225 protein-coding genes, 1 tRNA gene and 1 riboswitch (2 of these 227 running past the window's edge) are annotated in these 221,868 nt (G+C 74.2%); of the genes, 120 read left to right on the forward strand and 106 right to left on the reverse strand.

What is annotated here, in order from left to right; translation table 11 throughout:
• A protein-coding gene (locus O2W18_RS12350) for an ABC transporter substrate-binding protein (protein WP_269187822.1) crosses the window boundary here: on the reverse strand, window positions 1-306 show its 5' portion. It extends 1,284 nt beyond the left edge of the window; only the first 306 of its 1,590 coding nucleotides appear in the window; its start codon is at window positions 304-306; the stop codon falls past the left edge of the window.
• Between the two features lie 204 nt (window positions 307-510).
• Here O2W18_RS12350 and O2W18_RS12355 point away from each other — a divergent pair, with 204 nt between their 5' ends.
• A complete protein-coding gene (locus tag O2W18_RS12355) occupies window positions 511-2,136 on the forward strand; it encodes an acyl-CoA dehydrogenase family protein (protein ID WP_269187823.1) in 1,626 nt (541 codons plus the stop codon).
• Window positions 2,137-2,181: 45 nt separating this feature from the next.
• Window positions 2,182-2,571, forward strand: coding sequence for a hypothetical protein (locus tag O2W18_RS12360; RefSeq protein WP_269187824.1), 390 nt, complete (start codon window positions 2,182-2,184; stop codon window positions 2,569-2,571).
• A gap of 16 nt (window positions 2,572-2,587) precedes the next feature.
• Here the strand turns inward: O2W18_RS12360 and O2W18_RS12365 are convergent, their stop codons facing one another.
• Entirely contained in the window at window positions 2,588-3,859 is a 1,272-nt protein-coding gene (locus O2W18_RS12365; RefSeq protein WP_269187825.1) for a M18 family aminopeptidase, read from the reverse strand.
• Between the two features lie 195 nt (window positions 3,860-4,054).
• On the opposite strand from O2W18_RS12365, the gene O2W18_RS12370 reads away from it, so the two are divergent.
• From O2W18_RS12370 to O2W18_RS12390, 5 genes are all read left to right on the forward strand, one after another.
• Window positions 4,055-4,321, forward strand: a complete 267-nt coding sequence (locus tag O2W18_RS12370; protein WP_269187826.1) for a hypothetical protein — start codon at window positions 4,055-4,057, stop codon at window positions 4,319-4,321.
• A 34-nt stretch (window positions 4,322-4,355) separates the two neighbouring features.
• A complete protein-coding gene (locus O2W18_RS12375; RefSeq protein WP_269187827.1) occupies window positions 4,356-5,246 on the forward strand; it encodes an AAA family ATPase in 891 nt (296 codons plus the stop codon).
• Window positions 5,236-6,351: a vWA domain-containing protein gene (locus tag O2W18_RS12380; RefSeq protein ID WP_269187828.1), complete on the forward strand. Its 1,116-nt coding sequence runs from the start codon at window positions 5,236-5,238 to the stop codon at window positions 6,349-6,351. Before O2W18_RS12375 ends, O2W18_RS12380 begins: the two co-directional genes overlap by 11 nt.
• 77 nt (window positions 6,352-6,428) lie before the next feature.
• Complete coding sequence (locus O2W18_RS12385; protein ID WP_269187829.1) at window positions 6,429-7,550, forward strand: XdhC family protein; 1,122 nt, start codon at window positions 6,429-6,431, stop codon at window positions 7,548-7,550.
• Between the two features lie 88 nt (window positions 7,551-7,638).
• Complete coding sequence (locus O2W18_RS12390) at window positions 7,639-8,265, forward strand: molybdenum cofactor biosysynthesis protein (RefSeq protein ID WP_269187830.1); 627 nt, start codon at window positions 7,639-7,641, stop codon at window positions 8,263-8,265.
• Here the strand turns inward: O2W18_RS12390 and O2W18_RS12395 are convergent.
• Window positions 8,244-9,371: an NDMA-dependent alcohol dehydrogenase gene (locus O2W18_RS12395; RefSeq protein WP_269187831.1), complete on the reverse strand. Its 1,128-nt coding sequence runs from the start codon at window positions 9,369-9,371 to the stop codon at window positions 8,244-8,246. The genes O2W18_RS12390 and O2W18_RS12395 overlap by 22 nt on opposite strands.
• A gap of 194 nt (window positions 9,372-9,565) precedes the next feature.
• On the opposite strand from O2W18_RS12395, the gene O2W18_RS12400 reads away from it, so the two are divergent.
• Window positions 9,566-11,464: an L-lactate permease gene (locus O2W18_RS12400; RefSeq protein WP_269187832.1), complete on the forward strand. Its 1,899-nt coding sequence runs from the start codon at window positions 9,566-9,568 to the stop codon at window positions 11,462-11,464.
• Window positions 11,465-11,498: 34 nt separating this feature from the next.
• Here the strand turns inward: O2W18_RS12400 and O2W18_RS12405 are convergent, their stop codons facing one another.
• On the reverse strand, window positions 11,499-11,894 hold the full coding sequence (locus O2W18_RS12405) for a DUF3224 domain-containing protein (protein WP_269187833.1): 396 nt from the start codon (window positions 11,892-11,894) through the stop codon (window positions 11,499-11,501).
• Between the two features lie 65 nt (window positions 11,895-11,959).
• Between O2W18_RS12405 and O2W18_RS12410 the strand changes: the two genes are divergently transcribed.
• From O2W18_RS12410 to O2W18_RS12420, 3 genes are all read left to right on the forward strand, one after another.
• Window positions 11,960-13,363 carry a bifunctional 3-(3-hydroxy-phenyl)propionate/3-hydroxycinnamic acid hydroxylase gene (locus O2W18_RS12410; RefSeq protein WP_269187834.1) on the forward strand — a complete coding sequence of 468 codons (1,404 nt, stop codon included), beginning with the start codon at window positions 11,960-11,962 and terminating at the stop codon, window positions 13,361-13,363.
• A gap of 9 nt (window positions 13,364-13,372) precedes the next feature.
• Window positions 13,373-14,575: a cysteine desulfurase-like protein gene (locus tag O2W18_RS12415; protein WP_269187835.1), complete on the forward strand. Its 1,203-nt coding sequence runs from the start codon at window positions 13,373-13,375 to the stop codon at window positions 14,573-14,575.
• An 82-nt stretch (window positions 14,576-14,657) separates the two neighbouring features.
• Window positions 14,658-15,377: an Atu4866 domain-containing protein gene (locus O2W18_RS12420; RefSeq protein WP_269187836.1), complete on the forward strand. Its 720-nt coding sequence runs from the start codon at window positions 14,658-14,660 to the stop codon at window positions 15,375-15,377.
• Window positions 15,378-15,387: 10 nt separating this feature from the next.
• Here the strand turns inward: O2W18_RS12420 and O2W18_RS12425 are convergent, their stop codons facing one another.
• A complete protein-coding gene (locus O2W18_RS12425; protein ID WP_269187837.1) occupies window positions 15,388-16,167 on the reverse strand; it encodes a DUF389 domain-containing protein in 780 nt (259 codons plus the stop codon).
• Between the two features lie 58 nt (window positions 16,168-16,225).
• Window positions 16,226-16,696 carry an SRPBCC family protein gene (locus O2W18_RS12430; protein ID WP_269187838.1) on the reverse strand — a complete coding sequence of 157 codons (471 nt, stop codon included), beginning with the start codon at window positions 16,694-16,696 and terminating at the stop codon, window positions 16,226-16,228.
• Window positions 16,697-16,876: 180 nt separating this feature from the next.
• Here O2W18_RS12430 and O2W18_RS12435 point away from each other — a divergent pair, with 180 nt between their 5' ends.
• Entirely contained in the window at window positions 16,877-17,425 is a 549-nt protein-coding gene (locus O2W18_RS12435) for a hypothetical protein (protein WP_269170108.1), read from the forward strand.
• Between the two features lie 71 nt (window positions 17,426-17,496).
• Here the strand turns inward: O2W18_RS12435 and mftR are convergent, their stop codons facing one another.
• Window positions 17,497-18,099, reverse strand: coding sequence for a mycofactocin system transcriptional regulator (gene mftR, locus O2W18_RS12440; RefSeq protein WP_269187839.1), 603 nt, complete (start codon window positions 18,097-18,099; stop codon window positions 17,497-17,499).
• Window positions 18,100-18,225: 126 nt separating this feature from the next.
• On the opposite strand from mftR, the gene mftA reads away from it, so the two are divergent.
• Genes mftA through mftC form a run of 3 tightly spaced genes read left to right on the forward strand, consistent with a single transcriptional unit; the run spans window position 18,226 to window position 19,905 of the window.
• The gene (gene mftA / locus O2W18_RS12445; protein ID WP_269187840.1) at window positions 18,226-18,345 is read left to right on the forward strand and encodes a mycofactocin precursor MftA; all 120 of its coding nucleotides are present in this window, start codon (window positions 18,226-18,228) and stop codon (window positions 18,343-18,345) included.
• Window positions 18,346-18,355: 10 nt separating this feature from the next.
• The gene (gene mftB, locus O2W18_RS12450; protein ID WP_269187841.1) at window positions 18,356-18,679 is read left to right on the forward strand and encodes a mycofactocin biosynthesis chaperone MftB; all 324 of its coding nucleotides are present in this window, start codon (window positions 18,356-18,358) and stop codon (window positions 18,677-18,679) included.
• Window positions 18,679-19,905 (forward strand): mycofactocin radical SAM maturase, encoded by a 1,227-nt coding sequence (gene mftC, locus O2W18_RS12455; protein ID WP_269187842.1) that lies wholly within the window; start codon window positions 18,679-18,681, stop codon window positions 19,903-19,905. The genes mftB and mftC overlap by 1 nt, the downstream gene beginning before the upstream one ends.
• 51 nt (window positions 19,906-19,956) lie before the next feature.
• On the opposite strand, the gene O2W18_RS12460 is transcribed toward mftC, so the two are convergent.
• Window positions 19,957-20,466: a pyridoxamine 5'-phosphate oxidase family protein gene (locus O2W18_RS12460; protein ID WP_269187843.1), complete on the reverse strand. Its 510-nt coding sequence runs from the start codon at window positions 20,464-20,466 to the stop codon at window positions 19,957-19,959.
• A gap of 59 nt (window positions 20,467-20,525) precedes the next feature.
• Between O2W18_RS12460 and mftE the strand changes: the two genes are divergently transcribed.
• The gene (gene mftE / locus O2W18_RS12465; protein ID WP_269187844.1) at window positions 20,526-21,230 is read left to right on the forward strand and encodes a mycofactocin biosynthesis peptidyl-dipeptidase MftE; all 705 of its coding nucleotides are present in this window, start codon (window positions 20,526-20,528) and stop codon (window positions 21,228-21,230) included.
• Window positions 21,231-21,278: 48 nt separating this feature from the next.
• On the opposite strand, the gene O2W18_RS12470 is transcribed toward mftE, so the two are convergent.
• Window positions 21,279-22,277: an ABC transporter substrate-binding protein gene (locus O2W18_RS12470; protein ID WP_269187845.1), complete on the reverse strand. Its 999-nt coding sequence runs from the start codon at window positions 22,275-22,277 to the stop codon at window positions 21,279-21,281.
• A 210-nt stretch (window positions 22,278-22,487) separates the two neighbouring features.
• Here O2W18_RS12470 and O2W18_RS12475 point away from each other — a divergent pair, with 210 nt between their 5' ends.
• The 4 genes from O2W18_RS12475 (at window position 22,488) to O2W18_RS12490 (ending at window position 27,394) form a co-directional block, all read left to right on the forward strand.
• The gene (locus tag O2W18_RS12475) at window positions 22,488-22,739 is read left to right on the forward strand and encodes a type B 50S ribosomal protein L31 (RefSeq protein WP_269157874.1); all 252 of its coding nucleotides are present in this window, start codon (window positions 22,488-22,490) and stop codon (window positions 22,737-22,739) included.
• 256 nt (window positions 22,740-22,995) lie between these two features.
• Window positions 22,996-24,474 carry a purine-cytosine permease family protein gene (locus tag O2W18_RS12480; protein ID WP_269187846.1) on the forward strand — a complete coding sequence of 493 codons (1,479 nt, stop codon included), beginning with the start codon at window positions 22,996-22,998 and terminating at the stop codon, window positions 24,472-24,474.
• 19 nt (window positions 24,475-24,493) lie between these two features.
• On the forward strand, window positions 24,494-25,927 hold the full coding sequence (mftF, locus tag O2W18_RS12485; RefSeq protein ID WP_269187847.1) for a mycofactocin biosynthesis glycosyltransferase MftF: 1,434 nt from the start codon (window positions 24,494-24,496) through the stop codon (window positions 25,925-25,927).
• Between the two features lie 132 nt (window positions 25,928-26,059).
• A complete protein-coding gene (locus O2W18_RS12490) occupies window positions 26,060-27,394 on the forward strand; it encodes a multidrug effflux MFS transporter (protein ID WP_269187848.1) in 1,335 nt (444 codons plus the stop codon).
• Window positions 27,395-27,407: 13 nt separating this feature from the next.
• On the opposite strand, the gene O2W18_RS12495 is transcribed toward O2W18_RS12490, so the two are convergent.
• Window positions 27,408-28,166: a hypothetical protein gene (locus O2W18_RS12495; RefSeq protein ID WP_269187849.1), complete on the reverse strand. Its 759-nt coding sequence runs from the start codon at window positions 28,164-28,166 to the stop codon at window positions 27,408-27,410.
• A gap of 120 nt (window positions 28,167-28,286) precedes the next feature.
• Here O2W18_RS12495 and O2W18_RS12500 point away from each other — a divergent pair, with 120 nt between their 5' ends.
• From O2W18_RS12500 to O2W18_RS12525, 6 genes are all read left to right on the forward strand, one after another.
• The gene (locus tag O2W18_RS12500) at window positions 28,287-29,513 is read left to right on the forward strand and encodes an MFS transporter (protein WP_269187850.1); all 1,227 of its coding nucleotides are present in this window, start codon (window positions 28,287-28,289) and stop codon (window positions 29,511-29,513) included.
• 83 nt (window positions 29,514-29,596) lie between these two features.
• A complete protein-coding gene (locus tag O2W18_RS12505; RefSeq protein WP_269187851.1) occupies window positions 29,597-30,910 on the forward strand; it encodes a GAF domain-containing protein in 1,314 nt (437 codons plus the stop codon).
• Between the two features lie 217 nt (window positions 30,911-31,127).
• Window positions 31,128-31,682 (forward strand): (2Fe-2S)-binding protein, encoded by a 555-nt coding sequence (locus tag O2W18_RS12510; protein WP_269170125.1) that lies wholly within the window; start codon window positions 31,128-31,130, stop codon window positions 31,680-31,682.
• Window positions 31,679-34,159, forward strand: a complete 2,481-nt coding sequence (locus tag O2W18_RS12515) for a xanthine dehydrogenase family protein molybdopterin-binding subunit (RefSeq protein ID WP_269187852.1) — start codon at window positions 31,679-31,681, stop codon at window positions 34,157-34,159. The genes O2W18_RS12510 and O2W18_RS12515 overlap by 4 nt, the downstream gene beginning before the upstream one ends.
• Entirely contained in the window at window positions 34,156-35,013 is an 858-nt protein-coding gene (locus tag O2W18_RS12520) for an FAD binding domain-containing protein (RefSeq protein ID WP_269187853.1), read from the forward strand. Before O2W18_RS12515 ends, O2W18_RS12520 begins: the two co-directional genes overlap by 4 nt.
• A 215-nt stretch (window positions 35,014-35,228) precedes the next feature.
• A complete protein-coding gene (locus tag O2W18_RS12525; protein WP_269187854.1) occupies window positions 35,229-36,428 on the forward strand; it encodes an SRPBCC family protein in 1,200 nt (399 codons plus the stop codon).
• 114 nt (window positions 36,429-36,542) lie between these two features.
• Here O2W18_RS12525 and O2W18_RS12530 read toward each other — a convergent pair whose 3' ends face one another.
• Genes O2W18_RS12530 through O2W18_RS12540 form a run of 3 tightly spaced genes read right to left on the reverse strand, consistent with a single transcriptional unit; the run spans window position 36,543 to window position 38,586 of the window.
• Window positions 36,543-37,223: an alpha/beta hydrolase family protein gene (locus tag O2W18_RS12530; RefSeq protein ID WP_269187855.1), complete on the reverse strand. Its 681-nt coding sequence runs from the start codon at window positions 37,221-37,223 to the stop codon at window positions 36,543-36,545.
• The gene (locus O2W18_RS12535) at window positions 37,220-37,900 is read right to left on the reverse strand and encodes an HAD family hydrolase (protein WP_269187856.1); all 681 of its coding nucleotides are present in this window, start codon (window positions 37,898-37,900) and stop codon (window positions 37,220-37,222) included. Before O2W18_RS12535 ends, O2W18_RS12530 begins: the two co-directional genes overlap by 4 nt.
• Window positions 37,897-38,586, reverse strand: a complete 690-nt coding sequence (locus O2W18_RS12540) for a DedA family protein (RefSeq protein WP_269187857.1) — start codon at window positions 38,584-38,586, stop codon at window positions 37,897-37,899. Before O2W18_RS12540 ends, O2W18_RS12535 begins: the two co-directional genes overlap by 4 nt.
• 72 nt (window positions 38,587-38,658) lie before the next feature.
• Between O2W18_RS12540 and O2W18_RS12545 the strand changes: the two genes are divergently transcribed.
• Window positions 38,659-39,951, forward strand: coding sequence for an amidohydrolase family protein (locus O2W18_RS12545; RefSeq protein WP_269187858.1), 1,293 nt, complete (start codon window positions 38,659-38,661; stop codon window positions 39,949-39,951).
• 341 nt (window positions 39,952-40,292) lie between these two features.
• Here O2W18_RS12545 and O2W18_RS12550 read toward each other — a convergent pair whose 3' ends face one another.
• The gene (locus O2W18_RS12550) at window positions 40,293-40,760 is read right to left on the reverse strand and encodes a hypothetical protein (RefSeq protein WP_269187859.1); all 468 of its coding nucleotides are present in this window, start codon (window positions 40,758-40,760) and stop codon (window positions 40,293-40,295) included.
• Between the two features lie 198 nt (window positions 40,761-40,958).
• Between O2W18_RS12550 and O2W18_RS12555 the strand changes: the two genes are divergently transcribed.
• Complete coding sequence (locus tag O2W18_RS12555; protein WP_269187860.1) at window positions 40,959-42,359, forward strand: radical SAM domain-containing protein; 1,401 nt, start codon at window positions 40,959-40,961, stop codon at window positions 42,357-42,359.
• On the opposite strand, the gene O2W18_RS12560 is transcribed toward O2W18_RS12555, so the two are convergent.
• From O2W18_RS12560 to O2W18_RS12575, 4 genes are read right to left on the reverse strand one after another with little or no spacing between them, the layout of a single operon-like run.
• A complete protein-coding gene (locus O2W18_RS12560) occupies window positions 42,336-43,436 on the reverse strand; it encodes an ABC transporter ATP-binding protein (RefSeq protein ID WP_269187861.1) in 1,101 nt (366 codons plus the stop codon). The two genes, O2W18_RS12555 and O2W18_RS12560, sit on opposite strands and share 24 nt — an antisense overlap.
• Window positions 43,433-44,212, reverse strand: a complete 780-nt coding sequence (locus O2W18_RS12565; RefSeq protein ID WP_269187862.1) for an ABC transporter permease — start codon at window positions 44,210-44,212, stop codon at window positions 43,433-43,435. The genes O2W18_RS12560 and O2W18_RS12565 overlap by 4 nt, the downstream gene beginning before the upstream one ends.
• Before the next feature lie 8 nt (window positions 44,213-44,220).
• Window positions 44,221-45,075 carry an ABC transporter permease subunit gene (locus tag O2W18_RS12570; protein WP_269187863.1) on the reverse strand — a complete coding sequence of 285 codons (855 nt, stop codon included), beginning with the start codon at window positions 45,073-45,075 and terminating at the stop codon, window positions 44,221-44,223.
• Window positions 45,072-46,313, reverse strand: coding sequence for an ABC transporter substrate-binding protein (locus O2W18_RS12575; RefSeq protein ID WP_269187864.1), 1,242 nt, complete (start codon window positions 46,311-46,313; stop codon window positions 45,072-45,074). The genes O2W18_RS12570 and O2W18_RS12575 overlap by 4 nt, the downstream gene beginning before the upstream one ends.
• 132 nt (window positions 46,314-46,445) lie before the next feature.
• On the opposite strand from O2W18_RS12575, the gene O2W18_RS12580 reads away from it, so the two are divergent.
• Complete coding sequence (locus tag O2W18_RS12580; protein WP_269187865.1) at window positions 46,446-47,072, forward strand: CDP-alcohol phosphatidyltransferase family protein; 627 nt, start codon at window positions 46,446-46,448, stop codon at window positions 47,070-47,072.
• On the opposite strand, the gene O2W18_RS12585 is transcribed toward O2W18_RS12580, so the two are convergent.
• Complete coding sequence (locus O2W18_RS12585) at window positions 47,054-48,490, reverse strand: dihydrolipoyl dehydrogenase family protein (protein WP_269187866.1); 1,437 nt, start codon at window positions 48,488-48,490, stop codon at window positions 47,054-47,056. The two genes, O2W18_RS12580 and O2W18_RS12585, sit on opposite strands and share 19 nt — an antisense overlap.
• A 60-nt stretch (window positions 48,491-48,550) precedes the next feature.
• Between O2W18_RS12585 and O2W18_RS12590 the strand changes: the two genes are divergently transcribed.
• The gene (locus O2W18_RS12590) at window positions 48,551-49,621 is read left to right on the forward strand and encodes a flavin-containing monooxygenase (RefSeq protein ID WP_269187867.1); all 1,071 of its coding nucleotides are present in this window, start codon (window positions 48,551-48,553) and stop codon (window positions 49,619-49,621) included.
• Here the strand turns inward: O2W18_RS12590 and O2W18_RS12595 are convergent.
• The gene (locus tag O2W18_RS12595) at window positions 49,597-50,400 is read right to left on the reverse strand and encodes an MBL fold metallo-hydrolase (protein WP_269187868.1); all 804 of its coding nucleotides are present in this window, start codon (window positions 50,398-50,400) and stop codon (window positions 49,597-49,599) included. The two genes, O2W18_RS12590 and O2W18_RS12595, sit on opposite strands and share 25 nt — an antisense overlap.
• Window positions 50,401-50,553: 153 nt before the next feature.
• On the opposite strand from O2W18_RS12595, the gene O2W18_RS12600 reads away from it, so the two are divergent.
• Together O2W18_RS12600 and O2W18_RS12605 are read left to right on the forward strand one after the other, a co-directional pair.
• Window positions 50,554-52,068: a TldD/PmbA family protein gene (locus O2W18_RS12600; protein WP_269187869.1), complete on the forward strand. Its 1,515-nt coding sequence runs from the start codon at window positions 50,554-50,556 to the stop codon at window positions 52,066-52,068.
• Window positions 52,065-53,444, forward strand: a complete 1,380-nt coding sequence (locus tag O2W18_RS12605) for a metallopeptidase TldD-related protein (protein ID WP_269187870.1) — start codon at window positions 52,065-52,067, stop codon at window positions 53,442-53,444. Before O2W18_RS12600 ends, O2W18_RS12605 begins: the two co-directional genes overlap by 4 nt.
• A 41-nt stretch (window positions 53,445-53,485) precedes the next feature.
• On the opposite strand, the gene O2W18_RS12610 is transcribed toward O2W18_RS12605, so the two are convergent.
• Together O2W18_RS12610 and O2W18_RS12615 are read right to left on the reverse strand one after the other, a co-directional pair.
• On the reverse strand, window positions 53,486-53,641 hold the full coding sequence (locus tag O2W18_RS12610) for a hypothetical protein (RefSeq protein ID WP_269187871.1): 156 nt from the start codon (window positions 53,639-53,641) through the stop codon (window positions 53,486-53,488).
• A 36-nt stretch (window positions 53,642-53,677) separates the two neighbouring features.
• On the reverse strand, window positions 53,678-53,908 hold the full coding sequence (locus O2W18_RS12615; protein WP_269187872.1) for a hypothetical protein: 231 nt from the start codon (window positions 53,906-53,908) through the stop codon (window positions 53,678-53,680).
• Between the two features lie 220 nt (window positions 53,909-54,128).
• Here O2W18_RS12615 and O2W18_RS12620 point away from each other — a divergent pair, with 220 nt between their 5' ends.
• The 3 genes from O2W18_RS12620 (at window position 54,129) to O2W18_RS12630 (ending at window position 56,141) form a co-directional block, all read left to right on the forward strand.
• A complete protein-coding gene (locus O2W18_RS12620) occupies window positions 54,129-54,434 on the forward strand; it encodes a hypothetical protein (protein ID WP_269187873.1) in 306 nt (101 codons plus the stop codon).
• Between the two features lie 148 nt (window positions 54,435-54,582).
• The gene (locus tag O2W18_RS12625) at window positions 54,583-55,005 is read left to right on the forward strand and encodes a hypothetical protein (RefSeq protein ID WP_269187874.1); all 423 of its coding nucleotides are present in this window, start codon (window positions 54,583-54,585) and stop codon (window positions 55,003-55,005) included.
• 131 nt (window positions 55,006-55,136) lie between these two features.
• On the forward strand, window positions 55,137-56,141 hold the full coding sequence (locus O2W18_RS12630; protein ID WP_269187875.1) for a C40 family peptidase: 1,005 nt from the start codon (window positions 55,137-55,139) through the stop codon (window positions 56,139-56,141).
• 43 nt (window positions 56,142-56,184) lie between these two features.
• Here O2W18_RS12630 and O2W18_RS12635 read toward each other — a convergent pair whose 3' ends face one another.
• Window positions 56,185-56,766, reverse strand: coding sequence for a YdeI/OmpD-associated family protein (locus tag O2W18_RS12635; RefSeq protein ID WP_269187876.1), 582 nt, complete (start codon window positions 56,764-56,766; stop codon window positions 56,185-56,187).
• 130 nt (window positions 56,767-56,896) lie between these two features.
• Between O2W18_RS12635 and O2W18_RS12640 the strand changes: the two genes are divergently transcribed.
• From O2W18_RS12640 to O2W18_RS12670, 7 genes are all read left to right on the forward strand, one after another.
• Window positions 56,897-57,652 carry a histidine phosphatase family protein gene (locus tag O2W18_RS12640; protein ID WP_269187877.1) on the forward strand — a complete coding sequence of 252 codons (756 nt, stop codon included), beginning with the start codon at window positions 56,897-56,899 and terminating at the stop codon, window positions 57,650-57,652.
• On the forward strand, window positions 57,633-58,523 hold the full coding sequence (locus O2W18_RS12645) for an NAD(P)H-hydrate dehydratase (protein WP_269187878.1): 891 nt from the start codon (window positions 57,633-57,635) through the stop codon (window positions 58,521-58,523). The genes O2W18_RS12640 and O2W18_RS12645 overlap by 20 nt, the downstream gene beginning before the upstream one ends.
• 84 nt (window positions 58,524-58,607) lie before the next feature.
• Window positions 58,608-59,012 carry a hypothetical protein gene (locus tag O2W18_RS12650; protein ID WP_269187879.1) on the forward strand — a complete coding sequence of 135 codons (405 nt, stop codon included), beginning with the start codon at window positions 58,608-58,610 and terminating at the stop codon, window positions 59,010-59,012.
• A complete protein-coding gene (locus O2W18_RS12655; RefSeq protein WP_269170155.1) occupies window positions 59,013-59,210 on the forward strand; it encodes a helix-turn-helix transcriptional regulator in 198 nt (65 codons plus the stop codon).
• Window positions 59,211-59,283: 73 nt separating this feature from the next.
• A complete protein-coding gene (locus O2W18_RS12660) occupies window positions 59,284-59,823 on the forward strand; it encodes a gamma carbonic anhydrase family protein (RefSeq protein WP_269187880.1) in 540 nt (179 codons plus the stop codon).
• A gap of 4 nt (window positions 59,824-59,827) precedes the next feature.
• Window positions 59,828-60,325, forward strand: a complete 498-nt coding sequence (locus O2W18_RS12665) for a hypothetical protein (protein WP_269187881.1) — start codon at window positions 59,828-59,830, stop codon at window positions 60,323-60,325.
• On the forward strand, window positions 60,322-60,990 hold the full coding sequence (locus O2W18_RS12670) for a sigma factor-like helix-turn-helix DNA-binding protein (protein ID WP_269187882.1): 669 nt from the start codon (window positions 60,322-60,324) through the stop codon (window positions 60,988-60,990). Before O2W18_RS12665 ends, O2W18_RS12670 begins: the two co-directional genes overlap by 4 nt.
• A 21-nt stretch (window positions 60,991-61,011) precedes the next feature.
• Here O2W18_RS12670 and O2W18_RS12675 read toward each other — a convergent pair whose 3' ends face one another.
• A complete protein-coding gene (locus tag O2W18_RS12675) occupies window positions 61,012-62,118 on the reverse strand; it encodes a fatty acid desaturase family protein (RefSeq protein ID WP_269187883.1) in 1,107 nt (368 codons plus the stop codon).
• A 224-nt stretch (window positions 62,119-62,342) separates the two neighbouring features.
• Here O2W18_RS12675 and O2W18_RS12680 point away from each other — a divergent pair, with 224 nt between their 5' ends.
• A complete protein-coding gene (locus O2W18_RS12680; RefSeq protein ID WP_269187884.1) occupies window positions 62,343-63,371 on the forward strand; it encodes a zinc-dependent alcohol dehydrogenase family protein in 1,029 nt (342 codons plus the stop codon).
• A gap of 2 nt (window positions 63,372-63,373) precedes the next feature.
• Here the strand turns inward: O2W18_RS12680 and O2W18_RS12685 are convergent, their stop codons facing one another.
• Window positions 63,374-63,910: a hypothetical protein gene (locus O2W18_RS12685; protein ID WP_269187885.1), complete on the reverse strand. Its 537-nt coding sequence runs from the start codon at window positions 63,908-63,910 to the stop codon at window positions 63,374-63,376.
• Window positions 63,907-64,836, reverse strand: coding sequence for a mechanosensitive ion channel family protein (locus O2W18_RS12690; protein WP_269187886.1), 930 nt, complete (start codon window positions 64,834-64,836; stop codon window positions 63,907-63,909). Before O2W18_RS12690 ends, O2W18_RS12685 begins: the two co-directional genes overlap by 4 nt.
• Window positions 64,837-64,992: 156 nt before the next feature.
• On the opposite strand from O2W18_RS12690, the gene O2W18_RS12695 reads away from it, so the two are divergent.
• Complete coding sequence (locus O2W18_RS12695; protein ID WP_269187887.1) at window positions 64,993-66,897, forward strand: BCCT family transporter; 1,905 nt, start codon at window positions 64,993-64,995, stop codon at window positions 66,895-66,897.
• Between the two features lie 148 nt (window positions 66,898-67,045).
• Window positions 67,046-67,942: a type IV toxin-antitoxin system AbiEi family antitoxin domain-containing protein gene (locus O2W18_RS12700; protein WP_269187888.1), complete on the forward strand. Its 897-nt coding sequence runs from the start codon at window positions 67,046-67,048 to the stop codon at window positions 67,940-67,942.
• Between the two features lie 138 nt (window positions 67,943-68,080).
• Here the strand turns inward: O2W18_RS12700 and O2W18_RS12705 are convergent, their stop codons facing one another.
• The 3 genes from O2W18_RS12705 to O2W18_RS12715 are packed head-to-tail and all read right to left on the reverse strand — an operon-like array spanning window position 68,081 to window position 71,078.
• Window positions 68,081-68,914, reverse strand: coding sequence for an ABC transporter ATP-binding protein (locus tag O2W18_RS12705; protein WP_269187889.1), 834 nt, complete (start codon window positions 68,912-68,914; stop codon window positions 68,081-68,083).
• 2 nt (window positions 68,915-68,916) lie between these two features.
• A complete protein-coding gene (locus O2W18_RS12710) occupies window positions 68,917-70,011 on the reverse strand; it encodes a FecCD family ABC transporter permease (protein ID WP_269187890.1) in 1,095 nt (364 codons plus the stop codon).
• Complete coding sequence (locus O2W18_RS12715; RefSeq protein ID WP_269187891.1) at window positions 70,008-71,078, reverse strand: FecCD family ABC transporter permease; 1,071 nt, start codon at window positions 71,076-71,078, stop codon at window positions 70,008-70,010. The genes O2W18_RS12710 and O2W18_RS12715 overlap by 4 nt, the downstream gene beginning before the upstream one ends.
• A 244-nt stretch (window positions 71,079-71,322) precedes the next feature.
• Here O2W18_RS12715 and O2W18_RS12720 point away from each other — a divergent pair, with 244 nt between their 5' ends.
• Entirely contained in the window at window positions 71,323-72,492 is a 1,170-nt protein-coding gene (locus tag O2W18_RS12720; protein ID WP_269187892.1) for an acyl-CoA dehydrogenase family protein, read from the forward strand.
• A 102-nt stretch (window positions 72,493-72,594) separates the two neighbouring features.
• Window positions 72,595-72,864 (forward strand): DUF2277 domain-containing protein, encoded by a 270-nt coding sequence (locus tag O2W18_RS12725; protein ID WP_269187893.1) that lies wholly within the window; start codon window positions 72,595-72,597, stop codon window positions 72,862-72,864.
• A gap of 101 nt (window positions 72,865-72,965) precedes the next feature.
• Here the strand turns inward: O2W18_RS12725 and O2W18_RS12730 are convergent, their stop codons facing one another.
• On the reverse strand, window positions 72,966-75,038 hold the full coding sequence (locus tag O2W18_RS12730; RefSeq protein WP_269187894.1) for a PTS mannitol transporter subunit IICBA: 2,073 nt from the start codon (window positions 75,036-75,038) through the stop codon (window positions 72,966-72,968).
• Between the two features lie 280 nt (window positions 75,039-75,318).
• On the opposite strand from O2W18_RS12730, the gene O2W18_RS12735 reads away from it, so the two are divergent.
• The gene (locus tag O2W18_RS12735; protein ID WP_269187895.1) at window positions 75,319-76,377 is read left to right on the forward strand and encodes a zinc-dependent dehydrogenase; all 1,059 of its coding nucleotides are present in this window, start codon (window positions 75,319-75,321) and stop codon (window positions 76,375-76,377) included.
• A gap of 33 nt (window positions 76,378-76,410) precedes the next feature.
• Here the strand turns inward: O2W18_RS12735 and ilvA are convergent, their stop codons facing one another.
• Both ilvA and O2W18_RS12745 read right to left on the reverse strand, forming a co-directional pair.
• Window positions 76,411-77,670, reverse strand: a complete 1,260-nt coding sequence (ilvA, locus tag O2W18_RS12740; RefSeq protein WP_269187896.1) for a threonine ammonia-lyase IlvA — start codon at window positions 77,668-77,670, stop codon at window positions 76,411-76,413.
• Window positions 77,671-77,899: 229 nt separating this feature from the next.
• Complete coding sequence (locus O2W18_RS12745; RefSeq protein WP_269187897.1) at window positions 77,900-78,172, reverse strand: DUF4190 domain-containing protein; 273 nt, start codon at window positions 78,170-78,172, stop codon at window positions 77,900-77,902.
• A 141-nt stretch (window positions 78,173-78,313) separates the two neighbouring features.
• Here O2W18_RS12745 and O2W18_RS12750 point away from each other — a divergent pair, with 141 nt between their 5' ends.
• Window positions 78,314-79,543 (forward strand): sensor histidine kinase, encoded by a 1,230-nt coding sequence (locus tag O2W18_RS12750; RefSeq protein ID WP_269187898.1) that lies wholly within the window; start codon window positions 78,314-78,316, stop codon window positions 79,541-79,543.
• Window positions 79,540-80,211 carry a response regulator gene (locus tag O2W18_RS12755; RefSeq protein WP_269187899.1) on the forward strand — a complete coding sequence of 224 codons (672 nt, stop codon included), beginning with the start codon at window positions 79,540-79,542 and terminating at the stop codon, window positions 80,209-80,211. Before O2W18_RS12750 ends, O2W18_RS12755 begins: the two co-directional genes overlap by 4 nt.
• Window positions 80,212-80,222: 11 nt before the next feature.
• Here O2W18_RS12755 and O2W18_RS12760 read toward each other — a convergent pair whose 3' ends face one another.
• Window positions 80,223-81,143: an SDR family NAD(P)-dependent oxidoreductase gene (locus O2W18_RS12760; RefSeq protein ID WP_269187900.1), complete on the reverse strand. Its 921-nt coding sequence runs from the start codon at window positions 81,141-81,143 to the stop codon at window positions 80,223-80,225.
• Between the two features lie 134 nt (window positions 81,144-81,277).
• Between O2W18_RS12760 and O2W18_RS12765 the strand changes: the two genes are divergently transcribed.
• Complete coding sequence (locus O2W18_RS12765) at window positions 81,278-84,652, forward strand: pyruvate carboxylase (RefSeq protein ID WP_269187901.1); 3,375 nt, start codon at window positions 81,278-81,280, stop codon at window positions 84,650-84,652.
• A gap of 125 nt (window positions 84,653-84,777) precedes the next feature.
• On the opposite strand, the gene O2W18_RS12770 is transcribed toward O2W18_RS12765, so the two are convergent.
• Window positions 84,778-85,542, reverse strand: coding sequence for an SDR family NAD(P)-dependent oxidoreductase (locus O2W18_RS12770; protein WP_269187902.1), 765 nt, complete (start codon window positions 85,540-85,542; stop codon window positions 84,778-84,780).
• A gap of 115 nt (window positions 85,543-85,657) precedes the next feature.
• Between O2W18_RS12770 and nhaA the strand changes: the two genes are divergently transcribed.
• Together nhaA and O2W18_RS12780 are read left to right on the forward strand one after the other, a co-directional pair.
• Window positions 85,658-88,312 (forward strand): Na+/H+ antiporter NhaA, encoded by a 2,655-nt coding sequence (gene nhaA / locus O2W18_RS12775; protein ID WP_269187903.1) that lies wholly within the window; start codon window positions 85,658-85,660, stop codon window positions 88,310-88,312.
• Entirely contained in the window at window positions 88,309-89,307 is a 999-nt protein-coding gene (locus O2W18_RS12780; protein ID WP_269187904.1) for a DUF2332 domain-containing protein, read from the forward strand. Before nhaA ends, O2W18_RS12780 begins: the two co-directional genes overlap by 4 nt.
• Before the next feature lie 15 nt (window positions 89,308-89,322).
• On the opposite strand, the gene O2W18_RS12785 is transcribed toward O2W18_RS12780, so the two are convergent.
• Window positions 89,323-89,778, reverse strand: a complete 456-nt coding sequence (locus tag O2W18_RS12785) for a MarR family winged helix-turn-helix transcriptional regulator (RefSeq protein WP_269187905.1) — start codon at window positions 89,776-89,778, stop codon at window positions 89,323-89,325.
• Window positions 89,779-89,902: 124 nt separating this feature from the next.
• Here O2W18_RS12785 and O2W18_RS12790 point away from each other — a divergent pair, with 124 nt between their 5' ends.
• The gene (locus O2W18_RS12790) at window positions 89,903-90,415 is read left to right on the forward strand and encodes a hypothetical protein (protein ID WP_269187906.1); all 513 of its coding nucleotides are present in this window, start codon (window positions 89,903-89,905) and stop codon (window positions 90,413-90,415) included.
• A 1-nt stretch (window position 90,416) separates the two neighbouring features.
• Complete coding sequence (locus O2W18_RS12795) at window positions 90,417-90,566, forward strand: hypothetical protein (protein WP_269187907.1); 150 nt, start codon at window positions 90,417-90,419, stop codon at window positions 90,564-90,566.
• A gap of 18 nt (window positions 90,567-90,584) precedes the next feature.
• On the opposite strand, the gene O2W18_RS12800 is transcribed toward O2W18_RS12795, so the two are convergent.
• A complete protein-coding gene (locus O2W18_RS12800) occupies window positions 90,585-91,847 on the reverse strand; it encodes a glutathionylspermidine synthase family protein (protein ID WP_269187908.1) in 1,263 nt (420 codons plus the stop codon).
• Window positions 91,844-92,269 carry a hypothetical protein gene (locus tag O2W18_RS12805; protein WP_269187909.1) on the reverse strand — a complete coding sequence of 142 codons (426 nt, stop codon included), beginning with the start codon at window positions 92,267-92,269 and terminating at the stop codon, window positions 91,844-91,846. The genes O2W18_RS12800 and O2W18_RS12805 overlap by 4 nt, the downstream gene beginning before the upstream one ends.
• Before the next feature lie 145 nt (window positions 92,270-92,414).
• Between O2W18_RS12805 and O2W18_RS12810 the strand changes: the two genes are divergently transcribed.
• Together O2W18_RS12810 and O2W18_RS12815 are read left to right on the forward strand one after the other, a co-directional pair.
• Window positions 92,415-93,203, forward strand: a complete 789-nt coding sequence (locus tag O2W18_RS12810) for an alpha/beta fold hydrolase (protein WP_269187910.1) — start codon at window positions 92,415-92,417, stop codon at window positions 93,201-93,203.
• Between the two features lie 76 nt (window positions 93,204-93,279).
• The gene (locus O2W18_RS12815) at window positions 93,280-93,675 is read left to right on the forward strand and encodes a VOC family protein (RefSeq protein WP_269188651.1); all 396 of its coding nucleotides are present in this window, start codon (window positions 93,280-93,282) and stop codon (window positions 93,673-93,675) included.
• A gap of 74 nt (window positions 93,676-93,749) precedes the next feature.
• Here O2W18_RS12815 and O2W18_RS12820 read toward each other — a convergent pair whose 3' ends face one another.
• Together O2W18_RS12820 and O2W18_RS12825 are read right to left on the reverse strand one after the other, a co-directional pair.
• Window positions 93,750-94,202, reverse strand: coding sequence for a nuclear transport factor 2 family protein (locus O2W18_RS12820; protein ID WP_269187911.1), 453 nt, complete (start codon window positions 94,200-94,202; stop codon window positions 93,750-93,752).
• 26 nt (window positions 94,203-94,228) lie between these two features.
• A complete protein-coding gene (locus O2W18_RS12825; protein ID WP_269187912.1) occupies window positions 94,229-94,627 on the reverse strand; it encodes a DUF2237 family protein in 399 nt (132 codons plus the stop codon).
• A gap of 91 nt (window positions 94,628-94,718) precedes the next feature.
• On the opposite strand from O2W18_RS12825, the gene O2W18_RS12830 reads away from it, so the two are divergent.
• Window positions 94,719-95,645 carry an NAD(P)H-binding protein gene (locus O2W18_RS12830; RefSeq protein WP_269187913.1) on the forward strand — a complete coding sequence of 309 codons (927 nt, stop codon included), beginning with the start codon at window positions 94,719-94,721 and terminating at the stop codon, window positions 95,643-95,645.
• Window positions 95,642-96,436, forward strand: a complete 795-nt coding sequence (locus O2W18_RS12835) for a CPBP family intramembrane glutamic endopeptidase (RefSeq protein WP_269187914.1) — start codon at window positions 95,642-95,644, stop codon at window positions 96,434-96,436. Before O2W18_RS12830 ends, O2W18_RS12835 begins: the two co-directional genes overlap by 4 nt.
• A 7-nt stretch (window positions 96,437-96,443) precedes the next feature.
• Here O2W18_RS12835 and O2W18_RS12840 read toward each other — a convergent pair whose 3' ends face one another.
• Entirely contained in the window at window positions 96,444-97,478 is a 1,035-nt protein-coding gene (locus O2W18_RS12840; protein WP_269187915.1) for an alpha/beta fold hydrolase, read from the reverse strand.
• A 29-nt stretch (window positions 97,479-97,507) separates the two neighbouring features.
• Window positions 97,508-98,761, reverse strand: coding sequence for a formamidase (gene fmdA, locus O2W18_RS12845; RefSeq protein ID WP_269187916.1), 1,254 nt, complete (start codon window positions 98,759-98,761; stop codon window positions 97,508-97,510).
• Window positions 98,762-99,447: 686 nt separating this feature from the next.
• On the opposite strand from fmdA, the gene O2W18_RS12850 reads away from it, so the two are divergent.
• Together O2W18_RS12850 and O2W18_RS12855 are read left to right on the forward strand one after the other, a co-directional pair.
• Window positions 99,448-100,710: an acyl-CoA dehydrogenase family protein gene (locus tag O2W18_RS12850; RefSeq protein WP_269187917.1), complete on the forward strand. Its 1,263-nt coding sequence runs from the start codon at window positions 99,448-99,450 to the stop codon at window positions 100,708-100,710.
• A 205-nt stretch (window positions 100,711-100,915) separates the two neighbouring features.
• Window positions 100,916-102,193: an AI-2E family transporter gene (locus O2W18_RS12855; protein WP_269187918.1), complete on the forward strand. Its 1,278-nt coding sequence runs from the start codon at window positions 100,916-100,918 to the stop codon at window positions 102,191-102,193.
• Here O2W18_RS12855 and O2W18_RS12860 read toward each other — a convergent pair.
• Entirely contained in the window at window positions 102,150-104,867 is a 2,718-nt protein-coding gene (locus O2W18_RS12860; protein ID WP_269187919.1) for an ATP-binding protein, read from the reverse strand. The genes O2W18_RS12855 and O2W18_RS12860 overlap by 44 nt on opposite strands.
• A gap of 207 nt (window positions 104,868-105,074) precedes the next feature.
• On the opposite strand from O2W18_RS12860, the gene O2W18_RS12865 reads away from it, so the two are divergent.
• Complete coding sequence (locus O2W18_RS12865; RefSeq protein ID WP_269157952.1) at window positions 105,075-105,452, forward strand: FKBP-type peptidyl-prolyl cis-trans isomerase; 378 nt, start codon at window positions 105,075-105,077, stop codon at window positions 105,450-105,452.
• A gap of 65 nt (window positions 105,453-105,517) precedes the next feature.
• Here O2W18_RS12865 and O2W18_RS12870 read toward each other — a convergent pair whose 3' ends face one another.
• Window positions 105,518-106,222 carry an SDR family oxidoreductase gene (locus tag O2W18_RS12870; RefSeq protein WP_269170198.1) on the reverse strand — a complete coding sequence of 235 codons (705 nt, stop codon included), beginning with the start codon at window positions 106,220-106,222 and terminating at the stop codon, window positions 105,518-105,520.
• A gap of 95 nt (window positions 106,223-106,317) precedes the next feature.
• Here O2W18_RS12870 and O2W18_RS12875 point away from each other — a divergent pair, with 95 nt between their 5' ends.
• The 3 genes from O2W18_RS12875 to O2W18_RS12885 all read left to right on the forward strand — a co-directional run bounded on the left by O2W18_RS12875 (window position 106,318) and on the right by O2W18_RS12885 (window position 107,838).
• Window positions 106,318-106,701, forward strand: coding sequence for a MerR family transcriptional regulator (locus O2W18_RS12875; protein ID WP_269187920.1), 384 nt, complete (start codon window positions 106,318-106,320; stop codon window positions 106,699-106,701).
• Between the two features lie 29 nt (window positions 106,702-106,730).
• Entirely contained in the window at window positions 106,731-107,024 is a 294-nt protein-coding gene (locus tag O2W18_RS12880) for a DUF1905 domain-containing protein (RefSeq protein WP_269187921.1), read from the forward strand.
• A gap of 121 nt (window positions 107,025-107,145) precedes the next feature.
• Window positions 107,146-107,838, forward strand: coding sequence for a DsbA family oxidoreductase (locus O2W18_RS12885; RefSeq protein ID WP_269187922.1), 693 nt, complete (start codon window positions 107,146-107,148; stop codon window positions 107,836-107,838).
• Here the strand turns inward: O2W18_RS12885 and O2W18_RS12890 are convergent.
• From O2W18_RS12890 to O2W18_RS12905, 4 genes are all read right to left on the reverse strand, one after another.
• The gene (locus O2W18_RS12890; protein WP_269187923.1) at window positions 107,835-108,797 is read right to left on the reverse strand and encodes an NAD(P)H-dependent flavin oxidoreductase; all 963 of its coding nucleotides are present in this window, start codon (window positions 108,795-108,797) and stop codon (window positions 107,835-107,837) included. The genes O2W18_RS12885 and O2W18_RS12890 overlap by 4 nt on opposite strands.
• Window positions 108,798-108,838: 41 nt before the next feature.
• Complete coding sequence (locus O2W18_RS12895) at window positions 108,839-109,339, reverse strand: FBP domain-containing protein (protein WP_269187924.1); 501 nt, start codon at window positions 109,337-109,339, stop codon at window positions 108,839-108,841.
• A gap of 121 nt (window positions 109,340-109,460) precedes the next feature.
• Window positions 109,461-109,703 (reverse strand): acyl carrier protein, encoded by a 243-nt coding sequence (locus O2W18_RS12900; RefSeq protein ID WP_269187925.1) that lies wholly within the window; start codon window positions 109,701-109,703, stop codon window positions 109,461-109,463.
• A 106-nt stretch (window positions 109,704-109,809) separates the two neighbouring features.
• Entirely contained in the window at window positions 109,810-110,046 is a 237-nt protein-coding gene (locus tag O2W18_RS12905) for a hypothetical protein (protein ID WP_269187926.1), read from the reverse strand.
• 81 nt (window positions 110,047-110,127) lie between these two features.
• Between O2W18_RS12905 and O2W18_RS12910 the strand changes: the two genes are divergently transcribed.
• Entirely contained in the window at window positions 110,128-110,457 is a 330-nt protein-coding gene (locus O2W18_RS12910; protein WP_269187927.1) for an ArsR/SmtB family transcription factor, read from the forward strand.
• Window positions 110,454-110,957 (forward strand): SRPBCC family protein, encoded by a 504-nt coding sequence (locus tag O2W18_RS12915; protein WP_269187928.1) that lies wholly within the window; start codon window positions 110,454-110,456, stop codon window positions 110,955-110,957. The genes O2W18_RS12910 and O2W18_RS12915 overlap by 4 nt, the downstream gene beginning before the upstream one ends.
• 58 nt (window positions 110,958-111,015) lie before the next feature.
• On the opposite strand, the gene O2W18_RS12920 is transcribed toward O2W18_RS12915, so the two are convergent.
• On the reverse strand, window positions 111,016-112,188 hold the full coding sequence (locus O2W18_RS12920) for an NADH:flavin oxidoreductase/NADH oxidase (RefSeq protein ID WP_269187929.1): 1,173 nt from the start codon (window positions 112,186-112,188) through the stop codon (window positions 111,016-111,018).
• Between the two features lie 191 nt (window positions 112,189-112,379).
• Between O2W18_RS12920 and O2W18_RS12925 the strand changes: the two genes are divergently transcribed.
• The 3 genes from O2W18_RS12925 to O2W18_RS12935 all read left to right on the forward strand — a co-directional run bounded on the left by O2W18_RS12925 (window position 112,380) and on the right by O2W18_RS12935 (window position 116,371).
• Window positions 112,380-114,194 carry a phosphoenolpyruvate carboxykinase (GTP) gene (locus tag O2W18_RS12925; protein WP_269187930.1) on the forward strand — a complete coding sequence of 605 codons (1,815 nt, stop codon included), beginning with the start codon at window positions 112,380-112,382 and terminating at the stop codon, window positions 114,192-114,194.
• A 205-nt stretch (window positions 114,195-114,399) separates the two neighbouring features.
• On the forward strand, window positions 114,400-115,614 hold the full coding sequence (locus O2W18_RS12930; protein WP_269187931.1) for an MFS transporter: 1,215 nt from the start codon (window positions 114,400-114,402) through the stop codon (window positions 115,612-115,614).
• Window positions 115,615-115,702: 88 nt separating this feature from the next.
• Window positions 115,703-116,371, forward strand: a complete 669-nt coding sequence (locus tag O2W18_RS12935) for an acVLRF1 family peptidyl-tRNA hydrolase (RefSeq protein WP_269187932.1) — start codon at window positions 115,703-115,705, stop codon at window positions 116,369-116,371.
• A gap of 24 nt (window positions 116,372-116,395) precedes the next feature.
• On the opposite strand, the gene O2W18_RS12940 is transcribed toward O2W18_RS12935, so the two are convergent.
• The gene (locus O2W18_RS12940) at window positions 116,396-118,225 is read right to left on the reverse strand and encodes an NAD(P)/FAD-dependent oxidoreductase (RefSeq protein ID WP_269187933.1); all 1,830 of its coding nucleotides are present in this window, start codon (window positions 118,223-118,225) and stop codon (window positions 116,396-116,398) included.
• A gap of 200 nt (window positions 118,226-118,425) precedes the next feature.
• Window positions 118,426-119,451 (reverse strand): zinc-binding dehydrogenase, encoded by a 1,026-nt coding sequence (locus tag O2W18_RS12945; protein WP_269187934.1) that lies wholly within the window; start codon window positions 119,449-119,451, stop codon window positions 118,426-118,428.
• A 55-nt stretch (window positions 119,452-119,506) separates the two neighbouring features.
• Here O2W18_RS12945 and O2W18_RS12950 point away from each other — a divergent pair, with 55 nt between their 5' ends.
• Window positions 119,507-120,193 carry an alpha/beta hydrolase gene (locus O2W18_RS12950; RefSeq protein ID WP_269187935.1) on the forward strand — a complete coding sequence of 229 codons (687 nt, stop codon included), beginning with the start codon at window positions 119,507-119,509 and terminating at the stop codon, window positions 120,191-120,193.
• A gap of 15 nt (window positions 120,194-120,208) precedes the next feature.
• Here O2W18_RS12950 and O2W18_RS12955 read toward each other — a convergent pair whose 3' ends face one another.
• The gene (locus tag O2W18_RS12955; protein ID WP_269187936.1) at window positions 120,209-120,991 is read right to left on the reverse strand and encodes a PRC and DUF2382 domain-containing protein; all 783 of its coding nucleotides are present in this window, start codon (window positions 120,989-120,991) and stop codon (window positions 120,209-120,211) included.
• 102 nt (window positions 120,992-121,093) lie between these two features.
• Between O2W18_RS12955 and O2W18_RS12960 the strand changes: the two genes are divergently transcribed.
• Window positions 121,094-123,193 carry a HelD family protein gene (locus tag O2W18_RS12960; protein WP_269187937.1) on the forward strand — a complete coding sequence of 700 codons (2,100 nt, stop codon included), beginning with the start codon at window positions 121,094-121,096 and terminating at the stop codon, window positions 123,191-123,193.
• A gap of 9 nt (window positions 123,194-123,202) precedes the next feature.
• Complete coding sequence (locus tag O2W18_RS12965; RefSeq protein ID WP_269187938.1) at window positions 123,203-124,060, forward strand: PPK2 family polyphosphate kinase; 858 nt, start codon at window positions 123,203-123,205, stop codon at window positions 124,058-124,060.
• Here O2W18_RS12965 and O2W18_RS12970 read toward each other — a convergent pair.
• The 4 genes from O2W18_RS12970 to O2W18_RS12985 all read right to left on the reverse strand — a co-directional run bounded on the left by O2W18_RS12970 (window position 124,050) and on the right by O2W18_RS12985 (window position 127,247).
• Entirely contained in the window at window positions 124,050-124,883 is an 834-nt protein-coding gene (locus O2W18_RS12970) for a YihY/virulence factor BrkB family protein (RefSeq protein ID WP_269187939.1), read from the reverse strand. The genes O2W18_RS12965 and O2W18_RS12970 overlap by 11 nt on opposite strands.
• Before the next feature lie 49 nt (window positions 124,884-124,932).
• Window positions 124,933-125,088, reverse strand: coding sequence for a hypothetical protein (locus O2W18_RS12975; protein ID WP_269187940.1), 156 nt, complete (start codon window positions 125,086-125,088; stop codon window positions 124,933-124,935).
• A gap of 135 nt (window positions 125,089-125,223) precedes the next feature.
• Window positions 125,224-126,792, reverse strand: a complete 1,569-nt coding sequence (locus tag O2W18_RS12980) for a phytoene desaturase family protein (RefSeq protein ID WP_269187941.1) — start codon at window positions 126,790-126,792, stop codon at window positions 125,224-125,226.
• Window positions 126,789-127,247: a GNAT family N-acetyltransferase gene (locus O2W18_RS12985; RefSeq protein WP_269187942.1), complete on the reverse strand. Its 459-nt coding sequence runs from the start codon at window positions 127,245-127,247 to the stop codon at window positions 126,789-126,791. The genes O2W18_RS12980 and O2W18_RS12985 overlap by 4 nt, the downstream gene beginning before the upstream one ends.
• A gap of 481 nt (window positions 127,248-127,728) precedes the next feature.
• Window positions 127,729-127,884: riboswitch (cyclic di-AMP (ydaO/yuaA leader) on the forward strand.
• 16 nt (window positions 127,885-127,900) lie between these two features.
• Here O2W18_RS12985 and O2W18_RS12990 point away from each other — a divergent pair.
• The 3 genes from O2W18_RS12990 (at window position 127,901) to O2W18_RS13000 (ending at window position 130,951) form a co-directional block, all read left to right on the forward strand.
• Window positions 127,901-129,076 carry a C40 family peptidase gene (locus O2W18_RS12990; protein ID WP_269187943.1) on the forward strand — a complete coding sequence of 392 codons (1,176 nt, stop codon included), beginning with the start codon at window positions 127,901-127,903 and terminating at the stop codon, window positions 129,074-129,076.
• 171 nt (window positions 129,077-129,247) lie between these two features.
• The gene (locus O2W18_RS12995; RefSeq protein WP_269187944.1) at window positions 129,248-129,595 is read left to right on the forward strand and encodes a DUF3817 domain-containing protein; all 348 of its coding nucleotides are present in this window, start codon (window positions 129,248-129,250) and stop codon (window positions 129,593-129,595) included.
• Between the two features lie 27 nt (window positions 129,596-129,622).
• Window positions 129,623-130,951, forward strand: coding sequence for a serine hydrolase domain-containing protein (locus O2W18_RS13000; RefSeq protein ID WP_269187945.1), 1,329 nt, complete (start codon window positions 129,623-129,625; stop codon window positions 130,949-130,951).
• Window positions 130,952-130,958: 7 nt separating this feature from the next.
• Here the strand turns inward: O2W18_RS13000 and O2W18_RS13005 are convergent, their stop codons facing one another.
• Together O2W18_RS13005 and O2W18_RS13010 are read right to left on the reverse strand one after the other, a co-directional pair.
• Window positions 130,959-131,477: a hypothetical protein gene (locus O2W18_RS13005; RefSeq protein ID WP_269187946.1), complete on the reverse strand. Its 519-nt coding sequence runs from the start codon at window positions 131,475-131,477 to the stop codon at window positions 130,959-130,961.
• Between the two features lie 41 nt (window positions 131,478-131,518).
• Window positions 131,519-132,469: an aldo/keto reductase gene (locus O2W18_RS13010; RefSeq protein ID WP_269187947.1), complete on the reverse strand. Its 951-nt coding sequence runs from the start codon at window positions 132,467-132,469 to the stop codon at window positions 131,519-131,521.
• A 45-nt stretch (window positions 132,470-132,514) separates the two neighbouring features.
• Between O2W18_RS13010 and O2W18_RS13015 the strand changes: the two genes are divergently transcribed.
• The 3 genes from O2W18_RS13015 to O2W18_RS13025 all read left to right on the forward strand — a co-directional run bounded on the left by O2W18_RS13015 (window position 132,515) and on the right by O2W18_RS13025 (window position 134,303).
• Window positions 132,515-132,766, forward strand: a complete 252-nt coding sequence (locus O2W18_RS13015) for a DUF3253 domain-containing protein (protein WP_269187948.1) — start codon at window positions 132,515-132,517, stop codon at window positions 132,764-132,766.
• A gap of 67 nt (window positions 132,767-132,833) precedes the next feature.
• The gene (locus O2W18_RS13020) at window positions 132,834-133,526 is read left to right on the forward strand and encodes a hypothetical protein (protein ID WP_269187949.1); all 693 of its coding nucleotides are present in this window, start codon (window positions 132,834-132,836) and stop codon (window positions 133,524-133,526) included.
• Window positions 133,527-133,562: 36 nt separating this feature from the next.
• Window positions 133,563-134,303, forward strand: a complete 741-nt coding sequence (locus tag O2W18_RS13025) for an ATP-binding protein (protein WP_269187950.1) — start codon at window positions 133,563-133,565, stop codon at window positions 134,301-134,303.
• Window positions 134,304-134,315: 12 nt separating this feature from the next.
• Here O2W18_RS13025 and O2W18_RS13030 read toward each other — a convergent pair whose 3' ends face one another.
• The gene (locus O2W18_RS13030; protein ID WP_269187951.1) at window positions 134,316-134,657 is read right to left on the reverse strand and encodes a hypothetical protein; all 342 of its coding nucleotides are present in this window, start codon (window positions 134,655-134,657) and stop codon (window positions 134,316-134,318) included.
• A 7-nt stretch (window positions 134,658-134,664) separates the two neighbouring features.
• The gene (locus O2W18_RS13035) at window positions 134,665-135,156 is read right to left on the reverse strand and encodes an Lrp/AsnC family transcriptional regulator (RefSeq protein WP_269187952.1); all 492 of its coding nucleotides are present in this window, start codon (window positions 135,154-135,156) and stop codon (window positions 134,665-134,667) included.
• A gap of 215 nt (window positions 135,157-135,371) precedes the next feature.
• On the opposite strand from O2W18_RS13035, the gene pdhA reads away from it, so the two are divergent.
• The 7 genes from pdhA to O2W18_RS13070 all read left to right on the forward strand — a co-directional run bounded on the left by pdhA (window position 135,372) and on the right by O2W18_RS13070 (window position 142,011).
• Entirely contained in the window at window positions 135,372-136,511 is a 1,140-nt protein-coding gene (gene pdhA, locus O2W18_RS13040; RefSeq protein WP_269187953.1) for a pyruvate dehydrogenase (acetyl-transferring) E1 component subunit alpha, read from the forward strand.
• A complete protein-coding gene (locus O2W18_RS13045; protein WP_269187954.1) occupies window positions 136,508-137,485 on the forward strand; it encodes an alpha-ketoacid dehydrogenase subunit beta in 978 nt (325 codons plus the stop codon). The genes pdhA and O2W18_RS13045 overlap by 4 nt, the downstream gene beginning before the upstream one ends.
• Window positions 137,485-138,963: a dihydrolipoamide acetyltransferase family protein gene (locus tag O2W18_RS13050; RefSeq protein ID WP_269187955.1), complete on the forward strand. Its 1,479-nt coding sequence runs from the start codon at window positions 137,485-137,487 to the stop codon at window positions 138,961-138,963. Before O2W18_RS13045 ends, O2W18_RS13050 begins: the two co-directional genes overlap by 1 nt.
• Before the next feature lie 2 nt (window positions 138,964-138,965).
• Window positions 138,966-140,162, forward strand: a complete 1,197-nt coding sequence (locus tag O2W18_RS13055; RefSeq protein ID WP_269187956.1) for an AGE family epimerase/isomerase — start codon at window positions 138,966-138,968, stop codon at window positions 140,160-140,162.
• Between the two features lie 81 nt (window positions 140,163-140,243).
• Window positions 140,244-140,717, forward strand: coding sequence for a hypothetical protein (locus tag O2W18_RS13060; RefSeq protein WP_269187957.1), 474 nt, complete (start codon window positions 140,244-140,246; stop codon window positions 140,715-140,717).
• A 98-nt stretch (window positions 140,718-140,815) separates the two neighbouring features.
• Window positions 140,816-141,277: an SRPBCC family protein gene (locus tag O2W18_RS13065; protein WP_269187958.1), complete on the forward strand. Its 462-nt coding sequence runs from the start codon at window positions 140,816-140,818 to the stop codon at window positions 141,275-141,277.
• 101 nt (window positions 141,278-141,378) lie between these two features.
• Window positions 141,379-142,011 (forward strand): flavodoxin family protein, encoded by a 633-nt coding sequence (locus O2W18_RS13070; protein WP_269187959.1) that lies wholly within the window; start codon window positions 141,379-141,381, stop codon window positions 142,009-142,011.
• 98 nt (window positions 142,012-142,109) lie between these two features.
• Here O2W18_RS13070 and O2W18_RS13075 read toward each other — a convergent pair whose 3' ends face one another.
• Genes O2W18_RS13075 through O2W18_RS13090 form a run of 4 tightly spaced genes read right to left on the reverse strand, consistent with a single transcriptional unit; the run spans window position 142,110 to window position 146,389 of the window.
• A complete protein-coding gene (locus O2W18_RS13075; protein ID WP_269170237.1) occupies window positions 142,110-142,370 on the reverse strand; it encodes an HPr family phosphocarrier protein in 261 nt (86 codons plus the stop codon).
• A gap of 34 nt (window positions 142,371-142,404) precedes the next feature.
• Window positions 142,405-144,582: a PTS fructose transporter subunit IIABC gene (locus O2W18_RS13080; RefSeq protein WP_269187960.1), complete on the reverse strand. Its 2,178-nt coding sequence runs from the start codon at window positions 144,580-144,582 to the stop codon at window positions 142,405-142,407.
• Between the two features lie 20 nt (window positions 144,583-144,602).
• Entirely contained in the window at window positions 144,603-145,625 is a 1,023-nt protein-coding gene (locus O2W18_RS13085; RefSeq protein ID WP_269187961.1) for a 1-phosphofructokinase family hexose kinase, read from the reverse strand.
• Window positions 145,622-146,389 carry a DeoR/GlpR family DNA-binding transcription regulator gene (locus O2W18_RS13090; protein WP_269158121.1) on the reverse strand — a complete coding sequence of 256 codons (768 nt, stop codon included), beginning with the start codon at window positions 146,387-146,389 and terminating at the stop codon, window positions 145,622-145,624. Before O2W18_RS13090 ends, O2W18_RS13085 begins: the two co-directional genes overlap by 4 nt.
• Before the next feature lie 225 nt (window positions 146,390-146,614).
• Here O2W18_RS13090 and O2W18_RS13095 point away from each other — a divergent pair, with 225 nt between their 5' ends.
• Complete coding sequence (locus tag O2W18_RS13095) at window positions 146,615-148,330, forward strand: phosphoenolpyruvate--protein phosphotransferase (protein WP_269187962.1); 1,716 nt, start codon at window positions 146,615-146,617, stop codon at window positions 148,328-148,330.
• A 278-nt stretch (window positions 148,331-148,608) separates the two neighbouring features.
• Complete coding sequence (locus tag O2W18_RS13100; protein WP_156119173.1) at window positions 148,609-148,764, forward strand: hypothetical protein; 156 nt, start codon at window positions 148,609-148,611, stop codon at window positions 148,762-148,764.
• 206 nt (window positions 148,765-148,970) lie between these two features.
• Here O2W18_RS13100 and O2W18_RS13105 read toward each other — a convergent pair whose 3' ends face one another.
• Window positions 148,971-149,810, reverse strand: a complete 840-nt coding sequence (locus O2W18_RS13105) for a tyrosine-protein phosphatase (RefSeq protein ID WP_269187963.1) — start codon at window positions 149,808-149,810, stop codon at window positions 148,971-148,973.
• Window positions 149,811-149,904: 94 nt separating this feature from the next.
• Here O2W18_RS13105 and O2W18_RS13110 point away from each other — a divergent pair, with 94 nt between their 5' ends.
• On the forward strand, window positions 149,905-150,066 hold the full coding sequence (locus O2W18_RS13110; protein ID WP_269187964.1) for a hypothetical protein: 162 nt from the start codon (window positions 149,905-149,907) through the stop codon (window positions 150,064-150,066).
• Between the two features lie 15 nt (window positions 150,067-150,081).
• On the opposite strand, the gene O2W18_RS13115 is transcribed toward O2W18_RS13110, so the two are convergent.
• On the reverse strand, window positions 150,082-150,999 hold the full coding sequence (locus O2W18_RS13115; protein ID WP_269187965.1) for a 3-methyladenine DNA glycosylase: 918 nt from the start codon (window positions 150,997-150,999) through the stop codon (window positions 150,082-150,084).
• 179 nt (window positions 151,000-151,178) lie between these two features.
• Here O2W18_RS13115 and O2W18_RS13120 point away from each other — a divergent pair, with 179 nt between their 5' ends.
• Genes O2W18_RS13120 through O2W18_RS13135 form a run of 4 tightly spaced genes read left to right on the forward strand, consistent with a single transcriptional unit; the run spans window position 151,179 to window position 154,817 of the window.
• Window positions 151,179-152,162: an ABC transporter ATP-binding protein gene (locus tag O2W18_RS13120; protein ID WP_269187966.1), complete on the forward strand. Its 984-nt coding sequence runs from the start codon at window positions 151,179-151,181 to the stop codon at window positions 152,160-152,162.
• A complete protein-coding gene (locus O2W18_RS13125; protein WP_269187967.1) occupies window positions 152,159-152,971 on the forward strand; it encodes an ABC transporter permease in 813 nt (270 codons plus the stop codon). The genes O2W18_RS13120 and O2W18_RS13125 overlap by 4 nt, the downstream gene beginning before the upstream one ends.
• 41 nt (window positions 152,972-153,012) lie before the next feature.
• Entirely contained in the window at window positions 153,013-154,215 is a 1,203-nt protein-coding gene (locus O2W18_RS13130) for a sensor histidine kinase (RefSeq protein ID WP_269187968.1), read from the forward strand.
• Window positions 154,212-154,817, forward strand: a complete 606-nt coding sequence (locus tag O2W18_RS13135) for a response regulator transcription factor (protein WP_269170248.1) — start codon at window positions 154,212-154,214, stop codon at window positions 154,815-154,817. The genes O2W18_RS13130 and O2W18_RS13135 overlap by 4 nt, the downstream gene beginning before the upstream one ends.
• A 61-nt stretch (window positions 154,818-154,878) precedes the next feature.
• Here O2W18_RS13135 and O2W18_RS13140 read toward each other — a convergent pair whose 3' ends face one another.
• The 13 genes from O2W18_RS13140 to O2W18_RS13200 form a co-directional block, all read right to left on the reverse strand.
• Window positions 154,879-155,058, reverse strand: a complete 180-nt coding sequence (locus O2W18_RS13140; RefSeq protein WP_222194542.1) for a hypothetical protein — start codon at window positions 155,056-155,058, stop codon at window positions 154,879-154,881.
• A gap of 24 nt (window positions 155,059-155,082) precedes the next feature.
• Window positions 155,083-155,316, reverse strand: coding sequence for a hypothetical protein (locus tag O2W18_RS13145; RefSeq protein WP_269170249.1), 234 nt, complete (start codon window positions 155,314-155,316; stop codon window positions 155,083-155,085).
• 85 nt (window positions 155,317-155,401) lie between these two features.
• Window positions 155,402-157,246 (reverse strand): acyl-CoA dehydrogenase, encoded by a 1,845-nt coding sequence (locus O2W18_RS13150; protein ID WP_269187969.1) that lies wholly within the window; start codon window positions 157,244-157,246, stop codon window positions 155,402-155,404.
• A 116-nt stretch (window positions 157,247-157,362) separates the two neighbouring features.
• The gene (locus tag O2W18_RS13155) at window positions 157,363-157,533 is read right to left on the reverse strand and encodes a hypothetical protein (RefSeq protein ID WP_269187970.1); all 171 of its coding nucleotides are present in this window, start codon (window positions 157,531-157,533) and stop codon (window positions 157,363-157,365) included.
• A gap of 45 nt (window positions 157,534-157,578) precedes the next feature.
• Entirely contained in the window at window positions 157,579-158,001 is a 423-nt protein-coding gene (locus O2W18_RS13160) for a hypothetical protein (RefSeq protein WP_269187971.1), read from the reverse strand.
• Window positions 158,002-158,048: 47 nt separating this feature from the next.
• Entirely contained in the window at window positions 158,049-158,678 is a 630-nt protein-coding gene (locus tag O2W18_RS13165) for a TetR/AcrR family transcriptional regulator (RefSeq protein ID WP_269187972.1), read from the reverse strand.
• 168 nt (window positions 158,679-158,846) lie between these two features.
• Window positions 158,847-158,969 carry a hypothetical protein gene (locus O2W18_RS13170; protein ID WP_269187973.1) on the reverse strand — a complete coding sequence of 41 codons (123 nt, stop codon included), beginning with the start codon at window positions 158,967-158,969 and terminating at the stop codon, window positions 158,847-158,849.
• Window positions 158,970-159,047: 78 nt separating this feature from the next.
• Entirely contained in the window at window positions 159,048-159,929 is an 882-nt protein-coding gene (locus O2W18_RS13175; protein ID WP_269187974.1) for a metal ABC transporter permease, read from the reverse strand.
• 3 nt (window positions 159,930-159,932) lie between these two features.
• Entirely contained in the window at window positions 159,933-160,730 is a 798-nt protein-coding gene (locus O2W18_RS13180) for a metal ABC transporter ATP-binding protein (RefSeq protein ID WP_269187975.1), read from the reverse strand.
• Window positions 160,727-161,740, reverse strand: coding sequence for a metal ABC transporter solute-binding protein, Zn/Mn family (locus tag O2W18_RS13185; protein ID WP_269187976.1), 1,014 nt, complete (start codon window positions 161,738-161,740; stop codon window positions 160,727-160,729). The genes O2W18_RS13180 and O2W18_RS13185 overlap by 4 nt, the downstream gene beginning before the upstream one ends.
• A 120-nt stretch (window positions 161,741-161,860) precedes the next feature.
• Complete coding sequence (locus O2W18_RS13190; RefSeq protein WP_269187977.1) at window positions 161,861-162,025, reverse strand: hypothetical protein; 165 nt, start codon at window positions 162,023-162,025, stop codon at window positions 161,861-161,863.
• Between the two features lie 58 nt (window positions 162,026-162,083).
• Complete coding sequence (locus O2W18_RS13195) at window positions 162,084-163,007, reverse strand: ribokinase (RefSeq protein ID WP_269187978.1); 924 nt, start codon at window positions 163,005-163,007, stop codon at window positions 162,084-162,086.
• A gap of 45 nt (window positions 163,008-163,052) precedes the next feature.
• Window positions 163,053-163,553 carry a DUF6328 family protein gene (locus tag O2W18_RS13200; RefSeq protein ID WP_269187979.1) on the reverse strand — a complete coding sequence of 167 codons (501 nt, stop codon included), beginning with the start codon at window positions 163,551-163,553 and terminating at the stop codon, window positions 163,053-163,055.
• A gap of 48 nt (window positions 163,554-163,601) precedes the next feature.
• On the opposite strand from O2W18_RS13200, the gene O2W18_RS13205 reads away from it, so the two are divergent.
• From O2W18_RS13205 to O2W18_RS13215, 3 genes are read left to right on the forward strand one after another with little or no spacing between them, the layout of a single operon-like run.
• Window positions 163,602-163,955 (forward strand): DUF3140 domain-containing protein, encoded by a 354-nt coding sequence (locus O2W18_RS13205; RefSeq protein WP_269187980.1) that lies wholly within the window; start codon window positions 163,602-163,604, stop codon window positions 163,953-163,955.
• Window positions 163,956-163,965: 10 nt separating this feature from the next.
• A complete protein-coding gene (locus O2W18_RS13210; protein ID WP_269187981.1) occupies window positions 163,966-164,712 on the forward strand; it encodes a methyltransferase domain-containing protein in 747 nt (248 codons plus the stop codon).
• Window positions 164,713-164,755: 43 nt separating this feature from the next.
• The gene (locus tag O2W18_RS13215) at window positions 164,756-165,784 is read left to right on the forward strand and encodes a type III polyketide synthase (RefSeq protein ID WP_269187982.1); all 1,029 of its coding nucleotides are present in this window, start codon (window positions 164,756-164,758) and stop codon (window positions 165,782-165,784) included.
• A 141-nt stretch (window positions 165,785-165,925) separates the two neighbouring features.
• Here the strand turns inward: O2W18_RS13215 and dhaM are convergent, their stop codons facing one another.
• From dhaM to dhaK, 3 genes are read right to left on the reverse strand one after another with little or no spacing between them, the layout of a single operon-like run.
• Window positions 165,926-166,339 carry a dihydroxyacetone kinase phosphoryl donor subunit DhaM gene (gene dhaM / locus O2W18_RS13220; RefSeq protein WP_269170264.1) on the reverse strand — a complete coding sequence of 138 codons (414 nt, stop codon included), beginning with the start codon at window positions 166,337-166,339 and terminating at the stop codon, window positions 165,926-165,928.
• A 2-nt stretch (window positions 166,340-166,341) separates the two neighbouring features.
• The gene (dhaL, locus tag O2W18_RS13225) at window positions 166,342-166,971 is read right to left on the reverse strand and encodes a dihydroxyacetone kinase subunit DhaL (protein WP_269187983.1); all 630 of its coding nucleotides are present in this window, start codon (window positions 166,969-166,971) and stop codon (window positions 166,342-166,344) included.
• Between the two features lie 2 nt (window positions 166,972-166,973).
• Window positions 166,974-167,975 (reverse strand): dihydroxyacetone kinase subunit DhaK, encoded by a 1,002-nt coding sequence (gene dhaK, locus O2W18_RS13230; protein WP_269187984.1) that lies wholly within the window; start codon window positions 167,973-167,975, stop codon window positions 166,974-166,976.
• A gap of 234 nt (window positions 167,976-168,209) precedes the next feature.
• On the opposite strand from dhaK, the gene fdhA reads away from it, so the two are divergent.
• On the forward strand, window positions 168,210-169,436 hold the full coding sequence (gene fdhA / locus O2W18_RS13235) for a formaldehyde dehydrogenase, glutathione-independent (protein ID WP_269158021.1): 1,227 nt from the start codon (window positions 168,210-168,212) through the stop codon (window positions 169,434-169,436).
• A gap of 38 nt (window positions 169,437-169,474) precedes the next feature.
• On the opposite strand, the gene O2W18_RS13240 is transcribed toward fdhA, so the two are convergent.
• The 4 genes from O2W18_RS13240 to O2W18_RS13255 form a co-directional block, all read right to left on the reverse strand.
• Window positions 169,475-170,029 (reverse strand): GNAT family N-acetyltransferase, encoded by a 555-nt coding sequence (locus O2W18_RS13240; protein WP_269187985.1) that lies wholly within the window; start codon window positions 170,027-170,029, stop codon window positions 169,475-169,477.
• A gap of 68 nt (window positions 170,030-170,097) precedes the next feature.
• Window positions 170,098-170,168, reverse strand: a tRNA-Gly gene (locus O2W18_RS13245).
• Window positions 170,169-170,331: 163 nt separating this feature from the next.
• On the reverse strand, window positions 170,332-171,294 hold the full coding sequence (locus tag O2W18_RS13250; RefSeq protein WP_269187986.1) for a methyl-accepting chemotaxis protein: 963 nt from the start codon (window positions 171,292-171,294) through the stop codon (window positions 170,332-170,334).
• 1 nt (window position 171,295) lies between these two features.
• Window positions 171,296-171,862, reverse strand: a complete 567-nt coding sequence (locus O2W18_RS13255) for a PAS domain-containing protein (RefSeq protein ID WP_269187987.1) — start codon at window positions 171,860-171,862, stop codon at window positions 171,296-171,298.
• A 148-nt stretch (window positions 171,863-172,010) separates the two neighbouring features.
• Here O2W18_RS13255 and dcd point away from each other — a divergent pair, with 148 nt between their 5' ends.
• Window positions 172,011-172,604, forward strand: a complete 594-nt coding sequence (dcd, locus tag O2W18_RS13260) for a dCTP deaminase (RefSeq protein WP_269170271.1) — start codon at window positions 172,011-172,013, stop codon at window positions 172,602-172,604.
• Between the two features lie 90 nt (window positions 172,605-172,694).
• Complete coding sequence (locus tag O2W18_RS13265; RefSeq protein ID WP_269187988.1) at window positions 172,695-173,468, forward strand: methyltransferase domain-containing protein; 774 nt, start codon at window positions 172,695-172,697, stop codon at window positions 173,466-173,468.
• 25 nt (window positions 173,469-173,493) lie between these two features.
• Here O2W18_RS13265 and O2W18_RS13270 read toward each other — a convergent pair whose 3' ends face one another.
• The 4 genes from O2W18_RS13270 to O2W18_RS13285 all read right to left on the reverse strand — a co-directional run bounded on the left by O2W18_RS13270 (window position 173,494) and on the right by O2W18_RS13285 (window position 179,095).
• Window positions 173,494-174,804 (reverse strand): MFS transporter, encoded by a 1,311-nt coding sequence (locus tag O2W18_RS13270; protein WP_269187989.1) that lies wholly within the window; start codon window positions 174,802-174,804, stop codon window positions 173,494-173,496.
• A 66-nt stretch (window positions 174,805-174,870) separates the two neighbouring features.
• Complete coding sequence (locus O2W18_RS13275) at window positions 174,871-175,431, reverse strand: hypothetical protein (RefSeq protein ID WP_269187990.1); 561 nt, start codon at window positions 175,429-175,431, stop codon at window positions 174,871-174,873.
• 109 nt (window positions 175,432-175,540) lie between these two features.
• Window positions 175,541-177,832, reverse strand: coding sequence for a (Fe-S)-binding protein (locus O2W18_RS13280; RefSeq protein WP_269187991.1), 2,292 nt, complete (start codon window positions 177,830-177,832; stop codon window positions 175,541-175,543).
• Between the two features lie 243 nt (window positions 177,833-178,075).
• On the reverse strand, window positions 178,076-179,095 hold the full coding sequence (locus O2W18_RS13285) for a type IV toxin-antitoxin system AbiEi family antitoxin domain-containing protein (RefSeq protein WP_269187992.1): 1,020 nt from the start codon (window positions 179,093-179,095) through the stop codon (window positions 178,076-178,078).
• Between the two features lie 277 nt (window positions 179,096-179,372).
• On the opposite strand from O2W18_RS13285, the gene dnaK reads away from it, so the two are divergent.
• The 5 genes from dnaK to O2W18_RS13310 all read left to right on the forward strand — a co-directional run bounded on the left by dnaK (window position 179,373) and on the right by O2W18_RS13310 (window position 184,403).
• Window positions 179,373-181,259 (forward strand): molecular chaperone DnaK, encoded by a 1,887-nt coding sequence (gene dnaK / locus O2W18_RS13290; protein ID WP_269187993.1) that lies wholly within the window; start codon window positions 179,373-179,375, stop codon window positions 181,257-181,259.
• 64 nt (window positions 181,260-181,323) lie between these two features.
• Window positions 181,324-182,076 (forward strand): nucleotide exchange factor GrpE, encoded by a 753-nt coding sequence (gene grpE, locus O2W18_RS13295; protein ID WP_269187994.1) that lies wholly within the window; start codon window positions 181,324-181,326, stop codon window positions 182,074-182,076.
• An 82-nt stretch (window positions 182,077-182,158) separates the two neighbouring features.
• A complete protein-coding gene (gene dnaJ, locus O2W18_RS13300) occupies window positions 182,159-183,403 on the forward strand; it encodes a molecular chaperone DnaJ (RefSeq protein ID WP_269187995.1) in 1,245 nt (414 codons plus the stop codon).
• The gene (locus O2W18_RS13305) at window positions 183,400-183,831 is read left to right on the forward strand and encodes a heat shock protein transcriptional repressor HspR (protein ID WP_269170280.1); all 432 of its coding nucleotides are present in this window, start codon (window positions 183,400-183,402) and stop codon (window positions 183,829-183,831) included. Before dnaJ ends, O2W18_RS13305 begins: the two co-directional genes overlap by 4 nt.
• A gap of 44 nt (window positions 183,832-183,875) precedes the next feature.
• Entirely contained in the window at window positions 183,876-184,403 is a 528-nt protein-coding gene (locus tag O2W18_RS13310; protein WP_269187996.1) for a MarR family winged helix-turn-helix transcriptional regulator, read from the forward strand.
• Window positions 184,404-184,442: 39 nt separating this feature from the next.
• On the opposite strand, the gene O2W18_RS13315 is transcribed toward O2W18_RS13310, so the two are convergent.
• The 4 genes from O2W18_RS13315 to aceB form a co-directional block, all read right to left on the reverse strand.
• A complete protein-coding gene (locus O2W18_RS13315; RefSeq protein WP_269187997.1) occupies window positions 184,443-185,846 on the reverse strand; it encodes a (Fe-S)-binding protein in 1,404 nt (467 codons plus the stop codon).
• Window positions 185,846-187,108, reverse strand: coding sequence for an FAD-binding oxidoreductase (locus O2W18_RS13320; protein ID WP_269187998.1), 1,263 nt, complete (start codon window positions 187,106-187,108; stop codon window positions 185,846-185,848). The genes O2W18_RS13315 and O2W18_RS13320 overlap by 1 nt, the downstream gene beginning before the upstream one ends.
• The gene (locus O2W18_RS13325; RefSeq protein WP_269187999.1) at window positions 187,108-188,664 is read right to left on the reverse strand and encodes an FAD-linked oxidase C-terminal domain-containing protein; all 1,557 of its coding nucleotides are present in this window, start codon (window positions 188,662-188,664) and stop codon (window positions 187,108-187,110) included. Before O2W18_RS13325 ends, O2W18_RS13320 begins: the two co-directional genes overlap by 1 nt.
• A gap of 100 nt (window positions 188,665-188,764) precedes the next feature.
• The gene (gene aceB / locus O2W18_RS13330) at window positions 188,765-190,366 is read right to left on the reverse strand and encodes a malate synthase A (protein ID WP_269188000.1); all 1,602 of its coding nucleotides are present in this window, start codon (window positions 190,364-190,366) and stop codon (window positions 188,765-188,767) included.
• A 254-nt stretch (window positions 190,367-190,620) separates the two neighbouring features.
• Between aceB and O2W18_RS13335 the strand changes: the two genes are divergently transcribed.
• Entirely contained in the window at window positions 190,621-191,424 is an 804-nt protein-coding gene (locus O2W18_RS13335; RefSeq protein WP_269188001.1) for an IclR family transcriptional regulator, read from the forward strand.
• Here O2W18_RS13335 and O2W18_RS13340 read toward each other — a convergent pair.
• From O2W18_RS13340 to O2W18_RS13350, 3 genes are all read right to left on the reverse strand, one after another.
• On the reverse strand, window positions 191,405-192,190 hold the full coding sequence (locus O2W18_RS13340) for an enoyl-CoA hydratase/isomerase family protein (protein ID WP_269188002.1): 786 nt from the start codon (window positions 192,188-192,190) through the stop codon (window positions 191,405-191,407). The two genes, O2W18_RS13335 and O2W18_RS13340, sit on opposite strands and share 20 nt — an antisense overlap.
• Window positions 192,187-193,401 (reverse strand): CaiB/BaiF CoA transferase family protein, encoded by a 1,215-nt coding sequence (locus O2W18_RS13345; RefSeq protein WP_269188003.1) that lies wholly within the window; start codon window positions 193,399-193,401, stop codon window positions 192,187-192,189. Before O2W18_RS13345 ends, O2W18_RS13340 begins: the two co-directional genes overlap by 4 nt.
• A 112-nt stretch (window positions 193,402-193,513) precedes the next feature.
• Window positions 193,514-195,025: an SLC13 family permease gene (locus tag O2W18_RS13350; RefSeq protein ID WP_269188004.1), complete on the reverse strand. Its 1,512-nt coding sequence runs from the start codon at window positions 195,023-195,025 to the stop codon at window positions 193,514-193,516.
• 234 nt (window positions 195,026-195,259) lie between these two features.
• Between O2W18_RS13350 and O2W18_RS13355 the strand changes: the two genes are divergently transcribed.
• Both O2W18_RS13355 and O2W18_RS13360 read left to right on the forward strand, forming a co-directional pair.
• Entirely contained in the window at window positions 195,260-196,432 is a 1,173-nt protein-coding gene (locus tag O2W18_RS13355; RefSeq protein WP_269188005.1) for a pyridoxal-phosphate-dependent aminotransferase family protein, read from the forward strand.
• Complete coding sequence (locus O2W18_RS13360; RefSeq protein ID WP_269188006.1) at window positions 196,429-199,341, forward strand: FAD-binding and (Fe-S)-binding domain-containing protein; 2,913 nt, start codon at window positions 196,429-196,431, stop codon at window positions 199,339-199,341. Before O2W18_RS13355 ends, O2W18_RS13360 begins: the two co-directional genes overlap by 4 nt.
• Window positions 199,342-199,444: 103 nt before the next feature.
• Here O2W18_RS13360 and O2W18_RS13365 read toward each other — a convergent pair whose 3' ends face one another.
• Complete coding sequence (locus O2W18_RS13365; RefSeq protein ID WP_269188007.1) at window positions 199,445-199,879, reverse strand: OsmC family protein; 435 nt, start codon at window positions 199,877-199,879, stop codon at window positions 199,445-199,447.
• Between the two features lie 137 nt (window positions 199,880-200,016).
• Window positions 200,017-200,478: a MarR family winged helix-turn-helix transcriptional regulator gene (locus tag O2W18_RS13370; protein ID WP_269170295.1), complete on the reverse strand. Its 462-nt coding sequence runs from the start codon at window positions 200,476-200,478 to the stop codon at window positions 200,017-200,019.
• Between the two features lie 195 nt (window positions 200,479-200,673).
• Between O2W18_RS13370 and clpB the strand changes: the two genes are divergently transcribed.
• On the forward strand, window positions 200,674-203,346 hold the full coding sequence (gene clpB / locus O2W18_RS13375; protein WP_269188008.1) for an ATP-dependent chaperone ClpB: 2,673 nt from the start codon (window positions 200,674-200,676) through the stop codon (window positions 203,344-203,346).
• Between the two features lie 46 nt (window positions 203,347-203,392).
• Here the strand turns inward: clpB and O2W18_RS13380 are convergent, their stop codons facing one another.
• A complete protein-coding gene (locus O2W18_RS13380; RefSeq protein ID WP_269188009.1) occupies window positions 203,393-203,932 on the reverse strand; it encodes a DUF4190 domain-containing protein in 540 nt (179 codons plus the stop codon).
• A 168-nt stretch (window positions 203,933-204,100) separates the two neighbouring features.
• Here O2W18_RS13380 and O2W18_RS13385 point away from each other — a divergent pair, with 168 nt between their 5' ends.
• Window positions 204,101-204,721, forward strand: a complete 621-nt coding sequence (locus tag O2W18_RS13385; protein WP_269188010.1) for a DUF6264 family protein — start codon at window positions 204,101-204,103, stop codon at window positions 204,719-204,721.
• Window positions 204,722-204,727: 6 nt separating this feature from the next.
• On the opposite strand, the gene O2W18_RS13390 is transcribed toward O2W18_RS13385, so the two are convergent.
• Window positions 204,728-205,201, reverse strand: coding sequence for a hypothetical protein (locus O2W18_RS13390; protein ID WP_269188011.1), 474 nt, complete (start codon window positions 205,199-205,201; stop codon window positions 204,728-204,730).
• Window positions 205,202-205,327: 126 nt separating this feature from the next.
• Here O2W18_RS13390 and O2W18_RS13395 point away from each other — a divergent pair, with 126 nt between their 5' ends.
• The 7 genes from O2W18_RS13395 (at window position 205,328) to O2W18_RS13425 (ending at window position 211,417) form a co-directional block, all read left to right on the forward strand.
• Window positions 205,328-206,014, forward strand: coding sequence for a fasciclin domain-containing protein (locus O2W18_RS13395; RefSeq protein ID WP_269188012.1), 687 nt, complete (start codon window positions 205,328-205,330; stop codon window positions 206,012-206,014).
• Between the two features lie 68 nt (window positions 206,015-206,082).
• Entirely contained in the window at window positions 206,083-206,640 is a 558-nt protein-coding gene (pyrE, locus tag O2W18_RS13400; protein WP_269188013.1) for an orotate phosphoribosyltransferase, read from the forward strand.
• 57 nt (window positions 206,641-206,697) lie between these two features.
• Window positions 206,698-208,134: an FAD-binding oxidoreductase gene (locus O2W18_RS13405; protein ID WP_269188014.1), complete on the forward strand. Its 1,437-nt coding sequence runs from the start codon at window positions 206,698-206,700 to the stop codon at window positions 208,132-208,134.
• A 28-nt stretch (window positions 208,135-208,162) separates the two neighbouring features.
• A complete protein-coding gene (locus O2W18_RS13410; RefSeq protein WP_269188015.1) occupies window positions 208,163-209,524 on the forward strand; it encodes an FAD-dependent oxidoreductase in 1,362 nt (453 codons plus the stop codon).
• Between the two features lie 87 nt (window positions 209,525-209,611).
• Entirely contained in the window at window positions 209,612-210,646 is a 1,035-nt protein-coding gene (gene fbaA, locus O2W18_RS13415; RefSeq protein ID WP_269188016.1) for a class II fructose-bisphosphate aldolase, read from the forward strand.
• Between the two features lie 3 nt (window positions 210,647-210,649).
• The gene (locus O2W18_RS13420) at window positions 210,650-211,057 is read left to right on the forward strand and encodes a DUF3151 domain-containing protein (RefSeq protein ID WP_269188017.1); all 408 of its coding nucleotides are present in this window, start codon (window positions 210,650-210,652) and stop codon (window positions 211,055-211,057) included.
• Window positions 211,058-211,273: 216 nt separating this feature from the next.
• Window positions 211,274-211,417 carry a GPGG-motif small membrane protein gene (locus tag O2W18_RS13425; protein ID WP_269188018.1) on the forward strand — a complete coding sequence of 48 codons (144 nt, stop codon included), beginning with the start codon at window positions 211,274-211,276 and terminating at the stop codon, window positions 211,415-211,417.
• 79 nt (window positions 211,418-211,496) lie between these two features.
• Here O2W18_RS13425 and O2W18_RS13430 read toward each other — a convergent pair whose 3' ends face one another.
• The 3 genes from O2W18_RS13430 to O2W18_RS13440 all read right to left on the reverse strand — a co-directional run bounded on the left by O2W18_RS13430 (window position 211,497) and on the right by O2W18_RS13440 (window position 214,130).
• Complete coding sequence (locus O2W18_RS13430; RefSeq protein ID WP_269188019.1) at window positions 211,497-212,318, reverse strand: ATP-binding cassette domain-containing protein; 822 nt, start codon at window positions 212,316-212,318, stop codon at window positions 211,497-211,499.
• The gene (locus O2W18_RS13435) at window positions 212,315-213,415 is read right to left on the reverse strand and encodes an ABC transporter permease (RefSeq protein ID WP_269188020.1); all 1,101 of its coding nucleotides are present in this window, start codon (window positions 213,413-213,415) and stop codon (window positions 212,315-212,317) included. The genes O2W18_RS13430 and O2W18_RS13435 overlap by 4 nt, the downstream gene beginning before the upstream one ends.
• 97 nt (window positions 213,416-213,512) lie before the next feature.
• A complete protein-coding gene (locus O2W18_RS13440) occupies window positions 213,513-214,130 on the reverse strand; it encodes a hypothetical protein (protein WP_269188021.1) in 618 nt (205 codons plus the stop codon).
• A gap of 76 nt (window positions 214,131-214,206) precedes the next feature.
• Between O2W18_RS13440 and O2W18_RS13445 the strand changes: the two genes are divergently transcribed.
• Entirely contained in the window at window positions 214,207-215,493 is a 1,287-nt protein-coding gene (locus tag O2W18_RS13445; RefSeq protein WP_269188022.1) for an adenylosuccinate synthase, read from the forward strand.
• Window positions 215,494-215,722: 229 nt separating this feature from the next.
• On the opposite strand, the gene O2W18_RS13450 is transcribed toward O2W18_RS13445, so the two are convergent.
• Window positions 215,723-215,890 carry a hypothetical protein gene (locus O2W18_RS13450; protein WP_269188023.1) on the reverse strand — a complete coding sequence of 56 codons (168 nt, stop codon included), beginning with the start codon at window positions 215,888-215,890 and terminating at the stop codon, window positions 215,723-215,725.
• A 71-nt stretch (window positions 215,891-215,961) separates the two neighbouring features.
• The gene (locus tag O2W18_RS13455) at window positions 215,962-217,008 is read right to left on the reverse strand and encodes a glycerophosphodiester phosphodiesterase family protein (RefSeq protein WP_269188024.1); all 1,047 of its coding nucleotides are present in this window, start codon (window positions 217,006-217,008) and stop codon (window positions 215,962-215,964) included.
• Between the two features lie 290 nt (window positions 217,009-217,298).
• On the opposite strand from O2W18_RS13455, the gene purD reads away from it, so the two are divergent.
• Complete coding sequence (gene purD, locus O2W18_RS13460; RefSeq protein WP_269188025.1) at window positions 217,299-218,552, forward strand: phosphoribosylamine--glycine ligase; 1,254 nt, start codon at window positions 217,299-217,301, stop codon at window positions 218,550-218,552.
• A 138-nt stretch (window positions 218,553-218,690) separates the two neighbouring features.
• Here the strand turns inward: purD and O2W18_RS13465 are convergent, their stop codons facing one another.
• Window positions 218,691-220,154 (reverse strand): AI-2E family transporter, encoded by a 1,464-nt coding sequence (locus O2W18_RS13465; RefSeq protein WP_269188026.1) that lies wholly within the window; start codon window positions 220,152-220,154, stop codon window positions 218,691-218,693.
• 92 nt (window positions 220,155-220,246) lie between these two features.
• Between O2W18_RS13465 and purB the strand changes: the two genes are divergently transcribed.
• Together purB and O2W18_RS13475 are read left to right on the forward strand one after the other, a co-directional pair.
• Entirely contained in the window at window positions 220,247-221,554 is a 1,308-nt protein-coding gene (purB, locus tag O2W18_RS13470; protein ID WP_269188027.1) for an adenylosuccinate lyase, read from the forward strand.
• Window positions 221,551-221,868 carry the 5' portion of a phosphoribosylaminoimidazolesuccinocarboxamide synthase gene (locus O2W18_RS13475; protein ID WP_269188028.1) on the forward strand. 561 nt of this gene lie beyond the right edge of the window, so only the first 318 of its 879 coding nucleotides appear in the window; the start codon lies at window positions 221,551-221,553; the stop codon falls past the right edge of the window. The genes purB and O2W18_RS13475 overlap by 4 nt, the downstream gene beginning before the upstream one ends.

Here is a 221,868-nt window from a genome sequence, read left to right on the forward strand (position 1 = left end):
CGTCCCGTCGCTGAAGGTGACTCCCGCGCGCAGCGGGACGGTCCACTCGGTGGCGTCGGCGTTGCCGCGCGGCAGCTCGGTGGCCAGGGACGGCTCCAGCTCGGGGATGCCCGCGCTGCCGCCGGCGAGGCGGACCAGGCCGTCGTAGACCCGGGAGTACCCGGTCTCGCCGTGGCCGGCGACCGGGTTGAACAGCTCGGGCTCGTAGGCGTCGGCGAGCACCAGGCGGTCGGTGCCGGCGTCGTCGCCGCCGGTGCCGCCGCCCGTGCCGGGCGCGGTGCAGGCGGTGAGCGCTGCCGTGGTCACGGCGAGGGCCACCAGGGATCGGGCGCGGGAGGACAACGGGGCTCCGTTCGGACGGCGGCGGACCACGCTTGTTGCGAAGACCTCGCAGGACCGTAGTTGTTGCGAGTCGGTTGCAACAAGTCGCCACCTGTCCGTTGCCGCCCGTTCACCCGGCCAGTCGTGGTCCACTCCACGGGGCGGGGACCAGGTCGGAGCGGAGGCGCAGTGGGCAGCACGCACGAGGTCCTCAACCAGGCGCCGCCGCGGGTCGGCCTGGACGAGTACTCGACCAACCCGGCGTTGAACGAGGCGGTCTCGCGCTACGACGCCGGCTGGGCGGATACGCACCTCGCCGAGGTCGGGTCGCTCGTCGGGCAGGCCGACTTCCAGCGGGACGCCGAGCTGGCCAACACCCACCCGCCGGTGTTCGCCGCCCACGACCGCTGGGGCAACCGGGTCGACGCGGTCGAGTTCCACCCCGCCTACCACCGGATCAGCGCCGCGGCGGTCGCGCACGGCGCGCACACCAGCTGCTGGTCCGACCCGCGGCCCGGCGCGCACGTCGCCCGGGCGGCGGTGTTCATGCTCTTCGCCCAGGTCGAGCCCGGGCACGCCTGCCCGGTGAGCATGACCCACGCCGTCGTCCCCTCGCTGCGGACGACGCCGGAGCTGGCCGACGAGTGGCTGCCCAGGGTGTTCTCCCGGGACTACGACCCGGAGCTGCGCGACCCGGCCACCAAGCCCTCCGCGGTCTTCGGCATGGCGATGACGGAGAAGCAGGGCGGCTCGGACGTGCGGGCCAACACCACCCGGGCGGTCGACGCCGGCGACGGCACCTGGCGGCTGACCGGGCACAAGTGGTTCTGCTCGGCCCCGCAGTCCGACGCATTCCTGGTGCTCGCCCAGACCGCCGCCGGCCTCTCCTGCTTCCTGGTGCCCCGGGTGCTGCCGGGCGGGGAGCGCACCGTGTTCCGCATCCAGCGGCTCAAGGACAAGCTGGGCAACCGGTCGAACGCCTCCTCCGAGATCGAGCTCGAGGACACCGTCGGCCGGCTCGTCGGCGAGGAGGGGCGCGGGGTCCGCGCCATCATCGAGATGGTCGGCCAGACCCGGCTGGACTGCGTGCTGGGCAGCGCCGCCGGCATGCGGCAGGCCGTCGCCGAGGCGGCCTGGCACACCCGGCACCGCAGCGCCTTCGGCGCTCCGCTGATCGACCAGCCGGCGATGACCGCCGTCGTCGCCGACCTGCAGCTGGAGGCCGAGGCCGCCACCTGGACCGCGCTCCGGTTGGCCGCGGCGTACGACCGCGAGGACGCCGAGTCGGTCGCGTTCCGCAGGCTGGCCACCGCCGTCGCCAAGTACTGGGTCTGCAAGCGCGGGCCGCACCACGCCTACGAGGCGCTGGAGTGCCTGGGCGGCAACGGCTACACCGAGGCGTTCCCGCTGGCCCGCCGCTACCGGGAGCAGCCGGTGATGGCGATCTGGGAGGGCTCGGGGAACGTGATCGCCTTCGACGTCCTCCGGGCGGTGGCCCGCGAGCCGGAGTCGGTGGCCGCCGTCGACCGGGAGGTCTCCTCGGCGCTGGGTGAGCACCGGGCCTTCGACGCCCACGTGCAGGCGACCCGGGCCCTGATCGGCCGGGTGCAGGCCGACCCGGGGAGCGCGCCGCAGCACGCCCGCCGGGTCGTGGAGGCGCTGGCGCTCGCCCTGCAGGGCGCCGTGCTGATCCGCGAGGCGCCGGCCGTTGTCGCCGACGCCTTCGTCTCCGCCCGGCTCGGGCCCGACCGCAGCCTGGAGTACGGCGCCCTCGACCCCGGCCTGGACCTCGCCGCGATCGCCGCTCGCGCCTGACCGGCGTCCCACCGGCGAGGCGCCCGCCGCCCTATCCTCCGCCGCATGACCGGACGTCGAAGCACCTGGACCGCCGCAGCGGCCGCGCTCAGCGTGCTCGCCTGGGCTGCGTGGCTGGCCTGGGACCGGGAGTACCAGGTCGACCCGGTCACCAACACGACCTCCGGCCCCTACGAGACGTGGCAGGTGGCCGGTTCCGTGCTGACCCTGCTGGCCGCCGCGGTGCTGGCCGGATGGGTGCAGCGGCCACTGGTCGCGGCGCTGGTGGTGACCGTGCCGTTCACCCTCTGCTGGACGGTCGACGCAGGCCTCCAGGACGAGACCGGGCTCTTCATGGTGGGCGCGCTGCTGATCGCCGTGGGCCTGTTCCTCGGCTCGCTGCTGGTCGCCGTCGGGGTCGGCCGGGTCACCGGCCGCCGGCGCCTCGGCACCTGACCCGCGCGGGGACCGGTCAGTCGGTGAAGCAGGCGGTCAGCGCGCCGACCATCAGCGGGACGTCCAGGGCCGAGGCCAGCTCCCGGGCCGAGTGCATGGCCAGCATCGGCGCGCCGACGTCGACCGTCGCGATGCCCAGCCGGGTGGCCGTCAGCGGGCCGATCGTGCTCCCGCAGGGCAGGTCGGCCCGGGTGACGAACCACTGCACCGGCACCGACGCCTCCGCGCAGCGCTCGGCGAACCAGCCGCTGGTGACCGCGTCGGTGGCGTAGGCCTGGTTCGCGTTCACCTTCAGCACCGGCCCGCCGCCCAGCTGCGGCTGGTGGCCCGGCTCGTGCCGGTCGGCCCGGGTGGGGTGCAGCGCGTGGGCCATGTCCGCCGAGACCAGCCGGGACTGCGCCAGGGCCCGGGGGAGGGCCTGCGGGTCACCGGCGTCCAGGACCGCCACCAGTCGGCGGACGACGTCCTCCAGGAAGCTGCCGCGCGCCCCGGACATCGAGCCGCTGCCCACCTCCTCGTGGTCGTTGGCGACCAGCAGCTGCGTGCGGCGGGTGGCCGCCGCGGCGACCAGCGCCGTCACCCCGGAATGGCAGCTGGCCAGGTTGTCCAGCCGCGGCGCGGCGACCCAGCTGCCGTCGGCGCCGGTGCGGGCGGCCGGCTGGGTGTCGGCGAGCACCAGGTCGTGCCCCACGACGTCCTGCACGGCTGCGCCCACCGCCGCAGCCAGCGCCTCCCGCAGGCCCGGTTCGGTGCCCAGGTCCTGGGACCAGACCGGCACGAGCTCACGCTGCGGGTCCAGCTTCAGGCCGTCACGGACGCCGCGGTCGAGGTGGATGGCCAGGGACGGCAGCCGCAGGGGCGCACCCGGCAGCCGGACCAGGGCGGTGCTGCCGCCGCGCAACGCCACCCGGCCGGCCACGGTGAGCTCCCGGTCCAGCCAGGTGTGCCAGAGCCCGCCGCCGTAGGGCTCGACGCCGACCAGCCGGTAGCCGGCCTGCCGGACGTCCTCGCGCGGCCGCACCTTGAACGTGGGGGAGTCGGTGTGCGCGCCGACCAGCCGCAGCCCCGCCTCGGCCGGCGACGCGCTGCCCACCCGGAAGGCGATCAGGCTGCCGTGCCGGACGACGAAGTGCTGCCCGCCGGGGGCCAGCTCCCACCGGTCGGCCTCGGCCAGCTCGGTGAAGCCGGCCGCGCCCAGCCGCCGGGCCAGCTCCGCGACGGCGTGCGATGGGGAGGGGGATGCGTCGACGAGGGCCCGCAGGTCGTCACCGAGGGAGAGGTCCGGCATGGACCCCATCTTGCTCGACCCGCTCGGGCGCCACGGCCAGGCCGACCCTGAGCCGCCGGACCGACCGTGGAGCCGGGCCCCGACGCGGCTCAACGGTCGACGAGGCAGCTCAACCCGGGCGGGCCCTTGCCGTAGGCGCCTGCGCTCATCGCCGTCCGGGCGTTTGGCCGCCGAGACGCGGGTAGGTCGGGGTGCATGGCCGACGACATCGAGATCGATGCCCAGGGTGAGCACGGCTACCTCGTGACCCAGCTGAGCGAGCTGGAGGACGTGCGCACCTGGTTCAGGGTGACGCCCGAGGTGATGGACCAGCTGGGCGCCGACGACGAGGAGGACGTGGTGCTGCGCACGGTGCAGTTCCTGCGCAAGCACCAGGACGTGGCCGACTTCCCGGAGGCCGTGGACCTGGAGGACGTCATCGCCAGCTACGACGACTACCTGACGGTGATGACAGCGGACTGATCGCGGCCGGGGCGCGGGTGGGATGCTGCGACCTGTGACCGAGCCCACCCTGCCCGCCGACCCCGCCGCGCTGGCCGCTTCTCTCGAGGCCACCGGCTACCTGCCCGACGAGGGCCTGGCGACGGCGGCCTACCTGGCGCTGGTCATGCACCGTCCGCTGTTCCTCGAGGGCGAGGCCGGGGTCGGCAAGACGGCGCTGGCCCGGGCGCTCGCCGACGTGACCGGCCGGCCGATCTACCGGCTGCAGTGCTACGAGGGGCTGGAGGCCAGCCACGCCCTCTACGACTGGGACTTCGGCCGTCAGCTGCTGCACCTGCGCGCCGCCGAGGCCGCCGGTACGGCCGAACGCGCCGAGGAGCTGGAGGCATCCCTCTACGACCGGCGGTTCCTGCTGGCCCGCCCGCTGCTGCAGGCGCTGGAGGACTCCCCGTCGGTGCTGCTCATCGACGAGGTCGACCGGGCCGACGACGAGTTCGAGGCCTTCCTGCTCGAGGTGCTCAGCGACTTCACCATCTCCATCCCGGAGCTCGGGACGATCCACGCGCAGACGCCGCCGCTCGTCGTCCTCACCTCCAACCGCACCCGCGAGGTGCACGACGCGCTCAAGCGCCGCTGCCTCTACCACTGGCTGGAGCACCCCGACTTCGAGCGCGAGGTGGCGATCCTGCGCCGCCGGCTGCCCGACGTCACCGAGGAGCTGGCCCGTCAGGTCGCCCGCGCCACGGCCCGGCTCCGCGAGCTCGACCTGCTCAAGCCGCCCGGGGTCGCCGAGGCGATGGACTGGGCGACGGCGCTGCACGCCCTCGGCGCCCGCGAGCTGGACCCGGACACCGCGGCCCGCACGCTGGGCGCGGTGCTGAAGTACCGGGAGGACACCGACCGCGTGCACGCACTCGCCCGGGGAGCGCTCTTCGGTGGCGGCTGACCAGCGGCGGGACGTCGTCACCACGGTGCTCGGGTTCGCCCGCACGCTGCGGCACGCCGGCGTCGACGCCTCCCCCGACCGGGTCGAGGCGATGCTCGCCGCGGTCGCGCACCTCGACGTCCTCGATCCCACCGCCGTCTACTGGTCGGGCCGGCTGACGCTGTGCGCGAGCCCCGACGACCTGGAGCGTTACGACGCCGGGTTCGCCGCGTACTTCGGGGGCGAGGCGCCGCGGGCGCGCCGACCGTCGGGGGCGGAGGAGCAGCGGGTGGCCCAGTCCGCGCCGCTGCAGACCGGCGAGGGCAGCCAGGAGGGCGGGGAGCCCACCGAGCTCGCCACCCAGGCCAGTGGAGAGGAGGTGCTCCGGCACCGGGACGTCGCCGAGCTGACCATCGCCGAGCGCGACCAGCTGCGCCGGCTGTTCGCGCTGCTGGCCCCGGCCACCCCGATGCGCGCCTCGCGGCGCCGCAGCCCGTCGGCGCACGGCTCGATCCACCAGGCGCGCACGGTGCGGCGGGCGCTGCGCGACGGCGGGGAGATCACCCGGCTGGTGCGCCACCGGGCCCGCCCGCGCCCGCGCCGGGTGGTGCTGCTGATCGACGTCTCCGGGTCGATGAGCCCCTACGCCGACGCGCTGCTGCGGTTCGCGCACGCCGCCGTCCGGGCCCGGCCGGCCAGTACCGAGGTGTTCACCATCGGCACCCGGCTGACCCGGGTCACCCGGGAGCTGCGGCTGCGCGACCCGGACAAGGCGCTGGCCGCCAGCGGCTCGGCGATCCCCGACTGGTCCGGCGGCACCCGGATCGGCGAGGTGCTCAAGGCCTTCCTGGACCGCTGGGGCCAGCGCGGCACCGCCCGCGGCGCGATCGTGGTCGTCTGCAGCGACGGCTGGGAGCGCGGGGGACCGGAGCTGCTGGGCGAGCAGATGGCCCGGCTGGCCCGGCTCGCGCACGCCGTCGTCTGGGTGAACCCGCACAAGGGCCGGGCCGGCTACGAGCCGCTGACCGGTGGGATGGTGGCGGCGCTGCCGTCGATCGACTGCTTCGTCGCCGGGCACAGCCTGGCCGCCTTCGAGGAACTGGCAGGAGTGATCACCCATGCCTGAAGGTGGAAGGACCTCGTCCTCCTCATCCCTCGCGGGCTCGGGACGAGCCTCTGGACGAGGCCGGAAGGAGCTCTCTCGTGCGTGATGTCTTGGACGACCTGGTCGGGTGGTGGCAGGCGGGGGAGACCGTCGGCGTGGGCACCGTGGTGGGCACCTGGCGTTCCGCGCCGCGGCCGGCTGGGGCGTCCATGCTGGTCGGCCCGGACGGGACGGCGGTCGGCAGCGTCTCCGGCGGCTGCGTCGAAGGCGCGGTGTACGCCGAGGCGCAGGACGTCCTGGCCAGCGGCGAACCCACCCTGGAGCGGTACGGGGTCAGCGACGACGACGCCTTCGCCGTCGGCCTGACCTGCGGCGGGATCCTCGACGTCTACGTGGAGGCGATCTCCCGGGAGTCGTTCCCCGAGCTCGGCGACGTCGCCGCGTCGGTGGGCGCGCACGAGCCGGTCGCCGTCGTCACCTGCGTGCGCGGGCCGGCCGACCGGCTGGGCAAGCGGCTGGTGCTCTGGCCCGATCGAGCCTCGGGCACCCTCGGCCTCCAGCGGCTGGACGACGCCGTCGCCGACGACGCCCGCGGCATGCTCGCCGCCGGTCGGACGGCGACCCTCACCTACGGCCACGACGGCGAGCGGCGCGGTGACGAGCTCACCTTGTTCGTCTCCTCCTTCGCCCCACCGGCCCGGATGGTGGTCTTCGGCGCGATCGACTTCGCCGCCGCCGTCGCCCGGGTGGGGTCCTTCCTCGGCTACCGGGTGACCGTGTGCGATGCGCGGCCGGTGTTCGCCACCGCCCGCCGCTTCCCCGACGCCGACGAGGTCGTCGTGGAGTGGCCGCACAAGTACCTGCAGGCCCAGGTGGACGCCGAGGCGATCGACGAGCGCACGGTCCTCTGCGTGCTCACCCACGACCCGAAGTTCGACGTCCCGCTGCTGGAGGTCGCGCTGCGGCTGCCGGTGGCCTACATCGGCGCGATGGGGTCGCGGCGCACCCACGACGAGCGGCTGGCGCGGCTGCGGGAGGCCGGGCTGACCGAGGACGAACTGGTCCGTCTCGCCTCACCGATCGGACTGGACCTGGGCGCCCGCACCCCCGAGGAGACCGCGGTGAGCATCGCCGCGGAGATCATCGCCGGCCGCTGGGGCGGCACCGGCGAGCGGCTGGCCGAGGTCGCCGGCCCCATCCACCGCACCGCCGACCGCTGAGAGGGGCCGAGGTCGCGACGTCGGCCCCCGGCAGCACCACCGAAATGGCCATTGTGGTGGGGCAGGGCCGAGGGGGGACGATCGGCGGGTGGCCGACGACCTGCCGTACCGCTACGACGTCGAGGTCGTCGGGCTGCTCGCCTCGCCGGCACACCGCTACGACGGGCGGCCGGCCGCCGAGGTCGCGGCCCGCCCGGTCGAGTCGCAGGACCGGGTCGAGGTGCGCGCCGGCCTCGGTGTCGTCGGTGACCGCTACTTCGGCCGTCCCGCCCACCGGGACGCCTCGGTGACCGTGCTGGCCGTCGAGGCGCTGGAGGCCCTGGCGCAGGAGCTGGGCAGTGCACTCGGGACCCCGGCGCCGTTCGACCCGCTCGCGGCCCGCCGCAACGTCGTCCTGCGGGGCGCGGAGGTCGAGGCGCTGCGCGGGCAGCCGTTCAGCCTGGACTGCGGCGAGGGCGTCGTCGTCCTCGCCGGTGGGCGGCCGGCCCACCCGTGCGCGTGGATGGACCTGGTCCTGGCGCCCGGTGCGCACCGCGGCCTGCGGGGCCGTGGTGGGGTGCGGTGCGCACCCCGGACGAACGGCGTCCTGCGGATCGGTCCTGCCGTGCTGCGCTCCGCCGTCCCCCTCGACCCGGCCCGGGCGGGGGTCGCCGTGCGGCCCGCGCCCCGTCCACCGACGGGGCGCGGGCGCGATCAGCGGTCGGCGTCGGTGTAGACGACCATCCCGCGGATGTTCTTGCCGTCGCGCATGTCCTGGTACCCCTGGTTGATGTCCTCCAGCGAGTACTTCTGCGTGACCAGCCCGTCGAGCTTGAGCTGGCCTGCCTGGTAGAGGGCGAGGAGGGCGGGGATCTCCGCACGCGGGTTCGCGCCGCCGAAGATCGCTCCCTGAAGGTCCTTCTGCAGCAGCGTGAACTCGAAGAGGTTGAGCTTCACGTCCATGTTGGCCGCGTTGCCCATGCCGGTGACGACGACCCGGCCGCCCTTGCCGATCATCGAGACGGCGGCCTGGACGTCCTCCCCCTGGATGTCGCCGACGGTGATGATCGCCTTCTCCGCCATCCGGCCCCAGGTCATCTCGTTGACCACCGGCATGGCCTCCTCGGCGGTGGAGAACACGTGGGTGGCGCCGAAGTCCTTGGCCCACTGGTGCTTCCCGGCGACCGGCTCGACGACGACCACGCGCAGCGCCCCGGCGGCCGCGGCGCCCTGGATGGCGTTCATGCCCACGCCGCCGGCGCCCATGATCACCACCGTCTCACCGGGCCTGACGTCGGCCACCTTGGTCGCCGAGCCCCAGCCCGTGGTCACGCCGCAGCCGACCAGCGCGGCCACCTCCAGCGGGATGCTCGGGTCGATCTTGACCACTGACGCCTGGTGCACGGTGATGTAGGGCGCGAACGTGCCGAGCAGGCACATCGGGACGACGTCCTTGCCGCCGGCCTGGACCCGGTAGGACCCGTCGGAGATCGACGTCCCGGCCAGCAGGCTGGCGCCGAGGTCGCACAGGTTCTGGTGGCCGTTGGAACACGGCGGGCACTGCCCGCAGGCCGGGATGAACGCGGTGACGACGTGGTCGCCGACGGCCAGCCCGGTGACGCCGGGGCCCACCTCGGTGACGACGCCGGCGCCCTCGTGCCCGCCGAGCACCGGGTAGGAGCCGACCGGCGTGCCCCCGGTGACCAGGTGCTCGTCGGAGTGGCACAGCCCGGAGGCCGCCAGCTCCACGGTGACCTCGTTGGCGCGGGGCTCCCCGATCTCGATCTCCTCGATCGACCACTCCTGGCCGACTCCCCACAGGATGGCGCCCTTGGTCTTCACTCGTGTCCTCCAGGTCTGTCGCGACCACGTCGTTGTGGTCTCGATCACAGCCTGCGCAGGGCAGGCGCGCCCCGTCAAGGTCGGGACCGCACCGTGGGTCCGGCAGGGGTGGCGGGCAACCGTGCGGTGCGTCACAGTGCAGCAGCATCCGCACGCCCTCGATGGTGCGGACACTGCCGACGAGAGGCGTCAACGTGGACAACCTCGCAGTGCTCAGCCTGCTGGCCCTGCTGCCGATCCTGGTGGTCGGCGTGCTGCTGGCCGGCCTCCGGTGGCCCGCCAAGCGGGCCATGCCGATCGGTTTCGTGGTGGTGGTCGTCATCGCCCTGTTCGTCTGGGAGATGAGCCCGACCGCGATCGCCGCGTCCGCGGTGCAGGGGCTGCTGCTGGCCCTGACGCTGCTCTACATCGTCTTCGGCGCGCTGTTGCTGCTGGAGACGCTGACCAAGAGCGGCGCGATGGCGACCATCCGCGCCGGCTTCACCAGCATCAGCCCCGACCGCCGGGTGCAGGCGATCATCATCGGGTGGCTGTTCGGCAGCTTCATCGAGGGCGCGTCCGGCTTCGGCACCCCGGCCGCCGTCGTCGCCCCGCTGCTGCTGGCGCTGGGCTTCCCGGCCATGGCCGCGGTCATGGTGGGCCTGATCATCCAGAGCACGCCGGTGAGCTTCGGCGCCGTCGGCACGCCCATCCTGGTCGGCGTCAGCGGCGGGCTGACCGGTGCGGACGCCGTCGAGGAGCGGACGGTGTTCCTCGGCATCCAGTTCCCCGAGTTCCTGGACCGGATCGGCTTCCAGGTGGCCGCCATCCACGCCACCATCGGCACGCTGATCCCGCTGATCCTCGCCTGCATGCTGTGCGGCTTCTTCGGCGAGCGGAAGCGGTTCGCCGACGGCCTGGCGATCTGGCCGTTCGCGCTCTTCGCCGCCTTCGCGATGACCGTGCCCTACGTGACCGTCGCCGCGGTGCTCGGGCCGGAGTTCCCGTCGCTGCTCGGCGGCCTGATCGGCCTGGTCATCGTGATGTTCGCGTCCAGCCGCGGCTTCCTGATGCCGAAGGAGATCTGGGACTTCCCGGCCCGGCAGCGGTGGGCGACCAACTGGATGGGCAATCTCTCCCCCGAGGACGAGAAGGACGTCGCCGGCAAGAAGATGAGCATCTGGCTGGCCTGGACGCCGTACGTCATCGTCGCCGTCCTGCTGGTGCTGAGCCGGACCATCGACCCGATCACCGAGTTCCTGACCACCGGCTGGCGGGTCGTCACCGTGGACGACATCTTCGGGACCGGCATCGCCCAGGCGCTGCAGATGGTCTACCTGCCCGGCTTCCTGTTCATCCTGACCTGCCTGATCACCTACGCCATCCACCGGATGCGGCCGGCCGACATCGCCGCGTCGTGGAAGGTGGCCGGCAGTCAGCTGGCCGGTGCGGCGGTGGCGCTGCTCTTCGCGCTCCCGCTGGTCCGGGTGTTCATCAACTCCGGCGCCGACTACAACGACTCGGAGCTGGCGTCGATGCCGCTGGTCCTGGCCGAGGGCGCCGCGTCCATCGCGGGTGACACCTGGCCGGCGTTCGCCCCGTGGATCGGTGCGCTCGGGGCGTTCGTCGCCGGCAGCAACACCGTCAGCAACCTGATGTTCTCGCTGTTCCAGTTCTCCACCGCGGAGCAGATCGGGGTGACCCCGGAGACGGTCGTCGCCACCCAGGCGGTCGGCGGCGCGGCCGGCAACATGATCACGGTGCACAACATCGTGGCGGCGTCGGCCACCGTCGGTCTGATCGGGCGGGAGGGCGACCTGATCCGCAAGACCGTCCTGCCGACGATCTACTACTGCCTGATGGCCGGTGGGATCTCGCTGGTGCTGATCTACGGGTTCGGCGCCAACCTGAGCACGCTCTGGCTGGCCGTCCTCCTGGTCGCGGTCGCCGCGCTGATCATCGCGATGCGGCGGTCGCCCGGGAAGCCCAACAACGAGCTCGTCGACACGGCCGGATCGCCTGCGGACAGCGCCACGACCGGTGGGGCGCCCGGCGACGGACGGGACCAGACGGACCTGGTCCCCGACCCGAACCGGACGCCCCGCGAGCCGTGACCCGTCGACACCCCGCCCCGGTCGGGGCGGGGTGTCAGTCGGGCAGGACGACGTCCAGGGTGAGCAGCTCGTGGGCGACCGTGCCCGTCCCGCTCAGCCCGGCGAGCGCAGCGGTGCCGGAACCGGGGACCACCCGGGCCCACTGGGTGGTCTCCACGCCGTCCCCCAGGGTGGCGCCGTGCTCCAGCACGAAGCTGCCCCGCCGCCCGGCCAGGGCGCCGGTGATCCGCTCCTGTGCCACGTAGGAGGCACCCCGCTCGCCCTGGGTGGTGAGCGCGTGGCCGGTGGCCGAACCGGTGAGGTCCTCGCCCTCGTAGGTCTTCGCGAGCACGACCCGGCCGGTGGCCGGCGCGCCGGGCTCGGCGGACTCCGGGTCGGGAACCGCGTCCCAGGTGTCGATGGTGAACGGCGCGGTCAGGTGCAGGTCCATGCCGTGCATCCTGGCCTGCGGCCCGCCGACTGTCCCGGGATCGGGCCACGGGCAGACTCATCGCCGTGACGGTGGTGGTGGTCGGAGCCGGGCCGGTCGGGGTGACGGCGGCACTGCTGCTGGCCCGCCGGGGCGTCGACGTCCTGGTGCTGGACCGGCATCCGGCCGCCTACCCGCAGCCGCGGGCGGTGCACCTGGACGACGAGTCGCTGCGGGTGCTGCAGGCCGCCGGCGTCGCCGAGGCGTTCGCCGCGGTCAGCCGGCCGATGGCCGGGCTGCGCCTGCTGGACGGCGAGCACCGCACGCTCGTGGAGTTCGGGCGCGGGGACGGCGCGCACGGCTGGCCGCAGGCGTCGATGTTCGGCCAGCCGGACCTGGAGGCGGTGCTGCGCGACGCGCTGGCCGCCGAGCCCCGGGCCGCGCTGCGCGGCGGCGTCGAGGTGTTGCACGTGGAACAACCCGGACCTGTCCGTCTCACCGTCCGCGACCGCACCACCGGCGTCGAGGAGGAGCTGATCGCCGACGCCGTGCTCGGCTGCGACGGGGCGAACAGCACGGTGCGCCGGCTGATCGGGGCGTGGATGCACGACCTCGGCCCGGCCGAGCGCTGGCTCGTGGTCGACCTGGCCGCCGACGCCCCGCTGGACGTCTGGCCCGGCGTGCACCAGGTCTGCGACCCGGTGCGCCCGGCGACGTTCATGCCGATCGCCGGTGACCGCTACCGCGCGGAGTTCCGGCTGGCCGCGGGGGAGTCCGCCGCGGACCTCGACCTGCCGGCGCTGCTGGGGCGCTTCGGTGCGGCGAGCTGCACCGTCGTCCGGACCGCCGAGTACACCTACGCCGCCCAGGTGGCCGACCGGTGGCGCGACCGGCGGGTGCTGCTCTGCGGCGACGCCGCCCACCTGACCCCGCCGTTCATCGGCCAGGGACTCGGCCTGGGGCTGCGCGACGTGCACCAGCTCGCCTGGAAGCTGGCGGCGGTGCTGGACGGCGCGGACGACGCGCTGCTGGACACCCACCAGGCCGAGCGGGCGCCGCACGCCCGGGCGCTGATCCGCGTGGCGGTGCTGCTCGGCCGGCTGATGACCGGCGGGGGCGACCGGGCGGCACTGGTCCGCCGGGCTGTGCTGACGGGGGTGCGCCGGCTGCCGCGGCTGGCCGCCTTCGCCGCCGCCAGCCGGACGCCGCCGTTGCGGCGGGGCCCGCTGGTGCGCCGGCCTCTCCTCGCGCCCGGTTCGCCGGTCGGGTCGCTCGTGCCGCAGCCGCCGGTCCCCGGCAGCCAGCGGCTGGACGCCCTGCTCGGCCCCGGCTGGGCGGTGCTCAGCGCCGGCGGTCCGGTGCCGGCGGACTGGCCCGGTCCCGTGGTGCAGGTCGACCAGCTCGGCTCGCCGGAGCTGGCCCGCTGGCTCGACAGGCGTTCGGTGCTGGTCCGGCCGGACCGGATCGTGGCCGCCGCCACCCGCGGCTAGCGTGACCGGGTGAGCTTCGACGTCGCAGCACTCCGCGCCCACTTTCCCGCCCTCACCGACGGTGCCGCGCACTTCGACGGCCCGGGCGGCTCGCAGACGCCGGACGTCGTCGCGCAGGCGGTCGCCGCCACGATGACCCAGCCGATGGCCAACCGCGGCTCGGTCACCCAGGCCGAGCGCAACGCCGACGCGGTGGTGCGGGAGGCCCGGCAGGCGGTCGCCGACCTGACCGGCGGCGACCCCGGCGGCGTCGTCTTCGGGCGCAGCGCCACCGCGCTGACCTACGACCTGTCCCGGGTGCTGTCCGCCGACTGGGGGCCCGGCGACGAGGTGGTGGTGACCAGGCTGGACCACGACGCCAACATCCGCCCGTGGGTGCAGGCCGCCGAGGCCCGGGGCGCCACCGTGCGCTGGGCCGACTTCGACCCGGCCACCGGCGAACTCGAGCCAGCGACCGTCGGGGCGCTGCTGTCCGAGCGGACCCGGCTGGTCGCCGTCACCGGCGCCTCCAACCTGATCGGCACCCGCCCCGACGTCGCCGCGATCACCGCCCTGGCGCACGAGGTCGGGGCCCTGACCTGGGTGGACGGCGTGCACCTGACCGCACACGCGCCGGTCGACGTCACCGCGCTGGGGGCGGACTTCCTCGTCTGCTCGCCCTACAAGTTCCTCGGCCCGCACTGCGGCTGCCTCGTCGCCGCGCCGGAGCTGCTGGAGACCCTGCACCCGGACAAGCTGCTGCCCTCGACCGACGCCGTCCCGGAGCGGTTCGAGCTGGGCACGCTGCCCTACGAGCTGCTGGCCGGCACCACGGCGGCGATCGACCTGCTCGCCGCCCAGGCCGGCCCCGAGGGCGACCGCCGCAGCCGGCTGGTCGCCGCGATGGCCGCCGTCGAGCAGCACGAGGACCGGCTGCGGGAGCGGATCGAGGACGGCGTCCGGGCGCTGCCCGGGGTGACGCTCTGGTCCCGGGCGGCCCGGCGCACCCCCACCCTGCTGCTGACCTTCGCCGGGCGCGATGCCGCGGACGCGTACCGGTTCCTGGCCGAACGCGGCGTCAACGCCCCGGCCGGCTCGTTCTACGCGATCGAGGCCAGCCGCCACCTGGGGCTGGGCGACACCGGTGGTCTGCGGGTCGGGCTCGCCCCGTACAGCGACGACGCCGACGTCGACCGGCTGCTCGCCGGGCTGCAGGAGCTCCTCGCCTCCTGACCGCGCCCGCCGACCCTGGGTGCGCCGCACCCGGGTCCGGCGCGGCCTGGATGGCACCCGGTCGGGCCCGCAGGGTCGTGGCATGACCACGACCACGACACACCAGCTGAGCGAGGACCTGCTCCCGGGGATCCTCGCCAACCAGGCAGGTGGGCACCGCCCGCTGCTGTTCGCGCACGCAACGGTCTGCACGATGGACCCACTGGTCGGCGTTCTCGCCGATGCCGACCTGCTGCTCCGCGGCAGCCACATCGCGGGCGTGGGGCCGGGGCTGTCCATCGCCGCCGAGGACGACGACGCCCTGGTCGTCGACTGCACCGGGTTCACGATCGCGCCGGCGGGCATCGAGACCGTCGCAGTGGCCGGGCAGTGGGACCGGGTCGGCAGCCTGACGCCGGGAGACCCGGCCACCTTCGGCGTGGTCCCGTCCGCGCACGCCGGACCGATCGAGCGGCTGGTCTGGTACACCGCCGATGCGGCGGCGATCGTCGCCGACGGCGTCCTCCAGCGGTGGAACGGGCGCCGACTCACCGCCCCGATCGACGAGACGGGCCCGGGCCGTGCGCCGGCCGACAGTCCACACCTCGGTGTGTGGGTCGACGAGACCGGCTCCATCCACCAGGAGCTCACCGCCGACGGTCGGTACGACGAGACGCGGGGAGGTCGCCCGCACGCCTACCAGGGGGCGTTCTGGCTCAGCGGGGACCGCATCGTCTACCGCGACGACCTCGGCTTCTGGGCCTACGGCAGCTTCGAGGACGGCGTGCTCCACCACGGCGGGTACGTCTTCCGCCGCCGATGACCACCACGGGTCAACGGGGGGCCGCCCCGGCGTTCGACGTGACCCCGGTGTTCGGGGGCGTCTCGGAGACCGTGCCGGTCGACTGGGCCCGGGCCAGCAAGAGGCCCACGACCACGACGACGACCACCGGGACCAGCGCCAGCGGGCGCAGCCCCGGTCGTCCCGCGGAGACGAGCAGGGCGACGATCCCCATCCCGATGATCAGGCCGACGTTCATGCCGAGCAGCAGCAGCCCGCCGAGGGCTGGCTCCGCAGCGCCCACGTACACCGCGATCGCCGATGCGCCGACGGCGGGGACCAGGGCCAGCGCAGCGACGGTCCCGATGAGCGTGTCGGTCTTCTCGCTGGCCTGTGCGACGGTCCCGGCCAGGCCGGCGGCCACCGCTGCGGCCATGGACCACCAGCCGGGGTGGACGCGTTCCTGCAGGAGGGGCTGGCTCAGCAGCACGGCGTCCGAGGCGACGACCCCCAGGGCGGACATCACCGCGGTGGTGGCCCACGCGGCGGCGAAGGCCAGCGCGAGGCCGACCAGCGCGACCCGCAGGCCGCGCCCGGCCTCGCCGCGACGACGCGCCACCAGCGCGAACGGGGCCAGGGCCAACGGGGGCATCAACGGCGCCACGATCATCGACCCGATCAGGATCGGGACCGAGTCCGACAGCAGCGCCACCGAGGCGAGCACCCCGGAGGCGGCCATGAACAGCAGGTAGCTGCCGGACAGCCGGACCTGGGACGCGATCTTGTCGACCGTGTCCTCGTCCATCAGGTGTGTGAGCGAGGGTGCGGGCACGTGGTCATCCTGGGCCGGAGGGCGCCACCCGGCAGGCCGGGGACGTCCGAGCACCGGGTCAGCGCGGCTCGGCCTCCGCGATGGCCTTGAGGGCGGCGAGCGTGGCCGGGATGCTCTCGAGCGCGGAGCGGGTGCGGTCCTCGATCTGCGCCTGCGCGTCGGCGCCGTACCGCTCGGCGAAGAAGTGCTGGCCGGCGGGGAGGAACTCCCAGGACTCGGTCAGCCGGGTGCCGCCCTCGACCGGCTCCATGGTGAAGCCCCACCGGACCAGCTTCCCGCCGACCAGGAACGCGAACTCCCGACCCGGCTCGGCGGCGACCACCTGGCTGCGGGTCTCCCAGGTGCGCCCGGGCACCTCGTTGTGCCCGGTGAACCAGGCGCCCACCTCGGCCGAGTGCCCCTCGTCCCACCAGCAGGAGGTGCAGATGGGGCTCCACTCGCCGGTCCGGGTCACGTCGGACACGAGGTCGTAGAGCGCCTCCGGGGACGAGCGGACGACGACGGAGCCGGCATGGGTGAGGCTGTCCATCCGGGCATCCTCGCAGCGGACGGCCGGCGGGACGACGCCGGTCGGCGGAGGGGACACAGACCCGTCGGCGAACGGACGGGTGCATCCGAGACCGGCGGGTACCGGGGGACCACGCAGACCGGGGTGGTCGCCCTCCTCGGTCGCCGACCGCTCACACGCTGCGATCCGAGGAGCCCCGCGATGGCCCGCAACACCTTGTCCCGTTCCCTGCACGACGTCGGCCTCGCCGCCTGGTTCGGCGGCACGCTGGCCAACGCCGTCGCGCTGAACCCGGCCGCCGGCGAGGCGGGCAGCGCCCGCGGCACCGGCGCCGTCGCCAACGCCGGCTGGGACCGGTGGACGCCGGTCAACGCCGCGGCCATCGGGGCGCACCTGATCGGCAGCATCGGCCAGCTGCAGGCCAACAAGCGGCGGCTCGCCGACCCGGGTGTGCGGGCCATGTCCACGGCGAAGACCGTGCTCACGGCGGCCGCCTTGGGCGTCACCGCCTACAGCCGACTGCTCGGCAAGGTCGTCGACCAGGGCGGTGCCACCCCGTCGAAGCGCGCCACGAAGCCCTCCAAGCGGGCGCGGGGCGAGATCGCGGCTGCCCAGGAGCGGCTCGACCAGCTGCAGTGGGTGGTGCCGGCGCTCACCGGCGCGCTCGTCGTCGTCAGCTCCTACGCGGGCGAGCAGCAGCGCCCGTCGGAGGTGCAGCGGGCCATCACCGCAACGACCTCGACCGTCTGAGCCGACCGGCCCGCGACCGGCCCGCGACCGACCCGGCCGTTCCGGTCCCGGGCCGGGTCGGTGCCGGCCGGTCAGCGCAGGCTGGGGAAGCCGGCGGCCAGCTCGTCGAAGGCCTGGTGCAGCGCGGCACCCAGGGTGATCCGGCCGTCGGCCAGCCAGAGCTCGAACGCCGTCGTCGCCGCGGCCCGGGTGCTGGTCGCGACCAGCCGCGGCACCAGCGCGTCCGGCGCAACCCCGGTCCGCCGCGCCACGTGGGCGGCGACGACCCGGTCGACGTCGGCGTAGCGCAGCTGCGAGTGCGCCAGCAACGCCGGCTCGGTCAGGATCAGCCGCATCCGCTGGCGCAGCATCGGCAGGTCCGCCGCGGCGTAGTCGTTGACCTCGACGTAGGCGGCGTAGACCGAGGCGAGCACCGGCTGGTCGGCCGCGGCGGCGGCGAGCATCCCCTCGAGCCGGACGACGTGGCCGTCGAACTGGCCCCAGACCGCGTCGGCCTTGGTGCTGCAGTACCGGAAGAAGGTGCGCCGGCTGATCCCGGCGGCCTCGGCCACCTCGTCGATGGTCACCGCCTCGAACCCCTGGGCGGTGAACAGGTCGAGGGCGGCCTGCTCGATCCGGGCGCGCGTCTCCTCGCGGGCATCGGCCGCGACCATCGTCTCGGTCACGGTCCCCATCCTGCCCCTCGGCGGCGCGGTGACCGCCCGACGCCGCGCTCGCCGGTCGCAACGCTTGCCGGTGGCACTGGGTGTCACCTACGGTCTGCCGGGTCAGGTCCGTGACCCAGCTCACCCGGAGGAATCGTGCCCGAGACGACGCAGGACGAGCTCACCGTCGACACCCCCGCAGCTGCCGAGGAGGTGCTCGTCGAGGAGTCCCTCGTGGAGGAGGTCTCCATCGACGGCATGTGCGGCGTCTACTGATCCCCGCCCGATGACCTCGCCGGCTCCGGCCTCCTCGATGACCGACGCAGCGGTGAACGACCCGGCGGTGTTCGACCCGGAGCTGCCGTGGCAGCGTGCCCGGTCGGTGGCGTTGCGGCCGGAGCCCTTCGGGGCGCTGGTGTACCACTTCGGCACCCGGAAGCTGTCCTTTCTGAAGTCGAAGACGCTGGTCCGGGTCGTGGAGACCCTTGCCGACCACCCCACCGCCACGGCCGCCCTCGTCGCGTGCGAGGTGCCGGAGCCGCAGCGCCCCACCTACGTCAAGGCGCTGGCCGACCTGGCCCGGTCGCAGATGATCGAGACGAGGACCTGATGACCGCCGTCCTGCCCGAGCGCCCGGCCCGCCCGACCGGTGGGCGGTTGATCGACCAGTTCGAGTACGGCCTGGACGCCCCGATCTGCCTGACCTGGGAGCTCACCTACGCCTGCAACCTGGCGTGCGTGCACTGCCTGTCCTCCTCCGGGCGGCGGGACCCCCGGGAGCTGTCCACCGCCGAGGCGGAGGCGGTGATCGACGAGCTGCAGCGGATGCAGGTCTTCTACGTCAACGTCGGCGGCGGCGAGCCGACGGTCCGACCGGACTTCTGGCACCTGCTGGACTACGCGATCGGGCACGACGTCGGCGTCAAGTTCTCCACCAACGGTGTGAAGCTGGACAAGACCCGCGCCGCGCAGCTGGCCCGCACCGACTACGTCGACGTGCAGATCTCCCTGGACGGCGCCACCGCCGAGGTCAACGACCGGGTCCGCGGCACCGGCTCGTTCGGCACCGCCACGAGGGCGCTGGAGAACCTGGCCGAAGCCGGGATGAAGGACTTCAAGGTCTCCGTCGTGGTCACCCGGGAGAACGCCGGGCAGCTGGACGAGTTCAAGGCGCTCACCGACTCCTACGGGGCCCAGCTGCGGATCACCCGGTTGCGGCCCTCGGGCCGCGGGGCCGACGTCTGGGAGCAGCTGCACCCCACGATGGCCCAGCAGAAGGACCTGTACTCCTGGCTGCTGGCCAACGGCGACAACGTGCTCACCGGCGACTCGTTCTTCCACCTGTCCGCGTTCGGGGAGGCCCTGCCGGGGTTGAACCTGTGCGGCGCGGGCCGGGTCGTCTGCCTGATCGACCCGGTCGGTGACGTGTACGCCTGCCCGTTCGCCATCCACGAGGACTTCCTTGCCGGCAACGTGCGCTCACCCGGCGGGTTCCAGCAGGTCTGGCAGGACAGCGAGTTGTTCGCCGACCTGCGCAGCCCGCAGACCGGCGGCGCCTGCACCAAGTGCCAGCACTTCGACTCCTGCCGCGGCGGGTGCATGGCGGCCAAGTTCTTCACCGGCCTCCCGCTGGACGGCCCCGACCCGGAGTGCGTGCAGGGCTACGGGGAGAGCGCGCTGGCCGCCCGCGACACCGAGCTGGTCACGCCCAGGAGCCACCTCGACCACTCGCACACCGGCCCGGTGCGCGGTCAGCCCACGCTGCTGGGCATGCCCGCGATCCCGCCCGCGAAGATCTGTGACGAGTCGCCGCTGGCCGGCCTGCAGCTCGGCTGACCAGGCGGCCCGGCCGGGGCGCACGAGCCCCGGCCGGGCTAGGGGGGCCGGTCAGAGGCGGACGGTCTCGTTCTCCCCGCCGGAGTACGGCTGCCCGGTGACCTTGGCCTTGGCGAAGCTGAAGACGCTGGCCAGCCGCCCGCCGGGGGAGTCCCAGTACTCGGCGGAGGCGGCGTCCACCCGGAGCAGCACCACGTCGGGGTCCTCCGGTCCGTTCGGGAACCAGGCCTCGACCACGGGGTTCCACAGCTGCTGCTTCTTCGCCAGGTCGTCGAACACCACGGCGTGCCCGGTCAGGGAGACCCAGCTGTCGCTGCCCGAGGTGGCCACGTTGACCTGCGGGTTGGCGGTCACCTGGGCGACCTTGCGGGAACTCCGGCTGGCGAAGAACCACAGGTCGCCGTCGAACTCGACCTGCTGCATGGACATCGGCCGGCTCATCAGCGTGCCGTCGGGGGTGATCGTGGTGAACACGGCGATCCGCTCGTCCTTCAGCAGCTCCGCGACCTTGCGGGTGTCGGCAGCGCGCGTGTTCTCAGCGCGGGTGTCCTCAGTGGTCATGCAGCTGACCTGCCCGCAACGGCGGCCGGTGACACCCCGGGTCTGGCAGGGTGCCCGCCGTGGGCGATGGCGTGCGGCTGACCGGGGCGACCTGGCCCGACCTGGAGGGGTGTCCCCTGCTGGTGGTCCCGCTCGGGTCGGTCGAGCAGCACGGCCGGCACCTCCCGCTGACCACCGACACCGCGGTCGCGCAGGCGGTGGCGGAGGCCGCCGCCGGCGAGCTGGCGGGCGCGGTGCTCGCCCCGGCCCTCGCGTACGGCGCCAGCGGCGAGCACGAGGGGTTCCCCGGCACGATCTCGATCGGCACCGCGGCGCTGACCACCGTGCTGGTCGAGTACGGCCGCTCGGCCGGGCGCTGGGCCGGCCGGCTGGTCGTCGTCAACGGGCACGGCGGCAACCTCGACGCCCTGCGGACGGCGGTGCCGCAGCTGCGGGCCGAGGGCCGGGACGCCGTCTGGTTCCCCTGCGGCGTGGCCGGGGGCGATGCGCACGCCGGGCGCACCGAGACGTCACTGATGTTGCACGTGGAACCTGGTGGGGTCCGGGCGGAGCTCGCCGCGGCGGGGGAGACTGCACCGATCGCGCAGCTGTTGCCCCGGCTGCGGGCCGAGGGCGTGCGCGCGGTGAGCCCGGACGGCGTCCTCGGCGACCCCGCCGGTGCGTCGGCGGCCGAGGGGGCGCAGCTCGTGCGCTCGCTCGCCGGGCGGCTGGTGGCCGCGGTCCGGGCCTGGGACGCCGACGCCGCCGGGCGACTCCTGGGCTGAGCCAGGGCTGCCCGGCGGCGCCGGTGCGGTCAGGTGGTGACGCGGGGATCAGCCGAGGGCGTCGGCGAACTGCGGGACGGCGTTCTCCAGGGCGTACTGGATGCCCAGCGGGGTGCCGCTGGAGAAGGCGTTGGTCAGCGTCTGGTCGTCGAGCACCACGGCGTTGCCGGCCTGCACGGACGGGATCGCCTGCCACAGCGGGTTGTCGGTGATCTCGCTGGGCTCGACGAAGATCGGGAAGGCGACGGTGAGGCCGGCGTCCAGCAGCGGGAGCTGCTCCTCGCTCACCGGCACGTAGAAGCTGTCGGTGGCCAGGTCCTCGATCGCCGGCTTGTTCACGAAGCCGAGCTGCTCCATGAAGTCGACCCGCGAGTCGCCACGGACGTAGGCGCCGAAGCCCTCGGCGGTGTAGGCGGCCACGGCCACCTCGGTGCCGTCGAACTCGGGGTTCGCGGCGGCGGCGTCGGCGAAGGCCTGGTCGACCTCGGCCTCGAGCTCGTCGGCCGCCTCCTCCTTGCCCAGCGCCTGGCCGACCAGGTCGAGCTGCTGCTGCCAGGAGGTCTGGTACTGCTCGACGCCCTCGGGCTGGCCGATGGTCGGCGCGATCTGGCTGAGCGCGTCGTAGCGCTCCTGCGTGGCGGCGGAACGGGTGTCCAGGATCAGGTCGGGGTCCAGCGCGGCGATCGCCTCGATGCTGGGCTCCAGCGTCTCGATGATCTCCGGCGCCTCGTCGTAGAGTCCCTCGGCCCACGGGCCGACGCCCTCGCCGCCGAAGCCGAGCCAGTCGCTGGCGCCGACCGGCTGGACGCCGAGGGCCAGGGCCGTCTCGGCGTCGCCCCAGCCGAGGGCGACGACCCGGGTCGGCTCCTCCTCGACGGTCACGTCACCGAAGGCGGTCTCGACGGTGACGGGGAAGGCGCCGTCCGACGAACCGGTCGCGGGTGCCGTGCCCTCGGCGGTGGTGTCATCGCCGGTGTCGGAGCCGCAGCTGGTGATGACGAGCGCGGCGGCCAACAGGGCGGTGCCGCGGAGGGTGTGGCGGGACATGCGAGCTCCTTCGGTGGGTCAGGTGAGGCTGACCTAAGCACACGGAGGTCACGGTCCGGTCACCGCCGGCGGCTCCTCCTGGGGCTCCTGGTCGGGACGACGTCGCTCGGGAGCGGGAACACCGACCCCCGGGGGTCGGTTGTACCGGGCAGTCGCGATCAGCCCGCCCCACCGGGGGTGGACGTCCCGCGCAGACCGAGAGGACCAGCCATGCAGAACGGCATCCACCCCGAGTACCGCACCGTCGTCTTCCAGGACACCGCGACCGGGGCCACCTTCCGCACCCGCAGCACCGTGCAGACCAGCCGGACCATCGAGCTGGACGGCGAGACGCTGCCGGTGGTCCCGGTCGAGATCAGCGCCTCCTCGCACCCGTTCTGGACCGGCAACCAGCGGGTGCTCGACACCGCCGGCCGGGTCGAGAAGTTCAACCAGCGGTTCGGCGCGCGCACCCGCAGCTGACGCACCGTTCCTCCGACGCCCTCGTCGGCCCACCCGGGCCGGCGAGGGCGTCGTCGTGTCAGCGGTCGGCCGGCACCACCGGCAGGGCCCGAACGGCGCGCAGCCCGACGACGCCGGTGACGACCGCGGTGGCCGCGGCGGCGAGGGTGGCCAGCACCACGACGGTCGCGAGTCCGGTGGCGGTGTCGGGGCCCGCGGTTAGGGTCCGGCACCGGGAGCGGGGCGCGAGCACCGCCGGCGAGGACGGAGCACGCGGATGGCGCACCAGGCGACGGGGGAGACCGGGCCCCCGGCGGAGGCCCCGACCCCGCGGGTGGCGGTGGAGACCAACGGCATCAACGTCATCGCCGAGGCCGAGCGCAAGGGCGCCCCGCGCCAGCTGTTCTGGCCGTGGTTCGGTGCGAACGTCAGCGTCCTGGGCCTGGCCTACGGCGCCTTCGTCCTCGGCTTCGGCATCTCGTTCTGGCAGGCCGTCGCCGCCGGCGTCGTCGGGATCCTGCTCAGCTTTGCCCTCTGCGGCCTGATCGCCATCGCCGGCAAGCGGGGCTCGGCACCCACCCTCGTGCTCAGCCGCGCCGCCTTCGGGGTCACCGGCGGCCGGGTGCCCGCCGTCCTCTCCTGGGTCCTCACCGTCGGCTGGGAGACGGTGCTCGCCTCGCTGGCCACCCTCGCCACCGCCACGGTGTTCACCCAGCTCGGCTGGGGTGGCGGGACGACGACCCAGGTCGTCGCCCTGCTGGTCGTGGCCGCACTGGTGGTCGTCGGCGGGGTGCTGGGCTTCGACCTGATCATGCGGATGCAGACGGTGATCACCGTCGTCACCGGCGTGCTGACCGTCGGCTACCTCCTCCTCGTCGCCGACGAGATCGACTGGGCGGTGGTCAGCGACCTGCCCGCCGGCTCGACCCAGGCCTTCATCGGCGCGCTGGTCTTCGTCATGACCGGCTACGGGTTCGGCTGGGTCAACGCCGCGGCCGACTACTCCCGCTACCTGCCGCGGACCGCCTCGACCCGCGGGGTCGTGGGCTGGACGACGTTCGGGTCCGCGCTCGCCCCGGTCGTCCTGCTGGTGGCGGGGCTGCTGCTGGCCGGGTCGTCCACCGACCTGGCGGCGGCGATCAGCGCCGACCCGATCGGTGCGCTGGCCGCCCTGCTTCCCACCTGGTTCCTGGTGCCCTTCGCCCTGGTCGCCGTCCTGGGGCTGGTCGGCGGCGCCCTGCTGGACATCTACTCCTCCGGCCTGTCCCTGCTCGCCGCCGGCGTGCGGGTCCCCCGCCCGGTCGCCGCCTCGATCGACGGCCTGCTCATGGTGCTCGGCGCCATCTGGGTCGTCTTCCTCGCCGAGGGCGACTTCTTCGTCCAGTTCCAGGGCTTCCTGATCACCCTCGGCGTCCCGGTCGCGGCCTGGTGCGGGATCGTGCTGGCCGACCTGCTGCTGCGCCGACGCGACTACGCCGAGGCCGACCTGTACGACCCGCGGGGCCGCTACGGATCGGTGCCCCCCGTCCCGCTGGCCCTCCTGGGGCTGGGCACCGTGCTCGGCTGGGGGCTGGTCACCAACACCTACGCCACCTGGCTGACCTGGCAGGGCTACCTGCTCGGCCCGGTGGGCCTGGGTGGCAAGGACGGCGACTGGGCCTTCGCCAACCTCGGTGTCCTGGTCGCCCTGGTGGTCGGGTTCGCCGGCACGTTGCTGCTGCGCCGCGGGGCGGTCCGGCAGCAGGAGGCCGGGTGAGCTCCCTGCCCGCCGGCCGATGAGCCTGCCCGTGCCGCCCCCGGACCGGCTGCCCGACGGCTTCACCGTCCTGCTCGGGCCCGGCGTCGAGCGACGGGAGGGCGGGACGGCGTTGCTCGGTGGCTCCCCGGCCCGGCTGCTCCGACTCGCCCCCGCTGCGCAAGCGCTGCTGACCGGCGACCGGCTGGCGGTCACCGATCCCCGCAGCGCCGCACTGGCGGCCCGGCTGCTCGACGCGGGCGTCGCCGTCCCCGAGGTGTCGGCGGTGCCGCGGCCCGACGTCACGGTCGTCGTCCCGGTCAAGGACCGGACCGACGGGCTGGCCCGGCTGCTGGCCGCCCTGCACGCCGACCCGGGCACGGCCGGGTGCCCGGTGGTGGTCGTGGACGACGGCTCGGCCGACCCCGCGGCGGTGGCCGCAGTGGTCGCCGGGGCGCGGCTGATCCGGCACGAGCGCCCCCGCGGCCCGGCCGCCGCCCGCAACGCCGGCCTGCGGGTGGCCGGCACGGAGGCGGTGGCGTTCGTCGACTCCGACTGCGTGCCCGAGACCGGCTGGCTGGGCACGCTCGCCGGGCACCTGGCCGATCCACGGCTGGCCCTGGTCGCGCCGCGGATCACCGCCCTCGACCCCGCACAGCCCGGCTGGGTGGCCCGGTACGAGGAGCTGGCCAGCGCCCTGGACATGGGCCCGGCCGCAGCCCCGGTCGCCCCCGGCACCGGCGTCTCCTACGTGCCCAGTGCGGCCCTGCTGGCCCGGCGGACGGCGCTGGGCGGCGGCTTCGACGAGACGATGTCGGTCGCCGAGGACGTCGACCTGGTGTGGCGGCTGACCGGCGCAGGCTGGCGGGTGCGCTACGAGCCGGCCGCCCGGGTCGCCCACGACCACCGGGTGGAGCTGCGTGACTGGCTCCGGCGCCGGGCCTTCTACGGCACCGGCGCTGCGCTGCTCGCCCAGCGGCACGGCGCGGCGGTCGCCCCGCTGGTGATCTCACCCTGGTCGCTGGCGGCCTGGGCGCTCCCGGTGTTCGGCGGCCGGCTCGGGCTGCTGGGGAGCGCCGGCGTGCTGGGCCGGGCCAGCGTGCTGCTCGCCCGGCGGGTGGCCGCACCCGGCCAGCCGCCGCCCATCGGCTGGGCGACCGGCCTGGTGCTGCGCGGGACGGCGTCGTCCGGCCGGGCGCTGGGCCGCACGGTGACCCGGCACCACTGGCCGCTGGCCGTGGCCGCGGCGGTCGTCTCCCGCCGGGCCCGGCGGGCGGCCGCTGCGATCGCGGTCGCCGACGCGGTGGCCGGCTGGTGGCCCCGCCGCCGGGAGATCGACCTGCCCGCCTTCGCGGCCGGTCGCCGGCTGGAGGACCTGGCCTACGGGGCCGGGCTCTGGTGGGGGGTGCTGCGGGCCCGTGACGTCCGCGCTCTGCTGCCCGCCGCGCCCGAGCCGGTCGCCCCGGGCGGGTGACGTCGGGGTGACGTGCGACTGAACACTGCCTCCGGCAGGAATGCAGTTGCATCGTGCAGCCTTGTCGCCGAGGAACTGCGAACGTGGCCAGCGTCGGTCCCGCGGGAGCACAGCACCGACCAGGGGGACCCGATGACCGCCACACAGCACTCCGCACGAGCGGACCAGGCCGCGCCCGACCTGACCGTGCCCGACCAGGCCGCCGGCGACCCGGTCGACGTCTCCGGGCTGCCGGAGCCGCGGGTGGAGAAGCCGAAGACCGCCCGGCTCGCGCTGACCCTGGGCGCGTTCGTCGCCCTCGGGCCGCTGACCATCGACATGTACCTGCCGGCCCTGCCGACGATCGCCACCGAGCTGGAGACGACCTCCGCGGCCGTGCAGCTCACGCTCACCGGCACGCTGATCGGCCTCGCGCTCGGCCAGCTCGTGCTCGGCCCGCTGTCCGACCGGTTCGGCCGCCGACGTCCGCTGCTGGCCGGCACCGCGGTGCACGTGGTCGCGTCGCTGCTCGTGCTGCTCGCGCCGAACATCGCCGTCCTGGGTGCACTGCGGGTGCTGCAGGGCATGGGCACCGCCGCCGGTGCGGTGATCGCGATCGCCGTCGTCCGCGACCTGTTCGTCGGCCGGGCGGCCGCGACCATGCTGTCCCGGCTCTTCCTGGTGCTCGGGGCCGCGCCGGTGCTGGCGCCGACCATCGGTGGTGAGGTCCTCCGCTTCACCTCGTGGCGCGGCGTCTTCCTGATCCTCGCCCTCTACGGGGTGGCGCTGCTGGCCATCGGCTGGTTCCTGATCCAGGAGACCCTGCCGCCCGAGCGGCGCAGCACCGAGGGGGTCCGCGGCACGCTGCGCGGCTACCGGTCGCTGTTCGGTGACCGTGCCTACGTCGGCCTGGTGCTGGTCGCCGGCCTGACCATGGCGGGCCTGTTCGCCTACGTCTCCGGCTCCTCCTTCGTCTACCAGCGCCAGTTCGGCCTGGACGAGCAGCAGTTCGGGCTGCTCTTCGGCGCCGGCGCGTTCTGGCTGATCGCCGCCACCCAGCTCAACCCGCTGCTGCTGCGCTGGTTCTCCCCCGCGCAGGTGCTGGTCGCCGGCACCATCGCCGGCGCGCTCTCCGGACTGACCCTCACGGTGCTCGCGGCCACCGAGACCGGCGGGTTGTTCGCGGTCGCGATCCCGCTGTGGGCGGTGCTGTTCGCCTGCGGTCTGGCGCTGCCCAACGCCCCGGCGCTCGCGCTGTCCCGGCACGGGGACGCGGCGGGCACCGCAGCCGCGCTGCTCGGCGCCGTGCAGTTCGGCGTGGGGGCCGCGGTCTCCCCGCTGGTCGGCCTGCTGGGCAACGACGCGGTGGCGATGGGTGCGGTGATCGTGGGCTCGCTGTCGCTGGCGATCGTCGTCCTGGTGGTCGTCGTCCGGCCGTGGCAGCTCGAGGAGCCCGACCCCGAGGTGGCTGCCGTCGTCGCGCACTGAGCGGCGACCCCGGTCAGCCGATGACGACGGCGCCGGTGGTGCCCACCTGCACCAGCCGGGTCACCCCGGTGCTGGCGCTGGTCACCTGCTCCTCGAACCAGAAGACGTAGGGCTCGCCGGGGGCGAGCCCGTCGATGGTGACGGTCATCGGCTGGCAGCCCTCGACCTGGGCGACGGCCCGCACCACCGGCGGGGGCTGCTCCCCACCGACCAGGCGCTGGCTGACCGCCTGCACCCGGTACCCGACCACCTCGGGCCGGTTGTCCGACATCCAGTCCAGGGTCGCCGACCCGGGCCCGGGGACGACGCCGGGCACGATCCGGCGGGGCGTGGTGCCGGCGCCACCGCAGCCGTCGGGCCGCAGTTCGTACACCGGGGCTCTGCCGATCGACGCGTTCGGCACGATCGAGATCCGTCCCGGCCGCGGTGGCTGGGGGACCACCAGCCCGCCGTCGGTCGCGACGTCGGCGCGGGTGGCGGCCTCGGCGCGGGTGGCGGCGACGTCGGCGAGGGTGCCCACTCCCTGCGCCTCCGCGAGGACCGGCGCCTCCACGGGCGCTCGGGCAGGGGCGGCGGGCGCCTGGACCACCGGGGCCTCCGTCGCGGTCAGGTCGACCAGCACCGGGGTGAGCTGCGGGGCGAGCACCACCGCGCCGACGGTCACGGCCAGCAGCGGGACCAGCCAGCGGGTGTGGTCCCGGCGCCGCCGGACGGGGGCGCGCCGCCGGGCCACGGGGCGGCTGCCCGCGGTGCGTCGTCTCTGCTCGGCCATGACAGCTCCCTCCCGGTACTCAGGTGAGCATCGGCACGGAGCGGTCCCAGCTCGCGCCGAACCACCCGAACGGGTCGCGGTGACGGGAATGGGCGCGCCGGGCGACGTCTTGGGCCAGCTGTGAGCGCACCCCCCGCCGTCTCGACGACGTCGGCCCCCACCGCACCCTCCACCCGCACCGCGGTGCTGGCGATCGTCGCCCTCGCGCTCGGTGGGTTCGCCATCGGCACCACCGAGTTCGTGACCATGGGGCTGCTCCCCGACATCGCCCGCGGGGTCGACGCGAGCATCCCCGAGGCCGGGCACGTCATCTCCGCCTACGCCCTCGGCGTCGTCGTCGGCGCCCCGGTGCTCGCTGCGCTCGGCGCCCGGCTGCCCCGCCGGCGCCTGGCGATGGGGCTGATGGTGGCGTTCGTCGTCGGCAACACCCTCAGCGCGCTGGCCCCCGGCTACGGCTCCCTGGTGCTCTCCCGCTTCGTCGCCGGCCTCCCGCACGGCGCCTACTTCGGCGTCGCCTCGCTGATCGCCGCGTCCCTGGTGCCGGCCCACCTGCGTGGCCGCGCGGTCAGCTCGGTGATGCTCGGGTTGGCGGCGGCCAACGTCGCCGGGGTGCCCGCCGCGACCTGGCTGGGCCAGCAGCTGGGCTGGCGGTCGGCCTACTGGGCGGTCGTGGTCATCGGCGCGCTGACCTTGCTGGCCGTGCTCACCGTCGTCCCCTCGGTGCCCGGGCGGTCGGAGGCGACGATCCGCACGGAGCTGGGCGCCCTGCGCCGTCCCCAGGTGATCCTGACCCTGCTGGTCGCCACCGTCGGGTTCGGCGGCATGTTCGCCATGTACAGCTACATCGCCCCGATCGTCACCGAGGTGGCCGGCCGGTCGGCCGGCTTCGTGCCGGTCGTGCTGCTGGCGTTCGGGGTGGGGGGCGTGCTCGGGACGGTGCTGGGTGGGCGGCTCGCCGACCGGGCGCTGTTCCGCTCGCTGGTCGGGGCCACGGTCGCCACCGGCGTGCTGCTCGGCATCATGGCCGTGTCCGCCGGCAACGCGCTGGCGCTGATCGTCACGGTGTTCACCATCGCGGCGGCCGCCTCGACGATGGTCGTGCTCCTCCAGCTGCGGCTGATGGAGGTCGCCGGTGAGGCGCAGATGCTCGGCGCAGCGCTGAACCACTCCGCGCTCAACGCGGCCAACGCCCTGGGTGCCTGGCTCGGTGGCCTGGTCATCGCCGCGGGCCTGGGCTACCGGGCGCCGAGCGTGGTCGGCGCCGGCCTCGCCGTCCTCGGGCTGGGCTTCCTGCTGGCCTCGGCCGTGCTGCGGCGCCGGGAGCTGCGCGCCCCCCGACCCGGCTGAGCCGTGGCCGACCTGCTGGCGCCATCCGGTGACAGCGGTCACGATGGGGCCACCATGAGCCTCAGCCCCGGGGACCCCGCGTCGTGCCGGCCCTGAACCCGTGGCTGGCGCTCCCCGACGGGGGGCCGAGCCCGGTGCTGGCCCGGCGGCTGCGGGCCGCGCACGAGTCGCTGGTCACCCAGGTCCCCGGCGATGCGCCGGCCGCCGGCCACGTGCGCTCGGTGGTGTGGGACTCCTGGCGACGGTCGCAGGACAGCGGCGTCGACCCCGACGGGACGGCCCCGCCGGTCGACCTGCTGGACGACGACCTGCTCTCCTACCGGGCCGCCCACCCGCTGGCGGCGGTGATGCCGGTGATCCGCCGGCTGCTGGTGGCCGACGCCGAGGTCGACCGGATGATCGTGGCGGTCACCGACGCCGCCGGCCGGATGCTGTGGGTCGAGGGCGACGCGCGGCTGCGGGACCGGGCCGCCGGGATGCACTTCGTCGAGGGCGCCTCATGGGGTGAGGACGTCGCCGGCACCAACGCCCCGGGCACGGCGCTGGCGCTCGACCACGCCGTGCAGATCTACGGCGGCGAGCACTTCCGGCGGCCGGTCCAGCCCTGGAGCTGCTCGGCGGCGCCGGTGCACGACCCGAACACCGGCGCCCTGCTCGGGGCCATCGACGTCACCGGCGGCGACCACGTGGCGAGCCCGCACGTCCTCACCCTCGTCCGGGCCACCGCGGCGGCGGCGGAGGCCGAGCTGCGGTGGATGTCCCGGCACGACCCCGCGCCGGCCGGACCCCGGCCCGCGGTCGTGCGGCTGGAGGTGCTGGGCCGGGACCGGGCCCGGCTGACCACGTCGACGACCGTGCAGGAGCTGTCGCTGCGGCACTCGGAGCTCCTGGTGCTGCTCGCCGAGGCAGCCGCCCGGGGTGAGGGGCGGACGGCCGAGCAGCTGGCCGCGGAGTGCCACGACGGTGCCGCCGCGACGGTCACCGTGCGCGCCGAGCTCTCCCGGCTCCGCCGGCTGGTCGGCGGTGACGTGGTCGGGTCCCGGCCGTACCGGCTGCTCGGACCGGTGCGCTCCGACGTCGAGGAGGTGCGCGCCCAGCTCACCCGAGGCGCCCCGGCAGCTGCGCTGGACCGGTACCGCGGCCCGCTGCTGCCGGGTTCCCGGGCTCCGGGCGTGCGAGTCGCCCGCGCCCGGCTGGCCGACGACCTGCGGGGGGCCGTGCTGGCCGCCGGCCGACCGGACCTCCTCCTCAGCTACAGCGAACGGCCCGAGGCGGCCGAGGACCTGGCGGTCTGGCAGGCCTGCCTGGCGCTCCTGCCGCCCGGGGGACGGCGGAACGCTGCCGCCGCCCAGGTCCAGCGGCTGCGCGCGGGTGTGCGCGGCGCCGCCCGCCGCTGAGCTCCGCCCCCGGACTGCAACGAGGTGCAACGTTGCCGACGCGGGTGTGCAGCCCCGGAGATCCGCGTGTCGGGGGCCTGCTGCGTCGTCGTCCCAGGTCCTGGCGGATCCGGGGCGAGGAAGTGAGTGTGGCCTAACTCACGTGTCCGTTGTCACACTGCCGACGGACCCGCGGGACGACCGCGGTGCACAGCCGAAGCAACGATGCGGAGGACACGTGACCCAGATCAACGTGCGGGTCGACGGGGCGTCCTACACGGACGACGTCGAGCCACGGACCCTGTTGGTCCACTACCTGAGGGAACAGCTCGGCAAGGTCGGCACGGTCGTCGGGTGCGACACCAGCAACTGCGGCGCCTGCACCGTGCACCTGGACGGGCAGGCGGTGAAGTCCTGCACCGTGTTCGCGGTCCAGGCCGACGGCTGCCAGGTCACCACGATCGAGGGGGTGGCGACCGGCGAGGGCGAGAGCGCGACCCTGCACCCGGTGCAGCGGGCCTTCCACGAGATGCACGGCCTCCAGTGCGGCTTCTGCACGCCCGGGATGATCATGGCGTCGATCGACCTGCTGAAGGAGAACCCCGACCCCAGCGACGAGGAGGTCCGGGAGGGCATCGAGGGCAACCTCTGCCGCTGCACCGGCTACCAGAACATCGTCCGGGCGGTGCGGCAGGCGGCGGCGGAGATGTCGGGGAAGGCCGCCGACGACCCGCAGGCCGAACCGGCCGCCGTCGACACGGCCGCCGCCGACCACGTGGCGGCCCAGGCATGACCGCCGTCGAGGACCCGACCTCCGCGGTCGGCCTGCCGCCGGCGAAGGAGGTCGGCCAGGCGCGTCGCCGCAAGGAGGACGCCCGGCTGATCACCGGCAAGACCACCTGGACCGACAACATGGTACTGCCCGGCATGCTGCACCTGGCGGTGCTGCGCAGCCCCGTGGCGCACGGCCGGATCACCCACCTGGACGTCAGCGCCGCCAAGGAGCGGCCGAACGTCGTCGCCGTCTACACCGGGCGCGACCTCGCCGACGAGCAGGGCTCGCTGCCGTGTGCCTGGCCGGTCACCCCCGACATGGTCAACCCGGGGCACCCCTCGATCGCGGTCGAGCAGGTCAACCACGTGGGCGAGGCGGTCGCCGTCGTCGTGGCCCGCAGTCGCACCGCCGCCGCCGACGCGCTCGAGGCGATCGACGTCGACTACGAGCCGTTGCCGGTCGTGCTGGACATGGAGCAGGCCGTGCAGGAGGGCTCGCCCCTGGTGCACGACCACACCACGTCGAACACCAGCTACCACTTCGTCTTCGACGCCGGGGACGCCGGGACCGGCGGGGACACCGAGCAGGCGTTCGCCGACGCCGAGGTCACGGTCAGCCGCCGGTTCGTCCAGCAGCGGCTGATCCCCGCGTTCATGGAGCCCCGGTCGGTCGTCGTCCAGCCCTCCGGCGACAGCTACACGATGTGGTCGGCGACCCAGATCCCGCACATCCTGCGGGTGATGGCCGCGATGGTCACCGGCATCCCGGAGCACAAGCTGCGGGTGATCGCCCCCGACGTCGGTGGCGGGTTCGGCGGGAAGCTGCAGGTCAACCCGGAGGAGATCCTCTGCCTGCTCATCGCGCGGCGGCTGGGCAAGCCGGTCAAGTGGACCGAGACCCGCGGTGAGTCGCTGATGACCGCCCACCACGGCCGCGACCAGGTGCAGTTCATCGACGTCGCCGCCGACCGCGACGGCACCGTGCGCGGCCTGCGGGTACGGCTGCTGGCCGACATGGGCGCCTACCTGCGGTTGATCACCCCCGGCGTCCCGGCCCTGGGCGCGTTCATGTTCCCGGGCATCTACAAGTTCCCGGCCTACCGGTTCGAGTGCGACGGCGTCTTCACCAACAAGGTGCCCACCGACGCCTACCGCGGCGCCGGCCGGCCCGAGGCGACGTTCGCGATCGAGCGGATCATGGACGAGCTCGCCGTCGAGCTGGACATGGACCCGCTGGAGCTGCGCCGGAAGAACTGGATCAACACCGAGGAGTTCCCGTTCACCACGGTCGCCGGCCTGGAGTACGACTCCGGCGACTACCACCAGGCCACCGAGCAGGCCCTGGAGCTGCTCGGCTACGACGAGCTGCGGGCCGAGCAGCAGCGCCGCCGGGAGTCCGGTGACCCGGTGCAGCTGGGCATCGGCTTCTCCACCTTCACCGAGATGTGCGGGCTGGCCCCCTCCCGGGTGCTCGGCTCGCTCGCCTTCGGCGCGGGTGGCTGGGAGCAGGCGTCGATCCGGATGCTGCCCACCGGCAAGGTCGAGGTCGTCACCGGCTCCACGCCGCACGGCCAGGGCCACGAGACGGCGTGGAGCCAGATCGTCGCCGACGAGTTGGGTGTGCCGTTCGAGGACGTCGAGGTGCTGCACGGCGACACCGCGATCTCCTCCCGCGGGCTGGACACCTACGGCTCCCGGTCACTGGTCGTCGGGGGCACCGCGGTCGTGAAGGCCGCGGAGAAGGTGGTGGAGAAGGCCCGGGTGATCGCCGCCCACCTGCTGGAGGCCAACGCCGACGACCTGGAGTTCACCGGCGGGAAGTTCACCGTGCGGGGGACACCGGGCGCCGGGGTCGGCATCCAGGAGGTCGCCCTGGCGATCTTCGCCGCGCACGACTACCCGGAGGGCGTCGAGCCGACCATCGACGCCGAGGCCACCTTCGACCCGGAGAACTTCTCCTTCCCGCACGGCACGCACATCTGCGCGATGGAGATCGACACCGAGACCGGGTTCGCCAAGATCCGCAAGTACGCCTGCGTCGACGACGTCGGCACGATCGTCAACCCGCTCATCGTCGAGGGGCAGGTGCACGGCGGCCTGGCCCAGGGGATCGCCCAGGCGATGTACGAGGAGGCGATCTACGACGCCGAGGGCAACCTGACCACCGGCAGCTTCGTCGACTACCTGGTCCCGGCCGCCTCGGACCTCCCGCACTTCGACACCGGCAACACCGTGCACGTGGCGACCAGCAACCCGCTGGGCGCCAAGGGCGTCGGGGAGGCCGGCTGCATCGCCAGCACCCCGGCGGTGGTCAACGCCGCGTTGGACGCCGTCCGGCACCTCGGCGTCACCGACATCCGGATGCCGCTCACCCCGGAACGGGTGTGGCGGGCGATCCACGCCGGTGGGGACGGCGGCGACCGCGCCGCCGAGGGCAGCAACGCCTACGGCGGTGCCCGCACGACTGAGTCCGGCATCCAGGAGGCAGCACAGTGATACCCGCACCCTTCGCCTACGCCCGCCCGAGCACGATCGAGGAGGCCCTGCAGGCGATCGCCGACGGCGGGGAGGACGTCAAGGTCCTCGCTGGTGGGCAGTCGCTGATCCCGGTCATGCGGCTGCGGCTCGCCGCACCCGAGACGCTCGTCGACCTGACCCGGGTGGCCGAGCTCCGCGGTGTGCGCGAGGACGGCGACGCGCTGGTCATCGGGGCGATGACCACGCACGCCGACGTCCTCACCGACCCGTTGCTGGCGCAGTACGGCCAGCTGATCGTGCAGGCCACCGAGACCGTGGCCGACCGGCAGGTGCGCCGGCGCGGCACGTTCGGCGGCGCGCTGGCGCACGCCGACCCGGCCGGGGACCTCCCGGCGGTGGCGCTCGCCCTGGACGCGGAGTTCGTGCTCGCCGGGCCGGGCGGGCGGCGCACCGTGCCCGCTGCGGAGTTCTTCGTCGACTACCTCACCACCGTCCTGGAGGAGGGGGAGCTGCTGGTCGAGATCCGGGTGCCGAAGCTCGGCGAGGGCTGGGGCGTGCGGTACGAGAAGTTCAACCGGGTGGCCCAGGCCTGGTCGATCGTCGCGGTGGCCGCGGCCGTCCGGCGCGAGGACGGGCGGATCGCCGAGGCGCGGATCGGGCTGACCAACATGGGGCCGACCCCGCTGCGGGCCTCGGCCACCGAGGCGGCGCTGGTCGGGGTGGACGTGAGCATGGAGACGGTGACCGCGGCGGCCGCGCAGGCCGCCGAGGGCACCAGCCCCAGCAACGACCTCAACGCCCAGGCCGACTACCGCCAGCACCTGGCCCAGGTGCTGACCCGGCGGGCGGTGGCCGCCGCAGCCAGCCTCTGACGGTCGTGCCGGACCGCTCCGTCACAGCGGTGGCGGAGCTGGTCCGGCGCGCCGTCGGCGTCCCACCTGCGGGGACGCCGAGGCCGTGATCGGATGTCAGGGGGCAGCGGGGGCGCGGTAACGTCGCCGTCTCGCCTCGATCACCGCACGACCCGGACGGGCTGTCGCCGACTCGTCGCCTCCCGTCCGGGCTGCCCACACCCGGAGGTCCTGCAGTGCAGCTCGAGAACGCGTTCACCGTGCCGGTGCCGATCGACGAAGCGTGGCGGGTGCTGCTGGACATCGAGCGCATCGCCCCCTGCATGCCGGGTGCCGCCCTGGACTCGGTGACCGGCGACGACTTCACCGGCCGGGTCAAGGTCAAGCTCGGGCCGATCAACCTGACCTACCAGGGCAAGGCGTCCTTCGTGGAGAAGGACGACGAGGCCCACCGTGCGGTCATCGACGCCCGCGGCAAGGACCAGCGCGGCAACGGCACCGCGGCGGCCGTCATCACCGCCACGCTCGCGGCCGAGGGCGACACCACCCGCGTCGACGTCCTGACCGACCTGAACATCACCGGCCGGCCCGCCCAGTTCGGCCGCGGCGTCATGACCGACGTCGGGAACAAGCTGCTCGGCCAGTTCGCCGACAAGCTCTCCGCCCAGCTGGCCAGCGGGGACGCCGAGGGCGACGCCACCCGGGCCGCGGCCGCCGCGGGCTCGCAGGAGCCGACCGCCGCGGGGAAGGCCACCGCCGCCGCGGCCAAGGGCGCCGCGACCACCGCGGGCGTGGTGGAGGAGGCCGCGGCGAGCGTCGAAGGCGCCGCCGGCGACACCCCGGCGGCCGGCGTGGCCAAGAAGGCCGGCGCTGCGGCGAAGAAGACCGCCGCCGCCGCGGCGGACAAGGCAGCAGCAGCGGAGGAGGCGGCGAAGCCGGCCAAGAAGGCCGCTCCCGCCGCGAGCACGCCGGCCAAGGCGCCGGTGCCCGACCCGCTGACCCCGCCGACGAAGAGCACGCCGGCCGCTGCCGACCCGGCTCCCGCGGCCGGCGACACGGCCCCGGCTGCCGGTGACACTGCCCCGGCCACCGGAGACGCCGCGCCGTTCTCCGGCACCGGGACGGTGGAGGACCAGGCGCCGGACGCCGAGCCCGCCTCGACCACGGCACCCGACGCCGCCGTCGGTGGCCCCCGCAAGGCGCCGAGCAAGCCGCCGGCCGGCACCACCGCCCCGCCGAACCGCCCGGCCGGTGGGGGTCCCGCGCGCAGCACGCCGAGCTCGCCGCAGCGCCCGCTGACCCCGGCCGAGCCGGAGCCGATCGACCTGCTCGAGGTGGCCGGTGGCGCGGCGCTCACCCGTTACGCCGCACCGGCGGCCGGGGTCACGGTCCTGGCGCTGCTGATCGCCCTGCTGGTGCGCCGCCGCCGGCGCTGACCGCACCCCGGGCGCGAGCCCGGACAGGGGCACGCTGCGGCCGCTTGTGCTCTGCTCACCCCTGGTGAGCAGAGCACAAGCGCTCGGGGTCGTTCATGGTTGGCCCGGCAGGCGTCAGTCGGCCGGGTCCGAGCTCACGGGGCTGTGCGGAGAGGGCGCCTGGCGGGAGTGGTCCCACGGCTGCCGGGTCAGCCAGTCCGCGACGGCGGCAGCGACCAGGTCAGGGTCCTTCCTCAGCCCGTGGTCGCCCGGAACGGCCCGGACCTCCCCCGGGTGGCCGGCCAGTGCGGTGACCACCTCGGCGGGGCGGCCGAACGCGTCGGTGGCGCCCTGCACCACCAGCAGCGGGACGGCGACCAGGTGCAGCTCCGCCGCGCGGCTCTTCTCCGGCCGGCCCGGTGGGTGCAGCGGGAAGGCCAGGGCCAGCACGGCGGCGGCCCCCTGCGCCGTCGCGGTCCGGCAGGCCACCCGGGCGCCGGCGCTGCGCCCGCCCAGCACCAGCGGGCCGGTCAGCAGGCCGTCGGCGCGCAGGGTGCCGAGCACCGCCGTCCAGCCCTCGTCCAGCCGGGCCGGGGCGGGGGCGATCCGCTTCCCGGCGACCACCCACGGCTGGTCGACGCGGAGCACCCGCCAGCCGGCCGCACCGGCGGCGGCGGCCACGGCCAGCAGGTCGGCGGAGCCGGACCCGCCGCCGGCGCCGTGGCCCAGCACGAGGGCGCCGCGGACGTCGCCCGCGGGTTCCGTGCGGTGCACATGGGCCGGGCCGAGCGGGGTGGGGACCTCCCCGGTGGTCACGTCGGGGGCAGGGCGAGCAGCCCTTCGACCACCTCGACCAGCGACCCGCCCTGCACGTGCGGCGGTGCGTAGACGTCGGCGAACACCTTCTCCGACCGGCCGGAGGTGAAGCCGGTGGTGAGCCCGGCCCGCCCGGCACCGAGCACGTCCCAGGAGTGCGCCGCGACGAGCGCCATCCGCTCCGGTGCCACGCCGCAGACGCCGGCCGCCCACAGGTAGGCCTCCCGGTTGGGCTTCCACGCGCGGATCGACTCCGAGGTCAGCGTCCGTTCGACCAGCGCGGACACCCCGCCGCGGGTCAGGCCCGCCTCGGCCACCCCGGGGGACCCGTGGCTCAGCGTCACCACCCGGACCCCGGCTGCGGTGAGCAGGCGGAGAGCGGGTTCGACGTCCGGGTGGGGGGACAGCTCCATGAAGGAGCCGGCCACTGCGGCGCAGGCGGCGGCCGGCAACCCGGTCACCTGGGCGACCGAGGTCTCGAACGCGGCCCGGAAGGGGAACCAGGTGCCGGCCGTCGTGGCGGCGAACCCGGTCAGCAGGGCGCGGGAGAAGACGGCGGACAGCAGGTCGGCCGACTGGCCGTGCTCGGCGAGGGCCGCCCCGAGGGGGGTGATGTCGAGCAGGGTCTCGTTGACGTCGAAGGCGACGACGTCCGGCCGGGTGCGCGGGGTGCTCATGCCTGGTCCCGTTCGTCGAGGGGCGCCTCGATGGGCAGGTCGGCGCCGGCGTCCGGCGGGCGCCGGAACTGCCCGGTCACCTTCTTGTAGACGAACCAGGCCACGGCGGCGACCGCCACGACCACGACCACGTAGTCCAGGTACTGGAGGTTGGCCTGCACGAAGTCGCCCGCGGCGACGCCCAGGCCGATGAGCAGGCTGTTCCAGAGCAGGCTGCCGGCGGCGGTGAAGAGCAGGAACTGCGGCATCGGCATCTTCACGACGCCGGCCGGGACCGAGACGAAGCTCCGCACGATCGGCACCATCCGGCCGAAGAAGACCGCGGCGCGACCGTGCCGGGCGAACCACTCGAAGCTCTTGTCCACGTCGGCGGTCTCGACCAGGGGCAACCGGTCGAGGAAGGCGTGCGACCGGCGGGGACCGAACAGCCGGCCCACCCAGTAGAGGACGAGCGCCCCGAGCACCGAGCCCACGGTGGCCCAGATGATGACCGGCACGAGGGACATCCGCCCGTCGTTGATCAGCACCCCGGCGGCCCCGAGGACGACCTCGCTGGGGATCGGCGGGATCACCGTCTCGATCAGGATGGTCAGGCCGACGCCCACTGCCCCCAGCCGGTCGATGAGGTCGAGCAGGAAGCCGGTGATACCGCCTTCGTCGGATGCGGCGGCGGCGAGGACGGACATGGGCCCCACGGTATCGGCGGCGCCTGTGCGCCGCCCTGCTGCCGGGGTGGACCGGCCGTAGGGTCTGCGCTCATGGCGCACCGATTCACCGCCCGCGCCGTCGTGGTCGGGGACCGCGCCGGCACCGTCGTCCCCGATGCCGTGCTGGACGTCGAGGACGGTCTGATCAGCTGGGTCGGGTCGGCTGCCGACGCCCCGCCGGCCGGCGACGCCGAGGTCACCGCGCTGCCCGGGGTGCTCACCCCCGGCATGGTCAACACCCACTCGCACGCGCCGATGGTGCTGTTCCGGGGCCAGGGCGAGGGGCTGCCGCTGGACCGGTGGCTGAACGAGGTGATGTGGCCGCGGGAGGCCCGGCTCACCCCCGAGGACGTCGAGGTGGCGATGACCGCCGCGTCGGCGGAGATGCTGCGGCACGGCGTGACCACCAGCGTGGAGATGTACTTCCACCCCGACCGGATGGCCGCGGCGGTGCGGCGCACCGGCGCCCGTGGGGTCATCACCCATCCGCTGATCGGCCTCCCCGGCTTCGGCACGTTCGACGAGCAGCTCGCCCGCGCCACGGAGTCCGCCGGCACCGGTGACGAGCAGGTCGAGTGGGGCATCGGCCCGCACTCGGCCTACACCGTGCCGCTGCCGGTGCTCACCCAGGCGGCCGAGGTGGCGCGGGAGCACGGCCTGCTGCTGACCACCCACGTCGCCGAGACCACCACCGAGGGCGCGGGGCTGCTGGCCCAGCACGGCCAGAGCGTGCCGCAGCTGCTCGCCGCGCACGACGTGCTCGGTGGGCGGGTGCTGGCCGCCCACTGCGTGCACATGGACGACGGCGACCTGGAGCTGTGGCGGGAGTACGACGTCGCCGTCGCGCACTGCCCGAGCAGCAACACCAAGCTGGCCAGCGGCACCGCCCGGCTGCGGGACATGCTCGACCTCGGCATCCGGGTGGGCATGGGCACCGACGGGCCGGCGTCCAACGACAACCTCGACCTGTTCCAGGACCTCCGGCTCGCCGCGCAGCTGGCCCGGCTGCGCGAGCGGGACGCCACCGCGCTCACCGCCCCGGAGGCCTTCTGGCTGGCCACCGGTGGGGCGGCCGCGGCGATCGGCCGCGCCGACCTCGGCCAGCTGACCGCCGGACGGCGGGCGGACCTGGTGCACGTGGACACCGAGGACATCGCCTTCGTGCCGGTCGGCGAGATCACCGACCTGCTGACCCACCTGGTCTGGTCGGTGGGCTCGCGGCACGTGCGCGACACCTGGGTCGCCGGCCGGCAGGTGCTGGCCGACGGGGTGTCCACGACGGTCGACGAGGCCGAGCTGCGCGCCGACGTGCAGACCCGGGCGATGCGCCTGGCCGGCCGCTGAGCGGAGGGCCGTGCGCCTGGCCGGCCGCTGGGCGGGGCCCTCACTCCTCCGCGGAGAAGCGGTAGTGCACGTCCTCGAAGGAGTCGGCCGGGAAGGCGTAGACACACCGCAGCGGGCCGGTGCCGGTGCAGGCCGAGCCAGCCGTTGACGGGCAGTTCGGCCAGGCCGGTGTAGAGCCCGGCCGTCGGCGTCCGGTCCTGGCTGAACACCACCTGGAAGGAGACCTTCCCCCGCACCGGGTCGTCCCAGGTCTCGGTCTCGATCTCCGCGCTGTCGCGGACCACGGGCTCCATCCCCGCTGACTTCCCCCGACGCGGCGTGCATACGCAGGGACCGCCGGATCAGCCGCGCGTCTGGTCGTCGGTCCAGGCGTAGAGCTGGTCGCCGAGCACGACGGTGACCCAGCCGTCGCACAGGTGCGCCTCGTCGCCGAGATCGGGCCATCGGCCCCCGCCGTCGAACGGCATGCCCACCTGGTCGAGTGGCGTGCAGTCCGCGGGGAGCGTCGTCCCGCTGGTCAGCGTCATGTCCACCCGGACGCTGCCGCTGTCGTCGCCGGCGGCGTCCCCGGGCCGGACGACGGTCAGGCCGGAGCCGACGGCCCGGGTCCAGGCCGGCACGTCCTCGCGGGGTGCGGCGTCGGCGGTGGCGTGGTCGGCGGTCTGGGTGTGGCCCTGCAGCTCGGCGAACACGGCGCCGGGGCTGTCCACGCCGGACGGCATGGTGAGCGCGATCGCCGCCGCCCCCGAGCCGACCACGCCGACCATCGCCGTCACCGCGCCCAGGACGACCTTCTTCGTGCTGACCACCGGGTGCCTCCACTCGTTCTCCGCCACCGGTCGGTGGCGGCACCAGCATCGGGCGCGGCGTCGTCCTCGGGCGTCGGTCGTGCGGCTGATCTGTCCAGGTCAGCGGGTCATCCCGGGGGCTGAGCGCAGCCGGTGGACCGGTCGTGCCGCAGCTACCGTGGGTGGGCGCGCCGACGGCGCGCGTGAGGGGAGACTGCGATGACGCTGCTCGGACGACTGCGGGACCTCGCCGCCCGTACCCGCCCGGTGCACCCGGAGACGGCGCGAGCGCTGGCCGAACGCTGGGCGGCGCTGCCGGCGCACGTGCAGACCCCGGCACAGAGCCTGGGCCGGCACGCGGTCGGCTGCGAGGGCACGCACGGCGTGTTCCCGAAGTGCAACCTCACCTGCACGCCCTGCTACCACTCCGCCGACGCCAACAAGGTGCGGATCGACGGGCAGCACACCGTCGACCAGGTCGAGCAGCAGATGGCCTACCTGGAGCAGCGGCGCGGGCCCTACGCCCACGCCCAGCTGATCGGCGGTGAGGTGAGCCTGCTGCCGCCGGACGACCACGCCGCGGCGCTGCAGGCGATGCGGGCGCACGGGCGGTCGCCGATGTCGATGACCCACGGTGACTTCGACCCCGAGTACCTGCGCGCGCTGGTGACCGACGGCGACGGGCGGCTGCGGTTCGACCGGGTGAGCTTCGCGGCGCACTTCGACATGCTGATGCGCGGCCGCCGCGGCGCGGTGAAGCCGAAGAACGAGGCCGAGCTCCACCCGTTCCGCGAGCGGTTCGTGCAGATGTTCCGCGACCTGCGCGCCGAGACCGGCCTGCGGTACTACCTGGCCCACAACATGACCGTCACCCCGGCCAACCTCGACCAGGTGGTCGAGACGGTGCGCGCGGTGCTGCCGATGGGCTTCTCGATGATGAGCTTCCAGCCGGCCGCGCACGTCGGGGACGACCGCCGGTGGAAGGAGTCCTACACCGCGGTGGACGTCGACGCGGTCTGGGCGCAGCTGGAGCAGGCGCTGGGGCACCGGGTGCCGCACGAGGGGATCGAGTTCGGCGACCCGCGCTGCAACCGGGTCGCGTTCGGGTTCCTGGTCGCCGGTCGCTGGCACGGGCTGATCGACCCGGACGACGCCCGTGACCGCGCGGCCCGCGACCGGTTCTTCGCGCACTTCGGCGGGGTGGCCTTCAGCGGGACGCCGCCGCTGCTGCTGGTCGGCAAGGTGCTCCGGGTGCTGCGCCTGCACCCCGGCGACCTGCCGGTCGCGCTCGGTTGGGCGCGGCGCGCGGTGCGCCGGGCCGGCGGCGCCCGGGCGCTGGTGCGGGCCGCCCGCACCGGCGCGCTCGGGCTGATGACCTTCGAGGTGCACAGCTTCATGGACGCCGAGCAGGTCGGTCCGGCCTGGGAGCTGATGCAGCGCGGGGAGCAGGCCACCGACCCGCAGCTGCGCGCCACCCAGGAGCGGCTCGCCGCCTGCACCTACTCGATGGCCCACCCCGAGACCGGCGAGCTGGTGCCGGCCTGCGCGCAGCACTCGGTGCTGGACCTGGTGGAGAACGCGCACCTCCGCAAGCTGCTACCGCTGACGGTCGTGGGCTGAGGCGCCCTCCCGCGCGTCCGCCAGGCCGGCCGGGGGGACGACGCGCCGGGCGGTGACCGGGATGCGCAGCCCGACCTCGGCGCCGACCGCGACCTCCGCACCGGGGGGCAGCTCGGCGGCCACGGCGGCCGGTTCGGTTCCGTGGCCGGCCACCTCGACGGTGATCAGCGCCCGCAGCCCGCGCCGGCGGACCTGGACCACGGTGCCGCGGGCGTCGGCGTCCGCGGCGGCGACGAGGGTGACCGCCTCCGGGCGGACGACGAGCACCCCGGGGCCCTCCGGGGCAGGTGCCGGGAGCTCGAGGTCGCCGAGTGCGGAGCGGTGCCGACCGCCGGTGACGGTCCCGGGCACCTCGGTGCGCCCGCCGAGCAGCCGGCTGACCGCCAGGGACCGGGGCCGCGCGTACAGCTCCCGCATCGGCCCGAGCTGCTGCAGCCGGCCGGCGTCCAGCACCGCGACGGTGTCGGCCAGGGCGTCGGCCTCCGCCGGGTCGTGGGTGACCAGCAGCACCGTCGGGGCCAGCCGCAGCCGGAGGTCGGCCAGCAGCTCGTGCATCTCCTGACGCAGCCCGGTGTCCAGCGCGCTGAACGGCTCGTCCAGCAGCAGCACCCGGGGCTCGGCGGCGAGCGCCCGGGCCAGCGCCACCCGCTGCGCCTGGCCGCCGGACAGCGCCCGCGCCGGCCGGTTGCCGAACCCGCTCAGCTGGACCAGCTCGAGGTGGTGCTCGGCGCGCTCGCGCGCCTGCCGCCGGGGCAGGCCGCGCACCCGGTCGGCGAAGCCGACGTTGTCCCGCACCGACAGGTGGGGGAACAGCAGCGGGCGCTGGAAGACCATCGCCATCCCGCGCCGCTCCGGGACGACGCCGGCCAGGTCCCGGCCGTCGAGGTGCACGCTGCCCCGGGTCGGGGTGTCCAGCCCGGCGGTCAGCCGGAGCACCGTGCTCTTCCCCGAGCCGGACGGGCCGAGCACCGCCACGCACGACCCGGCCGGGACGGCGAGGGTCAGGTCGTCCAGGGCCGGCGGAGCCCCGGCGGTGTGCACCCGGGTGAGCCCGGTCAGCTGCAGCGAGCCGCTCACCGCCGGGCCCGCCGGCCGATCGAGCCGATCACGACGAGCAGCGCGACCGGCGGCAGCACCGCCGACAGCGCCAGCACCGCCACCTGGGCGTCGTTGCCGGTGGCCGAGGCGGCGGCGCCGACCAGCAGCGGCAGGGTGACCAGCCGGCCACCGCCGACGAGCAGGGTCACGACGTAGTCGCTCCACCCGACCAGGAACGCCAGGAACGCCGCGCCGGCGACCGCCGGGGCCAGCAGCGGCAGGTGCACCGAGCGCACCACCCGCCAGGCGGAGGCGCCGAGCAGCCGGGCCTCCTCGTCGTGGTGCCGGTCGTGGACGGCGTATGCGCCCCGCATCACCACGGTCGTGTACGGGATCGCCGCCACGGTCAGCAGCAGCACCAGCCCGACCTCAGCCGGCACCCGCAGCCGCAGCAGCAGCACGTCCAGCCCGAGCGCGACGGCGAAGGGCGGCAGCGCCAGCGGGGAGAGCAGCACCGCGAACACCAGGCCGGGCGCGCGCAGGGCCCCCGAGGTCAGCGCCCGGCCGGCCAGCGCACCCAGCGGGGTGGCCAGCACGGCCACCGCCGTCCCGAGCACCGCCGACCGGGCGGCGGCGGCACCGGCGCCGGCGGCCCGGGCCTCGGCCAGCCCGGTCGTGCCCCACGCCTGCGGCAGCAGGGCCGGCGCCGACCAGCGGTCCGCGGCGGCCCACAGCAGCAGCGGCACCAACGGGAGCACCAGCCAGGCGGCGAGCGCGCCGCGCCCCAGTCGGGAGCCGAGGCGGGAGACGAGCACCGGTGCGCTCACTGCTCGGCCGCCAGCCGGCGCAGCGACCGCAGCGCGACCAGCACGGCGACCAGCCCCAGCGCCGACGTGGTGACCGCGACCGCGGCGGCCTGGGGCCGGGCGGTGAGGTCGATGGAGGTGAACAGCCGGACGGCGAGCACCGGCAGCGGCTCCGGTGACGGGCGGCCCAGCAGGGCGGCGACCTCGTAGGAGCCCAGCGTGTAGACGAAGCTCACCGCCGCGGAGGCGCCCAGCGCCGGGGCGGCCAGCGGGAGGGTGACGTGCCGGAACCGGGCCCACCGTCCGGCGCCCAGCAGCGCGGCGGTCTCGGTGTAGGAGGCCACCCGGCTGCTCAGCACGCCGGCCACCACCAGGGCGATGAACGCCGACTCCTTCCAGGCGTACTCGGCACCGACCGCGATCCACCAGCGGCCGCCCACGAGTGCCGGCCAGTCCGCGGGGGCGATGCCCAGCAGCCGGGGCAGGAACCCGGCGTCGGCCAGCAGCAGCCCCATGGCCGCCGCGCCCACGAGGTGCGGGACGGGGATGGTCAGCGAGCTGAGCGTGGCCAGCAGCCGGCTCCGCCGCGCCCCGGCGGTCACGGCCAGCGCCAGGCAGAGGCCGACCACCGTGGCCACCGCCGTCGCCCCGGCCGCGATCGCCAGCGACAGCCCGATCGAGGTGCCGAGCTCGGTGGCCCGCCAGGCGTCCAGGGACAGCTCCGGCCGGCCGACCAGCGGGGTCAGGCCCAGGCTCAGCAGGACGGCGGAGGTCAGGGCGGCACCGACGACGACCACCACCGGCACCACCGCGGGCAGCACCAGCAGGGTCGCGCGGCGGGACCCGGCGCCGGCCCGGCCGGCTGCGGTCACCCGGCCGCGACCTCGCGCCGCCACCCGTCGTCCAGCGGGGTCACCCAGCCGGCCGAGAGCTCCGGGTCCGCGCCGGCGGAGAGCTCTTCGTAGCTGGGCACCACCGCGGAGTCGGGCAGCGCCTCGAACCCGGCGCGCGCGTCTTCGTCGAGCCGGTCCAGGTCCAGCACGGTGAACTGCCCCCAGACCTCGGGGCGGGCCTTGGCCAGCTGCTGCTCCGGCGAGAGCGCCAGGTCGGCGACCACCATCGCGCCGGCCTGGTCACCGGAGGTGGACGGGATGGCCAGGAAACTGGCGTTGCCCAGCGTGCCCTCGTCCAGGGTGAGCACCCGGGTGGTGTCGGGGAAGGTGCCGTCGGCGACCAGGTCGTCGACGGTCGCCGGGCCGTAGGTCATGGTCATGTCCACCTGGCCGTCGGCGAACAGCTGGTCGAGCTCCTGCTGGGTCTGCGGGTAGGTGTCGCCCTCCCGCCACAGCGCGGGCGCCAGCTCGGCGAGCCGGTCGTAGAGCGCCGGGCTCAGGTCCTCGTAGGCCTCGTCCGAGTGCTCCAGCGGCACCTCGTCGACGCCGCCGGACACGCTGTAGAGCACCTGGCGCAGGAACGCCGAGCCGGTGAAGTCCGGCGGGGCCGGGTAGGTGAACCGGCCCGGGTTCGCCTCGGCCCAGTCGAGCACCCCGGCCAGCGTCGTCGGCGGGTCGGGCACCCGGGCGGCGTCGTAGACCAGGCTGAACTGGGCCTTGTGCCAGGGCGCCTCGCAGCCGTCGACCGGGGTGCCGAAGTCGGTGGTCAGCAGCGGGTCGTCGGGGTCGGTGCCGGCTGTGTTCGGCAGCATCGACGTCCAGTCGCACAACCAGGCGCCGGCCTGGCGACCGGTGGCGAAGTTGTCGCCGTTCACCCAGACCAGGTCCACCTCGCCCTCGGTGACGCCGGCCTGGCGCTCGGAGAGGACGCGGTTGACCGCGTCCCCGGTGTCGGCGATCGGCACCCGGCGCAGGGTCACCCCGAGCTCGGCCGCCGCGGGAGCCAGCACGTCGTCGACGTAGGCGTTGCCCTGCACGTCGCCGCCGTACATCCACAGGTCGACCGTCTGCCCCTCGGCCTCGGCGAGCACGTCCTCCCAGGAGCGGTCCTCCGCCACCGGCGCCTCCGCCTCCGGCGCGGCACACCCGGTGAGGACGGCGACCGAGGCGCACGCCGCGACGAGCACGCGGCCGTGCCAGCGGTGGGGCACGGTCACGTGTGGCGCCTCCCTGACGTCGGTCCGCCCCTGCCGGCGGGTGGCCGCGGCCCAGGGACTGCGCCAAGATCGTGCCCTACCCGATGGTGCCCCGCCACCGGGTCGACGTGCTGCCGAGGATCGGAGACCCGGGTGCTCGACGCTGCCGCGCGGCGGGTTCTCGACCGGCCGCTCGCCCGGGTGGCCGGTGTGCTGGACCACCCCTGGGTGAGCCCGGACCGGCTGACCGCCGCCGGCCTGGTGCTCGGCCTGGGCAGCGCCGCCGCCGCAGCGGCGACCCTGTGGGGGCCGGCGCTGGCGCTCTGGCTGCTCTCCCGGCTCGCCGACGGGCTGGACGGCCCGCTGGCCCGGCGGCGTCGCGCGGCGGGCGCCCCGGGGGACGCCGGCGCCGGCGGGTTCTTCGACATCACCGCGGACTTCCTGGTCTACGGCGCCGGCGTGCTCGGCGTCGCCCTCGGGGTGACCGCCGGGCGGGGCGACCCGTGGGAGCCGTTCGCCGCCGTCCTGCTCGCCTACTACGTCAACGGCGCGGCGTTCCTGGCCTTCTCCTCGCTCGCCGAGCGGGCCGGCCGGCAGCTGGACGACGGCCGGTCGCTGTCCTTCCTCGGCGGGCTGGCCGAGGGCACCGAGACGATCGTGGTGCACGCGCTCTGGCTGCTGCTGCCGGCGTTCGCCTGGCAGCTGGCCTGGGTCTGGGCGGGCGTGGTCGGCATCAGCGCCGTCCACCGGATGTGGGCGGGTCACCGCGCGCTGCGCTGATCCATCCCCGCGCGCAACCGGACCAGGCCGCGCAGCGCCAGCTGGACCGCCGGGGCGCGGAGCCGGGCGCGCACGTCGGCGATGGCGGCGTTCCACGCCGCGTCGTTGTAGGTCGGGTAGGGGTGCGTGGTGCCGGCGACGTCCTGCACCCGCAGCCCCTGCCGGACGGCGAGGGTGAGCTCGCCGAGACTCTCCCCGGCCCGGGGGCCGATCACGGTCGCTCCGCGCAGCCGCCCGCGCCGGTCGTGCACCAGCGTCGCGGAGCCGGCGGTGAGGTCCTCGGCGATGGCCCGGTCGATCTCGGTGTGCGGGAGGCGCCGGACGGTCAGCCCGGCGGCCGCCCCCTCGGCGGGGCTCATGCCGACCGAGGCGACCTCGGGGGAGGTGTAGGTGACCCGGGGGACGACGGGGTCGACCCGGCGGCGCAGCCCGAGCACCGCGTTGCTCGCGGCCAGGCTGCCGCGCACGCCGGCGACGTGGGTGAACTGCGGGCCGCCGGTGACGTCGCCGGCCGCCCAGATCCGCGGGTTGCCGGTGCGCAGGGCGTCGACGACCACGCTGCCGTCCTCGGCCAGCTCCACCCCGGCCGCGGCGCAGCCCAGGCCCTCGGTGCGGGCCCGGCGCCCCACGGCGACCAGCAGCCGGTCGAAGGGCACGGTGCCGCCGTCGGCCAGCTGGAGCTCGCCGCCGTCCCGGTCGCCGGTGACCGCGACCGCCCGTGCGCCGTTCCGCACGTCGACGCCGTCGCGGACCAGCGCGGCGGTGACCAGCTCGGATGCCTCCTCGCTCTCCACGGCCAGCAGTCGGTCGGCGGAGTTGACCACCGTGACCTGCGCGCCGAGCCGGGCGAACGCCTGTCCGAGCTCACAGCCGATCGGCCCGCCACCGAGGACCGCCAGCCGGGGAGGCAGCGTCGTCAGACCCCACACGGTCTCGTTGGTGAGCGGGTCGACGTCGGCCAGACCAGGGACGGGCGGGAGCGCCGGACCCGAGCCGGTGGCGATCACCGCGGCCCGGAACCTGATCTCCCGGCCGTCGACGGTGGCCCGGTCGGGCCCGGTGAACACGGCACCGCCGGTCAGCACGGTCACGCCCTTGCTGCGCAGCGTCTCCGGGGAATCGACCGGCTCGATCGTGGCGATGGCCTGTTTCACGTGGATCATGACCCGGGCGAAGTCCACCTCGACGCCGGAGACGTCCACCCCGAGCCGGGCCGCGCCGCGGGCGTCGGCCGCCGCCGTCGCCGAGGCCAGCAGTGCCTTCGACGGCACGCAGCCGGTCCACAGGCAGTCGCCGCCGGTGCGTTCCCGCTCGGTCAGCAGCACCCGGGCACCCAGCGAGGCGGCGGTCGTCGCCGCGACGATCCCGGCGGTGCCACCGCCGATGACGAGCAGGTCCCACGTCCGTCCTCGGGTCACCGGGCCCACGCTAGGCGGGCACCCGGCGCGGCGCCGTCCGGTCGGGGGAGGATCGACGGCGTGGCAGACCGGGTGCACGACGTGCTGGTGGTCGGTGCCGGCCAGGCCGGCCTGGGCACGGCCTGGTGGCTGGCCCGGAAGGGCGTCCGGGACGTGGTGGTGGTCGACGCCGCCGAGGTGGGGGGCAGCTGGTTGCGCCGCTGGGAGAGCCTGCAGCTGTTCACGCCCCGCCGGTTCAGCGGCCTGCCCGGGGTGCCGTTCCCGGACGGGGCGACGCCGACGCCGGACCGGGTCGAGATGGCGGACTACCTGCACGGCTACGCCCGCCGACTCGACGTCCCGGTGCGCTCCTGGACCCCGGTCACCCGGGTGACCACGCACCCGGTGGGCTTCTGCGCCGAGACCCGGGAGGGGCCGGTGCTGGCCCGGCAGGTGGTGCTGGCCACCGGCCCGTTCACCCGGCCGCGGGTGCCGGCCGCGGCCCAGGAGCTGGACCCGGCGGTCGCCCAGCTGCACTCCGCGGACTACTGCCGACCCGCCGACCTCCCCGCAGGGCCGGTGCTCGTCGTCGGCGGCGGCAACTCGGCGGCGCAGCTGGCCGTGGAGTTGTCGGCCACCCACGAGGTGACCGTTCTCAGCCCGCGCGAACCCCGGTTCCTGCCGGAGCGGGTGCTCGGCGTGAGCGTCTACTGGTGGCTGCTGCTGTCCGGGGTGCTCAACGCCGGTGGCGACAGCTGGGTGGCCCGGGGCATCCGCCGGCGCGGCGACGCGATCATCGGCCGGGAACTGCGCCGACTCCGGGGCGACGGCGTCATCGGCTGGCGGACCGGGCGGGTGGTCGGTGCCGACGGCGACCGGGTGCACCTGGACGACGGGCGGACCGAGCAGGTGTCCGCCGTGCTGTGGTGCACCGGCTTCCTCCCCGAGACCGGCTGGATCGACGTGCCGGGCGCCCTGGACGCCGACGGACAGCCGGTGCACGACCGCGGGGCCTCGCCGGTGGCCGGGCTGCACTGGATGGGGCTGCCGTGGCAGACCCGGGTCAACTCCTCGATCATCGACGGCGTCGACCGGGACGCCCGGCGCACGGCCCGGCGGATCAGGCGTCAGGCCCGCAGCGAGACCGTCTGACCGCGGCCGACGGTGCGGATCTCGCCGGGGGCCCGGCGGGTGGCCACCTCGGCGACGAAGTTCCCCAGCGGGTCCTTGAACAGGCCGTAGTCGTCGTAGTGCACCGGCACGGTCACCGGCGGCGCGAGCAGCTCGACCAGGTCGGCACCCTGCCGGGCGTCCATCGTCACCGTGATGCCGGCGACCTTGGTGCCACCCAGGTGCGGGATCATCGCGTCCAGCGGACCGCAGCGCTGCAGCACCTCGCCGAGCACCGGCCGGAACAGCGTGTCGCCGCTGACGTACCCCCGCCAGGTGACGGCGCCGTCGCGGACCAGCTCGAGCACGCTGCCCATCACCTGCGGCAGCAGCCGGGCGAGCGGTCCGGGGCCGTGGACCCCGGGGACGCTGGTGATCCGCAGCGTGTCGCCGCCCCGGCCGAGCTCGTGGGTCTGCCAGGGCCGCAGGTCGGAGGTCTGGGTGAAGCCCCGCTTCGCCAGGCAGCCGGCGGCCTCCGGGGTGGTGACCACCGGGGTCTCCTTGGGCAGCGACCGGGTGGCCACCCGGTCCCAGTGGTCGCCGTGCATGTGGCTGAGCAGGACGGCGTCCAGCGCCGGCAGCTGGGCGGGCACGAGCGCCGGGTCGGTCAGCCGCCGGCTGCGCAGCCCGTAGCCCAGGTGCGCCCACTGGCCCCGGTGCAGGAAGTTCGGGTCGGTCAGCAGGGCGAAGGGCCCGATCCGCAGCAGGGTGGTCGCGGTGCCGCCGAAGGTGAGCGTGACGTCGTCCCCAGGAGCGGTCATGCGGGGCCGGGTACCCGAACCCCCCGCCGGGGATGCGCCGTTGGTCACCGGATGCGCTGTCCTGCGCCCGGAAGGTGCAGTGGGTGACCGACGGCGTCGGCCGGATCGGTAGCGGGGCTCACCAACTCCCTCCCTGGCTGGTAGACACGGGGCGTGGCACAGCCCCGTTCCGTCGACGAGTCCTTCCTCGCCCTCCCGTTGTCCGCACTGGCCGATGCGGCGCTGACCCGCGCGGTCGACCTGGGGTGCGAGCACGCCGACCTGCGGGTCGAGCGGATCCGCACCCAGGCCGTCCGGCTGCGCGACGCCCGGCTGGAGGCGCTGGCCGACGGCGAGGACCTCGGCCTGGCCGTGCGGGTCGTGCACGAGGGCACCTGGGGCTTCGCCGCCGGCGTGGTGCTCACCGCCGCCGAGGCGGTCCGGCTGGCCGAGGAGGCCGTCGCGGTCGCCCACGTCTCCGCGGCGATGAACACCGACCGCGTCGAGCTGGCGCCCGAGCCGGTGTACGCCGACGGCGAGTGGGTGTCGGCCTACGACGTCGACCCGTTCGCCGTCCCGGACGCGGAGAAGACGGCCCTGCTGGTCGAGCTCTCGGAGGGGTTGCTGGCCGCCGACGGCGTCGAGCACGTGCAGAGCAGCGTCTCGCAGGTCAAGGAGCAGAAGTTCTACGCCGACACGGCCGGCACGCGCACCCACCAGCAGCGGGTCCGGGTGAACCCGGAGTTCACCGCGCTCACCGTCGACCGCGCGACCGGCACCTTCGAGTCGATGCGCACGCTGGCCCCGCCGGTCGGGCGCGGCTGGGAGTACCTCACCGGCACCGGCTGGGACTGGCGCGGTGAGCTGGCCGAGCTCCCCGAGCTGCTCCGGGAGAAGGTCAAGGCCCCCTCGGTCGACCCGGGCCGCTACGACCTGGTCGTCGACCCGTCCAACCTGTGGCTGACCATCCACGAGTCCATCGGCCACGCCACCGAGCTGGACCGCGCCCTCGGCTACGAGGCCGCCTACGCCGGCACGTCCTTCGCCACCGTCGACAAGCTCGGCACCCTGCAGTACGGCTCGCCGCTGATGCACGTCACCGGCGACCGCACCACCGAGCACGGCCTGTCCACCGTCGGGTGGGACGACGAGGGCGTCGCCGGGCAGCAGTGGGACCTGGTCCGTGACGGCGTGCTCGTCGGCTACCAGGTCGACCGCAACATGGCCCGGCTGCGCGGGATGGGGCGGTCCAACGGCTGCGCGTTCGCCGACTCCGCCGCCCACGTGCCGGTGCAGCGGATGGCGAACGTGTCGCTGCAGCCCGCCCCCGACGGCCCCTCCACCGAGGAGATCATCGGCGGCGTCGAGCGCGGCGTCTACGTCGTCGGGGACAACAGCTGGTCGATCGACATGCAGCGGTACAACTTCCAGTTCACCGGCCAGCGGTTCTACAGGATCGAGGGTGGCCGGCTGGCCGGCCAGCTCCGGGACGTCGCCTACCAGGCGACGACGACGGACTTCTGGGGCTCGATGACGGCGGTCGGCGGGCCGCAGACCCACGTGCTCGGCGGTGCCTTCAACTGCGGCAAGGCCCAGCCCGGCCAGGTCGCCCCGGTCAGCCACGGCTGCCCGACCGCGCTGTTCGAGAACACGACCATCCTCAACACGAAGCAGGAGGGTGGGCGATGAGCCCCCAGCAGCTGGTGGAGCAGGCGCTCGCGGCCTCGACCGCGGACGGGCAGATCACCTACGTCACCGACAGCTCCGAGGCCAACCTCCGGTGGGCGAGCAACAGCCTGACCACCAACGGCGCGATGCGCTCCCGGCAGGTCGTCGTCATCTCCTTCGTCGACGGCGGCGCCGGCATGGCGACCGGCACGGTGGCCCGTACCGGCACCCCGGACGTGGCCGAGCTGGTGCGGATCAGCGAGCAGGCCGCGCGGGACGCCGGGCCGGCCGAGGACGCGATGCCGCTGATCAGCGAGGCGCCCCCGGGCGCCGGCGACTGGGACGCCGAGCCGGCCCAGACCTCGATCGACGTCTTCGCCGAGTTCGCCCCGGCGCTGGGCGAGGCGTTCGGTGCCGCGCGGAGCCGTGAGGAGCTGCTCTTCGGGTTCGCCGAGCACCAGCTCGCCACCACCTACCTGGGCACCTCCACCGGACTGCGGCTGCGGCACGACCAGCCCACCGGGCGGGTCGAGCTGAACGGGAAGAGCACCGACTTCGGCCGGTCCGTCTGGGCGGGAGTGGGCACCCGCGACTTCACCGACGTGTCGGTGGCCGACCTCGCCGCCGAGGTGCAGCAGAAGATGGCCTGGTCGCAGCGGCGGGTCGAGCTGCCGGCCGGGCGGTACGAGACGCTGCTGCCGCCGTCCACGGTCAGCGACCTGATGATCCCCACCTACTGGGCGATGGAGGCGCGGGACGCCGACGAGGGCCGCAGCGTGTACGCCCGGGCCGGGGGCGGCAACCGGATCGGTGACCGCCTGGCGCAGCTGCCGCTGACCCTGCGCAGCGACCCGTACGCGCCGGGGCTGGAGACCGCGCCGTTCCAGGTGGTCGGCGGCTCCTCGGGCAGCGCCTCGGTGTTCGACAACGGGATGGCGACGCCCGCCGTCGACTGGATCTCGGGCGGCGTGCTGACCAACCTGATCCGGCCCCGGGCCTGGGCGCTGAAGACGACGGCACCGGCGACCGCGGCGGTGGACAACCTCGTCCTGGAGGACCCGAACGCCACCGCCACCCAGGCGGAGATGATCGGCCGCACCGAGCGCGGGCTGCTGCTGACCACGCTCTGGTACATCCGGGAGGTCGACCCGCAGACGCTGCTGGTCACCGGCCTGACCCGCGACGGCGTCTTCCTCGTGGAGGACGGCGAGGTGACCGGCGCGGTGAACAACTTCCGGTTCAACGAGTCGCCGGTCGACCTGCTGGGCCGGGCCGCCGAGGCCAGCCGCAGCGTGCGGACCCTGCCGCGGGAGTGGAACGACTGGTTCACCCGGGCCTCGATGCCGATGCTCCGGGTCCCCGACTTCAACATGAGCTCGGTCAGCCCGGCCAGCTGACGCCGACCCGTCCGGGCGGCCGGTGCGCCGCCCGGGCGGGCTCAGTCCTCGCGGCGGTCGCGGCCGGTCTGGCCGGGGTCCGGGCTCGAGGTGGCGACCGCCGGGTCGACGGGGTCACCGGTCGGTTCGGGGCCCTGCACGCCGGCGTCCGTGGAGGTGGGTTCGGTGGCCGGGTCGGAGCCGGCGGGTTCGGTCATGCCGGCCGGGTACCCCGTCCGACCCGGCCGGAACGGTCAGGGGGTGACGGGTCCGCGGCCGACGTCGTCCGGGTCGGGGGTCTGGAAGGCCGTCTCGGTGGGCGGCGCGGCCTCGGCGTCGTCCGAGCCCTGCTCGGGGGCGGCCGGCTCCTCGCCCTCGGCGCCGAAACCGTCGGCAGTCTGCGGTGCCCCCGCACCGGGGTCGGCGGCGGGGATCCCGTCGTCCGGGTTCGACGGGAAGGGGTCCAGCGGTGCGTTCATCGACATGGCCCGGCCCTACCCCGCTCCTCGGCGGCGGATGCACCGGCGCGTACGGCACGCGATCCCTGGGACGGTCGGGATGCGCGTGACAGGTGGGTGCAGTGCGTCGTCGAAACCGCGTTTCATGCCCCGCTGTCACGGACCTGAAACGCAACTCGTGTCTACTTCCCCACGAACGCCGACGACTACCCCCTGCCTCCCGGCAGGACGGCGAGGGGAGCACCACATGACGTACCGCCAGAAGCCCTCGATCTTCCAGGTGGGCAAGGTCCACGACAACGGCCCGGCCGTGATCGTCTCCGGCTGGGGCCTGGGCATGTGCGCCTCGCTGTGCCGGTGCCACCGCAACCCGGAGGACGGTCAGCTCTCCCTCGCCGAGGACCAGGCCGGCGGCAGCCTCGGCCTGCGCAGCTTCACCGACACCGGCGACTGCGACTGCTGCGAGGCATGGACGTCGACGGAGCTCTCCGCGATCCTGCGCGACATCGCCGCGGTCGAGGCGCTGGACGCCTCGGAGCCGGCCGCCGGCTGAGCTCCACCAGATCCGACCGAGCCGCCCACCGGGGAACCGGTGGGCGGCTCGTCGTCTTTGCCCGGCCCGCACCCCGGGTAGCCCGTGGCCCATGTGGGCGAGAGCAGCGGTACGCGGAGCGGTGGCCGGGCTGGCCGGGGTGGCGGTCATGACAGCGGGGGAGAAGCTGGAACAGCAGTTGACGGGTCGACCGAACAGCTACGTCCCCGCCCGGACGCTGACCGCGCTGGCGACCGGACGGCGGCTGCCCGGGTCGGCGCGCCCGCCGGTGCGCAACCACCTGATGCACTGGGGCACCGGCGCCGCCGTCGGCGCGCTGCGCGGGGTCTGGGCCGCGGCCGGGCTGCGCGGCGTGCGTGCGTCGGCCTGGCACACCTCCGTGCGGCTGGCGGTCGACCAGACCCTGGAGAACGTCACCGGGGTGGGCGCTCCGCCGTGGACCTGGTCGCGCCGGGACCAGGTCGTCGACGTCGCGCACAAGGCCGTGTACTCCTTCGCCACCGGCGCCGTCGCCGACCGCCTCGTGCCGTCCGCGAGGGACGGGAGGGGCGCACGGGGCCTGTGGGACTGAGGTCCACTGTGGACCGATCGGTCCCGGCGCGCCGCGCCTCTTGACAAGAGCGCGATCTCCCTACCGTCCGTCGAGACGTGCACGGAGTCCCTCGCCCCTCCCCGGGCGGAACGTGCGCAGACGGAGGCCCAGTGAACCGATCGACCAACCGGCGGTGGACGCGCGCTGCCGCCCTCGCGCTGACCGTCGGCACGGCCGTCGTCCTGACCCCGTCGATCGGCGCGGCCGCCCCGAGCACCGCGGCCGAGGCCCGGAAGGCCGTCACCGACGCCGGGCTGGAGATCACCGCCCTGGACGAGCAGGTCCACGAGGCGGAGGCCGCCGCCGAGCAGCACCAGGCCGCCGCGGATGCCGCTGCTGACACCGCCGCCCAGGCGCAGGCACAGCTCGCCGCGCTGGAGCCGCAGCTGCGGGCCATCGCCCAGACCGGGTACGTCGGCACCACCCGCGGCCGGCTGGCCGCCTTCCTGACCAGCGGCTCGGCCGACGCCCTGATCCAGCAGATGAACACCCTGGACCAGCTGGCCACGCACGCGGACGCCATCGTGGCCACGGCCGCCACGGCACGGTCGGCCGCCGAACAGGCGCACCAGGACGCCGCTGCTGCCGCAACGGCCGCAACGGCGGCGGAGGCCGACCTGCGGGCGCAGAAGGACCAGCTGGAGGGCGAGCTCGCCGGCTACCAGGCCGACCTCGCCCGGCTGTCGGCCGCCGACCAGGTGCGGGTGCACAACGTCATCTCCGGGCCCGAGGTCGCCGCCCCCGCCCCCGCGCCGGCCCCCACCGCGGCCGCCGGGGTCGCCGTGCAGACCGCGCTCGCCCAGATCGGCGACATGTACGGCATCGGTGCCGAGGGCCCGGACTCCTTCGACTGCTCCGGCCTGACCCAGTACGCCTACGCCGCGGCCGGGATCTCGCTGCCGCACTCCAGCCGCGCGCAGTCGGGGATGGGCGTCGCCGTGTCACGGGCCGACCTGCAGCCCGGCGACCTGGTCTTCTTCTACTCGCCGATCAGCCACGTGGGCATGTACATCGGCAACGGCCAGATGGTGCACGCCAGCGTCTCCGGCCGCCCGGTCGCGGTCACCAGCGTGGACAAGGGCGGCTACGTCAGCGCCCGGCGCGTCACCGGCTGACCCCAGCCCCAGCGGTGATCAGGGCACCTGACCACCGCTGGGCTCAGTCGTGGAAGCGGCGGCCCTCGGCGAGCAGCTGGACGCACGCCGCGATCCGCTTGGCCCGGGTCTGCGGGGTCGCGGCGGTGTGCACCCGCCACAGCACGGCGTACCGGTTCGCCCCGTCCAGCCCGGCGAACGCCTCCTGGGCCGCGGGTTCAGTGGCCAGCGCCGCGATCAGGTCGTCGGGCACGGTGATGGTGGCCGGGCCGGCGTAGGCCCGGTCCCAGCGGCCGTCGGCCTGTGCGGCCTCGACCGCGGCCAGCCCCGCCGGGCGCATCCGGCCCTCGGCGGTCAGCCGGGCCACCGACTGCACGTTCTTCTGCGACCAGACGCTCTTGGGTCGCCGCGGCGTGTACCGGACGGTGAACCAGTCGTCGTCCACCCGGTTGGCCCGGCCGTCGATCCAGCCGTGGCACAACGCCACCTCGACCGCCTCGGCCGCGGTCAGCGACGGGACGCCGGCCGACTTCTTGGCGATCTTCAGGAACAGCCCCGGCGCCCGGTCGTGCTCGGCGGCCAGCCAGGCGTCGAAGTCGGCGGCGGTGGCGAAGGCCCGGGTCTGGAAGGTGCTCTCGTCGGCCACGCCGGTCATCGTCCGTAGCCGCGCCCGCGCCGTCCAGGGGGTCCGGTGTGCGGTTTGTCCGGGCGGCCGGTCGGCTACCGCAGGGCGGACGGCGCTCAGCAGGGGCGCCGCGACGACGACGGGACGACCGATGGCACGGGCACCTGGTCCCACCGCCCTGTGGCTGGTGCGGCACGGCGAGAGCGTGGGCAACCTGGCCGATGCGCATGCGCACGAGACCGGGTCGGGCCGGCTCGAGCTCGACGTCCGGGACCCCGACGTCCCACTGTCGGACACCGGCGAACGCCAGGCCGACGCCCTCGGGGCGTGGCTGGCGGCGCTGCCGGCGGACGAGCGCCCCACCACGGTGCTGAGCTCGCCGTTCAGCCGCGCGGCCGAGACCGCCCGGCGGGCGGTGGCGGCCAGCGGACTGGACCTGACGGTCCGGCACGACGAGCGGCTGCGGGAGCGGGACTTCGGCGTCTTCGACGGGATGACCGGGCACGGGATCCGCGAGGAGCACCCGGACGAGGCGGGCCGGCGCGAGCTGCTGGGCAAGTTCTACTACCGGCCCCCGGGCGGAGAGAGCTGGGCCGACGTCGCCCTGCGGGTGCGCAGCCTGCTCGCCACCGAGGCGCTGCGGCACGACGGCGAGCGGTTGCTCTGCGTCTCGCACCAGGCCGTGATCATGGTCTTCCGGTACGTGCTGGAGGAGCTCTCCGAGCAGGAGCTCCTGGAGATCGACCGGGCCGAGCAGGTCGCCAACACCTCCGTGACCCGCTACGAGTCGGCCGATGGCGGGCAGTTCCGGCTGGCCGGGTTCAACGACGTCGACCACCTGGACGACGCCGACCCGGCGGGCGGCGCACCCGTGACCGAGGAGACCGATGTCCCGACCCCGGCCTGAGCACACCCTGGTCAGTCCCCAGGTGCTCCGCGACTGGCGGCTGCCCGAGCCGACCGGCGGCAAGGAGGCCCGCGGCTCGATCCTGGTCATCGGGGGCAGCACCGAGACCGTGGGTGCGGTGCTGCTGGCCGCCGAGGCCGCGCTGCGGTCCGGCGCCGGCAAGCTCCAGGTCGTCGTGCCCTCCAAGGTCGCCCCGCACGTGTCGATCTCGCTGCCCGAGGCGCTGGTCCGTGGCGTGCCGTCGACCGAGGCCGGCGCCATCCGGGGCTCCTCGGCCGAGCTGCTCCTGGACCTGGCCCAGCAGGCCTCCGCAGTGCTGATCGGGCCGGGCATGGCCGACGAGCCGGAGACCCGGCATCTGGTCGAGGAGCTGCTGCCCGAGCTCAGCGGGCCGGTCGCCCTGGACGCGCTCGGGCTGGCCGCCGTCACCGCCGACCCGGCCTGCCTGCACCACCTGGGTGGCAACGTGGTGCTCACGCCGAACCCCACCGAGCTGGCCATCACGTTGCACGTGGAACCACAGGAGCTGGACGACGACCTGGCAGGTGCCGCTCGGCGGCTGGCGGAGCAGGCCGACGCCGTCGTCGCGCTGGGCGGGGCGACCAACTGGACCGCGGCGCCCGACGGCCGGCTCTGGGCGGACGAGACCGGCGGCGCCGGGCTCGGGGTCTCCGGCTCCGGTGACGTGCGGGCCGGGATCGTCGCCGGGCTGCTGGCCCGCGGTGCGGAGCCCGCCCAGGCCGCCGTCTGGGCCGCGCACGTGCACGGCCGGGCCGGTGAGCGGCTGGCCGCGACGGTCGGGCGGCTGGGCTTCCTGGCCCGGGAGCTGCCGCCGGAGATCCCCCGGGTGATGGCCGAGGTCGACCTCTGACCGTCGTGTGAAGCACGCTTGACACCCGACCGCACGGCTGGTCGACTGCGCGTGTCAAGCGAGCTTGTCACCGAGGAGTCGTCCATGGTCCGCCGTCACGTCGCCGCCGCGCTCACCGGACTGCTGATCGCCGGGGGGATCGGTGTCCTCGCCGGCGCCTTCGAACCCGGCCAGTTCTGGTTGCGCGCCGTCGTCTTCGCCTCCTGCACGGTCGGACCGGCCTACGGCGTGGGCTGGCTGGTGTTCCTCTCCGGCGTGACGGGAGAGGACCCGCCGGCGCACGTCGAGGAGACGATCGAGCACCAGTGGTTGCAGCGGAGCACCTCCGCCGCCTTCCTCGACCTGCTGATCATCGCCGGGTTCGGCGCGTTCGCGCTGGCGGTCACGGACCTGGACCTGCCGGCCTCCTCGGTGCTCATGTGGCTGCTCCTCTTCGGCTTCGCCGACGTCGCGGTGCGGCTGACCGTGCTGCGCCGCCGCGCCGCCTGAGTGCGCAACGACCTGGCCGACCGGCGGCAGGCCCGCGGCTGGTCGCAGGGGCGGCTGGCAGAGGAGCTGGGCGTCTCCCGGCAGACGGTGATCTCCCTGGAGAAGGGGCGGTTCGACCCCAGCCTGCCGCTCGCCTTCCGGATCGCCGCGCTCTTCGGCTGCCGGATCGAGGACGTGTTCGACCCGGACGGCGAGTGACGCCGCGCCCCGGTGTGATCTGCTGCGCCCAGCAGCGGGAACCGCCCGCGACCTCGGTGAGGAGTGCAGCAACGTGGCTGACAGCTACATCGGAGCCCTCGACTTCGGTGCCCCGGAGATCGACGAGCAGGCGTTCATCGCCCCCACGGCCGTCGTCGTCGGCAAGGTGATCATGGGCCCGCGCGCCAGCATCTGGTACGGCGCCATCGCCCGGGCCGACTCGGAGGTCATCGAGATCGGTGCGGACTCCAACGTCCAGGACGGCTCCACCCTGCACAGCGACCCCGGGCACCCGCTGGTGATCGGCCGCGGCGTGACCGTCGGCCACAACGTCGTGCTGCACGGCGCCCGGGTCGACGACGACGTGCTGGTCGGCATGGGCAGCACCGTGCTCAACGGCGCGCACATCGGCTCCGGTTCGATCGTCGCCGCCGGTGCGGTGGTCATGCAGGGTGCGCAGATCCCGCCGAACTCCCTGGTGGCCGGGGTGCCGGCCAAGGTGCGGCGGGAGACGACCGAGGACGACCGGACGGCGATCGCGCTGAACGCGAAGAGCTACACCGACCGGCTCGACCAGCACCGCGCCGTCCGGCGGGTGCAGGGGGCGGGCTGAGCGGGTGAGCGCCGAGGAGCTGCGCCGTCAGGTCTCCTGGACCGTCGATGACACCTCAGCGGCCCTTCGGGCCGGCCGGTTCCTCGGCGGGGTCGTCCACCTGGTCTCCGCGCTGGCGACCCTGGGCGCGGACGCCGGGATCGGGGCTCGTCGACCCAGGTGGACCGTGCCGGCCGACCCGGACGACTACCTGGACCTCGGTCCGCTGACCCTGCGGCTGCCCGAGTCCGGCCCGTCCGAGCCGGTGCAGGCGACGCGGACCGGGGTCTGGGCGACCCCGGCGGGGAGGCCGGCGCGACGGCTGCCGGTGGAGGCGTGGCGGGTGGTGGCGGCGGTGCCGGGCACCGGCTCGCGCTCGCCCCGCCACCCGGAGGCGGAGTGGACGCTGACCGTCAGCGACGGGTCGGCGCACGGGTCGCTGACCGGCGCGTGGCTGGGGCTCGCCTGGATCGGGCACCTGGCCGGCTGGTCCGAGCCGGTGGCGTCGCCCGGGCACGGATGAGCGCCGGGTCGTTCGAGGAGTTCGTCGCCGCGGTGTCGGCGGCGTCCTTCCGCACGGCCCATCTGCTCACCGGTGACCGCCGCGCCGCCGAGGACCTGCAGCAGGAGGCGTTGATCGCCGTGCACGGCCGCTGGGACCGGTTCGCCGACCGGACGGAGGCGCTGGCCGCCGTCCGGCGGGAGCTGGTGGCCGCCCACGTGGGCCGGCGGTGGAGCCGGGTGGGCGAGTCGTTCGCCCACTCCCCGCTGTTCGCCGGCGCCGCCGGCGTCCCCGGTTTCGGTCCGGCGAGACCGGACACTGTCCCGCCGGACGAGACCGCCGCCGCGCTGGCGCAGCTGGCCCCGGTGGAGCGGGTGGCCGTGGTGCTCCGGCACGGCACGGGGCTCACGGAGGAGCAGGCGGCCGACGCGCTCGGTGCGTCGGCGGACGACGTCCGGGCGCTGGTCGAGCGGGCGTCGGCCTCGCTCGGCGAGAGCCTCGGGGTGGACGGCGCGCAGGCCGCGGTGCGGGTGCGCGAGCTGGCCGCGCGGACCCCCGCCGATCCCGACCGCGTTCACGCCCGGGTGCTGGAGGGCGAGCGGTCGGAGCGGCGTCACCGGGCCGGGCTGATCGCCCTGACGGGGTTCCTCGTCCTCGTCGTCCTGCTGGTGCTGGTCACCGGGTGACGGAGGAACCCCGCGCGGGCCTCAGTTCCGGACCGAGGCCGTCAGCGGGCAGACGAACGGGTCGCGCTCGCCGAGCCCGACGCGGTTGAGGTACTGGACGACGATCCGGTAGGAGCCCACCAGCGACGTCTCGGTGTAGCTGATCCCGTGCTCGGCGCAGTGCGCACGCACCATCGGCTGGACCTTCTTCAGGTTCGGCCGCGGCATGCTCGGGAAGAGGTGGTGCTCGATCTGGTAGTTCAGGCCGCCCATCATGAAGTCGGTGACCCGGCCGCCCTTGATGTTGCGCGACATGAGCACCTGACGGCGCAGGAAGTCGACCTTGGCGTTCTTCGGGACGATCGGCATGCCCTTGTGGTTGGGCGCGAACGAGCCCCCGAGCAGCAGACCGAACACGGCCTGCTGGACCAGGATGAAGGCCACGGCCAGCAGCGGCGGCATGATCAGGAAGACGGCGGCGACGAACAGCCCGAGCCGGGCCGCGATGATCGCGATCTCCAGCCGGCGGTGCGGCATCGTCTTCTCCCGGGCCAGCGTCGCGACGCTGTTGGCGTGCAGGGCCGCGCCCTCGAAGCACAGCAGCGGGAAGAACGCCCAGCCCTGGTGCCGGGTCCACCAGCCGCGCAGGCCGGTCATCCGGTCCTCGGCGTCGTCCGGCGTGAAGGCCAGGACAGCGGACTCGATGTCGGGGTCCTTGCCCATCTGGTTCGGGGCGTTGTGGTGCCGGTTGTGCTTCTGCATCCACCAGCCGTAGCCGATGCCGGCGAAGCCGCAGGAGAGCACCCGGGAGCTCCACTCGTTGGCCCGGTGGGAGCCGAAGGCCTGCCGGTGCGCGGTGTCGTGGCCCAGGAAGCCGAACTGCGTGCACACCAGCGAGAGGACGACGGCCAGGCCCAGCTGCCACCAGGAGTCGCCCAGCGCCACGATCGCGACCCAGACCCCGGCGAAGGCGGCCACGGTCAGCGCGATCGAGACCACGTAGTACGGGCGGCGGCGGTTCAGCAGACCGGCGTCCTTCACCTGCTGGGAGAGCGCGGCGTAGACGCTGACCTGGCGGTCGCGGGGGCGCTCGGAGCGGGGCTGCCGAGCGGGCGGAGGCGTGGAGCCCTCCAGGGTGGTTGCGGTCATCTGCTCTCTCAGGCTGGTCCCGGGCTGTTCCGGGTGCGCCGGGGTGGCCGGCGAGGACAGGAGGCCGCGCTACGTCTGGATGGAGCACCGCGTGCCGCCGACGGTAGGCGACGGAGCAGCCCTGTGCCACGCGGGTCCTGTGGGGTGGTACGCGGGAGGAGCCGGACACACCGCCGCAGAGGGGCCGGTGCGGTGGCCGCGGCCGCACGCGGGAGGCTGTCGGGGTGCGTGCGCTGGTGTTCGAGGAGTTCGGTGGTCCGCTGACGGTCCGGTCGGTGCCCGACCCCGCGCCCGGCCGGGACGGCGTCGTCGTCCGGGTGGGCGCCAGCGGGATCTGCCGCAGCGACTGGCACGGCTGGTCCGGTCACGACCCCGACGTCGTCCTGCCGCACGTGCCGGGCCACGAGCTGGCGGGCACCGTGGCCGCGGTCGGCGACCGGGTGCGGACGTGGTCGGTGGGCGACCGGGTCACCGTGCCGTTCGTCTGCGCGTGCGGGCACTGCGGGCCGTGCCGGGACGGCGCCGGGCAGGTCTGCGTGAACCAGACCCAGCCCGGGTTCACGCACTGGGGCTCACTCGCCGAGCTCGTCGCCCTGGACGCCGCCGACGTCAACCTGGTCCCGCTGCCCGCGGACCTGCCGTTCGCCACCGCGGCCGGGCTGGGCTGCCGGTTCGCCACCGCCTTCCGGGCCGTCACCGGGGTGGGGCGGGTGCGGCCCGGTGAGTGGGTGGCGGTGCACGGCTGCGGCGGTGTCGGGCTGTCCGCGGTGCAGGTGGCGGTGGCCGCGGGAGCCCGGGTGGTGGCCGTCGACGTGGCGCCCGGGGCGCTGGAGCTGGCCCGGGCCTGCGGCGCCGAGCACACGGTCGACGGCGCCGGTGACGTCCCCGCCGCGGTCGCCGAGCTGACCGACGGCGGTGCGCACGTCTCGCTGGACGCCCTCGGCGCCGCGGTGACCTGCCTGAATTCGATCCGCAGCCTGCGCCCGCGCGGCCGGCACGTGCAGGTCGGCCTGCTGCCGCCGGTGCTGGGCCGCCCGGAGATCCCGATGGACCGGGTGATCGCCGGTGAGCTGGCCCTGCTGGGCAGCCACGGCATGGCCGCGGCCGACTACCCGGCGATGCTCTCGCTGATCACGGCCGGCCGGCTGCGCCCGGAGCTGCTGGTCACCCGCGAGCTCGGGCTGGACGACGCCGGGGCCGCGCTGGTCGCCGTGGGCCGGGACCCGGGGATCGCCGTCGTCACCTCGTTCTGACCTCAGTCGGTCGGGTCGGCCGTCGCCTCGTCCGCGGTGGTGGGGGTCGGCTCGGCCTCCGTCGTCTCGTCGTCCTGCTCCGTCGTCTCGCTGGTGGGCGTCGGGGTCCGGGTCGGCGTCGGGGTGGGGGTCGGGGCGCGGGGAGTCGTCGTGCGGGACGGCGTGCTCACGGGCTCCTCGTCCTCCTCGTCGTCCGGCGGCACCGGGCTGGTCGGCACGACCGGGACGGGCGTCTCCGGCGTCGGGGGCGTCGTCGGCTCGTCGCACTCCACGACGGTGCAGGGCACCTCGAGCGTCTCGCCGTCCGAGGTGGTGATGGTCCTCGTCCCGCTGTCCGGCTGGGGCAGGAAGAGGTTCAGCACGAACAGCACCACGAACAGGCCGCCGAGCACCAGGCTCGAGGTGCGGAACCGCCCGATGTGCGCGGGCACCGAGCTCGGCCAGCCCGGCGTGCGCCGGGTGGCCGGGGCGGCGTTCGCCGGCGGTTCGTTCGTCTGCGGCAGCACCTTGGTGGGCTGGTCGTCCGATGACGTGCTCATGCGGCACCTCCGCTCCGTGCCCGGTCCTCGGCCAGTGCCTCGTCCTGGATGCTCACGCCGTCCTGCACGGTGGTGGCGCGTACCGACACGCCCTCGCGGGACAGCGCCAGCGCGACCCGGGCCCGGAGGTCGCGGCCCACGTCGAACTGCTTGCCCGGCAGCGTACGGGCGACGACCCGCAGGTTGACCTCGTCCAGGGAGAGGCTCTCCACGCCCATCACGCTGGGCTCGTCGAGCAGCAGCTTGTGCAGCCGCGGGTCGGCGAAGGCGCGCTGCCCGACCTCCCGCAGCACCTCCTGCACCCGCGTGACGTCCGCGGTCGCGGGCACCGGCACGTCGACGACGGCCCGGGCCCAGTCGCGCGAGAGGTTGGTGACCTTCACGATCTGGCCGTTGGGCACGATCACCACCTCGCCGTCCACCGAGCGCACCCGGGTGATCCGCAGGGTGACGTCCTCGACCGTCCCGTTCGCCGGCTCCATGCCGCCGACCACCTGGATGGAGACCACGTCACCGAAGCCGTACTGCCGCTCGGTGATCAGGAAGAAGCCGGCCAGCACGTCGCCGACGACCCGCTGGGCCCCGAAGCCCAGCCCGACGCCGAGCACGGTGGCGGGGGCGACCAGACCGGTGACCGGCAGCCCCAGCCGGTCGAGGGCGAAGATGACCGCGATCGACCAGATCAGCACGATCGCCGCCCAGGTCAGCACCTGCGTCAGCGAGTGCCGGTGCTTGGCTGCCTCGGAGCGCACGAGGGCGTCGGAGTCGGTTGCGGCGGCGTCGATGCGGTCGGTGATCAGGTTGCCGGCCCAGCTGATCAGCCGGGCCAGCAGCAGGGCGCCCAGCACGATCAGGAGGGCGTCGAGGGCGGGTCCGCGGAGCCAGTAGAGGAAGTCGGTGACCGGTCCGGCGGCGAGCACGTTCATCGGCGTCCAGTGTGGCCGGTCGGGCTGTGTGCCGGCCGCGTGGGTGGTGTGCGCGGGCCGGGTGGGACAGCAGAGCACGAGGGGGCAGGATTTGCATCCTGGCCCGACTGCACCGAACGTGGATCTCTGCAACCAGCTGTCCACGCAGCGAGAACCGTGCTGGACCTGCGCACCGACCTGGAGGGGAGGGGCGCCGAGCAGGCGCCGCACCACGTGACGAAGCCACCGAACGACCCGCCCGGTCAGCCTCTGGCCGGCTCGACCAGCGCCGCCGTGACCCCCGGTCACGAGGAGACCGCTGCTCCTGACGCGACGCCGTCAGAGCAGACGATCGACGACGTGCTCGACCCCGACGTCCCCAGCGAGACCCACCCGGCGATCGCCCAGCCGCCGACCCAGGAGCACGACCGCCGCCCGCAGCTGGACCGGACGGTGTTCGGGGTCGCGGCCGTCATCTCCCTGGCCTTCCTCGCCTGGGGCTTCCTCAGCCCCACCGGCCTCGGCTCGGCCAGCGGCAGCGCCCTGGGCTGGATCGAGGGGAACCTCGGCTGGTTCTTCGTACTCCTCGCCTCCGCCGTGGTGATCTTCGTGCTGTGGATCGCGGCCAGCGCCTACGGCCGCATCCCGCTCGGCGGGGACGGCGAACGGCCGGAGTTCCGGACGATCAGCTGGATCGCCATGATGTTCAGCGCCGGGATGGGCATCGGGTTGATGTTCTTCGGCGTCGCCGAGCCGCTGGCGCACTACGTCTCGCCCCCGCCGGGCACCGTTCCCGGCGAGACCAACGAGGCCGTCACCACGGCGCTGGCCACCACGCTGTTCCACTGGACGCTGCACCCGTGGGCGCTGTACGCGCTGGTCGGGCTGGCGGTCGCCTACGGCACCTACCGCCGGGGCCGGGGCCAGCTGCTGTCCTCCGCGTTCACCTCGCTGTTCGGTCGTGGCGTGGCCGAGGGCCCAGCCGGCAAGGTGATCGACGTCCTGGCCATCTTCGCCACGCTCTTCGGCACGGCCGCCTCCCTCGGGCTCGGGGCCCTGCAGATCGGCAGTGGGCTGGAGATCCTCGGCTGGCTCGGCCCGGTCGGCAACGCGGCCACCGTCGGCATCATCGCGGTGCTGACCGCGGCGTTCGTCGCCTCCGCCTTCTCCGGCATCGCCCGCGGCATCCAGTGGCTGTCCAACATCAACGTCGTCCTGGCGTTCGTGCTGGCACTGTTCGTCTTCGTGGTGGGCCCCACGGTGTTCATCCTCAACCTGGTGCCGACCGCGCTGGGCTCCTACCTGGCCGACCTCCCGGAGCTGGCCGCCCGCACGAACGCCTCGGGCGGGGACGCCGTCGCCGAGTGGCTGTCGGGCTGGACGGTCTTCTACTGGGCCTGGTGGATCTCCTGGACGCCGTTCGTCGGCGTCTTCCTCGCCCGGATCAGCCGGGGCCGGACCATCCGGGAGTTCATCACCGGCGTGCTCCTGGTGCCCAGCGTCGTGACGCTGTTCTGGTTCGCGGTCTTCGGCGGTGCCGGGATCGACGCCCAGCGGTCGGGTCAGGACCTCGCCGGGCAGGCGACGCCCGAGGGCCAGCTGTTCGGGCTGCTCCAGGAGCTGCCGGTCCCCACGATCACCAGCGTGATCGTGATGCTGCTGGTCGGGATCTTCTTCGTCACCGGCGCGGACTCCGCCTCGATCGTGATGGCCTCGCTGTCCGAGCGTGGCACCCGCGAGCCGACCTCGAAGATGGTCGTCTTCTGGGGGCTGCTGACCGGTGGTGTGGCCGCGGTGATGCTGCTGGTCGGCGGTGACGAGGCGCTGCAGGGACTGCGGAACCTGACGATCATCGCCGCGCTGCCGTTCGCGGTCGTGATGATCGGGCTGGCGGTCGCGTTGACCAAGGACCTGCGCTCGGACCCGATGGTGCTGCGCCGCACGTACGCCAGCGAGGCCGTCGAGCAGGCGGTCGTCGACGGCATCACCCGGCACGGTGACGACTTCGAGCTGGTCGTCCGGCAGAGCCCGGACGGCCACACCGAGGCGCACCCCGAGCCCACCCAGCCCAGTCAGCGGTGATCATGGAGCTGGCGTGGCGACCCGCCGGTGCACTCCGGCGGGTCGCCACCGCAGCTCCATGATCGTTCCCGTATCCACCGGTTGAGGATCTGTCCACAGATCCTCTCTGTGGTGGGGGTTGCGGGCTCCTGGCTCGGACGCTGCGGTGATGGACTTCGCGCTCTACCGCACGATCGCCGAGCAGCAGGGCGTCTTCACCACCGCCCAGGCCCGGGAGAGCCACTCCGAGTGGGAGATCCGGGGGCTGGTGGCCGCGGGGCGGTGGCGGCGGTCGCCGTGGCGGGGCGTGCTCGTGGACGGCGACCTGCCCGACTCCCCGGCGCTCCACGTCCGGGCTGCGGCGCTCGTGGTCGGGCCTGACCTGGTCGCCTGCCACAGCACCGCGGCCGCGCTCTGGGGGTTCGACGTCCTCGGTCCCGCGACGCTGCACTTCCTCGGCCCGCCGCAGCTGGGCAATCGCAGCCGGCCGGGCATCCAGGTCCACCCCTCCAGCCTCGGCACGGACGACGCGGTTCTCGTGGACGGCGTCTGGGCGACCCCGGCGGCGCGCACGGCCTGCGACGTCGTCCGGCTGACCGCACCGATCCACGGGCTGGCGACCCTCGACGCGGCACTGCGCGCCGGAGCCTGCACCCGAGAGGAGCTGCTCGCCGCCAGCGCCGCACAGGCCGGGCTCCGTGGGGTGGCGCGGCTGCGTGAGCTCGTACCGCTGGCCGACCACCGGGCCGAGTCGCCGATGGAGTCCCGGATGCGGTGGCGCTTCATCGCCGGTGGGCTGCCCGCCCCGGACCTGCAGATCGAGGTGCCGGTCGACGGGATGCGCCGCCTCCTGGACACCGGGTGGCGGCGGTGGCGGGTGGGCGCCGAGTACGACGGCCTCATCGCCCACGGCAGCCGGGAGCAGCTCCGCTCCGACCGCTACCGCGCCAATCAGCTCACCGGGACCCGGTGGACCCTGCTGCACTTCACGGATGTCGACGTCTACCGCCGTCCGCACCAGATGGTCACCACCGTGACGCGGGCCTGCGGGATGGGCCGCCGGTGACGATCATGGGGTCAGCGTGCCGACACGCCGATCGCCAGCGGTGTGTCGCCCCGCCAGCTCCATGATCATTCCCGCCTGGGGCGGGGCGGGGCGGGGAGGGGAGGCGGGGAAGGGAGGGGAGGGGAGGGGAGGCGGGAGTCAGCGGAGGCGGCGGATCGGGACCACCATCGGGGTGCCGGTCACCGGGTCGGGGACCACCCGGGCCTCCAGCTCGAAGACGTCGGCCAGCAGCTGCTCGGTGAGCACCTCCTGGGGGGTGCCCGAGGCGACCAGGACGCCGTCCTTCATCGCGACCAGCCGCTCGGCGTACCGGGCGGCCAGGTTGAGGTCGTGCAGCACGACGACGACCGTCCGGCCCTTCTCTCCGTGCAGCCGGCTCACCAGCTCCAGCACGTCGACCTGGTGGGCGAGGTCGAGGTAGGTCGTCGGCTCGTCGAGCAGCAGCAGGTCGGTGCCCTGGGCCAGCGCCATGGAGATCCAGGCCCGCTGCCGCTGCCCCCCGGACAGCGCATCGACCGGGGAGTCGGCGTGGTCGGCCATGTCGGTCCAGCTCAGCGCCTCGGTGACCACGGCCTCGTCGTCGGAGGACCACTGCCGCAGCCAGCTCTGGTGCGGGTGCCGCCCCCGGGCGACCAGGTCGGCGACGGTGAGCCCCTCCGGCGCCAGCGGCGTCTGCGGCAGCAGGCCCAGCACCTTGGCGACCTCGCGGGTCGGGGTGCTGGTGATCGCCCGGCCGTCGAGCAGCACGGTGCCCGAGGTGGGGCGCAGCAGCCTCCCCAGCGCCTTCAGCAGCGTGGACTTGCCGCAGCCGTTGGGGCCGATGATCGCGGTGAACGACCCGTCGAGGAGCTGGAGGTCCAGGTCGTCGACGACCACGTTGTCGCCGTAGGCCAGCCGGACGCCCTCGGCGGCCAGCCGGACGGCCGGGGGCTGGCCGAGGCCGGCGGGGGAGTGGGTGCGGGAGTCGGTCACGGTCACAGGGTCGATCGCCGCCTTCCGCGGACGAGGAGCCAGAGCAGGTACGGGGCGCCGACGATCGCGGTGATCACGCCGACGGGGAAGGACTCGGGCAGCACGGTCCGGGCGACCAGGTCGCTGCTGACCAGCAACAGTGCGCCCAGCAGGGCGGAGGTGACCAGCGGGGGGCGTGAGCCGGCGGTCAGCCGGACGGCGATCTGCGGGACGACGAGGGCGACGAACTGGATCGGCCCGGCCGCCGAGACGGCGAAGGCGGCCAGGCAGACCGCGACCACCACGACGACGCCCTGGGCCAGCGGGACGCGCACGCCGAGCGCCCGCGCCGTCTCGTCCCCGTACTGCAGGACGCCGAGCACCCGGCTGAGTGCGAGGGCTGCCGGGAGGAGCACCAGGAGCGCCACGGCCAGGGGCAGCGCCTGATCCCAGCCACGCCCGTTCAGCGACCCGGTGATCCACACGTTGGCGGCGGCGGCGTCCCAGATGGCGCTGCGGGTGAGCAGGTAGTTGACGATCGCGTGGGCCATCGCGGACAGCGCGATGCCGATGAGGACCAGCCGGTAGCCGTCGACCCCCTGCCGCCAGGCGAGCCCGAAGACCAGGAAGGCCACCACCATGCCGCCGAGCAGGGCCGCGGCAGGGACGCCGATCCCGCCCAGCACGCCGGCGGCGGTGGTGCCGGTGCCGCCCAGCACGATCACGCTCACCGCGCCGATCGCGGCCCCGCCGGTGACGCCCAGGATGTCGGGGCTGGCGAGCGGGTTGCGGGCGAAGGTCTGGATGAGCGCGCCGGACAGGCCGAGGGCCACCCCGACGAGCACGGCCACCGCGATCCGGGGCGCGCGCAGCTCCAGCACGATCAGCCGCTGGGTCTCGTCGCCCAGCCCGACCAGGGTGCCGAGCACGTCGGGCACGCCGATCGGGTAGTCGCCGCGACCGAGGCTGACCGCGGCGGCCAGCACCAGGACCAGGAAGACCGCGATCGGCACCAGCACGTCGCGCACCCGATAGGTGGTGGAGACGCGACCGACCCGCAACGGCCGGCGGGGCCGGGGCCGGGGAGGGGTGGCCCGGGCGGGCGCCGTGGTGCTCACAGCTGCACCAGCCGGCGGCGGCGGATCAGCGCGATGAAGAACGGCGCGCCGACGACGGCCAGCACGATGCCGACCTGCAGCTCACCCGGCCGGGCCAGGACCCGGCCCAGCACGTCGGCCAGCAGCAGGAACACCACGCCGAGCAGCGCGGAGTACGGGACCAGCCAGCGGTGGTCGGGGCCGGTGATAGCCCGGGCGACGTGCGGCACCACCAGCCCGACGAAGGCGATCGGGCCGCAGGCGGCGGTGGCGGCCCCGGTGAGCAGGGTGATCGCGCCCAGCCCGACCACGCGGGCCAGCCAGATCCGCTGGCCCAGGCCCCGGGCGACGTCCTCCCCGAGGCCCAGCAGGTTCAGCGCCGGGGCGTTGACCATGGCGAGCACCAGGCCCACCACGATGAAGGGGGCGACCTGGGTGAGGACCTCGGCGTCCCGCCCGGCCAGCGCCCCCACCACCCAGAAGCGGTAGGCGTCCAGCGCGGTCGTCTCGCGGATCGTGACCGCCTGCACCAGGGCGTAGAGCAGGTAGCTGAGGGCCGCCCCCGCGAGCGCCAGACTCACCGGGCTGGGCGCCCCCCGGCCCGCGGAGCCGATCAGGAAGACCGCGACGCTGCCCAGCAGTGCGCCGGCGAAGGCGAACCAGACGTACCCGCCGGCGGTGGTGATGCCGAGCAGCCAGATCGAGAGGACGACGGCGAACGACGCGCCCGCGGTGACGCCGAGCAGGCCGGGATCGCCCAGCGGGTTGCGGGTGTGGCCCTGCATCAGCGCACCGGAGACGGCGAGTGCCGAGCCGGCCAGGACGCCCAGCAGGGTCCGGGGCACCCGCAGTTCGCGGATGATGACCGTCTCGTCCCCGGGGGTGCTCGGGTCGATCAGGGCCTGCCACACGGTGCCGAGGCCGATCGGCCTCGTCCCGACGGCGATGCTGAGCACGCAGACCGCCACGACGACGGCCAGCAGCAGCCACAGCCCCAGCACCCGCGGGGCCACGCCGCGCAGCAGGCCCTGGCGCGGTTGCTGGGGGCTCACCTCCGGAGCGGGCCGGGTGGCCGTGCGGTGCACCACGAGCGGCTCCTGGGGACGGCGGTGGGCCGGGTCCCCCGGCCGGCAGGTGAGGCTCACCTTACCCAGCTTTCCGACCCGCCCCCCTTCCCGAGGCAGAAATGGCCATGTCTGCCCCCGGGCGGTCAGCGGCGGCGTCGCTCGCGGCCAGCCGTACGGGACGTACGGGCGGGGGTACTGCGTACCGTTCAGGAGTACCGCAACCCCGGTCGGGACGGCGCCGTCCCGACCCTCCTGGAGGTGCCCCGTGCCCGTCCGTCGTCTGGTCCCCACGCAGGAGGCCGCCGACCTGCTCGACCTCACCCGGCAGCTGGCCCGGGACGAGCTCGCACCCCGGGCCGCCGCGGCGGAGGCGGCCGAGGAGTTCCCCCGCGACGTGTTCCGCACCCTGGGCCGGGCCGGGCTGCTGGGCCTGCCCTACGCCGAGGAGCTGGGCGGCGGTGGGCAGCCCTACGAGGTGTACCTGCAGGTGCTCGAGGAGATCGCGGCCGCCTGGGCCAGCGTCGGCGTCGGGGTGAGCGTGCACGGGCTGTCCTGCTTCGGGCTGGCCACCCGGGGCACGCCCGCGCAGCAGGAGCGGCTGCCGGAGATGCTCGGCGGCGAGCTGCTGGGTGCCTACTGCCTCTCCGAGCCGCACGCCGGCTCCGACCCGGCGGCGATGCGCACCCGGGCCGTGCGGGACGGCGACGCGTACGTGATCACCGGGGAGAAGGCCTGGACCACCCACGGCGGGCACGCGGACTTCTACAAGGTCATGGCCCGCACCTCCGACGACGGCGCGCGCGGCATCTCCTGCTTCCTCGTGCCCGCCGACAGCGAGGGGCTGTCCGCCGACACCGCCGAGCGCAAGATGGGGCTGACCGGCTCGACCACCGCGACCATGCGGTTCGACGGCGTGCGGATCGACGCCGACCGGCGGCTGGGCGAGGAGGGCGAGGGGCTCTCGATCGCCCTCGCCGGGCTGGACGCCGGCCGGCTGGGGATCGCCGCCGTCGCCACCGGCCTGGCCCAGGGCGCGCTGGACGACGCCGTCGCCTACGCCCAGGAACGCGAGACCTTCGGCAAGCCGATCATCGAGCACCAGGGGCTGGGCTTCCTGCTCGCCGACATGGCCGCCGCCGTCGAGACCGCCCGGGCGACCTACCTGTCCGCGGCGCGGCTGCGCGACGCCGGTCAGCCCTACGGCCAGCAGGCCTCGATCGCCAAGCTGGTGGCCACCGACAACGCGATGAAGGTGACCACCGACGCCGTCCAGGTGCTCGGCGGGTACGGCTACACCCGCGACTTCCCCGTCGAGAGGTACATGCGCGAGGCCAAGGTCATGCAGATCTTCGAGGGCACCAACCAGATCCAGCGCCTGGTGATCAGCCGCGCCCTGGCCCGCGGCGGCGCTCCCACCACCACCGTCGTCCCCTGACCCGGCCGGGCGGCGGAGAGGCCAGAGTCGCGACTCTGGCCCCTGACCCAGCCACCGAAATGGCCATTCTGGTGGTCGCGGGGCGGGCCTACGCTGCCGGGCATGTGTCGGAACATCCACGTCCTGCACAACCTGGAGCCCGCCACCACCTCCGACGAGGTGCGGGCGGCGGCGCTGCAGTACGTGCGCAAGGTGAGCGGGTCGACCAAGCCGTCGCAGGCCAACCAGGCGGCGTTCGACCGGGCGGTCGAGGAGATCGCGCACGCCACGGAGCACCTGCTCGCCGACCTGGTCACCACCGCACCGCCCAAGGACCGCGAGGTGCTCGCGGCTCAGGCCCGTGCCCGCGCCGCCGTCCGCTACTCCGGCTGAGACGGACGACCACTCCCGCTGACGCACGACGGCCCCCGCTGACGCACGACGGCCCCGGCCGACCCGGGTGGGTCGGCCGGGGCCGTCGTGGACGTGCGGGCCTACGCGGGCTGCAGCGAACCCAGCACGGCCAGGACGTCGGCCGGGCTCTGCGCCGCCTCGAGGCGAGCGACCTGCGCGGGGTCGACGAAGACCTCCGCGATCCGGCCGAGCAGCTTCAGGTGGTCGTCCCCGGCGCCGGCGATGCCGATGACGAAGGAGGCCTCCTTGCCGTTCCAGTCGATGGCGTCGGCGTAGCGGACGAAGGAGATCGCGGTCCGCCGGATGGCGGGCTTGGCCTCGTTCGTGCCGTGCGGCAGCGCCAGCCGGTTGCCCATGTAGGTCGACACCGAGGTCTCCCGGTCGTGCATGGCCTGCACGTAGGAGGGGTCGACGGCGCCGGCGGCGACCAGCAGCTCGCCGGCCTCGGTGATCGCCTCGTCGCGGGTGGTGGCCGAGCCGTCCAGGACGATGCTCTCGAGGGCGAGCACGTCGGTGCCGTCGTCGCCGTCCTCGGCCAGCCGGGAGAGGCCGCCGGCCGCGGCGGGGGCGGTGGCCTCGCGCCCGGGGACGGCGGCACCGTCGGGTGCGGCGGCCGCGGTGGCCTCCTCGGCCGAGGGCGCGGCGTTGGTCCGCTTCAGCATCTCGACGATCTCGTCGTAGCGCGGGCTGGACATGAAGTCCGACACCGACACGTGCACCGCCGACCCGGTCTTCTTCTCGGCCCGGTCCGTCAGGTCCTCGTGGGTGACGACGAGGTCGTAGTCGTCGGTCAGGTTGGAGATGGCCTTGTTCACCACGGTCACGTCGTCGAAGCCGGCGCCGTGCACCTTCTTGCGGAGCACCGAGGCGCCCATGGCGGAGGAGCCCATGCCCGCGTCGCAGGCGAACACGATGGAGCGGATCGGGCCCTCGCTGCGGCCGGTGCGCGCACCGGTCAGCGCCGAGGAGACCGACGACTTCTTGCCCTTGTTCGCCTCCATCGCTGCGGTGGCCGCGGTCAGGTCGCCGTCGTCGTCCTTGTCCAGCTTCAGCAGGAACGCGGCGACGACGAACGTGACGCCGGCGGCGATCAGCACGGAGGCGGTGACGCCGAGCAGGCTGCTGGGCGGGGAGGCCGCCCAGACGGCGATGATCGAGCCGGGGGACGCCGGCGAGCGCAGCCCCGAGCCGAAGAGCACGTTCGTGGCCACGCCGGCCATGCCGCCGAGGATCACCGCGACGATCAGCTTCGGCTTGGCCAGCACGTAGGGGAAGTAGATCTCGTGGATGCCGCCGACGAACTGGATGAGGATCGCACCAGGGGCCGAGGCCTTGGCGACGCCGCGGCCGAACAGGGCGAAGGCGAGCAGCAGGCCCAGGCCCGGGCCGGGGTTGGCCTCGAGCAGGAACAGGATGGACTGGCCGACCCCAGCCGCCTCGGTGGTGCCCAGCGGGGTCAGGATGCCCTGGTTGATGGCGTTGTTCAGGAACAGGACCTTGGCCGGCTCGATGAAGATCGAGGTCAGCGGCAGCAGGCCGTTCTCCACCAGGACGTCGACCACGTTGGAGGCCAGGTCGCTGAAGGCCTGCACGAACGGGCCGGCGATCACGAAGCCGACGACCGCCAGGAACCCGCCCCAGATGCCCGCGGAGAAGTTGTTGACCAGCATCTCGAAGCCGGGGCGGATCTTGTGCGCCCACAACGCGTCGAGCTTCTTCATCGACCAGCCGGCGAGCGGGCCCATCACCATGGCGCCCAGGAACATCGGCACGTCGGCGCCGGTGATGGCGCCGATGGTGGCGATGGCGCCGACGACGCCGCCGCGCAGGTTGTCGTCGTACATCATCCGGCCGCCGGTGTAGCCGATGAGCAGCGGCAGGAGGTACGTGATCATCGGGCCGACGATCCCGGTGCCCTCGGCCCCGGAGCCCCAGGCGCCGAGGTCCTCGACGAAGCCGTAGCTGCCGGTGTACCCCACGGCGTCGCCGATCAGGGTGATCCAGCCGGTCTCGATGAACAGGGCGGTGATCAGGCCCCAGGCGATGAACGCGCCGATGTTGGGCAGCACCATGTTCGACAGGAAGGTGCCGAACCGCTGGACGTGCAGCCGCATCCCTCCCGAGCGCGCGGCTGGATGAGTGGTCGTGGCCATGAGGGGCCCTCCTGAGCTGGATCGGCAACCGCGATCGACAGGGGTCGTTCGGGCGTCTGACTGAGCGGTCGATCGTGTGACGGCGATCACCCGGATCTGTGTATGTCTGTGTATCAAGCCTTCAAGCTGGGGTCAAGGCCGAACAAACCCACATGATCGCAGAGAGACCCACCCAACCGGGTGTCCGGCCGCCGTCCTACAGTGATCGGCGACACCCAGTCAGTGGCCAGCCCCGCGGCGCCGGACGGCGTCACCGTCGACACAGCACTCGGAGGACGACATGAAGGCCCTGCGGTTCTACGCCCCTGAGGACGTGCGGCTCGAGGACGTCCCCGAGCCCGAGTGCGGCCCGGACGAGATCAAGCTCAAGGTCAAGAACTGCTCGACCTGCGGCACCGACGTCAAGATCTTCCACAACGGCCACCAGAACCTCTCGCCGCCGCGCACCATCGGGCACGAGATCGCCGGCGAGGTCGTCGAGGTCGGCGCGAACGTCAACACGACGTACGGCAGCTCGTGGGCGCCGGGTGACCGGGCGCAGGTGATCGCCGCGGTGCCGTGTGGGGAGTGCCACGAGTGCCGCAAGGGCTGGATGGCGGTGTGCCAGAACCAGACCTCGGTGGGCTACCAGTACGACGGCGGGTTCGCCGAGTACATGATCGTCCCGCAGCAGGTGCTCAAGGTGGACGGCCTCAACCGGATCCCGGACAACGTCGGCTACGACGAGGCCTCGGCCGCCGAGCCGTTCGCCTGCGCCATCAACGCCCAGGAGCTCCTCGGGATCGAGGAGGGCGACACCCTCGTCGTCTTCGGCGCCGGGCCGATCGGCTGCATGCACATCCGCATCGCCCGCGGGGTCCACAAGGTCGGCACGGTCATCCTGGTCGACGTCAACGCCGAGCGGCTGGAGATGTCGGCCAAGGCCGTCCAGCCCGACGAGGTCATCAACGGCGCGGAGACCGACGTGGTCGCCCGGGTCCTGGAGCTGACCGGCGGCCGGGGCGCCGACGTCATCATCACCGCGACCGCGGCGAACGTCACCCAGGAGCAGGCCATCGCGATGGCCGCCCGCAACGGCCGGATCTCCTTCTTCGGCGGTCTGCCCAAGACGAACCCGACGATCACCTGCGACTCCAACGTCGTGCACTACCGGCAGCTGCATATCCACGGCGCGAACGGGTCCGCGCCGGAGCACAACAAGCGGGCGCTGGAGTACATCTCCACCGGCCAGGTGCCGGTCAAGGACCTGATCACCGAGCACCTGCCGCTGGACCGCGTCCTCGACGCCTTCTCCATCGTGCAGAAGGGCGAGGCGATCAAGGTCACCGTCGAACCCTGACCTGTCGGCGCGGCCTCCCGCCGGGGGGCCGCGCTAGACCAGGAAGCGGTAGGCGGTCGTGCCCGGCGCGAGGAGCTGGATCTTGAGCGGGCCCGCCTCGATCCGGGCCAGCAGCGGCGCCAGGCCGTCGACGCTGCCCAGCTCGATGCCGGTCAGCGCCGCCCCGGTCTCCCGGTTGTCCCGCTTGACGTACTCGAACAGCACGATGTCGTCGTCCGGGCCGAGCACCTCGTCGAGGAACCGGCGCAGCGCCCCGGGCTCCTGCGGGAACTCGACCAGGAAGTAGTGCTTGAGGCCCTGGTGCACCAGTGAGCGCTCGACCACCTCGGCGTACCGGCTGACGTCGTTGTTGCCGCCCGACAGCAGTGTGACGACGGTCTGGCCGGGCTCGACGAGGACCGAGCCGCCGGTGAGCGCTGCGCTGGCCAGGGCGCCGGCGGGCTCCGCGATCACCCCGTCGACCTGGTACAGGTCGAGCATCTCGGTGCAGACCTGTCCCTCGGGGACGGTCACCAGCTCCGCGCCCGAGTCGCGCACCAGCGGGAAGGTCACGTCGCCGGCCCGGCGCACCGACGCGCCGTCGACGAACGTGTCGATCTCGGCCAGCTCCACCGGCCGTCCCGCGGCCAGCGCCGCCGCCATGTTCGCCGCACCCGACGGCTCCACCCCCACCAGCCGGACGCCGGGGACGTGCTCGCGCAGCCAGGTGCCGCAGCCGGCCAGCAGCCCGCCCCCACCGACCGGCAGGACGACGACGTCCGGCGGGGTGTCCAGCTGGCTGAGCAGCTCCATCGCCACGGTGGCCTGACCGGCGACCGTGGACAGCGCGTCGAAGGCGGGCACCAGCGTCGCCCCGGTCATCGTGGCGTGCTCGGCGGCGGCGGCGGCCGCGTCGTCGTAGGTGTCGCCGTGCACGACGAGCTCGACCATGTCCCCGCCGAGCGCGGCGATCCGCTGCCGCTTCTGCCGCGGCGTCGTCCCGGGCACGACGACCCGGCCCCGGACGCCGAGCACCCGGCAGGCGTAGGCGACCCCCTGGCCGTGGTTGCCGGCGCTGGCGGTCACCGCACCGGCCGCCCGACCGGCGGCGTCCAGCTGGCTGATCGTGTTGTACGCGCCGCGAACCTTGTACGACCGGCCGACCTGCAGGTCCTCGCGCTTGACCCAGACGGCGGCGCCGGTCAGCTCCGACAGTCGGGCGTTGCGCTGCAGCGGCGTCCGTTCGGCGACGCCGGCCAGCCGGGCGGCGGCGGCGGTGACCTCGGCGGAGAAGGAGGTGCGGAGGGCGGTCACCGGCCCATCCTCCCCGACGCCCCGCGGGCGCCGAGTGGTCAGTGGTGGTCGCCCGCCTCCGCGCGTCGGCGCGTGTCGACGACCACGACTGCGCACTGGCGGGCAGTCCGCTGGCCGGGCGGGCGACGGAGGGGTGGGCGGCGGCGGGGCTGGTGCCTCCGCTGCCGGGCCTCCTCGGCGAGCTGGCGCGCGGCCAGGACGCTGGCCGGCTCCTCGCCGTCCCAGGCCATCAGGAGCCGGCGCCGAAGGCGGCCCACAGGACGAGCCCGACGACCCCGGCCAGCTGCAGCAGTGACACGGTCATCCCGGCGAGGGCGAGCCCGCGGCCGCGGGTGCCGTCCCGGCGGGTGTTGCGCAGGCCCAGGGCGCTGAAGACGATCCCCAGCGGAAAGAGGACGAAGGCGAAGACCAGGCCGAGGACAGCCATGGCATCGGTGCCCACGGCCCGGACGGGCCAGTTCTCCGGGTCGAGATGGACGGTGGACGTCTCCGTGTCGTTCATGGCACGAGCCTGTCCGGCACCGGGGGGTGCGGACATCGGCCGGAGGTGGTCGGCCCATGCTACGAAAGTCGCAGGTCATCGACCCGGTCGTCAGCCCGTCGGGGGACGGCGCGGGGTCGGATGATCTCTACGCTCACCCCCGTGGAGACGGGTCGCGGGGCGATGATCGACGAGTCCGGTGCCCGACGATGGCCCTGGGCGCGGCTGCGTGACCTGGCCTTCGTGGCGCTCGGTGTGCTGGGGGCGGCCTCCCTCGTCGTCGGTGAGGGCCCGGTGGCCGACCTCGCTCCCCGGACGTGGCTGCAGGCCCTGGGGACGCTGCTGCTGGCCGTCGCCCTCTGGTGGCGCCGGCGGTACCCGGTGCACGTGGCGCTGCTGGGCTGCGTCGTCGGGGCTGCCGGGGGCTCGTGGCTGCCGGTGTGGCTGGCCCTGCTGACCGTGGCCATCCGGCGCCGCGACCGGTGGCTGGTGCTGGTGCTGTGCGCGGCGGTGACGGCGCTGGTGGTGAGCGCTGCGACCGAGGCGGGGCTCGACCCGGTCGTCCTGCTCGACCCGCTCTCGGCAGCGATCCTGGCCGCCTACGGGCTGGCCGCGGTCGTCTTCCCGGTGCTGCTGGGCGCCTACCTCGGGGCCCGCCGCGATCTCGTGCGGTCGCTGCAGGAGCGGGTCGTCCAGACCAGGGCCGAGCAGCGGTTGCGGGTCGAGCAGACCCGGCAGGCCGAACGCACCCGCATCGCCCGGGAGATGCACGACGTGCTGGCGCACCGGATGTCCCTGGTGGCGCTGCACGCCGGCGGCCTGGAGGTCAACCCGACGGCCGGTCCGGCGGAGGTCGAGCAGTCCGCCGCCCTGATCCGCACCACCGCCCGGCAGGCGCTGGAGGAGCTCCGCACCGTCCTGGGGGTGCTGCGGGCGGACACCGGCTCCGCCCCCCAGGCCGACGCCGAGCTGCTGCCGCAGCCCACCCTCGCCGACGTCGACCGACTGGTCCGGGCGAGCTCGGCGGCGGGTGTCGCCGTGCACCTGCACCTCGACCTGCCCGAGGGGCAGACCCCGCCCCCGATCGTGGGCCGCACCGCGCACCGGGTCGTGCGGGAGGCCCTCACGAACGTGCACAAGCACGCCGCCGGCGGCACGGCCACCGTGCTGCTGGCCGGGGAGCCCGGCAGCGGCCTGCAGGTCCGGGTGCACAACAGCGCCCCGACCACGGCGGCGGCACCCCTGGTGCCCGGGGCCGGCCTCGGGCTCCTGGGGCTGCGGGAACGGGTGGAGCTGGTGGGTGGCCGGCTGAGCACGGGGGCACAGCCCGACGGCTTCCTGGTCCACGCCGACCTGCCCTGGCCCGACGGCGGGGACGGGGAGCTCGCGTGAACGGATCGGGAGCCGAGTCCGTGCGCCTGTTGCTGGTCGACGACGACGCGCTGGTGCGGGCGGGGCTGCGCGCCGTGCTGGCCAGCGCCCCGGACCTGCGCGTGGTCGGTGAGGCCGGGGACGGCGCGGAGGCGCTCGACGCCGCGCTCCGGTTCCGGCCGGACGTCGTCCTGATGGACGTGCGGATGCCGCGGATGGACGGGCTGGCCGCCACGTCCGCCCTCACCGCCCGCCCCGACGCACCCCGGGTGCTGGTGCTGACCACCTTCGACCTGGACGAGCACGTCTTCGGTGCGCTGCAGGCCGGCGCCAGCGGCTTCCTGCTCAAGGACACCCCGCCGCGGGAGCTGGTGCAGGCGGTCCGGGTGGTCGCCGCGGGTGAGGCCATGCTGTCCCCGACCGCCACCCGGCGGCTGATCACCCGCTACACCGACACCGGCGCCGACGCCCGCCGGCAGGAGGCGCGGGGACGGATCGAGACCCTCACCGAGCGGGAGCGCGAGGTGCTGCTGGCCGTGGGGCGGGGCCTGTCCAACGCCGACATCGGCCGGGAGCTGTTCCTCAGCGAGGCCACGGTGAAGTCGCACGTCTCCCGGGTCTTCACCAAGCTGGGCACGGCCAACCGCGTCCAGGTGGCCATCCTGGCCCACGTCGCCGGGCTCCTCTGACCGACGGTCGGTCAGATGCCCCAGAAGCGGCCCCGGGTCGACTCCTTCTCCGACACCGGCTCGAACACGTTGCCGGTGGTCGGCCCCACCTGGTCACGCGCCATGCCGAAGACCTTGAGCAGCGGGCCGACGAGCGCGTCGTACACCGGCGGGAACAGCCGGAACCCGGCGATGATCACCGGGTTGGTGAAGCCGGACTGCTTGAGCCGGCGCGGGTGCGCCACCCGGGCCAGGACCGCCCGGGCGACCCGCTCGGGGGTGTAGACCGGCGGCGGCGGGTGCCCGGTGTTGCCGAGCACGGTCGCGGCCTGGCCGTAGATCGGCGTCGTCGTCCCGCCCGGGGCGACCGCGGAGACGTGCACGTCGGGCAGCTCGCGCAGCTCCTGCTGCAGGGTGCGGATCAGCCCGAGCTGGCCCCACTTGGCGGCCACGTAGGCGCCCATCGTCGGCGCGGTGATCGAGGCCAGCAGCGAGCTGACGACGACGACGTGCCCGCGCCGCTGGGCCCGCAGCACCGGCAGCGCCGCCTGGAAGACGTGGAACGTGCCCTGGACCGCGGTGTCGACGACCCGCTGGAAGACAGCGGCGTCCATGTCCTCGATGCGGCCGTAGGCCATCACGGTGGCCGAGTGGACGACGACGTCCAGCCGGCCGAAGGTGCCGGTCGCGCGGTCGACGGCGGACTGCACGGCCGCGGCGTCCAGGACGTCGGCCGGTACGCACTCGACGGCCGCGGCACCGGCGGCGCGGCAGTCGGCGGCGGCGTCGGCGAGCGCGGTGGCGCTGCGGGACACCAGCACGAGGGAGGCGCCGCGCCGGGCGAACCCGATCGCGCTGGCCCGGCCGATGCCGCTGGAGGCGCCGGTGACGAGCACGACCTCCTTCGGTGCGCGGGCGGAGGGGACGTCGTCAGCCGTGGTCTGGGCAGTCACGGCCGGGGAGTACCCGGTGCAGCGGCCGGCACGCACGTTGTGCACAACGGGAACACCGGGCAGTCGGGTGCGCCGCTAGCGTCGGCCCTCCGAGGGCGTTGCGTGCCGGCGCTCCCCGACAGAGAGGGGCACCCGTGTTCGAGAAGGTCCTGGTCGCCAACCGCGGCGAGATCGCCGTCCGCGCCTTCCGCGCCGCCTACGAGCTGGGTGCCGGGACGGTCGCCGTCTTCCCGCACGAGGACCGCAACTCCGTCCACCGGCTCAAGGCCGACGAGAGCTACGAGATCGGCGAGCCGGGCCACCCGGTGCGGGCCTACCTGGACGTCGCCGAGATCGTCCGGGCCGCCCAGCGCGCCGGCGCCGACGCGGTGTACCCCGGCTACGGGTTCCTGTCGGAGAACCCCGACCTGGCCGAGGCCTGCGCGCGGGCCGGGATCACCTTCGTCGGCCCGTCGGCGGCGGTGCTCGAGCTCACCGGGGACAAGTCCCGGGCGATCGCCGCGGCCCGCGAGGCCGGCCTGCCGGTGCTGCAGGGCACCGAGCCCAGCGACGACGTCGACACCCTGCTGGCCGCCGCCGACGCGATCGAGGGCCCGGTCTTCGTCAAGGCGGTGGCCGGGGGTGGCGGGCGCGGCATGCGCCGGGTCGAGCAGCGCGACCAGCTGCGCAGCGCGATCGAGGCGGCGATGCGGGAGGCGGAGTCGGCGTTCGGGGACGCGACGGTCTTCCTCGAGCAGGCGGTCATCGACCCGCGGCACATCGAGGTGCAGATCCTGGCCGACGGGCAGGGGAACGTCATCCACCTCTACGAGCGCGACTGCTCGGTGCAGCGCCGGCACCAGAAGGTCATCGAGATCGCCCCGGCGCCGAACCTGGACCCGGCCCTGCGCGAGCGGATCTGCGCCGACGCGGTCGCCTTCGCCCGGCAGATCGGCTACAGCTGCGCGGGCACCGTGGAGTTCCTGGTCGACCGCGAGGGCCGGCACGTCTTCATCGAGATGAACCCGCGGATCCAGGTGGAGCACACGGTGACCGAGGAGGTCACCGACGTCGACCTGGTGGGCAGCCAGCTGCGGATCGCGGCGGGGGAGACGCTGGCCGACCTGGGGCTGACCCAGGAGTCGATCGTGCTCCGCGGGGCGGCGCTGCAGACCCGGATCACCACCGAGGACCCGGCCAACGGCTTCCGCCCGGACACCGGCCGGATCACCGCCTACCGCTCGCCCGGCGGCGCCGGGGTGCGGCTGGACGGCGCCGCCACCCTGGGTGCCGAGGTGGGCGCGCACTTCGACTCGATGCTGGTCAAGCTCACCTGCCGCGGCCGCACCTGGGACATCGCGGTGGCCCGGGCGCGCCGCGCGGTGGCCGAGTTCCGCATCCGCGGGGTGTCGACGAACATCCCGTTCCTGCAGGCGGTGCTGGACGACCCGGACTTCCAGGCCGGCCGGGTGACGACGTCGTTCATCGAGGAGCGGCCCGAGCTGCTCACCGCCCGCTCCTCGGCCGACCGCGGCACCAAGATGCTCACCTACCTGGCCGACGTCACGGTCAACGCCCCGCACGGTGAGCGCCCGCACCTGATCGACCCGGTGGAGAAGCTCCCCCGGCTGGACCTGGCGCTGCACCCGCTGGACGGCTCCCGGGACCGGCTGCGCGAGCTCGGGCCGGAGCGGTTCGCCGCCGACCTGCGCGCGCAGAAGGCCCTCGCGGTCACCGACACCACGTTCCGGGACGCGCACCAGTCGCTGCTGGCCACCCGGGTGCGCACCAAGGACCTGCTGGCCGTGGCCGGGCACGTGGCGCGGGCGACCCCGCAGCTGCTGTCGATCGAGGCGTGGGGCGGGGCCACCTACGACGTCGCGCTGCGGTTCCTGCACGAGGACCCGTGGGAGCGGCTGGCCGCGTTGCGCGAGGCAGTGCCCAACATCTGCCTGCAGATGCTGCTGCGCGGCCGCAACACCGTCGGCTACACCCCCTACCCGGAGCAGGTGACGACGGCGTTCGTCGCCGAGGCGGCACACACCGGCATCGACGTCTTCCGGGTGTTCGACGCGCTCAACGACGTCGACCAGATGCGCCCGGCGATCGACGCCGTCCGGGAGACCGGGACGGCGGTCGCCGAGGTCGCGCTCTGCTACACCGCCGACCTCTCCGACCCGGCCGAGCAGCTCTACGACCTCGACTACTACCTCCGGCTGGCGGAGCAGATCGTCGACGCCGGGGCGCACGTGCTGGCGATCAAGGACATGGCCGGGCTCCTCCGCCCGCCGGCGGCGGCCACCCTGGTCACCGCGCTGCGCGAGCGGTTCGACCTGCCGGTGCACCTGCACACCCACGACACCCCCGGCGGGCAGCTGGCGACGCTGATGGCGGCCTGGCAGGCCGGGGTCGACGCCGTGGACGGCGCCAGCGCGGCCCTGGCCGGGACGACGTCCCAGCCGGCGCTGAGCAGCATCGTCGCCGCCACCGACCACACCGAGCGGGCCACCGGCCTGGACCTGGCGCGAGTCAACGACCTGGAGCCCTACTGGGAGTCCGTCCGCCGGGTCTACGCGCCCTTCGAGTCCGGGCTGCCGGCCCCGACCGGGCGGGTCTACACCCACGAGATCCCCGGCGGGCAGCTGTCCAACCTGCGCCAGCAGGCGATCGCCCTCGGGCTGGGGCAGCGGTTCGAGGAGGTCGAGGCGATGTACGCCGCGGCCGACCGGCTGCTCGGCCGGCTGGTCAAGGTCACGCCGTCGTCGAAGGTGGTCGGTGACCTGGCGCTGCAGCTGGTGGGTGCCGGGGTGGCGGTGGAGGACTTCGCCGCCGACCCCGGGACGCACGACCTCCCCGACTCGGTGGTCGGGTTCCTCCGCGGCGAGCTGGGTGACCCGCCCGGCGGCTGGCCGGAGCCGTTCCGGTCCCGCGCCCTGGAGGGACGGCGCCCGGCAGAGCCGCCGGCAGAGCTGTCGGAGGAGGACCTGGCCGGCCTGGCGAAGGAACCGCGGCCCACGCTGAACCGGCTGCTGTTCCCCGGCCCGACCATGGAGTTCCAGGCGCACCGGGAGGCCTACGGCGACACCTCGGTGCTGCCCAGCAAGGAGTTCCTCTACGGGCTGCGGCAGGGCGTGGAGCACTCGGTCGACCTGGAGCCCGGGGTGCGGCTGCTCATCGCCATCGAGGCGATCTCCGACGCCGACGAGCGGGGGATGCGCACGGTGATGTGCACGCTCAACGGCCAGCTCCGGCCGGTGTCGGTGCGGGACCGGTCCGTCACCTCCGACGTCCAGCCCACCGAGAAGGCCGACCGCAGCGACCCGGGGCAAGTGGCGGCGCCGTTCGCCGGGGTGGTCAGCCTGTCCGTCGCCGAGGGCGACACGGTGGAGGCGGGCGCGCAGCTGGCCACCATCGAGGCGATGAAGATGGAGGCCGCGATCACCGCCCCCCGCGCCGGCACGGTCTCCCGAGTGGCGATCAGCGCCGTCCAGCAGGTCGAGGGCGGCGACCTGCTCGTCGTCCTGGGTTAGGCCCTGGCCGCCTCCCCACCCAGCGCTCGCCGACGATCATGGGCTGGCGGTGACGGCACGCCGAGCACGGCCGGGGTGTCGCCACCGCAGCTCCATGATCGTCGTGGCGGCGGGGAAGCGCGGGGTCAGCGGGCGGTCCAGCCGCCGTCCACGGTCAGGGTGTGGCCGGTGACCAGGCTGGCGGCCGGGGAGGCCAGGAAGGCCACCGCGGTGGCGACCTCCTCCGGCCGGCCGATCCGGTGCAGCGCGGCGATCCGGTCGACGACGTCGGCACGGAACGCCGGGTCCGACAGCGCCGGCTCGGTGCCCGGCGTCTCGATGAAGGTCGGCGCCACCGCGTTGACCCGGATGCCCAGCTCCCCCCACTCCACGGCCAGGCAGCGGGTCAGGTGGATGACCGCGGCCTTCGCAGTGCAGTAGGCGGACTCGCCGGGCAGCGCGACCAGCCCGGCTTGGGAGGCGACGTTGACGATCGCCCCGCCACCGGCCCGGGCCATGTGCCGGGCGGCGTGCTGGGCCAGGAAGAACGTCGAGCGGGTGTTGCGCGACCAGACGGCGTCGAAGTCCGCCTCGGTCAGCTCCAGCGCCGAGGCCATCACCCCGCCGCCGGCGTTGTTGACCAGGACGTCGACCGACCCGAGCTCGTCGACCACCCGGTCGATCGCCGCCCGGCTCTGGTCGAGGTCGGTGACGTCCATCGGGACGGCGACCACCCGGCGTCCGAGGGCGGTGATCTCCCCGGTGAGCCCGCCGTCGGAGGTGACGTCGCGGAGACCCAGGCCGATGTCGGCTCCGGCGGCCGCCAGCTCCAGGGCGATCGCCCGGCCGAGGCCACGCGCCGCCCCGGTGACCACCGCGACCTGGCCTGCGAGGGCACTGCTGTCCGTCATCGTCGTCCTCTCGGTCCCTCGTTCACCGGACGGTCGTCCGGCGGACAGTGTCGGGGCCACGGACGCGACGTCCGACCGATCCCGCCCCGTCACAAGCGCAGGGTAGGAAGACCGGGTGAGCGCACCAGTACGGACCACCGCGCGGTCGGGGTCCGGTCACCTCATCGCCCAGCTGTCGGCGCAGGCCCGGCGCATGTTGCAGACCGAGGCGGCCAGCGCCGGCCTGCTCGTCGTGGCGACCGCGCTGGCGCTGATCTGGGCGAACTCGCCGTGGGGCGACAGCTACGAGGCCTTCTGGCACACCGAGCTCTCCTTCGAGGTCGGCTCGACCGGCGTCGCCATGGACCTGCGGCACTGGGTCAACGACGGCCTGATGGTGTTCTTCTTCTTCCTCATCGGCATGGAGGTGCGCCGCGAGCTGTCGATGGGGGAGCTGACCGAGCGCAGCCGGCTCTCCGTCCCGGCCCTCGGCGCGATCGCCGGGCTGGCGGTGCCGGCGGGCCTCTACCTGGCGATCAACGCCGGTGGCCCCGGTGCGCAGGGCTGGGGCATCCCGATGGCCACCGACACCGCCTTCGTCCTCGGCGCGCTGGCGCTGGTCGGCTCGCGCTGCCCCACTCAGCTGCGGGTCTTCCTGCTGTCGCTCTCCGTCGTCGACGACATCGGCGCGCTCACCGTGATCGCGGTCTTCTACTCCGACGACATCGACCTCCTCGCCCTCGGCGTCGCGGTGCTGTGCGTGGTCGCCTTCGGGCTGCTCACCCGGCTGCAGGTGTGGCGCGGGCCGGCCTACTTCGCCGTCGGCGTGGTCATGTGGCTGGCGATGCACGCCTCCGGGGTGCACGCCACCATCGGCGGCGTCGTGCTGGGCCTGCTGGTCAGCGCGTACACACCCCGCCGGGACGAGGTCGAGTCCGCAGGCACGCTGACCCGTGCCTTCCGGCAGGCCCCCGACGTCGCGCTGGCCCGCCGGGCGAAGCTGTCGGTGGAGCGGGCCATCTCGCCGAACGAGCGGATCGGCGCCCTGCTGGTGCCGTGGAGCGGGTACGTCGTCGTCCCGGTGTTCGCGCTGGCCAACGCGGGCGTGCAGTTCGACACCGAGCTGCTCGACCGGGCGCTCACCTCCCCGATCACCGTGGGCGTCTTCGTGGGCCTGGTCGTCGGCAAGTTCGTCGGCATCGGGCTGGCCTCGACCCTCGCCGTCCGCTTCGGCATGGGTTCGCTGCCCCCCGGGGTGACCCTGGCCGCTGTCTGGGGCGGGGCGGCGCTGTCCGGCCTGGGCTTCACCGTCTCGCTGTTCGTCGCCGACCTGGCCTTCGACGACCCGACGCTGCGCGAGGAGGCGATGGTCGGCGTCCTCGCCGCGGGCGTCGTCGCCGCCGCACTGGGCGCGGTCTGGTTCTGGGCGCTGGGACGGCGCTCGCCCCAGGCGGCCCGCACCGGCCCGCGGGAGCTGGACCCGCCGGTCGACCCGACGGTCGACCACCTCCGCGGCCGGGTCGACGCACCGCTGACCCTGGTCGAGTACGGCGACGTCGAGTGCCCCTTCTGCGGCCGCGCGACCGGGGTGGTCGAGGAGCTGCGGCACCGGTTCGGCGACGACCTGCGGTACGTCTTCCGGCACCTCCCGCTGCCCGACGTCCACCCGCACGCCGAGCTCGCCGCCGAGGCCACCGAGGCCGCCGGCGCGCAGGGCGCCTTCTGGACGATGCACGACCGGCTGTTCGCCCACCAGGACCAGCTGGAGGCCGACCAGCTGCTCGACCACGCCGCCGCGCTCGGGCTGGACCTCGGCCGGTTCGCCGCGGAGCTGGGCAGCGGCGCCCACGCGGCCCGGGTGCGCAGCGACGTCGTGGGCGCCGAGGCCAGCGGCGCGCGGGGCACCCCGACGTTCTTCGTCAACGGCGTCGGGCACGACGGCCCGACCACCACCGAGTCGCTCGCCGCCGCCCTGGTCGCCTCCGACCCGCGCGGTCCCGGCCACGGCAGCCTGCTGCCGGCGGCCGAGCTGGTCGCGCCGGCACGGTCGTCGGTCGCCCTCTCCCCGGCCGCCGAGCTGCCGGCGATCAGCGTGCTTCCCGGCGAACGCCTCGCCGAGACCCCGGACGACGGCTCCTCCCCACGGCTGTCCGAGGAGCACCTCGCCGTGCTGCGGCGGGTGGGGCGCCGGCAGCGGACCGTCCGCGGGCAGGTGCTGCTGCGCTCGGGGCAGGCGGAGTTCGACTTCTTCGCCGTCCTCTCCGGCACGGTGGCGGTGGTCGAGGGGCCACTGGACGGCGGGCCGGACGGCGGCAAGCGGGTCGTGGCCGTCCACGGTCCGGGCCGGTTCCTGGGCGGGCTGAACATGCTGGCGGGGCAGCGGCCGGTGCGCTCGCTGGTGGCCGCCGAGGACGGTGAGGTGCTGGTGCTCAGCCTGGAGCAGCTGCGCGCCGTCTTCACCCGGGACCGGGGGCTGGCCGACGTCATCACCCGGTCGTTCCTGCTGCGCCGGGCGATGCTCATCGGGCAGGCGAGCGGGCTGCGGGTGGTCGGCGACCGGCGCTGGCCGGCCAGCGCCGAGCTGCAGGCCCAGCTGGCCGAGGACGGGGTGCCGCACACCTGGCTGGACCCGGCCGAGGACGCCGCAGCCGCCCGCCTGCTCGCCGAGATCGGCGCCGAGGACGCCGGCTCCCCGGTCGTGCTCACCCCCGACGGCCGGGTGCTGGTCGAGCCGACCCGCGAGGAGCTGGCCCGCTCAGCCGGCGCCTCGCGCGACCTGACGACCACATGAGGTCACTGGACGAGGAGCTCAGCGACCTGGCCGACCACTACCGCTGGTTCGCGCAGGTGGAGGCGGCCCCGCTCTCGCCGCGGTACGCCGAGCTCGCCGCCGCGGTCGCCGAGGACGCCGAGGTGCTGGCCTTCCTCGGCACGCTGCCGCGGCCCAAGCGGCAGGCCAACCTGCTGCTGGGCGCGATCCAGTACCTGCACGGCGGCCCGCCGGCGGACGGTGCGGAACTGCGCGACCGGGTGCTGGGCGACGCCGAGCGGCTGCGGGCGACGATGCTCACCCGGGCCACCCAGACCAACGAGGCCGCCCGCTGCGCGGCGCTGCTGCCGGTGCTGGCCGGCCTGCCGGGGCCGCTGGCCCTGATCGAGGTCGGCGCGTCGGCCGGGCTGTGCCTGTACCCGGACCGGTACGGCTACGACTACTCCGGCGTCCGGGTCGGGCCGGCGTCGCGCGCGGTGCAGCTGAGCTGCGAGGTCACCGGCACCGGGCCGGTCCCGGGCGGGGTGCCGGAGGTGGTGCGGCGGGCGGGCATCGACCTGAACCCGCTCGATCCCGCGGACGCTGACGACGTCGCCTGGCTGCAGGCGCTCATCTGGCCGGGCATGGACGAGCGGCGCGACCGGCTCACCGCCGCGGCCGCGATCGCCGCCCGGGAGCCCGCCGATATCCGGCGGGGCGACCTGGTCGAGGAGCTGCCCGGGCTGGTCGCCGCGATGCCGGCCGAGGCCACCGTCGTCGTCTTCCACACCGCGGTGCTGGCGTACCTGCCGGCCGCGGCGAAGGGGGCGTTCACCGAGCTCGTGGCCGGGCTGCCGGTGCGCTGGGTCTCCCAGGAGGGCGTGGGCGTGCTGCCCGCCGTCCGCGACCGGCTGCCCGAGCCGCCGGCGGCCGACGAGGCCCGGTTCCTGCTGGCCCTGGACGGCGAGCCGCTGGCCTACACCGCTGCCCACGGCGGCCGGATCGACTGGCTCCCCGCCGCGGCGGCCCTCGGCTGAGTTCCCCGAGGCGGATCAGGGTGCCGGCGGAGGACGGCGGGAGAGCTCGATGGTCATCCGGAACAGGTCGCCGTCCGGCGGGAGCGCGGCCAGCGAGCGCAGTTCGACGTCCACGGCGGTGATCGCGGCCTGGCCGGCTGCGAGCAGTCGGTGGCCCTGGTCGGTCACCTCGAGCAGCGCCCGCTTCCCCCGGCCGGGCCCCGCCGGTGCGACCGCACCGGCCTCGATGAGCGCGGCGACCGTCGCGTGCATGCTCTGCGGGGTCACCCTGGCCCGGCGGGCGAGCTCCGTGTAGGACAGCCCGGGCTGTCGGGCCAGGTGGCCGAGCGCGCCCATCAGCCGCAGCGACAGGCCGCTGGGCTCCAGCGCCGCACCCAGCCGTGACTCGACCTCCCGGCCCAGGGCGACGAGGAGCACGGCCGGGCTGGTCGCCGGCGGTTCCCCGGCACCCGGCGCGGTCGGGTCGGTCACGTGGTCCCCCTCGGTCCTCCGCCCGGACGACGGAGCGCCCCATCCTCGCAGCCCTCGGTGTCGCCGTTCTCCCTCGGTTTCAGCCCGGCTGATACTGTCGTCGACGACCGAGAGGAGGAGTGCGATGGCGGGGTTCCTGCTGAGCGTCCACGTGGTGGCCGCGATCGTGTTCGTGGGGTCGGTGACCGTGGCGGTGAGCCTGTTCCCGCGCTACGCCCGGCTCGCGCTGGAGGAGGAGACCGCGGTCCCGGCGCTTCCGGCGGTACACCTGCTGCACCGGATCAGCCGGGTCTACGCGGTGCTGGCGCTCGCCGTCCCGGTCTTCGGGGTGGCGGTGGGGTCGGCCCTCGGGGTGCTCGGCGAGGCCTGGGTGCTGGTCTCCATGGCCCTCACCCTCGCCGCGGGGCTGCTGCTGGGCGGCGTCGTCCTGCCCCGGCAGCGCGAGCTGCTGCAGCTGGCCGAGGGCGGCCCGGGCCCGACGTCCGCCGCGGCTGCCCTGGTCGCGCCGACGACCCGGCCGGCGGACGCCGCCGCCCTGGTGCGCCGGCTGGCCATGGCCTCCGGCACCTTCAACCTGCTGTGGGTGGTGGTCGTGGTGCTGATGATCCTGCGCCCCGGGTCGACCACGGGGGTCTGAGGTGCAGACCCGCTGGCTGACGGTCGCCGTGGCGGTCGAGATGGCGTCCCTGGTCCTGCTGCTGGCCAACCTGGCGACGGGCGCCCCTCAGGAGTTGATCATCGGCAACTGGCGGTCCGACACGCCGAGCAGGCCCACCGATCGCCGATGATCGACAACAGGCAGGGCGTCAGGCCGACCAGGTGGTGTTCGGCGGGCGGCGGTGGTCGATGGTGTGCGGCACGAAGAAGGACAGGTCGTCGGTGATCAGCCCGTCGGACTCCCGGATGCCCAGGCCCGCGGCCTCGCCGTCGACCACCCAGGTGCCGAGCACCGGGTGGTGCGGGCCGTCGGGGCCGGCAAAGTCGGGCAGCGCGCACAGCTGCTGCACCACCCAGCCCTCCGCGCCGTACTTCCCGCCGAGCGAGGCCAGGGGCTCGCCTCCGGGGGCGAACAGCTCGACGTTGTTGCCCTCCCGGCCGAACAGCGGCTTGCGGGCGTAGCCGGTCTGCTCCAGCTCGGCCGCGCGGGGGTCGTCGGCGAAGTAGGCCCGGAGGAGGTGCTTGCCGATCACCGGGTCGTCGGCGTAGCGCTGCCACAGCACCGGCAGCAGCCCCTTGTTCGACCACAGCATCTTCCAGATCGGCTCGATCCAGGTGGTGCCGTCGGGGGTCCACAGGTCGGCGATCACCGAGGGGCCGTAGGCGTCCTCGAGCAGCCACTCCCAGGGGTAGAGCTTGAAGAGGACGTCGATCAGGTTGCCCTTGGGGTCGTAGAACCGGGCGTCACCGGTGTCCAGGGCGAGCTCCTCGGTGGTGAGCACCACCGTCTCGTAGCCGGCCCGCTGGACGGTGTCGGCCAGGTAGGCCACCGTCATCCAGTCCTCACCGCTGCGGTCGCCGTTGGTCCAGGCGAGGTGCACCCGGGGACGGCGGCCGTGCTCGGCCTCCCAGCGGGACAGGTTGCGCCGCCAGGCCTCGACCAGCCGGTCGTCGAGCTGGTTCCACTGGTCGCGGCCCTGGCCGGTCTCCAGGTGCCAGGCCCACTGCACGACCGCGGCCTCGACCAGCGAGGTCGGGGTGTCGGCGTTGAACTCCAGCAGCCGGGGCGCGCCCTCGCCGTCCCACCACAGGTCGAAGCGGCCGTAGACGCTGGGCGGCTCGGACTCCCAGGTGGCCTTGATGACCTCGCGGGCGTCGCGCGGGATCCGCATCCGGTCCAGCAGCCGTTCGTCGGCCAGCGCCACGTCACCGGCCTCCACGCAGGCGGCGAAGAGCTGGTCGGTCACGTGGGCCAGGTGGTCGATCTCGGCGGAGGTGAAGTCGTAGAAGACGTCCTCGCGCCAGTACGAGCGGGTCTCACCGCCCGGGACGGTCGTCTTGTTGTAGACGAGCCCCTGGCTCTCGATCTCGGCCTCCCAGCCGCGCCGGGCCGTGCCGTAGAGCCGCCTCATGAGCCGACGCTCCCGCTCCCGACCCGGCCCGAGCCGATGCCGCCGGAGATCCGGGTGCCTGAGGTCACCCGGCCGCTGCCGGGCAGCCCGGCCCGGGACCGCGCCGTGGTGTCGGCGGGGTTCACCCGGGTCGCTGCGCCGGTGTACTGCTGCGGGATGGTCTGCCCGACCGCGTACCGGTTGCCGCCGAAGCCACCCAGCAGGAAGAAGTAGGGCACCCCGCCGATGAAGCCGCCGTTGCGCTCGGCCTCCTCGCACTGCTCCTCGTCGACGACCTGGTCCTGGTCGTCGACGCAGTAGACCCGCTCGGCCTCCTGCTCCTCGGCCCCGGTGCCGCAGGCGGACAGGAAGCCCATCGCCGCACCGGTCAGGCTGACCGTGCCGATCGCCGCCCGCACCCGGTTGCTCCTCGACGTGCTCACCGTCCGCGCTCCTCACCTGGGCGTCCACCATGTCCCCGGACCGCACATGCTGTCGGACCCGGCGCCCTCCGGTGCACCCGACCCCTCGCATCATCCTCGGGACCGGCTGGGGGATGCCGCAGCACCGCCGGGGTAGGGGACGGCGATGGACCTCGCAACGCACCGGACCGGCTCCGGCGACCCCCTCGTCCTCGTGCACGGGCTGGGTGGTTCCTGGCGCTCCTGGGACCCGGTGCTCCCCGGCCTGGCCGCGGCCCGCGAGGTGGTCGCCGTGGACCTGCCCGGCTTCGCCGGCGACACCCCACCGCTGGCGGACCCCACCTTCGGCTCGCTCACCGACGCCGTGGCGGGCTGGCTGCGGGCCGAGGGGCTGGCCGACGCCCCGCTGGTCGGCAGCTCGCTCGGCGCCCGGATGGTGCTGGAGCTGTCCCGGCGGGGGCTGGGCGGGGACGCCGTGGCCCTCGACCCGGGCGGGTTCTGGACCGACCGGGAGGCCGCGGTGTTCCTGGGCAGCCTGCGCGCCTCGATCGCGCTGGTCCGCCGGATCCGGCCGGCGCTCCCCGCCGTGCTGGGCAACCCGGCCGGGCGGACGGCGCTGCTGGCCCAGTTCTCCGCCCGCCCGTGGGCCCTGGACGGCGAGGTGGTCACCCGTGAGCTCACCGGGTACGCGCTGTCGCCGTCCTTCGACGCCGTCCTCACCGACCTCGCCCGCGGGCCCCGCCAGCAGGGCGCCCCGGCCGGGTCGCTGCCCGGCCGGCTGACCATCGGCTGGGGACGGCGCGACCGGGTCACCCTGGCCCGCCAGGCGGCGCGGGCGGTCGAGGCATTCCCCGACGCCGAGCTCCACTGGTTCGACGGCTCCGGCCACTTCCCGATGTGGGATGCGCCGAGCGAGACCGTCGACCTGGTCCTCGCCGCCACGGCCCGCCGATGAGTTCTCCGGCGGGGGCCGGTCTGATCCGCGACGGGCCCGATCGCGGTCCCGCCTACCCGAGGAGCTCCCCGTGCGCATGATCTTCGTGAACCTGCCGGTCACCGACCTGGAGCGGGCCAAGGCCTTCTACGCGGCCCTGGGCTTCCGCAACGACGCTCGGTACACCGACGACACCGGCGCAGCGATGGTGATCGAGGAGAACATCCTGGTGATGCTGCTGACCCGGGAGAAGTTCGCCGGGTTCCTGGCCGGCTCGATCGGCGACCCGGCGCAGGCGACGTCGGTGCTGAACGCGGTCTCCGCGGCCGACCGGGCGGAGTGCGACGACCTGCTGGCCCGTGCGCTGGCCGCCGGCGGCAAGCCCTGGCAGCCGGCCCAGGACCACGGCTTCATGTACGGCACCAGCTTCACCGACCCGGACGGCAACGTCTGGGAGGCGACGTGGATGGACCCCGCCGCCCTCGAGGGCTGACCCGCGGACATCGAGTGGCGAGATGTGCACGTCTGCCCCGGGGTCGAGGGGTGCACAGCTCGCCACTCGGCGGCTCAGTGCAGCGGGATCTCCGGCTCGTCCGGGGTGCGCGGGCCGGTCAGTCGCCGCTCGGCCTCGGTGATCGGGACGTCGTTGATGCTGGCCTCCCGCCGCCGCATCAGCCCGTGCGCGTCGAACTCCCAGTTCTCGTTGCCGTAGCTGCGCCACCACTGCCCGGTGGCGTCGTGCCACTCGTACTGGAACCGGACGGCGATCCGGTCGCCGGAGAACGCCCACAGCGACTTGCGCAGCACGTAGTCCAGCTCGCGCGCCCACTTGGCGGTGAGGAAGGCGACGATCTCGGCGCGGCCGGTCACGAAGGTGTCCCGGTTCCGCCACACCGAGTCCTCGGTGTAGGCCAGGGAGACCCGTTCGGGGTCCCGGCTGTTCCAGGCGTCCTCGGCCGCCTGCACCTTCGCGGCGGCGGTCTCGGCGGTGAACGGCGGCAGCGGCGGGCGATCGGTCACCCGCCCATCCTGGACCAACGTCCAGGTCAGAGCGAGGAGAGGTCGTCCGGGACGTCGACGGCCTGGGACCGCAGCACGTCCAGCGGCACGACCTCCAGGGCGCGGGCGTTGGTCGCGGCCAGCACCACCCCGGCCGGCGCGCCCGCCTGGAGGGCCTGCAACCAGCGGACGGCGACCATGCACCAGCGGTCGCCGGGACGCAGCCCGGGAAAGGAGTACTCGGGACGCGGGGTGACCAGGTCGTTGCCCAGCTCGCGCTGCATCTGGAGGAACTCGGCGGAGACCACCGCGCAGACCGTGTGGCTGCCCAGGTCGGCCGGGCCGGTGCGGCACGACCCGTCCCGGGTGAAGCCGGTCAGCGGGTCGGTGCTGCACGGCTCCAGCGGGCCACCGAGCACGTTGCGGTCCTCGCCGGGGTCGGTCATGGGCCGATCATCGCGTTGCCGGAGCCCGCCTGCTGGGTGGGTGGTGTGCCCCTGAGTCGCGCCCGACCGGCCCGACCGGGAGGCTGGGGTCGTGCGAGTACTGGTCACTGGGGCGTCGGGGTTCGTCGGCAGCAGGCTGGCGCCTGCCCTGGAGGAGGCCGGGCACGAGGTCCGGGCGATGACCCGGCACCCGGACACCTACTCCGGGGCCGGCGCGGCGGTGCAGGGCGACGTCGGTGACGAGGTGTCGCTGCGCACCGCGCTCGCCGACTGCGACGCGGCCTACTACCTGGTCCACTCGCTCGACTCGGCCGACTTCCAGGAGAAGGACGCCGCGGCCGCCCGCTCCTTCGCCCGGGCTGCGGCCGACGCCGGGGTCCGCCGGATCGTGTACCTGGGCGGGCTCGGCAACGACTCCGACGACCTCTCCGCCCACCTGCGCAGCCGCCGCCAGGTCGAGAAGCTGCTGGGGGAGACCGGCGTGCCGGTCACCGCCCTGCGGGCCGGGATCGTGGTGGGCCACGGTGGGGTCTCCTGGGAGATGACCCGCCAGCTCGTCGCGCACCTGCCGGCGATGGTCACCCCCCGCTGGGTGCACACCCGGACCCAGCCGATCGCGATCGCGGACGTCGTCCGGTACCTGGTCGGGGTGCTGGAGGCCCCGGAGGCCGAGGGCCGGGCGTTCGACGTGGGCGGCCCCGAGGTGCTGGAGTACCTGGAGATGCTGACCCGGGTGGCGGAGATCCAGGGCCGCCGGCTGCTGATCGTCCCGGTGCCGCTGCTGAGCCCGAAGCTCTCCTCCTACTGGCTGTCGCTGGTCACCGACGTCGACGTGCAGACCGGCCGGTCGCTGATCGACTCGATGACCAACGAGGTGGTGGTGAAGGACGACTCGATCCGCCGGGTGGTCCGGTTCGAGCCGATGCCCTACGACGAGGCGGTGCTGACCGCGCTGGGCGAACGCGCCCGGGCCCGCCGGGACGCCCGGGGGTCGAAGACGGCGGGACTGGCCGGATGACCCGCACCGAGCGGCGGCCGGGGCAGGCGGTGCTGTCCGACGCCCGGCTGACCCGGCTGCTGGCCCGGGCGCCGTCCTGGCTGGTGGACAAGGTGCCGCGGGACCACCGGGAGACCGACGAGGCCTTCCGGCGCCGTCGGCGGGTGACCGCCGGGGTCTCGCTGGCCGGGGCCGGGCTGCTCGGGGTCTCGCTGTCGCAGAAGCCGGGCTCGACGGCGTTCTACGCCCTGACCCTGGGCGTGGCCGGCACCTGGGTGGCCGGTGGCCTCGCCTCCGGGCCGCTGCACCTGGGCTGGGTGCAGACCCCCAAGGCCACGCTGCGCCGTCCGCTGCTCACCCCGGTCGTGGCCGGGACGGGGGCGTTCGCGTCGTTCTACGCCGCCGCGCTGGTCGCCAAGCGCATCCCGCCGCTGGACGCGGCGATCTCCCGGGTGCTGCGCTACGCCCAGCAGGGCTCCGCACCGCTGGTGCTGACCACGACGCTGGCCAATGGCATCGCCGAGGAGGTCTTCTTCCGCGGCGCGCTCTACGCGGCGGCCGGCGTCCACCACCCGGTGCTCAAGTCCTCCGCGGTCTACACGCTGGCCACCGTCGCGACCCGCAACCCGGCGCTGGTGATCGCCTCGGTGCCGATGGGCCTGCTGTTCGCGCTGCAGCGGCGGGTCACCGGGGGCATCCAGGCGCCGGTGCTCACCCACGCCACCTGGTCGGTGCTGATGCTGCGGTTCCTGCCGCCGCTGTTTGCCGACGAGCCCTCGGTGGACGACCCGCACCCGGCTCAGGAGCTCTGACCCCCGCTCAGGCCGGGCGGGCCAGCAGCTCCTTCAGGGCCCGGTCGATGAACTCGTTGTCGGCCGGGTTCTGACCCAGCCCGGCGAAGTGCCCGTAGATCGTCGGGATCACCCGGACCTCACCGTTCGGGATGAACTGCGACGCCCACTCCTCGTCCTCCGGCGGGAAGTACAGGTCGGTCCTGGCCGGCATGGCCAGCAGCGGGCAGCGGATCGACCGCAGCGCCGCCTCGGTGTCGCCGTCGAAGCCCGGGGTCTTCCCGACGTCGCCGTGCTCCCAGGTCCACAGCATCCCCAGCAGGTCGTTGGGGTCGCGGTCGTCGAGCCAGAAGCCCTCCCAGAACCCGACGAGGAAGTCCTCCAGGGAGGAGAAGCCCAGGGTGCGGTACTCCCGCTGCCAGTAGAAGGCCTGTGACAGGCCCCAGCCGGCGTAGATCCGGGCGAAGGCGCGCAGGCCTGCGGTGGGCAGCGCGTCCGGCCGGTAGTGGCCGCCCGCGAACGCCGGATCGAGGGTGAGGGCGGCGTGCAGGCTCTTCAGGAACACCTGGTTGTGCTCGCTGGTGACCGCCGAACCGACGATCGGCGCCGCCCGCTTCACCATCTCGGGGTGGCTGACCGCCCACTGGTAGGTCTGGCCGGCGCCCATGGAGGAGCCGAGGACCAGCTCCACGGTCTCGATGCCCCACTGCTGCGTGAGCAGCCGGTGCTGCACCTCCACCTGGTCGTGGAAGGTCACCTGCGGGAAGTCAGGCCCGTCGTAGGGCGGCGGGGTGTTGCTCGGCGACGTCGACAGGCCGTTGTTCAGCTGGTTGGGCATCACGATGAAGTACTCGTCGGGGTCGCAGGCCAGGCCCGGCCCGACCGACCACTCGTTGGCGTCGTGCCAGGCGCTGTACCAGGTGGGGTGCACGATCACGTTGGACTTCTCGGCGTTCAGCGTGCCGTACGTCTTGTAGGCGAGCTGGGCTCCGCGCAGGGTGGCGCCGCCCTGCAGGACGACGTCCCCCAGGTCGAAGAGCTCGTGGTCGGTGGGCCGCGGCATCGGTGCTCCTGAGGCTGGGGGGCGGGCGGTCAGAAGCTCGATCGGGGGACGCCCATGCCCGGGTCGATCCGCGTCGGTCCGGACGCCGAGGGGGTGACGTCGACGTCGAAGATCCCGGTGGGCAGGTAGACGGTGGCGCACGAGTTGGGGATGTCGACGACCCCGGACAGCCGGCCCTCGATCGGCGCGGCGCCGAGGATCATGTACGCCTGCTCGGGTGACCAGCCGAACGTCGTCAGGTAGTCGATCGCGTGCAGGCAGGCCCGCTGGTAGGCCAGGTGCGAGTCCAGGTAGCGCTGCTCGTCGTCCAGCGTCACCGACGTCCCGGAGAAGGCCAGCCACTTCTCGTACCGGGGGTCGACGTTGCCCGGCATGAAGATGGCGTTCTCGCCGACCCCGTAGGTCTCCATGCCGCCCTTGATCAGGTCGACGTGCAGGTCGATGAAGCCGCCCATCTCGATGGCCCCGCAGAAGGTGATCTCGCCGTCGCCCTGGGAGAAGTGCAGGTCGCCCAGCGACAGCTTCGCCCCGGGGACGTAGACGGGGTAGAAGACCCGGCTGCCCTTGGTCAGGTTCTTGATGTCCTGGTTTCCACCGTTCTCCCGGGGCGGGGCGGTGCGCGCCGCTTCGCCGGCGACGCGGTCGAACTCGGCACCCGTCAGGCCGGACAGGATGGCGTCCTGCGGCAGCGGGGGCAGCGCCAGCGGCGGGACCCGGTCGCGATCGGTGGCGATCAACGCACCCTCGCGCCGGTTCCAGCGGGCCAGCAGCTCCGCCGACGGCGCGGTCCCCATCAGGCCGGGGTGCACGATGCCGGTGAACGACACGTGCGGGACGTGCCGGGAGGTCGCGGTCTGCCCGGCGAAGTCCCAGATCACCTTGTAGGCGTCGGGGAACTGGTCGGTCAGGAAACCGCCGCCGTTCTGCTTGGCGAAGATGCCCGTGTACCCCCAGCCCTGCCCGGCCAGCGGGCCGGAGTCCTCCTGCGGGATCGGCCCGACGTCGAGGATGTCGACGATCAGCAGGTCACCGGGCTCGGCCCCCTCCACGGCGAAGGGGCCGCTGAGCACGTGCACCGTGGACAGCGGCGCGTCCCGGATGTCGTCGGCGGAGTCGTCGTTGTGGATCGCCCCGTCGAACCACTCGCGGCAGTCGACCCGGAAGGTGTCCCCGGGCCGGACGGTCACCTGGGCCGGGATGTCGGGGTGCCAGCGGTTGTGGCCGATGTGCTGCTGCTCGGTGAACGGCTTGCTGGAGTCGAGGGGGAACAGGCGCTCGGGCATGGCTGGCTCCTGGGCTCGGGTCGGGCTGCGGGGGCGTCTGACCGGCGGTTTCGGTGCGGGGCCGCACACCGCCGGTGGGATCGGAGTTCGCGGTCGGATCAGCCTCAGGGCCTCGGCAGCCGACTCAGGGCCGGGTTGCGCCACACGTCGGCCCGGCGGCCGGCACGTGGTGCGGGCGGCGGGGCGGAGACGACGTCGGGCCGGTCGCTGGTGCGCTCCGTGCGCTCGAGCAGCCCACGGCGCACCGGGGAGCCGAACGAGAGGCGGGGTGCGGTGAACACCCGGGCCGCGGTCGAGCCGCAGGTCGGGCACGGGACCGTGGGCGGAGCGGCGCCCATGGCGCAGCGCGCCTCGGTCGTGCCGTGGTGGGTGCAGCGGTACAGGTAGACGGCGATGTCGGACCTCCGGGTGACCGGCGGAGGGTCACTCGGCCCTCCGGACCAGGCGCACGTTCGTCCCGCCGTGAGGAGGTGGTCAAGGCGCGGCAGAGCCTGGGGCGGCGTTGGGCACGCCACCTCGCGGCGCGTCGTGACGGACCGGGTGGCACCTCCCGGCATGTCGCGGTCGACTCGGACCGGTCCGTCACGCTGGGTGGAGGTGTTGCCTCGGTCACGTAGGCGTGCATCGGGGCGCTGGTTACCCGACAGTAGGTCGATCCGGACTCCCCGACCCAGGAGGCACCGACGATGACGTCGACCGCCAGCCGCCCCGCCGAGACCGCCGACACCTGGCTGCCCGCGCCACCCGTCCTGCACTCCCCGTGGCACACGCCCGAGCGGGCCGCGCTGATGGAGCAGGCCCGCCGGTTCGCCGTGGACGAGGTGCTGCCGGTCGCGAACGAGCTCGACCCGCAGAAGGGTGAGATCCCGCGGCACCTCCTCGAGCGGCTCGGCGAGCTCGGGTGGTTCGGCATCACCGTCTCCGCGGCCGACGGTGGGCTGGGGCTCGGCGTCTTCGAGTACTGCATGGTCAGCGAGGAGCTCGCCCGGGCGTGGATGAGCGTGGCCAGCATCCTGGCCCGGTCGCAGGGCATGGGGACGGCGGTCGCCGACCCCGACCGCCGCCGCGAGCTGCTGCGGCGCAGCGCCGGTGGCTCCTGGATCGGGGCGGTGGCGCTGTCGGAGCCGGAGGCCGGCTCGGACCTGGCGAACGTGCAGACCCGCGCGGTGCGCGACGGCGACGACTGGGTGGTCACCGGCCACAAGCGCTGGTGCGGCAACGCCAAGGCCGCCGACTTCATCCAGGTGCTGGTCCGGGTGGCCGATCCGCAGCCGGGGGAGTCCCGTTCCCGGGGGCTGCGGAACCTGCTGCTGGTCAAGGAGCGCGGCGCGTTCCCGCCGGGGCTGTCCGGCCACGCCATCGACAAGGTCGGCTACCACGGCTTCCTGACCTGGGACCTGACGTTCGACGGGGTGCGCATCCCGGCCGCGGACCTGATCGTCGCCCCCGGCGAGGGTGGCTCGGACGCCGCGGACTCCGGCGCCGGCTTCCGTGAGGCGCAGGCATTCCTGAACACTGCCCGGGTGCACACCGCGGCCCGCGCCGTCGGCCTGGCCAGGGCCGCGGTCGAGGACTGCGTGCTCTACCTGCAGGAGCGGGCGCAGTTCGGCCACCCGATCGGCGACTTCCAGGCGCTGCGGTTCGCGCTGGCCGAGATGGCCGCGGACGTGGAGCAGGCGCGGGCGTTCTACCGCCAGGTGGCCCACCTGCTCGACGAGGGTGTGCCGTGCGAGCGGGAGGCGGCGATGGTGAAGCTGCAGGCCACGGAGATGGCGGTCCGGGTCACCAACCAGGCCATGCAGCTGCACGGCGGCAACGGCTACACCACCGAGCGGCAGGTGGAGCGGCACTGGCGGGACGCCCGGCTCACCACGATCTTCGAGGGCACCAGCGAGATCCAGAAGCGGATCATCAGCAACACGATGCTCCCGCGCAGCCCGCTGGGCTGACGTGTGGAGCAGCCCGCTGGGCTGACGGGGAGAGCAGCCACTGGGCTGCCTGTGAGTCCGGGCGGGTTCGGTGTCGGCCGGGGATCGGCTGGGCAGGAGAGGGCCGCGCCACCGGCGTGCCACGGGGACTCGCCGGGCACGCCCACCTCCTCAGCACCGGGGGGTCCAGCACCGACCCCGGCTCGTCCCGGGGAAGGAGACGCACGTGTCATCGCAGCACGACCAGCCACCGTCGGCGGGCCCGCCGACCGACGCCTCCGCCAGCGGACAGGCGGGGACGGCGACCGACGCCGGTGTGCCCGCTGGGGTCCGGACCGCGGGCATGTGGTGTCTGTGGACGCTGGCGATCGGCGCCGTCGTCTACTTCGCGGTGCAGCTGGCCGTCGTCCTGGGCACCGTGGTGCTCACCTTCCTGGGCGGTCTGCTGCTGACCGCGCTCCTGCGGCCGGTCGCCTCCTGGCTGGACCGGACCGGGGTGCCCCGGCTGGCGGCGACCTGGCTGGTGATGCTGCTCTTCCTCGTCCTGCTGGGCGGGGTCGTCTACTTCCTGCAGCAACGGGTCGCCCGGGAGTGGGCCAGCCTGCGCCCCACCCTGGTCAGCGGGCTGGACCGGGTGCGCACCAGCCTGGTCGAGACGCTCGGCCTGCCCCGGGAACGGGTCAACTCGATCATCGACGGGCTGATCGCCCAGCTGACCGGCGGGTTCGGGGGTGGCGCCGGCGGGCCGGGGATGGTGGTGACCGGTGCCACGACCGCGGTCACCGTGGCGGCAGGGCTGGTCCTCGCCCTGTTCACTGCTTTCTGGCTGATCTACGACGGGGCCCGGATCTGGCGGCTGTGCCTCCGGATCGTGCCGGCCGACCGCCGGGCGGCCGCCGACGACGCGGGGAACGGCGCCTGGCGCACCCTGGGTGGCTACCTGCGGGGCACCACGGCCGTCGCGCTCATCGACGCCATCGGCATCGGCCTGGCGCTGCTGCTCATCGGCGTGCCCCTGGCCTTCGCCCTGGCCGTGCTCACCTTCCTGGGTGCCTACATCCCGGTCGTCGGGGCCTTCGTGGCCGGACTGGCCGCGGTGGTGGTCGCCTTCGCCGCGGGCGGGCTGACCGACGCTCTGCTCGTGCTCGGTGCGGTGGTCGTCGTGCAGCAGATCGAGGGCAACCTCCTGCAGCCGCTGATCATGCGGCGGACCGTCTTCCTGCACCCCCTGGGGATCGTCTACGCCCTCACCGTCGGCGGCCTGCTGTGGGGGATCGGCGGGGCGGTGATCGCCGTGCCGCTGGCCGCCGTGGTGTACGCGATCGCCGTCGCCCTGGCCGACCGCAAGGGCGGCGAGGAAGCGGAACCGAGGCCGCGGGGCCTCCGTCTCCGGACCGGCGGCGCCTCCCGGGCCGACGTGCCGTCCGCCGACGGCGGGCCGGCCGGCGGCGACGGAGGACCTAGCCGCCGGGCCCAGGCAGCGGAGGCGTCCGAGGGCTCCTGATCGTCACGGTGGTGCCTTCCGGGCCGGGGACGACGGCGACGTCGGCGAACGCGCTCATCAACGTCGCCCCCCGCCCGCGGTCCATGCTCGGCACCCGTTCCCGCCACTGCCCGTGGTCCCGCACGGTGATCTCGACGCCGTCCACGGAGGCCTCGATGGTCACCTCGACGACCGGCTGGGTCGGGTGCTGGGCGTGCTCCACCGCGTTGGTGGCGGCCTCGCAGGCGGCCAGCAGCAGGTCGTAGACCTGGTCCTCGTCCAGCCCGGCGGCGGTCAGCACCCGGCGCAGCGCCCGGCGCAGCGCGGGGATCGCCCGGGGTGCGGCGGGGAAGCGCCAGTGCTCGCGGAGCACCGGTGCGGTCGTCGGGGGCCGGGACGTGGCCGGCGGCCGGCAGGTCGGCACCAGCGCGCGCACCTCGGCCGGTCCGGCCGGTCCGGCCTGTCCGGCCGGGGTCGGCGGCGTCGGCACCGGCGGGGCGGGGACCGGGCCGACGGCGGCTCCCTCGCGGGCACCCGAGCCGCGCTCGACCGCGACGCGCACCCGGGCGATCAGCTCGGCGGCCTGGAACGGCTTGGCGAGGTGGTCGTCGACCCCGGCGGCGAACCCCTCGACCGCGGCCTCCTGACCGGCCCGGGCGGTCAGCATGATCACCGGGATGTCGCGGGTGGCGGGGTCGGCGCGCAGCCGGCGCAGCAACTCGAAGCCGTCCATGCGCGGCATCATCACGTCGGTGAGGACGACGTCGGGCCGGTGCTCGGCCGCGGACGCCAGCGCCTCCTCGCCGTTGGTACAGGTGCGCACCCGCCAGATCGGCGCCAGCAGCCTCGTCAGGTAGCTGCGCATGTCGGCGTTGTCGTCGACGACCAGGATCGTGGCCGTCGCGCCGGCGGGTGCGTCCGGCAGATCGTCGGGGGTCACGTCGGCGACCCAGGAGGCGGCGGTGCCGTGCGCGGTCACCGAGGGGGTGGCCGCCGGGCCCGCGTCGGCGGACGTGTCGGGGCTGCCGTAGGGGACGGCGACGGTGAAGGTGCTCCCGGCGCCCGGCTCGCTGTCCACCGTCACGGTGCCGCCGTGCAGGCCGACCAGCTCGCGGACCAGGGCCAGCCCGATGCCGGTGCCCTCCCGGGTGCGCGCCGAGGAGCCCCGCACCCGGTGGAAGCGGTCGAACACCAGCGGCAGCTCGGCGGCCGGGATGCCGATCCCGGTGTCGGCGACGGTGAGGACCACCTGGTCGGCCTCACCCCGCAGGATCACCTCGATGCCGCCGACGAAGGTGTACTTCACCGCGTTGGTGAGCAGGTTGAGGACCACCTTCTCCCACATCCGCGGGTCGACGTGCACCGGCCGGCCCAGCGGGGGGCAGTCGACCCGCAGCTGCAGACCGGCCCGCTCGGCGGCGGCCCGCAGCACCCCGGCCAGCTCGGCGGTGAAGGCGGCGACGTCGGTCTCCACCCGGACGGCCTCGGCCCGGCCGGCCTCGATGCTGGCGACGTCCATCAGGTCGTTGACCAGGCGCTGCAGGCGCTGCCCGTTCCGCAACGCCAGCTCCAGCTGGTCGCGGGCTGCCCGGGGCAGCTCGTCGGAGGTGTCGGCCAGGACGTCGCTGATCGGCCCGAGCAGCAGGGTGAGCGGGGTGCGCAGCTCGTGGCTCACGTCGGAGAAGAACGCCGTCTTCGCCCGGTCGAGCTCGGCCAGCGACTCGGCCCGCCGCCGTTCGGTCCCGAACGCCCGGGCGTTGCCCAGGGCGCTGGTGAACTGCCCGGCGACCAGGTCCAGGAAGGTGCGGTACTCGGGGTCCAGCGCGCGGTTCGGGCTGATCCCGGCGACCAGGACGCCGATCCGTTCCTCACCCGCGGCTCCGCCCAGCGGCAACACGACGGCATCGCGCACCGGGTCCTGCCAGAACCCGCCGACCAGCCCCAGCCCGCCGGTCGGTCCGGGCAGCGCGGCGGCGTCGGGGACGGACGCGGGCAGCAGGTCGGCCGGGCAGCCGACCGTGCCTGCCCGCCGGAGGCCGTCGCCCTCGTCGAGGTAGACGGCGGCGAACGGCACGTCGAGCGGATCGCTGCCCAAGGTGCGGCACAGGCCGGCGAGCACGGCCTGCTCGTCGCCCCGCTCCGCCTCGGTGCAGGAGAGCTGGTGCAGCAGTTGCTGGCGCCGTTCGCCGAGGACCTCGTTGGTCACCTCGGTGCAGACGGCGTGCATCCCGGCGACGAGCCCGTCGTCGCCGAAGGCCGGCGCGTGGGAGACGGTGAAGTAGGTCTCCTCGCGGTAGCCGGCGCGTTCCAGCAGAAGGGGCAGTCGAGGCAGCCAGGACGCCTCACGGGTGGTGACCGCGTGCTCGACCGGCCCCTGGAGCACGGCCCACCCCTCGGCCTGGGTGACCCGCAGGTCGCGCCCGAGGGCCCCGGGGTGCTTGGCGCCGATCAGGGTGGCGTAGCCGTCGTTGTACAGCTGGGTGTACTCGGGGCCCCAGGTGAGGATCATCGGGAAGCGCGAGGCGAGGATGGTGCGGACGGCGTACCGGAGGCTCGCCGGCCACCCCTCGACCGGGCCCACCGGCGTCGCGGACCAGTCGAGCCCGGCCAGCAGCCGGCCGGTCTCGCCGCCACCGGCGAAGAGGTCGGCGGCGGAGGGCGACCCCGGCGCGGCAGAGGTCGGATCGGGGGCCACGCACACCTCCACCAGGGACACCAGCACGCCTGCGAGCCCGGGCAGCGGCGTACCCGGGGGCGGTCACCAGCGACCCACCCGCAGCGTGCAACCTACCTCCGGCAGGCGGCGTCTGCCCTGAGGCCAGCTGTGCCCCCGGACGGCCGGGCGGGTTGGATGGGGCAGAACCGCCGGGAGAGCCCTGGCGCCGACCCCGAGGAGACCCCCGTGGCAGAGCTGACCCGTCCCGACGTCGAGCCCCCCACCGGGCCTGCCCCGTCCGACCTGGTGATCGAGGACCTGGTGGTCGGTGAGGGCGCCGAGGCCACCGCCGGCAGCCTGGTGAGCGCGCACTACGTGGGCGTCACCCACGACGGCGGCGAGCAGTTCGACGCATCCTGGGACCGTGGCGACCCGCTGGAGTTCCGGATCGGCGTCGGCATGGTCATCCAGGGCTGGGACGAGGGCATCGTCGGCATGAAGGTCGGGGGCCGTCGCCGGCTGACGATCCCGCCGCACAAGGCCTACGGCGAGCGCGGGGCCGGCGGCGTCATCAAGCCCGGCGCCACCCTGGTCTTCGTCGTCGACCTCGTCGGCGTCCGCTGACGGGGATCGACCCAGTGCGCTGAGTGCCAGGTCCGCGGGCCGGACCTGGCACTCAGCGCACACCGTCAGATCGCGAGCTGGCCGTAGAACTCGCGGGGGTCGGCGGACAGGGCGGCCTTGACGCCTCGGCTCCAGTCGTCGACCAGCACCTCCCACTCGCCGGCCTGGACGCCGTCGAGGGCGGCCCGGACGACGTCGGCCGGGTCGCTCATCGGGCCGGTGTAGCCGGCCATCATGTCGGTGTCGGCGGCTCCCAGCACGACCCCGGTGACCGCCGTGCCCTGCTCGGTGAGCTCGATCCGGACGCCGTTGGTCAGGCTCCACTCCGCGGCCTTGGCGGCGCTGTAGGCGTTGGCGCCGGCGGTGGAGAACCAGGAGAGCGCCGAGAGCACGTTGGCGATCGCGCCCCCGCCGTTGCGGGCGAGCACCGGCGCGAACGCCCGGATGACGCCCAGCGTGCCGAAGAAGTGCGTCTCCATCTCCAGCCGGACGTCGGCCAGGTCGCCGGTGACGAGGTCGGCCCGGGTCGTGAGGCCGGCGTTGTTGACCAGCAGCGTGACGTCGCCGGCGGCTGCGGCTGCGGCCGCGATCGACCCCGGGTCGGTGACGTCAAGCCGCAGCACCTCCACGCCCGGCACGTCGACGAGCTCGGGGCGGCGGGAGGTGGCGTAGACCTTGGCAGCGCCGCGCTCGAGCAGCTGCTGGGCGAAGTGGCGGCCCAGGCCGCGGTTCGCGCCGGTGACCAGGGCGACGGATCCGGTGATGTCCATGGTGGTTCTCCTTGCGTTCGGGTGGGCTGCCGAGGACGCTAAGACCTGACGTTGACGTCAGGGTCAACTGTGAGGTCGATCACTGAGGAGGTCCGGTGCTGCGCATCGGAGAGGTCGCCGCCCGCGCCGGCGTGAGCGTGCGGGCGCTGCGCTACTACGAGGAGCAGGGTCTGTTGGAGGCCGAGCGCACCCCGAGCGGGCAGCGCCGGTACCCGGAGAGCGCCGTGGGCCGGGTCCGGTTCATCCAGCAGATGTACGCCGCGGGGCTGGGCAGCGCGGACGTCCTGGAGGTGCTGCCGTGCGTGCACACCGGCGTCGCGACGCCGGAGATGCTGGACCGGCTGGTCGAGCAGCGGGACGGCATCGACCGGCAGATCGCCGAGCTGACCCAGGCCCGCGAGCGGCTGGACGAGATCATCCGGATCGGCGCGGAGCACGTGCCGGGGGCCCGGTCGGCGACCTGGTCTCCTCGGCGATGAGTTCTGGCCGCCCCGGGGGTCTTCCCGGCATGACCACCGCAGCGCCCCCCGCCCAGCCGCTCGACGCCGTCTTCCGCTGCGTCATCGAGAAGGACGGCGCCTTCCCCACCTACCTGGAGCTGCCGGGCTCGGCGGAGGTGCTCGGCACCCGGCGGGCGGTGAAGGTCGCCGGCACCCTGGACGGGCACCCCTTCGCCGCCACGCTCATGCCCTCGGGGCAGGGGCCGCACTGGCTCCCGCTGCGGAAGGCGCTGTGCGCGGGGATCGGCAAGAGCGAGGCCGGGGCCCCGGTGCTGGTCCACCTGGAGGAGCGCCTCAGCTGACCGGCGGGCCGCCGTCGCCCCCGGACACCCGGTGCGGGTGGTCGTCGATCAGCGACCCGGGCATCTCCTCCGGTCGGGTGACCACCGGAATGCCCGGCACGACCAGCGGGTTGGGCGGGGCATGCAGGTCGAGGTGTGGTCCGACGTCGTGTGCCCGTGGTGCTACATCGGCAAGCGCAAGCTGGAGACGGCGCTCTCCCGCTTCCCGCACGCCGACCAGGTCGAGGTGGTCTGGCGGTCGTTCCAGCTCGACCCGAGCGTCCCCGAGGGCCACACCGAGCCCACCCTGCCGGCGCTGGCCGCCAAGTACGGGCGCAGCGTCGAGGAGATGGCCGGCCAGATGCGCCGGGTCGAGGAGGTCGCCGCCGCCGAGGGGCTGCAGTACGACCTCGTCCAGGGCGTCAGCGGCAACACCCTCCTCGCCCATCAGCTCCTCCACCTCGCGGCGGAGCGGGGCCTGGGCGACGCGATGAAGGAGCGCCTGCTGCACGCTCACTTCACCGAGCACCGCTCGGTGTTCGACGTCGAGGGGCTCGTGCCGCTCGCCGTGGAGGTCGGCCTGGCCGAGGACGAGGTCCGGGCCGCGCTGGCCGACCGTCGGTACCTGCCCGCCGTCCACTCCGACATCGAGACCGCGCGGGCGCTCGGCGCGACCGGCGTCCCGTTCTTCGTCATCGACCGCACCTACGGGGCCGCCGGGGCGCAGCCGGCCGAGCAGCTGCTGCAGCTGCTCGAGCGCGCCTGGGCCGACACCCACCCGCTCACCACCGTCCCCGCCGCCGAGGGGTGCGCGGACGGCAGCTGCGCCGTCTAGCCCAGCAGGCGGGGGGCGCGCTCCAGGGCCTTGCGGGCGTCGGCGGCCAGCCGGCGGACGACGTCGCTCGCCGACTCCTCGCGGGTGACCAGCCCGACCGACTCCCCGGCGTAGACGGGTGCGTTCCCGAGGTCGCCCTCCGCCCGGGCGCGGCGGACCAGGTCGGCTGCGGCGGTGTCGCCGCGCAGCTCGGTCTCCCGGCCGTGCCAGATCTGGGTGAATTCGTTGACCAGCGCCCGTCCGGGCCAGCGCGCCGGCCAGGGCAGCTCCTGGGCGATGTCGAAGGCGCTGGTCAGCACCGTGTCGTCACCGCCGGCGGCCCGGATCCGCTCCCGGGCGGCCGGGGAGTTGGCCGCCTCCGTGCAGGACAGGAACGGGGTGCCGATCCAGGCCCCCGCGGCGCCGGCCACCAGGACGGCGGCCAGCCCGGCACCGGTGGCCACCCCGCCCGCGGCGAGCACCGGCCGGTCGGTCGCGGCCAGCACCTCCTGCAGCAGCGGGAGGGTGGCCCGCTGCCCGGTGTGCCCGCCGGCCTCGGTGCCCTGCGCCACGATGACGTCGGCCCCGGCCGCCAGGGCGCGGTCCAGGTCGGCCAGCGAGTTCACCGCGGTGGCCACCGCGATGCCGGCGTCGTGCAGCGGCCCCACGAACGGCTCCGGGTCGCCGAAGGAGACCGAGACCAGGGCCGGCTCGGTGGCGATCGCCGCGGCCAGCAGCTCCGGGCGCTGCTCCAGGGCCCAGGCCATCAGGCCGACCCCGAAGGAGACGTCCGCCTCCGTGGGCAGCCGGGCCTGTTCGGCCAGCCACTCCACCGGGGTGTCGGACCCGACGCCGATCATGCCCAGCCCGCCGCCGAGGGAGACGGCGCGGGCCAGCTCCCCGCCGGCCACCCCGGCCATCGGGGCACCGAAGACCGGCACGTCGAGGTCGAACCAGCGGGTCAGCGGGGTCTTGATCACCGGACCATCGTCGTCCCTCGCCCCACGGGGCGCACCGGCGGTCAGCGGCGGGTGACGTCGGCGGTGAAGGCCTGGAGCCGCTTGCGCAGACCGAGGACCTGCTCCTCGATCGCGAGGGCCTGCAGCTCCTCGTCGAGGTGCTGCGCCGACGGCGGGACGGCGGTCACCCGGCTCGCGCAGTCCAGGTCGGCGCAGATGTAGGTGCCCACGGTGTTGCCGTTGCGCCCCGCCTCGCCCACCCGCCGCGCGGTGAACAGCGAGACGTCGGCGGCCGACTGCACCGAGTGGCACAGCAGGCACATCGCCGAGCGGCGGCTGGACATCTTCGTGTCCGCGGCCCGCAGCGCGATGCCGATCGGGTCGCCGTCCTGCTCGTGCACCAGGTAGCCGCGCAGCTCGGCCTTGGCGTCCCGCCAGCCGAGCACGTCGAGCGACGCCCAGTCCAGCTCGTCCAGGTCGCGGGGCGGCGTGAGGGACGCGGCCTCGCTGCGGGAGCAGTTGACCATCGAGCGGCGGATGGCCGCCTCGGTCAGGGTGTGCACGGGGACCTCCAGGGGCGTCGGGACGGGACGGCCGCAGAGGTTACGTACCGCGCCCGTCCCGACGCACTCGGATTTCCCAACCCCTCGCCCCACCAAAATGGCCATCTTGGTGGGGCAGGGGTCAGCTGGTGGCTGGGCCGCCGTGCTCGGTGCCGGAGAGCTTGCGGAGCAGTTCGTGGGCGCGCTCGGCGCGCTTCGAGTCCTGCTCCATCACCTCGCGGAAGAACGCGGCGACGTCGTCCAGGCCGGCGTTCTCGGCGTCCCGGACGTACTGGCCGTAGTCGTGCCCGGCCTTGAGTGAGTGGTACTGGACGGAGATCAGGTCGAACGTGACGTCGGCGAAGCCGGTCTCACCGGTGGCCATGGGTCCTCCTCGCAGAGCGCGCATCGGGGCCGTTGCTTGGCGCGCGCGTCCCCGCGCTACCCGCCCGCCGCGAGGGCGACACGCGGCCGGGCCGGACCGGTCCGTCTCAGGTCTGATCGTTGGTCGGGGCCTCGCCCACCGCGCCGGCGAACCCGCCGGTGACGTCGCCACCGCCGGCCTCGTCGGCCTCGGTGCGGGAGGAGGCGAGCTCGTCCTCCCCGGTCGCCACCTGGTCGTCCTCGGTGGAGGCGAGGTCCTCGCCCTCGCCGAGGGCACCGGGGTCGGCCTGCAACGCGCGCGGGTCGTTGAGCGGGTCGGGGACGGCGGGATCGGTGACGGTCATGGCCGGACGGTGCCCCGGTGGTGCGCCGTCCGAACGTACGTAACTGGACAGTTAATTAAGGAACCTGTTACACATCTCGGCATGGAGGCTCTCGCGGCGCTGGCCGACCCGACCCGGCGGCAGATCGTCGGCCTGCTCGCCGCCGGTGAGCGGGGTGCCGGCGAGCTGGCCGGGCAGTTCCCGGTCAGCCGTCCGGCGATCAGCCGGCACCTGCGGGTGCTCCGCGAGGCCGGGCTGGTGCAGGTCCGGGTGGAGGGGCAGCGCCGGGTCTACGCGCTGGACCCGGCACCGCTGTCGGAGCTGGACGCCTGGCTGGCCCCCTACCGGCGGCTGTGGGCACAGCGGCTGGACGCGCTGGACACCGAGATCGCCCGCGGACGGCGGGCACGGACGCAGGAGGACGGTCGATGACGACACCGGACGAGCGGCTGGGGCAGGTCACCGAACTGCCGGAAGGGGTGCGGCTGCAGTTCCGCCGCAGCTGGCCGGACCCGATCGACGACGTCTGGGCGGCGCTCACCGAGCCCGACCGGATGGTCCGCTGGATCGGCACCTACGAGGGGGAGCGGCGGGCCGGCGGCGCGGGCACGTTCACCATGACGCACGAGGAGACGCCGATCGGTGAGCCGATGCGGATCGTGGAGTGCGAGGCGCCGCGCCGGCTGGTGGTCGACTGGGACACCGAGGAGGGCTGGCGGGTCGAGCTCGACCTCACCACGGACGGCGGGCGGACGGTCCTGCTCTTCACCCAGCTCTTCGCCCCGGGCACCGAGATCACCGACTACGTGCTGGGCTGGCACTGGTACCTGGACAAGTTCGACGCCGAGGTGGGCGACCGGCCGGCGCCCGGTGACTGGGACGGCTTCCTCGCCGCCACCGGGCCCGCCTACGGGCGCGCACCGCAGGCCTGAGCCGGTTCCCCGACCGTCGAGCCGCCGCAGGACGCGGCTCGACGGTCGGGTGGGTGGCTCAGGCCTGGGCGGCCCGGGCGGGCTCGACGTGGACCGGGTCCGGTCCGGTCCACGGGCCCAGCCGGTCCAGCAGCCGGTCGCGGGAGGCCAGTCGCGGGCCGGCCTGGACCGGGTACGCGTCGTAGGAGCTGGTCAGCGCACGGGCGGCGTGCAGGGCGAAGTTCGGGTCGTCCTGCGCCTCCCGGGCGACGGCGACCAGGTCGGCCTGCCCGGTGGCGACGACGGCGTCTGCCTGCTGCGGGTCGACGAGCAGGCCCACGGCCATGGTCGGGATGCCGACCTGCTCCTTGATCGCGGCGGCGAAGGGCACCTGGTAGCCGTAGCCGATCGGGTGCTCCCAGCCGCTGCCGATGCCCCCGCCGGAGACGTCGATCGCATCGACCCCGAGGGCCTTCAGCTCGCGGCAGAAGGCGATCGTGTCGGCCAGCGTCGTCCCGTCGCGGGTGGCGTCGACGGCGGAGACCCGCACCATCAGCGGCAGGTCGGCCGGCCAGACGGCGCGCACGGCCTCGACCACCTCGAGCGGGAACCGCATCCGGTCCTCCAGCGACCCGCCGTAGGCGTCGGTGCGGGTGTTGGTCAGCGGCGAGAGGAACTCGTTGAGCAGGTAGCCGTGCGCGGTGTGCACCTCGGCGACCTGGAACCCGGCGGTCAGCGCCCGGCGCGCGGCGGCGACGAACGCGTCGCGCACCGCGGGGAGCTCCTCGAGCGCCAGCGCGCGGGGGGCCGGCCAGCCCTCGCCCATCGGCACGCCGCTGGGGGAGACCGGCGTCCACGGGACGTCGCCGGGCCGGGCGTTCTCCGCGGTGACCGGGCCGTCGCCGTCCCAGGGGCGGAGGGTGCTGCCCTTGCCGCCGGCGTGCGCCAGCTGGATCGCCGCCACGCTGCCGTGCTCGCGCAGGAAGGCGGCGACACGGGCCAGGCCGGGCACCTGCTCGTCGTTCCACAGGCCGACGTCGCCGGGGCTGATCCGGCCCTCGGCGGTCACGCCGGTGGCCTCGACCATCACCAGGCCGAAGCCGCCGAGGGCGAACCGGCCCAGGTGGGCCAGGTGGTAGTCGCCGACCACCCCGTCGGAGACGCAGTACTGGCACATCGGCGCGACCGCCAGGCGGTTGGGGAGGGTGACCCCGCGCAGGGTCAGGGGCTGCAGGAGCTGAGGTGTGCTCACGACCGCCGTCAACCGCGCGGTGGCCGGGAGGCATTCCGCAGGGAGGTACGTCACACTCTTGGTAGACGTTCTAGACGTACGCCTTTCGACCGGTAGCCTGGCCCGATCCCCCGGCCCCAGCGTTGCGGCCGGGGGGCCGACACAACGCCGGTGCGACACCCACGCCGGCGGCACCCGAAGGAGGAGACGCCGTGACTGCCGTGGCCACCCCCGGTCTCGAGAACGCCCCCACCACGCACGCCCGACTCCTCGCCTGGGTGCAGGAGATGGCCGAGCTGACCACGCCGGACCAGGTGGTCTGGGTCGACGGCTCCGACGAGGAGTGGGAGCGGCTGACCGGCAGGCTCGTCGAGGCCGGCACCTTCCGCCGGCTGGACGCGAAGCCGAACTCCTTCTGGTGCGCCTCCGACCCCAGTGACGTCGCCCGGGTCGAGGACCGCACCTTCATCTGCTCGGTCGACGAGGCCGACGCCGGTCCGACCAACAACTGGATGGAACCGGCCGAGATGAAGGCCGTCATGACCGAGCTGTACCGGGGGTGCATGCGCGGCCGGACGATGTACGTCATCCCGTTCTGCATGGGGCCGGTCGAGGCCGAGAACCCGATGTTCGGCGTCGAGCTCACCGACTCCGAGTACGTCGTCGTCTCGATGCGGGTCATGGCGCGGATCGGCAGCCGGGTGCTGGAGGCCATGGGGGAGGACCGCCCGTTCGTGCCGGCGATGCACTCCCTCGGCGCCCCGCTGGAGTCCGGCCAGGCCGACGTCCCGTGGCCGTGCAGCGACACCAAGTACATCGTGCACTTCCCGGAGGAGCGGGCCATCTGGTCCTACGGCTCCGGCTACGGCGGCAACGCCCTGCTGGGCAAGAAGTGCTACTCCCTGCGCATCGCCTCGGTGATGGCCCGGGACGAGGGCTGGCTCGCCGAGCACATGCTGATCCTCAAGCTCACCAGCCCGCAGCAGAAGGTCTACTACGTCGCCGGTGCCTTCCCGTCGGCCTGCGGCAAGACGAACCTGGCGATGCTCGAGCCGACCATCCCGGGCTGGAAGGTCGAGACGGTCGGCGACGACATCGCCTGGATGCGCTTCGGCGAGGACGGCCGGCTCTACGCCGTCAACCCCGAGTTCGGGCTGTTCGGGGTCGCCCCGGGCACCGGCTGGGACACCAACCCCAACGCCATGCGCACGATCGACAACGGCAACTCCGTCTTCACCAACGTCGCGCTGACCGACGACGGCGACGTCTGGTGGGAGGGCATGACCGACGACGCCCCCGCCCACCTGACCGACTGGAAGGGCCGGGACTGGACGCCGGAGAGCGACGAGCCCTCCAGCCACCCGAACAGCCGCTTCTGCACGCCGATCACCCAGTGCCCGATTCTCGCGCCGGAGTACACCGACCCGAAGGGCGTGCCGATCTCGGCGATCCTCTTCGGCGGACGCCGCAAGACCACGATCCCGCTGGTCAGCGAGGCGCGGGACTGGAACCACGGCGTGTTCATGGGCGCCACGCTCTCCTCGGAGACCACCGCTGCGGCCACCGGCGCCGTCGGCGTCGTCCGCCGCGACCCCTTCGCCATGCTGCCGTTCATCGGCTACAACGCCGGTGACTACTTCCAGCACTGGGTCGACACCGGCAAGCAGCACGACGCCAGCAAGCTGCCGCGGATCTTCTACGTGAACTGGTTCCGCCGGGACGACGAGGGCGGCTTCCTGTGGCCGGGCTTCGGGGAGAACAGCCGCGTGCTCAAGTGGGTCGTCGAGCGCCTCGAGGGCACCGCGGCCGCCGAGGAGACCCCGGTCGGGCACGTGCCGACGCCGGACTCGCTCGACGTCTCCGGGCTGGGCATGACCCGCGACCAGGTCGAGCAGGCCCTGCGCGTGGACAAGGACGAGTGGCAGGCCGAGGTCCCGCAGATCACCGAGTGGTTCGAGAAGTTCGGCGAGAAGCTCCCCAGCACCATGTGGGACGAGCTGGAGATCCTCAAGAGCCGGCTCGCCTAGCAGGCCGCCCCTCCGGGCGCCATGGACCGGGTCGGCCGCCGCGGAGGCCGACCCTCGGGACGAGGTCCCGCTCACCGACAGCGTCGTCGGGGGGCGGGACCTCGTCGCATCCGGCGACGCTCCGCTCCCGTGCCGCGGGTGACGGCGCCGCCGGGTTAGCGTGGCGAGGGCGCGCCCACCCCTTGTGACGGAGGCCAGTCCGCTCGTGCCCAACCCGTACCTGCACGTGCTGCGGACCCCGCATGCCCTGCCGATGGTGCTGGCCGCGTTCATCGGCCGGCTGCCGCTGTCGATGATCGGCCTGGGCAGCGTGCTGCTCGTCCAGTCCGAGACGGGTTCCTACGGACTGGGTGGCGCGGTCGCCGCCGTCGGTGCGGTCGCCACCGCGATCGCCGGGCCGGTGATCGGGCGGCTGGCCGACACCCACGCCCAGCGCCGGGTGCTGCTGAGCGTGCTGGGGATCTTCGTCGTCTCGGGGGTGGGCTTCCTCTGGTCGGTCCGCGGCGGCTGGCCGCTGTGGACGGTGTTCCTCACCGCCGCCGCGGCCGGGGCGAGCATCCCGCCGGTCTCCTCGATGATCCGGGTGCGCTGGACGCACCTGCTCCGCGGCACCCCCCGGCTGCCCACCGCGCTGGCCATGGAATCGGTGGTCGACGAGTTCGTGTTCATCGTCGGACCGGTGCTGGTCACCTTCCTGTCCACCACCGGGCACACCACCTCCGGCGTCGTCACCGCCTTCACGCTGGCCGCCGTGGGCAGCCTGCTCTTCGCCGCCCAGGGCCACACCGAGCCGCCGCCGGCCGCGCACGGGCACCGGCGCGGGGCGTCGGCGATCCGGGTGCGCGGGCTGCGGGTGCTGTTCGTGGTGGGAGCCGCGGTCGGCGCCATCCTCGGCGCGCTGGAGATCGGTCTGGTCGCCTTCGCCGACGAGGTGGGGCAGCGGTCGCTGTCCGGTCTGCTCATCGCCGGCCTGGCCGCCGGCTCGATGTTCGCCGGCATCGGCTGGGGCGTCGTGCACTGGAAGGTGCGGCTGCGGCACCGGCTGGTCGCTGCCCTCGTCGTCCTGACCGTGCTGACCGTGCCGCTGGTGCTGGTCACCAGCTACTGGCTGATGCTGCCGCTGGTCGTGGTCGCCGGCATCGCCGTCTCGCCCTCGCTGATCAGCGCCTTCACCCTGGCCGAGGTGCTGGTGCCCCGCTCCGCGGTCACCGAGGCGTTCACCTGGATCGGCACCGCGCTGGCCCTCGGGGTGGCGATCGGAGCGTCGGTCGCCGGGAAGATCGTGGACACCGTGGGGGCGAACGCCAGCTTCCTGGTCGCCACCGTGGCGGCCGCCCTGGCGGCGGTGGTGGTCGGCCTGGGGCAGCGGACGCTGCACGTGCCGGCCGAGCACGCCGCCTCCCCGGCGTTGGCTCACTGACGAAAGACCCCCTCCTCCCCGCCCCTGGCACGCTCGCGGTGGGACCCGGGAGGAGGCCGGACGAGCCTGCTGCTGCGATGCTCCGCGGATGACCTCCCCCCGCCCCGCCGCCGGCGGCGGCCGCCTGCTCGGGGTCGCCCCGGAGCGGCTGGACCGCTGGCTGGACGGCGTCGCGCAGCGGCACGGCGCGTTCACCGACGTGCAGGTCGACGACGCGGACGTGGTCACCGTGACCTGTCAGGACACCACCACGGTGCGGCTGACCGCCCCCTACGGCTGGACGCCGGGTCCGGCGCCGCTGACCGCCTTCACCGCCGCGGCCAAGGTGCCGCGGCGCACCGCCGTCCTGCTGGTCCGGCGCGGCCGCTGGGCGGTCGGGGTGTTCGACGGCGCGGGCCTCGTCGTCTCCAAGGTCGACACCCGCCAGGTGCAGGGCCGCACGGCCGCCGGCGGCTGGTCGCAGCAGCGCTTCGCCCGGCGGCGCGGGCACCAGACCGACGCCGTCGTCAGCCATGCCGCGGACACCGCCGCCCGGGTGCTGCTGCCGCATGCCGGAACCCTGGACGCGCTGGCCCCGGGCGGGGACAAGGGCCTGGCCGCGGAGGTCCTCACCGACCCGCGGCTGCGCCCGCTGGCCGACCTCCCGCGCCTGCCCGCGCTGGACGTCGGCGAGCCGACGAAGGTGGTGCTGCTGGCGACCCCCGCCCAGTTCCGGGCCGTGCGGGTGCACATCGTGGAGCCCACCGACCGCAGCTGAGCGGCCCGGGGGACACCTGTCCGCTCAGCAGGTGTGGTGCACCTCCTGGAGCCGGTGCACCGGGGTCGGGATGCCCACCTGCCGGGCCTTGAGCTGGAGCGCCAGGTAGAGCGAGTAGTGCCGGGACTGGTGCAGGTTGCCGCCGTGGAACCACAGCGCCTCCTGTTGGGTGGGCTTCCACATGTTGCGCTGCTCGCCCTCCCACGGGCCCGGGTCCTTGGTGGTGTCCGAGCCCAGCCCCCAGACCTTGCCCACCCGGTCGGCGACCTCCTGGCTGATCAGGTCGGCGGCCCAGCCGTTCATCGAGCCGTACCCGGTCGCGTAGACGACCAGGTCGGCCGGCAGCTGCGTGCCGTCGGCCAGCACGACCGAGTCCTCGGTCAGGTGGTCGACCTGCCCCTTGACCAGCCGGACGTCGCCGTTCGCGATGAGGTCGGCCGCGCCCACGTCGATGTAGTAGCCCGAGCCGCGGCGCAGGTACTTCATGAACAGGCCCGACCCGTCCTCGCCCCAGTCGTGGTCAAAGCCGGCGGCCTCGAGGCGCTGGTAGAAGTCGGCGTCCCGCTCCCGCATCTGGTCGTACAGCGGGATCTGGAACTCGTGCATGATCCGGTAGGGCAGCGAGGCGAAGGTGAGGTCGGCCTTCTCCGTCGTCATGCCCCCGGCGACGGCCTCCTCGGAGTACAGCGCACCCAGCCCGATCTCCATCAGCGACTCCGACCGGACGATGTGGGTCGAGGAGCGCTGGACCATCGTGACGTCGGCGCCGTTCTCCCACAGCGCCCCGCAGATGTCGAAGGCGGAGTTGTTGGAGCCGATGACCACACAGCGCTTGCCCCGGTAGGCGTCGGGGCCGGGATGGGCCGAGGAGTGGTGCTGGTCGCCGCGGAAGACGTCCTGGCCGGGCAGCACCGGGACGTTCGGCTTGCCCGACATCCCGGTCGCCAGCACCAGCTGCTTCGGGCGCACCTCGACCGGCACGCCGTCCCGCTCGACGGTGACCCGCCACTCCTGGGCCGCCTCGTCGTAGGTGGCGCTGATCGCCCGGGTGTTCGACCAGTAGTTCAGCTCCATCACCCGGGTGTAGGACTCCAGCCAGTCGGCGATCTTGTCCTTGGGTGCGAACACCGGCCAGTTGTCGGGGAACCTGATGTAGGGGAGGTGGTCGTACCAGACCGGGTCGTGCAGGCACAGCGACTTGTAGCGGCTGCGCCACTGGTCGCCGGGCCGGGGGTGCTTGTCGATCACGATGGTCGGGACGTCGAGCTGCCGCAGCCGGGCCCCGAGCGCGATCCCGCCCTGCCCGCCGCCGACGACGAGGACGTACGGCTGGGTCTGGTACCCCAGCTCCCGAGCCTCCCGCTCGCGCCGGTCCAGCCAGGTCTCCCGGTCCCGGTGGATGCCGTGCTCGGCCCCCTTCGGCCGGCGGTCGCGCGCCGGCTCCTCGTGCCCGGTCAGCTCGTACAGCGTGGTCAGCAGGGTCCAGGCCCGCCCGTCCTGCAGGCGCAGGTGCCCCCGCCCACGGCCGACGGCGGTCTCGAAGGTGATCCACGCCTCGTCGACGCCGTCGGCGCCGGTCGGCGGTTCGGCGGCCGTGAAGCCCTGCGGGTCGGTGCGGTCGAGCGTGGCCTCCAGCAGGTCACGGACGCCGTCGTGCCCCTCCACCGTGGTGATGTTCCAGCTGAACGAGACGAGGTCGCGCCAGAAGCAGGTCGGGGCGAACAGCTCGACCACCCGGTCGACGTCCCGGGCGGTCAGCGCGGACTGGAAGGCCTCCAGCCAGGCGGCGACCCGGCTGCCCGGGTCGTCCGCTCCGGTGGTCGGGGTGTCGGTCGGGTCCAGGGTCTGGGTCACCGTGCGGCTCCTGCGTCGTCGGAGGAGTGGCCGCCGCGACCGGCGTCCGCGAGCAGCTGACCACCCTGCCGCCACCCGATGAGAGAGCTGCCCCGGTGTCCGCTCCGCCCCCGTCGAGCGTCGCCACCGTCCGTGTGACCCGCGACACATCCAGTGACGCCGAGAAGGGCCAAAGTCGCGACTTTGGCCCCTCTCGCGGGTCAGGGCTGGAGGACCAGTCGGATCGGGTCGCCCTCCTTGCGGGACAGCCGGTCGACCGCTGTCGCCGCCTCGCTGAGCGGCAGGGTGGCGCTGACCGAGCGGGCGAAGTCGATCCGGTGGTGGCGCACCAGCTGCACCAGTTCCAGCACGTGCTCGGGCATCGACCCATAGTGGCCCAGCACCTTCTGGCCGAAGTAGCTGAACGCCGTCCCGTCCTTGATCGTCAGCGGCTGCCTGGTCAGCCCGACCAGCACCAGCGCGCCACCCACGCCGAGCGCGCGCACCGCCTGTTCGCGCACCTCGGCGACCCCGGCGAAGTCGAAGGCGAACGCCAGCCCGGCCCCACCGGTCGCTGCCCGCACCTGGTCGACCAGGTCGTCGGCGGCGGGGTCGAAGGCCACGTCCGCGCCGAACTGCAGCGCCCGTTCCCGGGCGGCCGGCACCGGGTCGACGGCGATGATCGGCGCCGCCCCGGCCAGCCGGAGCAGCTGCACGCCGTGCGCGCCCAGCCCGCCGATGCCCCAGACGCCCACCGGCTGGGCCGGCCGGACCCCGGCGGTGGCGGTGATCGCCCCCCACGGGGTGGAGACCGCGTCGGGCACGATGCAGGCCTGCTCCAGCGGCAGGTCGTCGGGGACGGCGACCAGCGTGTCGGCCCGGGCGACGGCGTACTGGGCCCACCCACCGTCGTAGTCGACGCCCCGGGTGTGGACGACGCCGTGCCGCTCCTCCCCGGCCTGCAGCAGCACTCGCTGGTCGTCGGCCCAGCCGGTGACGCCCGGGCCCAGTGCCGCGATGGTGCCGGCCACCTCGTGGCCCAGGGTCACCATGTCACCGGGCAGGAACAGCGGGGTCAGCTCGCCCTCGATGAGGTGCACGTCGGACAGGCAGACGCCGGCGGCGTGCACGCGGACGAGCACCTCGCCGGGGCCCGGGGTCGGCACGGGGACCTCGGTGACGGCGAAGTCGCGGGTCCGGACGTTCAGCCGCCCGGCGAGCATGGAGTCAGGGATCGTCTCGGCCATCACCCCACCCTGCCCCCGGCCGTGCAGGTCCGCCGTCCGGGGGTAGGGGAGCGCGGTGTCTCCTTCCTCACGAGCGGCGGACGGCCGCCTCGACAGCCGCCCCGACCCGCACCCGACCGGCCCCGCACCCGTCCCGGGGGTCTCCCGGCTCGACCTGGGGCCGGGAGCGGAGGCGTTGCTCGCCGTCCCGGCCGGTGACCCGCAGCCGCGCCCCCTGCTGGTGTTCTTCCACGGTGCCGGCGGCACGGCGGAGCAGTCGCTGGCCGCGGTCGGCACGGCGGCCACCGACCGGGGGGTGCTCGTGCTCGCCCCGACGTCGGTGGCCACCACCTGGGACCTGATCGCCGGCGGGCTGGGCCGGGACGTCGCCGTCCTGGACGCGGCGCTCGGCCACGTCTTCGCCACCTGCCCGGTGAGCCGGGTGGCGGTGGCCGGGTTCTCCGACGGCGGCTCGTACGCGCTGTCGCTGGGCGTGGCCAACGGCGACCTGGCCGAGACCGTGCTGGCCTTCTCCCCGGGCTTCGTCTCCTCGCCCGGCCGGTACGGCCGGCCCCGGTTCTGGCTCAGCCACGGCAGCGCGGACCCGGTGCTGCCGGTGGACCGGTGCGGGCGTCGGGTCTCCGCCGAACTGCTCGCCGACGGCTACGACGTGACCTACGAGGAGTTCGCCGGTGGGCACGTGATCACCCCGGAGCTGGTCACCGCGGGGCTGGACTGGTGGCTCGGCGCCCCGGCCGGCTGACCGGGGCGGCCCCGCTCAGCTGCGGGGCGTGTCGTCGGTGGTGAGCTCGACCTCTTCGTGCCGCAACTGCTCGGTGACCGTCGACTGCTCGGTCTCCCAGGAGGTGGTCAGCCGCACCCGCTCGGCCGGCACCCGCTCCAGGGAGACCCGGGGCTCCTCGGCGTAGAGGGTGACCCACCCGGTGCTCCGGGAGGGCTGGCGCTCTCCCGACGAGGAGTCCTGGCCTGCCTCGCGATCGCCGTGGGCCAGCGGGAGGTGCTCGATCCGGGCGCGCTGCCGGGTGATCGTCACCGGCACCAGGACCTCCTCGCTGACCTCCTCGATGCGGAGCACGGCCCGCGTCCAGGGCTCGACCACGGTGGTGACGTCCAGCTGCTCCTCGGCGCGGGTCATCGCGCCGTCGCCGTCACCGGTCCGGGTCGGCACCGTGGCAGGGGGTGTGGCGGGGGGTGTGGCCCGGCTCCGGGCCGTGGCCGGCTCGCGGTAGTGCTCGAGCAGCGCCGACTCCTCGTCCGGGCTCAGGTGGTCCGCTCGGGTGGCCCGGGGGGCGGTGTCGACGGCGGCGGAGTCGACGGCCAGCTGCAGCCGGCCGTCGGTGAACTCGGACCCGGCGACCGGGGCGATGGTCGGCACCTCGTCGGTGTCCGGCGCCGCGTGCGTCCCCGGGGTGAGGCCCACCCACGTGGGCTGCTGGGTGGCGTCGTCGAGGTAGACCGCGGTGATCGTGCCCAGCGGCTTCCCGTCGCGGTCGTGGGCGATCGCCCCGATGACAGAGGGCGGAGTCGGGTCACTGGCCATGCCAGGTGGGTGATCCGGAAGGCGCTGGTCTACACATCGCCCGGCGGGTCGTGCGAGAAGTCGGTTGAGCCGGGCACGGACCGCGCGTAGCGTCCTCCGACCGTGTCCGTGCCGTCCGCCCCGGCCCCTTCCCCCGCCGCCGACCCGACCGATCCCGTCCTCACCGCCGAGCGCGACCACCTGCTCCGTGCGGCGGAGTGCCTGACCTCCATGCGCGCCGCCGCCGTCTCGGTGACCGACGCCGGCGTCGACGCCTGGGCCTCCGAACGGCTCGGTGCCGCCCGGGCCGAACGGCTCCTCGCCCTCGCCGCCGACCCGGGAGTCCCGGCCTTCTTCGGCCGGACCGACGGCGCCGGCGACACCGGCCCGGAGAGCTTCCACATCGGCCGCCGCCACGTGCGCGACGCGGTCGGCGACCCGGTGGTCATCGACTGGCGTGCGCCGATGAGCCGGCCGTTCTACCAGGCCAGCGCCGCTGATCCGCAGGGTCTGCTGCGCCGCCGCCGCTTCGGGTTCGCGGGCGGGGAGCTGACCAGCTACGAGGACGAGCGGCTCGCCGACGGCGAGGACGCCGGTCAGGCCTCCCAGCTGCTGCGTCAGGAGATCGAGCGCCCGCGCAGCGGCCCGATGCGCGACATCGTCGCCACCATCCAGCCCGACCAGGACGACATCGTCCGAGCGCCGCTGGCCGAGTCGATCTGCGTGCAGGGTGCCCCCGGCACCGGCAAGACGGCGGTCGGGCTGCACCGGGCGGCCTACCTGCTCTACACGCACGGCGACCAGCTGGCCCGCACGGGCGTGCTGGTGGTCGGGCCGAACCGGGCCTTCCTGCGGTACATCGAGCAGGTGCTGCCCGCGCTCGGCGAGGTCGAGGTCGACCAGGCGACGGTCGCGAGCCTCACCGCCCGGGTGACGGTCCGCGCGCAGGACGAGCCGGCGGTCGCCGTCCTCAAGGGCGACCCGCGGATGGCGGACGTGCTGCGCCGGGCGCTGTGGGGCGGCATCCGCAAGCCGGTGGACTCGGTGCAGGTGGCGCTGGCCGGCCGGAAGTACCGGATCGGGGAGGACCGGCTCAAGCGGTTCGTGGACGACCTGCGCCGGGCCGGCACCAGCGGCGTCGACGAGCAGCAGCTGGTGCACTACGCCGCCGGCCGGGAGCGGCTGGCGATGTCCCTGGCCGAGTACGCCCGGCGGCTGAAGGAGGCCGGCGGCGGGAGCCCGTCCGACGCGGAGACGCGCCGGACCTCCCGAAGCGCCGAGGTGCGGGCCTTCTGCGACGCCGTCTGGCCGGCGGTGGACGCCGCCGGGCTGGTGCACGACCTGTTCACCGACCCCGAGCGGCTGGCCCGCGCGGCTCGCGGCGTGCTGACCGAGGAGGAGCAGGCACTGCTGCACTGGCCCCGCGCACCGCGGTCGGTGCGCGCCGCGCGGTGGACGGCAGCGGACGCGGTGCTGGTCGACGAGGTGGCCGGGATGCTGGACCGGACCCCGGGCTACGGGCACGTGGTGGTGGACGAGGCGCAGGACCTCTCGCCGATGGAGTGCCGTGCCATCGCCCGCCGGCTGGGTGCGGGCTCGCTGACCGTGCTGGGCGACCTGGCCCAGGCCACCAGCCCCTGGTCGGTGGCGGACTGGGCGCAGACCCTGGCGGCGCTCGGCCGGCCGGCCACGACCGTGCGGCCGCTGACCCGGGGCTACCGGGTGCCGGGGGAGGTGCTCGACTTCGCCAACCGGCTGCTGCCCGCGATCGCCCCCGGGCTGGCCCCGGCGACCGCAGCTCGCCGGGAGCCCGGTGCCCTGCAGCTGCGGCCCGTCGGCACGCTGGCCGGGCCGCTGGCCGAGGTGGTCGGCGAGTTGGCGGCCACCGCCGGTTCGACCGGGGTGGTCTGCGCCGACGCCTCGGTCGCCGAGGTGGTCGCGATGCTCGCCGCGGCGGGACTGGACGTGGTGCCACTCGCCGACGACGGTGCCGCGCCCGCCCGGGTGTCCGTCGTCCCGGCCGGGTTGGTGAAGGGGCTGGAGTTCGACCACGTCGTGGTGGTGGAGCCGGCCGCGATCGTCGCCGCGGAACCCCGCGGGCTGCACCGGCTCTACGTCGTCCTCACCCGGGCGGTGAGCAGCCTGGTCGTGCTGCACCGCGGCGAGCTCCCCGAGCTGCTGACCGGGGAACCTGTGGCCGGGCCGGCAGGTCGGCGTCCCTAGGCTTCCGGCGTGCCCGACTCCCTGCGCCGCGCCCTGCGTGCTCCCGCCGCCCCGATCGAGCTGCGCGAGGTCGACCCGCGGTCGGCCCCGCTGGCCCCGGGGGACAAGGAGGCCACCCGGGAGGCCACCCGCGTGGACGCGACCCGCCTCGCCGAGCTGCAGCAGCGGCTGTACGCGGAGGGCAGCGGCGGCGGCAGTCGGCGGCGGGTGCTGCTCGTGCTGCAGGGGATGGACACCAGCGGCAAGGGCGGGGTGGTTAAGCACGTGGTCGGTGCGATGGAGCCGCACGGGGTCACGGTGACCAGCTTCGGCAAGCCGACGCCGGAGGAGCTGCGGCACTCCTTCCTCTGGCGGGTGCGCCGGGCGCTGCCCGGGCCGGGGAAGGTCGGCGTCTTCGACCGCTCCCACTACGAGGACGTGCTGATCGGCCGGGTGCGGGAGCTGGCGACCCCGGAGGTGATCGAGCGCCGCTACCGGGAGATCGTGCGGTTCGAGCGGCAGCTCGTCGCCGACGACGTCACCGTGGTCAAGGTGTTCCTGCACCTGTCGCCGTGGGAGCAGAAGCAGCGCCTGCTGGCCCGGCTCGACGACTCCAGCAAGCGCTGGAAGTTCGACCCCGCGGACGTCGACGAGCGGGCGCTGTGGCCGCAGTACCAGCAGGCGTACGCCACCGCCCTGGCGCGCACCGACACCGACACGGCGCCCTGGTACGTCGTCCCGGCCGACCGGAAGTGGTACCGGAACTGGGCGGTCGGCCGACTGCTGCTGGAGACGCTGACCGAGCTGCAGCCCCGGCTTCCGGAGCCGCCCTGGGACGTCGACGAGCAGCGCGACCGGCTGATCGAGGAGCACCCGATCAGCTGGTGAACGGCGTCCCGCGGGTGAGGCGCTCGTCCAGGGCCTGGGTGAACAGCCAGCCGCCGATCAGCACGAACTGCAGCAGGAACAGCCAGAACCCGATGGCGATCACCCCGCCGACCACGGTGAGCCCGCCGAACGGGGCCCCCAGGTCCAGCGGCAGGGCCAGGAACAGGACGAACCCCTGCAGGAACCCGGACAGGCAGGCGGCGGTGAACAGCGCCCCGGCGACCACGGCCCGCCAGCCCAGCCGGCTGACCGCGACCACCCGGAATGTCCACGCCAGCGGCAGCGTGAGGGCGAACAGCACGGAGTAGTAGCCGGCGGCGAACCCGCCGACCGCTGCGGCGAACCCCGGGGTCTCGGCCAGGTGCGCCAGCACCCCCGCGACCAGCAGGAGCGGGTACAGCAGCAGCGGTGCCAGCACCAGCAGCGGCAGGGCCAGCGCCCGGCCCCGCCAGGCGGTGAACCGGTCGTGCGCCGGGCTGAAGCGCAGCAGGGCCCGGCGCAGCCCCTCGCCGTACAGCGAGATCGGCAGCAGCGTCAGCAGGGCACCGACCACGCTGAGCCCCGTGCCCGCCTCGGCCAGCCGCTGCACCGCTGCCGGGGCGCCCAGCGCGCCGGGCAGCACCTCGGACAGCCGGTCGGTGAGGTCGCGCACCGTGTCGGCACCGGCCAGCCAGCTGGTCAGGCCGAGGGAGAGCACCAGCGCCGGGACGACGGCGATCCCGGCGTAGAAGGTGAGCCCGGCGGCGATGAGAGCGGTGTCCCGCTGGCGCATCCGGGCCCGCATCGCCTGGAGCAGGCCGCGCGCCTCCTCAGCCACCTGCATCAGGTCATGTGATCAGGTCGGGACCGGGTGCGCTCGGCGGCGCGCCCCGTCACGGCACCGAGTTCGCCGAGCCCAGGACCAGCATGTAGGTGAAGATCACGACCAGGATCAGCACGAAGGTGCCGACGATCAGCAGGCGTGCCCGGTTCTTCGGCATCCTGCCCTGACCGGGCCGGTCGGATCGGCCGTCGGGTCCCTCGCTCATCGGTCCTCCTCGTGGTCGGTACGCGCCGCGGAGCACCTGCCTCCGGGGCGTCGCCTGCGCGGACGAGCAGGCGGCTGTGCCCGGTGCCTGCCCACTTCCACGGACGCTCACGCCTGCCGGGGTGGCCCACTCCGGTCAGCGACCGCCGAGCAGGTGCTGCGCCGCCGCGAAGCCGCCCAGGCCGCTGACCGCACCACCGCGCACCGTGCCGCCCGAGGAGGCGGCGACCACCCGCGGGTGCGCCGTGGCCACTCCCCAGGTGCCGACGGCGGCCGGGTCGGTGGCGACCGGCCAGGACAGGTCGCCGTGGAAGATGTGCCCGCCCGGCATCGCCAGCGACGCCTCGACGTCCAGCGGCGAGGACGCCTGCAGGCACGGTCGCCCCTCGCCGTCGGTGGCGAGGCAGTCGGTCAGCGGCTCGGTCAGGTGCCCGTCCAGCTGGGCGACCACCCGGCGCACCGCCTCGGCCCGGGTGCCGGCTGGGTCGGCCGCATAGAGCTCGGCCGGCGTGTGCAGCCCGAAGAGCGTCAGGGTGTGCAGCCCGGTGCCGCCGACGATCGAGGGGTCGGTGAGGGAGTGGCAGTACACCTCGAACGGGATCACCTCGGGCAGTCGCCCGGCTGCGGCCTGCGCGTACGCGGCGTCGATCTGACCGGCGGCCTCGTCGACGTGCACGGTCCCGCTGAAGACCCGGCGGGGGTCCGCGCCCGACCGCAGGCCGGGCAACCGGCTCAGCACCATGTTGACCTTCAGCTGCGACCCCGACGGCCGCGGTGCCGGGGCGGTGCCCAGCAGCTCGTCGAGCACGGCGGGGGCCGCGCCGCTGACCAGGTGCCCGGCGTCGGCGGCGTGCGCCGTCCCGTCGGCGTCGGTCCAGTGCACGGTGACCCCGTCGGCGCGGGTCTCGACCGCGGTGACCTCGGCGCGGGTGTGCAGTGCGGCGCCCCCGGTCCGGGCCGCGTCGGCGAGCGCACCGCTGACCGCTCCCATGCCACCGACCGGCACCCGCCAGCGACCGGTGCCGTTGCCGACGAGGTGGTAGAGGAAGCACCGGCCGGCCAAGCCGTCCGCGGCGTGCACGTCGGCGAAGGTGCCGATCAGCCCGTCGGTGAGCGCGATGCCCCGGACGTCGTCGTCGGTGAGGTGGTCGGCCACGACGTCGGCCAGCGGCCGCTCCCGCAGGTCGTGCCACATCCCCGGGTCACGCAGGCGTGCGGTGAGCTCGGCCTCGCTGGGCAGCGGGCCGGTCAGGGTGGGGGCCAGGTCCTCGGCGAGGCTGGTCAGCCGGCCGTAGAACCGCTGCCAGCCGGCGAACTCGGCATCCGAGCCGGTGAGAGCCCGGAAGGAGGCCGCCGTCTCCGGCCCCTCGTCCCGCTCGACCAGCAGCCCGGTGGCCGCGCCGCCGCGGCGCACCGGGGTGTACGAGGCGACGGCGCGGTCGACCAGGGTGATCGGCAGCGCCAGGTCGGCGACGATCCGGTCGGGCAGCAGGCTGACCAGGTAGGAGTACGCCGACAGCCGGACGTCGACGCCCGGGAAGACCTGCTCGCTGACCGCGGCGCCGCCGAGCACGGCCCGCCGCTCCAGCACCAGCACCGACCAGCCGGCGCGGGCCAGGTAGGCGGCGGCGACCAGCCCGTTGTGGCCGCCGCCCACCACGATCGCGTCGTACCGGGCCGCGGTGGTCGTGCCGGGGGTGCTCACGCCAGCTCCCGGGCGAAGAAGACGGCGTACGGGTCGTCGGCGCCGATGTAGTGCCCGAACGCCTCGACCGGTCGGTAGCCCGCCGACGTGTACAGCGCGACCGCCTCCGGCTGCCGGACCCCGGTCTCCAGGCGCACCGTCGTCCACCCGCGGCGCAGCGCCTCGGCCTCCAGGCCGGCGAGCAGCAGCCGGGAGACGCCGCGACCGCGCGCCGGCGGGACGACGTACATGCGCTTGACCTCGGCCTCGGTGTCCCCGAGCGACCGCAGCGCGCCGCAGCCTATCGGCGCGCCGTCGTCGTCCCGGGCGAGCAGCACGACGGCCACGTCGGCGGCCGACGGTGGCACGCCCGGCTCTCCCGCGCCGTCGTAGCGGGCCCGCAGCTCGACCTGCTGGGCGGCGGTCAGGGCAGTGACGTCCGGGTCGTCCCAGGAGGCGGTGGAGAGGATCGGCACCGGGTCATCCTGGCGGGCGGTCGTCCACCCGCTGCCGCAGCCCCCAGACGAACGGGGCCGGACGGTGAGGTGCACGTCACCGAACCGCCGGCCCTCCATCCGGTCCACGGGGCCCAGTACGGCCACCCGCAGCGAGAGCACACGCGGCGCTCGCTCTGCGTGATGGAGAGCTCGCCAGCGACGGTGCGCGAGACGCGCCCCGGCCCGGTCGGCACCCAGTCGGGGCAACGCCTCGGCGACCAGGTCGGGTCGCGTGTCGCTCGTCCGGCGGAGCAGTACGAGACAGAATTCCCGGCGGCCCGGCCCTGCACCCGGCGAGCCTGTCACCCTCGGTGAGCGTGTTGCAGCACACGCCGGGAGTTTCTGCACAAATGTGCCCCAGCCGTTTGTCACGAGCACATAACGCACGTACGGTCACCAGCGGTCCTGACGGGCAGCGCAGTCGCCCACCCGGGTGACGACCGACAGGGCCGCCGCCGAACCACACGGCTCGCCGCAACACTCGCGGGCTCGTGGACCGGGGACCCACCGCAGCACTGGGGTGAAGCTCCGCACGGCCCGTTCGCGGGCCCGAGGAGCCGGGCGACTTCCCGCCCGAACCCGTCAGCTAACTCGGTAGGCGGCAGGTGGAAGAAAGGACACACCCGCCGAACATGGCGAGTTCGCACACCTCTGTCCGTCGTGGCCGCAACGGCCGACGGGCCCTGCTCACCCTGGTCGTCGCCGGCGGGGTCGCCCTCGCCCCGGTGCCCGCCCTGGCGGCTCCCGAAACCCCCACCACCTCGCAGGAGGCGGCCGAGCTCATCGCCGCCCGCGGTCACGACCTCGAGGTCGTGACCGAGAAGATGCACGAGGCGACCGACCTGCTGACCAGCATGAAGGCCGAGTCGGACGCCGCAGCCGCCGAGCTCGTCGCCGCTGAGGCATCCGTCGTCGAGGCTCGCGACCACGTGCGTCAGGTCGCCCGCAGCGCCTTCACCGGTGAGCAGCTCTCCTCGCTGCAGGCCATGCTCACCAGCTCCTCCGCCGACGAGATGCTCGACCGGATGGGCACGCTGGACAGCATCGCCGGGCACAACAACGAGGTCCTCGGCGTCGCGCAGCAGGCGAGCGTCGCTGCCGACGAGGCGAAGGCAGCGGCCGAGAAGGCCGCCGCCGACGCGGAGGCCCAGGTCACCGAGGTCGCCGCCCAGCAGGCCGACCTGAACGAGCAGATCGCCGAGTACCAGGCCGAGTACGACCGGCTCTCCGCCGAGGAGCGCGAGCGCGCCCGGATCCTCGCCGAGCAGCAGGCCGCGGCCGCCGCGGCTCGGGCCGCAGCCGAGCGCGAGGCACAGGCGGCCGCCGCGGCCGAGCGCAGCAGCCAGGCTGCCTCGCGCGACGAGCGGACCGCTGCCCCGGCTCCCGCCCCCGCCCGCTCGTCCGCGCCCAGCGCGGCGGCTGCCCCGGCGCCGTCCGCGCCGGTCGTGGCCGGCAGCGGCGCTGCCGCCACCGCGGTGAACGCCGCCATGGCCCAGCGCGGCAAGCCCTACGTGTGGGGCGGCAACGGCCCGGGCTCCTTCGACTGCTCCGGCCTGGTCAAGTACGCCTACGCCGCCGCCGGGGTCAACCTCCCGCGCAGCAGCAGCCAGCAGGCGACGGTCGGTCGCGCGGTCTCCCGCGCCGAGCTGCAGCCCGGCGACATCATCGCCTTCCGCAGCCCGGTGAGCCACGTCGGCATCTACATCGGCAACGGCCAGATGGTGCACGCCCCCACGTCCGGTGACGTGGTCAAGGTCGCCCCCATCGACGCGGTCAGCCCGATCACCGCGATGCGCCGCGTCGGCTGACGCACGCCGCACGACGGTGCCCCGGTCGCCTCACGGCGGCCGGGGCACCGTCGCGTCCAGGGCCGCCGGCCGATCCCCGGTGGCGACGGTCACCCCGATGTCTGCGCCGCTGCCTCGTCCCGCCGGGCACGATGGAGCAGAGCCCACCGACGTCCCACCCCGAGGAGCACCGTGCCCGCCGCACTGACCGACCCGAGGAGGGTCGCCCGCGTCTTCCGCGCCGTCGCCATCGCCGAGGCCGTCTCCTGGGTGCTGTTGCTGGCCGGCATGTTCGTCAAGCGGGTCCTGGACGCCTCCGAGCTGGGCGTGCAGGTCTTCGGGCCGGTCCACGGTGCCGTGTTCGTCGGCTACGTCGCCGTGACGCTCGTGGCCTGGCGGGTGCTCCGCTGGACCCCGGCCACCGGGCTGCTGGCGCTGGCGGCCTCGGTGCCGCCGCTGGTGACGATCTGGTTCGAGCGCTGGGCCCGGCGCTCCGGCCGGCTGCCGGTCGACGCCGCCACGCCGGCCCGGGCCGGCTGACCGCCCGATGACCCGGCGGAGCGCGCGATGACCCTGCCCGTCCTGCCCGCCACCGCCCGCACGCTGCTGGCCCGGACCGCGCGGGTCCAGCGTGACGGCCGGGCGCCCAGCCTGGTCGCGGGCGTCGTCCGGGACGGCGGGCTGGCCTGGTCGGCCGGTCGCGGGGACGTCGGCGAGCCGCATGCCGACGTGCAGTACCGGCTCGGCTCGATCAGCAAGACGGTGACGGCCCTGGTCGTGCTGCGGCTGCGGGACGAGGGCCGGTTGGGGCTCGACGACCTGCTCGAGGAGCACGTCCCCGGTACGCCGTTCGGGGAGCGCACCGTCGGGCAGCTGCTCTCCCACCTCGCCGGCGCCAGCTCGGAGAGCCCCGGCGGCTGGTGGGAGCGCGTTCCTGGCGGATCGCTGGCCGAGCTCCGGCTGACCGAGGACGACGTCGTCCTCGGCTCCGCGCGGCGCTTCCACTACTCGAACCTGGGCTTCGGGCTGCTCGGCGAGGTGGTCGCCCGGCACCGTGCACGGCCCTGGGCGGAGGTGGTCCGTGACGAGGTGCTGCTGCCCCTGGGCATGGACCGCACCACCCCGCGGCCCACCGGCCGGGCGGCGCGCGGCTCGGCGGTGCACCCCTGGGCCGACGTCGTCCTGCCCGAGCCCGAGCACGACGCCGGGGTCATGGCCGCGGCCGGCCAGCTGTGGGCGACGCTGGCCGACCTCGGCAGGTTCGCCGCCTTCCTGCTCGGTGACACCGGCGACGTGCTCTCCCCGGCGACGCTGGAGGAGATGACCGTGCCGGCCGGGGTCGACCCCTCGGTGTCCGGGTGGTCGGCCTACGGGCTGGGGCTGCAGGTGCTGCGGGTCGACGGGCACACCCTGGTCGGTCACGGCGGGTCGATGCCCGGCTTCCTGGCCGGGGTCTTCGTCGACCGGTCCGAGCAGGCCGGCGCGGTCATGCTGGCCAACACGACCAGCGGGCTCGACCCGCTGCTGCCCGGGCTGCTGGCCGACCTGCGGGCGGCCGAGCCACGGGTCGTCGACGCCTGGACGCCGTCCCCGCCCCCGCTGCCGCTGGACCTGCTCGGCGTCTGGTTCTGGGGGCCGGCCCCGCTGGTGCTGCGCGCGCAGCCCGGTGGCCTGCTGCACCTGGGGCCGCTGCCCGGCCGGCCCGGCCGGGCGAGCCGGTTCGCTGCGCGCCAGGACGGCACGTGGGTGGGGCTGGACGGCTACTACGCCGGCGAGACGCTGCGGATCGCCCCCGACCACCTGGACGTGGCGACGTTCGTGCTCACCCGCACGCCCTACGACCCCGAGGCCCCGGTGCCCGGCGGGGTCGACGAACGCGGCTGGACGGTGCCGTGACGCGCGCTCAGGGACGGTCGAAGGCGTCCATCGTCGTCTTCACGACCACGGCGTAGGCGACGTGCGGCACGAGGTCGCTGAGCCAGGAGCTCGCCGACCAGGTGCGCGGATCGGTGATGCCGAGGACGGTCATCGGGCCGTTGGCGGCCACCAGCACCCCGGCGCTGATCAGCGCGGTGCCCACGGCCGGCTGGGACCGGAACCCGGCCGCACGGGCGAGGCCGACGACGATGCCGGTCCCGACACCGGCGGCCAGCCCGGTCAGGGGGCCGAGCCCGGAGACCCGGTTCTGCCGGGTCTCCTCGTCCCCGGGGATCTGCACGTGCGCCTTGTCGGCCAGCTTCTCCACGGTCTGCTCCGGCGTCGAGCTGCTGCCCCGCCCGCGCACCACCATGTCGAGGTAGGTGACGGCGTTGAGCGCGGTCGTCCCCGCCGCGCCGGCGGCCGCCCCGCGGAGCACCCAGCCCAGCGTGCTGATCCCGCGCCTGCCCTTGCCGATCGTCCCGAACGAGGTCCGCTTCGCCATGGTCGCGCCCTTACCCGGGGTGCGTGGCGGGTGAAACGGCCTCAGCGCCAGCCCAGCCGACGGCGGGCCGCCCAGTACTCCCCCGGCTCCTCGGGCTGCACCCAGGTGGCCGGCAGGTCACCCGCGGGCACCTCCACGGTGCGCGCGGCGGCGTTGCTCGCCAGCTGCGCCACCGTCACCGCGCCGGAGAGCACCACGTCGCACCACGGCTGGGCCAGCGCCGCCGCCAGCGCGAGGGCGTCCACCCCCACCCCGCGCTCGCGAGCCGCGGCGACCAGCGGGGAGTCCGGCGCTGCGCCCCGGTCGGTCAGCCGGCCGTTGGCCACGCCCTCCTTGACGACCACCCGGGCGCCGGCGGCCGACGCCTCGGCCAGCGCCGGCCCGGCCGAGGGCTCCAGCAGGTTCCAGGTCGACTGCACGCTGGTGAACAGCGGTGCGCCGTCGACGGTCAGCTCCAGCCCGCGCCGGACGGCGTCGGCCTGGGCGGCCCCCGAGGTGGAGAAGCCCAGCTCGACGCCGTCGGCGCGCAGCCGGGCCAGCCGGTGCTGCAGCGGCCGGTCGGTCCACAGCGGGCTGTCGGCGGTCAGCGAGTGCACTTGATAGAGCTGCAGCCACGGGCCGAGCAGCGCCGTCGTCTCGGCCAGCTGCCGCTCGAAGGCGGCCGTCGTGTGCTCCTTCACCTCGTGCACGGTGGCGTCCGGCCGCCAGTCGGCGGTGTAGCGGTAGCCCCACTTGCTCGCCACGAACGGGACGGCCCCGGCGGTGGGCAGCCACGAGGCGAGGAACTCCTCGGCCCGTCCGTAGGACCGCGCGGTGTCCACGTACTCGACGCCCAGGGCGGTGGCGGCGGTGAGCAGCTCGTGGGTGCGCGCCTCGAGGACGGCGGGGGAGCGGTCGGCGGGCAGGTCGGCGTCCCGGCCGAGGGTGAGGTACGCCGGCCGGCCGACGGCGGCCAGGCCGAGACCCAGCTGGGCGGGGGAGTCGTGGGGCACGGGCCCATCCCAGCACCCGGACGGCGGCCGGGGCATCCTGACCGGGTGGACGACGTCGACCGGGTGCTCGAGCAGACCATCGGCGCCCTGCTGGACCAGCGCCGTCCCGGTGCCTCGATCTGCCCGTCGGAGGCCGCCCGGGCGATCGACCCGGGGGGCTGGCGGGACCTGATGCCCGCCGCCCGGGCAGCGGCCGGACGGCTGGCCGGAGCGGGCGCGGTCGAGGTCACCCAGTCCGGCGAGGTGGTCGACGTCGGCACCGCGCGCGGGCCGGTGCGGGTCCGCCGGCCCCGCTGAAACGGCTGTCCCCGCGGGCCGGACGTGGCTAGCGTGCGGTCTCCACCGGCGTACGGGAAGAGGCAGCGTGGCGGTCGACGGACAGGCGTACCGATCGGAGCTCCGGCTCGAGCTCGACCCGCCGTCGCCCGCGGCACCCCGGCCGGAGCTCGCCGACGTCGGCAAGCTGGTCCGCCGGGGCGTGCGTGCGGTGGTCGGGGCCGCCCGCGCCGAGGACCGGGCGACGCTGTCCGGCCTGCTGCTGGCCCACCTCGGCCAGGCGGGCGCGGAGCTCGACGTCGTCGAGGAGGCCTGGCCGGGCTACGAGCACGTCAACGTCCAGGCCGGGCTGGACACCTGGCTGGCCGGTGCGGGGCGCACCTGGCAGCTGGTCGGCGTCGTCGGCTTCCAGCACCGGCCGTTCGGGCTGGGCGAGCTGCTGTCGGCGGGGCCGGAGACCCAGGAGCCGTACGGGCCCCGGCCGGGGAACGCGTCCCGGGTCAACCGGGCGGCCGGCCCGGACGGGGAGTCCCGGCCGTGCGTGCGGTGCGGTGTCTACCTGGTGACCGAGGGGGTGGCTCGCACCGCCGTCCTGGTGCGCGGCCCGGAGCCGGAGTCGGGGCTGCCCACCACCACGGTGCAGGTGGTCAGCACCGACCCGGAGCTGGCCGCGCGGGCCGCGACGGAGATCCGCGCCGCGGCGATGTCGCAGAACGTGTTCCGCGGGCAGGTGCTGTCCTTCGGGTCCGAGGTGTTCGGCCACGGCCAGACCCTGCTGTAGTTCCACCGCCGGCCGACCTTCGCCGCCGACCAGCTGGTGCTCGCCGCGGACACGCTCGCCGAGGTGCAGCGCCAGGTGGTCGAGGTGGCGCGGCACAAGGAGCAGCTGCTGGCCGCCGGGCAGCACCTCAAGCGCGGCGTGCTGCTGTACGGGCCGCCCGGCGTCGGCAAGACCCACACGGTGCGGTACCTGACCAGCACCCTGGTCGGGACGACCGTCCTGCAGCTGACCGGCAACGCCCTGCACCTGATCGCCGAGGCCTGCTCGGTGGCCCGGGCGCTGGCGCCGGCGATGCTGGTCATCGAGGACGTCGACCTCATCGCCGAGGACCGCGGCATGCACCCCGGCCAGCACCCGCTGCTGTTCCAGCTGCTCAACGAGATGGACGGGCTGGCCGAGGACGCCGACGTCGTCTTCGTGCTGACCACCAACCGGGCCGACCTGCTCGAACCGGCGCTGGCGGCCCGGCCGGGGCGGGTGGACCAGGCGGTGGAGCTCCGGCTGCCCGACGCCGAGGCCCGCCGCGCGCTGTTCGACCTCTACCGGGGCGGGCTGGAGGTCGACACCAGCGGGCTGGACGACGTCCTGGCCCAGACCGAGGGGGTGACGGCGTCGTTCCTCAAGGAGCTGCTGCGCCGGGCGGCGTTGCTGGCGGCCCAGCGGACCGCGACCGGGCCGCTGAGCGTGTCGGCCGCCGACCTCTCCGGCGCACTGGACGAGCTGCTCGACACCCGCAACGCGATGACCCGCACCCTGCTCGGCAGCGCTCCGGGCTGAGGCCGGAAGGGATCAGCCCTGGTGGTCGGCGCGGTGGACCTCCCAGGGCGGCTCGGGGTCGAAGCCGCCGCCCCGGTACGTCCACCAACCGGTGGTGTGCGGCTCCCGGGTGGCCAGTGACTCGTCCCAGTGCACCAGCATCAGCCGGGCGGCGGACTCCACCGCGCTGACGCCGGGGCCCCAGAGCAGCTCGGCGTCCTCGTCGGAGCCGTCCGGCGTCCCGGGGGCGATCCAGAGCCGGTGGGTCCGGCCGGCGACCTCGACGACCGCCTCGTCCCGCCCCGGCCCCCGGGAGACGCGCGTGCCCTCGCCCGCGAGCGTGCGGACGAACAGGTCGACGACCTCCGGGCTCACCGCGCCCTCAGTCCACCTCGGCGACCGGCAGCGACCCGGCGGCGCGTTCCAGCAGCGGGGTCATCCGGTGGTCGACGAACCGGCGCAGCGCCAGGTTGGTGTCCGTGCGCTGGACGCCGGGGATGGCCAGCACCTGTTCGGTGATCCGCCACAGGTCGTCGGCATCGACCGCCACCACCTGGACCAGCAGGTCGGCGACCCCGGACAGCCCGATGACCTCCAGCACCTCCGGGATCGCGGCCAGCGCCTCGCCGACGTCGGCCAGGCTGCGCTGGACCACCTGCACGGTGACGTAGGCGCCCAGCCGGTAGCCCAGCGCCTCGGGCCGCACCCGCCGTTCGAAGGGGTCCAGGACGCCGCTGGACTCGAGCCGGCCGAGCCGCGCCTGCACGGTGTTGCGGGCCAGCCCGAGCTGCTGGGAGAGGGCGAGGACGGTGGCCCGCGGGTCCTCGGACAGGGCGAGGAGGAGTCGTGCGTCGGTGGCGTCCAGGGCTGGCACGTTGCTCAGTCTGACAGGCATCGGTGGGCGGTCGGTGGACTTTCTGCGCAACGGCGCTGGAGGTGGTTGCGCAGATCGGTCGGCGAGTGATCTTCTGCACACGCGGTCCGGCGTGCCACCATGTGTGAGTGGCGCCACATCCCCGGCGCCGCGTGGACGTCCAGCGACGGGCGCTCCGGTGACCCCGGGCTCCGCGAGACGGCGAGGAGAGTGGCGTGACCGCGTTGCAGCAGAAGACCACCGAGGTGGTCGACCCCGTACCGGGCGCCGGCGCGCCACACCTGCCGGACCAGCCGGAGCTGGTCCAGCTGCTCACCCCCGAGGGCGAGCGGGTCGAGCACCCCGACTACCGCCTGGACATCTCCGACGACGAGCTGCGCGGCCTCTACCGCGACCTCGCCCTCGTCCGCCGGTGGGACGCCGAGGCGACCGCCCTCCAGCGCCAGGGCGAGCTCGGCATCTGGGCCTCGCTGCTCGGCCAGGAAGCGGCCCAGGTCGGCGCCGGCCGGGCCCTCGCCAAGGGCGACATGGCCTTCCCCACCTACCGGGAGCACGGCGTCGCCTGGACCCGGGGCGTCGACCCGCTGCACGTGATGAGCCTGTTCCGCGGGGTCGACCAGGGCGGCTGGGACCCGATCGCCCGCAGCTTCAACCTCTACACCGTGGTCATCGGCGCGCAGACCCTGCACGCCACCGGCTACGCCATGGGCCTGCAGCGCGACGGCGCGGAGAACGCGGCGCTGGCCTTCCTCGGCGACGGCGCGACCAGCCAGGGCGAGGTGAACGAGGCGATGATCTGGGCCTCGACCTTCGCCGCGCCGGTCGTCTTCTTCTGCCAGAACAACCAGTACGCGATCAGCGCGCCGATCGAGCGGCAGTCCCGGGTCCCGCTGTTCCACCGGGCGGCCGGGTTCGGCTTCCCCGGCGTGCGGGTCGACGGCAACGACGTCCTGGCCGTGCTGGCCGTGACCCGGGCGGCGCTGGCCGCGGCCCGCGAGGGCTCCGGCCCCACCTTCATCGAGGCGTTCACCTACCGGATGGGCGCACACACCACCTCCGACGACCCGACCCGGTACCGGCTGGCCGGCGAGCTGGAGGAGTGGAAGCTGCGCGACCCGATCGCCCGGCTCAAGGCGCACCTGTCCCGCAGCGGCATCGCCGGCCCCGAGTTCTTCACCGCGGTCGACGCCGAGGGTGACGAGCTCGCGGCCCGGATCCGGAAGGGCACCGTGGAGATGCCCGACCCGGCGGGCACGGAGATGTTCGACCACGTCTTCGCCGAGCAGACCCCGGAGCTGGCCCAGCAGCGCGCGGAGTTCGTGGCTTACCACGCCTCGTTCGAGGGGGAGCAGTGACCGAGACGCTGACCATCGGCAAGGCGCTCAACCTCGGCCTGCGCAAGGCGATGGAGGACGACGGCAAGGTCGTGCTCATGGGGGAGGACATCGGCAAGCTGGGCGGGGTCTTCCGGATCACCGACGGCCTGCAGAAGGACTTCGGGGAGGCCCGCGTCGTCGACACCCCGCTGGCCGAGGCCGGCATCCTCGGCACCGCGGTCGGCCTGGCGATGCGCGGCTACCGGCCGGTGTGCGAGATCCAGTTCGACGGGTTCGTCTTCCCCGCCTACAACCAGATCGTCACCCAGGTCGCCAAGATCCACGCCCGGTCCCGGGGCAGGCTGCCGATGCCGATCGTCATCCGGATCCCCTTCGGGGGTGGCATCGGCGCGGTCGAGCACCACAGCGAGAGCCCCGAGGCCTACTTCGCGCACACCGCCGGCCTGAAGGTCGTCGCGGTCAGCACCCCGGCCGACGCGTACTGGGGCATCCAGCAGGCGATCGCCGCCCCCGACCCGGTCGTCTTCCTCGAGCCCAAGCGGCGGTACTGGGAGAAGGGCGACGTCGACCCGGACGGCACCCCCGACCCGCTGTTCGGCTCCCGGGTGGTCCGCGGCGGGGACGACGTCACGGTGCTCGCCTACGGGCCGATGGTGAAGACGGCGCTGCAGGCCGCCGACGCCGCCGCCGAGGAGGGCCGCTCGCTGGAGGTCGTCGACCTGCGCACCCTCTCCCCGCTGGACCTCGACCCGGTGTACGAGTCGGTCCGCCGCACCGGCCGCTGCGTGGTCGTGCACGAGGCGCCGGTGACCCTCGGCCTGGGCGCGGAGATCGTCGCCCGGGTGACCGAGCACTGCTTCCACTCGCTGGAGGCGCCGGTGCTGCGGGTGGGCGGGTACGACACCCCGTACCCGCCGTCGAAGATGGAAGAGGACTACCTCCCCGACCTCGACCGCGTGCTCGACGCCGTCGACCGAGCGATGGGCTTCTGATGGCCGAGCTGCGCCAGTTCAAGCTGCCTGACGTCGGGGAGGGGCTGACCGAGGGCGAGATCCTGTCCTGGCTGGTCGCCGTGGGCGACACGGTCACCGTCAACCAGCCGCTGTGCGAGGTCGAGACGGCGAAGGCCGCCGTCGAGCTGCCCAGCCCGTTCGCCGGCACGGTCACCGAGCTGCTGTTCGACGCCGGGACGACGGTCGACGTCGGCGCGCCGATCATCACGATCGACGTCGGTGGGGGCGCAGCCCCGGCCCCGGCCGCGGAGGCACCGGCAGCCGAGGGCACCGGTTCCGGCCTGATCGGGGAGACCAACGCCAACGGCCGGACGGCGGTGCTGGTCGGGTACGGCCCGCGCAGCACCGAGGCCAAGCGCCGTCCCCGCCGCGGTCAGCCGGTCGAGGCCGCGGCCGTCCGGGCCACCGCACCGCAGGTCCTCCCCGAGGCCGACTACGGCTCCGGCGGCGACCGGCCGCCGTTGCTGGCCACCGCCCCGGACGCGACGGTCAAGCCGGTCCGGCACGGTGGGCTGGAGGCCGCCCGCGCGGCCGAGGCGGCGGCGGCTCGCCGGCCCGCCGACCCCGCGGCGTCGGCGTCGTCCGCCACCGCCGGCCGCGGTGCCCTGCGCCCGCTGGCCAAGCCGCCGGTGCGCAAGTACGCCAAGGAGCTCGGCATCGACCTGACCACGGTCCGCGGCACCGGCGAGGGCGGGGTGATCACCCGCGCCGACGTGGACGCCGCGCTCGCCCCGCCGGCCGAGCCTCAGGTCGCCGGGAGCGGTGACACCCGGATCCCGATCAAGGGGGTGCGGAAGCACACCGCCGCAGCGATGGTGGCCAGCGCCTTCACGGCGCCGCACGTCACCGAGTTCCTCACCGTCGACGTCACCCGCACGATGAAGCTGCGGGAGCGACTCACCACCCGGCCGGAGCTCGCCGGGGTGAAGATCAGCCCGCTGCTGTTCGTGGCCAAGGCGCTGCTGCTGGCGGCGAAGCGGCACCCGATGGTCAACAGCTCCTGGGACGAGGCCGCCCAGGAGATCGTCGTCCACGGCGCGGTGAACCTGGGCATCGCCGCCGCCACCCCGCGGGGCCTGATCGTGCCGAACGTCAAGGACGCCGGCCGGCTGTCGCTGGCCGAGCTGGCCGGCGCGCTCAGCGAGCTCACCGAGACCGCGCGGGCCGGGAAGACCCAGCCCGCGGAGATGACCGGCGGCACGATCACGATCACCAACGTGGGCGTCTTCGGCGTCGACACCGGCACGCCGATCCTCAACCCCGGCGAGTCGGCGATCCTGGCCTTCGGCGCCGTCCGGCAGATGCCCTGGGTGCACAAGGGCAAGGTCGTGCCCCGGCAGGTCACCCAGCTGGCCCTCTCCTTCGACCACCGCATCGTCGACGGAGAGCTCGGTTCCCGGTTCCTGGCCGACGTGGGGGCGCTGCTGCACGACCCCGGCACCGCCCTTACCTTCTGACGGTGCGCACCCAGCTCGGACCCCTGCTGTCCTTCGCCGCCGGTTCCCGGGTCCCCGGGGGGTTCGGCTACCTCGGCGACGACGGGCGGGTGCTCGCCGACAAGCCGGTGGAGACCTGGATCAGCGCCCGGATGACGCACGTCTTCGGCCTCGGCGCGCTCGTCGGCGAGCCGGGAGCCCAGGAGCTCGCCGCCCACGGGGTGGCCGCACTGCGCGAGGGCCCGCTGCACGACGCGGAGCACGGCGGCTGGCGATCCGCGGTGGGGGCAGGCGCCGACGACGACCGCAAGGCGGCCTACGTGCACGCCTTCGTGGTGCTGGCCGGGTCGACCGCCACCGTGGCCGGCATCGCGGGCGGCCGGGAGCTGCTGGAGGAGGCGCTGGGGGTCTGGGAGCAGCGCTTCTGGGACGACGACGAGGGCCTGGCCGCCGAGTCGTTCGACCGCACCTGGGCCACGGGTGAGGACTACCGCGGCGCGAACGCCAACATGCACGGGGTCGAGTCGACCCTCGCGGCGGCCGACGCGCTGGCGCCCACCGACCCCGGCGCGGCGGCCCGGCTGCGGGCCCGTGCCCTGCGGGCGACCGAGCGGATCGTGCACGGGTGGGCCCGGGAGCGGGACTGGCGGCTGCCCGAGCACTTCACCGCGTCCTGGGAGCCGCTGCCGGAGCTCAACCGGGACCGTCCGGCCGACCCGTTCCGCCCGTACGGGGTCACCGTCGGGCACCAGTTCGAGTGGGCCCGGCTGTGTCTGCACCTGGCCGCGGCGCTGGACGAGCACGCCCCCGGCTGGCTGCAGACCGACGCCGACGGACTGTTCCTGGCCGCCGCCGAGCGGGGCTGGGCGGCCGACGGCCACGAGGGCTTCCCGTACACGCTCGACTGGGACGACCGGCCGGTGGTCGGCGCCCGGATGCACTGGGTGGTCACCGAGGCGGTCGCCGCCGCGGCCGTGCGCCACGCCGTGCACGGCGATCCGCGCACGGCGTCGCTGCAGCACCGGTGGGAGGAGCTCGGCGACCGGCTGTTCCTGGACCCGGCCGTGGGCAGCTGGCATCACGAGCTGACCCCCGAGGGCGCGGTGAGTAGCGGCACCTGGGCGGGCAAGCCGGATGCGTACCACCTGGCACAGATGCTCCTGCTGCCCGGGCGGCCGGTGCGCGGCAGCGTGGCCGCCGCCGTCCTCGCCTCGCGCTGACCCGGGGCGGGATCCCGCTACGGTGCACCACGATCATGGCGCCGTCCGGCGTCGGGGTGACCGCCGAGGAGGCGCTGGACCATGAGCGGAGCAGGGAACGGCCGGACCGCTCGGCACGAGCAGCTGCGGGAGCCGCTGGGGATGCCGACCCTGCTCCGGTGGCGCCGCATCGGGCTGGCTGCGGGCACGGTCGCGGTGCTCGCCGTCCTCGGCTTCCTGGCCGTCGCGGTGGCGCTGGACGGCGCCGGCGGCCTGCTCGGTGCGCTCGTCCTGGTGGCCGCCTTCATCTGTGCGCTGGCCGCGCTGAGCTTCCTGCGGCGTGCGTGGGCCGATCCCGAGGTCGCCGACGACCCGCGGGTGATCCGGGCCGGGCGCTGGTCGGGCATCGCCTCGACCGCCTGGTACCTGGCGCTCGTGCCCGGCCTCGCGGTCCGGGTCCTCCCCGAGTCGTTCGACTGGCTCCGCTGGCTGGTGCTGGCCCTGGGCGCCTGTGCCCTGCTCGCCTTCACGGGCATGCTCGTGCTCACGGCCCGCTGGCACCCGACCCGGCGCTGACGCGCGACGAGAGCGGCTGATCACTCCGGGTGTGTTCGACGTGCGCCACCGGGTAGGGGCGACTGGACGTACGAGACCCCGAGAAGAGGAGGCTCCCCATGGCGAACGTGGAGAAGTCGATCGACGTGGACGTGCCCATCCGGCAGGTCTACGACCAGTGGACGCAGTTCGAGTCGTTCCCGGAGTTCATGAACGGGGTCGAGCGGATCACCCAGCTCGACGACCGGCACACCCACTGGGTCACCAAGATCGGTGGGGTCGAGCGCGAGTTCGACGCCGAGATCACCGAGCAGCACCCCGACGAGCGGGTGGCCTGGAAGAGCACCGACGGCGAGACCCAGCACGCCGGCGTCGTCACCTTCCACAAGATCAGTGACAACACCACCCGGGTCATGGTCCAGCTGGACTGGGAGCCGCAGGGCCTGGTGGAGAAGGTGGGCGCCGCCGTCGGCGTCGACGACCGGCAGATCAGCGCCGACGTGAAGAAGTTCAAGGAGTTCATCGAGAGCCGGGGCACCGAGACCGGTGCCTGGCGCGGGGACGTGCCGCGCGAGGGCTGACCTCGCCCGCGACCTGACTACGGTGCCCGGCTCCTCACCTCGAGGAGGCGGGCGCCGTCGCGGGGGCCTCATCCGATGTGCACTGCACGACCGGATGGGGCATGGCTTGGATCATGACGACGACGACCCCGCTGCGCGCACTCGCGCTGACCTGCAGCCTCAAGCCCTCGCCCGCACCCTCCAGCACCGACCTGATCGCCCGCCAGGTCCTCGACGCCCTGGTCGGGCACGGCGTCGAGGGTGAGCTGCTCCGTGTGGTCGACCACGACGTGAAGCCCGGCGTCGAGGTCGACATGGGCGACGGGGACGCCTGGCCGTCGATCCGGGAGAAGATCCTGGCCGCCGACGTCCTGCTGCTCGCCACCCCGACCTGGGTCGGGCACATGAGCAGCGTGGCCCAGCGGGTGGTCGAGCGGCTGGACGCCGAGATCTCCGAGACCGACGACCAGGGGCGTCCGCTGGTGTTCGGCAAGGTCGGCATCGTCGCCGTCGTGGGCAACGAGGACGGCGCGCACAAGATCAGCGCCGACCTGTTCCAGGCGCTGGACGACGTGGGGTTCACCGTCCCGGCCCAGGGCGCCACGTACTGGAACGGCGAGGCGATGCACGGCACCGACTACCAGGACCTCGACGAGACGCCGGAGGCGACCGCCACGACGACGGCCACTGTGGCCCGCAACGCCGCGCACCTGGCCCGGCTGCTGAAGGCCTCACCCTTTCCGCCGGCCTCCTGAGCCGACGCACCCAGGACGACGATGGCGCCCGTCCCCTCATCGGAGGGGACGGGCGCCATCGTCGTGCGGTGCTGGGTCTAGGTCGTGCGGTGCTGGGTCTACTCGGCGTCGAGGTCGCTGGCGACCATGTCGGCGATCCGGTCGAGCACCGCCTCGTCGTCGCTGTCGACGACGACCTCGGTGCCCTGCTTGGCGCCGAGCGTCATGATCATCAGCGGCGAACCGGCGTCGACCGCGTTCCCGCCGGGGGTCGCCAGCGTGACCGGCACCCCCGACTTGGAGACGGCCTCGGCGATCAGGGCCGCCGGACGGGCGTGCAGTCCGACGGCGGAGCCGACGGTCACGGTCTTGGAGGGCATCGGTGCCTGCTTTCTGAGGTCGGCGTGCTGAGGGTCAGTGTGCCGGTCCGGCGACGGCCGGGCGCGCCGGGGAGGTGCCCGCGCCGGAGTCCCCGTCGAGGTCAGCGGTGAGGTCGCTGGCCAGCGGCTCTCCCCGTTTGGTCCCGCCGACGCTCTTGGCGAGGGTGACGGTGACGCCGCCGACGACCGCGCCGACGAGGACGGCGAGGAAGAACAGCGCCCAGTTGCTCATCGCGAACCAGACGAAGAACCCGCCGTGCGGAGCCTGCAGCTCCAGGCCGAGGCCGGCGACGATTGCCCCGGTGGTCGCGCCACCGAGCATCATCGACGGGATGACCCGCAGCGGGTCGACCGCGGCGAAGGGGATGGCGCCCTCGGAGATGAACGAGGCGCCGAGCAGCCAGGCCGCCTTGCCGTTGTCCCGCTCGGCCGCGGTGTACAGCTTCGGGCGGAGGACGGTGCTGGACAGCGCCATGGCCAGCGGCGGCACCATGCCGGCCGCCATGACGGTGGCCATGATGACCAGCTGCTGCTGGCCGCCCTCGCCGGCGATGGCCGCGGTCAGCCCGGTGGTGGCGAAGACGTACGCCGCCTTGTTCACCGGGCCACCCAGGTCGAAGCACATCATCAGGCCGAGGATGATCCCGAGCACGATGGTCGCGGCGCCGGTCAGCCCGTTGAGGAAGTCACCGAGCCCCTCGAGGGCGGCGGCCAGCGGCTGGCCCAGCACGACGACCATGAGCCCGCTGGAGATGAACGTGGCGAGCAACGGGATGATCACGACCGGCTGCAGACCGCGGGCGAAGGCCGGCAGCTTCCAGCGGCTGATCCACAGCGCCGCGAAGCCGGCGATGATGCCGCCCACCAGGCCGCCGAGGAAGCCGGCGCCGACGGTGAGCGAGACCGCGCCCACGACGAAGCCGGGCACGATGCCGGGCCGGTCGGCGATGGCGTAGGCGATGTAGCCGGCCAGCGCGGGGACGAGGAACCCGAACGCGGCCTGGCCGAGCACGGTGCACAGGGCTCCGAGGTAGCCCCAGAACCCGTCGTTGAGGCCCTCGAGTGGTTCGGCGTTCGGCAGGTTGAGGAAGTTGTTGTTCAGTGCCCAGTTCAGCGCGTAGCTCTGCGCGCCGTCGGTGGCCGGGTCGACGTTGACGATCTGGTAGCCGCCGAAGAGGAAGCCCAGTGCGATCAGCAGCCCGCCCGCGGCGACGAACGGGATCATGTAGCTGACGCCGGTGAGCAGCCAGCGGCGGATCTCCGCGCCGGTGCTCGGCCGGTCGCTGGTGCCGGTGGCGGCCGCCGCCCCGGACGCAGCGGCGCCCGGCACCCGGCGGGCGTTCGGGTCGTCGGCGGCGGCGAGGGCCTCGCGGATCATCACCTCGGGCTCGTTCATCGCCCGCTTCGTCCCGGACTGCACCAGCGGCTTGCCGGCGAAGCGCTCGCGGTCCTTGACCCCGACGTCGACGGCGAAGATGACGGCGGCGGCCTGGCTGATCACCGCGGGGTCCAGCGGGGTCGAGCCCGAGGAGCCCTGGGTCTCCACGTGCAGCTCGACGCCCATCTCCTTCGCCGCGGCGGTGAGCTTGTCGGCGGCCATGTAGGTGTGCGCGATGCCCGTGGGGCAGGCGCTGACCGCGACGATGCTGCGGGTGCCCGTCGGGGCGGGCTCCGCTGCTGAGGCGGGCGCCGCTGCCGGGGTGGGCGCCGACGCAGCGGCGGTGGTGGCGCCGCCGGTGGTCTGCGGGGCCGGTGCTTCCGGCGGGGAGACGACGTCCTGCACCAGGCCGACGACCTCCTCGGCGCTGCCGGCCGCCCGCAGCGAGGCCACGAACTCCGGGCGGACGAGCGCCCGGGCCAGCGCGGTGAGCAGCGTCAGGTGGTCGGCGTCGCCGTGCTCGGGTGCCGCGATGAGGAAGGCGAGGTCGGCCGGGCCGTCGGGCGCGCCGAAGTCCACCTTCGGGTCCAGCCGGGCGAAGGCCAGCGACGCCTGGGTCACGGCAGCGGAGCGGCAGTGCGGGATCGCGATTCCGCCGGGCAGCCCGGTGGCGGCCTTCGCCTCCCGGGCCATCGCATCGGCGTGCAGGTCGTCGGCGCCGGTGGCCCGGCCACTGGCGGCGACCAGGCCGGCCAGCTGCCGGACGACGGATCCCTTGTCGTGACCGAGGTCGGCGTCGAGCGCCACCAGTTCGGTCGTGATGAGTGCGGACATGGTGCGTCTCCCGGGTGTTCTCAGCGGGCGCCGGCGGCCGGGGCGGCCTCGGCGGGAGTCGGGTGGCCGGGCAGTCCGGCGGTGACGGTGACCCCGGCGGGGTCCACCTGTCCGGGCGTCGGCACGGCGGAGCCGGGCAGCGCGGCGCTGGCGGCGCCGTAGGCCACCGCCGACCGCAGCCGGTCGGCCGGTGCGGCACCGGCGAGGTCGGCCAGCAGGTACCCGGCGAGGCTGCAGTCGCCGGCGCCGACCGTGCTGCGGACGGTGACCCGCGGCGGGCGGGCCGACCAGAGCCCCCCGTCGGCGGTGGAGAGCAGAGCCCCGTCGGCACCGAGGGTCAGCAGCACCTCGGCCACGCCCCGCCGGTGCAGCGCGGCGACCGCGGCAAGCGCGGCCTCGGGGTCGCTGGTCACAGCCTCCTCGGGCAGGCCGGCCAGCTGGGCCAGCTCCTCGGTGTTGGGCTTGAGCAGGTCGGGGACCGAGTCCGGGCCGGCGGCCAGCAGGGCCAGCAGCGGTTCCTCGGAGGTGTCGACGGCGATCCGGGCGCCCGTGCTGCGGAGCGCGCGGACCAGGGTGGCGTACCAGTCGCGGGGCGCCCCCGGGGGCAGCGAGCCGGACAGCACGACCCAGTCGGCGGTGCGGGCGTGGTCGAGGAGGGCACGCTGCAGCGCCTCGAGCGCCGGCTCGTCCAGCCGGGCGCCGGGCTCGTTGAGCTTGGTGGTGATCCCGTCGGGCTCGGTGAGGGTGTAGTTCGTGCGCACCGGGCTGTCGATGGGCACGCTCGCCAGGGTCAGACCGAGCTCCCGCAGGGTCCGCACGATCAGGTCGTCGTCGGCGGCCGGGAGCACCGAGACGACCTCGGCCCCGGCTGCGGCCACGGCGCGGGAGACGTTGACGCCCTTGCCACCGGGTTCGGTGTGGCTGGCGCCCAGCCGGGTCACCGCCCCGCGGTCCAGCGGGCCGGGCAGGTCCAGTGTCCGGTCCAGGCTCGGGTTGGCGGTCAGCGTGACCACCCGTCCAGCCGGTGCGGCTTCCGTCCTCATGCGACGAGCACCTCGATCCCCTGTGACTCGAGCTCGGCGACGACGGCCGGGTCGGCCTCGTCATCGGTGACCAGGACGTCGACGTCCTCGATGGCCGCGAAACGCACCAGGTGCTCACGGCCCAGCTTGCTGCTGTCGCCGAGCACCACGACCCGCTGCCCGGCGCGCGCCATCGCACGCTTGACCGTGGCCTCGGCCTCGTCGGGGGTCGAGAAGCCGTACCCCGCGCTGATCCCGTTGGTGCCCAGGAAGACGATGTCGGCCCGCAGGTCGGTGAGCGCAGCGACGGTGGACTCCCCGACCGCGGACTGGGTGATCCCGCGGACCCGCCCGCCGAGCACGTGCAGGGTGATGCCCGGGGACCCGGAGAGCCGGGCGGCGATCGGCACGGAGTTGGTGGCGGCGACCAGCGGGCGGTCGCCGGGCAGCAGCTCGGCCAGGGCCGCCGTCGAGCTGCCGCCGTCCAGGATGAGGCTGCCGTTGGCGGGCGGGAGGAGGGCCAGCGCCGCGGTGGCGATCCGGCGCTTGGCCTCGGTGCGGGTGCCGCGTCGCACCCCGAGCGCGGGCTCCACCGCAGTCAGCGTCCCGATCGGCACGGCGCCGCCGTGCACCCGGCGCAGCATCCCGGCGCGTTCGAGGAGGGCGAGGTCGCGGCGGACCGTCTCCGTGGTCACCCCGAAGTGCTCGGCGACCGCGGTCACCGCAACCCGGCCGCGCTGGGTGACCAGGCCGGCGATCGCCTGCTGACGCTCCTCCGCGTACATGCTCACCCCCGGGGTCGTGCTGCGCTGCCACGACCGGTTGATGTCCGATCGTGTGGATATGGCATTGCTTTCATGTTGTTCTACGTGGGATCAGTTGACAAGTCAAGGCTTCGCGGTGACTCTGATCACCGGATGCACCATTGTCGTTGCGTCGCCCCAGTCACCTACGACGGAGCTCGCCGGCGGCACGAACCCCGCCCAGCCCGAGCAGACAGTGAGGTCCCGATGTCCACCACGCCGACCGGAACCCGGCTCTCCCCGGACGCCCTGACGGGGGCGACCGTCTTCACCGGGACGCCGGTGGTCCCCGGCGTGGCCGCCGGCCCGGTCGTGCGTCCCGTCGGGTCCGTCGAGCTGCCGCCCGCCGAGGGCCCTGTCGTCCCGGAGCAGCAGCGCGGAGCCGAGAAGGAACGGTTCACCACGGCGGCCGACGCGGTGGCCGCGCGGCTGGCCTCCCGGGCTTCGGCGGCGACCGGGGTGAGCGCCGAGGTGCTGAACACCACGGCCCAGCTGGCCCGCGACCGGGGGCTGCTCTCGGCCGTGGAGCAGCGCATCGGCGACGGCTCCTCGGCGGAGGCCGCCACCGTGGGCGCCGCGGCACAGTTCGTCGACCTGTTCGTCGGCCTGGGCGGCGTGATGGCGGAGCGGGCCACCGACGTGCGCGACGTCCGGGACCGGATCGTCGCCGAGCTGACCGGCCAGGGGGAGCCGGGGGTCCCCGCGCCGGAGACGCCATCGGTGCTGCTGGCCGACGACCTCGCCCCGGCCGACACCGCCGGCCTGGACCCCTCCCGGATCATCGCGCTGGCCACCCGGCTGGGCGGTGCCACGAGCCACACCGCGATCATCGCGCGCCAGCTCGGGCTGCCGTGCGTGGTGGGCGTCGGCGGGCTCTCCGACGTCCCCGAGGGGTCGTTCGTGCTCGTCGACGGCGAGCAGGGCACCGTCACCGTCGACCCCGACCCGGAGGAGGCCCGCACCCGGGTCGCCGCCGCACAGGAGGCCGCTGCCGCGCTCGCCGGGTACCGCGGCCCGGGCACGACCCGCGACGGTCACCTCGTCCAGGTGCTGGCCAACGTGCAGGACGGCGCCGGCGCCCGGGCCGCGGCGGCCGCGCACGCCGAGGGGGTCGGCCTGCTCCGCACCGAGCTCGCCTTCTTCGGCCGCACCGAGGAGCCGACGGTCGAGGAGCAGGCGGACATCTACGCGGGCGTCTTCGAGGCCTTCCCCGGCGGGAAGGTGGTGCTCCGCACGCTGGACGCCGGCTCGGACAAGCCGCTGCCGTTCGCCACCCCGCCGAACGAGGCCAACCCGGCCCTCGGCGTCCGCGGGCTGCGCACCGCCCGCCGCGACCCCGGCCTGCTCACCCACCAGCTGGACGCGGTCGCCCAGGCGGCGAGTCGTACCGGTGCCGAGCCGTGGGTGATGGCCCCGATGGTGGCCACCGTGGCCGAGGCGGCGGAGTTCGCTGCCCAGGTGCGGGAGCGGGGCATGGTGCCGGGCGTCATGGTGGAGGTGCCCTCGGTCGCCGTGCTCGCCGACCGGTTCCTGGAGCACCTGGACTTCCTGTCGATCGGCACCAACGACCTGTCGCAGTACACCCTCGCCGCCGACCGGCTCTCCGCCGACCTGGCCGACCTGACCGACCCGTGGCAGCCAGCGCTGCTGGCGCTCGTGCAGGCGACCGCGGCGGCCGGTCAGCGCGCCGGGAAGGCCGTGGGGGTCTGCGGCGAGGCGGCCGCCGACCCGATGCTGGCGTGCGTGCTGGTCGGCATGGGGATCACCTCGCTGTCCTGCGCCGCCTCGTCGGTGGCCGGGGTGGGCGCACGACTGGCGACGGTGGACCTGGCGACGTGTCAGCGGGCTGCCGAGGCCGCCCTCGCCGCGGCCGACCCGCAGTCCGCGCGCGCTGCGGTGCGTGAGGTGCTCGCCGCCGGCTGATGCGGGGTCAGCTCAGCGCCCCGTCGGTCCGCAACGGACCGGCGGGGCGCCGTCGTCTCCGGGTGAGGGCGCTCACCCAGCGGAGGTGACCGACTGCACTCCGTTGGTGCTGGACAAGTGGCGCCTGGGTGAAGGATCCATGGCCGGTACCCCCTTCGAGTGAAGATTTCGTCGGAACCTTCAGCGACACGGCCTTAGATCCGTTGGAATAGATGTCGCCTTGCCTGGTTTAATACAGGCGTAACACCCACTCAGGACCCCCGGAAGAAGGCAGTGACATGAGCAGCGTGACCTCCAGCTGGCGTCAGCGTCGGCAGGCGTCGCGTACGCGGCGGGCAGTGGATGCCGCCGTCGCCCGCACCAGCAGCCCCGCGATGCGCGACGAGCTGCTGACCCTGGCCAACAGCAGCCAGTTCAACAACGTCCTGCGCTGACGACCCACCGTCCTCGACGACGAGGGCGGACGCAGGCACGCACCGTGACCCCGGACTCCCATGGGAGCCGGGGTCCTCTGCTGTGTGGGGCGCTCAGGGACCCTGTCGGTGACGCTCTTGCGGTGCCGCCGGCGCTCTAGCGGTGCTGCACGGCCACCAGGGCGCGCAGAAGTGCGCAAGAGCCACGCTGAATGCTGTACGCGTCCCTAGTCGCGGAGGCGGGACCGCAGGGCTGCCTGCTCGTCGGCGCCGAAGCCGTGCTGCTCCAGCCAGCCGACCGGGCCGCCCCAGCGCTCGTCGAGGATCTCCAGCACCCGGCGCATCGACTCCGCCCGCGGGGTGTGGCTGGCGACGTCGCGCCGGGTCATGTCCTCGGCGTAGGTGGGGCTGCTGGCCAGCTTGGCGACGAGTGCGTCGATGATCTCGGCGGTCTGCGCGTAGTCGGCGATGATCGCCTCCGGCGTCACCCCGGCCACGGCGAGCGCCAGCGCGCAGACCACGCCGGTCCGGTCCTTGCCCGCGGCGCAGTGCACCACAGCCGCGCCGGGGCCGCCGGCGGCCAGTGACCGGACCGCGGCCAGCACGTTGTCGGTGCCGTCGGACAGGTAGCCGAGGTAGGAGCGGACGGCGGGCGGCTCGCCCTCGTCCCCGGGCGCGACCTGGCGGGGGAGCAGCGACTCCGCCCAGTCGGCCGGCAGCTGCGCCCGGATCTCCTCGTCGCTCTCCTCGGCGGCGAAGACGTCCGTGCGCATCCCCCGCTCGGGCAGCAGGGTGAAGTGCCGGTGGGTGACCGTCTCGACGTCGCGCAGCGGGCTCCGCCCCTCCAGCAGGATCTCGGCGGTGGTCCGCAGGTCGACGACCTCGGTCAGCCCCACCTCCTCGACCAGCGCGGAGACGTCGGCCGCGCTGAGGGTCTGCAGGTTGTCGCTGCGCAGGACCCGGCCGAACTGCGTCGTCCCGCCGTCGGTGGTGGGCAGCCCGCCCAGGTCACGGGTGTTCGTCGTCCCGTCCAGGTGCAGCCAGCGGTCGGTGCGGGTGGAGGTCACCCCTCCGACGGTAGAGGCTCCTCGGCCCGCAGGCAGCCCGTGCCCGGTGGCCCATCCCCTGGACTGCCGCAGCCTCCCGTCCTAGCGTCACACCATGGCCAGCAAGGACCTGCGGTGCCGGCTGGGGCTCCACGCTTACGTGTCCGCGCACCCGGTCGACGAGCGGGTCCGCGGCCCGGCGCAGAAGGTGTGCCGCCGGTGCGGGAAACGGCCGGGGTCGCCGACCGAGGACGTCCCGCCAGCCTTCTTCGGCTGACTGGGAAAGGGCCCGTCAGGCGCCGAGCAGGGCGGCACAGACGGCCAGCAGCCGCGTCCGCAGCACGGCGCCGCGATCGGCGAAGGCGCGCTGGGCGGTGCCGTACTCGGCCTTGCCCTCCGGCGTCTCCACCGCGACGGGTGCGTACCCATGGCTCGTGAGGTCGTACGGGGAGGCGCGCATGTCCAGCTCGCGGACGTCGGTGGCCAGCGCGAAGCAGTCGGCCAGCAGCTCGCCGGGCACCGCGGGGCTGAGCTTGTAGGCCCACTTGTAGAGGTCCATCGTGGCGTGCAGGCAGCCCGGCTGCTCCAGCTGCTGCTGGGTCTCCCGGGTCGGCGTCAGCGTGTTCCGCGGGGCACCGGCGCGGGTGAAGAACCGGAACGCGTCGATGTGGCTGCACTGCACCCGGTGCGACTCGACGACGGCGTCGGTGCCGGCCTGCCCCAGCCGCAGCGGCAGCTGCTCGTGCCGCACCTCGCCCTCGCCCGGCCGGTAGAGCATCGCCCACTCGTGCATCCCGAAGCAGCCGAACTGGCCCGGCCGGCCGGCCGTCCCGCGCAGCAGACCCTCGACCCAGCCGACCGACGCCCGCCGCTTGGCCAGGAACGTCGGCACGTCGAGCCCGACCCCGCGCACCGGCTCTCCCGCGGCGTCCCGGGCGTCGACCTCCGCGTAGAACGGCCAGCCCAGCCGCTCGGCGGCGGCCGCGCCGGTCAGCACTTCGCCGACCCCCGGGTGCCACCGGCGCAGCCGGCCCGGCGTCTCGGAGTAGTAGGTGAAGAGGAAGTCCAGCACCGGGTGCGCGACCCCGGCCCGGCGGCGCTCCTGGTGCGGCGCCAGCCAGGTGTCCATCCGCTGCTGGTGGGCCGCAGCCCGGGTCGCCCACGCCGCCTCCGGCAGCACCGTCGGAGCAGGGGCGAGCAGCGGGAGCACCGGCCCAGGGTAGGCGCGTGCAGCGCGGACCCCTGACACCTGTCACCGCTCGGCCGTGCACCGGCGGGGAGAAGTCGTGCACCCAGGCACCTGTGCCGGCCGCTGTCCGGCGGCACCGTGAGGAGTGCGTCCGACAGACCGGCCCGACGGCGGCCGGCGGCGCACCGAGGAGGTCGACCGTGCACCCCAGCGCCCCACCCGTGCTCCCACCTGCGACCGTCGAGGTCGCTCCGGCGATCGAGGTCCGTGACCTGCGGCGCAGCTACGGCGCCTTCGAGGCGGTCCGGGGCGTCTCCTTCGAGGTGAACCCCGGGGAGGTGCTCGCCCTCCTGGGGGTCAACGGTGCCGGCAAGACCTCCGCCCTGGAGGTGCTGGAGGGGCTCGCCGACGCGGGCGGCGGGACGGTCCGGGTGCTGGGCATGGACCCGGTCACGGAGCGGGCCCGGGTCCGCCCGCACCTGGGCGTGTTGCTGCAGAGCAGCGGCCTGCCCGGCGACCTCACCGTCGCCGAGACCCTGCGCACGTGGGCCGGCACGTTGACCGCACCCCGGCCGGTCGAGGAGGCCTTGACCCAGGTCGGCCTGACCGGCCGCGCCGACGTCCGGGTGCGCAGCCTCTCCGGGGGTGAGCGACGGCGTCTGGACCTCGCGCTGGCCCTGCTCGGCCGGCCCGACGTCGTCGTCCTCGACGAGCCGACCACCGGGCTGGACCCGGAGTCCCGACGGCAGGTCTGGGAGCTGGTCCAGGGGCTCGTGGCCGACGGCGCCGCGGTGCTGCTGACCACCCACCACCTGGAGGAGGCCGAGGAGCTTGCCGACCGGGTCGCGATCATGCGCGGCGGGCAGATCGTGCTGTCCGGCACCCAGGCCGAGATCGCCGAGACCCAGCCGGCGACCATCCGGTTCACCCTCGACGACGACGCCCCCGCGCCGCCGGTGCCCGCCGGCGCGCAGGTGGTCACCCAGGGCCGGCGGGTCGAGTGGCACACCCGTGCGCTGCAGCCGGTGCTCGCCGAGCTCCTGGCCTGGGCCGCCGAGCACGGGGTCGTCCTGCGGACCCTGCTGGCCCGCGCGGGCTCGTTGGAGCAGGCCTTCCTCGCCGTCGCCGACGGCACCGACCCGCACCCCACCGACCCGCGCCCCACCACGGAGGAGAACCGATGAGCGCCGCCACCCTCGACCGCCCCACGACCGGGCCCTCCCGGCTCTCCCGCGCCTGGTCGCTGGCCTCCGCCGAGACCCGGCTGCTGGTCCGCAACCGGACCGCCCTGGTGAACTCGGTCCTCCTGCCCCTGCTGTTCGTCGCGGCCGTCCCGGCCCTGGGCCTCGACGACGGCGAGTTCCCCTACGGTGCCCGGCTGCTGGTGACCGCTGTCGGCATCAGCCTGGTGATGGTCACCTACTACAACCTGGTGACCACCTACGTGGCCCGCCGGGAGGACCTGGTGCTGCAACGGATGCGCACCGGGGAGCTGACCGACGTCGAGGTGCTGGCCGGCACCGCTGCGCCCACCGTGTTCGTCACGCTCGGCCAGGTGGCGGTCATCGCCGCGGGCGTGGTGGTGCTCGGTGAGTGGTCGGCCCCCGCCGACGTCGTCCTGCCGCTGGTCGCCCTGCTCGCGGGGACGCTGCTGATGGTCGTGCTGGCCGCGGCGAGCACGAGCTTCACCCGGACGCCGGAGTCCGCGCAGATCACCACGTTGCCGATCATCGTGGTCTCCACCGGGCTGTCCGGCGTCTTCTACCCACTGTCCGTCTTGCCCGAGGCGCTGGGCGAGATCGCCCGGTTCCTGCCGCTCACCCCGGTCGTCGAGCTGCTGCAGCTGGGCCTGGCCGGCCAGACCTGGCAGGGCGACCCGGTCGACGGCAGCGTCTGGCCGCACGCCGCCGTCCCGCTGGCGGTGCTCGCCGGCTGGCTTGTCGTGGGTGCGGTCGCCGCCCGGCGCGGGTTCCGGTGGGCTCCCCGCCGGTGAGGTCCCGCCCCCGGGACGGTCGGTACGGCAGCATGACCGCCGTGCCGACCGTCTCCCGCTGGTGGAACAGCCGGACGGCGCCGCAGCGGATCGACCTCTACACGCGCTGGTCCTTCTACGTCTTCCTGGCCGGGCTGCCGGTGCTCGCCCTCGCGGTGGTGGGTGCGGCGGTCGAGGGGGCGGCGCCGACGGAGGGTTCCTGGCTGTTCGTCGCTGGATCCGTCGCCACCGCGGCGGCGGCGGTGCAGCTGACCCGGCGGGGGTTGGCGGCGCACCTGGCCGCACGGCCGCTCCCCGGGCGGCTCGCCGTCCTGGCGTTCTGCGTCGCGGGGGCGACGGCAGCCGGCGGGGTCTGGGCGTTCGCCGACCGCGAGGCGTCGGTCGCGGTGCCGTGGTCGGTCACCCTGCCCCTCGGCGCGGTGCTCATCGCCTGCTCGACGGTCTGGAGCACCCGGCAGCTCACCCCGTACGCGGTGGGCATCGGGGTGCTCAGCGGCTTCGTCACCTCGCTGAGCGACGCGCACCCTGCCGCGGCCGTCGTGCAGGGCGTGGTGATGGCGACGGCGGTCCTCTTCGTGGTCCTGGCCTTCCGGTTCACCGTCTGGGTGCTCGACGTGGTGCTGGAGATGGAGCGAAGCCGCGGCGTGCAGCTGCAGCTGGCGGTGGCCGAGGAGCGGTTGCGGTTCTCCCGCGACCTGCACGACGTCATGGGCCGCAACCTCTCCGCGATCGCGGTCAAGAGCCAGCTGGCCGGGGAGCTCGTGCGCCGGTCCCGGCCGGAGGCGGCCGACGAGGTCGCCGACATCAGCCGGATCGCCGAGGAGTCGCTGAAGGAGGTCCGGGAGGTGGTGCGTGGCTACCGCAGCACCGATCTCACCGGCGAGCTGGCCGGCGCACGCTCGGTGCTGCGCGCGGCGGGCGTCGAGTGCGCGGTGCACGGCGAGGACGGCGCCGGCGGCCTGCCCGAACCGGTGCAGGCGGCGCTGGGCTGGGTGGTGCGGGAGACGGTCACCAACGTGCTGCGGCACAGCCGGGCCGGCGAGTGCACGATCGCACTGGACAGCGGGAGCGGGGAGGTGCGGTTGACGGTGAGCAACGACGGGGTCTCCGGCGAGCCGGGCACGGGGAACGGGCTCATCGGCCTGCGGGAGCGGCTGAGCGGCGCCGGTGGGACGCTGCGCGCCGCCCGGGACGGCGACCGGTTCACCGTCACCGCCACGGTGCCCATCGGGGGTGCGGCGTGATCCGGGTGCTGCTCGCCGACGACGAGAACCTGGTCCGCTCCGCCTTCGCCGCCCTGCTCGGCCTGGAGGACGACCTCGAGGTGGTCGCCCAGGCCTCCTCCGGCGCCGAGGCGCTGGCGATGGCCCGGGCACACACGCCGGACGTCGCCGTCCTGGACCTGCAGATGCCCGACCGCGACGGGATCAGCGTGGCCGGCGAGCTGGCCACGCTGTTGCCCGGCTGCGGGTCGGTGATCGTGACCGGTCACGGGCGGCCGGGGCACCTCAAGCGCGCCCTGGAGGCCGGGGTCCGCGGGTTCCTGCCGAAGACGGTCAGCGCCGCCGTGCTCAGCGACGTCGTGCGCACCGTGCACCGCGGCGGGCGCTACGTCGACCCTGAGCTGGCCGCCGAGGCGATCAGCGCCGGGGACAGCCCGTTGACGCCCCGCGAGGCCGACGTCCTGGAGCTGGCCGCCGGGGGCGCACCCGTCGAGGAGATCGCCGTCCGGGCCCACCTGTCGCCGGGGACGGTGCGCAACCACCTGTCGGCGGCATCGGCCAAGCTGGGAGCGCCGAACCGGCACGCAGCCGTGGAGACGGCGCGCCGGCACGGCTGGATCTGACGGCCCCTCTGCAGGGGCCCGCCGCGAGCTCGCGAGCGGTGGGGGGCAGAGGGGTCCTTCTTCAGTCGTTGCCGGGGCGGGCGACCGAGTCCTCGCGCTGGGCGGCGTCGTCGGTGAGCAGGACGGTGTCCTTCTCGCCGCCGTCCCCGCGGTCGTGGCCGGGGGTCCCGTCGACCAGGTCGCCCTCCGGGTCGGAGGTCGCCGGGGAGTCGTGGTAGCCGCTGCTGGTGGGTTCGGTCATGGGGTGGACCTCTCGATCAGGGGATCAGGACGGGTCGGCGCGCTGCGCCAGCGAGGGCTCGGTGGAGGTGCGTTCCGGCTGGAGGTCGTCGCTCTCCGCGTCCCGTGCCAGCGCGGCGTCCCGGGTCAACGGGACGCCTTCCCGGGTGCCGGTCTCGTTCGTGTCCTCGGCACCGGTGCCCAGATCGCTGTTGTCACCCGTTCCGGAAGCCGTGGGCACGTCCTGCTGGATGCGGCCGCTGCCGCCGGGGTCGCTCATCGCTGGTCTCCTCGCGTGGACGTCGTCCTCCGCCCATGCCCGCGATCCCCCGGGCCCATGCACCGCCGGCCGCCTCCGGTCCGCCTCAGAACGCGGCCTCGTCGACGTCCATGAGCGCGTTGTCGGTGTGCTCGACGATGAACCGCTCGCTGGTCAGCGCGGGCAGCACCTGGGCGCAGAAGAACCGGGTGGCGGCGAGCTTGCCCGCGTAGAAGTGCCGGTCGGACTCCGACACCTCGCCGGCCAGCGCGGTCAGCGCGACCTCGGACTGGCGGACGAGCAGCCAGGCGGTGATCAGGTCACCGGTGGCCAGCAGCAGCCGGGAGGTGTTCTGGCCGACCTCGTAGAGCTTGCGCATGTCGGTCTGGGCCGCGCCGAGCTGACCGAACATCGCGGTCAGCATGCCCTGGACGTCGCCGAGCGCGGTCGCCAGCAGCGCCCGCTCCTCCTTGAGCCGCCCGTTGCCGGCCTCGGCCGTGATCGTCCCCTGGACCTGCTCGGCCAGCCAGGTCAGCGCGACCCCGCCGTCCCGGACGACCTTGCGGAAGAAGAAGTCCTGGCCCTGGATGGCCGTGGTGCCCTCGTAGAGGGTGTCGATCTTGGCGTCCCGGATGTACTGCTCGATCGGGTGGTCCTGCAGGTAGCCCGAGCCGCCGAGCGTCTGCAGCGACTCGGCGGTGAGCAGCTGGGTGGCCCGCTCGGAGCCGTGGCCCTTGACGATCGGCAGCAGCAGGTCGTTGACCTTGGCGGCGAGGACGGCCTCGGGGCTGTCGGCCGTGCCGGCGGCCTCGGCCTCCATGACCTGGTCGCGGAAGGTGGCGGTGTACAGGTAGAGAGCGCGCAGACCCTCGGCGTAGGCCTTCTGCAGCATCAGCGAGCGCCGGACGTCGGGGTGGTGGGTGATGGTGACCCGCGGGGCGTCCTTGGCCGTCGCGGTGAGGTCGGCCCCCTGCACGCGCTCCTTGGCGTAGGCCAGGGCGACCTGGTAGCCGGCGGAGAGGGTCGCGATCGCCTTGGTGCCGACGAACATCCGGGCGTACTCGATCACCCGGAACATCTGGGCGATGCCGTCGTGCACGTCGCCGACCAGCCAGCCCTGGGCCGGCACCGGGCCGTCACCGAAGGACAGCTCGCAGGTGGTGGAGACCTTGAGCCCCATCTTCTTCTCCACGCCGGTCACGTACACGCCGTTGCGCTCGCCGAGCGCGCCGGTGGTCAGGTCCACGTGGAACTTGGGGACGACGAAGAGCGACAGGCCCTTGGTGCCCGGCTTGGCGCCCTCGGGCCGGGCCAGCACCAGGTGGACGATGTTGTCACTGAGGTCGTGCTCGGCGGAGGTGATGAACCGCTTCACGCCGGTGAGGTGCCAGGAGCCGTCGGGCTGCTGCACCGCCCTCGTCCGCCCGGCGCCGACGTCGGAGCCGGCCTCGGGCTCGGTGAGCACCATGGTGGCGCCCCAGAGGTGCTCGATCATCAGCTCGGCCAGCCGCTGCTGGTCCGGGGTGCCGAGGGAGTGCAGGATCGCCGCGAACGTGGGGCCGGACCCGTACATGAACGCGGCCGGGTTGGCGCCGAGCATCATCTCGAAGGCGGCCCACCGCAGGCTGAACGGTGCGCCGAACCCGCCGAGCTCGTCGGGCAGGTCCAGCCGCCACCACTCACCGGCGTTGACCGCCCGGACCGACGCCTTGAACGACTCGGGCAGCGTCACCGAGTGCGTCGCCGGGTCGAACACCGGCGGGTTGCGGTCGGCGTCGGTGAAGGAGTCGGCGAGCGGGCCCTCGGCGAGCCGCCGGACCTCGGCCAGCACCCCGCGGGCGGTCTCGGCGTCCATCTGCTCGAACGGCCCGGTGCCGAACCTGTCCTTGCTGCTCTGGAACTCGAACAGGTTGAACTCGAGGTCGCGCAGGTTCGCCGTGTAGTGGCCCATGGGGGTGCTCCCGTGCTCGCCGATCGGACGCGAGCAGGTCGTACTCGCGGGTAACAAGACCGTATTACCGGCCGGTAACCACGGCAAGCACCCCGGCCGCAGCTCGCCCCGCGGGGTCAGTCCGCCGGGGGGGCGTCGGGCTCGGTCTCCGGTGGCGGGTACACCGGGCCGGCCATGCCGTCGGCGCCGTCGTCCCCCGGGGTGGGGGAGACGGCGCCGCCCAGGGGCGCCACATCGTGCTCGGCCTGGCCGTGCTCGTCCGGCCGGTCCTGCGGGGAGCTGGTCATGCCCCGAGTCTCGACTGCAGGGCGTCCGGCGGCGAGCCGGGCGGCTCAGCCGTCCAGGGCCGGCCCGGCCTCGTGGCGGGGGTGCCCTGACGTGCGCTCGCGCTGCTTCATCCGGGCCTCGAACACGTGCCGCTCACCGTCGCTCAGCTCGTCCCGGGCGCGCTGGTCGAAGGCTCGGTAGGTGCTCCAGTAGTTCGCGTCGTAGTCCTCGACGAGCTGGAAGGTCCACCGGTCGGCGACCACGTTGCGGCCGACGAGGTCGCGCTCGAGGTCGTCGGCCAGCTCGGCGTGCCCGGCGTCCCGGAGGCCGGCGACGGCGTCCTGGAGGAGCAGGTCGGCCTTGCCGGTGAGCTGGTGGAAGCCGTACAGCAGGCCGCGGGCCTGCTCGACGGTCTCGAGGGACTCGGAGAGCTTGCCCAGGGCGGCGACGGTGGCCTCGTCGAGGTCCGGGCGCGAACGGTCGGTCACCGGTCCATCGTGCGGGTGGGGGCGCCGGTCTGCCCGTCGGTCCTTCTTCAGGCGGTGGCGATGGCCGCGTCGATCAGCTTCTCGGCCAGCTGGCGCCCGTGCGAGGCGGGACCGTCGGGGCCGAGCAGGCCGCCGGAGAGGTACATCCCGTCGATGATCAGGTGCACCTGTGCGGCGAGGTCGTCACCGCCGCCGGGGATGAGCTGGTCGGCCAGGCCCTCGAGCCGGGCGTGCAGCTCGAACTTGTAGTCGGCGGCCGCGCTGCGGGCCGGGTGCTGCGGGTCGTCGTACTCGCTGCTGACGTTGGTGAACGGGCAGCCCCGGAACCCGACCCGGGTGACGTCGGCCTCGACGGCGTCGACCACCGAGAGCAGCGCGGCCCGCGGGTCGTCCTGGCGCTCGTCCAGCTCGGCGTCGATGTAGGCCAGCACGGTGGCTGCCTTGCGCGAGAGGTAGGCGCCGACCAGGTCGTCCTTGCTCTTGAAGAGCCGGTAGACCGTCATCTTGCCCAGGCCGGTCTCGCGGACGAGCTCGTCCATCCCCACGCTGCGCGAGCTGCGCGCCGAGAAGAGGCGCTCGGCCGTGTCCAGGACGATCTCCTGCCGTTCCGCGCGGGAGCGACGGGCCGGCAGGGCGCCGTCCTCGGGTGCGTGGAGGGGGAGGGCTGCGGCGGTCACGGTCTGATCGTGCAGCACGTCGTGACGGAGCGGTCCACGGCACGCCGAGGGGTGCAGGCCCCTGACCAGCACCTCCGGGGCGGGAGGGGCACCCCGGGGCGGCGGGGACCGTGAGGCGGTTGTGACTCTCCGCGGTGACACTCGGCGTGGGGAGCCGGCCGGGCGTGATCAGGGGCGGCGGGTGCGCCGGGGGTTGGCCAGCATCCGGGCGACCGCCGCCTGCTGCGGGGTCTGCTCCTCACCGGAGGCGGGGGTGTCGTCGAGCTGCTGGTCGCGTGGGTCCTCGTGCATGTCCTCAGCCTCCCCTGCCGGGCGGGCCGGAAAACGGCCGCGGACCAGGTCGACCCCCATCGGGTGGTGAGACCTCGCTCACCTGGTGCGGTCGGGGACCAGCAGGGGCACGTCCAGCACCGGGGCGGAGGTCTCCCGCGGCACGCGCTCCCAGGTGAGGAGGAGGGTCACCGCCCAGGTCAGGACGGCGAGGGTGGTCACGAAGAAGCTCGGCGGCAGGTTCACCATCGCTGAGAGCACCAGGCCTGACCAGACGCTGCCCAGGGCGATGGCCACGGCGATCGCGGCCACCAGCCCGGGCCGGGCGGTCATCCGCAGCGCCGCCGCGGCCGGGGTCACCACCAGCGCGAACAGCAGCAGGGTGCCCACCACCTGCACGGCCATCGTGATGGTCAGCGCGAGCAGGACGACGAAGGCCACGCCCAGGGCCCGGACCGGGACCCCGCGGGCCTCGGCCACGGTCGGGTCCACCGAGGCGAAGACGAGGGGCCGGGCGATGACCGCCAGCACGCCGACCACCAGCACGGTGAACCCGCCGAAGACCCACAGCTGCTCGCGGGAGATGGCCAGCAGGTTCCCGAACAGCACGGTCGTGGTGCTGCTGGCGTTCGCGGTGGCCAGCGAGGCGAAGAGCACGCCCAGGCCGGTGGCGAAGGCGAGGATCGTGCCGGTGGCCACCTCCCGGTCGGCCACCCGCTTCCCGAACAGCCCGATCAGCAGCCCCCCGCCGACGCAGAAGACCGCCAGGCCCAGCGTCACCGGCGCGCCGACCAGGATGGCGCCGGTCGCGCCGGGGAAGCCGATGTGGGCCAGGGCGTGGGCGGCGAAGGCGTTCTGTCGGGTGACGACGAACCAGCCCATCAGCCCGGCGGCCAGCGCGACCATCGAACCGCCGAGCAGGGCGTGCTGCATGAACGTGGTCTGCAGCACCTGCAGCCAGTTCTCCTGGAAGGTGACCACGGCTCAACCGCCCCGGGTGAAGAGATCGCCCTGCGCGGTGCGCACCACCCGGACCGGGGTGCCGTACAGGTGGGTGAGCAGGTCCTCGGTGACGACGGCATCGATCGGGTCGTGGTGCGGGTGCCCGTCGAGCAGGTAGACGGCGTCGGTGAGCACGGGCAGCAGCGGGTTGAGGTCGTGCGCGACGACCATCACCGTGACCCGGCGCTCGCGGGTGAGCTCGCCGAGCAGCGCGACCACCTCGTGCTGGTTGCGCAGGTCCAGGTTGGCCAGCGGCTCGTCCAGCAGCAGCAGCTCGGCGTCGTCGACGATCGCCTGGGCGATCGCGACCCGCTGCTGCTGGCCGCCGGAGAGCTCCGACATCCGCCGGTCGGCGTAGCCGGCGGCGCCGACCCGGTCGAGCGCCTCGTCGACCCGGGCCCGCTCGGCGGCCGAGGCGCGGCGCAGCCCGAAGCGACCCCCGGTCAGGCCGAGCATGACCAGGTCGCGGGCGCGCACCGCCTCGCCCAGTGCGGCGGTGTAGTTCTGCGGCACGTAGCCGATCCGGCGGTCACCCCGGCTGGGGGTGCGGCCGAGCACCTCGACCCGCCCGCCGGCCGGGGGCAGCATGCCGAGGACGAGCTGGAACAGCGTGGTCTTCCCGGCGCCGTTGGGGCCGATGACCCCGACCACGGCGCCGGTGGGCACGGTGAGCGTGCCCTGCGACCAGACCAGCCGGCCGCCGCGGACCACCGAGACGTCGTCGAGGACGAGCGCCGGTGGCCGAGCGGCGAGCCGGTCGGCCGTCGGGACGTCTGTCACTGACCCCCACCGAGTGCGTTCGACAACTGCTGCAGCTGGTCCAGCTGCCAGGACACGAAGGACGACTCCCCGTCCGGCGCCGACTCGGTGACCTCGACGACCGGCACCCCGGCCGTCTCCGCCGCGGCGCGCAGCTGCTCGGGGACGCTGCCCTCCGTCTGAGAGTTGTACACCAGGACGTCGACCGAGCCGTCGGTCAGCGCCACCTCGAACGCGGCCACGTCGCCGGGGGCCGGGTCGGTCTCGTTGCTGGCGGCGTCCCGGTAGCCCTCGGGGGTGGCGTCGGTCAGGCCGATGGCCTCGGCGGTGTACTGGAACACGCTCTCCGTGGCGGCGTACGAGCGGCCGGCGGCGGAGGCCTGCAGGGCCGCCAGCTCGTCGAGGTAGGGCTGCAGGTCCGACTCCCAGGCCTCCGCCTGCTCGCCGAAGTGGTCGGCGGCGTCGGGCGACAGCTCGCTGAGCTGCTCGGTCACCGCAGCGGCGACGTCCTGCACGTGCTCCGGGGAGTACCACAGGTGCGGGTTGACCCCGCCGTGGCCGTGCTCCTCCTCGGCGTGCTCCTCCTCCGCGTGCTCCTCGTCCTCGGCGTGCTCCTCGCCCTCGATGCCGACCACCTCGGCCGCGTCGACGACGGCCGGTGCGGGGTCGAGGGTGGCGACGGCGTCGGCGGCCCAGTGGTCGTAGTCGGCACCGTTGAGCACGACCAGCTCGGCGTCGGTGAACGCGGCGATGTCGGCGGTCGTCGGCTCGTAGTCGTGCGGGTCGACGGCCGAGGAGGCGAGCACGGTGGTGACGTTGGCGCAGTCGCCGCCCAGCTGCTCGACGACGGAGCCCCACTGGCTCACCGAGACGACGACGTCGAGGACCTCGCCCGGGCAGGCGTCGGCGTCGGCCGCGCTGGTCGTGGTGCCCGCGCCGGCGCTGGATCCGCCACAGGCGGCCAGGGTCAGCGTGGCGGTGGCGGCCAGGGCGGTGAGCGCCGGGCGGCGGAACGGGGCGAGGCGGGGCACGGTGGGTCCTCACGGGAGCGGCTACTGGGAATGGTCTTCACAATCAGTATCACCCCAGCCGTGCGCTGCGTCGATGTCGGTCCCCCCACAGCGGGCCCCGCCCCGACCTCGGGGGCCGGGTCAGGCCCCGGTCACCCGGTTCTCCGGGTCCACGCCTGCGGCCGGGTCGCCGCCCTCGGCCGGCTGTTCGGGGTGCGGCGTGCGGCCGGTCTCGTGCTGGTCGCTCGTGGCGTCGCCCTCGGCGGGCTCCGCGGGGTGCGGGGTGCGTCCGGTGTTCTCGGTCATGCCCGCCCCGTGCCCCCGCCCGCCGTGGCGCAATCATCAGCCGACGGGCCTGGCCGGATCAGCCGACGGGCTCGGCCGCGGGGGTCTGGGGCAGCAGCGCCTGGACCGCGTCGTCGTCCGGCAGCGCACCACGCGCGCCCGCACCGGTCGTCGACAGCGCCGCTGCGGTGACGGCGTAGCGGACCGCGTCGGCCAGCGTCTCGCCGCGGTCCAGGGCGCTGCTCAGCGCACCGCAGAAGCAGTCACCGGCTCCGGTGGTGTCGACTGGCTCGACCGGCGGGGGTCCCTGCACGTGCGCCGGGCCCTCCGCCGGCACCACCAGTGCGCCCCGCGCCCCCAGGGTGACCACCGCCGACCGCGCGCCCAGCCCGCGGGCCAGCTCGGCCAGCTCGCCGGGGGAGAGCTCGCCGGACGGGGCACCGGTCAACCGGCGCAGCTCGTGCTCGTTGGGCACCAGGACGTCGACCCGGGCCAGCAGGTCGGCCGGCAGCGGCTGCGGCGGCGCGGGGTTGAGGACGACGGTGCCCCGGGTGGCCGCGGCGGCGGCCTGCACCGTGTCCAGCGGGGTCTCCAGCTGGAGCAGCAGCACGCCGGCGCGGTGCACCGAGTCCACGTCGACGTCCGCGGGGGTCAGCTCGGCGTTGGCGCCGGGCACCACCACGATCAGGTTCTCCCCGCCGGCCGCCTCGACCGGGATCACCGCCGACCCGGTGGGCACCCCCTCCGTGCGGTGCACCCGCCCGACGTTGACCCGGGCATCGGCGAGCGCGGCGAGCTGTCGGCCCGCCGCCGGATCGGTGCCGACCCGGCCGACCATGTGGACACCGGTGCCCAGCCGTCCGGCGGCGGCGGCCTGGTTGGCGCCCTTGCCCCCGGGCAGGACTGCGACCGCTGAGCCGATGACGGTCTCCCCGCGGCCGGGCAGCCGGTCGACGGTCACCACGACGTCCTCGTTGAGGCTCCCCACCACGGTCACGGACACGGCGCGCTCCCGGTGGTCACCACGGCACCAGCGTAGAGAGGCTGCTCAGTCGGCCCTCCCCGTCCGCCGCTGCCGCAGCGGCAGCCCGTACCAGGTGACCAGCCCGATGAGGACGATCGCCGCGCACACCGTGACCGCCGGCCACCGCCCGAGCACCACGTCCAGCACCAGCAGCACCGCGCTGGTGATGCCGGTGAGGAGCAGGGTGAGCCCGACCACCAGCGACCGGTCGGCGAACCGGACGATCGACGCCTTCTGCCGCCGCCGGAACAGCATCCGGTGGAAGGAGACGGGGGCGATGAGGACCACCGTGGCCGTGGCGGTGCTGATCATCGTGACCGCGTAGACCGTCGTCCCGAAGGTGCCCAGGTCGGCGAAGCGGGACTGGAACGGCAGGGTCAGGAGGAAGGCGAAGAGCACCTGGACGGCGGTGATCGCCACCCGGATCTCCTGCAGCACCTCGTTGACGTTGCGGTCCAGCACCTCGTCGGGTGTCTCACCGCGGGCCAGGGCGGTCCGTTCGGCCTCGCTCCGTTTCTCCGCCACCCGCCTGCGGTACCGCAGGCGCAGCCGATCGACACCCGGGAGACGCCCATGGCCGACCACCAGACCGATGACGCCGACAGCACCCGCCGCGAGTTCGGCGAGGCGGTGAACATGACCGCCGGTGAGCTGGAGGGGTGGCTGGAGACCGAGGAGTCGCAGTCGGTGGGGCAGAAGAGCGGCGGGTCGGGGGAGTCCACCGGGCACGAGTCGGGCCGGCGGATCGTGCAGCTGCTGCGCACGAAGAAGGCCGACCTCACCGACGACGACCTGGCCCACATGCGCAAGGTGCACGGCTACGTGCAGCGGCACCTGGCCCAGGAGCCCGCCAAGGAGGACGTCGAGACGTCGCGGTGGCGGTGGTCGCTGATGAACTGGGGCCACGACCCGCTCAAGGGCAAGTAGCGTCGCCGGCGTGCAGCGCAACGACCCGGCGCAGTACGACCAGCTGGCCGACCAGTGGTGGGACCCGCGCGGCGGCTTCGCGATGCTCCAGTGGATCGCCGCGTCGCGGGCCGGCCACGTGCCCCCGGCGTCGGCACCCGGGGCCGTCCTGGTCGACCTGGCCTGCGGCGGTGGCCTGATGGCCCCGCACGTGCAGCGGCTGGGATACCGGCACGTCGGCGTCGACATCGGGCTGGCCGGGCTGGAGGTCGCCCGCCGGCACGCGGTGTCCGTCGTCCGGGGGTCGGTGCTGGAGGTTCCGCTGGCCGACGGGTGCGCCGACGTCGTCACCGCCGGGGAGATCCTCGAGCACGTCGCGGACCCCGGGCAGGTGCTCGCCGAGAGCGCCCGGCTGCTCAAGCCCGGCGGTCTGCTGGTCATCGACTCGATCGCGGCCACCCGGCTCGCCCCGCTGGTGGCGGTCCGGATCGCCGAGCGGCTGCCCGGGGGACCGCCGCCGGGCATCCACGACCCGGCGCTGTTCGTCGACCGGCGCGAGCTGCTGGCCACCGCGGACCGGCTGGGGCTGGACCTCCGGCTGGTCGGCCTGCGCCCCTCCGTGCGGGACCTGGTCGCCTGGCGGCGGGGGCGCCGGGACAGCGTGCGGATGCGCACCATGCCCTGGACCGGGATCCTCTTCGCCGGCTCGGCGACCAAGCGCCCGGAGCCCGTCGCCGAGCAGCGGACGCCGGGGTCCGCACGTACCGTCAGGGCATGACCGCCAGCGGCCCCGTGACCCCCAACGCGCCGGGAACGGCCTGGTGACCGCCGCCGTCGTCACCGGTTCGGGCCGCGCCCTGCCGGCCAGCTACCAGCAGGGCGAGGTCTGGGACGGGTACTTCGCGGCGAAGTACGCCGGGCTGCGGGCCGCCGAGCGGGTGTTCCGCGGCGCCGGCGTCCGCAGCCGGCACGCGGTGGTCAACCCCGTCGACGAGGACGTGTCGCAGTGGGGCACCGGGGCGCGGATGGAGCGTTACGTCACCGAGGGGCTCCCGCTGGGCAAGCAGGCCGTCGCGACCGCGCTGGACGCCGCCGGGCTGGCCCCCGGGGACGTCGGGCAGTTCGCCGTCGCCACCTGCACCGGGTACGCCACCCCCGGTCTGGACATCCGGCTGGCCAGCGACCTCGGCATGCCGCTCGGGCTGCAGCGGCTGCTCGTGGGCCACATGGGCTGTTACGCGGCCCTGCCCGGGCTGGCTGCCGTGAGCGACTTCGTCACGGCACGTTCCCGGCCGGCCGTGCTGCTGTGCCTGGAGCTGACCAGCCTGCACGTGCAACCGGCCGTCGCCGACCTGGAGCAGGTCGTCACCCACGCGCTGTTCAGCGACGCCGCGGCCGCGATCGTCGTCGAGCCCGCCGCGCGGCGGGGCCGGCGGGTCGCCGGGATGGTCGCCCGCACCGACCACGCCACCGCCGACCACATGACCTGGGACGTCACCGACCTCGGGTTCCGGATGGGGCTCTCGCCCCGCGTGCCCGACGTGCTCGCCCGGCACGTCGGCGGGGTGGTCGAGGAGCTGCTCGCCGAGTCCGGGCTGCGGGTGGAGGACGTCGCCGGCTGGGCGGTGCACCCGGGCGGGCCGCGGATCCTGGACGTCGTCCGGGACGAGCTGGGGCTCACCGAGGAACAGATGACCCCCTCGCGCCGGGTGCTCGCCGAGCACGGCAACTGCTCGTCGGCCACGGTGCTGCTGGTGCTCGACGAGCTCGCCGACGTCGACGGCCCGGTGGTCGCGATGGCCTTCGGTCCGGGCCTGACCCTCTACGCCACCCTCCTCCTCCCGGCCTGAGCCGAACTCCCCGGCCGTCACCTGGGCTGGCCGCAGCCTGGGTCAACCTGCTCGAACTGACGTTGAGCCGCGCCACGACGCGGCTCAACGTCAGCTCACCCGGCTCAACCCCCGGCTGGCGACGCCGATCAGAGCCGGCCCTCAGCCGCCTAGGTGGGCTTGCTTGGGGGCCAGGCCGCGCAGCGCCTCGGCGGCCACCCGGTCCCGGTCGGCGCCGCCGGCGGCGACCACGGCCGCTCCGACCAGGCCCTCGACGAGCGGGGCCGCGCTGAGCACCACCCGCGCCCGGACGTCGTCGTCCAGCAGCTCCAGCGCCGTCTCGGCCGACATCACCGCGCTGCCCAGGTCCATCAGCACCACCACGCCGTCCCCGGTGTCGGCGGCGGCGATGGCCGTGGAGACGGCGACCGCGTCGGTGCCCAGTCCGCCGTCGTCGGTGCCGGCGGCCACCTCGATGGCCAGGGTCGAGTTCGGCAGCATCTGCCGGGCCAGCTCGACGGCCGCGTCGGCCAGCGGCCGGCTGTGCGAGACGACGACGATGCCCACGGCGGCCACGGTCAGCTCCTCCCCAGCGTCGCGGCGGCAGCCTCGACCAGCAGCACCGCGGACTCGGCCCCCGGGTCGACGTGGTCCGCGCTCCGCTCGCCCAGGTAGCTGGCCCGGCCCTTGCGGGCGACCAGCGGCGTCACCGAGTCGCGCCCCCGTGCCGCGGCGTCCGCGGCCGCGCGCAGCGCCGCGTCCAGCTCCTGCCCGGCGCCGACCGCCTCGGTGAGGGCGTCGGCCGCGGGGAGCAGCGCGTCCACCATCGTCTTGTCCTGCAGTTCGGCCTTGCCGCGGGCGACGACGCCCTCGACGCCGGCCCGGAACGCGGCGGCGAAGGCGGCCGGTGAGCCGTCGTCCAGGGCACCGGACATCCGCAGGAAGAGCGTCCCGTAGAGGGGTCCGCTGGTGCCGCCCACCTTGCTGATCATGGTCATCGCGACCGTCTTCAGCAGCGCCGCACCGTCGGCCGGCGGGCTCGCGTCGAGGGCGGCGACGGCCGCGGTCATCCCGCGGTGCATGTTCGTGCCGTGGTCGGCGTCGCCGATGGCGGAGTCGAGCTCGGTCAGCTCGTCGCGGTGCTCGGTGACGGCGCGGGCGTACTCGCGCACCCAGGCCCCGAGGGCGTCGATGTCCACTGTGGCCATGCTCAGACCCCCCACCGCAGCGCCGGCGTGCGCACCGGGTCATCCCAGAGCCGGATCAGCTCGTCGTCGACCTTGAGCAGGGTGATCGAGCAGCCGGCCATCTCCAGGCTGGTCATGTACGAGCCGACCAGCGAGCGGGCCACCGTCACGCCGGCCTTGGCCAGCGCCGCCTGCACCTCGGCGTAGACCACGTAGAGCTCGAGCAGCGGCGTGCCGCCCATCCCGTTGACGAAGGCGAGCACCCCGTCGCCGCCGGTGAAGTCCAGGTCGGCCAGCACCGGCTCCAGCAGCATCTCGGCGACCTCGCGCGCCGGGGCGACCGGCACCCGGCGGCGGCCCGGCTCGCCGTGGATGCCCACGCCCAGCTCCATCTCCCCCGCGGGCAGGTCGAAGGTCGGCTTGCCGGCGGACGGCACGGTGCAGGAGGTGAGCGCCATGCCCATGCTGCGGCCCTGCCCGTTGACCCGGCGGGCCACCTCGGCGACCTCGGCCAGCGGACGGCCCTGCTCGGCGGCGGCGCCGGCCAGCTTCTCCACCAGCACGGTGACGCCCACGCCGCGCCGGCCGGCGGTGTAGAGGCTGTCCTGGACGGCGACGTCGTCGTCGGTGACGACGGAGACCACCTCGGTGCCGGACTCCGCGGCGACGAGCTCGGCGGCCATCTCGAAGTTCATCACGTCGCCGGTGTAGTTCTTCACGATGTGCAGCACGCCGGCGCCGGCGTCGACCCCCTGGGTCGCCGCGACCATCTGGTCCGGGACGGGGGAGGTGAACACCTCACCGGCGCAGGCGGCGTCGAGCATGCCGAGCCCGACGAACCCACCGTGCAGCGGCTCGTGCCCCGAGCCGCCTCCGGAGACCAGTCCGACCTTGCCCGCCATCGGCGCATCGCCGCGGAAGACGACCCGGTGTTCGCTGTCGATCCGCAGCTCCGGGTGTGCTGCGGCCATGCCGCGCAGGGCGTCGTCGACGACGTCTGCCGGGTCGTTGATGAGCTTCTTCATCGCGGGCTCCTGATCATGGGGGACCAGCGAACCGTAGGAGTGGGCCACGTCTCAGGGCAACGGGGAGCGGTCCGCATCGTCGGACGACGGTCCCTCTCCGAGCTCAGGGCTGCACGATCGACGTGACCTGGGGCACACTCGGCCTCCCATGCCCTCCAGCGCATGCCGGTCGCGATCCGGCGCGGAGGGCGCACGACCCAGAACCCGGTCCCCAGAGCTGAGGAGCTCCCCCAGATGGCTGGCAACAGAGGCGTTGCGTACATCGAGCCCGGCAAGGTCGAGGTGCACGAGACCGACTACCCGAAGCTGGAACTGCAGGACGGACCGGGGGTGAACCCGGCCAACGTGGGCCGCAAGCTGAACCACGGGGTGATCCTCAAGGTGGTCACCACCAACATCTGCGGCAGCGACCAGCACATGGTCCGCGGCCGGACGACGGCGCCACCGAACCTGGTGCTCGGCCACGAGATCCTCGGCGAGGTGGTCGAGAAGGGGTCCGACGTCGAGTTCATCGAGGTGGGCGACCTCTGCTCGGTGCCGTTCAACATCGCCTGCGGGCGCTGTCGCAACTGCAAGGAGGGCAAGACCGGGATCTGCCTGAACGTGAACCCGGCTCGCCCCGGAGCGGCCTACGGGTACGTGGACATGGGCGGCTGGGTCGGGGGGCAGGCCGAGTACGTGACGGTGCCCTACGCCGACTGGAACCTGCTCAAGTTCCCGGACAAGGACCAGGCCATGGAGAAGATCCTGGACCTGACCATGCTGTCGGACATCTTCCCGACCGGCTTCCACGGGGCGGTCACCGCCGGGGTGAAGCCCGGCTCGACCGTGTACATCGCCGGGGCCGGCCCGGTCGGTCTCGCGGCGGCCGTCGGCGCCCAGCTCCTCGGTGCGTCGGTGGTGATCGTCGCCGACCTCGTCGAGCAGCGGCTGGCCCAGGCGCGCAGCTTCGGCTGCGAGACCGTCGACGTGTCCAAGGGCTCGCCGCAGGACCAGATCGAGCAGATCCTGGGCGAGCCGCAGGTGGACGCCGCCGTCGACGCGGTGGGCTTCGAGGCCCGCGGCCACGGCGAGGGAGCGGGCAAGGAGGCGCCGGCGACGGTGCTGAACTCGCTGATGGAGGTCACCGCGGCCGGCGGCGCCATCGGCATCCCGGGGCTCTACGTCACCGGCGACCCCGGGGGCATCGACGAGGCCGCCAAGGTCGGCTCGCTGTCGCTGAGCCTGGGCACCGGCTGGGCGAAGTCGCTCTCCTTCACCACCGGTCAGTGCCCGGTGATGCGCTACAACCTGGGGCTGATGAAGGCGATCCTCAACGACAAGGTGCAGATCGCGAAGGCGGTCAACGCCACGACCATCTCCCTGGACGAGGCGCCGCAGGGGTACCAGGACTTCGACTCCGGTGCGGCGAAGAAGTACGTGATCGACCCGCACGGGATGGTCGGCAAGAAGGCCGCCTAGGACGACGCGGGCCGGGGCGGGTGCCCCGGGCCCGCGTGTCACCACAGGTCACCCCGGCGCCAGTCGCAGACCAGCCGGTCGGCGAGGTCCAGCGGCGCCGGGGTGGCCGGGGTGGGCAGCACGAACACCGGTTCACCCGGGGTGGCGACCACGCCCTCGGGGGTCAGTGCCGCCAGGTCGCCGGACCAGGGGAGCCACCCGCGGGGGCCGTACAGCCGGGCGCCGTCCTCGCTGGCGGCCAGCGCGCCGAGTTCGAAGCCGCCCCGGACGAACCGTTCCGCCTCGGCCATCACGGCCGCGCCGACGCCGCGGCGGCGCAGGGTGGCTGCGGTGGCGACGGCCTCGACGTAGCCGGTCCGCAGCGTCCGGCCGGCAGTGATGAGCTGGCGGACGACGACGGCGGCATGCCCGGCCAGTTCGCCGTCCACGGTGGCCAGCACGTGGACGCCGCCGAGGGCGTGGGACCAGTCGTCGTCGCTGAAGCCGCCGGTGAACGCCGTGTCGAGGAAGCCCCGCAGCCGGTGGAGCTCGGCCGCGGACAGGTCGGCGGTGGGGGCGCTGCGGACGGTGACCGTCGTGCGGATGTGGCTCACCGGACCAGCTTCGCGGAGGTGGGGTGAGCGGCGCAGCGCGGCCCAGGAGAGGGCCGGTGGAGCAGGAGAGCGGGTGACGAGAATCGAACTCGCACTGTCAGCTTGGGAAGCTGATGTTCTACCATTGAACTACACCCGCGACAGGTCAGTGACCTGTCCGAGAGCTTAGCAAGCCAGCCACCCCCGACCGGTACCCGGTCGGGGGTGGCTGCGTCTCAGCTGCTCAGCGCAGCACCCCTCGGCAGCCCGTGCTCCAGTCCGGCGGCCAGGACGAGCAGCCCAGGGTGGACCGGAGCCCGGCATCAGCCCCGCATCACGCCGAGGAAGCCGGTCATCTCCGAACGCAGTTTCTCCGCCATCCGGGACAGCCCGGTGGTGTCGGTCCCGGCCGGGCCCAGCGACGCGGAACCGTCGACCGCGGCGGCGATCCCGTCCACCAGCCCGTTCATCTCGGTGACGGTGTTCCCGACGTTGCTCATCACGGTCGCGACGTCGTCGCAGGCTGCGCGCACCGACTCCACCTGGGTGGTGACCCGCTCGGTGGCCCGGGCGGTCTGGTCGGCCAGGTCCTTGACCTCGGAGGCGACGACGGCGAAGCCCTTGCCCGCCTCACCCGCACGGGCCGCCTCGATGGTGGCGTTGAGCGCGAGCAGCCGGGTCTGGTCGGCCACCGTCTCGATCAGGGCGATGACCTGCCGGATCTCGGTCGAGGAGCGGTCGAGGGAGGTGATCGAGTCCCGGGCCCGGTCGACCTCGGTGCTCGCCGCGGTCGCCGCACCGGTGAGGCCGGCAGCCGAGGCGCTCAGCTCGGTCGCCGCGGTCGCCACTCCCTCGCTCATCGCCAGGACGACCGACTCGAACTCGTCGGCCAGCCGCAGCTGGTGGTCGTGGGCCTCCAGTACGCGGTCGGCGCTGGCCCGCATGGCCTCCCGGGCGGCGTTGATGTCCGAGGCGCTCTGCCGGTAGGCGCCGGGCAGTCCGGTGAGCAGCACCTGCCGGTGGTAGCGGCCCTCGGCGGCCGAGGTCAGCGCAGCGCTGGACTCCCGGATGAAGGCGTCGGAGACGTCGAGCGCCCGGTTGACGCTGTGCTGCAGCGCGACCAGCTGGGGGACGTCGTCCGAACCCGGCACCGGACGGCTGCGCGCCTCCAGGTCGCCCCGGGCCGCTGCATCGCAGGCCTCGGTCAGCTGCTGGACGAAGGCCCGGTAGACGGCGAGCTCGACGGCGTCGTCCCGGGACCCGCCGCGGGGGGTGCGTCGTGCCATCTCAGTCGCCCTTCTCGCTGATGATCGACCAGATGAAGTCCTCGTAGCTGGGCGCCCGTTCGGCGATCAGCCGATGCAGCAGCTCGCTCGACGCCGCCACCGCGGCCCGCGCGGTCGGGTGCCGTCGCTCCTCTACGAGCAGCTGCTCGTAGAGCGGCTCGACCGCGGCGATCCCGGCCCGGGAGGGGCAGCGCCGGTTGGAGTGGTAGCCCACCACCGACCCATCCGGCCCGTAGGACGGCGTGACGTGCGCGAGCACCCAGTAGTGGGCGCCGTCGGCGGCCAGGTTGTCGATGTAGGCGAACAGCTCCTGCCGCTGGGCCAGGGTCTCCCACAGCAGGGCGAACACCGCACGGGGCATGTCCGGGTGCCGGATCAGGTTGTGCGGCTGCCCGATGACCTCGTCGAGGGAGTACGCGCCGACCCGCAGGAACACGTCGTTGGCGTAGGTGATCACCCCGCGGGCGTCCGTCTTGGAGACGATCAGCTCATCGGGGGAGAAGGTGCGCTCGACCCCGGTCGGGCGCACTGCCCGACGCTCGGCGCGGGCTGCACTGGGTGTCGCCATCGTCAGGACCACGGGCGCCTGCTTCCGTCCATTGCCGTTCCGGCACTCGGTCGTGTCTCAGGTTCATCGGCAGGTGTGCCGCGCTGTTCATCCGGGTCGTCCGGAACGGGACCAAGGTCCCGAGCGACCGGTCCCTAGACTCCGCGGCATGCTGCTGTCCGACCGCGACATCCGAGCGGCCCTGGCGACCGGCCGGCTCGGGATCGAGCCCTACGAGCCGGCGATGGTGCAGCCCTCGAGCATCGACGTCCGGCTCGACCGGTTCTTCCGGGTCTTCAACAACGCCCGGTACACCCACATCGACCCGGCGGAGCAGCAGGACGACCTGACCACCCTGGTGGAGCCGACCGGCGACGACGCCTTCGTGCTGCACCCGGGGGAGTTCGTGCTCGGGTCGACGCTGGAGGTCGTCCGCATCCCCGACGACCTGGCCGCCCGGCTGGAGGGGAAGTCCTCCCTGGGCCGGCTCGGCCTGCTCACCCACTCGACGGCAGGGTTCGTCGACCCCGGGTTCTCCGGGCACATCACCCTGGAGCTGTCCAACGTGGCGAACCTGCCGATCACGCTGTGGCCGGGGATGAAGATCGGCCAGCTGTGCCTGTTCCAGCTGAGCTCGGCCGCCGAGCACCCCTACGGCTCGGCGGTCTACGGCTCGCGCTACCAGGACCAGCGCGGCCCGACGCCGTCCCGGTCCTTCCGCAACTTCAACCGGGCCGAGACCCGCCGCCCCGACCCGGCCTGACCCGTCTCCCGGGTGGCGGGTGTCCGACCCCTCGGTGAACGGTGGCGCGAGGCCGGATGACGGGCCGCCTTCCGGGGTAGGCCCTGCCCCATGGACCCCCGGGACACCGCTGTTCTCCTGCCTCAGCCGTCGGGCAACCACGTCGTGGACGGCTTCTTCGACTGCGCCGAGGAGTCGGCGCACTACGCCTTCTCGGTCCAGCTCCTGCTGACCCAGTACGCGACCCTGGTGCCCTGGCAGGCCGAGGGCGTGGCGGAGCTCGGCAGCGGTGACGCGCGGGCCATCGCGCACGTCGTGCGGGCGGTGCCCGGGTTGCAGGTGCACGGCACCGACATCAGCACGACGTCGGTCGAGCGGGCCCGGCAGACGATCGACGGGCTCGGCGTCAGCGACCGCTACACCGTCGAGCACGGTGACTTCTTCGCCTGGGCCGACTCCCCGGCCGGGCGGGACGTCTCCACGGTGATCGCCAACCCGCCCTACATCCCCGCGCCGGACGCGGACATCCTGATGCCCGAGCTCTGGGGCGGCTGGTACGGCAACGACATGGTCCTCCGGCTGCTCAAGGCCGGTTTCGACCACCTGCTGGTCGCGCTGCCCAGCTACTCCGACCCCGCCGCCACGCTGTCCACGGCGCGCGACCTCGGTTACCAGGTGGCGAACTTCCTGGCGATGGGCCTGGAGTTCGGGGCCTACAGCGGGGAGTCGAAGGTCCGGGAGCACATCGCCGCGCTGACCGCGGAGGGGCACGGCTGGGCGGGCGAGGACTCCTACGTCGTCGCCGTCGCGCTGCTCACCCGGTCACCGGAGCTGCGCCGGGACCGGTCGACCGAACTGCTGCGAGCCCTGCAGCTGTCGGTCTGAGCTCGGTCCGTCAGCGCTCGGCCGGTCAGCGCTCGGTCCGCGGGAGGAGGACGGGCGGTTCGGCCCCGGCGACCTCGGTCTCCGGGAAGTCACCGCGGCGACCGACCGGTCCGGCGAGCGCGGGGACCTCGTCGTCGACGTACCGCGGCCGGCAGATGCTCCAGCCGGTGACCAGCAGCAGCCCGACCCCGGCGTAGACCAGCACGAACATGCCGGTGTACCCGCCGGTGACGCCCCGCAGCAGGCCGACCAGCAGCGGGCCCACCCCGGCCAGCGCGTACCCCCAGCCCTGGGCGACGGTGGACAGGGCGCTCACCGACTCCGGGGTGCGGCCGCGCAGCCCGAAGAGGGCCAGGATCATCGCGAACGTGCCCATGCCCAGGCCCAGCAGGCAGACCCACAGCCAGGTCAGCGTGAGCGGGGCGAGCAGCAGGCCGGTCCAGCCGGCCAGGTAGCAGGCGACGAAGGCCAGCAGCATCGGCCGCTGCCACCGGGGTCGCACCGTGCCGAGCGGGACGACGGCGTTGAGCGGGATGACGATCAGCGCGTTCAGCCCGACCAGGAACCCGGCTGCCTCCGCGGACATCCCCTCGTCGCGGAGGTACTGCGCCGTCCAGCCGACGATGACGTAGGCCTGCATCGCCTGCAGTCCGAAGAAGGCGGCCATCGTCCAGGCCAGCCGACTGCGCCGGAGCTCCCGCAGCCGCACCGCGGTGTGCCCGCCCCGGGAGGCACCGGGCCGGACCGGGACGGCGAGCCAGGGCAGCGCCGCGACCAGGGCGAACACCGCCCAGATGCCCAGTCCCCAGCGCCAGCCGTCGGCGCCGGCCGCCTCGGCGATCGGCGCGGTGGAGACGCTGGCGACCGCCCCGCCGATCGCCAGGGCGGTGCTGTAGGCGCCGACCAGCAGGCCGGTGCGCTCGGGGAACCACCGCTTGACCAGCCCGGGGAGCAGCACGTTGCCCAGCGCCCCGCCGACCATCGTGGCCACGGTGCCGAGCAGGAACACCCACACGTTCGGCACCGACACCCGCAACAGCAGCCCGATCGCCATGACTAGCAGGGCCGCGGCCAGCACGTGCCCGTCGCGGAACCGCGCTGCCAGCGGCGGGCCGGCGAAGCCGATCAGCGCGAAGCAGATCAGCGGCATGCTGGTGATCAGTCCGGCGAGGCCGGAGGAGATGCCCAGGCCGCGTTCGATCTCCTGCAGCACCGGGCCGACGCTGTTGACCGCGGTGCGCAGGTTGAACCCGGTCAGCACGATCGCCGTCCCGACCAGGACCAGGCCCTGCCGGGAGGACGTGCGCGGCGGCAGCGGGGCGGCGGCGCGGGTCACGTCCGCTCATCCTCCTCCCCGAGCCGTCGCAGCCCGGGAACCGGGTCGGGGCCGGGGCGCGTCGGGTCAGCGGGTGCCGGTCACCGTGACCGGGACCTCGGCCACCTGCTCGGTGGTGCCGTCCCCGGCCACCCGCAGCATCACCAGGTCGTGGACGCCGTCACCGGCGGGGGCGGCCAGCTGCAGGACCGGGCTCAGGCACTGGGGCAGCCGGAACGCCGGTCCGGCCGGGGTCTGGGTGTAGCTCACGGTGCTGCCGGCGTCGCCGCGGACCGGTTCACCGTCCAGGGTCATCACGTAGTCGACGTCCTCGGCCCCGGTCACCCGGAACCGCAGCGGCTGACCGGCGGCCACGACACTGCTGGCGACGGCGATCCGTGGGTCCTCGCAGTCGGCGGTGAGGGTCACCTCCTCGGCACCCCGGCCGCCGGCGACGGCGAGCACCGTCATCACCACGATCGCGATCGCCAGCCAGGTCCAGTGCCGGCTGCGCCGGATCGTGGGGCGGTCGTCGGCCAGCGCGCGCTCGTCGTTGACGTCCCGGGCGTAGTGCATCCGGGTGCTGCGGGAGGCCGCGGCGCGCTCGGCCTCACCCCGACGACGGCCGCCGCCGTACGGAGAGCTCATGCCGCCCAGTGTCCGCCCCGGTTGTGCGGTCGCGTCACCCTCGTCCTGCGGCCCCCGTGCAGGGTCCCGCCGCGAGCCTGCGAGTGGTGGGGGGCACGGGGGTCCTTCTTCAGCTGTGCTGGGTGGCGGCGGAGCCGGTGCCGGCCGGGTCGTCGGGCTCGGTGCCCACGGCGGGGCCGGACTCCGTGCCCGGTGCGCCCGCGGGGGCCATCGAACGGAGCAGGATCTGGCTGACGTCCAGGACCTCGACGTGCGACTTCGCCTCGCCGGCCTGCTGCTTGCTCGTCACCGCGTCGCTGAGCATGGTGATGCAGAAGGGGCACGCGGTGGAGATGACGTCCGGGTCCAGCTCGAGCGCCTCCTCGGTGCGCTCGACGTTGATCCGCTTGCCGATCTTCTCCTCCATCCACATCCGTGCGCCGCCGGCGCCGCAGCAGAAGCCCCGGTCCTTGCAGCGGTGCATCTCCTGGGTGGTCAGGCCCTGCACGGAGTCGAGGATCTCCCGCGGGGGCGTGTAGACCTTGTTGTGCCGGCCCAGGAAGCACGGGTCGTGGTAGGTGACCTTGCGGTCGATCGGGGTGACGGGGGTCAGTCGCCCCTCCTCGACCAGCTGCCCGAGCAGCTGGGTGTGGTGGACGACGTCGTAGTCGCCGCCCAGCTGCGGGTACTCGCGGTTGATCGAGTTGAAGCAGTGCGGGCAGGTGGCGACGATCTTTCGCCGTCCGGCCGGGCGCTCCTCGAAGACGGCGTTCAGCGTCTCCACGTTCTCCTGCGCCAGCTGCTGGAACAGGAACTCGTTGCCCATCCGGCGGGCCGGGTCGCCCGAGCAGGTCTCCCCGTTGCCCAGGACGGCGAACTCCACGTCGGCGATGTGCAGCAGCTCGGCGACGGCCTTGGTGACCTTCTTGGCGCGGTCGTCGATGGCGCCGGCGCAGCCGACCCAGAACAGGTACTCGACGTCGTCGTCGATGGCGCCGTCGACCTGCCGGACCTCGAAGTCGAGCTCCTTCATCCACTCCTCGCGGACGTTGCCACCCACGCCCCACGGGTTCCCGCGGTTCTCCAGGTTGCGCATCATCACGCCGGCCTCGGAGGGGAAGCTGGACTCGATCAGCACCTGGTAGCGGCGCATGTCCATGATGTGGTCGACGTGTTCGATGTCGACCGGGCACTGCTCGACGCAGGCGCCGCAGTTGGTGCAGCTCCACAGCACGTCGGGGTCGATGACCCCGCCCTCCTCGAGGGTGCCGACCAGCGGGCGGTGCGCCTGGGCGTCGTTGGTGCCCTCGATCCGGGCGTAACCCGACGCCCAGACCTGCTCGTCACTGGGCTTGAGGGTGGAGTAGTCGGCGAAGTCGGGGGCGTTGTCCGACGCCTTCGTCGCGCCGGTCAGGTACGGGGCCTTGGCGTACAGGTGGTCCCGCAGGTCCATGATCACCATCTTCGGTGACAGCGGCTTGCCGGTGTTCCAGGCCGGGCACTGGCTCTGGCACCGCCCGCACTCGGTGCAGGTGGTGAAGTCCAGCATGCCCTTCCAGGTGAAGTCCTCGATCTTGCCGCGACCGAAGACGTCGTCCTCGCCGGGGTCCTCGAAGTCGATCGGCTTGCCGCCCGAGGTCATCGCCGGCAGCGGGCCGAGGGCCTGGGAGCCGTCGTCCTCACGCTTGAAGTAGATGTTGAAGAACGCGCTGAACCGGTGCCACGCGACGCCCATGTTGAGCACCCGCGAGATGGTGATCAGCCAGCCCAGGCTGACCACGATCTTGACGAAGGCGACGATCGACAGCAGGTCCGGGTTCGCCGGGACCAGGTTCGCCAGCGCCCCGGAGACCGGGTGCGACCAGGCCGGCGCGTCGGTCAGGCCGGCGGAGACCTTGATCGCGCGGATCAGCAGGATGCAGATGCCGATGGTCAGGACGACGGCCTCGACGAAGTAGCCGCGCCCCTCGTTGGACCCGGCGAACCGGCTGGCCCGGCCCTGGCGGCGCGGGTGGTCGAGCTGGCGCCGGACGATCAGGTACAGGATGCCCAGCACCGTGGCCGCGCCGATCAGGTCGACGAAGAGGTTCCACAGCGCCCACTCGCCGATCAGCGGGAGGTGCCACGTCGGGTCGAAGACCTCCCCGAACGCCTCGACGAGGGTGAGGAAGAGGCCGTAGAACCCGATGAAGACGAACCAGTGGGCGGCGCCGATGGCCGACCACTTGAGCATCCGGGTGTGCCCCAGCGACTCGACCGCCAACGTCTTCAGCCGCGGGCCGACCGGGCCGGAGCGGGTCGGGTCGGGCTGGCCGGTGCGGAAGATCCGCAGCATCGCGCGGACGGCCTTGGTGGCATAGACCACCGAGACGATCAGCAGGATCACGGCCAGCGTGCCGAGGACGATCTGCAACGGGCCCATGAGCTCCCTCTCGTGCGTGCGCGGGCGTCGTCGCCCACCCGGCACGGACACTAACCGGGCGGCCACAGGCTACTCGCCGGTAACCCCCAGCCCCGGGCCCCCGCGCCCCCAGCCGCCGCCCCGCGCCGCCGCGCCCCGCACCGCGCACCGCGCCCCGCGCCGCCGCCGGCCTCACCTCCCGGGGCCCGGCCTCACGCTGTGCGGTGAGGACGGCGCCCGGCGGGTGCGGTCGGCCGGGTGTGGTCAACCGGCGCGCGGTCGGCCGATGGCCCGGGGCACGACGGTGAAGCGGCGGTCGACGGGGCCGGCGACGCCGAGCATGCCGCGCAGTCGCCGGTCGAGTGCGCCCCATCCGCGGTCGACGTCCTCGTCGGCGATCCGCACCACCCGGACGTCCAGGGAGCGCAGCGCGTCCTCCCGCCGCTTCTCCGCCCACAGAACCTGCCCGGGCGTGCGACCACCCCAGGGGTCGGTGTACTTCAGCTTCCCGTCGAACTCCAGGGCGATCGCCGCGTCGTCGTACCAGCCGTCGACCACGGCGAGCAGTCGGCCGTCGGACCAGATCTCGACCTGCGGCTGGAACACCGGGAGCCCCGCCCCGACGATCCGCAGCCGGCCACGCGTCTCCAGCGGTGACTCGGCTCGGCCGTCGGCGAGGGCGACGGCCCGGACCGCGCGGGGGGCGCCAGGCCAGTGGCGGGCGAGGGCGAGTGCGTCCCGGAGCTCCGCCGACGTCGTCCGTCCGGCGAGCAGCCCGGCGTCCATCGCGATGACCGCGTCCTCCAGCGGCCACTCCCGCCCGCAGTCGACCAGGGTGCGGGCGGGAGAGGACAGGGGCACCGGTCCGCGGTGCGCCCGGTGCTCCGGCGGCACAGGGGCGCAGGCCATCCGGTAGTCGGTCGTGCGGCGCCACTGGTGCGGATCGGTGAGCCGGACGGTGCCGGGCTCGCGCCGGGGGACCGGCCAGCCCCACACCCGCGCCGCGGACGCGTGGCTCACGACGGCGGTGGGGCGGGCCAGCGACGTCAGCACGGCCAGGCATTCGACGGCGTGCCGGACGCCGTCCCGCTCGGTCACCGCCAGGTCCTCGGCCGTGGTGTAGACCCCCTGGCGCAGTCGTACCCACCGCCCCGAGGAGCGGAGGGCGCGGATCTCGTCGGGGCCGTAACCGGCGGAGCGCGCCTCCGCGACGGAGAAGACGCCCATCCGACCGCTCGCCGCATGCCTCAGTGCCGGGTGCACCGAGGCAGTCTCGGCGATCACCGACGTTGGAGGGTCGGTGCAGCCGGGTACCTGTGGACGACGGCCCGCCGGCCCGCTCGCCGTCCTCACCTCTCGGGGGCGGGCCGCACTTCCTGCGGTGAGGACGGCGCCCTGGCGATGAGGGGCGCGTCGCGAGCAGGCCCCGGGAACACAGTCGCCGCCCCTGCCGTTAGGCTGGGCAGGAAAGTTGAGCGGACCAGGCGCAAGGCTCGAATCGCGTCGGCCCTCAGCTCCCAGACCAGCACCACCCCGTCAGCAACGCTAGGAGAGGCCTTCCATGGCACGAGCAGTCGGAATCGACCTCGGCACCACGAACTCCGTCGTCGCGGTCCTCGAGGGCGGCGAGCCCACCGTCATCGCCAACTCCGAGGGTGCGCGCACCACCCCCTCGGTCGTCGCGTTCGCCAAGAACGGCGAGGTCCTGGTCGGCCAGTCGGCCAAGAACCAGGCGGTCACCAACGTCGACCGCACGATCCGCAGCGTCAAGCGCGAGGTCGGCACCACCTGGAAGACCGGCGACATCGACGGCAAGCAGTACACCCCGCAGGAGATCAGCGCCCGGGTGCTGCAGAAGCTCAAGCGCGACGCCGAGACCTACCTGGGCGAGCCCGTGACCGAGGCCGTCATCACCGTCCCCGCCTACTTCGAGGACGCCCAGCGCCAGGCCACCAAGGAGGCCGGTGAGATCGCCGGCCTGAACGTGCTGCGCATCGTCAACGAGCCCACCGCCGCGGCCCTGGCCTACGGCCTGGACAAGGGCGAGACCGAGCAGACCATCCTGGTCTTCGACCTCGGTGGCGGCACCTTCGACGTCAGCCTGCTGGAGATCGGCGACGGCGTCATCGAGGTCAAGTCCACCGCCGGTGACAACAAGCTCGGTGGCGACGACTGGGACGAGCGGGTCGTCAAGCACCTCGTGCAGACCTTCAACGCCCAGTCCGGCATCGACCTGGCCAAGGACAAGCTGGCCATGCAGCGCCTGCGCGAGGCCGCCGAGAAGGCGAAGATCGAGCTGTCCGGCGCGCAGTCGACGAACGTGAACCTGCCCTACATCACCGCCGGTGCCGACGGCCCGATGCACCTGGACGTCACGATCACCCGCGCCGAGTTCCAGCGGCTGACCCAGGACCTGCTCGACCGCGCCAAGGCGCCGTTCAACCAGGCGATCCGCGACGCCGGCGTCAAGGTCGGGGACATCGACCACGTCGTCCTCGTCGGTGGCTCGACCCGGATGCCCGCCGTCAGTGAGCTGGTCCGCGAGCTGACCGGCGGCAAGGAGCCCAACAAGGGCGTCAACCCCGACGAGGTCGTCGCCGTGGGTGCCGCACTGCAGGCCGGTGTGCTCCGCGGTGAGGTCAAGGACGTCCTGCTCCTCGACGTCACCCCGCTCTCCCTGGGCATCGAGACCAAGGGCGGGATCATGACCAAGCTCATCGAGCGCAACACCACGATCCCGACCAAGCGCTCGGAGATCTTCACGACGGCCGACGACAACCAGCCGAGCGTGCAGATCCAGGTCTTCCAGGGCGAGCGCGAGATGGCGTCCTACAACAAGAAGCTCGGCATGTTCGAGCTGACCGGTCTGCCGCCGGCGCCCCGCGGCGTCCCGCAGATCGAGGTCGCCTTCGACATCGACGCCAACGGCATCGTGCACGTCCACGCGAAGGACCTCGGCACGGGCAAGGAGCAGTCGATGACCATCACCGGCGGCTCGGCCCTGCCCAAGGACGACATCGCCCGGATGATGGCCGACGCCGAGGCGCACGCCGAAGAGGACAAGAAGCGCCGCGACGAGGCCGAGACCCGCAACCTCGCCGAGTCGCTGCAGTACCAGACCGAGAAGTTCCTGGCCGAGAACGGCGACAAGATCCCGGCCGAGAAGAAGGAGGAGCTCGGCGAGGCGCTGACCGAGCTCCGCTCGTCCCTCGGCGGGTCGGACATCGCCGCGATCAAGACGGCGCAGGAGAAGGTCGCCCGGATCTCCCAGGAGGTCGGCGGAGCCCTCTACGCCCAGGCGCAGGCCGACGGGGCCACCGACGGTGCAGCGGGTGACGCCGGCTTCGACGCCGGGGCCGACTCCACCGGTGCGACCTCGACCGGGGCCACCGGGGACGACGACGTCGTCGACGCCGAGATCGTGGACGACGAGTCCGACAAGCGCTGACCTCACCGTCACAGCGCAGGTGCACCGGCCCGGGTGACCGGGCCGGTGGACCTGGCGAGAGACGATGAGCCAGCAGGACGAGCAGGCGCCGCAGGTCGTCATCCGTGACGGGCGGCGCATCGACCCGACCAGCGGCACGGTCCGTGTGCCGGCCGGCGACGAGCCGGCCGGTGCCACGCCGGAGCAGGGAGAACACATGAGCGAGCACGACAACGACACGAGCGCCTCCGGCAACGGAGCGGGCCCGGTCGTCGAACCGCCGGTGACCGGCGGGATCGAGAGCGGGGCCGACGACACCGCACGCCAGCTGGCCGAGCGGACCGAGGACCTGCAGCGGGTCACCGCCGAGTACGCCAACTACCGGCGCCGGGTCGAGCGTGACCGGGTCCTCGTCGTCGACCAGGCGGCCGAGCGCTTCGCCGGCCAGCTGTTCCCGATCGTCGACGACATCGAGCGCGCCCGGGACCACGGAGACCTCACCGGCGCCTTCAAGGTCGTCGCCGACCGGGTGCTGGGGCTGCTCGACGGCCTCGGGGTCACCTCCTTCGGCAAGCCGGGCGACCCGTTCGACCCGGCCCTGCACGAGGCGGTCCTGCACGACACCTCCCCGGAGGTGAGCGAGCCGACCGCCACCACGGTGCTGCGCCCGGGCTTCCAGCGCGGTGACCGGGTGCTGCGCACCGCGATGGTCGGCGTGAGCGAGCCGGAGACCCCGGCTGCGCCTGCTGCGGCTGCGGGACCGGAGGTCGTGGACGCCGAGGTGGTCGACACCGCCGCGGACGCCGATCAGCCGGGCTCCGGCCCGGCCGCCGGCTGAGCCCGAACCCCCGGCCAGGCCGGCCTCCGTCCCCCGGAGGCCGGCCCGGCCCGTCCCCCGCCCAGCAGAGAGGAGGCGCCCGATGAGCAGCACCCGGGACTTCATCGAGAAGGACTACTACGCGGCCCTGGGCGTCGCCAAGGACGCCGACGCCGCCGCCATCAAGAAGGCCTATCGCCAGCTGGCCCGTGAGCTGCACCCGGACAAGAACCCGGGCAACGCGCAGGCCGAGACCCGCTTCAAGGAGGTCTCGGAGGCCTACGACGTCCTGTCCGACCCGAAGCGGCGGGCGGAGTACGACGACGCCCGCCGGCTGTTCGGTGCCGGCGGCTTCCGGCCGGGCGCCGGCGCGCCCGGCGGCTTCTCCGGTGGCTTCCCCGGCGGGGGCGGTGCCGGCGGCGGCCAGCCGTTCGACCTCGGCGACCTCTTCGGCGGCGCGTCCGGCGCGCCGGGCGCCGGGGGGCGCGCCGGGGGGCTGGGCGACATCTTCGGCGGGCTCTTCACCGGGGGCGGGGCGAACCCGGGTGGCGCCGCGCGTGGCCGCAGCCAGGCTGCCTCCGGCCCGGCCCGGGGTCAGGACGTGGAGACGGAGGCCACCCTCGCCTTCGACGAGGCCGTGCTCGGCGTGACCGTGCCGCTGCGGATGCAGAGCCCGGGCACCTGCCCGACCTGCGCCGGCAGCGGCGCTCGCCCGGGCACCAGCCCGCACACCTGCCCGGTCTGCAACGGCGCGGGCGTGACCAGCCGCAGCCAGGGCGCGTTCGCCTTCTCCGAGCCGTGCAAGGAGTGTCGCGGCACCGGGTCGGTGGTCGAGGACCCGTGCCCGGAGTGCAAGGGCGGCGGGGTCACCACCCAGACCCGCACCATCACCGTGCGCATCCCGGCCGGGGTCAAAGACGGGCAGCGCATCCGACTGCCCGGCAAGGGAGCCCCCGGGCGTCGCGGTGGCCCGGCCGGCGACCTGTTCGTCGTCGTCCACGTCAGCGGCTCGGAGCTGTTCGGGCGCAGCGGCAACGACCTCACCCTGTCCGTGCCCGTGTCCTTCGCCGAGGCGGCGCTGGGCACCACGCTCACCGTGCCCACCCTGGACGGCTCGGTGTCGCTGAAGGTCCCGGCCGGCACGTCCAGCGGCCGCACCTTCCGGGTCCGCGGCCGCGGCGTGCCGAGCAAGTCCGTGACCGGTGACCTGCTGGTCACCGTGGAGGTCGCCGTCCCCAGCCGGTTGACCCCGGGTGCCCGGGAGGCGATCGAGAAGCTCGCGGCCGAACTGCCCGACGACCCCCGACCGGAGGTCACGGCCGCGCTCCGGAACGGAGCGACGCGATGACGCTCCCCGACCCCGGGCGCGCCTTCGCCGAGGACGCCCCGGTCTTCGTCATCTCCGTCGCCGCCGAGCTGGCCGGCATGCACGCCCAGACACTGCGCCAGTACGACCGGCTCGGCCTGGTCAGCCCCGGCCGCACGGCCGGCGGGGGCCGCCGGTACAGCCCCCGGGACGTCGCGCTGCTGCGCGAGGTGCAGCGGCTGAGCCAGGAGGACGGCGTCAACCTGGCCGGGATCAAGCGGATCATCGAGCTGGAGTCCCGGGTCGAGGCGCTCCAGGCCCGGGTCACCGAGCTGCTCGACGAGCTGGAGCTCTCCGAGGCCCATCGGATCGCGGCGGAAGCCGCGGTCTCGGCCGCCTACCGCCGCGACCTGGTGCCCCGCACGGCCAGCTCCGCGCTGGTGGTGTGGCGGCCGGCGGGCCGGCAGTGACCGGCACCGGGAACGCCGGGTCCGCGCCGGACGTGGTTACCGGTGTGACCGTCGACAGCGCAGCCCGCGCCACCCCGGAGGGATCCGACGTGGAGCGCATCGCCCAGGACCCGCACGCCGCCTACGTCGCGCTGGAACGTGAGGTGGCCCTCCTGCTGCGCCGGTCGCGCGCGATCTCCGGCCGGCTGGGCGGCCAGCTGCACCAGGACCTGGACGGCGCCGCGTACGGCCTGCTCGTGCTGCTGGACGACGCCGGCCCGCTGCGGGCCAGTGACGTGGTGGCGCGGCTGGGGTTGGACAAGAGCACGGTCAGCCGCCAGGTGGCCTCGCTCGTCGACCTCGGCCTGGTCGACCGGGTCGCGGACCCCGACGACGGCCGCGCCCAGGTGCTGTCGACGTCCGAGGAGGGGCACCGGCGACTCAGCCGCCTCCGTGACGCCCGGCGGGCGCGCTGGGAGGCGGACCTCGCCGACTGGGAGACCTCCGACGTCGCCACCCTGGCCCAGCTGCTGGGTCGGCTGAACCGGCTCGGCGAGGCCCACGAGGCCGAGGTCACCGGCCAGACCGACTGACCGCCGAACGGCCCGCCCCCGCAGGGGGCGGGCCGTTCTTCAGTGCTGGGGGCCCAGGGTGGTGACCGGGAGGCCCCGGATCGAGGCGTCGATGACCTCGATGGTGTGTGCCAGGCCGATCCGGGTGCCCTGCCGCTCCAGCGAGGACGAGACCTGCATCAGGCACCCGGGGTTCGCGGTCACCAGCAGCTCGGCCCCGGTGCCGGCGATGTTGCGCGCCTTCCGGTCGCCGAGCTCGCGGGCGGGCTCGGGGTTGAGCACGTTCCAGATGCCGGCCGAGCCGCAGCAGACCTCGGCCTCGGCGATCTCCCGCAGCTGCAGGCCGGGGATCTCCCGCAGCAGGCTGCGCGGCTGGCTGCGGATGCCCTGGGCGTGCCCGAGGTGGCAGGCGTCGTGGTAGGCCACGGTGACCTCCAGCGGGTGCCGCGGGGCGACGCTGCCGAGCTCGGCGAGGAACTCCGAGACGTCCCGGACCTTGCCGGAGAAGGCCTTCGCCCGCTCGGCGTAGTCCGGGTCGTCGGCGAGGACGTCGGCGTACTCCTTCATGCTCGAGCCGCAGCCGGCCGCGTTGACCACGACCGCGTCGACGCCGGCGGTCTCGAAGGCGTCGATCGTGGCCCGGGCGAAGGACTCCGCCTCCTCCTGTCGGCCGTTGTGCACCGACAGCGCCCCGCAGCAGCCCTGCCGGCGCGGGATGATCACGTCACAGCCCTCGGCGGCGAGCACCCGGGCGGTCGCGGCGTTCACGCCGGGGAAGAACTCGCCCTGCACGCAGCCGGTGAGCATGCCGACCACGGCCCGCCGGGCGCCGGTGGCGGGCACCCGCTCGGGCAGCTTCTCCCGCTTCTCCAGCACCGGGGCCAGGCCCTCCATCGCCGCCAGCTTCGGCGCGAGCCGGTCCAGCAGCCCGCTCTTGCGCACGACGCGCGGCAGCCCGCTCGCCTGGTAGGCCCGCAGCGGCCCGCGCAGCGCCCGCAGCCGCTTCTTGTACGGGAACAGCGCGAAGATCGCCGCGCGCATCGCCCGGTCGCCCGGGCTGCGGGTGTGGTGCCGCTCCACCTGGACGCGGGTGGCCTCGATGAGCTTGTCGTACTGGACGCCGGAGGGGCAGGCGGTCACGCAGGCCATGCAGCCCAGGCAGGCGTCGAAGTGCTGCACCATCGTGTCGCTGAGCGGTGCCCCCTGCAGCCCGGCCTTCATCAGGTCGATCCGGCCACGCGGGGAGTCCATCTCCTCGCCCCACAGCGTGTACGTGGGGCAGGTGGGCAGGCAGAACCCGCAGTGCACGCAGTCGCTGATCAGCTCCGCGGACGGCGGGTGGTCCTCGTCGAAGGCCGACCGCACCGTCGGGGTGCCCACGGGCACCGGGCCGGCGCTGAGGGCGTCGGCCTTGCGCGGGTCGTTCTGCGGCTCGTCGGAACGGGCGCGGGTGGACTCGACCATCAGATGCCTCCGACGAACCGGCCGGGCGCCAGACGGCGCTCGGGGTCGAACTGTTCCTTCACACGGCGCATCAGGTCGATCGCCGGCACCGGGCCCCACGTGTCGACCGCGGACTTGACCGCCGGGGGGCCGTCGACGACGACCAGCGCGCCACCGTGCTCGGTGCAGACCGCCCGGGTGCGGGCGACCACCTCGGCCACCGCCTCCACCGCGGCGTCGTCCCCGATCGCGGCGTAGAGCACGCCGGCCCCCCCGGAGCCGCGGACCGTCAGGGCGACCCCGGCGTCCTCCGCGGCCCGGCGGACGGCGGTGAGGACCGGCGCCAGGCCGGACAGCGCGCAGGTGAGCTTCAGGCCGGTCGACCCGGGCTCGTCGGTCCACGGCAGCACGCCCCAGCCGGGCGGTGCGGCCTCGGCGGCGTCCGTGCCGGCGCCCAGCAGTCGGCGGGTGGTGGTCGTCCGGGCCTCGACGCCGGCGGGGGTGCCCTCCAGCAGGACCCCGACCGTGCCGGCGCCATCGACGCGCCACTCCACCTCCACGGCGGCCGGCACGACCTGCGCGTGCACCACCGACTGGACCAGCCGCGCGGCGTCCTCCGGGGTGCCGAACGGCACGGAGACGAAGCGCCGGGCGGCGGGCACCGGGTGCAGCCGGAAGACGGCCTGGGTGACGACGACGAGGGTGCCGAACGAGCCGATGACCAGCTTGCCCAGGTCATAGCCGGCCACGTTCTTCACGACCCGGCCACCGGCCTTGGCGACCACGCCGTCGGCGCGCACCACGGTGACGCCGATCAGCAGGTCGCGGGCCGTGCCGACGGCGACCCGGCCGGGGCCGCTGGCGTTGGTCGCGAGCATGCCGCCGATGGTGCCGCCGGCCACCGGCTCGTCCAGTGCGAGCCGCTGGCCGGCCGAGCCGACGGTCTGCTGGACGTCGGAGAGCAGCGCGCCGGCCTCGGTGTCGACGATCAGGTCACCGGCGGCGTGGTCGAGCACCCGGGACATCCGGCTCAGGTCCAGCACCACGTCGGCGGACTCCGGCGGCCGGCCCCAGCTGAGCTTGGTGCCCCGGCCGCGGGGGACGACGGTGAGCCCGGCGGCTGCGGCGGCGCGCAGCACGGCGGCGGTCTCCTCCGTGGACCCGGGCCGGGCGACGAGGCCGGCGGACACCCCGTCGACGGCGTCGGCCGGGGTGGCGTCGGTGACGTCGGAGCAGGCGTCGGAGAGGCGGGTGCGGGCGGTGTCGAGGTCGATCGTGGTCATCAGAACGCGTCCGCCAGCCCGGCCTCGACCAGCGGGTGCGCCTTCTTCCGCTTGCCGGGCACCTCGCCGCACAGCCGCGGGGTGGGGAAGATCTTGCCGGGGTTGGAGATGTTGCCCGGGTCGAAGGCGCACCGGACGAGCTGCATGGTGTCCAGGTCGTCGTCGGTGAACATCTTCGGCATGTAGGCGGCCTTGTCGACGCCCACCCCGTGCTCGCCGGTGATCGCCCCGCCGTGGGTGATGCAGAGGTCCAGGATCGCGCCGCTGACCTTCTCCGCGGCCTCGCTCGCGCCGTCCTTCTCCCCGTCGAAGAGCACCAGCGGGTGCAGGTTGCCGTCGCCGGCGTGGAAGACGTTGGCCACCCGGACCCCGGAGGACGACGACAGCTCGGCGATCGCCCGGAGCACCTCCGGGAGCGCGGTCCGCGGGATCACGCCGTCCTGGACGATGTAGTCGGGGCTGATCCGGCCCACCGCGGCGAAGGCGGACTTGCGGCCCCGCCAGATCAGCGCGCGCTCGGTGGCGTCGGTGGCCAGCCGCAGCTCGAAGGAACCGTTCTCCTGGCAGAACCGCTCGACGAGCGCGTACTCGTGCTCGACCTCGGCCGAGGCACCGTCGAGCTCGATGACGAGCACCGCGCCGGCGCCGGCGGGGTAGTTGCAGTGCACCGCGGCCTCGGCGGCCTCGATGGCCAGGGCGTCCATCATCTCGATCGCGGCGGGCACGATCCCCGCGCTGATGATCGCCGAGGTGGCGGCGCCGGCGTCGTCGGTGGTGTGGAACCCGACGAGCAGGGTGCGGACCTCCTCGGGCAGCCGTACCAGCCGGACGGTGGCCGTGGTGGCGATGCCGAGGGTGCCCTCGGAGCCGACGACGGTGCCGAGCAGGTCGTAGCCGGGGGAGTCCGGCGCCAGCCCGCCGAGCTGGACGACGTCGCCCTGCGGGGTGATCAGTTCGGTGCCGAGCACGTGGTTGCTGGTGAACCCGTACTTCAGGCAGTGCGCGCCGCCGGAGTTCTCGGCCAGGTTGCCGCCGATGGAGCAGATCTGCTGGCTGCTGGGGTCGGGGGCGTAGTAGTAGCCCTCGGGGGTGGCCGCCCGGGTGACGTCGAGGTTGATGACGCCGGGCTCCACGATCGCGCGCTGGTCGGCGCGGCGGATCTCGCGGATCGTGCGCATCCGGGAGGTGACCAGCAGGACGCCGTCCGCCCGGGGGAGCGCACCGCCGGAGAGCCCGGTGCCGGAGCCGCGGGCGACGAACGGGACGCCGTGCTCGGAGCAGGCCCGCACCACCGCGGCCAGCTGCTCGGTCGTCTCCGGGAGCACCACGAGCGCGGGGGTGACCCGGTAGTGGGCCAGGCCGTCGCACTCGTAGGTGCGCAGCTGGGTGGGGTCGGCGATCACGCCCGTCTCGGGCATGAGGGCCCGGGCCACCCGGCCCACGGCCGCGATGCCCGCGGCGTGGTCGCCGGCCTCTCCGGTGGCGGAGGTCGCCTCGGGTGGGGTGTCGCCGAGGACCGGGCCGGCCGTCGTCTCGGTGCCGTGCATGCCGCTCATGAGGTTCCGCCTTCGTCGCCGGACCTGCAGGTTCCTTCGGGGTGGTGCTGCCCCCGCTGACCACCAAAATGGCCATTGTGGTGGTCAGCGGGGGAGTGGATCAGGGCATGCGCTCGTAGGCCGGGACGGTGAGGAAGTCGTTGTACTCGTCGCTCAGGGCCATCTCGGTGAAGAGCGCACGGGCATCGTCCCACCGGCCGGAGGCGTACGCATCTCCCTTGGCCTCGGCGATGGCGGCCATCTCCTCCTCGATCACCCGCTGCACCAGTTCCCTGGTGACCTGCTGGCCGTCGCTGAGCCGGACGCCGTTGTGCAGCCACTGCCAGACCTGGCTGCGGCTGATCTCGGCGGTGGCGGCGTCCTCCATCAGGCCGTTGATGCCGGCGGCACCGGAGCCCCGCAGCCAGGACTCCACGTACTGGATGCCGACGCTGACGTTGGCCCGCAGCCCGGCCTCGGTGGCCTCACCGGGGGTGGACTTGACGTCGAGCAGGTCGGCCGCCGTGACCTGCACGTCCTCGCGCAGCTTGTCCAGCTGGTTGGGCCGGTCGCCGAGCACCTTGTCGAAGGCGTCCATCGCGGTCTGCACCATGCCCGGGTGGGCCACCCAGGAGCCGTCGAAGCCGTCGTTGGCCTCTCGGGTCTTGTCCTCGGTGATCTTGTTGTAGGCGAACTCGTTCTTCGCCGCGTCCTTGCTCGGGATGAACGCGGACATGCCGCCCATCGCGTGCGCGCCGCGCTTGTGGCAGGTGCGCACCAGCAGCTCGGTGTAGGCGCGCATGAACGGCACGGTCATGCCGACGGAGTTGCGGTCCGGGAGGGTGAAGTCGTCACCGCGGGTGCGGAAGGTCTTGATGACGCTGAACATGTAGTCCCAGCGGCCGGCGTTGAGGCCGGAGGAGTGCTCGCGCAGCTCGTAGAGGATCTCCTCCATCTCGAAGGCCGCGGGGTAGGTCTCGATCAGGCAGGTGGCCCGGATGGTGCCGCGCGGGATGCCCAGCTGGTCCTGCGCCAGGTTGAACGCGTCGTTCCACAGCCGCGCCTCGAGGTGGCTCTCCATCTTCGGCAGGTAGAAGTACGGCCCCTGGCCGCGGTCGATCTGCTTCTGGCCGCAGGCGGAGAGGTAGAGGGCGAAGTCGACCAGGCTGCCCGAGGTCTGCTCGCCGTCGACGGTGATGTGCTTCTCCGGCAGGTGCCAGCCACGCGGGCGGACGATGATCGTCGGCAGCTCGTCGTCCGGCTTGAGCTCGTACTTCTTCCCCTGCGGGCTGGTGAAGTCGATGGTGCGGTCGATCGAGTCCATCAGGTTGAGCGGGCCGTTGACGACGTTCTCCCAGAGCGGGGAGTTGGCGTCCTCCTGGTCGGCCAGCCAGCACTTGGCGCCGGAGTTGAGCGCGTTGATCGTCATCTTCCGGTCGGTCGGCCCGGTCATCTCCACCCGGCGGTCGACCAGGCCGGGGGCCGGCTCGGCCACCCGCCAGGAGTCGTCCTCGCGGATGGCGGCCGTCTCGGGCAGGAAGTCCAGCGTGCCGCCGTCGGCGAGCGCCTGGACCCGCTCCGTGCGCGCCCGCAGCCGCTCCAGCCGGCGGCCGTTGAGCTCGCGGTGCAGGAGCGCGATGAGCCCCAGGGCCTGAGGCGTCAGGACCTCGTCGAACCGCGGGCCCATCGGGCCGGTGATCTCCACGCCGTCGACCGTGCTCATTGCTCTCCCCTGGGTTCGGTGCCGTCCGGCGACCGTGCCGAGGCTTTCCCCGGGCCGGCGGGACAGGCCGTACATGTCGTGTCACCTTCCGAGAAGCGGAAGGTTCCATCTGTGATGCGGAAAACGTATCCTCGGTCACCAGCGGGGTCAAGACGATCTCGGGTGCTCCGGCGCCCGGCGGCCGTCCGGCTCCGGGCGCTCGGGGGGCGAGGACGGTGGTGGACCTCGGGCGCACGGGACGACGGAGGAGTGGCATGGCCGAGACGAGCGGCACGATCGGCAGTTCGGACGGGGGCGTGCAGTCCCTGGAGCGTGCGTTCCTCCTCCTGGAGCTGATGGCCGAGGACGGCGGCGAGGTGGCGCTGTCCCGGCTCGCGGTGGACAGTGGCCTGCCCCTGTCCACCATCCACCGCCTGGTCCGCACCCTGGTCGCCCGCGGGTACGTGCGCCAGCTCCCCTCCCGGCGCTACGTGCTCGGCCCCCGGCTGATCCACCTGGGCGAGAGCTCCTCGCGGACCCTGGGCACCTGGGCCCGGCCGCACCTGAACGACCTGGTCGACTCCACCGGGGAGACGGCGAACCTGGCGATGCTCGACGGCGACCGGGTGGTCTACGTCGCCCAGGTGCCCTCCAAGCACTCGATGCGGATGTTCACCGAGGTCGGCCGCCGGGTGCACCTGCACTGCACGGGGGTGGGCAAGGCGCTGCTCTCCCAGCTGCCCCCCGGGACCGCCCGCGACCTCCTGGAGCGGGGCGGCATGCCGCGCCGCACCGCCAAGACCATCACCGACCCCGACGAGCTGCTCGCGCTGCTGCCGCAGATCGCCGAGCAGGGCTACGTGCTGGACGACGGTGAGCAGGAGATCGGGGTGCGGTGCATCGCCGTCCCGGTGCCCGGCGGCCCGGCGCAGACCGCGATCTCGGTCTCCGGCCCGGAGGGGCGGGTGCCGATGGAGAGCGTGCCGCAGATCGTGGCGCTGCTGCAGCAGGCCGCGGCCGGGCTCGCCGCCGAGCTCCGCGACGACAGTGCCCGCGCGCTCAGCGGCCGGTCCAGCTGACCTGTCCACGGTCGACGAAGGCCCGCACGCCGGCTCGGAAATCCGCACTGCCGAACACCTCCCGCACCAGGTCGTCGCCGTCCGGCAGGCCGGCCCGGCGCAGCCGGGCCACCGCCTGACCGGCGGCCTTCATGCTCAGCGGCGCATGCCCGAGCAGCGTCTCGACGAGCGCGGCCAGCGCCGGGTCGAGCTCCCCGTCCGGCACCACCTCACCGACGAAGCCGGCGGCGGCCGCGTCGGCGGCCGAGAGCAGCTTCGCGCGCAGCAGCATGTCCAGCGTGCGGCCCGGGCCCAGGTGGTGCACCAGCAGCGAGTAGGTGTTCATCGACAGGCAGTTGCCCAGCGTGCGGGCGATCGGGACGCCGAACCGGGACGACGCCGTCGCCACCCTCAGGTCGCAGGCGGCGGCCAGGGCGAGCCCGCCGCCGACACAGGACCCCTCGACCGCGGCGACGGTCGGCACGGTGACGTCCTCCAGCCGGTTGACCACCCGCTCGATCCGCGCCTCGTAGGCGATCCCGTCGTCCCCGCTGGTGGACTCCCCCTCACCGAACGTCAGGAACTGGGCGATGTCGGTGCCGGCGACGAAGGCCCGACCGCCGGCGCCGCGCAGCACCAGCACCCGCACCGACTCCTCCGCGTCGGCCCGGGCGCAGGCCTCCTCGAGCCCCTCGTACATCGCGAAGGTCATCGCGTTGCGGGCCTCGGGGCGGTTGAACAGCACGGTGAGCACCGCGCCGTCCTGGGTGACGTCGAGCTCGCTCATGCGTCGTCCTCTCGGCTGGATGGGATGACGGCGTCGACGACCTCGGCCGGGACGCCGTACCGGGTGAGCACCGCGCGGGTGTCGGCGCCCAGCGGGGGGCCGGCGACGCCGCGGACGGCGGGGGTGCGGGAGAACCGCATCGGCGAGCCGATCTGCCGCACCGGCCCGAGGGTCGGGTGCGGGGCGTCCCAGAAGAAGCCCCGCGCGTTCAGGTGCTCGTCGGTGAACACCTCGCCGTAGTCGTTGATCGGGGCGCAGGGCACCCCGGCGGCCCCCAGCGCAGCGAGCAGGTCGGCGGTGGTGCGGGTCCGGGTGCGGCTCTCCATGACGTCCAGCAGCTCGCCGCGGCGGGCGTGCCGGCGGCTGGCGTCGGCGTAGCCGGGGTCGGCGAGCTCGTCGGCCATGTCCAGCGTGGCGCACAGCCCGGCCCAGGTGTTGGGGGTGTTCGCGCCGATGGTCACCCAGCCGTCAGCGGTCTGGAACGCCTGGTAGGGCGCCTGACTCTGGTGCGCCGAGCCCAGCGGCCCGCCCACCTCGCCGGTGGCGAACCACCTGCCGGCCTCCCACACCGCGAGGCTGACCCCGGCCTCGAACAGTGAGACGTCGATCGACTGGCCGACGCCGGTGCGGTCCCGCTCGCGCAGCGCCGCGGTGACCGCCAGCGCCAGGTAGAGGCCGCAGACCAGGTCGCAGACCGGGACGCCGACCTTGACCGGCTCGCCGCCCGGGGTGCCGGTGATGCTCATGATCCCGCTGCGCGCCTGGGCCATGATGTCCAGCCCGGGCAGCGGCGCCAGCGGCCCGTCCTGCCCCCAGCCGGACCCGGAGGCGTGGACGACCCGCGGGTTGACCGCCCAGATCGCGGCCGCATCGAGCCCCAGTCGGGCCATGGCGCCGGGGCGCAGGTTCTCGATGACCACGTCGGCGGCGGCGACCAGGTCGAGGAACGCCTGCTTGCCGGCGGCGGACTTCAGGTCCAGCGCGACGGACTCCTTGTTCCGGTTGAGCCGCAGGTAGGGCGAGCTCTCGCCGTCCACGAACGGCCCGCTGGCCCGGACCGGGTCACCGGACCGGGGGTCCTCCACCTTGACCACCCGGGCGCCCAGGTCGGCCAGCTGCATCGCGGCGTAGGGCGCCGCCATGAAGACGCCGACCTCCAGCACGGTGATGCCGGTCAGCGGTGGCTGGTCGGGCGGTGCGGGTGTGCTCACGTCTGCCTCCGGGGGTGGGTGTCGTCTCGGCGTGGTCCGGACGTGACCGCGCCCCGGTGGCTGGGTGCCGACCGGGGCGCGGGTGGTGCGGGTGCTGCTCAGCGCCGGCAGGTCACAGCCAGCCGGGCACGATCAGGACCAGCCAGGTGATCGGCGGGATGAGCGCGACCATGGAGAAGCCCCAGACGGTCAGGTTCTTGAACGTCCGCTCCCGCTCGGCCTCGGTGGCGTTGGCGACGACCAGTGCCCCGCTGGTGGAGAACGGGCTGGAGTCGACGATCGAGGAGGACATCGCCAGTGCGGTGATCAGGCCGATGGCCCCGATCGCGTTGTCGCCCTGGAGGAAGGGCACGGCCAGCGGGATCAGCGCACCGAGGATGCCGGTGGTGGAGGCGAAGGCCGAGACGACGGCGCCGATGTAGCAGATCAGCAGCGCGGCGATCAACGGGAGGCCCATTGCGGCGACGTTGTCCCCGAGCCAGCCGGGCACGTCCTGGTCCTGCATCAGCCCGACGAAGGTGACGATGCCGCAGATCAGCAGCACTGTCGGCCAGGCGATCTGGCCGACGGCGCCCTTGGCGCCGCGGGGGGCGATGACCGACAGGATGACGCCGACGGTGATCGCCATCAGGCCGATGTCCAGGTCCAGGGGGAGCAGCGACCCGACGACCAGGATGACCAGCCCGATCAGCGTCAGCGTGCGGTCCCGGTCGAGCGTGGTGACCGGGTCGGGCGCGTTGTCGACGGCCAGCGCGGTGGTCTGCAGCGCCTTCTGGTCGGCGCGGTCCTCGACATGGGAGTGCTGGTGGCCCGGCTCGCCGTGCCGCGCCTCGGTGACCCGGCCGCCGGAGACCGCCGCACCACCGGTGCCGGTGCTGCCGACGGCCACGCCGCGGGCAGTGCCGCCGGGGATGTCCTCGCCCGTGTCCTCGGTGGCGTCCCCGGCGACGGAGGCCGCCACGAAGTCGTCGTCGCGGTTGTCGGTCAGGTCGACCCGCCCGCCGCCGAGCAGCTTGCGGCCGCCGAACAGGAAGAAGACGGCGATGGAGAGCAGGATGTTGATGACGATCGAGGCGCCCCAGAGGAAGAGCGGGCTGCCCTCCAGGCCGTTCTCCTCGACCACGGTGTTGGTGATGACACCGAAGATCGACAGCGGCGAGAACCCGCCGGCGGTGGCGCCGTTGATGATGAACAGGCCCATCAGCACCGGGTTGATCTGGTAGCGCCGCGCGAAGGACATGCCGACCGGGGCGATGATCGCCACCACCGCCGGCACGACGCCGCCGATGGCGGTGAGCACGCCGGTGACGGTGAACATCGCCCACGGGATGGCGGCCAGCCGGCCGCCGGAGGCAGTGACCGCGGCGTGCACCAGCCAGTCGACGGTGCCGTTGTTCTTCGCGATCGCGAAGAGGTACGTGACCCCGACCAGCACCACGAACAACGACCCGGGGAAGAAGCCGAAGACTGCGTCGTCGTAGGTCAGGTCGCCCTCGGTGCCGTAGATGAAGTAGCCGGCGATGAACGCCGCCACCAGCGCGAGTGCGCCCATGTGCACGGGCATCACCGTGGCGATCAGGAACACCACCAGCAAGATCGAGATCAAGACGAGCTGTACGGACACCGGCGTCCCCAGAGTTGGTCGAGGCGGGTGTGCCACCCGCCGGTCAAGCGCTTCCGCGATACGGAACCGCCATTTCGCTAGCGGGGATTAGATGGTCTGGGGACGCAAGTGTCAAGGGTCACAGGACGTCCGAGATGTCTCTACATCAATCCGCCAGCCGGTAGTAGCCTCCCGCATGGTGGACTTCCGGCGACGAGCCGGCGGTCCGGACGAGAAACTCATGGAGGCACGGGCATGTCAGTGACGACGACGACCGGCGGGCGCCACTTCCTGCAGATCCCGGGGCCGACCAACGTGCCCGACCGGGTGCTGCGGGCGATGGCCGCCCCGACCATCGACCACCGCGGCCCGGAGTTCGCCGCCCTGGGCCTGGAGGTCCTCGAGGCCGTCAAGCCCGTCTTCGGCACCACCCAGCCGGTCGTCATCTACCCCGCGTCGGGCACCGGCGCCTGGGAGGCGGCGCTCACCAACACGCTCTCGCCCGGGGACAAGGTGCTGGCCTTCGAGACCGGCCACTTCGCCACCCTCTGGCAGGAGATGGCCACCAAGCTGGGCCTCGAGGTCGAGTTCGTGGCCGGCGACTGGCGGCACGGCGCCGACCCGGCCGCGGCCCAGGAGCGGCTCGCCGCCGACACCGGGCACGAGATCAAGGCCGTCATGGTGGTCCACAACGAGACCTCCACGGGCGTGACCAGCCGGGTCGCCGAGGTGCGACAGGCCATCGACGCCGCCGAGCACCCCGCCCTGCTGCTGGTCGACACCATCTCCTCGCTGGGCAGCATCGACTACCGGCACGACGAGTGGGGCGTCGACGTCACCGTCGCCGGGTCGCAGAAGGGGCTCATGCTCCCGCCGGGGCTGAGCTTCAACGCGGTCAGCGAGAAGGCGCTGCAGGCGTCGAAGACCGCAGGCCTGCCCCGGTCGTTCTGGGACTGGCAGCCGATCCTGGCCGCCAACGAGCGCGGCTTCTTCCCGTACACGCCGGCGACGAACCTGCTGTACGCGCTGAAGGTCGCACTGGAGATGCTGGACGACGAGGGCCTGGCCAACGTCTACGCCCGGCACACCCGGCACGCCGAGGCCACCCGGGCGGCCGTGCGCGGCTGGGGCCTGGAGGTGCTGGCCCTCGACGAGCGCGAGTACTCCGGCTCGCTGACCGCGATCTACATGCCGGACGGCGGCGCCGACGCCGTCCGGGCGACGATCCTGCGGGAGTACGACATGTCGCTGGGCGCCGGGCTGGGCAAGCTCGCCGACAAGGTGTTCCGGATCGGGCACCTGGGCCACTTCAACGACCTGACCCTGGTGGGCACGCTGGGTGGCGTGCAGATGGGCCTGGTCCGCAGCGGCGTGGACATCGACCCGAACGGCATCCAGGCCGCCCTCGAGCGCCTGCAGCAGGCATGACAGCGGCCCCGGAGCGCCCCCGCGTGGGGGTGGCGGACCTGGAGCAGGAGCTGACCCGGGCGCTGGACGGCGAGGTCGCGTTCGACGACTACACCCGGCACATCTTCAGCCAGGACGCCTCGATGTACACGATGACGCCGGTCGGGGTCGCCTACCCGGCGCACACCGCCGACGTGGTCGCCGCCGTCCGGCTGGCCCGCGAGGCCGGCATCCCGGTGCTCGCCCGCGGCGCGGGCACCAGCCTGGCCGGGCAGACCGTCGGCCCGGGGCTGGTGCTCGACCTCTCCCGGCACATGCACCGGATCACCGAGCTGGACCCGGAGGCGCGCACCGCCCGGGTCGAGCCGGGTGTCGTGCAGGACGACCTCAACCGGGCCGCCGCCGACGCCGGCCTGATGTTCGGGCCGGACACCTCGACGTCCAACCGCGCCACCATCGGCGGGATGATCGGCAACAACTCCGCCGGCAGTGGTTCGGTCCGCTTCGGCATGACGATCGACCACGTCCAGGAGGTCGACGTCGTGCTGGCCGACGGGTCGACGGCCACCTTCGGGGTCGTCGACGAGGCCGAGCGCGCCCGCCGCGCCCAGGGCGACACGCTGGAGGCGGAGATCTACCGCCGGCTGCCCGAGCTGGTCGCCGCGAACGCGGAGGCGATCGCCACCGGGTTCCCGTCGTTCTGGCGGCGGGCCGGTGGCTATCGGCTGGACCGGCTGGCCGAGGGGCAGCCCTTCGACCTGGCCAAGTTCCTGGTCGGCTCCGAGGGCACCCTGGCGATCATCACCGCCGCCCGGGTCGGGTTGGTGCCCAAGCCGTCGAAGCAGGTCTTCGCGGTGGGTCACTTCGAGACCGTGCAGGCGGCGATCAACGCCACCGAGGACGCGCTCTCGGTCGACCCGGCACAGGTGGAGCTGCTGGACCGCACGATCCTGGACCTCTCCCGGCAGAAGATCGAGTACGCCGGGCTGGGCAAGATCCTGCAGGGCGACCCGGAGGCGCTGCTGTTCGTCTCCTTCACCGGGGACGACGAGGCGCAGCTGGTCGAGTCGATGGACTCCCTCATCGAGCTGTGGGAGCGCAACGGCCACGGCTACCACACCCTGCGGGCGGTCACCCCGGCCCAGCAGGGCGCTCTGCTCAAGGTCCGCAAGTCCGCCCTGGGCCTGCTGATGGCCAACTCGGTCGGCGCCCGCAGGCCGCTCGCGTTCGTCGAGGACACCGCCGTCGACCCCAAGCACCTGGCCGCGTACACCGCCCGCTTCCGCGACGTGCTGGACCGGCACGGGCTCGAGGCGGGGTTCTACGGCCACTGCTCGGTCGGCTGTCTGCACATCCGCCCGTTCGTCGACCTCTCCCAGCCGGGGCAGGTCGAGGTGATGCGCTCGGTCGCCGTCGAGGTCAAGGACCTGGTGCGCGAGTACGGCGGGGTGAACTCCAGCGAGCACGGCGACGGGCTGGCCCGCAGCGAGTTCAACCGCGAGCTCTTCGGCGACGACCTCTACGAGGCGATGCGCCAGGTCAAGGGGATCTTCGACCCGCAGGGCACGCTGAACCCCGGCAAGATCGTCGACTCCCCGGCGATGACCGAGCACCTGCGGGACGAGAACCCGCCGCAGCCCGGTCCGCTGCGCACCCGCCTGCAGTTCGACGTCGTCGGTGGGATGTTCGGCGCCGCCGACCGCTGCATGAACATCGGCCTGTGCCGCAAGTCCACGACCGGGGCGATGTGCCCGTCCTACATCGCCACCCGGATGGAGGAGCACTCCACCCGTGGCCGCGCCGGTGCGCTGGTCAAGGCGCTCAGCGAGGGCGATCCGCACACCGCGCTGGCGGACGAGCGGCTGCACGAGGTGCTCGACCTGTGCCTGATGTGCAAGGCCTGCAAGAGCGAGTGCCCGCTCGGCGTCGACGTCTCGGCGATGAAGAGCGAGGCGCTGGCGGCCAAGCACGACGTGCACGGCACCCCGCTGCGGTCGCGGGCCTTCGGGGCGATCCGGACGCTCAACCGGCTGGGCTCGGCCACCGCGCCGCTGTCGAACCTGCCCGGCCGGATCAAGCCGCTGCGGGCACTCATGGACGCACGGCTGGGCATCGCCCGGCAGCGGGACCTGCCGGTCTTCCACCGGACCACCCTGATGCGCTGGTTCAAGCGGCACGAGGCGCCGGCGGCGCTGACCCAGCAGCCCGTCACGATGCTGGCCGACTCGTTCACCAGCTACACCGAGCCGGGCATCGGCCAGGCCGTGGTGCGGCTGCTGGAGGCGGCCGGGCACCCGGTGCGGCTGGAGAGCAAGGGCTGCTGCGGCCGCGCGAGCATCTCCAAGGGCCTGCTGGACGACGCCCGGGGCAAGGCGCAGAAGCTGGCGGCGAACCTCTGTGAGGGCTCCGAGCCGGGCTCGCCGATCGTGGGCTGCGAGCCCTCCTGCATCCTCACGCTGCGCGCCGAGCACGTGGAGCTGCTGCCCGACGACCCGAACGTCCGGGACGTCGCGGCCCGGGTGAAGCTGCCCGAGGAGCTGCTGGTCGAGGCGATCGACGCCGGTCGCCTGCGGCTGCGCGAGGACAGCTGGCTGGCCGGGCGGACCGTGGTCTTCCACGGCCACTGCCACCAGAAGGCCGAGGCCGGGACGGCGGCCACCGTGGCGCTGCTGTCGCGGATCCCCGGGGTCACCGTGCAGGAGCTGGACGCCGGCTGCTGCGGCATGGCCGGGTCGTTCGGCTTCGAGTCCGAGCACTACGACGTGTCCCTGCAGGTGGGGGAGGACCGGCTGTTCCCCGCCGTCCGGGCCGCCGCGCCCGACGCGGTCATCGCCGCGACCGGTGTCTCCTGCCGCCAGCAGATCTTCCACGGCACCCAGCGCACCGCCTGGCACCCGGCGGAGCTGGTCCTGGAGGCGCTGTCGACCTGACCGCAGGCAGCCGGCTCGGGACGTGCAGAGGCCCGTCTCCCCATCAAGGGAGACGGGCCTCGTGCGGTCCAGGCCCCTGCGAGGTGCGGCAGGGGCTCCTCGATCAGAGGAGGCTGGCGTCCAGGGTGATGTCCACGGCGGCCAGCGCCTTGCTCACCGGGCAGCCGGCCTTGGCGGCCTGGGCCGCCTTGTCGAAGCCGGCGGCGTCGAGCCCGTCGACCTCGCCGCGCACGGTCAGCGCGATCCCGGTGATCGTCGGGGCGCCGTCCTGCTGGCCGAGGGTCACCTCCGCGTTCACCTCGAGGGACTGCGTCGTGCCGCCGGCCTTGCCGATCTCGCTGGACAGCGCCATGGCGTAGCAGGACGAGTGGGCGGCGGCGATGAGCTCCTCGGGGCTGGTGGTGCCCCCGGCCTCGTCAGCGGCCCGCTTGGGGAAGCTGACGTCGAACGTGCCGACCTTCGAGCTGGAGAGCTCGACCTGGCCGGAGCCCTCCTGCAGAGAGCCGTTCCAGGCAGTGCGTGCGGTACGGGTGGGCATCGGACCTCCTCCTCGTCGGTGACGGCCGCGACGCAGGGCTGCGTCGCGGCCGGACACCGGTTCTGACGGGGTCAACCGTTCCCGGCCGGCGGTGTTCCCGCCACCGGACGCGGCCGGCCCGGCAGCGGGGTCCTTCTTCAGACGGGGGCGATCGCGCGGGTCTCGGCCACCCGCTCGGTGATGAGCCGCAGCTGGGCCTTCAACTCGTCGAACTGGCTCTGGTTCAGGGCCAGGGCGTCGATCATCTCCGCGGAGATCGAGCAGGCCGGGCCCTGCAGCGCCCGGCCGGCGTCGGTCAGCCGGACGGAGACCGACCGCTCGTCGTCGGCACGGCGGTGCCGGGTCACCAGCCCTGCAGCGGTGAGCCGCTTGAGCAGGGGGGAAAGGGTGCCGGAGTCGAGTGCCAGGCGGGTGCCCAGCTGCCCGACGCTCTGCCCGTCCTCCTCCCACAGCAGCATGAGGACGAGGTACTGGGGATAGGTGACCCCGAGCTCGTCCAGCATGGGGCGGTACCGGGCGGTGACCGCACGTGAGGCCGCGTAGAGCGCGAAACAGAGCTGATCGTCGAGAGCGACGCTCGGCGACGGGGTGTCTGTCATGGGGCAAGAGTAGGGCGCGATCCGGCTGTAGGCAGCCGTGTGGCCCATCTCGCCGCGTTTTCTGCCAGGGTCGAAGGCCGCAGGGGTGCTCCGTGCCGCCCTGGACGCCGCCAGGTTGAGTGGAACAGACTCAAGTCCTGCTCCGTTCCACCACACGAACCGTCCGTGTCGCAGGAGAGGACAGACCGACCCGCCATGCAGAGCAAGCTCACCACCCGTTCGCAGGAGGCCGTCGCCGCCGCTCAGCGGCTGGCGGTCGACCGGGGCCAGGCGGCCCTCGAGCCCCTGCACCTGCTGGTCGCCCTGCTCGAGCAGACCGACGGCATCGCCGGCCCGCTCCTGCAGGCCACCGGCGCCGACCCGGCCGACGTCCGGGCCAAGGCCGACGCCGCGGTGCGCCGGATGCCGAGCGTCAGCGGCTCCACCGTGGCCGCCCCCGCGCCGTCCCGGGAGCTGCTCCGGGCGATCAACGCCGCCGGCGAGCAGGCCAGTGCGCTCGGCGACGAGTACGTCTCCACCGAGCACCTGCTGGTCGGCCTGGCCACCACCGAGGGCGAGGCAGGCGCCGTCCTGACCGGTGCCGGTGCCACGCGTGACGCCCTGGTCGCGGCGTTCCGCACGGTCCGGGGCAACCGCAAGGTCACCAGCCCCGACCCGGAGAGCACGTTCCAGGCGCTGGAGAAGTACGCCGTGGACCTGACCGCCCGCGCCCGCGAGGGCCGGATGGACCCGGTCATCGGCCGGGACACGGAGATCCGCCGGGTGGTGCAGGTGCTCTCCCGGCGCACCAAGAACAACCCCGTCCTGATCGGTGAGCCCGGCGTCGGGAAGACCGCGATCGTCGAGGGCCTGGCCCAGCGGATCGTCGCCGGCGACGTGCCGGAGAGCCTCAAGGGCAAGCGGCTGATGGCGCTGGACCTCAGCGCCATGGTGGCCGGGGCGAAGTACCGCGGTGAGTTCGAGGAGCGGCTCAAGGCCGTCCTCCAGGAGATCACCGAGGCCGAGGGGCAGGTCGTCACCTTCATCGACGAGCTGCACACCATCGTCGGCGCCGGCGCCAGCGGTGACTCGGCGATGGACGCCGGCAACATGATCAAGCCGATGCTCGCCCGTGGTGAGCTGCGGATGGTCGGTGCGACGACGCTCGACGAGTTCCGCGAGCACATCGAGAAGGACCCGGCGCTGGAGCGCAGGTTCCAGCAGGTCTACGTCGGGGAGCCGTCGGTCGAGGACACCATCGGGATCCTGCGTGGCCTCAAGGAGCGCTACGAGGTGCACCACGGGGTGCGGATCACCGACGGGGCCATCGTCGCGGCCGCGACCCTGTCCGACCGCTACGTCACCGCCCGCTTCCTCCCGGACAAGGCGATCGACCTCGTCGACGAGGCCGCCAGCCGGCTCCGGATGGAGATCGACAGCCGGCCGGTCGAGGTCGACGAGGTCGAGCGGGTCGTGCGCCGGCTGGAGATCGAGGAGATGGCGCTGGCCAAGGAGGACGACCCGGCGTCCCTCCAGCGGCTGGAGACGCTGCGCTCGGAGCTCGCCGACCGTCGGGAGGCGCTGGGCGAGCTGACCGCGCGCTGGCAGCAGGACAAGACGGCGATCGACCGGATCCAGCACACCAAGGAGGAGCTGGAGGGGGTGCGGCTGGAGGCCGAACGCGCCGAGCGGGACGGCGACCTGGCGCGGGTCGCCGAGCTGCGCTACGGCCGCATGCCCGCCCTGGAGCGGGCGCTGTCCGAGGCCGAGGCGTCGGTCGCGGCCAGCGACTCGATGCTGAAGGAGGAGGTCGGCGCCGACGACATCGCCGAGGTCGTGCAGGCCTGGACCGGGATCCCGGCCGGTCGGCTGCTGGAGGGCGAGACGCAGAAGCTGCTCCGGATGGAGGAGGAGCTCGCTCATCGGGTCGTCGGCCAGCCCGAAGCCGTCCGGGCCGTCTCCGACGCCGTCCGCCGGGCGCGGTCCGGCGTCGCCGACCCGGACCGGCCGACCGGCTCCTTCCTGTTCCTCGGCCCCACCGGCGTCGGCAAGACGGAGCTGGCCAAGGCGCTGGCGGAGTTCCTGTTCGACGACGAGCGGGCGATGGTCCGGATCGACATGAGCGAGTACTCGGAGAAGCACTCGGTGTCCCGGCTGGTCGGCTCGCCGCCCGGGTACGTCGGCTACGAGGCCGGCGGTCAGCTCACCGAGGCGGTGCGGCGCCGCCCGTACACGGTCGTGCTGCTCGACGAGGTGGAGAAGGCCCACCCCGACGTCTTCGACGTGCTGCTGCAGGTCCTCGACGACGGCCGGCTCACCGACGGGCAGGGCCGCACGGTCGACTTCCGCAGCACGATCCTGGTCCTGACGTCGAACCTCGGGTCGCAGGTGATCGCCGACCAGTCGATCCCCGACGCGCAGAAGCGGCAGGCCGTGCAGGACGTGGTGCGGTCGCACTTCAAGCCGGAGTTCCTCAACCGGCTGGACGACGTGGTCACGTTCCGAGCGCTCGGCTCCGAGGAGCTGGTCGGGATCGTCGACATCCAGGTCGAGGTGCTCGCCCGCCGGCTGGCCGCGCGCCGGCTCTCCCTGCGGGTGACCGACGCCGCCCGGGAGTGGCTGGCCTTGAACGGCTTCGATCCCGTCTACGGGGCCCGGCCGCTGCGCCGGCTGGTGCAGTCGGCGATCGGTGACCAGCTCGCCCGGGCCCTGCTCGCCGGGGAGATCCGCGACGGCGACGACGTCGTCGTCGACTGGGCGGCGGACGTGGCCGACGGCGACGCCGGGCTCACCGTCACCCGGGGGCCGATGCCCGGGGAGCCGACCGCCGAGCCCGGTCCGGCGACGGAACCGGCCCCGCGGGCGCTCGGTCCCGGCGCCGGCGAGTGAGGCGCCGTGCCCGCCGTCGGCGACGGCGGGCACGGTCCGCTCCGGGTCAGCTCGTGGCGTCCTGGAGGCACTGCTCGTAGGCGACCTGGTCGCCGGTCTGGCTGAAGTCGTCGATGCACGTCTCGGCGGTGGTCACGAAGAACACCGCCGCGGCCAGGATGATCGCCCCGAGCACCAGGCCGATGGCCCCGGTCACGATCCCGCCGATCGGCATGCCCCGGTTGTCGGCCCGCCGGGCCTTGACCCGGCGCAGCGCGACGATGCCCAGGATGATCGCCAGCAGCCCCAGCACGATGCCGGGGACGCCGAGGAAGAAGGCCCCCGGCAGGGACAGGATGCCCAGGACCAGGGAGGCGATCCCGAGTCCGTTGGACTTCTGGGGTGCGCCGTACCCGCCCTGCTGCTGCCCGTACGGGTCCGGCTGGCCGTACTGGATCGGCTGCCCGTACGCGGCCGCCTGACCGTAGGCGGCGGGCTCACCGTAGGCGGAGGGTCCGGGTTGGCCGTAGCCATGAGCACCGCCCTGCCCCGGGCGGTCGTCGCCGGGACGGGAGGGGTCGGGCGGCGGTGCTGGGGGCGTCGTCACCCTCCCGAGCGTAAGGCGTCGGCGAGGCGGCAGCACCCACGGCGGCCCGCCGAGGGGCGTCCGGAGGGGTGCCCCGTGCGGCGGGACCGTGCCAGATCCGCTGCCGGCGGGGTACGGATGCGCGACGATCGAGGACGTCCACCCGCGCGAGTCACCCGAGGAGCTGTCATGACGTCAGGACCGCAGGACCCTCACCAGGGCGGGTACGGGCAGCAGCCGCCGCCGGAGGGCACGCCACCCGAGTACGGGCAGGGGAGCCGCCAGTACGGCGGCCGGCCCCCGTGGCAGCAGGACGGCTCGGAGCAGTCGTCCTATCCCGCGGCACCGGCCGGGCATCCCGGCGGAGAGGTCGGTGCACCCACCGAGCGGCCCGCCACCGTCAAGGCCGGCATCGCCGCCTTCCTGGTCAACACGCTGCTCAACGCGCTCGGCACCGTCCTGCTCTTCACCGACCTGGAGGGGTACCGGGCCGAGCTGGCCGAGGTCGGCGGCCTGACCGACGAGCAGGTCTCCACGGCCGCCACGGTCGGCTTCGTCATCAGCCTGCTGTTCATCGCGGCGTTCCTCGCCGTGCTCTGGTTCGCCTGGCAGGGCCACAACTGGGCCCGCATCGTGCTCTGGGTCCTCGGCGGGCTGAGCGTGCTGGCGGGGCTGACCGGCACGATGGGGACCGGTGGCTTCCTGGTCGCTCTGCAGCTGATGCTGACGCTGGCCGGCATCGTGTTGCTGGCGCTCAAGCCGTCCAACGACTGGTACCGCGCCGAGGCCCAGCGCCGGAAGCGCTTCTGACCCCGGTCAGCGGGAGGAGTGGCTGCGTGGGCCGGACGAGGCCCACGCGGTCGTCGTCCGGGCCAGCAGGCTGGTCCCGGCGGCCGCACAGAGCACCAGCACCAGCAGCGACGACGCCGCCACACCGCCGGTCAGGAAGGTCGCGCCGAGGGTCAGCAGCCCCAACGGCACGCTGACGGCCAGCCCGGTCCACCGCGCCCACGCCCGCCCGCGGGCCAGGAACAGCGCGGAGACGGCGGCCAGCACCCCGAACACGACGGCCTGGGTCAGGTTCAGCAGCACGGCCCGCTCGGCATCCGAGCGCGGTGAACCCGGCTGCGCCTCGGCGAGGGTGTCGATCACGGTCTCCCGGACGGCGAAGGTGAGCAGCGCGTTCAGCAGGAGCAGCAGGGCCAGGGCGGCCAGCACCCCGATCGAGACCTTGACCGAGGCGGGGGTCTCCGGGCGGGCCGGAGCGGGGGGCGTGGGGCTGCTGCTCACCGCGTCAGGGTGGCACGCCGGGGCCGGACCCCGGTCGCCTGCCGCGCCGGATGCGATGCTGGCGCGGCCGGCGCACCACACCACCGTGGTGGACCGGTGACCGACACCAGGAGGACAGCCGCAGTGATGGCCCCCCGGCAGACCCGAGCCGTCGCCCCGTCCCGGATCGGCGGGCTCCTCGCCGTCCCCGTCCTCCTGGCCGGGATCGCCGGCTGCAGCGGGTCCGACGACGAACCGACCGCACGCGCCACCTCCAGCGCCACGGCCACCGAGACCAGCGCGGCACCGACGTCGGAGGCGGCCGCGACGCCCACCGGACCGATCGGACCCGGGTGCGAGCTGGTCTTCCCCGCCGCGGCCGGCGGCGCGCCGGCGGACCTGGCAGCCCAGCCGGTGAGCGCGGTGGTGGGCGCCAATCCGCAGCTGAGCACCCTCACTGCGGCCGTGGGCGCGGCCAACCTGGTCGACGTGCTGAACACCCGCGAGGACGTCACCGTGCTGGCGCCGACGAACGCCGCCTTCGACGCCCTGGGCCCCGACGCGCTGCCCGCACTGCTCGCCGACGGCCCGCGGCTGACCTCGCTGCTGACCCACCACGTGCTGCCCGGTCGGCTGGCGCCGGCCGACCTCGTCGGCGAGCACGTCACGCTCAACGGCGACCCGATCACCGTGGCCGGGCCCCCCGACGCGCCGACCGTCGCCGCCGAGGGCACCCTCGCCGGCGCCGCCCCGGCGACCGTGGTCTGCGGGGACGTGCCGACGGCGAACGCCACCGTCTACGTCATCGACCAGGTGCTCGCTCCCGCAGGCTGAGCCGTGCCGAGCCCAGGGGGCCCGGTCACACCGACACCCGCTCCGCCGGCGTCAGTAGGGTCGGCGGGATGAACGCCCCTGCTCCGGCCCATCCCGACCGCGACCGGCTGCTCGAGCTCGTCGTCGACCTCGCCGTCGTGCACGGGAAGGTGACGCTCTCCTCCGGTCAGGAGGCCGACTGGTACATCGACCTGCGCCGGGTGACGCTGCACCACGAGGCCGCCCCGCTGGTGGGTCGGGTGATGCGCCAGCTCACCAGGGACCTGCGCTACGACGTGGTCGGCGGGCTGACCCTGGGCGCCGACCCGGTCGCCACCGCGATGCTGCACGCCGCCGCGGGCGGCGAGGGGTTCCTGGACGCCTGCGTGGTGCGCAAGGCGACCAAGGCGCACGGGATGCAGCGGCGGATCGAGGGACCCGACGTCGCCGGCCGCACGGTGCTGGTCGTCGAGGACGTCTCGACCACGGGGAGCAGCCCGCTCGCCGCCGTGGAGGCGCTGCAGGAGGCCGGCGCCGAGGTGCTGGGCGTGGCCGTGATCGTCGACCGCGGCGCCCGCGCGGCCGTCGAGGCGGCCGGCCTGGAGTACCGCGCGGCGTTCGAGCTCGCCGACCTCGGCCTGTCCTGACGGGAGGCCCTGCTCCGGGAGGGCGCCGCAGCCCCACCGGGGCCGTACGGTGACGGGGTGACCGCCCTCACGACGACGTGGGTCCGCGAGCTCCAGGACGCCCTGGGCCCGGACAGCGTGCTCACCGATCCCGACGTCACCGCCGCCTACGCGCGCGACCAGGCGATGCTCGCCGAGGCCGGGCTGCCGGCCGCGGTGGCGCTGCCGCGCAGCACCGAGGAGGTGTCGGCGGTGCTGCGGCTGGCCAGCCGGCACGGGGTCCCCGTGGTGCCGCGGGGCGCGGGCTCGGGGCTGGTCGGCGCGGCCAACGCGGTCGACGGGTGCATCACCCTGGCGCTGACCCGGATGGACGCCGTCCTGGAGGTCGCGCCGGCCGACCGGCTCGCCGTCGTCCAGGCCGGCGTGGTGAACAAGACGCTGCGCGACGCCGTCCGGGGGCACGGGCTGTTCTACCCACCGGACCCGGCCAGCTACGACTGGTGCACCCTCGGCGGCAACCTGGCGATGAACTCCGGCGGGCTGTGCTGCGTGAAGTACGGGGTCACCACCGACTACGTGCTGGGCCTGGAGGTCGTGCTCGCCGACGGCCGGGTGCTGCGCACCGGGCGGCGCACGGTGAAGGGCGTCGCCGGCTACGACCTCGCCCGGCTGTTCGTCGGTTCCGAGGGAACGCTGGGCGTGATCACCGAGGCGACGCTGGCGCTGCGCCCCGCCCCGCAGCCGCCGGTCACCCTGGTCGCCAGCTTCGGCACCAGCGCGCAGACCGGCCAGGTGGTCGAGCGGGTGGTCACCAGCGGTCTGGTGCCGAGCATGCTCGAGGTGATGGACCGCACCTGCATCCGCGCGGTCGACGACCTGATGAAGGCCGACCTGGACCGCGACGCGGCGGCGCTGCTGCTGGCCCAGTCCGACAGCGGCGGCGACGTGGCCCTCGCCGAGATCGCCGCACTGACCCGGCTGTGCGAGGAGGCCGGCGCCGACTTCGTGCACTCCACCGACGACCCGGCCGAGGGGGATCTGCTGATGACCGCCCGGCGGATGGCGCTGCCGGCGCTGGAGCGGCTGGGCAGCAGCCTGCTGCTCGACGACGTCGCCGTCCCGCGGTCCCGGGTGGCCACCTTCATCGACGGCTGCGACGCCATCGCCGCCACCGCCGGGCTGGTGATCGGGGTCGTCGGGCACGCCGGCGACGGCAACATGCACCCGACCGTCGTCTTCGACGGCACCGACCCCGACCAGTGCACCCGGGCCTACGCCGCCTTCGACGCCATCCTGGAGCTCGGGCTGTCCCTCGGCGGCACCATCACCGGCGAGCACGGCGTCGGCACGATCAAGGCCGACTGGCTGGAGCGGGAGATCGGACCGGTGTCCCTCTCCGTCCACCAGGCGATCAAGCACGCGCTCGACCCGGCGGGGCTCCTGAACCCCGGGAAGATGTTCCGTCGGGCCGCCGCCGGCGACCTGGCCGCCGTCTCGGGTCTCATCGGCGCCTGAGGCGACCGGCGGTGGGAGGCTGCGGGGCATGACCGAGCGATTGGTGGTGGTCGGCGGCGACGCGGCCGGGATGTCGGCGGCCGCCCAGGCCCGGCGCCTGCGCACGGCGGCCGAGCTGGAGATCGTCGTCCTGGAGCAGAGCGACGTCGTCTCCTACTCCGCCTGCGGCATCCCCTACTGGGTCGCCGGGCAGGTGAGCGACCGGGACGACCTGATCGCCCGGACGCCGGCACAGTTCGCCGCCGCCGACATCACCGTGCACATCGGCACGCGGGCCGAGGCGATCGACCTGGACGCCGGTGAGGTGCACGCCCGCGGGGGCGCGCGGTTCGGCTACGACCGGCTGGTCGTGGCCACCGGGGGGCGGCCCACCCGGCCCCCGATCCCCGGCCTGGACGCCCCGGGGGTGTTCGGCGTGCACCGGCTGGACGACGGCGCGGCGGTCCGGGCGGCGATCGACCGGCTGCCCACCGACCGGCCGCGACGCGGGCTGGTCCTCGGTGGTGGCTACATCGGGCTGGAGATGGCCGAGGCCCTGCAGTGCCGGGGGCTGGAGGTCACCGTCGTCCTGGCCGACCCGCTGCCGATGCAGCTGCTGGACGCCGACATGGGAGAGCGGGTCCTCGCCGGCCTGGCCGAGATGGGCATGACGGTGCACGCCGACCAGGCGGTCCGGGAGGTGCTCCTCGACGCCGACGGCCGGGCCTGCGGGGTGCGCACCGACGTCGGCAGCTACCCCGCCGACCTCATCGTCCTCGGGCTGGGCATGGGCCCAGAGGCGCGGCTGGCCGCCGAGGCCGGGCTGGCGATCGGGCCGACCGGGGCGGTCGAGGTCGACCGGAGCCAGCGCTGCCGGGACCACCCGGAGGTGTTCGCCGCCGGCGACTGCGCGCAGACGTTCCACCGGGTCACCGGCGAGGTCGCGCACGTCGCGCTGGGCACGCACGCCAACAAGCAGGGCCGGGTCGCCGGATCGGTGATCGGTGGCCGGCCGGCCCGCTTCGCCGGGGTGCTCGGCACGGCGGTGACCAAGGTGGGGGAGCTGGAGATCGGGCGGACCGGGCTGTGCACCACCCAGGCCGAGGACGCCGGGTTCGCCTACCGCACCGACGTCATCGAGGCGACCACCCGGGCCGGCTACTTCCCGGGCGCGGAGCAGATCGCGGTCAAGCTGGTCACCGAGGCCGGCTCCGGGCAGCTGCTCGGTGCGCAGGTGGTCGGCGGACCGGGGTCGGGGAAGCGGATCGACGTGCTGGCCACGGCGATCTGGGCGGGGATGACCGCCGAGGAGCTGGCCGGCAGCGACCTCTCCTACGCCCCGCCGTTCTCACCGACCTACGACCCGGTGGTGGTCGCCGCCCGCGCCGTCAGCCGCATCGAGCAGGGCTGACCGGGGCCCGGGCGCCCCACCGCTGACCACCCGGCGCGATACTGACCGCGAGCAGAGCAGCCGGTCCCGACGTCAGGAGAGCACCGCATGCCCATCGCCACCCCCGAGGTCTACGCCGACATGATCACCCGGGCGAAGGAGGGCGGGTTCGCCTACCCGGCGATCAACTGCACCTCGTCCGAGACGGTCAACGCCGCGCTGCGCGGCTTCGCCGACGCCGGCAGTGACGGGATCATCCAGTTCTCCACCGGGGGTGCGGAGTTCGGCTCGGGCACCCGGGTCAAGGACATGGTGACCGGTGCGGTGGCGCTGGCCGAGTTCGCCCACGTGGTCGCCGCGAAGTACCCGGTCAACGTCGCGCTGCACACCGACCACTGCCCCAAGGACAAGCTGGACAGCTACGTCCGCCCGCTGATCGCCGTCTCCCAGGAGCGGGTCGACGCCGGCCAGGAGCCGCTGTTCCAGTCGCACATGTGGGACGGCTCGGCCATCGAGCTGACCGAGAACCTGGAGATCGGCCAGGAGCTCATCGAGAAGTGCGCCGCGGCCAAGATCGTGCTCGAGGTGGAGATCGGCGTCGTCGGGGGCGAGGAGGACGGCGTCGCCCACGAGATCAACGAGAAGCTCTACACCGCTGACGGTGACTTCGTCCGCACCGCCGAGGCCCTCGGGCTCGGGGAGAAGGGCGTCTACCTGCTCGCGGCGACCTTCGGGAACGTGCACGGGGTCTACAAGCCGGGCAACGTCAAGCTCCGCCCTGACGTGCTCAGCCGCGGCCAGGCGGTCGTCGCCGAGCAGTTCGGTCTCGGCGAGGGCGCCAAGCCGTTCAACCTGGTGTTCCACGGCGGTTCGGGCTCTGCGCTCGAGGAGATCCGCGAGGCGCTGTCCTACGGCGTGGTGAAGATGAACGTCGACACCGACACCCAGTACGCGCTGACCCGGGCGATCGCCGGTCACATGTTCAGCAACTACGACGGCGTCCTCAAGGTCGACGGCGAGGTCGGCGTGAAGAAGACCTACGACCCGCGCACCTACATGAAGCTGGCCGAGGTGAGCATGGCCGACCGGATCGTGGAGGCCTGCGAGCACCTGCTCTCCGCCGGCCAGTCGCAGGCGGGCTGAGCCATGACCCACGGACACCGCAACCTGCTGGGCGAGCCGGCGGCCACCCTGCTGCCGGGCATCCCCGAGGCCGACGACGCGCTGGCCGCCGGCGCCGACCCGGCCGAGGTCGCCGCCGGGCACCCCACCTCCAGCGCCGCCTGGGCCGCCCTGGCCGAGACCGCACTGGAGGCCGGCCGGACCATCGAGGCCTACGCCTACGCCCGCACCGGGTACCACCGCGGGCTGGACGCGCTGCGCCGCAACGGCTGGAAGGGCTACGGCCCCGTGCCGTGGTCGCACGAGCCGAACCGCGGGTTCCTGCGCTGCGTCACCGTGCTGGCCACGGCAGCCGGGCGGATCGGCGAGGTCGACGAGCAGGAGCGCTGCACCCAGCTGCTGCGCGACTGCGACCCCACGCTGGCGCCCTGACCCCAGCACCCCGGTGCTGACTGAGCAGTTCCGGTCGTTACCCGCGGCGTGTCCGCGCGAGTCGGCGACCGCAACTGCTCAGTCGGCGCGGCCAGTGGCGAGGCGCCCGGGCCGAGATACGGATCATGATCGTCCTGATGCCGAGAACCGGCGGTCTCGTTAGCGTCAAGATCCAGTCGGCGCCACGGGGCGCCGCCTCGAGAAGAGAGGCAGGCCATGGCCACGTTGCTCTGGATCCTCGCCGTCGTCCTGGTCGTCGCCGGGATCGTCGCGGTCGTCCGCAAGCAGATCATCTGGGGGATCGTGTTGATCGTCCTCGGGCTGCTGGTCGGCCCCGGAGGCGTCAGCGTCTTCACCTGAGCTGCCCCGGTGGGGCCGAGAGCCCGCTCGGCCTCACCGGGGGAGTCAGGGACCACAGGATGCTGCCGCCCCGGGCCGCTCAGCGGTCGTGTTCGGCGGCCCGGAGTGAGTCGCTGAGCCGGGAGAGCTCGTCCCCGCCGGCGACCAGCCGGGTGAGGTCGTGCACGTCGACGTCCTCGCGGGTCAGGTCACCGGCCACCCGGCCCCCGCCGAGCAGCAGGAAGCGGTCGCCGACGAGGTGGGCGTGCTGCGGGCTGTGGGTCACGAACAGCACGGCGAGCCCCGCGTCGCGGGCGGCCACCACCGACTGCAGCACCAGCGCCCGCTGGGCCACCGTCATCGGCGCGGTCGGCTCGTCGATGACCAGCACTCGAGCGCCGAAGTGCAGGGCCCGGGCGATCGCCAGGCTCTGCCGCTCCCCGGCCTGCAGCGCGCTCGCGGCCTGGCCGGGGTCGAGCCCCGGGACGCCCACCCGGGCCATCGCCCGGGCGGTGATCTCCTCGGCCCGCCCGACGTCCAGCCGCCGCAACGGCCACATCCCGCGGGTCGGTTCGGCGCCCAGGAAGAAGTTCCGCCACACCGACATCAACGGCGCGATCGCCAGGTCCTGCCAGACCGTGGCGATGCCGCAGGCGCGGGCCCGCTGCGGGGACCGGAATCGCTCCGGCCGGCCGTCGACCAGCAGCTCGCCCTCGGCCGGCTGCTGCAGGCCGGAGAGGACGGCGACCAGCGTCGACTTGCCCGAGCCGTTCTCCCCGAGCACGCAGACCACCTCACCGGCCCGCAGGGCCAGCGACACCCGGGACAGCGCCGGCACGCTGCCGAAGCGCACCGTCACCCCCCGCAGCTCCAGCACCGGCGCCGGGGAGCCGTGCGCGGACAGGTGGGAAGCCGTGCTCACGAGCGGGGCACCGTGCGCAGCCGCCGGCGGACCACGCCGTTGACCAGCAACGCGACCAGCAGCAAGAGGCCGAGGAAGGCCTGGAACCAGCGCGGGTCCCAGTCGGCCAGCGAGAGGCCCTCCCGGGCCACGGCGTAGAGCAGCGCCCCCAGCGCCGCGCCCACGGTCGAGCCGTACCCGCCGGTGAGCAGGCAGCCGCCGATCACCGCCACCACGATGAACTCGATCTCGTCGCCCAGCGCCGGGTCGACCTGTACGCCACCGAGCCGGACCAGGGCCAGCGTGCCGATCAGCCAGCCGGCGGCGGCGGTGCCGAGGAACAGCAGGACCGTGGTGCGCGCCACCGGGACGCCGAGCTCCTGGGCCGCCCGGCTGGCGCCGCCGCTGGCGAAGACGGCGTTGCCGAAGCGGGTGCGCCACAGCAGCCAGGTGGTCAGCAGGGTGGCCAGCACCCACCACAGCAGCGAGATGCGGAACCGTCCGTCACCCAGCTGCGCGGTGGCCCCGAACACCGCCAGCGCCGACTCCCAGCCCGGCGCGTCCGCCAGGCCGGTGACCCGCGAGGAGCCCGCGATCGCGGCTGCCCCGGCGAGCGAGGCGCCCTGCAGTACGAGGAAGGTCGCCAGCGTCACCAGGAAGCTGGGCAACCCGGTGGTCACCACGAGCAGCCCGTTGGCCGCCCCGACCAGCAGGGCGGCGAGCAGGGACACCAGCAGGGCCGGCCAGACGCCGAGGCCCAGCTGGGTCACGAGCAGGGCGGTGACCAGGCTGCTGCCCACCGCGACGACCCCGATCGACAGGTCGAACTGGCCGGCGACCAGCAGCAGCGCGACCGCGACACCGCCGATCCCCAGCGGGGCGGCGATGTCCAGCACGGTGGCCAGGCCGCCGGAGCTGATCAGCTCCGGTGCCTGCAGCCCGAAGAAGACGGCGAGCACCAGCACCCCGAACAGCGCGCCCACGCCGGGGCGGGCGAGCAGCCGGTCCAGCACCCGGCGACCGGCCGAGCGGGGGACGGCGGGCGTCACCGGGCCGAAGCCGGGCAGTCGCTCGCTGGTCGACGGCGGCGCGGCCGAGAAGGGGTGGAGGGGTGGCACGGCGACGCGAGACCTCCTCGAGCGGGGCGGAGACCCCAGTGTCCACGATCGCCGGCGGCCGGACCGTCGCCCGTCAAGGCGCAGGCGCCGTCGCCCGTCAGGGGCGCAGGCGCCAGCGCACCCGGTCGTCGGCGTACCAGGTCCACTTCGTGACCTGGCGGTCGAAGGGCACGCCGTCCCGGCTGACCTGAGCCGGGTCCGAGGCCATCTGCAGGGCCCGACCGTGCGCTCGGCGCACCGGGCGCAGCGGCAGGGTCACCACGGCCACGCTGATCCGGTCCACCGCCGTCCAGTCCGGTCGCACGTCGATCCGGGTGATCGAACCGTCGGCGACCTGGTGTTCGTCGCAGTACGCGCGGGCGCCGAACCGGCGGGCCAGCGCCCGGCGGGGCGCGCCGTGCGCGGTCACCAGGCCGGTGTGCAGCAGCACCCCGCCGTGGTCGTCCCGGACCAGCGGCAGCTCGCGCTCGACCCCGGTGCCGACGCCCAGCGAACGGGCCAGACCGGTGGACGCCGGGTCGTCGGCGGGCTGCCAGCTCACCGGCACCGCGGGCAGCCGCTCGGTCTTCCACAACCGGGTCAGCGCGGCGGAGAGCGCAGGCACCGGGCCCAGCACGTGCACCGCATCGGCGCCGTCCACCACCGAGGCGACGTGCCGGCGCGACGGCGGTTGGACCGCCGCCAGGCCGCGCAGGTCGAGCTGGGTCGTGGGCATGCCGATACCCTGCCACCTGGCCAGCCGGGAACCGCCGGTGTCTTGGGCAGACGCGACGAACGAGGAGAACCCCCCGATGCCGGCAGTCGTGCTGATCGGCGCCCAGTGGGGCGACGAGGGCAAGGGCAAGGCGACCGACCTGCTGGGCGGCCGCGTCCCGTACGTCGTCCGCTACCAGGGCGGCAACAACGCCGGGCACACCGTGATCACGCCCGACGGCGAGAAGTACGCGCTGCACCTGATCCCCAGCGGGATCCTCACCCCGGGCTGCACGCCGGTCATCGGCAACGGCGTGGTCATCGACCCCGAGGTGCTCATCGGTGAGCTCGCCGGCCTGGAGGAGCGCGGGGTGGACACCTCGCGCCTGGTGATCTCCTCCGACGCGCACCTGATCATGCCGCACCACCGCGCCCTGGACCGGGTCACCGAGCGCTTCCTCGGCCAGCGCAAGATCGGCACCACCGGCCGCGGCATCGGCCCCGCCTACGGCGACAAGGTCGCCCGCAACGGCATCCGGGTGCAGGACCTGCTCGACCTGTCGATCCTGCGGCAGAAGCTCGAGGGCACGCTGCAGGAGAAGAACCAGATCCTGGTCAAGGTCTACAACCGCAAGGCCATCGACGTCGACGAGGTGGTCGAGGAGTACTCGGCGTACGCCGAGCAGCTGAAGCACCGGATCGTCGACACCCGGCTGCTGCTGGGCAAGGCGCTGGACGCCGGGGAGTGGGTGCTGCTGGAGGGCTCACAGGGCACCCTGCTGGACGTCGACCACGGCACCTATCCGTTCGTGACGTCGTCCAACCCGACCGCCGGCGGTGCGGCCGTCGGCGCCGGCGTCGGCCCCACCCGGATCGAGCGGGTCATCGGCATCCTGAAGGCCTACACGACCCGTGTCGGCTCCGGCCCGTTCCCCACCGAACTGCACGACCAGTGGGGCGAGTACCTCCGCAAGCACGGCGGCGAGGTCGGCGTGACCACCGGCCGGGACCGGCGCTGCGGCTGGTTCGACGCCGTCGTCGCCCGCTACGCCAGCCGGGTCAACGGCATCACCGACTACTTCCTCACCAAGCTCGACGTCCTCTCCGGGCTGGAGACGGTGCCGATCTGCGTCGCCTACGACGTCGACGGCGTGCGGCACGACGAGATGCCGATGACGCAGACCGACTTCCACCACGCGAAGCCGATCTACGAGGAGATGCCCGGCTGGTTCGAGGACATCACCGCCTGCCGCCGTTTCGAGGACCTGCCGGCCAACGCGCAGGCCTACGTGCGCCGGCTCGAGGAGCTCTCCGGCGCCCGGGTCAGCGTCATCGGCGTGGGTCCCGGGCGGGACGAGAACGTGGTCCTGCACGACTTGATCTGAGTGGATCGCGACCCTCCGGGCCGCAACGCGGCCAGGGGGCGTCCCCGGGTGCGATGAGCCGTCTCGTGGGATGAGGTCGGGGAGCCTCCGGCCCCCGCGACCTCATCCCACAGTCGCCTCGCGGCGACCCAGCGGTCGCGTTCCGGGGTCGGCTCACCGCGAGCCGTCCCCGGTGTGCGCTGTCGAAGCTCTCGACCCCGTTCCGGCCTGGCCCGTTGCGTGGCTGGTCTCAGGCGGGCTCGGGGACGCTGCCGGGGTCGCCGCCGGGATCGTCGGGCGTCGACTCGATCGGGGCGGGCGGCAGCGTGTCGGGGGTGTCGGGCATGAGCTCCCCGGCGTCGTCCGGCGCGGGCTGGTCCGGGTCGATGGGCGGGTCCGGCTCCGGGATCGACGTCATGCCGCGAGTCAACCAGCGCATGATCGCCGCCGCCATCGATCGCGTCCGGCCCGCTGAGCGGGCGCGGCCGGTCAGACCCGGGGGCGCACCGGGGCCATGGCGGCGGCGGAGAGCTCGGCCCGGGCCCGGTGGGCGGTCTCCGGGGCGTCGGTGATCACGCTGTCGACCCCGAGGGCGAAGAGCAGCCGGGCCTCGGTCTGGGCGTCGCCCAGACCGAGGGGGTCGCCACCGCGGCGCAGGTGGCTGGGGAGGAAGACGTTCTCCGGCCGCAGCGTCCACGGCTCGACGGTGAGGCCCGCCCGGTGCGCCTGGCTGATCAGGTCCGAGACGCCGACCAGGCCGCCGTCGGCGCCGTGCAGCAGGATCCGGCCCTTGTGCGGGGCGATCCCGTCGGCGTAGGTGGAGACCTCGCGCAGGCCGGCCGGGGTGACCAGGGCGTCCTGCATGCCCTCCTCCTCGATCAGCTGCACCAGCCGGGGGCCGTTGCTGCCGAGGTCGGTCCGCAGCTCGCGCAGCGCCTGCTGCTCGAACGCCATGACGACGACGGAGCCGTCGACCCGCGCGGCGTCCAGCCGGCGCAGTTCCGCGGCGACCAGCTCGGTCATCGGCAGCCCCTGCGCGGCGAACCAGGACGGGCACTTCAGCTCCGCCTGCACGCGCACCTGGTGGCCGGGGGTGGACCGGCGGCGGGCCACCTCGACCACCTCGGCCAGGGTGAGGACGCCGAACCGGCCGTCGTAGGCGGTGTTCATCGGCCGCATCCCGGGCAGCCGCTCGACCGCGCGCAGGGTGCGCAGCTCGGCGAGGGTGAAGTCCTCGCTGAACCAGCCGGTCAGCTCCTCGCCGTCCACCTCCTGGGTGCGGCGGCGGTCGGCGAACTCCGGGTGCTGGGCCACGTCGGTCGACCGGGACAGCTCGTTCTCGTGGCGGGCCACGAGCTGGCCGTCGCGGGTGACCACGACGTCGGGCTCGATCAGGTCGGCACCGAGGTCGATCGCCAGCTCGTAGCTGGCCACGGTGTGCTCGGGCCGGTAGCTGGGTGCACCGCGATGCCCGATGATGCGCGGTGAGCGCTCTCGGCGGGGCGAGTGAACGGCCTTCAGGCCGGTCTCCTGCATGGCTCCAGGGAAACCCAGTTCCCTGTCCGGGGTCTGAACGCGCGCCGACTTCATGGGGACGAATCGGGGGACAGGGCGCTCACCTGGAGACTCACATGACCCCTGTGAGTGATCTCTCAGTGGCCAGACGCCGGGACGCGCCGGCCCCCGCGGCCGCTGACGACGGCGAGGCGGCCCGGGTCTACCGGGCCTGCTCACCGTGCGCACCGCCGCCAGCGGCGCGCCCGCTGACCCGGCGCGGCAGGAATGGCCATTTCTGCCGCGGTGGGGGCGGTGGGTAGGTTCGCCCGGTGCGCGTCCTCGTGATCGGCTCCGGTGCCCGGGAGCACGCCCTGTGCGTGGCTCTGCAGTCCGACCCCGCCGTCACGGCGCTCGCCTGCGCGCCAGGGAACGCCGGCACCGTCACCCTCGCCCAGGCGTTCCCGCTCGACGCCGCCGACCCGGCGGCGGTCGGCGCTCTCGCCGTCGAGTGGCAGGCCGACCTGGTCGTGGTCGGCCCGGAGGTGCCCCTGGTCGCCGGCGCCGCCGACGCGGTGCGCGAGGCCGGCATCGCCTGCTTCGGCCCCTCCGCGCAGGCCGCCCAGATCGAGGGGTCCAAGGCGTTCGCCAAGCACGTGATGACCGCCGCCGGGGTGCCGACGGCGCAGTTCTGGGCCGTCGGTGGCGCAGCTGAGCTGGAGACCGCGCTGGACGAGGCGGGCGCTCCCTACGTCGTCAAGGACGACGGGCTGGCGGCCGGCAAGGGCGTGCTGGTCACCACCGACCGTGCGGCCGCCGTCGCGCACGGGCAGGCCGTCCTGGGTGCCGGGCACTCGGTGCTCATCGAGGAGTTCCTCGACGGCCCGGAGGTGTCGCTGTTCGCGCTGTCGGACGGGACGACGGTGGTGCCGCTGCTGCCCGCCCAGGACCACAAGCGCCGCGACGACGGGGACGCCGGCCCGAACACCGGCGGCATGGGCGCCTACGCCCCGCTGCCCTGGGCGCCCGCGGGCCTGGTCGAGGAGGTCCGCGCCACCGTCCTGCAGCCCACGATCGACGAGATGGCGCGCCGCGGGGAGCCGTTCAGCGGCCTGCTCTACGCCGGGCTGGCGCTGACCTCGCGCGGCGTGCGGGTGGTGGAGTTCAACGCCCGGTTCGGCGACCCGGAGACCCAGGTCGTGCTGCCACTGCTGGAGACCCCGCTGGCCGGGCTACTGTACGCCGCGGCCACCGGCACGTTGGCCGGCCACCCGCCGCTGCGCTGGCGGGACGGGGCGGCGGTCACCGTCGTCGTCGCCGCCTCGGGCTACCCCGAGCGGCCGCGCGTCGGCGACCCGATCACCGGCGCCGACGGCGAGGGCGTGCTGCACGCCGGGACGGCGCTGGGTGCCGACGGCCTGGTGCACTCGGCCGGTGGTCGGGTGCTCTCGGTCACCGCGGTCGGCGACGACCTGGCCGCAGCGCGGCAGACCGTCTACGAGCGGCTGGCCTCGGTCCGGCTGGCCGGCGCGCACTGGCGCACCGACATCGCCCTGGCCGCCGTCGAGGGCCGCATCACCGTCTGAGCGACCAGCCGGCCGCCCTCCGCGCGTGCGGGTCGACCCGGGCCGGCAGGGGTTGAGCCGCGCGCTGCCGCGGCCCCACGCCACCCCGGGCGGGTCGACCCGGCTCAGCAGTGGTCGAGCCGCGCCGGCCCGCAGGCGTCAGCGGGCGGTGACCGGTCGGCGGGCGCGGCGGGTGTCCGGTTGCGGGGGCCGGGGGCCCTCGTGCCGCCGGGACAGGTAGGTGCCCGCCACGTTGCCGCAGGCGATGACCGGGACGGCGATCAGCGCGCCGAAGACCCCGCCGATCAGCAGACCGGCGGCGATGCCGAGGACGACGGCCAGCGGGTGCACCGAGACCGCGCGGCCCAGCAGCAACGGCTGCAGCACGTGGCTCTCCAGTTGCATGATCAGCACGATGATCCCCAGGGCGATCAGCGCCCGGACCGGCCCGACGGCGACCAGGGTGACCAGCACCGACACCGTGCCGGCGAGGAACGACCCGATGATCGGGATGAACGCGCCGAGGAACACCAGCGCGGCGAGCGGCACGACCAGCGGCGTCCCGAGGAAGACCAGGCCGATGCCGATGAAGACGGCGTCGAAGGCGGCGACCCCGACGGTGGCCCGCACGTAGGAGATCAGCGTGCGCCAGGACCGCCGGGCCGCCTCGTCCAGATAGGCCTGCGAGTTCACCGGCGTCAGCCCGACCACCCACAGCCAGATCGGGCGGCCGTCGAGGAGGAAGAAGAAGAGGGTGAACAGGGTCAGCACCACGCCGGTGAGCACCTCACCGACGGTGGCGGCCGTGGTCAGCGCGCCGGAGGTGAGCAGGTCCTGGTTGTCGGCGATGGCCTGGCTGGCGCTCTCGAGCGCATCGGTGATCTGGCCGTCGGTGACCGGGAAGGTGCGCGTGATGGAGTCCTGCACCTGGGTGAGCCCCTCGTCGACCTGGGACACGAGGTCGGCGTAGCCGGCGACGAACTCCTCGACCACGAGGGTCACGATCCCGGCGACCACGCCCACGCCGACGACGAGCATCGTCAGCGCGGCCAGGGAGGTCGGCCAGCCGCTGCGCCGCAGGGAGGCCGCGCCCGGCTGGAGCAGCGCGGCCAGCAGCAGCGCCACGATGACCGGCACGATGACGACGGCGACGTAGCCGGCCGCGCGCAGCAGCAGGTACAGCGCAGCGACCACGGCCACCGTCCGCCACGACCAGGCCGCGGCGATCCGCAGCCCGTTGGGGACGTCCCGCTCGGCGGCCCGGAGCCGGGCCTCCGGCGCCAGCAGGCTGCCCCGGGCGCGCTCCCGGCCGGGCGCCGGCGGGGCACCTCCGGGTGCCGGGGGGCCGCTGACCCCGCCGGGGACGTCGACGTCCGGGGCATCGGGGTGCGGGCTGCCGGGGGCGAGCGGGGCAGCGTCGTGGCGGGGCGCGCTGGTGGCGTGATGGCCGTCGCCGTGGTGGCCGTCGCCGTGGTGCGGCTCCTCGACGTGGTCGACGACGGCGCGGCTGCCGTCCTCCAGGACCAACACGGTGCCGTCGGGCCAGGCGTGCGGATCGTGCTCGGCGGCGGCCCGGATGCGCTCCCGCGCCCGGTGGACCACGCGTCTGGCCCGCTGCAACATCGAGTCCTCCGAGCTGATGGGGGCCCGCCCGAAGCGGTGCGAGAGGATGGGCCCGTGGTGCGCCGAGCTGAGCAGACCGAAGCGGTACTCGCATGATCGACAGGTACACCCTGCCCGAGATGGGCCGGGTCTGGAGCGACCAGCACAAGTACGAGCTGTGGTGCCGGGTCGAGACGCTCGTGCTGGAGGCGCACGCGGCCGCCGGCCGGGTGCCCGCCGACGTCGTCGAGCCGGTGCGCAACGCGCCGCCGCCCACCCCCGAGCGGGTCGCGGAGATCGAGGAGACGACGCAGCACGACGTCATCGCCTTCCTCACCGCCTGGGCCGACAACACCGAGCCGCGCTCGGCCGCGGCCTACGTGCACCACGGCATGACCTCCTCGGACCTGCTGGACACCGCGCTCGCCGTCCAGCTCACCGACGCCACCGACGTCCTGCTGGCCAAGGCCGACCGGCTGGTGGCCGCGCTGCGCGACCACGGCCTGGCCCACCGGGACACGATCAAGGTCGGCCGCACCCACGGGGTGCACGCCGAGCCGGACGTCTGGGGCCACCGGGTCGCCGACCTCGCCTTCGCCGCGGCGCGGTCCCGGGACCGGCTGCGCCGGGCCCGCGAGGCCGTCGGCGTGGTCGCGATCTCCGGCGCCGTCGGCACCTACTCCCTCATCGACCCCTCGGTCGAGGTGACGGTGGCCCAGGCCCTGGACCTGCGCGCCGCCGACGCCTCCACCCAGGTCGTGCTGCGCGACGGGATCAGCGAGTGGGTCTCTGCGCTGGGGATCATCGCCACGGTGTGCGAGGCGATCGCCCTGGAGGTCCGGCACGGCCAGCGCACCGAGGTGCGCGAGCTGAGCGAGGCGTTCGGCGCGGGGCAGAAGGGCTCCAGCGCCATGCCGCACAAGAAGAACCCGATCCGCTCCGAGCGGATCGCCGGGCTGGCCCGGGTCGTCCGCGCGGCGATCGTGCCGGTGATGGAGGGCATCCCGCTCTGGCACGAGCGGGACATCTCGCACTCCTCCACCGAGCGGGTGTTCCTGCCCGACGCGGCGATCACCACCGACTACCTGCTGGACCTGACCGCCGGGCTGGTGGAGAACCTGGTCGTCGACGCCGGCCGGATGCGCGCCAACCTGGAGTCCACCGGCGGGCTCATCTACACCTCGTCGGTGCTGCTGGAGCTGGTCGAGGGCGGGATGGGCCGCGAGCAGGCCTATGCGCTCGTCCAGTCCGCGGCGATGCGGACCTGGCAGGACGGGACGCCGTTCCGGCAGACGCTCCGCGAGCGGGCAGCGGCCGACGACGTCACCCTCGACGAGGCCCGGCTGGACGAGATCTGCCGGCCCGAGCAGTACGTGGCGAACCTCGGCCCGCTGTTCGACCGGCTGGCCGCGCTGTCGTGAGCCTCCCCTTCGAGCTCGTCGCCCGGGGCAAGGTCCGCGAGGTCCACGCCGTCGGCGACGACCGGCTGCTGCTGGTCGCCAGCGACCGGGTCTCCGCCTACGACCACGTGCTCCCCACGCCGATCCCGGACAAGGGCCGGGTGCTCACCGCGCTGTCGGTGTGGTGGTTCGAGCAGCTGGCGCCGGTGCTGGCCGAGCACGGCGCGGAGCACCACCTGCTGGCGTCCGGTGACGACCTGCTCGCCGTAGGCGTGCCGGCCGAGCTGACCGGCCGGTCGATGCTGGTCCGCCGGCTGGAGATGCTCCCGGTGGAG

This window comes from Modestobacter sp. VKM Ac-2983, assembly GCF_026967885.1.
GTDB lineage: Bacteria > Actinomycetota > Actinomycetes > Mycobacteriales > Geodermatophilaceae > Modestobacter.

What these genes read in the sequence shown, in the direction of transcription:
- O2W18_RS12360 (WP_269187824.1), top strand. Translation starts at nt 2,182, where the DNA reads ATGACCGGACGTCGAAGCACCTGGACCGCCGCAGCGGCCGCGCTCAGC.
- O2W18_RS12365 (WP_269187825.1), bottom strand. Translation starts at nt 3,859, where the DNA reads ATGCCGGACCTCTCCCTCGGTGACGACCTGCGGGCCCTCGTCGACGCA.
- O2W18_RS12370 (WP_269187826.1), top strand. Translation starts at nt 4,055, where the DNA reads ATGGCCGACGACATCGAGATCGATGCCCAGGGTGAGCACGGCTACCTC.
- O2W18_RS12405 (WP_269187833.1), bottom strand. Translation starts at nt 11,894, where the DNA reads ATGGACCTGCACCTGACCGCGCCGTTCACCATCGACACCTGGGACGCG.
- O2W18_RS12420 (WP_269187836.1), top strand. Translation starts at nt 14,658, where the DNA reads ATGACCACGACCACGACACACCAGCTGAGCGAGGACCTGCTCCCGGGG.
- O2W18_RS12430 (WP_269187838.1), bottom strand. Translation starts at nt 16,696, where the DNA reads ATGGACAGCCTCACCCATGCCGGCTCCGTCGTCGTCCGCTCGTCCCCG.
- O2W18_RS12435 (WP_269170108.1), top strand. Translation starts at nt 16,877, where the DNA reads ATGGCCCGCAACACCTTGTCCCGTTCCCTGCACGACGTCGGCCTCGCC.
- mftR (WP_269187839.1), bottom strand. Translation starts at nt 18,099, where the DNA reads ATGGGGACCGTGACCGAGACGATGGTCGCGGCCGATGCCCGCGAGGAG.
- mftB (WP_269187841.1), top strand. Translation starts at nt 18,356, where the DNA reads ATGACCTCGCCGGCTCCGGCCTCCTCGATGACCGACGCAGCGGTGAAC.
- mftC (WP_269187842.1), top strand. Translation starts at nt 18,679, where the DNA reads ATGACCGCCGTCCTGCCCGAGCGCCCGGCCCGCCCGACCGGTGGGCGG.
- O2W18_RS12460 (WP_269187843.1), bottom strand. Translation starts at nt 20,466, where the DNA reads ATGACCACTGAGGACACCCGCGCTGAGAACACGCGCGCTGCCGACACC.
- O2W18_RS12470 (WP_269187845.1), bottom strand. Translation starts at nt 22,277, where the DNA reads ATGTCCCGCCACACCCTCCGCGGCACCGCCCTGTTGGCCGCCGCGCTC.
- O2W18_RS12475 (WP_269157874.1), top strand. Translation starts at nt 22,488, where the DNA reads ATGCAGAACGGCATCCACCCCGAGTACCGCACCGTCGTCTTCCAGGAC.
- O2W18_RS12480 (WP_269187846.1), top strand. Translation starts at nt 22,996, where the DNA reads ATGGCGCACCAGGCGACGGGGGAGACCGGGCCCCCGGCGGAGGCCCCG.
- mftF (WP_269187847.1), top strand. Translation starts at nt 24,494, where the DNA reads ATGAGCCTGCCCGTGCCGCCCCCGGACCGGCTGCCCGACGGCTTCACC.
- O2W18_RS12490 (WP_269187848.1), top strand. Translation starts at nt 26,060, where the DNA reads ATGACCGCCACACAGCACTCCGCACGAGCGGACCAGGCCGCGCCCGAC.
- O2W18_RS12495 (WP_269187849.1), bottom strand. Translation starts at nt 28,166, where the DNA reads ATGGCCGAGCAGAGACGACGCACCGCGGGCAGCCGCCCCGTGGCCCGG.
- O2W18_RS12515 (WP_269187852.1), top strand. Translation starts at nt 31,679, where the DNA reads ATGACCGCCGTCGAGGACCCGACCTCCGCGGTCGGCCTGCCGCCGGCG.
- O2W18_RS12535 (WP_269187856.1), bottom strand. Translation starts at nt 37,900, where the DNA reads ATGAGCACCCCGCGCACCCGGCCGGACGTCGTCGCCTTCGACGTCAAC.
- O2W18_RS12540 (WP_269187857.1), bottom strand. Translation starts at nt 38,586, where the DNA reads ATGTCCGTCCTCGCCGCCGCCGCATCCGACGAAGGCGGTATCACCGGC.
- O2W18_RS12545 (WP_269187858.1), top strand. Translation starts at nt 38,659, where the DNA reads ATGGCGCACCGATTCACCGCCCGCGCCGTCGTGGTCGGGGACCGCGCC.
- O2W18_RS12555 (WP_269187860.1), top strand. Translation starts at nt 40,959, where the DNA reads ATGACGCTGCTCGGACGACTGCGGGACCTCGCCGCCCGTACCCGCCCG.
- O2W18_RS12595 (WP_269187868.1), bottom strand. Translation starts at nt 50,400, where the DNA reads ATGACCGCTCCTGGGGACGACGTCACGCTCACCTTCGGCGGCACCGCG.
- O2W18_RS12605 (WP_269187870.1), top strand. Translation starts at nt 52,065, where the DNA reads ATGAGCCCCCAGCAGCTGGTGGAGCAGGCGCTCGCGGCCTCGACCGCG.
- O2W18_RS12610 (WP_269187871.1), bottom strand. Translation starts at nt 53,641, where the DNA reads ATGACCGAACCCGCCGGCTCCGACCCGGCCACCGAACCCACCTCCACG.
- O2W18_RS12615 (WP_269187872.1), bottom strand. Translation starts at nt 53,908, where the DNA reads ATGTCGATGAACGCACCGCTGGACCCCTTCCCGTCGAACCCGGACGAC.
- O2W18_RS12620 (WP_269187873.1), top strand. Translation starts at nt 54,129, where the DNA reads ATGACGTACCGCCAGAAGCCCTCGATCTTCCAGGTGGGCAAGGTCCAC.
- O2W18_RS12625 (WP_269187874.1), top strand. Translation starts at nt 54,583, where the DNA reads ATGACAGCGGGGGAGAAGCTGGAACAGCAGTTGACGGGTCGACCGAAC.
- O2W18_RS12640 (WP_269187877.1), top strand. Translation starts at nt 56,897, where the DNA reads ATGGCACGGGCACCTGGTCCCACCGCCCTGTGGCTGGTGCGGCACGGC.
- O2W18_RS12645 (WP_269187878.1), top strand. Translation starts at nt 57,633, where the DNA reads ATGTCCCGACCCCGGCCTGAGCACACCCTGGTCAGTCCCCAGGTGCTC.
- O2W18_RS12650 (WP_269187879.1), top strand. Translation starts at nt 58,608, where the DNA reads ATGGTCCGCCGTCACGTCGCCGCCGCGCTCACCGGACTGCTGATCGCC.
- O2W18_RS12670 (WP_269187882.1), top strand. Translation starts at nt 60,322, where the DNA reads ATGAGCGCCGGGTCGTTCGAGGAGTTCGTCGCCGCGGTGTCGGCGGCG.
- O2W18_RS12675 (WP_269187883.1), bottom strand. Translation starts at nt 62,118, where the DNA reads ATGACCGCAACCACCCTGGAGGGCTCCACGCCTCCGCCCGCTCGGCAG.
- O2W18_RS12685 (WP_269187885.1), bottom strand. Translation starts at nt 63,910, where the DNA reads ATGAGCACGTCATCGGACGACCAGCCCACCAAGGTGCTGCCGCAGACG.
- O2W18_RS12690 (WP_269187886.1), bottom strand. Translation starts at nt 64,836, where the DNA reads ATGAACGTGCTCGCCGCCGGACCGGTCACCGACTTCCTCTACTGGCTC.
- O2W18_RS12700 (WP_269187888.1), top strand. Translation starts at nt 67,046, where the DNA reads ATGGACTTCGCGCTCTACCGCACGATCGCCGAGCAGCAGGGCGTCTTC.
- O2W18_RS12725 (WP_269187893.1), top strand. Translation starts at nt 72,595, where the DNA reads ATGTGTCGGAACATCCACGTCCTGCACAACCTGGAGCCCGCCACCACC.
- O2W18_RS12730 (WP_269187894.1), bottom strand. Translation starts at nt 75,038, where the DNA reads ATGGCCACGACCACTCATCCAGCCGCGCGCTCGGGAGGGATGCGGCTG.
- O2W18_RS12735 (WP_269187895.1), top strand. Translation starts at nt 75,319, where the DNA reads ATGAAGGCCCTGCGGTTCTACGCCCCTGAGGACGTGCGGCTCGAGGAC.
- O2W18_RS12745 (WP_269187897.1), bottom strand. Translation starts at nt 78,172, where the DNA reads ATGAACGACACGGAGACGTCCACCGTCCATCTCGACCCGGAGAACTGG.
- O2W18_RS12770 (WP_269187902.1), bottom strand. Translation starts at nt 85,542, where the DNA reads ATGACGGACAGCAGTGCCCTCGCAGGCCAGGTCGCGGTGGTCACCGGG.
- O2W18_RS12780 (WP_269187904.1), top strand. Translation starts at nt 88,309, where the DNA reads ATGAGGTCACTGGACGAGGAGCTCAGCGACCTGGCCGACCACTACCGC.
- O2W18_RS12790 (WP_269187906.1), top strand. Translation starts at nt 89,903, where the DNA reads ATGGCGGGGTTCCTGCTGAGCGTCCACGTGGTGGCCGCGATCGTGTTC.
- O2W18_RS12800 (WP_269187908.1), bottom strand. Translation starts at nt 91,847, where the DNA reads ATGAGGCGGCTCTACGGCACGGCCCGGCGCGGCTGGGAGGCCGAGATC.
- O2W18_RS12810 (WP_269187910.1), top strand. Translation starts at nt 92,415, where the DNA reads ATGGACCTCGCAACGCACCGGACCGGCTCCGGCGACCCCCTCGTCCTC.
- O2W18_RS12815 (WP_269188651.1), top strand. Translation starts at nt 93,280, where the DNA reads ATGATCTTCGTGAACCTGCCGGTCACCGACCTGGAGCGGGCCAAGGCC.
- O2W18_RS12825 (WP_269187912.1), bottom strand. Translation starts at nt 94,627, where the DNA reads ATGACCGACCCCGGCGAGGACCGCAACGTGCTCGGTGGCCCGCTGGAG.
- O2W18_RS12835 (WP_269187914.1), top strand. Translation starts at nt 95,642, where the DNA reads ATGACCCGCACCGAGCGGCGGCCGGGGCAGGCGGTGCTGTCCGACGCC.
- O2W18_RS12840 (WP_269187915.1), bottom strand. Translation starts at nt 97,478, where the DNA reads ATGCCGCGGCCCACCGACCACGAGCTCTTCGACCTGGGGGACGTCGTC.
- fmdA (WP_269187916.1), bottom strand. Translation starts at nt 98,761, where the DNA reads ATGCCCGAGCGCCTGTTCCCCCTCGACTCCAGCAAGCCGTTCACCGAG.
- O2W18_RS12850 (WP_269187917.1), top strand. Translation starts at nt 99,448, where the DNA reads ATGACGTCGACCGCCAGCCGCCCCGCCGAGACCGCCGACACCTGGCTG.
- O2W18_RS12870 (WP_269170198.1), bottom strand. Translation starts at nt 106,222, where the DNA reads ATGGACATCACCGGATCCGTCGCCCTGGTCACCGGCGCGAACCGCGGC.
- O2W18_RS12880 (WP_269187921.1), top strand. Translation starts at nt 106,731, where the DNA reads ATGACCACCGCAGCGCCCCCCGCCCAGCCGCTCGACGCCGTCTTCCGC.
- O2W18_RS12885 (WP_269187922.1), top strand. Translation starts at nt 107,146, where the DNA reads ATGCAGGTCGAGGTGTGGTCCGACGTCGTGTGCCCGTGGTGCTACATC.
- O2W18_RS12900 (WP_269187925.1), bottom strand. Translation starts at nt 109,703, where the DNA reads ATGGCCACCGGTGAGACCGGCTTCGCCGACGTCACGTTCGACCTGATC.
- O2W18_RS12905 (WP_269187926.1), bottom strand. Translation starts at nt 110,046, where the DNA reads ATGACCGTCACCGATCCCGCCGTCCCCGACCCGCTCAACGACCCGCGC.
- O2W18_RS12910 (WP_269187927.1), top strand. Translation starts at nt 110,128, where the DNA reads ATGGAGGCTCTCGCGGCGCTGGCCGACCCGACCCGGCGGCAGATCGTC.
- O2W18_RS12915 (WP_269187928.1), top strand. Translation starts at nt 110,454, where the DNA reads ATGACGACACCGGACGAGCGGCTGGGGCAGGTCACCGAACTGCCGGAA.
- O2W18_RS12935 (WP_269187932.1), top strand. Translation starts at nt 115,703, where the DNA reads ATGACCTCCCCCCGCCCCGCCGCCGGCGGCGGCCGCCTGCTCGGGGTC.
- O2W18_RS12945 (WP_269187934.1), bottom strand. Translation starts at nt 119,451, where the DNA reads ATGGCCGAGACGATCCCTGACTCCATGCTCGCCGGGCGGCTGAACGTC.
- O2W18_RS12955 (WP_269187936.1), bottom strand. Translation starts at nt 120,991, where the DNA reads ATGGCCAGTGACCCGACTCCGCCCTCTGTCATCGGGGCGATCGCCCAC.
- O2W18_RS12970 (WP_269187939.1), bottom strand. Translation starts at nt 124,883, where the DNA reads ATGCAGGTGGCTGAGGAGGCGCGCGGCCTGCTCCAGGCGATGCGGGCC.
- O2W18_RS12975 (WP_269187940.1), bottom strand. Translation starts at nt 125,088, where the DNA reads ATGAGCGAGGGACCCGACGGCCGATCCGACCGGCCCGGTCAGGGCAGG.
- O2W18_RS12990 (WP_269187943.1), top strand. Translation starts at nt 127,901, where the DNA reads ATGGCGAGTTCGCACACCTCTGTCCGTCGTGGCCGCAACGGCCGACGG.
- O2W18_RS13000 (WP_269187945.1), top strand. Translation starts at nt 129,623, where the DNA reads ATGACCCTGCCCGTCCTGCCCGCCACCGCCCGCACGCTGCTGGCCCGG.
- O2W18_RS13005 (WP_269187946.1), bottom strand. Translation starts at nt 131,477, where the DNA reads ATGGCGAAGCGGACCTCGTTCGGGACGATCGGCAAGGGCAGGCGCGGG.
- O2W18_RS13050 (WP_269187955.1), top strand. Translation starts at nt 137,485, where the DNA reads ATGGCCGAGCTGCGCCAGTTCAAGCTGCCTGACGTCGGGGAGGGGCTG.
- O2W18_RS13060 (WP_269187957.1), top strand. Translation starts at nt 140,244, where the DNA reads ATGAGCGGAGCAGGGAACGGCCGGACCGCTCGGCACGAGCAGCTGCGG.
- O2W18_RS13065 (WP_269187958.1), top strand. Translation starts at nt 140,816, where the DNA reads ATGGCGAACGTGGAGAAGTCGATCGACGTGGACGTGCCCATCCGGCAG.
- O2W18_RS13070 (WP_269187959.1), top strand. Translation starts at nt 141,379, where the DNA reads ATGGCTTGGATCATGACGACGACGACCCCGCTGCGCGCACTCGCGCTG.
- O2W18_RS13075 (WP_269170237.1), bottom strand. Translation starts at nt 142,370, where the DNA reads ATGCCCTCCAAGACCGTGACCGTCGGCTCCGCCGTCGGACTGCACGCC.
- O2W18_RS13080 (WP_269187960.1), bottom strand. Translation starts at nt 144,582, where the DNA reads ATGTCCGCACTCATCACGACCGAACTGGTGGCGCTCGACGCCGACCTC.
- O2W18_RS13085 (WP_269187961.1), bottom strand. Translation starts at nt 145,625, where the DNA reads ATGAGGACGGAAGCCGCACCGGCTGGACGGGTGGTCACGCTGACCGCC.
- O2W18_RS13090 (WP_269158121.1), bottom strand. Translation starts at nt 146,389, where the DNA reads ATGTACGCGGAGGAGCGTCAGCAGGCGATCGCCGGCCTGGTCACCCAG.
- O2W18_RS13095 (WP_269187962.1), top strand. Translation starts at nt 146,615, where the DNA reads ATGTCCACCACGCCGACCGGAACCCGGCTCTCCCCGGACGCCCTGACG.
- O2W18_RS13100 (WP_156119173.1), top strand. Translation starts at nt 148,609, where the DNA reads ATGAGCAGCGTGACCTCCAGCTGGCGTCAGCGTCGGCAGGCGTCGCGT.
- O2W18_RS13110 (WP_269187964.1), top strand. Translation starts at nt 149,905, where the DNA reads ATGGCCAGCAAGGACCTGCGGTGCCGGCTGGGGCTCCACGCTTACGTG.
- O2W18_RS13125 (WP_269187967.1), top strand. Translation starts at nt 152,159, where the DNA reads ATGAGCGCCGCCACCCTCGACCGCCCCACGACCGGGCCCTCCCGGCTC.
- O2W18_RS13140 (WP_222194542.1), bottom strand. Translation starts at nt 155,058, where the DNA reads ATGACCGAACCCACCAGCAGCGGCTACCACGACTCCCCGGCGACCTCC.
- O2W18_RS13145 (WP_269170249.1), bottom strand. Translation starts at nt 155,316, where the DNA reads ATGAGCGACCCCGGCGGCAGCGGCCGCATCCAGCAGGACGTGCCCACG.
- O2W18_RS13150 (WP_269187969.1), bottom strand. Translation starts at nt 157,246, where the DNA reads ATGGGCCACTACACGGCGAACCTGCGCGACCTCGAGTTCAACCTGTTC.
- O2W18_RS13155 (WP_269187970.1), bottom strand. Translation starts at nt 157,533, where the DNA reads ATGACCAGCTCCCCGCAGGACCGGCCGGACGAGCACGGCCAGGCCGAG.
- O2W18_RS13170 (WP_269187973.1), bottom strand. Translation starts at nt 158,969, where the DNA reads ATGCACGAGGACCCACGCGACCAGCAGCTCGACGACACCCCCGCCTCC.
- O2W18_RS13190 (WP_269187977.1), bottom strand. Translation starts at nt 162,025, where the DNA reads ATGACCGAGAACACCGGACGCACCCCGCACCCCGCGGAGCCCGCCGAG.
- O2W18_RS13205 (WP_269187980.1), top strand. Translation starts at nt 163,602, where the DNA reads ATGGCCGACCACCAGACCGATGACGCCGACAGCACCCGCCGCGAGTTC.
- dhaL (WP_269187983.1), bottom strand. Translation starts at nt 166,971, where the DNA reads ATGGCCACAGTGGACATCGACGCCCTCGGGGCCTGGGTGCGCGAGTAC.
- dhaK (WP_269187984.1), bottom strand. Translation starts at nt 167,975, where the DNA reads ATGAAGAAGCTCATCAACGACCCGGCAGACGTCGTCGACGACGCCCTG.
- fdhA (WP_269158021.1), top strand. Translation starts at nt 168,210, where the DNA reads ATGGCTGGCAACAGAGGCGTTGCGTACATCGAGCCCGGCAAGGTCGAG.
- O2W18_RS13250 (WP_269187986.1), bottom strand. Translation starts at nt 171,294, where the DNA reads ATGGCACGACGCACCCCCCGCGGCGGGTCCCGGGACGACGCCGTCGAG.
- O2W18_RS13255 (WP_269187987.1), bottom strand. Translation starts at nt 171,862, where the DNA reads ATGGCGACACCCAGTGCAGCCCGCGCCGAGCGTCGGGCAGTGCGCCCG.
- dcd (WP_269170271.1), top strand. Translation starts at nt 172,011, where the DNA reads ATGCTGCTGTCCGACCGCGACATCCGAGCGGCCCTGGCGACCGGCCGG.
- O2W18_RS13265 (WP_269187988.1), top strand. Translation starts at nt 172,695, where the DNA reads ATGGACCCCCGGGACACCGCTGTTCTCCTGCCTCAGCCGTCGGGCAAC.
- O2W18_RS13275 (WP_269187990.1), bottom strand. Translation starts at nt 175,431, where the DNA reads ATGAGCTCTCCGTACGGCGGCGGCCGTCGTCGGGGTGAGGCCGAGCGC.
- O2W18_RS13280 (WP_269187991.1), bottom strand. Translation starts at nt 177,832, where the DNA reads ATGGGCCCGTTGCAGATCGTCCTCGGCACGCTGGCCGTGATCCTGCTG.
- dnaK (WP_269187993.1), top strand. Translation starts at nt 179,373, where the DNA reads ATGGCACGAGCAGTCGGAATCGACCTCGGCACCACGAACTCCGTCGTC.
- grpE (WP_269187994.1), top strand. Translation starts at nt 181,324, where the DNA reads ATGAGCCAGCAGGACGAGCAGGCGCCGCAGGTCGTCATCCGTGACGGG.
- dnaJ (WP_269187995.1), top strand. Translation starts at nt 182,159, where the DNA reads ATGAGCAGCACCCGGGACTTCATCGAGAAGGACTACTACGCGGCCCTG.
- O2W18_RS13305 (WP_269170280.1), top strand. Translation starts at nt 183,400, where the DNA reads ATGACGCTCCCCGACCCCGGGCGCGCCTTCGCCGAGGACGCCCCGGTC.
- O2W18_RS13315 (WP_269187997.1), bottom strand. Translation starts at nt 185,846, where the DNA reads ATGGTCGAGTCCACCCGCGCCCGTTCCGACGAGCCGCAGAACGACCCG.
- O2W18_RS13320 (WP_269187998.1), bottom strand. Translation starts at nt 187,108, where the DNA reads ATGACCACGATCGACCTCGACACCGCCCGCACCCGCCTCTCCGACGCC.
- O2W18_RS13325 (WP_269187999.1), bottom strand. Translation starts at nt 188,664, where the DNA reads ATGAGCGGCATGCACGGCACCGAGACGACGGCCGGCCCGGTCCTCGGC.
- aceB (WP_269188000.1), bottom strand. Translation starts at nt 190,366, where the DNA reads ATGAGCACGGTCGACGGCGTGGAGATCACCGGCCCGATGGGCCCGCGG.
- O2W18_RS13335 (WP_269188001.1), top strand. Translation starts at nt 190,621, where the DNA reads ATGGCCGAGACGAGCGGCACGATCGGCAGTTCGGACGGGGGCGTGCAG.
- O2W18_RS13340 (WP_269188002.1), bottom strand. Translation starts at nt 192,190, where the DNA reads ATGAGCGAGCTCGACGTCACCCAGGACGGCGCGGTGCTCACCGTGCTG.
- O2W18_RS13355 (WP_269188005.1), top strand. Translation starts at nt 195,260, where the DNA reads ATGTCAGTGACGACGACGACCGGCGGGCGCCACTTCCTGCAGATCCCG.
- O2W18_RS13360 (WP_269188006.1), top strand. Translation starts at nt 196,429, where the DNA reads ATGACAGCGGCCCCGGAGCGCCCCCGCGTGGGGGTGGCGGACCTGGAG.
- O2W18_RS13365 (WP_269188007.1), bottom strand. Translation starts at nt 199,879, where the DNA reads ATGCCCACCCGTACCGCACGCACTGCCTGGAACGGCTCTCTGCAGGAG.
- O2W18_RS13370 (WP_269170295.1), bottom strand. Translation starts at nt 200,478, where the DNA reads ATGACAGACACCCCGTCGCCGAGCGTCGCTCTCGACGATCAGCTCTGT.
- clpB (WP_269188008.1), top strand. Translation starts at nt 200,674, where the DNA reads ATGCAGAGCAAGCTCACCACCCGTTCGCAGGAGGCCGTCGCCGCCGCT.
- O2W18_RS13385 (WP_269188010.1), top strand. Translation starts at nt 204,101, where the DNA reads ATGACGTCAGGACCGCAGGACCCTCACCAGGGCGGGTACGGGCAGCAG.
- O2W18_RS13395 (WP_269188012.1), top strand. Translation starts at nt 205,328, where the DNA reads ATGGCCCCCCGGCAGACCCGAGCCGTCGCCCCGTCCCGGATCGGCGGG.
- pyrE (WP_269188013.1), top strand. Translation starts at nt 206,083, where the DNA reads ATGAACGCCCCTGCTCCGGCCCATCCCGACCGCGACCGGCTGCTCGAG.
- O2W18_RS13410 (WP_269188015.1), top strand. Translation starts at nt 208,163, where the DNA reads ATGACCGAGCGATTGGTGGTGGTCGGCGGCGACGCGGCCGGGATGTCG.
- fbaA (WP_269188016.1), top strand. Translation starts at nt 209,612, where the DNA reads ATGCCCATCGCCACCCCCGAGGTCTACGCCGACATGATCACCCGGGCG.
- O2W18_RS13420 (WP_269188017.1), top strand. Translation starts at nt 210,650, where the DNA reads ATGACCCACGGACACCGCAACCTGCTGGGCGAGCCGGCGGCCACCCTG.
- O2W18_RS13425 (WP_269188018.1), top strand. Translation starts at nt 211,274, where the DNA reads ATGGCCACGTTGCTCTGGATCCTCGCCGTCGTCCTGGTCGTCGCCGGG.
- O2W18_RS13440 (WP_269188021.1), bottom strand. Translation starts at nt 214,130, where the DNA reads ATGCCCACGACCCAGCTCGACCTGCGCGGCCTGGCGGCGGTCCAACCG.
- O2W18_RS13445 (WP_269188022.1), top strand. Translation starts at nt 214,207, where the DNA reads ATGCCGGCAGTCGTGCTGATCGGCGCCCAGTGGGGCGACGAGGGCAAG.
- O2W18_RS13450 (WP_269188023.1), bottom strand. Translation starts at nt 215,890, where the DNA reads ATGACGTCGATCCCGGAGCCGGACCCGCCCATCGACCCGGACCAGCCC.
- O2W18_RS13455 (WP_269188024.1), bottom strand. Translation starts at nt 217,008, where the DNA reads ATGCAGGAGACCGGCCTGAAGGCCGTTCACTCGCCCCGCCGAGAGCGC.
- O2W18_RS13465 (WP_269188026.1), bottom strand. Translation starts at nt 220,154, where the DNA reads ATGTTGCAGCGGGCCAGACGCGTGGTCCACCGGGCGCGGGAGCGCATC.
- purB (WP_269188027.1), top strand. Translation starts at nt 220,247, where the DNA reads ATGATCGACAGGTACACCCTGCCCGAGATGGGCCGGGTCTGGAGCGAC.